We start from the raw sequence: 174,445 nt of genomic DNA, 5'->3' as shown, positions 1-174,445 counted from the left end.
TTTCAGAAATACAAATGCCCCGACAAGTCGGGGCATTTGTATTTAACCGGGGCAGATTGCGTTTTCACACAGTCTGCTAGTGCCCGGTTTTTTGTGTCTGTAGGAAATGCGCGGTTCGTACAAGCTTCTGTCATTGTTCTGGCGTCACTATGTGCCGGGAAGCTTAATTAGAAATTATCTATCGATGTCCGCAAGTTAATGAATTTGTGGCCGTCGCGCTGATGATCGATACTCCCCCCAAGCCGATTAGCCGGCAGTTTCAAGACTGACAGAGGAAGAAGACCGCATGAGCCAGATCAAAACGCTTACGACCGCCAGTGGCGCACCTGTCGCTGATAACCAGAATTCTCGCTCCGCCGGCCCACGTGGCCCGCTGCTGCTCGACGACTTCCATCTGATCGAGAAGCTTGCCCACTTCAACCGTGAAAACATTCCCGAGCGTCGTGTCCACGCCAAGGGCTCGGGCGCTTATGGCACGTTCACCGTGACCCGTGACATCACCGAATACACCAGCGCCAAGTTGTTCGAAGCGGTAGGCAAGCAAACGCCGACCTTTCTGCGCTTCTCTACTGTGGGCGGCGAGCGCGGCTCGGCGGACACTGAGCGCGACCCACGCGGTTTTGCGCTGAAGTTCTACACCGAAGAAGGCAACTGGGACATCGTTGGCAACAACACCCCGGTGTTCTTCATCCGTGATCCGTTGAAGTTTCCTGACTTTATCCACACGCAAAAGCGCTTGCCGCAAAGCAACCTGAAAAGTGCGCAAATGATGTGGGATTTCTGGTCGCATTCCCCCGAAGCGCTGCACCAGGTCACGATTCTGTTCTCGGATCGCGGCATTCCGGATGGCTACCGCCACATGCACGGCTTTGGCAGTCACACCTACAGCCTGGTCAACGCTCGTGGTGAGCGCCACTGGGTGAAATGGCACTACAAGACCAAACAGGGCATCAAGAACCTCGCACCGGCAGACGCTGCACGTCTGGCAGGCACCGATCCGGATTACGCCCAGCGTGACCTGTTCGAGGCAATCGAGCGTGGCGATTTCCCAAAATGGCGCGTCTGCATCCAGATAATGACCGAAGCCCAGGCAGCGGCTCATTACGAAAACCCGTTCGACGTCACCAAGACCTGGTCGCAGAAAGAGTTTCCGCTGATGGAAGTGGGTGAGCTTGAGCTCAACCGCAATCCGCTGAACTACTTTGCAGAAGTCGAGCAAGCCGCGTTCGGCCCAAGCAACATGGTCCCAGGCGTGGGCCTTTCGCCGGACCGGATGCTGCAAGGGCGCGTATTCGCCTACGCCGATGCCCACCGCTATCGTGTCGGTACCAATCACCAGCAATTGCCGGTGAACGCCCCGCGCAGCCCGGTAAACACGTACCAGCGTGACGGTTCGATGGCCTTCGGCAGCAATGGCGGCGCAGCGCCAAATTACGAGCCGAACAGCTACATCGAGGCGCCGAAACAAGCGCCGCATTATGCCGAGCCTGCGCTGGCTTTGAGCGGTGCGGCTGATCGCTACGACCACCGCGAAGACACCGATTACTACAGCCATGCCGGCGCGTTGTTTCGGTTGATGAGCGACGAGCAGAAGGCCTTGTTGGTCAGCAACATCGCCGGTGCGATGGCGGGCGTTTCAAGCGACGTTGTCGACCGTCAGTTGCAGCATTTCTACAAAGCCGACCCGGCGTATGGAGAAGCAATCGCAACGCTGCTCAACGTACAGCTTAACGAAGTCTAAACGAGAAGCAGAACCGCCCTCATTTGGGCGGTTTTTGCGTTATTTAGCCCTGTTTTCTCAGAAAATCTTCGCTTTTATTGCGCCAGGCGAGTGACCTTCCGGTCAGCTTGGTTCAAACTACAGACTTTCAAGTAGGGAGATGTAGGGCGATGCAAGGCCACCCAGACGTAATCGATTACCTCAACACGTTGCTGACCGGCGAACTGGCCGCGCGTGATCAATATTTCGTTCATTCGCGGATGTATGAGGACTGGGGGTTCACCAAGCTCTACGAGCGAATCAACCACGAAATGGAAGAAGAAGCCGGTCACGCGGATGCGTTGATGCGCCGGATTCTGATGCTCGAAGGCACACCGCGCATGCGTCCGGATGATCTGGATGTCGGCACTACTGTGCCTTCGATGCTCGAAGCCGATCTGCGCCTCGAATACAAAGTCCGCGCGGCGCTGTGCAAAGGCATCGAACTCTGCGAGCAGCACCAAGACTACGTCAGCCGCGAGATCCTGCGGGTCCAGCTCAACGATACCGAAGAAGACCATACCTACTGGCTGGAAAAGCAGTTGGGTCTGATCAAGTTGATCGGTCTTGAGAACTACCTGCAATCCCACGCGTCCTGATTGCAACGGCTACAAAAAAGCCCCTGTCACGGTTGAAGTGACAGGGGCTTTTTCATGCCCGGCGTTTAAGCGCGGTCGCGGATCAGCAGTGGCTTGAGGTAGTGGCCAGTATGAGATTGCTTCATCTCGGCCACTTCCTCCGGTGTACCGGTTGCGATGATCTGACCGCCCTTGGAACCGCCTTCAGGACCGAGGTCCACCAGCCAGTCAGCGGTCTTGATCACGTCGAGGTTGTGTTCGATCACCACCACAGTGTTGCCGTGGTCGCGCAGGCGATGCAGGACGTCGAGCAATTGCTGGATGTCCGCGAAGTGCAGGCCGGTGGTCGGCTCGTCGAGGATGTACAGGGTCTTGCCGGTGTCACGCTTGGACAGCTCGCGCGACAGTTTGACCCGCTGCGCCTCACCACCGGACAAGGTTGTCGCCGACTGCCCGAGCTTGATGTACGACAGGCCGACATCCATCAAGGTTTGCAGCTTGCGCGCCAGCGCCGGCACCGCATCAAAAAATTCCCGGGCTTCCTCGATGGTCATTTCGAGGGTTTCGTGGATGCTCTTGCCCTTGTATTTGATCTCAAGGGTCTCGCGGTTGTAGCGCTTGCTCTTGCACACATCGCAAGGCACGTAGATGTCTGGCAGAAAGTGCATTTCCACCTTGATCAAGCCGTCGCCCTGGCACGCCTCGCAGCGACCGCCCTTGACGTTGAACGAGAAGCGCCCCGGGCCGTAGCCACGGGAGCGCGATTCGGGAACGCCAGCGAACAGTTCGCGGATGGGTGTGAACAGTCCGGTATAAGTCGCCGGGTTGGAGCGTGGAGTGCGACCGATCGGGCTCTGGTCGATATCGACGACCTTGTCCAGATGCTCCAGGCCCTTGATGCTGTCATGAGCCGCAGCTTCCAGCGTGGTCGCGCCATTGAGTGCCGTGGCGCTGAGCGGGAACAGCGTATTGTTGATCAGCGTTGACTTGCCCGAGCCGGATACGCCGGTGACGCAAGTCAGCAGACCAATCGGGATTTCCAGGTCGACGTTGCGCAGGTTGTTGCCGCGTGCGCCCTTGAGCGACAGCGTCAGCTTCTTGTTGCGCGGCGTGCGCTTGGCGGGCACTTCGATCTTGACCCGGCCCGACAGATATTTACCAGTCAGGGAGTCCGGGTGGGCCATGACTTCGGCCGGTGTGCCTTCGGCGACAATCTGGCCGCCGTGCACACCGGCGCCCGGGCCGATATCCACGACATAGTCGGCCAGACGGATCGCGTCTTCGTCATGCTCGACCACAATCACGGTGTTGCCGATGTCACGCAGATGCTTGAGCGTGGCCAGCAAACGGTCGTTGTCCCGTTGGTGCAAACCAATCGACGGTTCGTCGAGGATGTACAAGACCCCGACGAGGCCGGCACCGATCTGGCTGGCCAGACGAATCCGCTGCGCCTCGCCACCAGACAGCGTGTCGGCGCTGCGATCCAGCGACAGATAGTCCAGGCCCACGTTGACGAGGAACTGCAAGCGCTCGCGGATCTCCTTGAGAATCTTGTCGGCAATCTCGCCGCGTCGCCCGGTCATCTTCAGCGCGCCGAAGTATTCGCAGGCATCGCCGATAGGCAGATTGGTCACCGCCGGCAGGGTTTTCTCGCCCACCCACACATGCCGTGCTTCGCGACGCAGACGGGTGCCGCGGCAATCCGGGCAGGCCTGATGGCTGAGGAACTTGGCCAGCTCTTCGCGCACGCTCGCCGATTCGGTTTCGCGGTAGCGGCGTTCCAGATTCGGCACGATGCCTTCGAACGGGTGCGAGCGCTTGACGATATCGCCACGGTCGTTCAGGTATTTGAAGTTGACGTTCTGCGAACCGCTGCCGTGCAGAATGAATTTCTGCTGGTCGGCCGGCAGTTCGTTGAAGGGCTTTTCCAGGCTGAAACCGTAGTGCGAAGCCAGCGAGCCGAGCATCTGGAAGTAATAGACGTTACGCCTGTCCCAGCCGCGAATCGCGCCCTCGGCGAGGGTCAGGTCGCCGTTGACCAGTCGCTTGATATCAAAGAACTGTTTAACGCCCAGGCCATCGCAGGTCGGGCAGGCACCGGCAGGGTTGTTGAAGGAAAACAGCTTGGGTTCCAGCTCGCTGATCGCATGGCCGCAGACCGGGCAGGCGAAGCGCGCGGAGAAGATCATTTCTTCGCCCGGCTCGTCGTCCATCGGCGCGACCAGGGCAATGCCGTCGGCCAGCTTCAGCGCGGTTTCGAATGACTCCGCGAGGCGCTGCTGCAGGTCGGCGCGGACCTTGAAGCGGTCGACGATCACATCGATCGAATGCTTCTTCTGTTTATCCAGCTTCGGCAACTCGTCGAGCTCGCAGATCCGTCCATTGACCCGGGCGCGAACGAAGCCTTGCGCACGCAGCTCTTCGAAGACCGAGAGGTGTTCGCCCTTGCGCTCGCGGATCACCGGGGCCAGCAGCATCAGCTTGCTGCCTTCGGGCTGGGCCAGTACCAGATCGACCATTTGGCTGACGGTCTGCGCTTCCAGCGGGATATCGTGATCCGGGCAGCGTGGCGTACCGACGCGTGCATAGAGCAGGCGCAGGTAGTCGTAGATTTCGGTGATGGTGCCGACCGTGGACCGCGGGTTATGCGAGGTCGACTTCTGTTCGATGGAGATCGCCGGCGACAGGCCTTCGATGGTGTCGACGTCGGGTTTTTCCATCATCGACAGGAACTGGCGGGCGTAGGCCGACAGCGATTCGACATAGCGACGCTGACCTTCGGCATACAGCGTGTCGAACGCCAGGGACGACTTGCCGGATCCGGACAGGCCGGTGATGACGATCAGTTTGTCCCGTGGCAGGGTCAGGTCGATGTTCTTCAGGTTGTGGGTACGGGCCCCACGTATCAGGATCTTGTCCAAAGTGGCCTCGCTTGGCGGGCGTCGAAAACGTAGGAGTATACGGCCAAATACTGGATGGATGCACACTATCAAACAGCGGGTTTTTTGCACTGGATGAAGAGAGTTTCATCTATACGCGTCATAGCGTCGCGATCTACCCCGTCTTTCGATGGGACTGGTAGAATCGCCGCCGGTTCACACGAGGTTTTTCCATGCACGATCCCCACAGCGAACGCATGAGTGGCAGCGAGACCCGCGCGGCGAGCGGTCTGGCTCTGGTGTTCGCGTTCCGTATGCTTGGCATGTTCATGGTGTTGCCGGTGCTGGCGACTTATGGCATGGACCTGGCGGGAGCGACCCCGGCCCTGATCGGGTTGGCGATTGGCGCTTACGGCCTGACCCAGGCCATTTTCCAGATTCCGTTCGGGGTCATTTCCGATCGCATCGGCCGTCGGCCGGTGATTTACCTGGGGCTGATCGTGTTCGCTCTGGGCAGTGTGCTCGCGTCTCAAGCCGATTCGATCTGGGGCGTGATCGCCGGTCGGATCCTGCAAGGTGCCGGAGCGATTTCCGCGGCGGTCATGGCGCTCCTCTCAGACCTGACCCGCGAGCAGCATCGCACCAAAGCCATGGCCATGATCGGCATGACCATTGGCCTTTCGTTCGCCGTGGCCATGGTGGTCGGCCCCTTGTTGACGAGCGCGTTCGGGCTGTCCGGATTGTTCCTCGCCACCGGTGGGATGGCGCTGGTTGGCATCCTGATCATCATGTTCATGGTGCCGCGCTCCACCGGGCCATTGCAGCATCGTGAGTCCGGCGTGGCGCGACAGGCACTGATGCCGACGCTCAAGCACCCCGACCTGCTGCGGCTCGATCTGGGGATCTTTGTGTTACATGCGATGTTGATGTCGAGCTTCGTCGCCTTGCCCCTGGCGCTGGTGGAAAAAGCCGGTTTGCCCAAGGAGCAGCACTGGTGGGTCTATCTCACCGCACTGCTGATTTCTTTCTTCGCGATGATCCCGTTCATCATCTATGGCGAGAAGAAACGCAAAATGAAACGAGTTTTGCTCGGCGCCGTCATGACGCTGATGCTGACTGAGCTATTCTTCTGGCAGTTCGGCGACAGCTTGCGGGCTCTGGTGATCGGTACGGTGGTGTTCTTCACTGCGTTCAATCTGCTGGAAGCTTCATTGCCATCGCTGATCAGCAAGGTTTCACCGGCAGGTGGCAAGGGCACGGCCATGGGCGTGTATTCCACCAGCCAGTTCCTCGGTTCGGCACTTGGCGGGATACTCGGCGGCTGGTTGTTCCAGCACGGCGGTCTGTCGGTTGTGTTCCTCGGATGCGCCGCGCTGGCTGCACTTTGGCTGGCCTTTGCTGTTACCATGCGCGAACCTCCCTACGTGACGAGCCTGCGCTTGCCGTTGTCGCCCGAAGCGATCCGCGAAGCGGGTCTGGTCGAGCGCCTCAAGGCCCTGGTAGGGGTAACAGATGCAGTGATAGTCGCTGACGAAGCGGCTGTTTACATCAAACTGGACAAAGAATTAGTGGATCGCACCACCCTCGAACGCCTGGTGAACAACCCGGCCGGAGCTGCGTGCGACGCTTAGGAGAACGTTATGGCCCGTGGGGTTAACAAAGTCATATTGGTCGGCACTTGCGGCCAGGATCCCGAAGTTCGCTACCTGCCGAACGGTAACGCCGTGACCAACCTGAGTCTGGCCACCAGCGAACAATGGACCGACAAGCAAACCGGTCAGAAGGTCGAGAAGACCGAGTGGCATCGTGTGTCGATGTTCGGCAAGGTCGCCGAGATCGCCGGCGAATACCTGCGCAAGGGTTCGCAGGTTTACATCGAAGGCAAGCTGCAGACCCGCGAGTGGGAAAAAGACGGTATCAAGCGTTACACCACCGAAATCGTGGTCGACATGCAAGGCACCATGCAATTGCTCGGCGGTCGTCCACAACAGGGCGAGCAGCAAGGCGGCGGCAATAACTACCAGCAGCAGGCGCCACGTCAGCAGGCACCACGCCCGCAACAGTCGGCTCCACAGCAGCGTTCGGCGCCGGCCCCTCAGCAGGCTGCACCGCAACCGGCTGCGGATTTCGACAGCTTTGATGACGATATTCCGTTCTGATCCGCAGCTTTCAGAACCGTAGACATAAGAAGCGAAGCCATTCATTTGGCTTCGCTTTTTTATTGGCTTGCAGATACGTCCGCGTGTACGGCAGGTGACTGCACTCTGGAAATGTGATGTCGAGGACGAAGCCTTCGGCCAGCTCTGTTGCCATGCCTTCGCTTCAGCAGAACTTCCCCGATTCCTTGAACTGTTCGGTCGCCTCGATCAACGCACTGACAATCCCCGGCTCCGATGGCGAATGTCCGGCGTCGTTGATGATCTTCAGCACCGAGTCTGGCCAAGCCTTGTGCAAACGAAAAGCTGAATTGGGCGTGGCGATCATGTCGTGCCCACCCTGGATAATTTTGCACGGGAGATGTTTGATTGCCTCAAGGTTGTTTATCAGTTGGTCTTCCTCAAGAAACAGACGGTTTTTGAAGTACCAGACATCAAGACGTCCCAGACCGGTACTGGTTTGTTCATCGGCGGCCTGGTCTTCGACGCCGTCGGGATCGTGGCGCAACAATGAGCAACTGGCCGAGTAGCGGACCCAGCCGCGAATGGCTTCGCCGCTCAATTTCTCGTCGTCGCCTGTCATCCGCTCGAGATAGGCCTGTAGCAAATCTTGCCGCTCTTCCTCGGGGATGAAGTTCACGAAATCCTCATGGGCACGCGGAAAAAACCGACGCATGCCGTGGATGAACCAGTCGATCTCGTCTTCGGTGCCAAGGAACACGCCGCGCAAGATGAAACCCAGGCAGCGCTGCGGATGGGTCTCGCCGTAGGCCAGCGCGAGGGTAGTGCCCCATGAGCCTCCGGTTATCAGCCAGTTTTCGATGTTCAGATGTTCGCGCAGTTTTTCCAGATCGTCGACCAGCGCCTGCGTCGTGTTGTTTCGCAGCTCGCCCAGGGGCGTCGAACGAAGGGCGCCGCGTTGATCGAACAGCACGATGCGGTAGTAATCCGGATCCCAGAACTGACGCTTGCCCGGCGGAGCCCCTTCGCCGGGGCCACCGTGCAAGTACACGACGGGAACACCGTCAGGGTTGCCGCTTTCTTCCCAATAGAGGGTATGGATTTCATCGACTTCCAGCGTACCGCTGCGTCGCGGTTCTTCGATTGCAGGGAACAGGCTGTAGGTGACTTCACGAGGGGCTTGCATGTTTCATCCTCACGAATCGCAACGGCGGGGTGCCTGAGCGTTTGCGGATTGATGGAGGGTCGCTCGACGTGGCCTTGTGAGGTCGCGAGCGGCCCTGGATAAAGAACATGTTCGTGCTCATCGCCCGCGCAGGCTGCGCGGCGAGGCCAGGACATGCTCCAACTGCGGTTCTGCCAGTGCCATGTGCATGGCCAGCTCCTGCGCCTGCTCCCATTGCAGATCGGGACGTAGCCACACCCGTGCGTCCTCGGCAGTAAATGCCAGCAGGCGTTGCTGCTTGGTGGCGCTGTCATCATGGGTGACCAGGGTGAGTCCGTCACAACCATTGAATTGTTCACTGGCCTGCGCCAGCGCCGCGAGAAAAATCGGTGCGCTCTGGCGCGAGGTGGTGTAGCTGAGGCGGTGGTTGTTTTTCGATTGCTCGGGTTCGCAGGCTTCATACCAGCCGTCGACAGCGATGAGCATGCGCCCGTCGCGCTTGACCCGGTCGAACACCTTCGAACGCATCACCAGATGCAGAGGCAGGTGAGTCATCGGCGGCATTGTTCCCATCGACCAGAAAGGCTTCCACCCCCAGCGAACCTTGATGCATTCCAGAACCCCGTTGCGGCTGCGTATGGCATCGACCTGCATGTTCGGCTTGATCACGTGTTGGCTGTCCTGCGGTTCGCAGGTTCGGTGCAGGCTGCTGTCCGCCACCGCAATTGCACTCCCGATACTTTGATTCTGCGTTGCGGCAAGCAGCGCTTCGAACCCCTCGGCGACATCATGTTGAACAATGTACTCACACATCGCGAAAACTCCTGGCAGTGGCACTTCAAAGGATCCGCCGCGTCGCGTCTTATCAGTTTTTACGGATTGAATGCGGCGGGTCATGTAAATGCGAGCCATGGCGTTGCGACGTGGTTCGAAACTGCTTCGCCTGAGCAGACGAGCGGAAAAAAAGCTGCATTTCATCGACTTACGTTACCGCTCATCGGACGTTGCCGTTTGCGAACGGAGGTGATCGCGCGATCTGTCTGTCGTCAGTCAAGCGGGGTCAGAAAACATTCAGGAGGGCAGGCCATGTCAGTTAATCCAGACGAATATCGCAAGGTTTTTGATCGCCCCGAATCAGCCTCTGCCAAGGCCGATCATGTCGACGTCGATTGCCTGGTTGTTGGTGCCGGCCCCGCAGGGCTGACCACGGCGGTTTATCTGAGCCGCTTCCACCGGCGAGTCGTGGTTGCCGACGGCGGGCAAAGTCGTGCGAGCCTGATTCCGCTTTCGCACAATTACCCCGGCTTCCCGCCAGGTATATCGGGTCACGACTTGCTCCGCCGATTGCGCGAGCAGGCGGTGTCTTACGGTGCGACGATTGAAGCCGGGCGCGTGGAAAGTCTGCTCAAGAACCGCACCGGTTTCGTTGCGCAACTCAACGGCCGAACGCTGAGCGCGCGCCGCGTGGTGCTGGCAACGGGAATCGTCGATACCCTGCCGCAAATGGATCGCCCTTACGACGGCATCGCACAGTCGGTCATTCGGCTATGCGCCATATGCGACGGCTACGAAATCAACGGTGACAACGTCGCGGTGTATGGCGAAGCACACTGCGCGATTAATCACGGACTGTTTTTGCGCAACTTCACTGACCGCGTAACGGTGCTGGTCGAGGGTGATAACCCAGCGTGTGAGGAGGCAGTCGCGGCAGCGCGGCACGCCGGGATACGCCTGATCGATGGCCGGGTCGTGGGCATCGAAGTGAGCGATGGCAAAGTTCTCGTGACGGTGGGCAAGGGCGAAGCCTTTTGCTTCGATATCGTCTATCCGTCGCTCGGCTCGCAATACCGCTCGGAGCTGGCGGTGCAACTGGGTGCGCGGGTCGACGAGGAGGGCGCTGTGCGCGTTGACAGCCACCAACGCACATCGATCGACGGGCTTTACGCGGTCGGGGATGTCGTCGACTCGCTCAAGCAAATCAGCGTCGCTACAGGCCAGGCGGCAGTTTGCGCAACGGCGGTGCATAACAGCCTGCAAGTGCGTTTGTGGGATCGTGCACAGGATGAACGAACCGCTCAGGGTACCGCTTGAGTGTGGGCGCTGGCTTGCCAGCGATGGCCCGGATCAATCAACCAATGAGGCGACCGAGGTCCGTCATCGCCGCCAAGCCGACACTGGGATATAAGTGCTTCAGTCGAGTATCAGGTGCGGTAAGAACCGGCTGGAATCCTTGGTGATCAGACTGTTGTCCTCGCGCACGCCAATCCCCGCCGCCTGATCGCCAATCACCCAGGAGCCGATCAGCGTGTAGCTGTCGCCAAACTTCGGCAACGGCGCGAACTCTTGCAGGATGAACGGCGCATCGGTGTAAGGTCCGTCCTCTTTTACGATCAGACCGTCCGCTGTTTGCAGTTCGATGTTCGCGCCTTCCCGGGAAAAGTACGGCTTGCGCACCCAGCCCCTTGGCACGGCGCCGGCCGGATTCGGATCGAGGTGCGCGGCGAGCAGGTTCGGATGGCCCTTGTGCAGTTCCCACAGCAGCGGCAACGCACCTTTGTTCGACAGGATCGCCTTCCACGCCGGCTCGAAAAACTGCGTATCGCACTCGGCAATCGCCGCGCCAAACGGTTCGTGGAAGATGAATTCCCAGGCGTGCAGCTTGAACAGGTGCGGGATCCAGCGATCCTGCAGGTCGACAAAACGACCTTCAGCCGTCAGGCCGATGTCCTCGATATCGATGTGCCGCGATTCGATGCCGACCTTTTCTGCGATCAGCCGCAGGTAGTCGGTGGTGCCTTTGTCCTCGACCGAGTCTTTCATTGATGCGAAGTAGAACGGCCGCTTCAATTGCAACTCGGCAAAGGCTTGATGCAGCCGGGTGTCGATGCTGTTGAACTGGTCGGCATGGCGCGGCAGGGTACCGCGTTCGATGCATTGTTCCAGCCAGCCCCACTGGAACGCCGCCGCTTCGTAGAGGCTGGTCGGCGTGTCGTAGTTGAGCTCCAGCAGTTTCGCCGGGCCGCTGCCGTTGTAGGAGAAGTCCATGCGACCGTACAGATGCGGATGACCTTCACGCCAGGACGTGCGGATCATGTCGTAGTACGCCGCCGGGATGCTCAGGCGATCCAGCAACTCTTCGCTGTTCACTACGCGCTCGACCAGGTCCATGCACATCTCATGCAGTTCGGTGGTCGGATCTTCGAGATCGTTTTCGATCTGCGCGAGGCTGAACTGGTAGTAGGCGCTTTCGTCCCAATAGGGTTCGTCGTCGATGGTGTGGAACATGAAACCGAGGCTTTCGGCGGTGTGTTTCCAGTCGGGGCGCTCGGCGCAATGGATCTTTTTCATGTCAGCTGCTCGAGCGCCCGGAGCTGCTGCCCCAGCCACCCCAACCGCTGCGCGCGCTGGACTGGCTGCCGAAGCCGCCGCGCGAAGTCGATGAAGCCACGTTCACCGGTTTGCTTTTGCTGCTCTCGTAATCCACCTGACTGCGCGTCGTCGTTTCGGCTCTGCGGTATTGCGTCGAAGTGTTGTACGGCTGGCGCGTTTCACGGTCGCGGTAGACGGTGCGGTTGGCGTTGTTGCTCATCGCGTTGCCGATCAGCCAACCGGTGAGCCAGCCGTTGCCGCCGCCAGTGGCAACCTGCGACGTGTTCGCACCCTGCACTGATGCGGCGTCACCCGCCGGCATCTGCGCATCGGCGATGGCGTCGAGATTCTGCGGCGCGTCACCGCTCTGCGGCACTTTGAAACCGCCGAGTTTCGGCACGAAACGGCCATCGGAATTTTTCTGACACCAGCCAGCGGCAAAGTCTGCGTCGCACTTGGCCTTGTCGGTGTAGGCCGGGGCGATGCGCCGGTGTTCGGTCAGAGCGGCGACGTAGGCGTTGGAGCAGACATCGGCGGCCAGTTCGGCATCGACGCATTGTTCGACGCTCTGGAAACTGCGCGGCTGATCCACCGCCGCGGCTTCACCGGAAATGGCCATCGCCACCGACGCGGCGAGGGACAATTGCACGTATTTGCTGCGTTTCATCGAAGGCGTCCTGCCGATCAGTTGGAGGGGGTCATGCACGCGGCATTGAGCATGCCGACGCTGATCGCCACGGCGGCCACGTAAATGCCGGCGGCGACTTCGCCATTGGCGATGCGCTGGGACGTGCCCTTGAGCACCAGCCCCGTAGCGACGAACGCCAGCAATTGCACGACCGCCGCTATGACTGCCCAGAGTACAAAGTCGAGCACGTTGACCGAGTAGGCAATCACGTTGCTCGCCGGAATGGCGAAGCCGATGATCGCTCCGGACAGGGCAATAGCGGCCGCGGTATTGCCAGCGCGGATCAGCTCGAATTCCTTGTGCGCGGTGATGCGCGTATAGACGAATTGAAACAGCATGAACAGCAAAACGGCGCCGATCAGGTAGACGACAAAACCGACCAGTGCGGTTTTGTTCAGGGAAACGGCCAGCACTTCCAGCATGAAAAACTTCCTTTTTTAAATGGCGCTCAAATCAGTCGTGTACAGCGAGATGCCCAGCGAGGTACTCAGGCTGACGGTGCCTTCTTCGTCCTGTTCGACGGAAAACAGCAGCAGTTCGCGGCGATCGGTCAGGCCGGTGTCGCGGGCATAGAGTATCGAGTGGTGTTTGATGGTGTAGGACTCGTCCGGGTTGGCCACGTGTTCGGTCATCGGCACCAGTTCGGTCTGGCCCTGTTCGGTGCCCCACTCGCGAGTGTATTCGACACCGTCGTGGGTATAGCCCGGCAGACCGATCAGGCTGTTCGGGCCGGCCAGACGCTGGAGTTCGGCGTCACTGTTGACCGTCACGTAGCTGAGGTAATTGAAGAGGGTGACCGACTCGATCTGGTCTTCACCAGTGACGTGGATCTGCACCCAGAAATCCTCGTCGTTCATGTAATAGCGGTGCAGTTTGTTGGACTGGCCGAGATCGACCCAACCGGCGCTCCACACCGCTTGATCGAACGGCACCCGCACCGAGGTCGAGCCTTCCAGCAACAGCGCCAGGGTCGTGTCGAACCGTACGCCTTTGCCTTGCGCCATGCCCAGCGGGCCACTGGCAGTGGTGGTCGTTGGCGCAGCGGTCTGCCAGGTGCTGGTGCCCAGCAAGTCTTTAAACCATCCCATGGGTACGTTCCTTGAAGCGGGTGGAGGTGTTCGGTGTAAAAAAGTGGCGCTAGTGTACCGGTCGCAGCGGTGTACGACACGCCGCAAACCCTGTCGGAGCGGGCTTGCTCGCGAATGCGTTGTGTCAGGCAGTAGAAATTTGACTGACAGTACGCATTCGCGAGCAAGCCCGCTCCCACAGTTACGATTGCGGAGTTAGTGCGTGGACTTCTGCTTCAGCCGCTCAAGAATCGCATTGGCGCTGCCTTCGTTCGGCGTGATGCCGGCGTCGCGCAGTTTGCGTTCCAGGTCGTTGCCGGTGGAGGCGTCTGCCAGTTCGTCCGCCGCGCTGAGTTCGGCCGCGCGTTGCTGCTGTTTGGCTTGCAGACGGTTCAGCGTGCCGACGGCGGTTTCCAGTTTGCCGTTGGCGCCGCCGCTGGCAATCGAAGCGCTGACCTGCGCCTTCTGCACGCTGTCGCGGGCCTTGGCCATGTCCACTTGCTGGCGCAGGCTTTTGATTCGCGACTCGGCCTTGCTGATGTCTTTGCGCATGTTCTCGGCGTAGGCGCCGAACTCATCGCTGAGCTTCTTCTCGGCATCCAGGTCGTTGGTCAGGGTCGAAATCGCTTCGGCCACTTCCAGGGCCAGATCTTCGCGGCCGGCGTTCAGCGCGGCAACGGCCTTGGCTTCGAGGTCCTTGATCTTGGCGTCGTATTCGCTGACGCGGTCGGCGGCCAGTTTGTGCTTGGCCATGATAGTGACCAGTTCGCGACGAGCGTTGGATAGCGCGCTGTCGGCGTCGCGGATTTCCTGATCGAGGATGCGCAGGGCCTGCTGGTCGGCGATGGCTTCGCCGACTTCATTGGCGCCGCCGCGCAACGCGGTGAACAACTTGCTCCAGATGGACTGAGTCATTGGATATTCCCTGTTGATTACTTGAAGAAGTGTTCGAAGGCTTCGCTGGCGCGCTGCACATTGTCGACCAGGGTTTTCACCTCGGTGACGATGTTGGTCAGGCTCGAATCGGCGCTGAGGGCGCCGAACATGTTGTAAACGGTCTGGCCGTTGGGCATCGACTCGATACCGATCGACGACAGCGGGAACATTTCGCGGCTGCGCAGTACGGCATCGTTGAAGGCGTGCACATCGCTGATCGAATCGATGTCCACCAGCACGGTGTCGACAATGATCTGTTGGCCGGCGAGGGCGATGTGAATCGGCAGGCCGCCGAATTCATTCATCTCCAGCTTGATGCTCGGTTCGGAGCTCTGGATCAGGGACAGCGAAATCTCTTGGGAAACCACCTCGTCCAGGGCCTTGAGGGCATTGAAGAGGCTGTCGATGGTCCAGTTGTTGCCTGCGCTCATGTAATTCTCCGACATGAAAGAGCCAGCCAGAATCGGTTGGCGTAGCTGTTGCTCCATTTGCTTGAGCAAGCTTCGGTTTTCCGGAAGCACCCAAGTTTCGTGTTTGACATAACCGGCGGCGGCCAAGCCTGCGCGCATCTGCTTCATGTAGAAGCTCGACGGTTTTTTCGCGGACGCCTTGGCTCGCTCGCCCTTGGGGCTTGCGGCGGCAGTCGTCGTAGAGCGGCTTTTCATGGCTATGACCCGGTTATGAACATCTCACGCGTGGGCCACACTACAACCAATGCAAAGTGCCATCAATGACTCACGCGTGAGATTTTCATGACAGACGCAAAAAGGCCCGCAACGCGGCGGGCCAGTGGGTTTTGCAGTTGTTGCTAGGCGTTGCTGCGCAGGAACTCGTCGGTCGACACCACGCTGGCGTAGGCGAAACCCAGTGCCGACATAAATGCTGCGTGCACCTGTGCGGCCGGCACGGTCAGGCCATTGAATTGCAGATCCCGGCTGGCGCAGGCATCGTGAATCACCGTCACGCCATAGCCCATGTCTGCCGCCGCGCGAGTGATGCCATCGATGCACATATGGCTCATGCTGCCGATCACCACCAGATCCGTGATGCCTTGTTCGTCGAGAACCGATTTCAGTTCGGTTTCACGGAACGAGTTGACGAAGTGCTTGAGCACCACAGGCTCGCCAGCCTGATTGAGCACTTTGGGATGCAGTTTGGCGCCCTCGGAGCCCGGGGTGAAAAACGGCGCATCTTCGGAGGTGAATTCGTGGCGAATGTGCACCACCGAATCCCCCGCTTCGCGAAAGGCCGCGATCAGCCGCGCGGCGTTATCGGCAGCAGCGTCGGCGCCGACCAGCGGCCACTTGCCTTGGGGGAAGTAGTCGTTCTGGATATCGACTACGATGAGCGCTTGCTTGGCCATGGGAGTGTCCTCGGGGTTGTGATGGGGTGTGGCTTCAGTATTGGCGCTGGCCGACGATTCGAGGATTGGCCGCACCGACAATAGACAGGGGAAAACTGACAATGCCTGCAGAAAAAGCCGCCACGGCTGAATTGGGCGTGCTGATTTATCCCGGCGCGCAACTGGCGGCGGTGCACGGGTTGACCGATCTGTTCGCCGTGGCCAACCGCATCGCCGGCGAATATGCGGCGGTGCAATTGCCCGTGCTGCGGGTCAGTCACTGGCAGGTTGAAGGCGAGCAAGTGCCGACGCCGGTGTATGACAGCCACCCGGGCAGCGAAAACGCTTTGCTGGCCGTACTGATTCCACCGTCGCTCGGCGGTTTCAGCGCGGCGCAGATGCCTGCCAGTCTGAAGCAATGGCTGCGCGAGCAGCATGCCCGCGGCGCGACGCTGGGCGGTGTGTGCGTGGGGTCGCTGATGCTTGCCGAAAGCGGCTTGCTCGATGGCCGTAGCGCCACCACCCACTGGACCTCGGCCGAGGCGTTTGCCGAGCGTTACCCGCTGATTAAACTCAAGGCGGATACGCCGATTGTCGACGACGGCGACCTGATCACCACGGCCGGTCTGATGGCTTGGTCCGAGTTGGGATTGCGTCTGGTCGATCGCTTGCTCGGCCCGAGCATCGCCACCGCGACCGCGCGATTTCTGGTGATGGAACACAGCGACAGCGCCAGCGAATGTGGCAGCAATTTTGCGCCGATCCTCAGCCACGGCGACGCGGCGATTCTAAAGGTCCAGCACTGGCTGCAAAGCACCGGCGCGACGGAGGTCTCGCTGACGGCAATGGCTGAGCGAGCGGGGCTGGAAGAGCGTACTTTTCTCAGGCGTTTTCGCGCCGCGACCGGTTTGAAACCGACCGAGTACTGCCAGCACCTGCGGGTGGGCAAGGCGCGGGAAATGCTCGAGTTCACCAACGGCACCATCGATCACATCGCCTGGACGGTGGGCTATCAGGACCCGGGCGCGTTTCGCACGATCTTCAAGAAAATTACCGGGCTGGCGCCGAGTGATTATCGCGCACGGTTCGGCCTGACACGGTAGCTCAAGCAACGATATTCCACTGTAAGAGTGAGCCTGCTCGCGATAGCGGTGTTTCAGTTGCCAGTTGAGTTGAATGACACACCGCTATCGCGAGCAGGCTCACTCCTGCAAGGGGAGCGGTGTGTCGCGTGTAATCGTGCAATTTGCCGGACTTTCGCGCGCCGTCGTGCAGTTTGAAACAGGCGCGGTGCCAGCACCGTTTCGCCAACCGCCCGGTTACCGGGCGTTTTCTGCGGATCAGCCATTGGCCTGATCTCTGCACTTTTCCTTGCTGAACCCACGAACCGATGCAAGGGGAACGCATGACCCCGACACTCAGTAGCAAAATCGTCGTCGCGCACTCGCTGCGTGCCGACGCGCCGCAACATGAAGTCCAGACCAACAAGGCCCTGGCCCGCTGGCTGGCGCAGATTCTCGGCTGCACATTCGGCGGCAGCTACGATCCCGAAAAGCATCAGGGGCGCGATGTGTATTGGCTGCCGACACAGACCGTCGTCGGTGCGGCCAATGCGCAAGCGCTGGGGATCAAAGGTCCCGATGATCTGTGGGGCGGTTACGTCGAATACGATTTCATCTGCACCAAAGCCATCAGCCACGGTTTACGCAGCCATCTGGCCCGGGCGCCGCAGGGCTGGTCGCCGCTGTTCTCCGAGCGCGTGCGCAACGTGGTGCTCGACGGCCTCAGCGTATTTGCGCTGGAGGATGCGCGGCCGGCCGCCGAGCATTTGCTGTACGCCGGGCCGATCCGCTTGAAGCCGATTCACGCCTGTGCCGGCCGAGGCCAGGAAGTGATCAAAAGCCTCGACGCGTTCGACGAAATCCTCGCCCGCCCCGAGGCGCCAAAGATTTTCAGCGAAGGCGTGGTGCTGGAGCAGGACCTGAGCAACGTCGTCACCCACAGCGTTGGTCAGTCATTCATTGGCGGCAGAGTGCTGAGCTACTGCGGTGACCAGTACCTGACCGAAGACGGTCAGGGCGAAGAGGTCTACGGCGGCTCGAACCTGCTGGTGGTGCAGGGCGGTTATGACGCGTTGCTGGCGCTGGATCTGCCCGACGATGTGCGTCTGGCGATCGAACAGGCCCAGGTGTTCGACAACGCCGCCGATGAAGCCTACCCACGATTCTTCGCCTCGCGGCGCAATTACGACATCGCTCAAGGCCTGGATGCCAGTGGCAACAGGCGCAGCGGGGTGCTTGAACAATCGTGGCGCATGGGCGGGGCCAGCAGCGCGGAAATTGCCGCGCTGCAAGCTTTCGTCAACGATCCAGGGATACGCGCTATCCGCGTGTCGTCCGTGGAAACCTACATCGATCAGACGCTGCCGGCGGACGCCATCGAGGTCTACCGAGGCCCGGCCGAAAACAGCGCCTTTCTTCTCAAATACGTAACGGTCAAACCCTATGACGGCTAGAAGCGAAAGCATTCAAATCGACATTGATGATGAACAGATGAGCGGGACGTTTCTCAGTCCCAAATCGAAGGTGCCGGGGGTGTTGTTTGTCCACGGTTGGGGCGGCAGTCAGGAGCGCGACCTTGAGCGTGCCAAAGGTATCGCCGGTCTGGGCTGCGTGTGTCTGACGTTCGACCTGCGCGGGCATACCGGCGGCACCGGCATCCCGCTGAGCCGCGTCACCCGTGAGGACAACCTGCGCGACCTGCTGGCGGCCTACGACCGCCTGCTGGCGCATCCGGCGCTCGACACCTCGGCGATTGCCGTGGTGGGCACCAGTTACGGTGGCTATCTGGCCTCGATCCTCACGTCCTTGCGGCCGGTGCGCTGGCTGGCGCTGCGAGTGCCGGCGTTGTATCGCGACGAACAATGGCACACGCCCAAGCGCGATCTGGACAAGGCGGATTTACGTGACTATCGCGGCACACTGGTGCCCGCCGACAGCAACCGTGCGCTGCATGCTTGTTCGCACTTCACCGGGGATGTGTTGTTGGTGGAATCGGAAACCGACGATTTCGTGCCGCACGCGACGATCATGAGTTACCGCGCCGCGTGTCAGCAGACGCACTCGCTGACGCACCGGATTATCGACGGCGCCGACCATGCGTTGAGCGATCCGGTGTCGCAGCAGGCCTATACCTCGATTCTGGTGGACTGGATTACCGAAATGGTGGTGGGTGAGCGGTTGAGCATTATTCAATCCAGATAATGGGTTGTTTCCTCGGGCCTCTTCGCGAGCAGGCTCGCTCCCACAGGTAGAACTCATTCCAAATAGGGGTGCGGGTGGGGCGGGGAAGGGTTGAGCATTACTCAGGCCTGGTGATTTCCGGGGCTTTTGAGGACGCTATCGCGAGCAGGCTCACTCCTACATTTGGAATGCGTTCCCCTTGTAGGAGTGAGCCTGCTCGCGATAGCTATTTCCCACTCAACAACAATCTCAGGAAGGTTTCTTCTCGATCCGTAGCGCCTTCGCCTTCGCCTCCACCACCAGATACATCACCACCGTAATCAACAACGGCAGCAGAAAGTAAATTGCCCGGTACGCCAGCAGTCCCGCCACCAGGCTGCCCCGCGATGCCTCATGCTGCAGCAGCGCCACAAACACCGCTTCGAGTACGCCCAGCCCCGCCGGAATATGGGTGATGACCCCGGCAATCGCGCTGATCAGCAGCACGCCAAGCACCAGCGGATAATCCAGCTTGCTCGGCAACAGCGTGAAGATGACCGCCGCCATCAACGACCAGTTCAACGCGCCCAGCAACAGTTGCAGCACCGCCATGCGCAGCGACGGCAGGTTGATTTCCACGCCACGAATCGTCCATTCGCGACGCTTGGAAAACTGACACGCCGCCAGGTAACCGGCGCTGATCAACAGCAACAGCACGCCCACCCACTGCAACGCATCGCTGCTCAGTTTCCAGCCCGGCGGCATGCGCACCAGACCACTGCTGAACACCACACCGGCGATGGTCATGTAGCCGAACCAATTGGTCGCCAGACTCAGGCCAAGGATCTTGGCGATGTTGCCTTTGCTCACGCCCAGCCGCGAATACAGGCGATAGCGCATGGCGATCCCGCCTACCCAGGCACTCAGGTTAAGGTTGAACGCATAGCTGATCACGCCCACCGGCAGGATCTGTTTCCAGGTCAAATCCTGACGAATGTAGGTGCGACCGATCAGGTCGAAACTGGCGTACACCAGAAAACTCAACAGCGTCACGCTCGCGGCGATGAGCAGCGTGCGCACCTTGAAATCGGCGAGGGTCTGCAGCACTTCGGCCCATTCGATGCGCGTGGCGAACATCGTCAGCAGAACGATCAGGGCGAGGAAGAACAGCAAGGTCAACGGGCGCTTCCAGCGGCTCCATTTCGAGTGGTTGGCTGGCGCCGAATCAGCGGTGGACTGTGCTTGGGTTCGGCTCATTTAAACTCTCCTCGAAAAGGCTTGAGCCGCGGTTTATGCGCCGGCAGCCAGCCGGCGATTGCCGGGAAATGCCGTAGAAAGTGGAACACCAGAAAACCCACGGTCATGTGCCAGATTCGTCCACGGGGCAGGCGCTTGGGATCCATGGCTTTGCAGTGGTTGCGGCTGAGGTCTTCGAGGCGTTCGAACAAGTGCTGATTGAATGCGCGGTCGCGGATCAGCACGTTGGCTTCCAGGTTCAGCGACAGGCTCAACGGGTCGAGATTGCTCGAGCCGACGGTGCTCCAGTCGTCATCCACCAAGGCGACTTTGCCGTGCAGGGGGCGCTCGCAATATTCATGAATCTGCACGCCCGCCTTGAGCAGGTAATCGTAAGTCATGCGCGCCGCCAGTTTGGCCACCAGCATGTCCGGCTGACCTTGCAGAATCAGCCGCACCTCAACACCCCGGCGCGCCGCGTTACGGATCTCGCGCAACAGGCGATAGCCAGGGAAGAAATAGGCGTTGGCGATGATCACGCGGCGCTTGGCTTGGCGCAGCACCTGTAAATAGACATCCTCGATATCGGTGTTGTGCTGGTCGTTGTCGCGGAATACCAGGCGTACCTGACCATCGTGTTCGCTGAACGCCATTTCTGCGCGACGCTGACGCCGACGCTGCCACCAGAACCGCGCACGTCCCGGACGGCCGCTTTGCAGCAGGGCGAAATGATGGATATCAGCGACTACTGGGCCCTGAATCTCCACGGAATAATCCTGCTTGGCTTCCGGGCCGAAATCGGCCAGGTGATCGCCGGAAAAATTGATCCCGCCAATGAACGCGATCAGGCCGTCGACCACCACGATTTTGCGATGCAAACGGCGGAACCAGTTGGTGCGGATCCCCAGATGTTTCGGCGCCGGATCGAAGATTTGCAGGTGCACGCCGGCGTCGCTCAGTGCCGTGAGGTATCCGGGGCTCAATTCGCCACAGCCGAAACCGTCGAGGCTGACCGTGGTGCGCACACCGCGCTGGGCCGCTTCGATGAGGATCTGTTGCAGCTCGGCACCGACCTTGTCTTCGAAAACGATGAACGTCTCCAGGAGAATTTCGCTCTTGGCCGCGCGCATCGCTGCGAACACCCTGGGGAAATATTCCTCGCCGTTCTCCAGCAATTGCACGCGGTTGTTGCCCTGCCATTGGTATTCGACATCAACGTGACCGGGCTCGCGAACCGGCGGGTTGAGCGGGACGGAGTCCACGGTGGATTTCTCCAGTGGCGCACTGTTCATAGTTCAATCTCCACCGATAACGGGACGTGGTCGGACAGGTGCGACCAAGGGCGGTTGGTCAGGACTTTTGGCCGGCTGGCCTTGAGGTTGCGCACGTAGATGCGATCGAGCCTGAGCGCCGGCAATCGCGCCGGAAAGCTGCGCGCCGGTTTGCCATTGTGCTCGGCGAACACTTCACGCAGGCCGCAGGGCGTGAGCTGCGCATCGGCGCGCTGGCGCCAGTCGTTGAAGTCGCCGGCGACGATGACCGGCGCGTCGGCGGGCAACTCGCCGAGACGTTGCATCAGCAACGCCAGCTGCGCGTTGCGATGGCTTTCACGCAGGCCCAGGTGCACGCAGATCGCGTGGACTTCGGCGCCGTCACCGGGCAGGCGCAGCACGCAATGCAGCAGGCCACGGTTTTCATGGCCACTGATCGACACATCGAGGTTGTCGTGGCGGATGATCTGGAATTTCGACAGCAGGGCATTGCCATGATCGCCCGCCGGGTACACCGCGTTGCGCCCGTAGGCGAACTGCGGCCAGAGGCTGTCGGCGAGGAACTCGTACTGCGGCATCGTCGGCCAGTTGTTGTAGCGCTTGGGGTGCTGCTCATGGGTGCCATGGACTTCCTGCAGAAACACCACGTCGGCGGCGACGCTGCGTACCGCTTCGCGCAGCTCAGGCAAGATGAAACGCCGATTGAGGGCGGTGAAGCCCTTGTGGGTGTTGACCGTCAGCACGGTGAAGCTGCGCACCGATGGCGCGACCACGGCGCCTTCATCGGTGAAACCGACCGGTTCGGGAATGCTCATGACAGCACTCCTTCGGCCGCGACTTGCCCCGGTGTGGTGGCAAGGTCTTTATCGAGATCGAAACGATGCAACAGGTTACGCGCGTCATAGGGCGCGCGGACCTTGATGTCGTTGTCGAAGTAGCAGAACACCTCGCGGGATTTGCGTGCGCGCGGTTTCAAACGTGGCGCAATCAAGTGTGCATCGGCGGGCTGCCGGCCGTGGTGCCAGGCATCGATACGCTCGGCCCAGCGCTTGAGCGCGTCCTCGGAATAGCCGCTGGCATAGAGTTCTTCGGCACCGTGCAGGCGCAGGTAGACAAAGTCACTGGTGAGGTCTTCGCGGTAGGGCCATTTGCCGGCGGTGTCGGCAACGACCAGGGCGGTATTGTGACGTTTGAGCAGGCGGACGAAATCCGGGTCGATGAAGCTTTCATGACGAATTTCCACGGCATGACGCAGGGGTTGCTTGCGCCACGCCTTGACGCTTGCACGGCCGGGCAAGTGTGAATCGTGCTGGCGAGCGAGGGCGGCGGCCGCCTCGGTATCGTGGGGCAATTGCGCAAGAAACTGGTCGAAGCGCTCGGCGTCGAACTTGAAGTTCGGCGGAAACTGCCAAAGGATCGGGCCGAGTTTTTCCTTGAGTTCCAGTACGCCTGAGGCAAAGAAATTGGCCAACGGTTTTTCGATTTCACGCAGGCGCCGCACATGGGTGATGAAGCGTGGGGCCTTGACGCTGAAAACGAAGTCGGCGGGTGTTTCGGCGTACCACTGGGCATAGCGTTCGGGCCGTTGCAGGGCATAGAACGATCCATTGATTTCGATGCTGTTGACGGCCCGCGAGGCGAACTGCAATTCGCGTTTCTGAGCCAGTCCTTTCGGGTAAAAATCCCCGCGCCACGGGGTGTAGCGCCAGCCTGAAATACCGATGTGAATCGTCGCCATCCCGTCCTCCTGTGGTCAGTCCTCGTGTTGCCGGTGTTTTCTGCTGACTGCGCGAGGTTCGCGAAAGTTTCGATGGCGTTACGGACGGTCGCGATTGAGCATTGCGCCTCCATCCATTGTGGGAGCGAGCCTGTTCGCGAAAGCGCACTGTCAGTAGAGAACCCCTCGACTGACCCAGCGCTTTCGCGAGCAGGCTCGCTCCCACAGCGATATGTCCCACACGAGGCATGTGTGGTGTCAATGGCTGAACTTGCCGCGCAATTACCGATCAGTTCCTTACACGGTTCAGTCACGGGAGACCGCAGTTTTGCTCAAGTTCAGGATCGCCATTGTGCTGGGAGCGCTGTTATTTCTCGGCGCCAACGAACTGGAAGCCGCGGCGTTGCCGGGTGTTCCCGCCAGCGCCGAGAAACCCGCCGAACCCGAGCCGCTGGTGCAGGGCGGTCTGCTCGGGGCGATCAGCACGAGCATTGACGATGTGCAGGACAAACTCGACCTCAACGAGCACCTCGTCGACGCCTGGCGCCTGCGCGCTGACCGTGCGGCGGACGAGGTCGACAAGCTGGTCAATCAGCCATCGAACCGCTCGGGCTGGAGCATCGCTGTCGATTTCCTCACGCTGTCGGGCGCATGGCTGGGCAGTTTTGCGCTGCTGACGGTGCTTGGCGGGCTGCTGGCCAGGCGATTGCGCGAACGTCGCTGGCTGCGCACGCGCCAGCGCAGCCAGGATCTGCTGGGTTACGTGCTGCCGTATACCGTGCCGGCACTGATCAGCCTGCCGCTGACCCTGTACGTCAGCCATTTTCTGCAAGCTTCGGTGGGGCGAGCGCTGGCGCTGTGTCTGGCGTATGCGACCAGCAGCGGGATTTTTTCCACCTCGATGTTGTTGTGCGTGGTGGTGATGTTTAACGTCGGCCACAAGCGCACGGCCGCGCGGATCATCCGTGAGTACTGCCCGCGGCCGCTGTTCCTGATCGGCTTTCTCGCCGCCCTCAGCGATGCGTTGACCAGCCCGCAGATCGCCCGGCAACTGGGCGGCAATATCACCAGTAGCATCGCCGTGTTCACCGGGCTGATTGCTTCGGTCATTTTCGGTTTGCTGGTGATTCGCCTGCGCCGTCCGGTGGCGCACCTGATCCGCAATCGTTCACTGAGCCAGCGGCTGAAACAGCCATCCTTACAGGAGTCGCTGCGGATTTTTTCCGGGCTGTGGTATTGGCCGATCGTGTTGATGGTGCTGGTGTCGGCGGTCAACCTGATCGGCATCGGCGAGGACAACCAGAAGACTCTGCGTTGCGCGCTGTTCACCACGGTCTTGCTGATCGCCACGGTGTTTCTCAGCACCGTGCTGCAGCACCTGTTCAAGTCGCGCAAGGCCGAAACGATCCAGCGCAGCAGCGCCTACAAGGAGCGTTTTCTCAGCTTGCTGCATGCGTTGTTGCGGATTGTCATCGCGATTGTCTTCATCGATATTCTCGGGCGGATCTGGGGCGTGTCGTTGCTCGACTTTGCCCAGAGCAGCACGGTCGGCCGGGCGATCAGCAATGCCTTGAGCAGCATCGGCCTGATCTTTCTGGTGACATGGCTGCTGTGGGTGGTCCTCGACACAGCGATTCAGGAGGCGCTGAAACCGCCGCTCAACAAACGCGCCGCGCGCCAGCCGAGCACGCGGGTGAAAACCATCCTGCCGTTGCTGCGCAACGCGATCAAAATCATTTTGGTGGTGATCTGCGCGATCACCACCATGGCCAACCTGGGGATCAACGTGGCGCCGCTGCTGGCCGGTGCCGGGGTGGTCGGTCTGGCGATCGGTTTCGGTTCGCAGCAATTGGTTCAGGATGTCATTACCGGGCTGTTCATTATCATCGAAGACACCCTGTCGATCGGCGACTGGGTGGTGCTCGACTCCGGGCATGCCGGCACCGTCGAAGGCCTGACCATCCGTACGCTGCGTCTGCGCGACGGTAAAGGCTTCGTACACTCGGTGCCGTTCGGCCAGATCAAGGCTGTGACCAACCAATCGCGGCAGTTTGCCTTTGCGTTTTTCTCGGTGCAGTTCACCTACGACACGGACGTGGACAAGGCCATCGAGCTGATCCGCGAGACCGGCGACTCGATTCGCGAAGACCCGTTCCTCAAGTACAACCTGCAAGGGCCGCTGGACGTGTTCGGCGTGGACAAGATGGACTTGAACGGCGTAGTCCTGACGGCGCAGTTCCGTACGGTGTCCGGTGGGCAGTATGCGGTGAGCCGGGCGTTCAATCAGCGCTTGAAGAAGCTTGTGGATAACACCCCGAACGTGCATTTTGCGCAGACTTATCCACAGCAGGTCCTTTTGCCGAAGCGGCAGCAGGAGGGGGCGGTGGTGGCGGGCGAGGTGCCGCAGGAGTCGCGGACCTGATCTGAGCGATGCGTTGGATTTTCCGGCCTCATCGCGAGCAGGCTCACTCCTACAGGGGAACGCATTCCAAAATGTAGGAGTGAGCCTGCTCGCGATAGCGGCAGAACAGACACCCTCAATGCCGGATCAATTTCCTGCCTATCTGCTCCATGGCGACTTGATCCAGCGCCACCCACACCTGCTGCTTGCCAGCAACCATCGCCGCCGCCGGAACCCCATCGCGATACACCAGCCGATTGCTCGCCAGCGCCGGCACTTTCACGCCCGGCAACAACGTCCCGGCCAGATTCAACGGATCAACCCCACACACCGCCACCAGAGCACCGTCATGCGGGCGCCGGCGCACTTCGCGCAATAACGGGATCGCCTCAGGCAGCGCAAATTGCTCACCCGCCAAACCGCTGACAAACCGCCCGCCACGAATCTCGCCCCGCGCCTCCAGCCGATGAAACGTGCGCAACAATTCGCGCCAGCTCGGCAGCCAATCCGCTTCCCGCTCCAGCAAACGCCAGAACACCACGCCGTAGCGGCGCAGCAGAGTCTTGGCGACGTGTTCAAGTGTCGCAGTCGCATCAACCGTCGAAGCTCGGCGCAGCAATGCCCAACGCCCGGCGTCGTCCATCCCGCCAATAAATGCACCGCGTCCGCGCCGGCTGCTGCGCTGTTGACGCTTGCTCGCCGGGGTAATCAACGCGCGCAGGCCGGCGAAGCTGTCGGCGTTCACCAGCCCGGCGCCGACGAGTTCCTGCAAGGCGATTTCCAGTTCGGCGCGCAGCAGGTGCGCCTCATGAACCAGCTCATCGAAAAACAATGCGCCGTGCTGACTCAATGCCTCAAAGACCTTTTGCGCTTTCGGCGACAGCTCGCTGACCGGTGTCTGCTCGGCCAACGCACGCCACGTGCCGACCTGACTGCGCGGCAACAACACAATCGGCGTACTGCGCAACGCCGTGCCGCTGCCACCCTGCCGTGCGCTGATACGCGTCCATACCAGTTTGCCGTTGCGGCACAGCTCATCCAGCCAGCTCGGCGAATAATCCTTGAGGCGTGCCGGGAGGATGTCGCTGTCCCACGCCGAAGCCGCCGCCGGATAGCCCTCGAACTGCCCGACAATCGCCGGCAACACCGCGCTGCCCTGGCCTTGCGTGGCCGGCGTCAGATGCTGCCAGTCGAACAGAAAACGCATGAAATCCTGTAGCGCCACCGGTTCGATTTCCCGGCGCAGACGTTTGACCGTGTAGCGATGGATACGCGCGAGCAGATGGCGCTCGCACCACTCTTCAACCGCACGCTTGGGCGTGAACTGGCCGCGCAAGACATAACCTTCGCGCTCCAGTCGGGCGAGGGCCTGATTGACTTGCGCGGCTGGAAGGGCAAGCGGCTCGGCGATGGCGGGCAAGGGTATCGGCCCGAAGGCGCCGAGGCGGGCGCGGATCACTTCGACTAGAGCGTCATCGAATGTCCACGCTTCGTCGAAACCGGGCAGCGCCACCGCTGCGCTCGCCAACGTCGCCTGTGGATAAAGTGCTTGCAGGCAACTCAACCGTTCGCGAGCCAGCCATAGCTGATGGTCAGGGTCTATCTGCAGCAAGCAGGCGCGCCCGCTGGCCATCAACGTTTGTAACCACTCCAGCCAACCCGCATTGGTCTGCGCTTCCGCACCGCTGACGCAGGCGAGGCTCATCAGTGCTTCGTGCATTTCGTCCACGGAATTGGGCGTCGGCCAGGCTTCTTCGCGCACCGCGCGGATAGCGTCGGCGTCCAGCGCGCCGAGGTCATCGGTCGATTGCGGATCGCTCCAGCGCCGATTGATCACGGCCTGGGTTCGGCGTTCCTCAAGCGGCGCATCATCCAGAAAGGTGTACGGCCGGGCGCTGAGAATTTCCGCCGCCAGTGGCGAGGGCGCCGGCAGGTCGCGACTGATCAGGCGCACCTCGCCACGCTCCATGCGCCGCAGCAGGGTCAGCCAGCCTTCGCAGTCCATCGCTTCGTGCAGACAATCGTCGAGGGTCTGTTCGATCAAGGGATGCTCGGGTATTTCCCGTTCGCCAGCGAGGTTTTCCAGGCAGGCAATCTGATCGGGAAACACGCTGGCGATCAGGTCTTCGCTTTTCATTCTTTGCAATTGCGGCGCGACTTTGCGCCCGCCGGTAAAGCGCGGCAGCGCCAGCGCCACCCCGGCATTCCAGCGCCAGCGCACGCCGAACAGCGGCGCATCGAGTACCGCTTGAATCAGGAGATGTTCGGCGCTGTTGCTGTGCAGGTAACGCCAGACCTCATCAAGTTCGAAACTGTGGCTGGTCGACAGCGACAGCACGATCGCGTCCTCGCTGGCGGCGGCCTGCAATTCGAAATTGAACGTGCGGCAAAAGCGCTTGCGCAGGGCCAGGCCCCAGGCGCGGTTGATGCGGCTGCCGAATGGCGTGTGGATGATCAGTTGCGTGCCGCCGGATTCGTCGAAAAACCGTTCCATCAGCAACGTGTCCTGCGAGGGCAGGGCGCCGAGGGCCTGACGGGCTCGGGCCAGATATTCGACCAATTGCTCGGCGCTGGCGAGGTTGAGTCCCAGGGTGGCGGTCAGCCAGTCGAGGGCCGGTTGCAGATTGCCAGGACTGGCGCTGAGCAACCCGTCCAGTTGCGCTTGCAGACGCGCCACGGCGGCCGACAGCTCATCACTGCGCCCCGGCGCTTCGCCGAGCCAGAACGGAATCGTCGGCGGCATGCCCTGCGCGTCCTCGACCCGCACCTTTACCGCTCTCGACGCGCAGGATGCGGTAAGAGGTATTGCCGAGCTGGAACACATCGCCGGCGATACTTTCCACGGCGAAGTCTTCGTTGACGCTGCCAATGTTCAAGCCCTGTGGTTCGAGCAGCACGCTGTAATCGGCATTGTCGGGAATCGTCCCGCCACTGGTCACTGCGGTCAGTTGCGCGCCACGCCGGCCGCGCAGGGTGCGGCTGACAGCGTCGCGGTGCAGGTAAGCACTGCGGATGCCCTGGCGGCCGTTGTAGCCCTCGGCGAGCATGCTCAGCAGCGCCTGATAATGTTTTTCGTCGAGATCGCGGTAAGGCGAGGCTTTGCGCAACATCGCCAGCAAGGCGTCTTCCGACCACTCCTGGCAACTGACCTCGGCAATGATCTGCTGCGCCAGCACGTCCAGCGGCGCCTCGGGGATGTGCAGGGTATCGAGCTCGCCACGGCGCACGCAGTCGAGCAGGGCGGCGCATTCGATCAGGTCGTCGCGGGTGGTGGCGAACAACCGGCCCTTGGGCGTGCCGCCGACCTGGTGTCCGGAACGGCCGACCCGTTGCAGGAACGCGGCAATCGAACGCGGCGAACTGATCTGACAGACCAGATCGACTTCGCCGATATCGATCCCCAGTTCCAGCGACGCGGTAGCGATCAGCACCTGCAACTCACCGCGCTTGAGCCGTTGTTCGGCATCCAGGCGAAACTCCTTGGCCAGGCTGCCGTGGTGCGCCGCCACGGCCTGCTTGCCGAGTCGTTCGCTCAGATGGCGGCTGAGGCGCTCGGCGAGGCGCCGGGTGTTGACGAATATCAGCGTGGTGCGATGCTCGCGCGCCAGTTCGGCGAGGCGGTCATACACCAACGCCCAGACATCGTTGGCCATGACTGCCGATAACGGCACGGGCGGTACTTCGATGCCGAGGTCCCGTGGGCGGGCGTGGCCGATGTCGATGATTTCGCAGGGGCGATCCTGCCCGACCAGAAACTGCGCCACGGCGGCCAACGGCTTCTGCGTTGCCGACAGGCCGATGCGCGTCAGTGGCTCGTTGCACAACGCTTGCAGCCGTTCCAGGCTCAAGGCCAAGTGACTGCCGCGTTTGCCCCCGGCCATGGCGTGGATTTCATCGATGATCACCGTGCGCGTGGTGCCGAGCATCTTGCGCCCGGATTCTGAGCCGAGCAGCACGTACAGCGACTCCGGGGTGGTCACCAGAATGTGCGGCGCGGTCTTGCGCATCGCCACGCGCTCTTTCTGCGGCGTGTCGCCCGTGCGCACGGCGGTGCTGATGGTCAACTCCGGCAGGCCCGTTTCGCGCAACTGCGCGGTGATGCCGGCGAGCGGATTTTGCAGGTTGATCTGGATGTCGTTGGACAACGCTTTCAGCGGCGAGACGTAGACCACGAGGGTTTCGGCGGGCAGGCCGTCAGGGTGTTCCAGGCCTCGGTGGACGAGGTCATCGAGCACGGCAAGGAACGCGGTCAGGGTTTTGCCCGAGCCGGTGGGCGCGGCGATCAGCGTCGAACGGCGCTGGCGGATCAACGGCCACGCGCGGGCCTGGGCGGCGGTGACCGCCGGGAAGGTATTGTTGAACCAGGCGCTGACGGCGGGGTGGAAGCCTGCCAGAGCACTGTTGGCGGGGAGGGGCAGATTCATGGCTAAAGTTATGCGGGCGGGGGCAGCAAGATGCAAGTACCGTTCGGACCCCTTCGCGAGCAGGCTCGCTCCCACCTTGGAATGCGGTCCCCTGTGGGAGCGAGCCTGCTCGCGAAGGGGGCGGTCGGGACGCTGCAAAATCCGCGGATGTACACTTTACGGATGACGGTTGCGCACTAAACCCGCAAAATGCAACGATTCCGGCAATTATCGACGACGGTTCCCCGTGCTCCGTCGCTAAAGCCATCGTTCCAATCAGACTGGGCCTGCTGACTCTATGCGAATGCGCCTTATGTTACTGGGCGGCGGAAATGCCCTTGGGCAGGCGCTGATTCGCCTCGGTGCGGAGGAAGACATCGGTTTCCTCGCCCCCCGCCCGCCCGAAAACGGCTGGGATGCCGCGAGCCTGACCCAATTGCTCGACGACACGCGTCCCGATGCGTTGATCAACCTCGCCTACTATTTCGACTGGTTCCAGGCCGAAACCGTCAGTGAAAGCCGCATGGCCGGACAGGAGCGTGCGGTCGAGCGCCTCGCCGAATTGTGCCAGCACCACAACATCATTCTCGTCCAGCCTTCGAGTTATCGGGTGTTCGACGGCTCGCGCGCCACCGCTTACAGCGAAAAAGACGAGCCCGTGCCGCTGGGGCTGCGCGGCCAGGCGTTGTGGCGGATCGAGCAAAGTGTGCGCGCGACCTGCCCGCAACATGTCCTGCTGCGTTTCGGCTGGCTGCTCGATGACAGCCCGGATGGCACCCTCGGGCGTTTTCTCGCCCGAGCCGAAAAGCCGGAAGAGTTGTTGATGGCCGACGACCGTCGCGGCAATCCGACCCCGGTCGACGACGCCGCGCGGGTGATCATTTCCGTGCTCAAGCAACTCGATTGTGCCGCGCCGCTGTGGGGCACCTATCACTACGCCGGCCACGAAGCGACCACGCCACTGGCGCTGGGCCAGGCGATTCTCACCGAAGCACGCAGCCTGCACGCACTGGCCATCGAAGCACCGACCGCGCAGGCGCACGCCGCCCGTCCGGACGCTGCCGAAGAGCCGCAACACGCCGTGCTGGCCTGCAAGAAGATTCTGCACACGTTCGGGATCAAGCCGCGCGCCTGGCGCGCCGCGCTCCCGGCCTTACTGGACAGGTTTTATCGTCATGGCTGAAGGGACTGTTTTAATCACCGGCGGAGCCGGTTTCATCGGCTCGCACCTGACCGACGCCTTGCTCGCCAAGGGCTATGCGGTGCGCGTGCTGGACGATCTGTCGACCGGCAAGCGCAGCAACCTGCCGCTGGACCATCCGAAGGTTGAACTGCGGGTCGGCGATGTCGCCGATGCCGCGCTGGTCGCGCAGGCGATGCAAGGTTGCGTTGCTGTCGCTCATCTGGCGGCCGTGGCTTCGGTGCAGGCTTCGGTGGACGATCCGGTGAGAACGCACCAGAGCAACTTCATCGGCACGCTGAATGTCTGCGAAGCCATGCGCCTGGCCGGGGTCAAACGTGTGGTCTATGCCTCCAGCGCGGCGGTGTACGGCAACAACGGCGAGGGCGAGTCGATTGACGAAGACACGCCGAAAGCACCGCTGACGCCCTATGCTTCGGACAAACTGGCCGGTGAGCATTACTTCGATTTCTATCGTCGCCAGCATGCTCTGGAACCGGCGATTTTCCGTTTCTTCAACATCTTCGGCCCACGCCAGGATCCGTCCTCGCCGTACTCGGGCGTGATCAGTATCTTCAGCGAGCGCGCGCAGAAAGGTCTGCCGATCACTGTGTTTGGCGATGGCGAGCAGACCCGCGATTTCCTCTATGTCGGGGATCTGGTCGATTTGCTGGTGCAGGCGATTGAAAAGCCTGAAGTACAGGAAGGCGCGGTGAATGTCGGCTGGAATCAGGCGATGAGTCTGAAGCAGATGCTGGGAGCGCTGGAATCGGTGGTTGGCGAGTTGCCCCCCGTGAGTTACGGGCCGGCGCGCTCGGGCGATATTCGCCATTCGCGGGCGGATAACCGGCGCTTGCTGCAACGGTTCGAAATGCCGGCCCAGACGCCTATGAGCGTGGGCTTGGCGCGGTTGTTGGGCCGAGCCTGAAAAAAACGCTCGCCCCAAAGAGCACAAATGAAAAAGGCGCCCTTCAACAGGCGCCTTTTTCACGGCCGGAATATCGCTATCCCTGTGGCGAGGGGATTTATCCCCGATCGACTGCAAAGCAGTCGTCGTCAGTTCTGTGCCTGCCCGCCACCAAGCCTCATTCACCACCACGTGAACGTTCGGCAAATCGACTTAGAACTTATAGCCCAAACCAACCATGTAGATGAACGGATCGACATCCACATTGACCCGCGCACGGGTGCCCGGGGCAACGGCATTGTTTTCGACGGTCGCACGGGTATCGATATCGATGTAGCGCACCTGGGCGTTGAGCATGATGTTGTCGGTGAGCATGTAGTCGGCGCCGACCTGCCACGCCAGGCCCCAGGAGTTTTTCGCCTTGAAGTTACTGAAGCCGTTGGCGCTCGCTTCGCTGCCGACGTGCTCGTCGTAGATCCAGGTGTAGTTGATGCCGCCGCCGACATACGGCTGGAAGGCCGACTTCGAATCCAGCGGGTAGTAAACGACACTAAGGGTTGGCGGCAGGTGTTTCAGGGTGCCGAGCTTGCCGTTGGCCGCTGGCAGGGCAGTGCCCTTGAGCTTGACGTCATGCTCGAACGGCGTGGCCGCCAGCAGTTCGATGCCGACATGGCTGGTCAGCATGTAGGCGAAGTTAAGACCCAGTTGGGTGTCGCTGCTCATGGTCGCCTTGCCGCCCAGATCGGCGCCGCGCAACGGACCCTGATCGACCTTGACGCTGGAGCTGTCGGCCTTCGGGTTGACGGTGATTGCACCGGCGCGAATGAGAATGTCACCGGCCTCGTGGGCGTGGGCGAGCGGGGCCGCGAGCGCGAGGGCAAGCAGCGAGGCGCTGAGCAAGGACTTGTTCATGGGGGCTCCGAAGGACTTGAAAAGATTCGATGTCCTAGGGTACGAAGCCGTCTGATACGGTGTTTTGACTCAGCTCAATGAAACAGTGAAGGGCTGGTTTTTTGTGGCGCCCGTGCTGGCTTTTTCGCGAGCAAGCCCGCTCCCACAGGGGAATGCATTCCAAATGTGGGAGCGGGCTTGCTCGCGAAGGCTATGGTTCAATCAACACAAAACTGCCAGGTTCACTCCGGCAGCTCATACGCATAAATCTTGTCCGCCTCCATCTGATACCCGGCATCGGCCAGCTCACTGCTCGACGCTTTCACCTGCAATGGCCCTTCAACCCAGTACGGCTGATACAGCTCATCGAGCTTCACACCGAGTTCACTTTTCACATGCACGATCTGGTTCGACGGCGGGGGCGGCACATGGATGCAGGCGCCGAAATACGGCACCAGCAAAAAGTCCGTGGTGCGCCCCTCTTCGCTGACTTCCAGCGGCACGATGTAGCCCGGAAGACGGATATTCTGGCCGTCGAGGCTCTGCACCACCGGCGCGTTCGGCATGTCCTGTTTCGCTGCCGGCGCGGCTTCGGCAGACAGCGCGTCGCCCATTTTCGACAGGTCGTGCAGCGGCGTCATGTTGGGCACTTCCGGCGCGGCGTCGGGCGGGATCATCTCCGACCAGGTCAGGTCTTTCGGTGCCGCTGCCCACACGGGCAGGGCGACCAGCATCAGCAGCGCAAGCAGGGCGCGGGGCATGGTGAATGTCCTCATAAACGGATCGACAGGCCATCGGCCAGGGATTGGCGATACGCGCGCCAGGCCGGCACGCTGCCCATCAGCAGCGCGGCTGCCAGAATGCCACCGAGCAGCGTCCATTCATACTCGCTTGGCCACGCCAGCGGCAGATACAAACCGTAATTGGCCTGCACATAACCCTGCGCAGCGGCGATGCCGATGTACAGCAGCGCCAGCCCGGCAATCACTCCGGTCAGCGCTAAAGCAAACGCTTCCAGTACCAGAAGACTTGCAATGTGCCACGGTCGCGCGCCCACCGACCGCAGAATCGCCATCTCGCGGCGACGCTCGTTGAGGCTGGTGAGAATCGCCGTGAGCATGCCGATCAATCCGGTCAGCACGACGAACAGCGAGACCACAAACAAGGCTTTTTCCGCCGTGCTCATCAGGCTCCACAGTTCTTGCAGGGCCACGCCCGGCAGAATCGCCAGCATCGGCTCGCCACGGTATTCATTGATCTCGCGTTGCAGCGCAAACGTGGAAATCTTGCTGTTGAGGCCGAGCATGAACGCGGTGATCGCCTGCGGCGTCAGGTCCATGTTGCGCGCCTGATCGGCACTGATCCGGCCGTTGCCGCGCGCCGGCACGCCGTTGTGCCAGTCGACGTGAATCGCTTCCATGCCACCGAGACTGATGTGCAGCGTGCGGTCTACCGGCGTACCGGTACGCTGGAGAATGCCGACCACGGTGAACGGTTTGTCGTCGTGCTTGACCAGACTGATCGCCGCCACGCCGTGGGCCAGCACCAGTTGGTCGCCGAGTTTGTAGTGCAGCGCTTCGGCGACTTCGGCACCGAGCACCACTTCGAACGGATCGGTGGCAAACGCCCGCCCGTCGGCCAAGGCCAGATGTTGCTGGCGGCCGTACTGGTAATGCTCGAAATAGGCTTGCGTGGTGCCCATCACGCGGTAGCCGCGATGGGAGTCGCCGAGGGACATCGGGATGGCCCACTTCACTTTCGGGTTACTGGCGAAGTATTCGAAGCTGTCCCAGCGGATGTTGTTGGTGGCGTTGCCGATGCGGAACACCGAATACAACAGCAGATTCACCGAGCCGGAACGGGCGCCAACGATCAGGTCGGTGCCGCTGATGGTGCTGGCGAAACTGGCTTTGGCTTCGGTGCGCACGCGCTCGACGGCAAGCAAAAGGCACACCGACAGGGCGATGGCGAAAGCGGTGAGCAACGCGGTAAAGCGGCGGTTGGCCAGGCTGGCCATGGCCAGACGAAACAGATACATCTCAGACCTCGGCGGACGTGGCGGCGCGATTGAGTTCGGCCAGGGACAGGTGACGGTCGAACAGCGGCGCCAGACTCTGGTCGTGGCTGACGAACAGCAAACTTGATCCGGCCTCGCGGCATTCGGCAAACAGCAGCCGGAGGAAATTCTCCCGGGCATCGTAATCCAGCGCCGAGGTCGGCTCGTCGGCGATCACCAGTTCCGGCTGGCCGATCAACGCGCGCGCTGCCGCCACCCGTTGCTGCTGGCCGATGGACAACGAATCGGCACGACGGCCGAGCAGGCTTTCATCTTTCAGGCCGAGGTGGGCGAGCAGGGTCGCGGCGGCCTGATCGATGCTGCCGTGGCGCTGTTTCGCCCGTTGCGCACGCAGCCTGGAAAAATGACACGGCAGCTCAACGTTTTCGCGCACCGAGAGAAACGGCAGCAGGTTGAATTGCTGAAAAATGTAGCCGGTGTGATCAACACGAAAGGTGTCGCGCTTGCCGGCAGAGAGTTCGGTCAGTTCCTGGCCGAGCAGACGAATGCTGCCGCGACCGGGTTTCTGCACCCCGCCAAGCAGGCCGAGCAGGGTGGTCTTGCCACTGCCGCTGGGGCCTTTGAGAAACAGGGTTTCGCCGGCTTCCAGGCGAAACGCCGGGATGTCCAGCAACGGCGGGTGACCGGGCCAGTTGAAGCCCAGGTCGGACAGTTCGATGAGTGCTTGGGTCATTTGAAACCGATCGGGTAGTTGCGTGGCCCTTGTGTAGGAGTGAGCCTGCTCGCGATGGCGGTGGGTCAGTCAGCACAGTTGCTGAATGTGCTGGCCTCATCGCGAGCAGGCTCACTCCTACAGGGGATCTCTACAATATTCAGAATTTAAGGGCCGCAGCCTTCGCCGTCACTTCCGTGCCTTGCTGGCCGCTGGCGCTGATCAGTTGTACCTGAATTTTCTGCGTCGCCGGGAAGGTCTTGAACAGGTTCGCCAGATCCAGGGTTTTCAACGCGCCCGGGGTGGCGCAACTGAACTGATAGTGCGCATGGATTTCGCTGTGGTCGTCATGATGCTCATGCCCGTCTTTGTCCGCTTCGTCTTCGTCGTGATCGTCGGCCTCCGGCTTGTCGCCGAACAGCGGGCTTTCGAGTTCCTGGCTAACCACTTTGCAACCGGCCGCGGCCGGCAGGCTGAACAAGGCCAGCGGTTTCTCAAGCTGCGCGCGGGCAGCAGCAACTTTTGCCTTGTCCGCGTCGGATGTGGCGGCGTGTTCAAAACCCACCAGGTTCATCGCCGGGCTTTCCAGTTCCAGCTCCAGGGTCTGACCGTCGAGCGCGGCATTCAAGCGGCCCACGCCATGTTCATGGGCGCCAAGGCTACCGTGCTCATGGTCGTGATCATGATCGTGCTCATCAGCCGCATGGGCGATGGCCAGCGGCAACAGGGCAAACGGCAAAGCGAGCAGCAGACGACGCATGGCGGACTCCGGGAGGTAAAGTGAAGAGTTTGTTATGTAATCTTATAACGAAAGTACGCAGAGTGTGCCCGTGCGCTTGGGTTTGCGCAAGACATGACTAAGCACCGCCCGGGATGAGTTCTCGGGCGGTGCGTGGATTGGATGTCACAATTTTTAAATCAGAAACCGGCGCCGGGATATTCGAACCAATAGTGTCCCGATAGGACATCGTTGATCAGATTTGCATCGAGCAGGCCTGGGGCATCGCGACTGAAACGCTGTCGCCAATTCGGAAGCCACCAGTAGTTGATGGCTGTTCCGCGCGGAAATACCACCAGCGTCATCACTTCCTTATCCATTTTGCCCTGCGTGTAGAGTTGATGACTGCGATCCATCAAGGCCATGTACTGGTCGATTGGCAGTCTGAACATCAGTGCCATGGTGAAGATTTTTTCACTCTGATTGAACGCCGGACTCTGCAATACCCGCAATGCTTCGCAAGTATGCGAAGTCGGTTGACTCGCTATGCTTTGGCCTTCGGGGGTTGAAAGTATGTCGAAACGATCATCCATGTCTCGCCAGTCGGTCCGGCTGTTGCGCTCAAAGTAACCCCGAATGACAAGGGTCAGTGGACCTGCAGTTTCCCCGTCAGCGGGACAAGCTGAAAGATCGGCAGGCACCCAGAAGCGCCATGCCACGATGAGCAAGAACGGAGTTATGAGGAGGAACCAATAAGGGCGCTTCATTGTGGGGTGCTGTGCTTGTAACGTCGAAAAATAGTGAAGTCATGGTCGCTGGTATTTGCGTTACCGGTCGCGTGGCGAAAACCCGCGTCGTTAACTTCCACTTTTTCCCAGCCCGCAGAAATGCATACGCCCTTCGTTAGAACGAAGCCGACATGGCCGCTGGCGTCGGAATAATTCATCGCGTATGCACCGACGTCTCCGGGCAACGGTGAGCGCTCGACATTCCAGCTATTGAGCAATCGTTGTCCGTCCGCCCATTCACCAGCGAGCGGAGGGCTGACCTTTGAAAAATACGGCAGGTATTTCGACTTGCCATGTTCAATCAACGCCACGTTGACGCCAATTGCGGTCAGCACGTCGTAGACGAACAGATTGCATTTATTTGTATTTGGCGGAAATTCCACGCTCTGTTTGAGGGTGGGGTGTGGCAGTGACTGTTTGCTTTTATTGCCTGCCCATTGTGTGGATCCTCGGTGCGACAGCGCCTCCATCAGTATTCTGCGCGGCATGTCCTGAATCACGACTTTTACCGTGCGGGTTTCATTCTTACGTTTCACACCGTATTCGACTTCGTAAAACGTGTCGTTCGAGACAGCGCCGCTGGTCGTCAACGGCACTTTTACCCACGGTGATATCGCTACGATTGAAAGAGACTTCCCTGGATTCAACGTCGCGGTGTGCATACTTTTTTTTGTACCGGAGTTCCCCACAATCTGAACCGTCACTTCGTGGGTGGCTCGGGTTTTGATCGAAGGTAGTTCCTTGCCCGCGAGCGTTATAGCGATCTGGCCGTTGTTGGACATCAATGAATAAATGCGAGGCCTGTCATCGTTTTGAACGATGTTGTCATCTACGACCTGGCCGTCGATAAGCAGCTGAAATTTTACGCCTGGCGGTGGCTGCATCAGAAAGTCTTTAAAGATGAGTTTGATTTCCGATTTCATGACAAATCCTGTGTCAGGGGCTCTTCATAGGCATAGAAAGTCCATTCGGAATCTTCCCCTACCAACAGGGTGTCGTAATCCGAAGCGTTTTTTACCGGGTGTTCGCAGCCTTCGCCTGTGAGGTTGCAAGTGCTGTCTTGTAAAACGGCCACCTTCGCCTTGTCCTTGAGTTTGTAAGCCAAGCCTGGCTTTTCCGTGTCATCGAGGCGTTCGATGATGACCTGCAAGTAGCGATAAGAGGTCAGGGCCGCAATCGGTGGCCCCATGTCAATTGGAGCGGGCCGGCCAGTTCCTGCAAAACCACTATGTTGCTGAGTGAGCAGCTTATTGCTCATGGGCGGGCAACCGCAGGCGACGTAGTCACCCTCTAGCGCAGCTGGTCCGGCAGGAAGAATCAGCGTCCTTTCACCCACTGCTACGATGGGGCCTTTGCCAGGCCCACAAATCGGACAACTGGCGAGTTGCCCAATGGAAGCGATTATTCTTCCTTCGATATTGAGGTTTTCATTCCTTCAAGTATCACGCCACCTGTAGAGGTCGGGCCTCCTTTAGAGGCCAGTTTTCGTCCTGAAGACATTGGGAATCCTTTCCGCAAAAAGAGATTAATTTAGCCGATTAACCCGGAATTACCAGATGTGTTTGGCGCCCTTTACTTGGCGTTGCACAAGTCCCGTGGGAGCATGCAGGTCAGAAAAGTGCAGGAGCGAACTCGATGTTGCGGATACGCGGAACGGTCGGCGAGGTGCCGGTGGATTTGACGGTGGAGCTGGATGACAGCGATTGGGCCAGGCTCGGTTCGGCGCTCAGCGGGCAGGCGCCGATTGCGCAGTCAGAAGCGGTTGCGCCAGTCCCGGCGGCGAAGCCGCAGAATCAGGACGATGCGTTGTGGCAGGTGGCGAAAGACTTGTTGCGCAAGGCCGGCCAGCTCAGTGGGCCGGATCTGCTCGATCAGTTGGAAGCGCTGACGGGCAGCGCGGCGGCGGGCAAGCGTTTGCTGGTGCGTTTGCGCCACAGTTCCGATGTGAAAGTGGCGAGCGGCGGGGATACGCCGCTCTACAGCTGGATCGAGTGAGCGCTTAGTACAACGCCGCGAACATTTTGCGGCGGTAAGCGGTTACCAGCGGGTGATCATTGCCCAGCAGCTCGAACACCTGCAGCAAGGTCTTGTGCGGCAAGCCTTCGCCATAGCTGCGATTGCGGATGAACAGCTTCAGCAGGGCGTCCAACGCTGCTTCGTATTGCTGGCGCGCCAGTTGCTGGATCGCCAGTTGATACACCGCTTCATCGTCCTGCGGATTCTGCGCCAGGCGGCTTTTCAGATCGGCGGCGTCCGGCAGGTCGCGGGCCAGACCGAGGAACTGGATCTGCGCCTTGGCCCCGGCCAGCGCAGCTTTGTGTTCGTCGCTCTTGACCGCGTCGAGCACGGTTTGCGCTTCGCCCAGCTCACCGCGCTCGGTCAGGCAGCGCGCGTAGAGGATCAGCGCCTTGGCGTTGCTGTTGTCTTCATTGAGCATCGCCACCAGCGCGGCTTCGGCGTCGGCGAAACGACCCTCGTCAAACAATGCCTGCGCCTGTTCGAACGGATCGGCGGCGGCCGGTGGCGGCATCTGCACATGCGGCTCAAGCAAGGCGCGCACGGCAGATTCCGGCTGCGCACCGGCAAAGCCGTCGACCGGTTGACCGTCCTTGAACAGCACCACGGTCGGCAGGCTGCGGATGCCGAAGCGGGCAACGATGTCCTGCTCGATGTCGCAATTGACCTTGGCCAGCAGCAGCTCGCCCTGATAGCTCTCGGCAATGCCTTGCAGCATCGGCATCAGCGCCTTGCACGGCGCACACCATTCGGCCCAGAAATCCACCAGCACCGGTTTGTTGAAGGAGGCTTCGATCACCGATTGGTCGAAATCGGCAGTCGTGGCGTCGAAGATGTACGGCGTTTGCTGACTCATGGGAGTTCTCGTCGAAGAAGCTTTGATGGGGCAACTATACGGGTTGGTGGGGGGTGGCCGGAAGGCAGAGATGTGTTGTCTGGCAGGACGCCTTCGCGAGCAAGCCCGCTCCCACATTTGGAATGCGTTCCCCTGTGGGAGCGGGCTTGCTCGCGAAGCTCTTAACTAACGCCGCGCGTGGTACAGGCTGACATGCCGAAATTCTTCCGGCTCCGCCAGATCGGGGAGGGTCATCGCCTCAAGCACTTCAATCCGCTCATACAACGGATGGCGGAAATCCTTCACCCGCGAATCCGCCACCAGCGCCTCGCGGCCGCGACTGAGAAACGCGTCGAGCAGCGGCAGATTCGCCCGGTCGTACAACACGTCGGCGACCAGAATCAGATCGAAGCGATCGGCCTCGGCAAAGAAATCCGTCGAATAGCCCATCTGCACATTATTGAGTTCGGCATTTGCCCGGCACGCTGCGATCGCCAGCGGGTCGAGATCGCAGGCCACCACTTCCAGCGCGCCGGCTTTCACCGCCGCGATGCCGGCGATCCCGGAACCAGCGCCGAAATCCAGCACGCGTTTGCCGCGCACCCATTCGGGAAACTCGGCCAGATAACGCGCCACCGCCAGACCGCTGGCCCAGCAAAAGCTCCAGTAGGGCGGCTCATGCAGGATGCGCCGGGTTTCTTCCTGGCTGAACTCGCGGGCCATGTTGTCGCCGTCGATCAGCCATAACTGCAAGTCACTGCCTGGCAACGCACAGGCTTTCAGTCTGGCGTCGCCGAGCAATTCACCCAGAGCCTGTTGCAGGTCGAGCGGTGCCTTCATGGCGCTTTGACAAATTGCAACTGGCCCAGCGCTTGAGTGGTTGGCTGGGTGATGGTCTGCGACGGCAGATGCAGGATCAATTGGCCGGACTGACTGGCGCGACCGCGCAGTTCAACCCGCGCGCCGGCCGGGAAGGCCTGCGGGTTGAAGCGCAGGCGGAAGGGCAGGATCTGGTTGTTGCCGATCAGGCTGGAACTGGCGAGCAATTGCTGCGGGCGGTCCTTGTCATCGATCACCAGCAGCGCCAGTTCGACTTCGGCGCCGGCCGGCACGCCCTGCAGGGTGCCGCTCAGTTCACGCTGATGCGCCGGCAGCGGGCCGAGTTCGGCGGCCTCTTTGGCTTTTTTCTGGGCCTGCTGTGGGGCCGGGCCGGGTGTTGGCGGTTGCGGCTTGGGCGCATCGCTGCCACAGGCCACCAGCAGGCTGAAAAGACTGAGCAAAACGAGCGGACGTAACGGCATTGGAAGCTCCGGCAAAATGAAATCCATGGATCAGACGATCATGCCGTTCTGTATACCGCAAAGCCTATGGCTTGTCTTGCCACCGGGATGCGCTACCATGGCCCTCCCATTTTTTGTTGCCAGCCACCATGCACTGTCCCTTCTGCGGTGCCAACGACACCAAGGTCATCGACTCGCGTCTGGTCGCCGAGGGCGAACAGGTGCGCCGCCGGCGTGAATGCCTGGCCTGCGGCGAACGGTTCACGACGTTCGAGACGGCCGAACTGGTGTTGCCGCGCCTGATCAAAACCGACGGCAGCCGCCAACCGTTCGACGAAGAAAAACTCCGTGCCGGCATGCAGCGCGCCCTGGAGAAACGTCCGGTGAGCGTCGAGCGCCTCGAATCCTCTCTGGTCCACATCAAGCACAAGCTGCGCGCCACCGGCGAACGCGAGGTCAAATCCCTCGTGGTCGGCGAGTTGGTCATGGCTGAATTGCAAAAGCTCGATGAAGTCGCCTACATCCGTTTTGCTTCGGTGTACAAGCGCTTCCAGGACCTCAATGAGTTCCGCGAAGAGATCGACCGCCTCGCCCGCGAGCCGGTGAAAGAATGACCACTGCCGCCGAGCAAGCCATCTTCGACGCCCACTTCATGGCCCGCGCGCTTGAACTGGCGCGCAAGGGCCACTACACCACTCATCCCAATCCACGGGTCGGCTGTGTGGTGGTGCGTGACGGGCAGATTGTCGGCGAAGGCTGGCATGAGCGCGCCGGCGAACCCCATGCCGAAGTCCACGCCTTGCGCGCCGCCGGGGAGCTGGCCCGGGGCGCCACCGCTTACGTGACCCTCGAGCCGTGCAGCCATCACGGTCGGACGCCGCCGTGCGCCGATGCACTGGTCAACGCTGGCGTGGGACGGGTGGTCGCGGCAATGCGCGATCCGAACCCGCAAGTTGCCGGACGCGGTTTGCAGCGCCTGGCCGAGGCCGGCATCGCCACCGAAAGTGGTGTGCTCGAAGGCGAGGCGCGCAAGCTCAATCAAGGTTTCCTGAAACGCATGGAACACGGCTTGCCGTTCGTGCGGGTCAAGCTGGCGATGAGCCTGGACGGGCGCACCGCAATGGAAAACGGCGAGAGCCAATGGATCACCGGCCCGGCCGCGCGTTCCGCTGTGCAGCGTTTGCGCGCTGAGGCTGCCGTGGTGCTGACTGGCGCCGATACGGTGCTGGCCGATGGCGCGCGATTGACCGTGCGCGCTGACGAGTTGGGCCTGGATGCCGGGCAAACCGCTCTGGCCATGAGCCGCCCGCCGTTGCGCGTGTTGATTGACGGTCGCCTGCGGGTGCCGCTGGATGCGCCGTTCTTCAAGGCTGGCCCGGCGCTGGTTGCTACCTGCGTCGCCGTCGAAGAACAGTACGCCAACGGCCCGGAATGCCTGATCGTGCCGGGTGAAGACGGCCAGGTCGATCTGCATCAATTGCTGATCGAACTGGCCAGTCGCGGCGTCAACGAAGTGCTTGTCGAGGCCGGCCCGCGCCTGGCCGGTGCCTTTGCCCAGCTCGGCCTGGTCGATGAGTTCGTGATTTTCATTGCCGGCAAGTTTCTCGGTTCCACGGCGCGGCCGTTGCTGGACTGGCCGCTGGCCCATATGAAAGACGCCCCAGAGCTGAAAATCACTGAAATCCGTGCGGTGGGCGATGACTGGCGAGTCACTGCCATCCCTGCCTCCTCGGCCCGCGTATAATTCCCGGCCATTGCGTAAGCGCAGGCCCCGTTCTCAAGGAGAACCCCATGTTCACCGGCATCATCGAATCCATCGGCAGTATCCGCGCACTGACCCCAAAGGGCGGTGACGTGCGGGTGTATGTCGACACCGGCAAGCTCGACCTGAGCGACGTCAAACTGGGTGACAGCATTGCGGTCAACGGCGTCTGCCTGACTGCGGTCGAGTTGCCGGGCGACGGTTTTGCCGCCGACGTCAGCCGCGAAACGCTGGACTGCACCGCCATGAATGACCTGAAAAGCGGCAGCCCGGTCAACCTGGAAAAAGCCCTGACCCCGACCACGCGTCTGGGCGGGCATCTGGTCAGCGGTCATGTCGACGGCGTCGGCGAAGTGGTCTCGCGCAGCGACAATGCCCGCGCCGTGGAATTTCGCATCCGCGCGCCCAAAGAACTGGCCAAGTACATCGCTCATAAAGGCTCGATCACCGTCGACGGCACCAGCCTGACCGTAAACGAAGTCGATGGCGCCGAATTCATGCTGACGATCATTCCGCACACCCTCAGCGAAACCATCATGGCTTCGTACAAGCCAGGGCGCCGGGTGAACCTTGAAGTCGACTTGCTGGCGCGTTATCTGGAGCGTCTGCTGCTGGGTGACAAAGCCGCCGAGAAAACCGCCGGCAGCACCATCACCGAAAGTTTTCTGGCCCAAAACGGCTACCTCAAATAATTTAAAAGAAGGGGGTGCCTTGTGGCGCTCAATAGCATCGAAGAACTGGTTGAAGACATCCGCCAAGGCAAGATGGTCATCCTCATGGATGACGAAGACCGCGAGAACGAAGGCGACCTGATCATGGCCGCCGAATGCTGCCAGGCTGAGCACATCAACTTTATGGCCAAGCACGCCCGTGGCCTGATCTGCATGCCGATGAGCCGCGAGCGCTGCGAGCTGTTGAAGCTGCCGCTGATGGCGCCGCGCAACGGTTCCGGTTTCGGCACCAAGTTCACCGTATCGATCGAAGCCGCCGAAGGCGTGACCACCGGCATCTCCGCCGCCGACCGCGCGCGCACCGTGCAGGCGGCTGCCGCCAAGGACGCCAAGGCTGAAGACATCGTCAGTCCGGGCCACATCTTCCCGCTGATGGCCCAGGCCGGCGGCACCCTCGCTCGCGCCGGTCACACCGAAGCCGCTTGCGACCTGGCGCGCATGGCCGGTTTCGAGCCGAGCGGGGTGATCTGCGAAGTGATGAACGACGACGGCACCATGTCCCGTCGCGCCGAGCTGGAAGCGTTCGCCGCCGAACACAACATCAAGATCGGCACCATCGCCGACCTGATTCACTACCGGATGATCCACGAACGTACCGTTCAGCGGATTGCCGAGCAGCCACTGGACAGCGAACTGGGCCAATTCAACCTGGTGACCTATCGTGATTCGGTGGAAGGCGACGTGCACATGGCGCTGACCCTGGGCACCGTGTGCGCCGAAGAACCAACCCTGGTCCGCGTGCACAACATGGACCCGTTGCGCGATCTGCTGATGGTCAAGCAGCCGGGCCGCTGGAGCCTGCGCGCCGCCATGGCCGCGGTGGCCGAGGCCGGCAGCGGTGTGGTGCTGTTGCTCGGCCACCCGCTCGATGGCGACGTGCTGCTGGCGCATATTCGTGAAACCGCTGATCAGGCGCCGACGAAAAAACCGACCACCTACAGCATCGTCGGTGCCGGTTCGCAGATCCTGCGTGACCTCGGCGTACGCAAAATGCGTTTGATGAGCGCACCGATGAAATTTAATGCGATATCCGGTTTCGATCTGGAAGTTGTAGAATACGTGCCCTCCGAATAATGACCCGGAGATTCGTATTGCTGGTGTACACCGATTGTGGCGAGGGGATTTATCCCCGTTGGACTGCGTAGCAGGCCAAAAAACAGGGGCCGCTACGCAGCCCAGCGGGGCGGTGCGACGTTTCGCTAAATCCCCTCGCCACAGGTTTATCATCAAGCGGCAATGCAGTGTTTCCGGCCATGAAATCGTGGCTAATATTATCGAGGGATGCGTACGAAACGCGTCCCGGCTCTTTAAGAGAACTGACGAATGACCCTGAAGACCATCGAAGGTACCTTCATCGCCCCCAAAGGCCGCTACGCTCTGGTAGTGGGCCGCTTCAACAGCTTCGTGGTTGAAAGCCTGGTCAGCGGTGCCGTGGATGCCCTGGTTCGCCACGGCGTGAGCGAAAGCGACATCACCATCATCCGCGCACCGGGCGCCTTCGAAATCCCGCTGGTTGCGCAGAAAGTCGCCCAGAAAGGCGAGTTCGCCGCGATCATCGCCCTCGGCGCGGTCATTCGTGGCGGTACTCCGCACTTCGAATACGTCGCTGGCGAGTGCACCAAGGGCCTGGCCCAGGTGTCCATGGAATTCGGCGTGCCGGTCGCGTTCGGCGTCCTGACCGTTGATTCCATCGAGCAAGCCATCGAACGTTCCGGCACCAAGGCCGGTAACAAAGGTGCCGAAGCTGCCCTGTCCGCTCTGGAAATGGTCAGCCTGCTGGCGCAGTTGGAGGCCAAGTGATTAGCGACGAAAGCGATCGTTTCAACCCGCGCGATCCGAAACCTGCGGATGCCGGCAAGCCCTCGAAAAGCGTCAAGCGTCGCGAAGCCCGTCAGCTCGCCACTCAAGCGCTGTACCAGTGGCACATGGCCCGGCAATCGCTGAACGAGATCGAAGCGCAGTTTCGCGTTGATAACGATTTCACCGATGTCGACGGCGCCTATTTCCGCGAGATCCTCCACGGGGTTCCGCAGTTCAAGACCGAAATCGACACCGCCCTGACGCCTTGCCTGGATCTGACGATCGAAGAGCTGGACCCGGTTGAGCTGGCGGTTCTGCGCCTGTCGACCTGGGAACTGCTCAAGCGCGTCGACGTGCCATACCGCGTTGTGATCAACGAAGGTATCGAGCTGGCCAAGGTGTTCGGTTCGACCGACGGCCACAAGTTCGTCAACGGCGTGCTCGACAAGCTGGCCCCGCGCCTGCGTGAAGCTGAAGTGAAGGCGTTCAAGCGCTGATTGGCGCTTGAGCACTTTTTCTCAGCCATGGGCGAGTTTGAGCTGATCCGCAATTTCTTCGCCGCCGCGCCTTGTGCGCAGGGCGGCGAAGGCGTTGCTCTGGGGATTGGCGACGACTGCGCCTTGCTGGCGGTTCCCGCTGGGGAGCAGTTAGCTGTTTCCACCGATACGCTGGTGGCCGGCGTGCACTTTGCCGACCCCTGCGATCCGTTTCTGCTCGGTCAGCGCTCGCTGGCCGTCGCGGTCAGCGATCTGGCCGCCATGGGCGCCACGCCCGTAGCCTTTACCCTTGCCCTGACTGTGCCGACGGTAACCGCCGATTGGCTGCAAGCCTATGCCCGAGGCTTGAACCGCATGGCGCAAACCTGCGGCGTGGCACTGGTCGGCGGCGACACCACGCGTGGGCCGCTGAGCCTGACGGTCACTGTGTTCGGTCGCGTACCCGCGGGCCAGGCCTTGACCCGCAGCGGCGCACAGCCGGGCGATCTGCTCTGTGTCGGCGGCGAACTGGGCAATGCGGCCGGCGCCTTGCCGCTGGTCCTCGGGCAACGGGACGCCGCACCGCAAATTGCCGGGCCGTTGCTTGATCATTATTGGTCGCCACAACCGCAACTCGCCCTCGGTCAGGCCCTGCGAGGCAAGGCCACGTCGGCGCTGGACATCTCCGATGGCCTGCTCGCCGACTGCGGCCATATCGCCCTCGCGTCGAAGGTTCGGCTTGAGATTGAACGCGAGCGCGTACCGTTGTCGGATGCTTTAGTCGCGTTTCTCGGTCAGCGCGGCGCCGAGCGTGCGGCGTTGAGCGGTGGCGATGATTACGTCCTGGCGTTCACGTTGCCGTCCGCCGAGTTACCGGCGCTGCTGGCCGACGGCTGGCCGATCCATGTGATCGGTCGCGTGGTGCCGGGCGAGGGCGTGGTGCTGCACGACCGCGAAGGGCACGACATCACCCCGCACATTCGCGGCTACCAACATTTTCAGGAGACACCGTGACAGATCACCCGAAACAGGTTCCGGCCGAATTCGTGCCGCCGTCGGTCTGGCGCAATCCCTGGCATTTCCTTGCGTTCGGCTTCGGCTCGGGCACGCTGCCCAAGGCGCCGGGCACCTGGGGCTCGTTGGTGGCCCTGCCGTTCATTCCGTTGTGGCAGATGCTGCCCGATTGGGGCTACTGGCTGATGCTCGGGATCACCATGCTGTTCGGCTTCTGGCTGTGCGGCAAGGTCGCCGACGACCTGCGCGTGCACGATCACGAAGGCATCGTCTGGGACGAAATGGTCGGCATGTGGATCACCCTGTGGCTGGTGCCGGAAGGCTGGTATTGGTTGCTTGCGGGTTTTCTGGTGTTCCGCTTCTTCGACATTCTCAAGCCCTGGCCGATTCGCTGGATCGACAAGCATGTGCACGGTGGCGTCGGGATCATGCTCGACGACGTGCTGGCCGGTGTGTTCGCCTGGCTGGCAATGCAGGGGCTGGTGTGGGTGTTCGCCTGATCCGAATCAGGATTGAGTGAGGGGCAGATTGATGGTGCGACATTGGTTGGCGCTGCTGGTGCTGGTAGTGCAGGGCGCCGTTGCTCAAGCGCAGGAGGCCGCGCCTTTGCCTGCGGTGATCCATCTGGCCAGCGAAGACTGGGAAGACTATACGGCTGCCGACGGCCATGGTCTGGCCTGGGACGTGTTGCGCAAGGTGTTCGAACCGGCCGGGGTCCAACTGGACATGCGCACGGTCCCGTACACGCGCTCGGTGGGGCTGGTGCAATTGAAGGAAGTCGACGCGCTGGTCGGCTCCTACCGTGACGAAGCCGAGCACGTCCTGTACCCGCAGTGGAATTTCGACTCCGACCATATTTACGCCCTCGGCCTGGCAAGTCATCCCCAGCCGACCCCGGCCACGCTGGGCCAGTATCGGCTGGCCTGGGTACGCGGTTACCGCTATGAAAATTACCTGCCGAACATCAAACGCTACAACCAGATCGAACGGCGTAGCGGCATTCTGTCGATGCTCAAGCAGGGGCGCGCGGATTACTACATCGATGCGCTGACCGAGGTGGAAGCCGTGGTGCGCAACGCCGCCGACCCGGCTCAGTATCGTTATTCGCATCTTGCCGAGTTGCCGCTGTTTCTCGGATTCGCCGACACCTCGCAGGCCCGGGCGCTGATGGCGCTGTATGACCGGCGCATGGCAGAACTGGTGAAGAGCGGGGAGTTGAAGCCGATCTTCAAGAAGTGGCAGCAGCCGTATCCGTTCAACCCGAACTGAAGCTGACCACATCCCCTGTAGGAGTGAGCCTGCTCGCGATAGCGGTCTGTCAGTCAGATACAGATGATAAGTCAGACCGCTATCGCGAGCAGGCTCACTCCTACAGGGGGGCGATCAGGGTGGCATTGTCATCAAACTTTTTGATCGTTATGCCCGATAATTCAGCCTAAGCGTCGGCAGGAAGCTGCTGTTACAATGCCGGCCTGCGAATTTTCAGAATTTTTAGATCAGGAGCACACTGGTGCCTGTCGTCTTTGTTGCCGCTTGCAAGCTGCCAACGCCTTATGCGCAATTCACCATGCACGGGTTTCTCGATGAAAGCACCGGCCGCGAGCACGTCGTGCTGAGCCTGGGTGAAATTGCCGACGGCGCTCCGGTACTCGGCCGTTTGCATTCCGAATGCCTGACCGGCGATGCCTTGTTCAGCCAGCGTTGCGACTGCGGCTCGCAACTGGACGCCGCCCTGCAGGCGATCGCCCGCGAAGGCCGTGGCGTGCTGCTGTACCTGCGCCAGGAAGGGCGCGGCATCGGTTTGCTGAACAAGATTCGCGCCTACGAATTGCAGGACGGCGGCGCCGACACCGTTGAAGCCAACGAGCGTCTGGGCTTTGCTGCCGATCAGCGCGACTATGCGATGTGTCTGCCGATGCTCGAGCACTTGGGCGTGAAATCCCTGCGTCTGATGACCAACAACCCGCGCAAGGTCAAAGCTTTGACTGACATGGGCATCGTCGTCGCCGAGCGCGTGCCGCTGCACACCGGCCATAACCCGCACAACAAACTCTATCTGGCGACCAAGGCCAGCAAGCTCGACCACATGATGGGCAACGAGCATCAGGGCGAGGTCGATCGCGCGTGACTCGCGGTCAGGTTCGGCGGCGGTTGTCGGTGACCTGGTGGCAATACCTGGCGCTGGCCCTGCTGCCGCTGTTCGTGCTCAACGCGCTGTTCGGCGAAGGCCAGGGCCTGCTGCCGGTGCTGGCGATGCCCCTGTTTATCGCCGGCGTCGCCTCGATGTTTGTCAGCCTGAAGTATTTCGGTCGCTACAAACACGCACTGATCGCCACGCAAAAAGCCCTCGATACCACCGATGAACCCGCCGCCTGGATTGCCCTCGCGGCGTGCCGGCGCACGGCGTTCCTGGTGGCATCTTTGCCCGCGTGGATCGGTGCTCTGGCGGTGTTCGTCGGTCTCGAAGCCGTATCGCTGATGCTGCTGGCGTTGTCCACCGCCGTGCTGTTCTACCTCTACCGTATTCCGCGTCAACTCGGTTGATGCACCGTCTGTGCCTGGCGATTCTGCTGCTTGCCCTGAGCAGCCCGGCGCTGGCCGCGTTGCGTGTGGTCAGCCTCGCACCGTCGCTTTCCGAAATCGTCGTTGAGCTGGATTCCGCCGACCTGCTGGTCGGTGTGCTGGACGCTGGCGAGCGGCCGGCACCGATTGCCGATATTCCTTCTGTGGGCCGCTATGGCCAGCTCGACATGGAGCGCTTGCTCAGCCTCACACCTGATCTGTTGCTGCTCTGGCCCGGCAGCGTCGGCCCGGCACAGCGTGATCAATTAAAGCGTCTGGGCATCCCGACCTTCGTCGCCGAGCCGCACACCCTGGACCAGCTCACCGCGCAGATCGAAGCCATTGCCCGACAACTCGGCCGGCCTGAGCGTGGCGTCAAGCGCGCAGCCGAACTGCGCCAGACACTCGATGCCCTGCGCCAACGCTATCGCCGTGACGTGCCGTTGCGGGTGTTTTATCAGGTCTGGGACAAGCCGTTGTACACCGTCGGTGGCGGGCAGATCATCAGCGATGCGTTGCAGGTGTGCGGGGCGCGCAATGTGTTCGATGATCTGAATTTGCCGGCGCCGCAAGTGAGTGTGGAAGCGGTGTTGCAGCGTGATCCCGAGGTGATTCTGGCTGGCGATCAGGCGCAGCTTGAGGCGTGGAAGGTGTGGCCGCAGGTGGCGGCTGTGAGGCAGGGGCGGTTGTTGCGGGTCAGCGATAAAGGTCTTGAAAGACCGAGTGGTCAGATGATCGAGGCAACGGCCAAGCTTTGCCGGTTGATCGCGCCTGACCGGTAGACCGCGTCGCCTCCATTCGCGAGCAAGCCCGCTCCCACATTTGATTGGTTTCAACCATGAATCTGAGGTGCAACCGAGATTCATTGTGGGAGCGGGCTTGCTCGCGAAAAGGCCAGTCAATCCAGCACAAATCAAGGATCAGAGTTCAGGTGTCCAGGTCACGCCGAACATCCACGCCCGGCCTTCCTCGCGATAGCCATACTGTCCGCCGTCATAACTGTAATTCGCCCGGCTGTAACCCTTGTCCAGCAAGTTATCCACCTTCAAATCGAGCTTGATCTCACGGTTCAGCGCCCAACTGCTGCGCAGCCCGAGCGTACCGTAGCCGCCCAGCGGCTGGGTGTTGTTCAAATCGTCGTAACTGCCGCTGACCAGTTGCCAACTGGCGCCCAGCCCCAATCGATCAAACTGCCGATCCAGATCCCAACTGGCCGTACGCCGTGCTCGTCGCGCCAAGGTATGGCCGCTGTCACGATCACGCGGATCGATGATCGACACGCCGAGATTGCTCTGCCAGCCGAACAGCTCCTGTTTCAGCGCCGCTTCAAAACCGTTGATTCGTGCCGAAGCGACATTCTGCGGACGTGAGTTGCTGCCGAAGATGATCGCGTCTTCCAGGTCGGTGCGATAAATCGAGGCTTCCAGGCGGGTGTTGTCATTCAACTGACTGCGCCATTGCAGCTCGTAGCTCTTCGAGGTTTCCGGTTTCAGCTTCGGGTTGCTGAAATCGGGGTAGTACAAGTCGTTGAAGGTCGGCGCACGAAAACCTTCGCTGTAGCTCAGCAGTACGTCATTGTCCGGATTCAGCGGCAGGGTGAGGGTGCCACTCCAAGTGTTCTGGCTACCGAATTGTTGATTGTCGTCATGGCGCAGGCCGATCTCGGTGGAGAAACTGTCGGCCTGATAGCGATGCTGGATAAACGCTGCGCGATTCCAGCGGCTGTCCTCGTCGAACGCAGTGCTGCTGTTGACCCGGTCTTCGTACCAGTCGCCGCCGAGGATGAGGCTGTTGCGTGCGTCGAGCGTCAGGTCGTTCTGCCAGTTCACCGAGTCGCGGTAGGTGTTGAATACGGTGCGCTCGTCGCTGAGCTTGTCGAACGTCTTTTCGCGGTTTTCGCTATGGCCGAACTCGAGGCGGGTTTTCCAGGTTTCGTTGACACGGGCATCGATATAACTGCTGAGGCTGCTGACATTGAAATCGCTGTACGGCTGCTGTTGCACCGACTCGAATGTGTCCATGTCGAAGCGGCCGAACGGGTTGTCGAATTCGCTTTTGCCACGGTTATCCAGCAGATTGGCGCCGACTTCGATGTTCTCGGTCAGCGCGTGGCTGAGGCTCAGGCTGAGGGATTTGTTGCGGTAGGCGTCGTCATCGCCGTCGCTGGGATATGAGTCGTGCGTGCGATCGATTCCAGCGGTTTCATCGAGGCTGGCGCCGAGGTTGAAACGGGTTTTCTCATCGCCGCCGGACAGGCCGAGGCTGCGCTCCCAGGTTTGATGGCTACCGAAGCCGAGGTGCAGGCGCGGCTGCAAGCCTCGCTCGGTGCCACGCCGGGTGAAAATTTGAATCACCCCGCCAATCGCATCGCTGCCGTAAATCACCGAGCGCGAGCCGCGCAGCACTTCGACGCGTTCGATCTGCTCGATGTTCAGATGTTGCAGATTGCTGTCGCCGGACGTTGAGTTGCCGATGCGCTGGCCATCGACCAGCACCAGGCTTTGCGCCGACTGCGTGCCGCGAATGTAAACCCCCGGCAGACTGCCGCGCCCGCCAGCCTGCGCTACTTGCACGCCGGGAACGCGGCGCAGCAGATCAGGCACGTCGCTCGGTTGCAGGCGATCAATGTCTTCGCGGGTGAACACGGTGTTGGCGGCGCTGCTGTCGTTGCGCGCTTCTACCTGACGGTTGGCGCTGATCAGTGTGTCGGGGAGCTTCAGCGCCTGATCGCGTTCGAACGTGTCGGCGAGAGCGTTGGCGGCGGGCAGCAGCAGGAAGGGCAGGGCGAGGCGCGAGAGGTTCATCGTTGATCCGTGAGAAGCTTCAGGTGTACACAAAACTTTCTGTTTCCACAAAACACTGTGGGAGCGGGCTTGCCCGCGAAGAGGCCGGCACATTCAAGATCAATGTTGAATGTGCCAACGCCTTCGCGGACAAGCCCGCTCCCACAGGAGATGTGTGTTTTCCGACTTAACGGTTAAGCAAGTCCAGCCGCTGGCGAATCGACGCTTCGATCCCGGCCTCATCCAGCCCGCACTCGGCAAGCATCTGCGCCGGTTTCGCGTGCTCGACATAGATATCCGGCAAGCCCAGATGCAGCATCGACTTGAGGATGTTCTCGCGGGCGAGGAATTCGCTGACCGCGCCGCCGGCGCCGCCCATGATCGCGTTTTCTTCGATGGTCACCAGCAACTCGTGGCTACCGGCAATCTCGCGCACGAGCGCTTCATCCAGCGGTTTGACGAAACGCATGTCGACCACGGTGGCGTCGAGCTTCTCGGCGACTTTCAAGGCTTCGCTCAGTTGTACGCCAAACACCAGCATGGCGACCTTGCTGCCTTGGCGACGGACGCTGCCCTTGCCGATTTCGATCGGCTCGAGGTCTTTGTCGATAAGCGCGTTCGGGCCGCTGCCGCGCGGATAACGCACCGCCGCCGGACCGTTGTAGAGGTGGCCGGTGGTGAGCATTTTGCGCAGTTCGTTTTCGTCGCTCGGGGTCATGATGACCATGCCCGGGATGCAGCGCAGGTACGACAGATCGTAGCTACCGGCGTGCGTCGGGCCGTCCTCGCCGACCAGACCGGCGCGGTCGATGGCGAACAGTACGTCGAGGTTCTGTACGGCGACGTCATGCACCAACTGGTCGTAACCGCGTTGCAGGAACGTCGAATAGATCGCCACCACCGGTTTTGCGCCTTCGCAGGCCATGCCGGCGGCGAACGTCACCGCGTGCTGCTCGGCAATCGCCACGTCGAAATAGCGCTCGGGGAAACGCTCGCTGAACGCCACCAGATCCGAGCCTTCCTTCATCGCCGGAGTGATCCCGACCAGACGGGAGTCAGCGGCCGCCATGTCGCACAGCCACTCGCCGAATACCGCCGAATACTTCGGCCCGCCGGCGGCTTTTGGCGCAGCGGCCGGGGCGTCCAGCGGTTCGAGTTTGGTGATGGCGTGGTAACCGATCGGGTCGACTTCCGCCGGGGCGAAGCCTTTGCCTTTCTTGGTGACGATGTGCAGGAACTGCGGGCCTTTGAGATCGCGCATGTTGCGCAGTGTCGCGATCAGGGTCGGCAAATCGTGGCCGTCGATCGGGCCGATGTAGTTCCAGCCCAGTTCTTCGAACAGCGTGCCCGGAACCAGCATGCCTTTGGCGTATTCTTCGGTGCGCCGGGCGATTTCCCAGGCGCCGGGCAGGCGCGACAGGACTTTCTTGCTGCCCTCGCGCATGCTCGCGTAGGTGCGGCTGGAAAGGATCTTCGCCAGATAATTGGACAGCCCGCCGACGTTGCGCGAGATCGACATGTCGTTGTCGTTGAGGATCACCAACATGTTGGCGTTGACTTCCGGCGCATGGTTCAGCGCCTCGAAGGCCATGCCCGCGGTCAGTGCGCCGTCGCCGATCACGGCGATGGCCTTGCGCTCGCTGTCTTGCAGGCGGGCGGCAATCGCCATGCCCAGCGCGGCGCTGATCGAGGTGCTGGAATGACCGACGCCGAAGGTGTCGTACTCGCTCTCGGAGCGACGCGGGAAAGCGGCGATGCCGTCCTTCTGACGCAGGCTGCCCATGCGTTCGCGACGGCCGGTAAGGATTTTATGCGGGTACGCCTGATGACCCACGTCCCACAGCAACCGGTCGTCCGGCGTGTCGAAGACGTAATGCAGCGCGATGGTCAGCTCGATCACGCCCAGGCCGGCACCGAAATGCCCACCGGTCTGACCGACCGTGTAAAGCAATTCCAGGCGCAACTCATCGGCCAGGGTTTCCAGCTCGGCTTCGCCTAACCGGCGCAGGCCGTCCGGCGTGTTCGCGCGGTCGAGCAGGGGCGTGGTCGGGCGCTTGCGGGGAATCTCATGAAACGTCGTGGGCATCAGGCGAATCGTTATAGGTATAAAAGATGCGGCAGTTTACCTGATGCATCGTCCCCTGCCCACGCGTTGGTCTTTTTTGGCCGATACGCCGTCAGTTGCGCCGCTCGACGATATACCGGGCCAACTCGCGCAGCGGCTCGGCTGCCGCGTCAAACGGTCGCAGGGCGTGCAGCGCCTGATCGCGCAGTTCCAGCGCGTAAGCCTTGGCGGCGTCGAGGCCGAGCAGGGCCGGGTAGGTCGGCTTGTCCCGAGCGATGTCGGCGCCCTGGCGCTTGCCGAGCGTGGCGGTATCGCTTTCGACGTCGAGGATGTCGTCCTGCACCTGAAACGCCAGACCGATGGCCTGTGCATAGGTCTGCAACGCTTGAAGCTGATCGGCCCCGGCATGCCCGCTGGCCAACGCGCCGAGTCTGACGCTGACTTCGATCAGCGCGCCGGTCTTGTGCCGGTGCATCTGTTCAAGCGCTTTCTGATCGAGTTTGAGGCCGACCGAACCGAGGTCGATGGCCTGGCCGCCGACCATGCCCGCCGGGCCTGCGGCCTGCGCCAGCGCAGTCACCATTTGCAGGCGGACATCGCTGGGGCAATCACTCAGGCGCGGGTCGAGCAGGGCGCTGAAGGCCAGGCTCTGCAAGCCGTCACCGGCGAGAATCGCGCAAGCTTCGTCGAATTTCTTGTGCGTGGTTGGCTGGCCGCGACGCAGATCGTCGTCATCCATCGCCGGCAGATCGTCGTGCACCAGCGAGTAGGCGTGGATCAACTCGACCGCGCATGCCGCGCCGCTGGCCTGTTCGGCCTGGCCGCCGAGCGCCTCGCACGCGGCGTAAGCCAACAATGGACGCACGCGTTTGCCGCCGTTCATCACGCTGTAGCGCATGGCTTCGTAGAGCCGCGCCAGCTCCGGCAACGGCGCGTTGAACAAGGTCTCCAGCGCCGCGTTGACCCGGGCCTGACTGGTCGCCGAATACGCTGCAATCATTCTGGCTGTTCCGCGTCGAAGGGTTCCTCGGCGAGCTCGCCATCGCGCTCCAGCAGCACCTGCACCTTCTGCTCGGCTTGCGCCAGCGCTGCCTGGCAGTCACGGGTCAGGCCGATACCCTGCTCGAAAGCGGTCAGCGAGTCTTCCAGCGACAATTCACCGTTCTCCAGACGCTCGACCAGTGTTTGCAGGTCGGCGAGGGACTGTTCGAAATCCAGTGCAGCTTTTTTGCGGGCCATGGCGGCAATTTCCGGTAGACGTTAAACCGGCGCGACACTAGCAGATAGGGGGGGTATGGGCAAATGAGCGGGCCTTGCCGCGGCTTAACCCTGTGGCGAGGAGCTTGCTCCCGCTGGGTTGCGCAGCGACCCCAGAACCAGCCACCGCGATCAACAGGTGAACCGTGGTTGGCGGTCGGGGCCTGCTGCGCAGTCCAGCGGGAGCAAGCTCCCTCGCCACGTGATTTGTGTTGATTCAGGAACGTTCAGGCTTATTCGGCTCATTTTGTGAGCCGAATAACTTCACTATTCGGCTCACGGCTCTCAACTGTGCAAGTTTCCTACAGCAATCACACCTGTATCCGATTGTTAAAAAACTGCCGAATCGCTAATCTTCGCGCCTTCTACGGCCCGACAGTCTCGGGCTATTCAGACGAAACGCAGTTCACCGCTGTGAAGCGCCGAGGATCGGGTGCAAGGTTTCGTTCAAGGCATGGCAGGAGGCGTCACATGCGTTCATTTCCTTTGCTGCTGATCGGCCTCGCCTGCGCGCCTGCGCTGTGGGCGGCGCCGACTGCAGAATTGTCCGAGCCGGTCGGCGGCTGGCGCTATCACGGCTTGCTTGATCGCTCGGAAAGCCTGCAGGTCGCTTATCCGACGCCGCCGATCGATCGCGGCATTCAGCGCAATCGCACGATGATCCAGGGCCAGCTCAAGGCCATCGGGCACATCCGCCCGCCGCACAGCCTCGCCGTAAACGGCAATCCATTGAATCTGTACACCGACGATCAGGGGCGTTTTGCCCGGCCGTACGCGTTCGGCGCCGGTTCCAACAGCGTCGAAGTGATCAGCGCCGACGGTCAGTCGCTCAAGCGCGTGCAATTTTACGAAGCCAATAACCTGCGCACGCCGGCGCGGATTCGTCTGGTCCTGGGCTGGGACGATCCGAAAGCCGAGCTCGATCTGCATATTGTCACCCCTGATGGCCAGCATGCGTTCTGGGCGCGGCCGGCGCTGAGCAATGGCGGCGGTCTCGATCCGGATGGCGTCGACGGCCCCGGCCCTGAAATGTTCACCATGACCGCGCCGTTGCACGGCACCTATCTGGTCTACGTCAACTATTGGGGCAACTTCGGCAACGGCGGCTATAACTTCGAGGAGACCAGCAACCAGAACGAGGTGATCACCTCGCAAATCACGTTGGTGCTCAACGAAAACACCGTCGACGAAAAACGCGAAACCTTCATCGTGCCCCTGCGGGCGATCGGTGATCTGCTGCTGGTCAAGACTTTCAACTATTAAGCATCCCGCCACGGATGAACTCGGATGTTGTGAACATGAGCGATAACACTGTGACCCAGGCTGCCGCGACACCCGCGGCCAAACCTTCGCGGCGCTGGCCGTTGGTACTGCTTGGCCTGTGCCTGGTGGCCGGCGTGGCGGGCGGTTTCGGCTGGCTGCTGCTCAAGCCCAAGACGCCGCCAGAGGAACTTGCGAGCGACAAGCTTGGCCTCAGCCGTCCGGATGCCTTGCTCGAAACTCGCTCGCTGAGCCAGTTGCCCAAGGACCTGCTGACGGTGCCGTTCCTCAAGGCCACGCTGACCGAAGACTTCGTCTTCTATTACGAAACCCACGCCGATCGCCTCGGCCTGATCGGCAGCCTGCGCCGGATCGTCTACGAGCATGACCTGAAGTTGCAGGACAGCCTGATCGAGCAGCTTTTCGATCAACCGGCCGACGTCGCGCTGTGGCGTGGCGCCGATGGTCGCCTGAAGGATTTTCTGCTGGTGATGGATCGCGGCGGGCTGGCGAAGCTGCTCGAGCCGCTGGCAAAAGTCGCGCTGGATGACACCCAGCTCAGCGTCTTCGCCAATCTCAAGGTCGGCGGCGACGAGGTGCCGTTGTATCAGCTCAGCTACAGCGCCAGTAAATCACTGCTGTTCGCGTCCCGCGGCGACAAACTGGTGGTGCTGTCCAATCCGGCCAAGTACTACGACCCGGAGAGCGGCGTGTCGCAAGAGCCCGGCCACGTCTCGGCGCAAGCGCTGGAGGCGCTGCTCAACGGCGAAAAACTCTTCCCCGAAGCGTTCGGCTTGCCGGCGAAAAGTCCGGAAACCAAGCAGCGCCTGTCGGTCAATTCCAGTGTCCTTGCCATGGGCTACCAGCGCTTCATCCCGAATTTCGCCGGGCTGCGTTTTGACATGGACGACAAGGGCTGGCACAGCTACCTGGCCATGGATGAGCTGGAAAACCAGCCGGACTTCGATTTTCAACCGGTCTGGCAAGCGATGCCATTGGGCGCAAGCGCCTGCGTGACCCTGCCGGTGGCGGCCGAGCCGCAGAAGCCGTTATTGATCAAGCTCGGCGCCGAAGAAGCCGTGGCGCAGACACTCACCGAACACGTGGCCGGCGCGGCGGGCCTGTGCTGGTACGCCGATTCGCGGCTGTACACGCCGTTGCTGGTTGCCAGCCTCAAAGATGAAGACAGCGGCAAACTCGACGGTGATCTCGGCAAACTGTTCGGCTCGATGGTTGGCGCATTCGAGGCCAACGTCGCCGAAAACGTATTTCCGGTGGTTGAGAAACAAGAAGGTCAAAACCACGTCTGGCAGCGTCAGGTCAGCTCCAGTTTCGGCCCGTATGCGGCGAAGACTGCCGAGAACCCGGACGCCATCAGCGGCCGCGCGTTCATGAAAGTCAGCCTCGCCCGTCACGGCTCGACGCTGCTGTTTTCCCTCGACGACAAGCTGATCGACAAAGCCCTCGGCACCCTCGACAAGCGCTTCCCGCCGATGGCCGACGTGTTGCCCAAAGATGTGCTGATGCCGATCTACTTCGGCCCGGACGCCATGGCGCAACTGATGCAGCGCGAAACTCTCGACAGCCTGCCGCAGGACATGGAACCGGTGTTCTATAACGCTGCGCAAACTTACCTGATGCCGAAACTGCGCACCCTCGGCGGCTACGGCAAATATGCCCTGACCTTGCCCGAAGGTAGCGAGCCTGACGGTCACTGGCAATGGTTGCCACTGGAATGGAAAGCGCTGTGACCGCACTGATCCGCAGCCTCGGCCTGCTCGCGCTGCTGTTGAGCGCAGGTGCCCGCGCGGTGCAAGCGCCGGCGCTCGATCCTGCGCAGTCGCAGGTGTTCCGCGCCTGGTTCGTGCGCATCGCCCAGGAACAACTGAGCCAGGGGCCGAGCCCGCGCTGGTATCAGCAGGATTGCGCCGGACTGGTGCGCTTCGCTGCCAACGAAGCGCTGAAAGTCCACGATGACAAATGGCTGCGCAGCAATGGCCTGTCCAACCGCTATCTGCCGCCGGAGCTGTCGCTGAGCGACGAGCAGCGCAAGCTCGCTCAACAATGGCAGCAGGGCGGCGGCAAGGTCGGGCCCTACGTCAACGCGATCAAATTGATCCAGTTCAACAGCCATCTGGTCGGCCGCGATGTGTCGCGGGCGCGGCCCGGTGACTTGATGTTTTTTGATCAGGGCGACGACCAGCACCTGATGATCTGGATGGGTCGCTACATCGCCTATCACACCGGCACCACCACCCCCACTGACAACGGCATGCGTTCGGCAAGCCTGCAGCAACTCATGACATGGAAGGACACCCGATGGATACCCGACGCAGCCAACCCCAACTTCATCGGCGTCTATCGACTCAACTTTCTCTTCCAATGACCGGTGCCCGCATGTTGCGACTCTGCTCCCGAATCCCTTTGCTGCTGGCGCTGTTGCTGCCACTGGCGACCGTGAATGCCGACGATTCGGTCGAGCCCAGCGGCTACACGCCGGTGTCCGGCGAAAGCTTCTTTCTGCTCGCCGACAGCAGTTTTGCCAGCGATGAACAGGCGATGGTCCGGCTTGAAGCGCCGGGTCGCGATTACCGGCGCTTTCGCATGGAACCCTACGGCGGCGCCGACATTCGCGTATATCGCATCGACAAGCCGCTGGACTTTCTCAAGCGCCAGAAGAACCTGCACCGCGTCGTCAGTGACGGCCAGTTCAAGGGCGAAGGCCTCTCCAATACCCTCGCGTATCTGTGGGACAACTGGTACCGCAAATCCCGCCGGGTGATGCAGCGTGCGTTCTCCTACGAATCGCGCAAACAGGTCACTGAAGAAGTCCCGGAACTGAAGATGGGCGACGCCATGGTCGCGCCGACACCGTACGACGCTCAGCCGCAATTCGCCTTGATTCCGGGTCTGCCGGTGGTCAGCCAGTTCCGTTATCCGCTGTGGCAGGCCAAACCGATCCAGCCGCCGGCCGGGGTCAATCTGGCCGGCTCGTCGAGTGATTTTGTCAGCGTTGCGCCCGGGAACGTTTACATCCCGCTGGGCAACCTGAAACCGGGGCTGTACCTGGTCGAAGCACTGATCGGCAAGTACCGCGCGACGACTATGGTGTTCGTCTCCAACACCGTTGCGGTGAGCAAGATCGCCGGTGATGAACTGCTGGTCTGGGCCGCGCGCAAACACGAAGGCAGTTCGGTATCCAGGGTCAATGTGCTGTGGACCGATGGCCTCGGCGTGATGAGCAGCGGTGCCACCGATGCTGACGGCCTGCTGCGCCTGAAACACGTCAGCCCCGAGCGTTCGTTTGTCATCGGCGAGGACGAAGAGGGCGGGGTGTTCGTCTCGGAAAACTTCTACTACGACAGCGAAATCTACGACACCAAACTCTATGCCTTCACCGACCGGCCGCTGTATCGCCCGGGCGATTGGGTGTCGCTGAAAATCGTCGGTCGCGAGTTCAAGAATGCGCGTGATTCGGTGCTGCCGGGCGCGGCGGACGTCAGCGTCAGCGTGCTGGATGCCACCGGCACCGAGCTGCAAACCCTCGACCTGAAGCTGGACTCCAAGGCCGGTACGCAAGGCCGTTTCCAGTTGCCGGACAACGCCGTGGCCGGTGGTTACGAAATCCGCTTCAACTACAAGGATCAGGCCTACAGCAGTGCCTTTCGCGTGGCCGAATACATCAAGCCGCACTTCGAAATCTCGCTCAACCTGGCGAAGCAGGATTACCGCACCGGTGAGCCGGTCAAAGGCAGTCTGGTGCTGCTTTACCCGGACGGCAAACCGGTGGCCAACGCCAAGCTGACGCTGGGCCTGCGCGCTCAGCAACTGTCGATGGTCGACAACGAGCTGCAATACCTCGGGCAATTCCCGGTAGAACTGAGCAGCACCGAACTGACCACCGACAGCAAAGGCAACGCCAGCCTCGACCTGCCAGCGGCGGATAAACCGAGCCGCTACATGCTCACCGTGTTCGCCAGCGATGGCGCGGCGTATCGGGTCAAGACCACCAAGGAAATCCTCATCGACCGAGGCGCCGCGAGTTTCCGCCTGAGCGCGCCACAGCGTTTCAGCGCAGTCGGCGACAAGGTCGCGTTCAGCTATGCCAACGAGGGCGGCACCGAACAAGGCAAAGCGGTTGTCCCGAGTACGTATGGCTGGGTTCGGCTGGAGGACCAAAGCACGGGCGAAGGCAAACTCACCGCGACTGACAAAGGTTTCAGCCTCGCGTTCGAGCGTCCGGGTACTTACAACCTGACGCTGAAGGACCAACACGGCCGCGTCCTCGGCGCCACCGGCCATTCGGTCACTGGCGACGGTGTGAAAGCGGTGCCGGGTACGGTGGAAATTGTCCTCGACAAGCCTGAATACAAGGCCGGCGAAGAAGCGCTGGCGCTGATTACCTTCCCCGAGCCTGTCAGCGATGCTTTGCTGTCGCTGGAGCGCGACAAGGTCGAAGCCACCGCGCTGCTGGCCAAGGGCGGCGACTGGCTGAAGCTGGAAAAACTCAGCGACACTCAATACCGCGCACGCATCCCGGTGAAGGACAACTTCGCCCCCAACCTGACCTTCTCGGTGCTCTATACCAAGGGCGGCCAATACAGCTTCCAGAACGCCGGGATCAAAGTGGTCGCGCCGCAAATCGACGTGGTGATCAGCACGGACAAAGCGGTATACCTGCCGGGTGACACCGTTACGGTTGATCTGACCACTCAGTTCGCCGGCAAAGCCATTCCCGCGCACCTGACCGTCAGCGTGGTCGATGAAATGGTCTACGCGCTGCAACCGGAAGTCGCGCCGACCATCGACCAGTTCTTCTATCACCCACGGCGTAACAACGTGCGCACCAGCGCCAGCCTGTCGTTCATCAGTTACGACGTGGCGCTGCCGGGCAGCCCTGGCGCGCCGGGCAAAGCCAATCGCAGCGAGCGCGGAGTAAAAGTGCTGGAGCGGCCGCGTCGCGAAGACGTCGACACCGCTGCGTGGCAACCGGAGTTGCTGACCGGCGCCGACGGCAAAACCCGCTTCACCTTCAAGATGCCGGACTCGCTGACCCGCTGGCGCATCACCGCCCGCGCCATTGCCGATGACGGTCAGGTGGGGCAGAAGAAACAGTTCGTCCGTTCGGAAAAACCGCTGTACCTGAAATGGAGCGGGCCGAGCAAATTCCGCAAGGGCGATCAGCCGCAACTGGGCGTGTTTGCTTTCAGCCAGGCCGAGAAACCGGTCAAGGCTGAGCTGGTCACTCACTACGCGGGTGCCGAACAGCGCCTGCCGGTGACCCTGAACAGCGGCATCAATTACCTGCCACTGCCGGCGTTCGCCCTGGCCTCTGGCGAGTGGACCGCGCAACTGGTGCAGGACGGCAAAGTCGCCGATGCCCTGGCCGTGCGTCTGAGCGCGATTGGGGATGGCTGGCAAATGACCCAGACGCAAAGCCTCGATGTGGTCAGCGGCGACACGCCTTTGCATCTGGCGGCGGATGCCACGGACATTCGCCTGCGTCTGGACGACAGCCCGCAAGCGCTGTTCCGTTCGGCCCTCGACGATCTGCTCAGCTACCCGTACGGCGGCGTCGAACAGACGGCCAGCCGTTTGCTACCGCTAAGCATCGCCTACCCATCGTTGGCCTCGAATCCGCAGACTCGCGATCGCTTGCGCCTGATCATGCAGAACAGCCGCTTGCGTCTGGTGCAACTGGCCGGGCCGTCGGCGAGCTTCACCTGGTGGGGCTACGACGGCGAGCCGGATGCATTCCTCACCGCGTATGCCTATTACGCCGACTGGAACGCCAGCCGCGTACTCGACCTGACCCTGCCGCCGGAGCATTGGCAGCGGGTGCTGGAGGTGTACGCCAGGCAGGCGCCGAACACGCCGTTGCTGCAACGGGCGCTGATTCTGTCGTTCGCCAAGCAGATGCAGTTGCCGGTGACCACGTTGCTCAGTGGTCTGATCGACGATCTGGCCAAGGCCGGTGAAGGCAGCGCCGAGACCTTGCTCGACGATGGTCAGGACAGTCTGGTGATGAACGATCCGGATTCGGCGCTGGGTCTGGCGGCGGCACGGGTGTTGACCGCTGCGTTGGCCACGCAGGCGAAAGTCGCTTTGCCAGATGCGTTCAATCGTCAACTGGGCGCAGCGCAACAACGTCTGGCGGTCAGTTCGCAGCCGTTTGTCGAAGCGCTGAACCTGTCGCTGCAGCCGTTCGATCAGGCTCGCGCAACGGCGTTGCTGCAACGACTGCTGCCGCAGCAATCGACGCTGGAGCGGGCACTGGCGCTGACTTGGCTGCAACGCAGCATCGCCCAGGCGTCGCCGACCATCGCGCTGATGCCCGGTGAAGGCTGGAAGAAAAATTACGGTGCCAGCGGCGAGATGTACTGGACATGGCAGGGCGCGACGCCGCAGCCGAGCGTGCTGACCGTGTCCGGTACTCAAGAGCGGCCGCTGCGCGCGGCGCTAAGTTTCCAGACTCAACAGCCGCCACGCGATCCGATGGCCGTGACCATCACTCGGCGTCTGTCTCGACTGGTCCCGGGCGACGAAGCGTTCACCTTCAAACTGGAGCCGGTCGGCAGCAAGCCGCTGTCCAGCGACAGCCTGTACCTGGACGAAGTGATCCTCACCAGCAAAGCGCCGCAACCCCTGCGCTACGGCATGCTTGAAGTGCCGCTGCCGCCCGGCGCCGATGTTGAGCGCACCACGTGGGGCATCAAATTGCAGGGCAAGGACGGTACCGAACCGACTGCGCTGGAGAAAGCGAAATTCGAACCGGGACAACTGGCCTACGCGGTGCCGGTGGATGCGCTGAGCGGCGAATTGCGCCTGCGCCATCTGGTGCGCTTCTCGCAGAAAGGTCAGTTCAACCTGCCACCGGTGCGCTTCAGTCAGGTTTACGCACCGCAGCATCAGGCCCAGGAAGCGAAAGCCGCCCTCGGTCAGGTCACGGTCAACTGACATGCGCCGGCCGCTGCTGTGGCTGTTGTTCTGGGCGATGCCTGCGTTGGCAACGGCGCAGGACGCGCCGTTGCGCGTCGCTTATAAGGGCGAGCTGTTGTCGTTGAATCAGACGCAAGTGATCGCGCGCGAAGCGTTGCCAGCGTCGTTCGATGCACCGTTGGGCAGCTTGTGGAAGCTGTTTGTCTACGCGTGGCTGGTGGACAACGGCGCGCGTGAGCCTGCTTACGAATGTCGCGGGCAGTCGAAGGAAGAGGTTTATTGCTGCTCGGCGGGCGGCCGGATCGAGCGTGATCAGGCGCTGGTGAAGTCCTGCGGTTTGTATTTCGAGCCGGCGCGATTGGCCATTGCAGCGACAGACTGGCGCGCGTATTGGCAGGCGCGGCAGGCGCCAGCCTGGCTGCTCGACTTGTCGTCGGTGCAACCGGCTACTCGGGTCACTGTCGCCGATTTGCTCAAAGTGCTGGCTTCGATGCCGGCTCAAGATCAGATGCGCCGCGTGCTGCTTGATGTCGTGCTGAGCGCAGCGGACGGCAATGTCGTCGGTGAGTTGGGCGGGCGTTTGCGGGTGAAAACCTGGAGCTGGCTCGGCGATCAGGATGCGCAATCGCGCCAGGGTGGATTCGCTGGCTGGACCCACGACGGCGCGCCAATCTGGGCGGGTGGGCGTGGCACCAGTCAGAGAGTGTTGCGGCATTACGGGCAGGCGCTGGCGAGCGTTTTGCCGACGGCTTGGCCAGCGGACGCAGGGCGTTGTGTGGAAGTCGGGCTGTTCGCGAAATATCCGCTGTCCAAGGTTCTGGCGGGTGATCGTGTGGCGACGGCTGGTCCGTTGCGCGGCGACTACCGTGTCGAATTCGCCAATGGCAACGCGCTGGATATCCACAGCGACGGCGAACTGTTTCTGCTCAACGACAAACTCGTCGCGAGGCTTGATCGCGAAGAGTACGTCGCTCGCGTCCTCGAACGCGAAGCCAAACCCGAACCCGCCGAAGCGGCCAAAGCCCTCGCCGTCGCCATCCGTACCTACCTGCTGCAAAACGCCACGCGTAACGGCGAATGCCTGAGCATCGACGACAGCAGCAGTCGCCAACGTGTCGCCCCGCGCCCGGCCTCCAGCGAGTCACGCCGCATCGCCGCCTGGACCGCCGATCTGGTCCTGGCCGGCAGCACCGTCACCTATCACTCCGACCAGCCCGGCCCGGACAAGCTCGCCTGGCAGCAAGCTGTCGCACAAGCCAACGCTGGGCAGCGCTACGACGCGATTCTGGTGCACGCCTATCCACGCGCCAGTCTCAGCCGCTGGGACAACCCGGTCGCCTCCTGCGAAGCGTTACCCGCCGCGCAGGACTGGCTGCAGAAAAAACGACGCGGCTGGCGTCCGAAGCTGGAAAGCGAAACCGGCTACAACGAAGTCAGCGCGTTCGCCGTGTGCAAACTCGCCTTCGGCCGGCCCTTTGTCGACCGCGAACGCCAGCGCATTTACGTGCGCGGCGTGCTGACTCTGCAAGATCGCCTCGATCTGACCCACGAATATCTGCACCTGGCCTTCGAAGCACACCCCAACGGCCAGGATGAAACCTACATCGAAGGGCTCGCCCGTCACCTCTTGCTGGAATAGACCATGACACTCCGTTATCCACAGGTCTTGCTGCTGCTCTGTGCCCTCAATGGACTGCCGCAGGCTTTTGCTGCCGACGGCGTCAAACTCGACACCCCGGTCGGCGGCTGGCGCAGCGGCGCACCGGACGGCGAGGGCGAAAGCTTCCGGCAGACGGTCAACTACCCGGCCTCGTCGGTCAACACCCCGCTCGGCCAGTCCAACACCGCGCGGATCAGTGGCCAGATCAAAGCCATCCCCAAGAACAACGAGCCCGGCCGGCTGATCGTCAACGGCGTCAGCATGCCGCTGAAAGTCGACCCAACCGGCCGCTTCGACCGCCCGTTCTCCTTCCCCAACGGCAGCAACAGCGTCGAAGTCCGCAGCCCCGACGGCCAACAGCGCCACCGCACCCAGTTCCTCAACGCCCGCGGCGGCTCCACCCCGGCCAAGCTCCGCGTCCTGCTGGCCTGGGACAGCGACGGCACCGACCTCGACCTGCACCTCATCACCCCTGACGGCGCCCACATCTGGTACGGCAACCGCAGCGCCGCCAACGGCGCCGCGCTGGACGTCGACGTCACCACCGGCTACGGCCCGGAAATCGCCGCCATGCCAGCGCCGATCAAAGGCCAGTACCTGGTTTATGTGAATTATTACGGTGGCGGGTATCGCGGGGATGACGAAGGCGGGGATGAAGCGGTGCAGGCGCTGACGACGGCGCAAGTGACAGTCATCACAGAAGAGGGCACGCCTAGCGAGAAGATGGAGACGTTTCTGGTGCCGATGCGGGCGGTGGGGGAGTTGACGTTGGTGAAGTCGTTTAGTTATCCGTGACGGAATTGGGCAGCAGGTTGCTGCCCAATTTTATCGAGCGTCTTTCAGGCCGCTAATCCAGGCCGGAAAGTACCGGATGTCAGGCGCTTGAGCGCAATATCAAGGGCCTGATCATCGAACAGTTTGCTCTTGCGAGCCGCAGCCCCTGCGCCACCGTCCCAATGCTTCAATGCTTCGCGTAGCGCTGGAACAGTTGCAGATACCCCTTCCTGGCTCAACAACCAATCGACCGTGGCCAATAACTCCATACCGAATGGCGATTCAAAACCGTCAATCAGTTGAGCCGTACGTTCCAACGCTTGCAAATATGCCTTGGCCTCAGTCTTGAGATACGTTTGTAAAAACGCTTTGCGATCTTGATCAAACCAGATCACATCATTAATGCCTGCGTCGCTGATGCGCTTGTCACAGTGCAGATAGCTGCCATCGAGGTTATCAAGCAGGTGTTCCAGCCGGTTGGCGTACGGGCCATATTTATGTGCGACGAACTTCAGGTTCAAAGGGTTCTGGGTATCTGGCAACTGCTCGATAGCGCGCTCAAGAAACCAGGCGAGCTTCTGAATCTCCAGCAGACTGCACTCCATGCCTAAAACCCAGTAGCGACGAACCAGTTCGGCGATAAGCGCTCGGGCTGGCGTGAGCTTTTCTACGCCCGCGCGTTTGGCGACATTCAGGTACTGATTGGACGGCTCGAATACCAAAACATCAGCGTCCAGGTCCCCCAACACTTCGACAATCTGTTCACGGACTTCAGGCCACTTCAAACCGCCGTTACCAGCACCTAACGGTGGAACCGCAACGGATTTCACATCGTTTTCAAGCAGGAACCGCCGCAGGTCATGCAAACCTTCGGTGATCCACGCCATTTGCGACGGCGACCGCCAGTGGCGCTTGGTGGGGAAGTTCACGATCCAGCGAGGGCCATCGAGTTCGTTGGTGGCGGTCACATGCATTTTGCCGGTTTCTACTTCCCCGGCCTTACACGCCGCTGCATACACTCGGTAATTCTGCGCAAAGCGCTCTTTGAACATCAATGCGATGCCCTTGCCCATCACACCCACAGTATTCACCGTGTTGACGAGGGCTTCGGTTTTGGCTTCCAGCAGGTTGCCTTGGGTGAATCTGATCATTGGAAATACCATTTGGGACGCGCATGGACAGGCAACGTCAGGCCTCTGGCTGCGACGTCTGGTTCTATGGATGTACGCGTTGGACTTTTTACAAATGATCAGCCCTTTGCACCTCGGTAGCGTGCGTCCGACAAATGGCATTTTTCGAAATCAGGCTCGGGATGGCAAGCGATCTTGCGCAACCTCATAGGCCGCCTCTCGCTCGCGTTTGCCAATAGCGACCACGAACACCAGGACTTCCTGATCGAGTACCTGATAGATCAAGCGATAACCGGCGCTATTCAATTTGACTGTGTAGCAGTCTGGTAGCTCGCGAAGCCGATTGGCTTCGATTCGAGGATTTTCCAAGACCTCAGCCAGTTTCTTTTTGAACTGTTGGCGAACCGTATCGCCCAGCTTGTTCCACTCCTTTAATGCACGTCGATCAAACTCAAGCTCATAAGTCATCCAGACTCACCTTGACCCGCTGAGGGGATGCAAGACGTTCGGTGACTACGGCAATCAGCGCTTCATCTTCTTCACTGAGCAGCGCCGCTTTGAAGGGTAACTTGCCCCGCTCGGCTACATATTGAAGAGTCTGGCGCAGCAGCTCTGAAGGCGTGACGCCGAGCTTTTCGAGTTCGGCGAAGGAGCGCTGTTTCAGATCATCATCGATGCGGATGTTGATGGAAGCCATGATGGAATACCTGTAATGACGGTTGTCGTTACGGTAACAAGAGCCTCGCGTTCCCGACAAGTGAGAATTCAAGTTCCGGACGGTAGGCGTAGGCTTTCTGCAGGCATTAAAAAGCCGGCTTGTGGCCGGCTTCTCGGGGACTGGCTTGGTTTATTTTTGGTAAACCGCGCCAGCCTTCAAAACGTACATCCGGATCTGCGTCCGGCTGTGGGACTTGGTCAGACGTTGGTCTGCCGCGTCGGGCGTCATCTGAGCCGCTGGGCGGGTCGATGCGCAAATGTGGGGCGCAGGATACTGAGTTTTGCTTTGGATTCCCAGCCTCAAGTGCGGGTTAGAGCGACTGAAGGGGTACGAACTCTGGATTTGTACCGGTTTTCAGGGCCTGTTCGCGAGCAGGCTCGCTCCCACAGGTTCCAGCGCAGAATCATAGAAACGGCACCACCGGCCTGCGCTTGCCAAGCGTTGACCACCAGAACACCCAGCCCAGAATATGGATCCTCTGCTCCTCGATCTGCGCCGGCCGGAAAACCTCGTCGGGGTATTCGGCGCTGTTGTGGCTGCGCATGCGCAGGCCGTTGCCGGGCATGCGGTGAAGGTATTTGATGCGCAGCATGCCTTCGTGTTCGACGGCGTAGATTTCGCCGTCGACGACCTGGGTCAGGCCGCGGTCGATGGCGACGATGGAGCCGTCTTCGATGCGTTCGGCCATGCTGTTGCCGATCATGTGGGCGCAGATGGCGTTGGCGTGTTTGATGTCGAGTTGGTCAAGGTGGGCGCGGGGCAGGCGGATGGACTGATCCGGGTCGAGGATGACCTCGGTTTTGCCGCCGCCGTTGGCAATGGGGGCTTCCTTGAAGAACGACAGGTCGATGTCGCTGGGGTTGACGACCGTGTACACCCCACGAATGGCCTGGGCATCGAACGTGTCGCCATTGCTCGCCGGAGCATGCAGGCGCGGGATGTCCTTGACGCCTTCTCCGGTCTTCAGCCAGTCACTATTGACCGACAGCAGGCGTGAGACTTCTTCCATGCGATACGCCGGGACGCCCCGGGTGTACCAGTTATGAACGTTTTGGGCTTCCGTGCCCCAGAACTTTGCGAAATCCGTGGTGCTGATGTTCGCTGCTTCCAGGAGTGCCCTGAATCGTGGACCGCTAGTGTTCTTTCTCATAAACACGAGTCTACGGGCGGGCTAGAGCGGTTTGAATAAACTCGGCGTTCAAAAAATGGCTGTATTTTGCGACTGGATGTAAGACTTGCTTGTGGGAAATTAAACAGATTAAAACCGTATGCTGAATTTTAAACATTCTGTTTAACGAAGTTTTCCAGGCACAAAAAACCCCGGAGTTCCGGGGTTTTCGTCAAGCCTCACGCGAAGCGCAATGGCTTAGCCTTTGTAGGCGGCAACCGACTTGGTGATCGCTTCGCGGGCGGCGTCTGCACCGGCCCAGCCTTCGATCTTGACCCATTTGCCTTTTTCGAGATCTTTGTAGTTCGCGAAGAAGTGCTCGATCTGCTGGATCAGCAGGGGTGGCAGGTCGGTGTATTCCTTCACGTCGACGTACAGCTGGGACAGCTTGTCGTGTGGCACGGCGATGACTTTGGCATCGCCGCCGCCGTCGTCGGTCATGTTCAGGATGCCGACCGGACGGGCACGGATAACCGAGCCTGGGGCGACCGGGTAAGGGGTCACGACCAGCACGTCGAGGGGGTCGCCATCGTCAGCCAGGGTGTTCGGGATGTAACCGTAGTTGGCCGGGTAGAACATCGGGGTGGCCATGAAACGGTCAACGAACAGGCAATCGCTGTCTTTGTCGATTTCGTATTTGATCGGCGCGTGGTTGGCCGGGATCTCGATCGCGACGTAGATGTCGTTCGGCAGGTCTTTGCCAGCCGGAATCTTGCTGTAGCTCATTGGGCGTTGCCCCCGTAGTTGACCAAAAAAACCTGGTCGGATTGACCAAAAAGTGGCGGCGATTATAGGCATATTCTGCCGCGTACGCCATGTGCCGAAAGTCGTGCAGAACTCAGGCGTGCGCCTGATAGACCGGGTCCGAGGCCTGAAGTTGCCGCAACCTGCCCAACGGGTCCTGACGGTAGAAAAGCTGCAGTTGCGCATACACCCGTGGATAGGCCTCGTGGAGCAGATCCGGGGCGCTGAAAAAGTACTCGCTGGTGACGGCGAAGAACTCGGCCGGGTTCTCGGCGGCGTAGGGATCGATGGCGGTTTCGGCGTCGGGATCGTGGTCGAGTTGGCGGTTGAGGTCGTCGTAAGCCGCTTGCATCACCTCGGCCCATTCGCTGACGCGCATGTCGGCGTGCAGTGGCGGCAGGCCGTTGGCATCGCCGTTGAGCATGTCGAGTTTGTGCGCGAGTTCGTGGATCACCAGGTTGTAGCCGTCCCAGCCACCGCTGGCCATTACGCCGGGCCAGGCCAGGATGACCGGCCCTTGCTGCCAGGCTTCACCGCTGTGTTCGCCGTCCCATTCATGCTCGATGCCGCTGGCATCGCGATGGCGTTGCGGGCTGAGGAAGTCGTCGGGATACAGCACGATCTCGTGAAAGCCCTGATACCAATTCAAGTCGCCCAGCCTGAGCAACGGCAGTTGCGCCTGGGCGGCGAGCAGCAGGCGTTGTTCCTGATGCAGTTCGACGCCGGGCAGGGCGCTCAGGTGCTTGTCGTGGAGAAACAACACGCAGGCTTCACGCAGCCAGCGGTCTTCGTCGGCGTTGATGCCGTCGAGAAAGCTCAGATGGTGGCGTACCCGTTGCCACAGGTCGTCGGCAATCGGGTGTTTCGCCAGGAGGCGCCGGCGACGCCAGGCGCTCAGGGACCACATCGGCTTAGTGCGATTGCACTTTGGTGCCGCCGAAACGGCTGCGCACCACGCCGATGATCATTGGCACCAGCGACAGCAGGATGATGGCCACCACCAGCAGCGACAGGTTTTTCTTGATGAACGGCACGTTACCAAAGAAGTAGCCCAAGGTGACCAGACCGCCGACCCAAAGGATGGTGCCGAGCACACTGAAGCCGAAAAAGCGCGGATAGGGCATGCGTGCCACGCCGGCAACGAACGGCGCGAAGGTGCGGATGATCGGCAGGAAACGCGCCATAGTCACCGTCTTGCCGCCGTGTTTGTCGTAGAAATCGTGGGTTTTTTGCAGGTAGTCACGACGGAAGATTTTCGAGTTCGGATTGCTGAACAGCTTTTCCCCGGCCGTTCGTCCGATTACGTAGTTGGTGCTGTCGCCCATGATCGCCGCCAGCATCAGCAGGCCGCCGAGCAGCACCGGGTCCATGCCGCCGCCCGCTGCCACAGCGCCGGCGATGAACAGCAACGAATCGCCCGGCAGGAAGGGCATTACCACCAGGCCGGTTTCACAGAAGATCACCAGAAACAGGATGGCGTAGATCCACGGCCCATAGTTGTTCACCAGCAAATCGAGGTACACATCGAGATGCAGGATAAGGTCGAGCGGGTTGAAATCCATGGGGGCACCTGTATGACGGCCCGACTCGGCAGGCCTGTGCGGATGACTTCGTGTAAGCCTACAGCCGGGTGTAGTTTTTCTTACAAGCCGGAAAAGTCGGGATTATAAGGTCTGACTGATGAAAAGCGCGTCGGTTTTGTAGCGGGGAATGTCGGGTGTGATTAATTGTCGGGCGCAGGTCAGCTGTGGCGAGGGAGCAAGCTCCCTCGCCACAGAACAACCCCACTGAGGTTCAGAGTTCGTCGCTGATCGGCAGCACGTAGTTCTTGAACTCGGTGTCTTCCTTGAAACCGATGGATTCGTAGGTTTTCTGCGCCACTTCGTTGTTGCTGCTGGTCGAGACGCGCATGCGCACGGCCTGGGTTTCCTTGGCCATCTTCTTTGCGGTACGGATCAAGTTGTCGGCGACCAGTTGGCGGCGCGCGTCTTCGGCGACGTAGATGTCGTTGAGGATCCACACGCGCTTGAGCGACAGGGAGGAGAAGCTCGGATAAAGCTGACAGAAGCCCATGAGCTTCTTGTCGTCGTCATCCGCCAGGGCCAGGTAGATCACCGATTCCTTGCGGCGCAGGCGTTTTTCCAGAAAGGCGCGGGAGGAGTCCGGGTAAGGCAGGGAACCGTAGAACTCGCGATACTTGACGAACAACGGGGTCAGCAAATCCAGATGTTCGAGGGTCGCTTGAATAATCCGCATGATAGGTCTCGTCTTCAAGTGGCTGTCTTCAACTGCTCTGACGGCGATGGGAAACCCTTGGCGGCCGTGCATCGATCCTGCCTGAAACCAGCGCAGAAAGGCAATGCGGAAACGGTTCAGGTTGTAGGTGGATCCAGTAGGAAATTTCTTCGCATGTCGACGCCCTCGTCGGCCTCCAGGGTCTGGACCTGCGCTTCGTCCTTCAGATTAACCCCCGACAACTGCCGCCTGCAGGCTTCGCGCATCAGGTACAGCAAGCGATGCGCAGCCATGCCGTAGCTCAAGCCCTCAAGCCTGACGTTGGAAATGCAGTTGCGATAAGCATCGGTCAGCCCGACTTTCGGCGCGTAGGTGAAATACAGCCCCAAGCTGTCCGGCGAACTGAGGCCCGGGCGCTCGCCGATCAGCATTACGACCATTTTCGCGCCGAGCAACTGGCCGATTTCATCGCCCACGGCAACACGGCCCTGTTCGACCAACACCACCGGCGCGACGGACCAGCCATCGGCGCCCATCTGTTCCTCCAGGCGCGTCAGAAACGGCAACGTGTGGCGATGCACCGCCAGCGCCGACAGGCCGTCGGCGACGACAATCACCAGATCGACGCCGCCCGGGTGCGCCGTGGCGTAGTCGCGCAAGACCTGCGCCGATTCATCGCTCAGCTTGCGCCCCAGATCCGGCCGTTGCAGGTAACTGTTGCGATCCAGTGCGGCGCTGTGCAGCAGCAGACTGTCACGCCCGCGCTCAGTGAGTTGTGCGCTGATTTCGGCGTGATCAAAGGCCAGATGCACGGCGTCCCGCGCCTGGGCGTGGGCAAACTGAAAGTCCAGTTGCGCCCGTGTCGGCAGGCTGGTGCCGGTGCGGCCCAGGGCAATGCGTGCAGGGGTCAGGCGGCGCAGTTCCAGCCACGGGTTTTGCGGATCGACCGGTGGTTTTTCCATATGACTCATCCCAAGTGCGCCAAGGCCTGACGGAAGGCCGGCGGCAGGTTATTGCCAAAGCGAACCTTGCCGTCCGCCTGGGTGAAGATGCCCATGTTCGCCAGCCATTGCTCGAACTCCGGCGCCGGTTTCAAGCCCAGGGTCTGGCGCGCATAGAGGGCGTCGTGGAACGAGGTGGTCTGGTAATTGAGCATGATGTCGTCGGAGCCGGGGATGCCCATGATGAAGTTGATCCCGGCGACGCCGAGCAGCGTCAGCAGAGTGTCCATGTCGTCCTGATCGGCTTCGGCGTGGTTGGTGTAGCAGATGTCGCAACCCATCGGCACGCCGAGCAGCTTTCCGCAAAAGTGATCTTCGAGGCCGGCACGGATGATCTGCTTGCCGTTATAGAGGTATTCCGGGCCGATAAATCCTACGACGGTGTTCACCAGGAACGGCTTGAAATGGCGCGCCACGGCGTAGGCTCTTGTCTCGCAGGTCTGTTGATCGACGCCGTGGTGGGCGTTGGCTGACAGCGCACTGCCCTGGCCGGTTTCGAAATACATCAGGTTCTGCCCGAGGGTGCCGCGCTTCAGGCTGAGGCCGGCGTCGTAGCCTTCCTGCAAGACGTTGAGATTGATGCCGAAACTGGCATTGGCTGCCTCGGTGCCGGCAATCGACTGGAACACCAGATCCAGCGGCACCCCACGGTTGATCGCCTCGATCGAGGTGGTGACGTGCGTCAGCACGCAGGCCTGGGTTGGAATGTCGTAGCGCTGGATGATCGCGTCGAGCATCTCCAGCATCGCGCAGATCGAGGCGATGCTGTCGGTGGCCGGGTTGATGCCGATCATCGCATCGCCGTTGCCGTAGAGCAGGCCGTCGAGAATGCTCGCGGCAATGCCGGACGGTTCGTCGGTCGGGTGATTGGGTTGCAGACGGGTCGACAGGCGCCCGCGCAGACCGAGGGTGCCGCGAAATTTCGTGACCACACGGATCTTTTGCGCCACCAGCACCAGATCCTGCACGCGCATGATCTTCGACACGGCGGCGACCATTTCCGGGGTCAGGCCGGGGGCGAGGGCGCGCAGGCTGGTTTCATCCGCCGCGTCGCTGAGCAGCCAGTCGCGAAAGCCGCCAACGGTGAGATGGCTGACCACGGCGAAGGCCTGCTTGTCGTGGGTGTCGATGATCAGCCGGGTGACTTCATCGGCTTCGTAAGGAATCAGTGCTTCCTGCAGGAAGTGCGTGAGGGGGATGTCCGCCAGCGCCATTTGCGCGGCCACCCGTTCGCCGTCATTGAGCGCGGCGACCTCGGCCAGAAAATCCCCCGAGCGGGCCGGGCTGGCCTTGGCCATGACGTCTTTCAAGCTGTCGAAGCGGTAAGTCTGCGCGCCGACCGTGTGAGCAAAACTGGCCATTCAGCGTTCTCCGTGACGGCGCAGAATGCGTCTGCGCCGTGGTTTTCGACAATCAGTGCAAGGCTTGTTCAGCTTTCTGAATCGCCGCGAATTCTTCTTCCGGCGTGCCCGCTACCAAGTGATGCCGACTGTAGAAAGCAAAGTAAGCAATTAACACTCCATAGATGATCGCCGCGCCGATCACCACCCGTGGATCGACGAGGAAGCCCGCCACCACGGCGATGCACGCCAATACCAGCGCCACACCCGAGGTGAAAATGCCGCCCGGCGTGCGGTACGGCCGGTCCATTTTGGGGCGACGGATGCGCAGGGTGATGTGCGCGGCCATCATCAGCACGTAGGAAATGGTCGCGCCGAACACCGCCACCAGAATCAGCAGGTCGCCCTGACCGGTCAGCGACAAACCGAAACCGATAATGCCCGGGATCACCAGCGCCAGCACCGGCGCTTTGCTTTTGTTGGTCTCGGACAGTTTGCGTGGCAGGTAGCCGGCGCGCGACAGCGCGAAGATCTGCCGTGAATAGGCGTAGATGATCGAGAAGAAACTGGCGATCAGTCCGGCCAGGCCGACCAGGTTGACGAAGCTGCCCATCCAGGTCGAGCCGCCGTAGGCTTTGCTCAGTGCTTCGACCAGCGGGTTGCCGGAGGTCAGTAACGCATTGGCACCTGCGCCGCCGGGGCCAACGATGAGAATCAGCAGGGCGAACATCAGCAGCACCAGCATGGCGCCGATCAGGCCGCGCGGCAGGTCGCGCTTGGGGTTCTTGGTTTCTTCAGCGGCCAGCGGCACGCCTTCGACGGCGAGGAAAAACCAGATCGCATACGGAATCGCTGCCCAAACGCCAACATAGCCGAACGGCAGGAACGGGCTGGCGCCGGCAGCAGCGGTCACCGGGATGTCGAGCAGGTTGGCGACATCAAAGTGCGGCACCATCGCCACCAGAAACACCCCCAGCGCCAGCGCAGCGACGGCGGTAATGATGAACATCAGCTTGAGCGCTTCGCCGACCCCGAAAATATGGATCGCGATGAAGATGATGTAGAACGCCAGATAGATCATCCAGCCGCCGATGCCGAACAACGACTCGCAGTAGGCGCCGATGAACACCGCAATGGCGGCGGGGGCAATGGCGTATTCGATGAGGATTGCGGTGCCGGTGAGAAAACCACCCCACGGTCCGAACGCACTGCGGGCGAAACCGTAGCCGCCGCCAGCGGTGGGGATCATCGACGACAGTTCGGCCAGAGAAAAACACATGCACAGGTACATGGTCGCCATCAGCAACGTGGCGAGGAACATGCCGCCCCAGCCACCTTGGGCGAGGCCGAAGTTCCAGCCGGCGTAATCGCCGGAGATCACATAAGCGACGCCCAGCCCCACCAGCAGGACCCAGCCGGCGGCGCCTTTTTTCAGTTCGCGTTGTTGGAAGTAGTCCGTGCCGACTTTTTCGAAGTCGACGGAGGAAGTTGCCGGTTGCGGATTTGCATGATCGCTTGGCATAAGCTGTTACCTGTTTTTATTGTTTTTATCCAACCTGTTCGCTGGAGTGGCGCATTACCCCTGTGGGAGCGGGCTTGCTCGCGAAAGCAGTGTGTCAGTGACCTGGATATTGAAGGTATGACCGCCTTCGCGAGCAAGCCCGCTCCCACAATGGATGTGTGGTCGCACGCAATTTCCTGTGGGAGCGAGCCTGCTCGCGAAAGCTATATAAGGGGCGATGCAGTAATCACTGCCTCGCCCCGTCCGCTTAAAAGAACCCCAACGGATTGATGTCGTAGCTCACCAGCAGATTCTTGGTCTGCTGGTAATGGTCGAGCATCATCTTGTGCGTCTCACGCCCGACGCCGGACTTCTTGTAACCACCGAACGCGGCGTGCGCCGGGTACAGGTGGTAGCAGTTGGTCCATACGCGACCGGCCTTGATCGCCCGCCCCATGCGGTAGGCGCGGTTGATGTCGCGGGTCCACAGGCCGGCGCCGAGGCCGAACTCGGTGTCGTTGGCAATCGCCAGGGCTTCGGCTTCGTCCTTGAAGGTGGTGATGCTCACCACCGGGCCGAAGATTTCTTCCTGGAACACGCGCATCTTGTTCGTGCCCTTGAGCAGGGTTGGCTGGATGTAGTAACCGGTGGCCAGGCTGCCCTCGAGTTTTTCCACCTTGCCGCCAGTCAGCAGCTCGGCGCCTTCGCCCTTGGCGATTTCCAGGTACGAAAGAATCTTGTCGAATTGCTGCTCCGACGCTTGCGCGCCGACCATGGTCTCGGTGTCCAGCGGATCGCCGCGTTTGATCTGGCTGACTTTCTTCATCACCGCCTGCATGAATTCGTCGTAGATCGATTCCTGCACCAGCGCGCGGGAAGGGCAGGTGCACACTTCGCCCTGGTTGAAGAACGCCAGCACCAGACCTTCGGCGGCTTTTTCGATGAAGCTCGGCTCAGCCTGCATGATGTCTTCGAAGAAGATGTTCGGCGACTTGCCGCCCAGTTCCACGGTGGATGGAATGATGTTTTCCGCCGCGCATTTCATGATGTGCGAGCCGACCGGGGTCGAGCCGGTGAAGGCAATCTTGGCGATGCGCTTGCTGGTCGCCAGTGCTTCGCCGGCTTCTTTGCCGAAACCTTGCACGACGTTGAGTACGCCCGGCGGCAGCAGATCGCCGATCAGTTCCATCAGCACGCAGATGCCCAGCGGGGTTTGCTCGGCGGGCTTGAGCACCACGCAGTTGCCGGCGGCCAGCGCCGGCGCGAGCTTCCACGCGGCCATCAGCAGCGGGAAGTTCCACGGGATGATCTGGCCGACCACGCCCAGTGGTTCATGGATGTGATAGGCCACGGTGTTGCCGTCGATTTCCGCAGCGCTGCCTTCCTGAGCGCGCAGGCAACCGGCGAAGTAACGGAAATGGTCGGCTACCAGCGGGATATCCGCGTTAAGGGTTTCGCGGATGGCTTTGCCGTTGTCCCAGGTTTCGGTGATCGCCAGCAGTTCGAGGTTTTCTTCGATGCGGTCGGCGATTTTCAGCAGGATCAGCGAGCGCGCCTGCACGGAGGTTGCGCCCCACGCATCGGCGGCAGCGTGGGCGGCGTCCAGTGCCTTGTCGATGTCTTCGGCAGTGGAACGGGGGAATTCGGCAATCGGCTGGCCATTCACTGGCGAAGTATTGGTGAAGTACTGACCTTTGACCGGCGCGACGAACTCGCCGCCGATGTAGTTACCGTACTTGCTCTTGAACGAGACTTTGGCGCCTTCAGTACCGGGGTGGGCGTAACGCATGATGATGTTCTCCTTGGCTTTGTACTTATTAGAGAAACGCGCAAGTGCGCTTGCTATAAGCGTAGAGCAAGGCTCGGGCCACTGCCGTGCAGCTCAGGCAAATCAAGGGCTTGGCGGGTTTCTGTCGGACGAGCGGATTTGCGCTGTGACGGTTTCGGTACAGCAGGCGTGACAATTTGTACCGCTTTCGGCACAGCCCGTGACCGGACAGTCTTGCCAGCATTGCAATGCGCCGGTTGCTGGAGGATGCTGGGCCTCACCTCATGCTTTGGGCCCTCGCGCCTCGGGGAGAACAATAAGAAATGCACGACAACCATTTGAGTCGCCACGCCCGTCAGGTTCTCACTGTCACCCAGGGCAAACCGCACCTGCACGGCCCCGGTGCCGATCCGTCGATCGCCCGCTCGTGGCTGCGCTGTCTGGAGGACTATCACCTCGATCCTTCGGTGACCATGGCGCCGACCGTGCTCGAGCACGGACGCGTGCTGGAAAGTCGCGAGCGCTTGCAGCAAGTCCTGCAGATCGCCGGCACCGAAATGAGCAGCCTGCATCAACAACTTTCCGGCGTTGGCCACGCGGTGCTGCTGACCGATGCCCGCGGGGTAATCCTCAACTGCGTCACTGCGCCGGCCGAACGGAAGATTTTCGAGCGCGCCGGGCTCTGGCTCGGCGCCGACTGGAGCGAGGCCTGCGAAGGCACCAATGGCATCGGCACGTGCCTGGTCGAGCGCCAGGCGCTGACTATTCATCAAAACGAGCACTTTCGCGGCCGTCACACCGGGCTGACCTGTTCGGCGAGCCCGGTGTTCGATCCGCATGGCGAACTGCTGGCGGTACTCGACGTCTCCTCGGCCCGCCCGGACGTCTCGCGCCAGAGCCAGTTCCACACCATGGCGCTGGTCAATCTGTCGGCAAAGATGATCGAAAGCTGTTACTTCCTGCGCTGTTTCGACAATCAGTGGTTGTTGCGTTTTCATCTACAGGCCGAGTCCGTCGGCTTGTTCAGCGAGGGGCTGCTGGCGTTTGACGGCGAAGGGCGGATCAGTGCGGCGAATCAGAGCGCGTTGAACCTGCTCGGGCATGTTCGCGGTGGTTTGCTGGGAAAACCCGTCGAGGCGTTTTTCGATTGTTCGCTGGATGACCTGCTTGGCCGAGCGAGCGCTATTGCCAGCGCCAGTTGGCCGCTGCGCACCCGCGACGGACGCCATCTGTTCGCCGTGGTGCGCGGCGAATCGCGCAAGCCGACGCCGGTTTTCCCCACGCCGATCGCGACGCCTGCGCCACGTCTGTCCGGCATCTGCCTTGGCGACGAGGCATTGCAGGCCGATTTCCGCAAGGCCCTGCGCGTGTTCGAGCGCGACGTGCCGCTGTTGATCAACGGTGAAACCGGCTCGGGCAAGGAAGCGTTCGCCAAGGCGGTGCATCAGGCCAGCCAACGCTCAGGCAAAGCCTTCGTCGCCCTCAATTGCGCAGCCATCCCGGAAAGCCTGATCGAGAGCGAACTGTTTGGTTATCGCGGTGGCAGCTTCACCGGTGCGCGCAAGGATGGCATGCGCGGCAAGTTGCAGCAGGCCGACGGCGGCACTTTGTTCCTCGATGAAATCGGTGACATGCCGCTGGCCTTGCAGACCCGTTTGCTGCGCGTGCTGGAGGACCGGCAGGTGGTGCCGATTGGCGGCGAGCCGGAAGCGGTCAACGTGCGGATCATCAGCGCCACCCACCGCAATCTGCTTGAGCGGGTCGCAGACGGCAGCTTCCGCGAGGATTTGTATTACCGGCTCAACGGGCTGGAAGTGGCGTTGCCGGCATTGCGCGAGCGCAGTGACAAGGCGCAGTTGCTGGATTTTCTGTTGGCTGAAGAGGCGGGCGGCGAAACCATCCTGATCGACGAGCCGGCCCGTCAGGCATTGCTGGGGTTCAATTGGCCGGGCAACGTGCGGCAGTTGCGCAATGTGCTGCGCACGCTGGCAGCGTTGTGTGATGGCGGGCGGGTCGGGGTTGAGGATTTGCCGGTGATGATTCGGCAGGCGCGGCCGGCGGTTTTGGCGCAGGAGTCTTGCGCACAGCCGCTGGACGATGCCGAAAGGCTGGCGCTGCTCAATGCACTGGAACAGGCACGCTGGCACATGACGCACACGGCTGAGCAACTGGGCGTGAGCCGAAATACGCTGTATAGAAAGCTGCGCAAACACGGCATAGCCCGCTCTGCCTGATTTCCACCAATCCTGTGGCGAGGGAGCTTGCTCCCGCTGGGCTGCGAAGCGGCCCCAAGACCAGTGCATCCGGTTCAGAAAGATGAACCGCATGTGCTCAATTTACGACTGCTGCGCAGTCGAGCGGGAGCAAGCTCCCTCGCCACAAGGGTCAGGCCGACAAAGCTAAAGAGTGCCATTTCCCCCTCCCTACGCTAACCTGCGGCCATGTTTTACGAGGTCGACTATGCACATTCATATTCTGGGTATCTGCGGGACTTTCATGGGCTCGATGGCGGTGCTGGCCAAAGAGCTGGGCCATCACGTCACCGGTTCCGACGCCAACGTCTATCCGCCAATGAGCACGCAACTCGAGGCCCAAGGCATTCAGCTGACGCAGGGCTACGACCCGGCGCAACTCGATCCGGCACCGGATCTGGTGGTCATCGGTAACGCCATGTCCCGTGGCAACCCGGCGGTGGAATATGTCCTGAACAAAGGCCTGCCGTATGTGTCCGGGCCGCAGTGGCTGGCCGATCATGTGCTGCAAGGTCGTTGGGTGCTGGCAGTCGCCGGTACCCACGGCAAGACCACCACCAGCAGCATGCTCGCCTGGGTACTGGAACACGCCGGTATGAGTCCGGGTTTCCTGATCGGTGGTGTACCGCAGAATTTCTCGGTGTCGGCGCGGCTGGGCGGTACGCCGTTCTTCGTGATCGAGGCTGACGAATACGACAGTGCCTTCTTCGACAAGCGTTCGAAATTCGTCCACTACCGTCCGCGCACGGCGATCCTCAATAACCTTGAATTCGATCATGCGGACATCTTCCCCGATTTGCCAGCGATCGAGCGGCAGTTCCATCATTTGGTGCGCACTATTCCAAGCGAAGGACTGGTCATTCATCCGACCACTGAGCCGGCTTTGCAGCGCGTGATCGAAATGGGCTGCTGGACCCCGGTGCAGACCACCGGTGCCGGCGGTCAGTGGCAGGTCAAATTGCTTAGTGAAGACGGCTCGGCGTTCGAAGTGCTGTTCGAAGGTGTGTCGCAAGGCACCGTCGAATGGGAGTTGACCGGTCAGCACAACGTCGCCAACGCCTTGGCTGCTTTGGCCGCCGCGCGGCATGTCGGCGTGGTGCCGTCGATGGGCATCGCCGGATTGAGCGCGTTCAAGAACGTCAAGCGGCGCATGGAGAAAGTCGCCGAAGTGCGCGGCATCACCATCTACGACGACTTCGCCCACCACCCGACCGCCATCGCCACTACCCTCGACGGCCTGCGCAAACGTATTGGCGATGCGCCGCTGATCGCGATCATTGAACCGCGCTCCAACTCGATGAAGCTCGGCGCGCACCGTGACGGCTTGCCGGACAGCGTGGCCGATGCCGATCAGGTGATCTGGTACGCCCCGGCCAACCTCGGCTGGGACCTGGCGGCGACCGCGGCGTTGTGCACTGTGCCGTCGATTGTCAGCGACTCGCTGGAGGGCATCATCGAGCGCGTGAAGAGCCAGGCACAACCCGGCACCCACGTGGTGATCATGAGCAACGGCGGCTTCGGCGGCCTGCACGGCAAGCTTGCCGAGGCGCTGCAATGAACACGTTCTCGCAGCACGGCGGCCCGGAGCGCATCACGCTGGCGATGACCGGCGCGTCCGGCGCCCAGTACGGCTTGCGCCTGCTTGATTGCCTGGTGCGTGAAGATCGCGAGGTGCACTTTCTGATCTCCAAGGCCGCGCAGCTGGTGATGGCCACAGAGACCGATGTTTCCTTGCCGGCCAAGCCGCAAATGATGCAGGCCTTTCTGACCGAATACACCGGCGCCGCCGCCGGGCAGATTCGTGTGTACGGCAAGGAAGACTGGATGTCGCCAGTCGCTTCCGGCTCCGGTGCGCCAGCGGCGATGGTGGTGGTGCCGTGTTCGACCGGCACGTTGTCGGCGATTGCCACGGGGGCCTGCAACAACCTGATCGAGCGCGCGGCGGACGTCACGTTGAAAGAGCGCCGCCAGTTGATTCTGGTGCCGCGCGAGGCGCCGTATTCGAGCATTCATCTGGAGCACATGCTCAAGCTGTCGAACATGGGCGTGACGATTCTGCCGGCGTCGCCAGGCTTCTATCACCAGCCGCAGACCATCGACGACTTGATCGATTTCGTCGTCGCGCGGATTCTCAATGTGCTCGGCATCCCGCAGGACATGCTGCCGCGTTGGGGCGAGCATCATTTGAGCAGCGATGAATAAACTGCTGGTGATTGTTCTGGCGGCGCTGCTGACTGGCTGTGCCACGGCGCGCACGCTCGATGCGGCTAAACCGGGCGCACCGGTGGTGTACGCCGGGACGCGGCTGGATTTGTACGCGTTGAATGGCGGCTGCTGCGCGGTGGACCGGTTTGGTGTTGAGGCGCCGAGCTATCCGGGCGTGGACCTGCCGGCCAGTGCGTTGCTCGATACGCTGTTGTTGCCGTTGTCGTTGCTCACGGTGATTGGCGTAGGTTTCCAGGCAACCGGCGGATTGTAGGGGAGCGCACAACCTCTGTGGCGAGGGGATTTATCCCCGTTGGGGTGCGAAGCGCCCCCCAAATTTTAAAAGCGACGACTGCTGCGCAGCCGAACGGGGATAAATCCCCTCACCACAAAGTCCCGGAGTTATTTGCCTAACTTGCGCAACTCATCCGACTCAATCACCCGCACCCCATCCTGCTCCTCCAGCGCCAACCGCCACATCGCCCGCGCAAGCTGGCACGCTTCGATACCGCGGTACTTGCCCGGAATCAGTTTCGACAACGGCCCGGCCAATTGCTCGGCCAGACGCGGTTCCGTACGCTCGCCCAATAATAGCGAAGGCCGGCAAATGGTCAGTTGCGGCCAGTCCTGCGCACGCAAGGCCTGTTCCATTTCACCTTTGACCCGGTTGTAAAACACCGAGGATTTCGGATCGGCGCCAATCGCACTGATCACGATCAGGTGCCGCGCGCCCATTTCCCGCGCGCGTTTGGCGAACGCCACGACCATGTCCAGATCCACCGCGCGAAAGGCGGCTTCGGAACCGGCCTGCTTGATCGTGGTGCCGAGGCAGCAGTACGCGATATCGACGCGTCCGGCGAGCTGCGGCAGAAAAGCCTGCGGATCGCCGACCGGGTTTTCCAGATGCGGATGCTCGGCCAGTGGTCGACGGGAAGGGGCGAGGACGCGGGTGATCGTGGGCTCGTTGAGCAAGCGGTCGAGTAGATGTTCACCGGTCAACCCGGTGGCTCCGGCAAGCAATACATGCTGAGGCGTCAAGTACATAAGGTCTCTCCCTTGATACTGTTCAGCTTAGTTGCCTTTTGTTGGCGCGTCGTTCAACACCGCACTTTGCAATGCTTTGCGCGCTTGCTGTTTGCGCAGCAACTGCCAATGCGACAGCACGGTCTTCGGCGCCCAGATTTGCGGCTCCGACGCTTCGAAACCGTCCGCCAGTTCACGCTCGGCGACCGTGGCCCTGGCCAGTTTGAAGGCTTGCTCCAGATCATCGGTCTGGTTCAGCGCCTGGGCAAACAGCGCGTCGCCGAAATAAGTGAAGTTGGCCTCTTCCGAACAGCCGAAGGACACCCGATCGGCGCGCGAGGCGGTCATGATCAGGGTGCGCTGATCTTTCAGCGCCGGGATGAAACCGCCGGAATAGCACGATGAAATGACGATGACCTTGTCGCGGTTTTTCAACGGTGCGAGCACGGCGGCGAGTTCGTCGGCGGGCAGGTCGGCCAGCTCCATTCGCGGCTGGTCCAGTACCAGTTCATGTTCGGCGGTGCCGTGGCTGGTCAGGTAAATGAACAACAAGTCTTCCGGACCGCTGCGTTCGGCGAGGGTCTGCGCAGCGCGGCGCAGGTTTTCGCGGGTGGCCATGGGGCGGTCGCCGAGATGGTCGCGGTGGTTGACCAGACGAATCTGGCCGAAAGCGCCGAAACGCGTGTTGAGCATGTTGGCGACGTAATCTGATTCGCGCAGGAACACGCTTTGCTTGCCGTCGCCGCCCAGAGTCAGGGTGTACAACTCGACCGTTGGAGTCGAAGCGGGAATCGCCGCCAGGGCGTCATCGAGCAGGCGCCCTTGGGCGATCAGGCCGAGTTCAAGGGTATCGGGCAGTAACTTGCCGTCGGCATCGCGCACCCGCTGGCCGTTGATCCAACTGCCGCTGAGCACGCTGCCGTCGGTCAGCACCAGAGTGCCGCGCCCGGAATAGCTGTCGTTGTCAAAGCCGCCGATGTAGAAACTGCCATCGGACAGGTTCAGGCGACCCTGGCCGCTGAAGCGCCAGTCAACGAAGCTGCCGATGTAATGGCTGCCGTCGGCGCCGATCAGTTCGCCCTTGCCGGTCAATGCGCCTTCTTTGAACTGGCCAAGCCAGACATCGCCATCGGCGTTTTCGTAGCGGCCCTTGCCGTGCAATTGATTGTTCTTGAAGCTGCCGACATAGATGTCGCCGTCGGCGCTGTTATAGGTGCCGTTGCCTTCCAGCTGACCGTTGACGAAATGGCCGCTGAACGAATTGCCGCTGGCATCGCCGCGCTGGCCTTCGCCGTTGGGTTTGCCATGGGCGAACTGGCCTTGATAGGAGCTGCCGTCGTCCATTTCCAGACGACCGAGTCCGGAATACTGATCAGCCTTGAACTCGCCGCGATAGGTCATGCCGTTTTCTTTCAGCGTGCCTTCGCCGTCGCGCCGCCCCTGCTTGAAGCCGCCGGTGTAACTGCTGGCGTTGGTGGTCAGGCTGCCCTGGCCGTCGAACAGACCTTGCTGAAACTGGCCGCGATAGACTTCGCCATTGCTGCCGTGCCATTCGCCTTGCCCGTGCCATTGACCCTGATCGAACTGCCCGGCGTACCAACTGCCATTGGGGTAGTCGACGCGGCCCTGGCCTTGCAGCAAGCCATTGACCAGCTCACCGCGATAGCGTCCGCCATCCGGCAGGCGCGCATCTGGCGGCAACAGCGATTCACCGTCGCCGCAAGCGGTGAGCATCAGGGTCAGGGCAAGGGGTGCAAGACGAGCGAGTGAGCGCATAGCGGGATCCGGGCAATTAGGCGACCGAGTATGCCGCAGCTATGCGTCGCATATATAGAGACGTGACGCGAAACAGCGTGTGCTGCTTCGCATACGGAACGATCAGACGAAACAGAGCGACAACGGCTCGGCGATATAGGCCGGTTTGTCCGAGCCCTCTATCTCCAGTGTTGCGGTTGCCTTGAGCAACCACTGGCCGGGTTTTTTCTCGGTCACTTCGACCATGTCGACCTTCAATCGGACTTTCGAATCGACCTTGACCGGCTGGATGAAACGCACGCTGTCCAGGCCATAGTTGACGACCATTTTCACGCCTTCCGGCAGAACGAGGATGTCCTCCATCAATTTGGGCATCAGCGACAGCGACAGGAAACCATGGGCAATGGTGCTGCCAAACGGGGTTTGCGCGGCTTTGATCGGGTCGACATGAATGAACTGATAATCACCGGTGGCTTCGGCGAACAGGTTGATGCGTTCCTGATCGATGGTGAGCCATTCGGAACGTCCGAGTTCCTTGCCGACATAATCTTTGAGCTCTGCAACGGGAACATAGGGCATTGAGACTCTCCTTGGGTTCATCGGTTTTATAGTTTTTCAGGGGCGGATTTGACCGGCCTGCGAACCACTGTAGATCATCATGGCGATTTGCTCAGGTCAACCGACCATGCTTTTGGCGAATGCCGGTCCATAGCGCAGGCATGCTTATAATGCGGGCGGTTTGCGGGTTGGAAAGTCAGACGGAGATGTCAGATGTTGTTACGTGGCCTGACCATGCTGGTGCTGTTTCAGTTGCTTGGCACGGCGCTCAATCACTTGCTGCTGCCGATACTGCCGGGGCCGATCATCGGTCTGCTGTTGTTGCTGGTGTTCTTGATCATGCGCGGTGAAGTCGGCGAGCCGCTGAACCAGGCGGCGGGTAGTCTGCTGCGTTATCTGCCGTTGCTGCTGGTACCGCCAGCGGTGGGTGTCATGGTGTATGCCGGGGCAATCGCTGCAGACTTTTGGGCGATTGTCGGCGCACTGGTGGTCTCGCTGATCCTGTCGATGGCCTTTGCCGGCGTGCTGATGCAGCGTCTGATCAAACGTCACGCGCCGCCGGCGGAGGAGTCCTGATGCTCTTTGACTGGCAAGGTGCCTGGGCTTCGGTCATTCACCATCCGTTGTTCGGCATCGGCATCACGCTGGGTGCCTATCAGCTTGTGCTGGCGGCATTCGAGAAAACCCGCTGGATCTTTCTGCAACCGGTGCTGGTCTCCATGTTGTTGGTGATCGGTGTGCTGGTCGGCTGCGGCCTGACCTACGCCGAGTACCGCAAGAGCACCGAAATCCTCAGCATTTTGCTGGGGCCGGCCACGGTGGCGCTGGCAGTGCCGCTGTATTTGAATCTGCGACGCATCCGCCAATTGTTCTGGCCAATTTTTACTACGCTGGTGATAGGCGGGGTGGTGGCGACAGGCATGGGCGTGGCGTTGGGCTGGTGGTTCGGTGCCGATCACATGATCTTGATGACCATGGCGCCAAAATCGGTGACTTCGCCGATTGCCATGCTGGTGGCCGAGCAGATCGGCGGCGTCGCGGCGCTGGCGGCAGTGTTCGTGCTGATCACCGGGGTTATTGGCGCGATCTTCGGCCCGGCGCTGCTGACGCGCCTCGGCGTGCACAGCCCCGAGGCGCGCGGCATGGCACTGGGCATGACCGCCCATGCCGTCGGCACGGCGGTGGCGATGCAGGAGAACGATGAGTGCGGCGCCTTTGCCGCGCTGGCGATGAGTCTGATGGGCGTGGCCACGGCGGTGTTCCTGCCGTTGGCGGTGTCGATGGTGGTGTAAGGAAAAATGTCTATGAGTCTGCCGCTTTTCCCGCTGAACACAGTGCTGTTTCCCGGCTGCAACCTTGACTTGCAGATTTTCGAGGCGCGCTACCTCGACATGATTGGCCGCTGCATGAAGCAGGGCGTTGGCTTCGGTGTGGTGTGCATTCTTGAAGGCAGCGAAGTCGGTGTGGCGCCGGAAGGTTTTGCCATGGTGGGTTGCGAAGCGCGGATCATCGATTTTCAGCAGCAGGACAACGGCTTGCTCGGTATCCGTGTGCAGGGCGGGCGGCGCTTCAAGGTATTGCGCAGCGAAGTGCAGCGCGACCAATTGATTCAGGCCGACATCGAGTGGTTCGATGATGAACCCGAACAACCGTTGCAAGACGAAGACGCCGATCTGGTGGCCCTGCTCAAGGCGCTGGCCGAACACCCGATGGTCGAAGCGCTGGACATGGGCACCGAGGCGTCGGGGCAGCAGTCGCTGGCCAATCAGTTGGCCTACCTGCTGCCGTTTGCCGAAGAAGACAAGATCGACCTGTTGCAACTGGATAATCCGCAGCAACGTCTGGATGCGATTCAGGCATTGCTCGATGAGTTGCAAGGTGAATTGTTTGCTTAGTTGCACTTTGAATTAGCTGGCCGTGCCTGCCAGTATTGTTTTGGTTTTGCCTTTGTCTTAATTTCAAGTTGCCGACAGGAGTCGGCGACCTGATTAATAACAAGGAAGAAATCATGACTGTTTATGAAGATGAGTGGGGGTTCTGGGACGATATCGCCGGCAAGTATATTTTCAAACATGCCGGTAGCGATCATAACGTCAAACATGTCGTTGAAGGCGCCGGCAAGTACGCCGATGCGATGGTGCTCGAACGGCGTCTACGCAGAGCTGCAAAAATCCCCGTTGATGATCTGCCGCGTGTTTCAGCGACGGCCGCATCACTGGCGACCGCCATAGTCGCTTGATCTCGATATTTTCCAAGACAGCCTGCCATTTTTTAGTGTGTGTCTGGCAGCGCCCGTTTATTCAGGTGGTGTGTTTCATGAACAAGAACAACAACGGTTCTTTTACGGCCAATCTTTACTTTAATGGTCTGCCAGTGGTGTTGAACCAACAGCGCTTGAAGCAAAAGTTGCGTGAGCCGCGGATGACCCGACAGGTCCAGTTGAGTACGGAGGTAGCATTGGCGGACAAGCGCGAGAGCTGCTTTATCACGCTCGCCGATCACGAAGACGATAAGCCCCTTTTGTTGACGTTTACGCCGCATGGAGACAGTTACGCCATCCATGTTTCACTTCGCGGTATCTATGATGGCGCGCGATGGGTCATAGAGCCCAAAACCTACGATTTACGGGTCAGCACGACCGAACGCAGTGAGTTTTTTTCAATCAGCAAGGTTGGCGTGCGACGGGCGTCGTTGGGTGATTTCGAATCGGGGCCGACTTACATTGATCTGGGCAGTGAGTCGACTAAAAAGCCGTTGTATCGAAACGTGGTTGACCGGGTGAGCAGTTTCAAAGCCGCCGATCCCAATGTCACGGGGCACGATGCGTTCAACAGTGATCCAGCCGTGTTTGTGATCAAGGTCATTGATCGACTGCCTGCCCTGGCTTGATCAAAAGCGTCGTTAATTGAATCGGACTCGCGCCGATGTGAGCATTGCTCACATCGGCGCGGTCATGTTCGGTACTTAAAGCGTATCGACTGCGCTCTCCAGTGTCAGTTCTTCAAAGGTGATTGGCGCATTCGGCTCGGCATCGATGCTCCAATGATTACTCGGGGAATGATAAACCACGGTACCGACGCTGCCTTGCTTGAATCCGATGTTGATGACACGAACCCTTGCAGCCAATTCATTGCGCATTTTGTGCGCCTGGATATCGGCCAGCAGCGCTTCAACACTGGCATAGCCACGGGCATCGATCAGGTACAGCACGACCACTTCGAACAACAGTGACACTTCATAAATGTTGCCGGCTGACGTCACTACGCTGAGGGTGTCGACAGGCACGTCGTCATCGATGTCCGGCAATTCGATTGAGGCGCTGCCGACTTGCAGCCGGGTTGAAATCAGCTGAATGTCATCACGGCGTATCGTTTCGCTCATGCTGGCCGTGTACAGGTTCCAAGTGGAAGCGTCGGCTGTTTTCGCCAGCGCGCCGGGCGTCGACAGGCGAATGATGCAGTTACTGACCAAGTGAATGTCATAGGTCGAACTCTGGCCCTTGAGGACATAAATGCCGTTGTGTGCCTTGGCATCGATCTCGACTTTGTTGGGCTTGGCGGAGAGCAAAATGCTTTCCGTCACCTGGGGGCTGGAAAACACGTAGTTGCCCTGCCGGAGCTTGAGGCAGTCTTTGGCGTTGCGCACTTTGGTGCCTGGCATTTCAGCGTCGTCGAAATAATCGGGATAGAAGCCCTGCAACCGATACGACACGCCGCCCTGCATGACCAGCACAATGTCCTGGGCCAGATAAGGGGTGTTGACCTTGAGACTGTTCCGGCCGGTGTAGCCTGTGGAATGCCTTGCGGTCTGAATCAGGCCTTTGAAAATCACGACTTTGGACGGCAGCAGAACCGACAGGTTGATGTGGCTGTAATACAAATGGCTGTTGCCTGACACCCCTTCACGCTTGTCCACGTCATACGTGGCGATCACATCGACGATGTCTTCGGCTTTGAAGTCGATAAAAACCACCTGCGAAGTGCTGGGCGTTTCGCGGGTCGCAATGAACTCAACCCGGCGCCCAATGCGCGAAACGAAGTGCCGGTGTGCACTTTTTTCGCTGATCGAGACGGGGCCCTCATTGACGATTGCGGGGGCGGCCAGCGGTTTGCCCACGGCACTGATCAGCATTTCTATGGCGTGATTGCCGGGCTCTTTGAGCAGCGCTGGCAAAAGTGGCACCAGTTGGTACTGATCCTCGGTCTTGAACGACAACTTGCTGTGCCGCAGTTCGCGCGTGCCGTCGACTTGTCGGTAGACGTTTTTGATCGTCAATGTCTGTGGCGGATCCTCGCCGTCGATACCGCGCAACGAGTGGACGACCAGGGACGTGCCGATGATCTGCCAGCGCTGGATGCGTTCCATGGACCAGCCCAATTCGATCACGCTCGGCTGTTCGCCGTCCTCAATGATGGTCGCGTAGGCGGACGTTGGCGCGATGTAGTAGCGGTCAGCGCCCGGGCCGCCATCCACTGAGCAGTTTTCCCCGCGTATGATGATGGTGTCGTCGCCTCCGCCAGCGACGATGTCATCGTTGCCATTGGCGACAATTCGGTTGGCATCATCGGTGGCGGTGACCCGGCTGGTGCCGCTGCGTAATGTCGAGACGTTTTCGATGGAATCCAGTTGCGCAATCTCGAGCGGATCGACGCCGAGCGTGTTGCTGCGCAGCAGCACTTGGCCGGTCTGCAAGTTGACCTCGTGACCGACATGACGGGTCGGTGCAACCGGGCGTGTGCCTTCGAAAGCCAGGGTGTCCGAGCCGGCGCCGCCCTTGAGCGTGGTGGCTGGGGCAGAGGTTTTTTCCTGATTGAGCTCGCCCTCGGTGACTTGATCGTAGAACCCGTCATCAAGGTCGCCGCCCTCAAGAGTCTTGGCGCCTTCCCGATAGCTGAACAGATTGACCTTTTTACTGACTCCTTCGACCTTGTCGTTGCCGTCACCCAGGCGCCAGAGCACGCCTTTATCGCCGGGAACGCCGTGGACGACGCCTGGCAGGTTGGCAGGCACCCCGTCCCGGGCGCTGATGGTGTCGTCGTTCTCCACCAGGACCGGTTCGCTCTCAAGCTTGAACGGCTGGTCGGTGCCGGCTTTCCACTGGTGAGCCCAGACTTTTACCGGTCTGAGTTCGACGCTGAAGCTGCCATCGACGACCTGTTCCACAAAGTCTTTGTAAGCGCCCTCGATCAGCGTCTTGGCGGATGCTTGCAGTTGCTTGCGATGCTCACTGAAGGCCTTGGACACCCGGAAGCGATCCAACACTTCCTGGTCCAGTTCCTGCCCGGTGAAGGCGAACCAGCCGGAGCGCAGCCGTTCGTGGATGGTCAGCTCGATGTAGTCATCGATGTCATCCACCACCCGGGCGGCCTGGTAGATCATCGAACCGGTGATGAGGATGGCGGCCGCGGCGAGGCCGATGGGGCCGGCCGTGCTGCCGAACCCGGCGAGCGCCGCCACGCCGAGTATCAGGCTGATGCCCGCGCCCGTGACGCTCAAGGCACCGCTGACGTAATGGTCCTGGGCCTGTTTGCCGCTGCTTGCCGCGGCGGCATTGAACGATTTGACGGCATCGGTGATGTCGAAGGGCAAGGTGATCGCGCTGGCAAACAGCCCGGCGCCACGGCTCAGAACTTTGCCGGCCGACGTCAGCGGAAAGCGGCGAAAGGCCGTCGAGCCATTTCTGAGCATCGCCTGACCGGTCTTGGTCAGGCCCTGCTCGATGATCAGCGAACCGAATTCGGCGGCGATCGACGCTCCCTGATAAACCGCCTCCAGCGATTCGCCTTTCTTGATGGCATCGATCGTGCCCATATAGCCACTGTAGATGCCAAAGGCTTGCAGCCCGACCCCTGCGCCGCTCATCAAATAGCTTTTGCTCTTGCTGACCCAGCCGGGGGTGTTTTCGAAAGAATCGACGCGATGAATGTCCAGTTTCTGCGCAGCCTTGCCGAGCTGATTGAGGCGCTGCATCGCGCTGCCGTCGGCGAGCGCGGTGTGACTGACGAACAGCGGCGGGGCATCGGTCGAGCGCTTGCAGGCGATTTCATAGAACAGCGTGGCGATGATGCCGCTGTCAGGGTTGTCGACGGACTTCAAGCGCGCTTCGACACTGGCCGACTCGAAGTTGAGCGCGTCGAGAAACGGTTGGTCTGGCGTCTGCATCCCGGCGTTCGCCGGGCTGATGGCGACGCCGTCCACGGTCGCTCCCAGCGCACTGAGCTCGACTCGCGTGACTTCGATCTCGCCGATGCGCAGAGGCCCGTGCTGCTTGTCGAGGGCTTTAAGGGTTGGCGCCGAAGCGGCGGCGGTGCTGATGGTCGGGGCTGAATGGTGAGGCGATGTGGTTCTTGCCAGGCTGGTGGTTCTGCTGGCACTGGGGGCATGGATGTTGCTCGACGCGGAGATGGGCGTTACATGAACGGAGCGAATGTTTACGGAGTCGATGGGCGGGGCAATAAGTTTGGCCATGTGTTCTTCCTTGAGTGATAAGCGCGTTGGCGCTCCGGTGTCCTTACCGGAAGTGATATGAAGTTTTGAAGATGGCTGTTGAATGTTGTAACGGAATTTAGAGTCAGCCAAGTGCAGCCATGCGTTGGCGGGATTCAATGTAATTGAATTTGCCAAGTTTAGAGACCGATGATTGTCGAACTTTGAGTGGAGATGTAACGCGCGTTAGTTAGCGGTATTTAAACGTCAGTTTTTATTGCGCCTGGCGCAGAAATTAGTTACGCGCCGGGGCGAGCTCTAAAACAGCGCCACTCTCGTGGGGAATCCTTGAGAGTGGCCCCAGAAGAGCGATGCCCAGTCAGTACGCGTAGCGCAGCATCATGTGCGGCAAATGACGCAGGACAAACAGGCTGAACAGCAAGACCAGGGCCGGCAGAACCAGCCACCACACCTTGAACGGCATGGCGTTGAGTGGCGTCCGACGCTGGCTCAGCCACAGGCCTGCGGCGCATACGCATGAGGCGAGCATCGCACCGGCAAGAATGTCTGTCGGCCAGTGCGCGCCCAGGTATACCCGCGACAGGGCAATCGCCAACGCCGGAATGCAGCCCACCAGCAGCCAGGTCAGGCGCATGCGTGGTGGTTGCCCGCGACCGGCAAGTACCGCCAGGGTCAGGAACAGCGCAAAGGCGCCGGAGGCGTGGCCGCTGGGCATGCTGTAACTGGTCAATGGGTCCGTCAGCACTTCCGGGCGGACCCGGGCGAAAAAGTGTTTGGTCGTGGTGTTGAGCAATGCGGTGCACAGCAACGTGCCACCGGTGAAGATCGCGTGGCGCCATTGCCGGCACAGCAACAGCAGGCCGGTGAGCAGGGCGCTGAACACCAGCATGTTGTGAAACTCACCGATCAGCGTCAGCGTGACGGCGATCTCATCAAGCGTCGGTTGGCGATGTTCCTGTACCAGCGTCATCACGCCTTGGTCGAGCGCGGTCAGGTAGGGGAAACCGATGAACAGACCGATCAGAATCAACAGGCTCATGCTGCTGATCCAGATCGTTGCGCGGCGATGGCGGCGCAGGCTGCTGTTGACGCTCATGCCGACCATCACCGCGATACTGGCAGCGACGATCCCGGCTTCGAGCCAGAAACCCTCGGGCAATGGCAAACGGAATGCCGCGCCCGTGGCCCAGCCCGGCAGCAGGTAGGCCAGGCTCCAACCGGCGGCCGCCAGCAGGCTGACAGCAAAAAAACGCGGGAAGGGCATGTCGCACATGCCGGCGACCATCGGCAACATGGGCCGCAGCGGGCCGATGAAGCGCCCGACCAGCAGGCTGGCGATGCCATAGCGCTGGAAATAGGATTCGGCGCCGGCCATCCACTCCGGATGATGGCGCAGCCCCGGCAGGCGGCGGATGTTCTGGTGGAAATGCCGTCCGAGGAAATACGAGATCAGGTCGCCAAGGATGCCGCCCAGGAAACCCAGCAACAGCGTTTCGCTCAAAGGCAGTGCGCCGCTGCCGGCCAGCACCGCCACGGTAAACAACAACACCGTGCCCGGCACGATCAACCCGGCAATCGCCAGACATTCCACACACGCGACAATGAAGACCGCGGCAGCCAGCCACTGCGGATTGGCGGTCAACCAACCAGTGATGCTATCGAGCCATGGGCCCATACAGACAACTCCATCAAATCTTTAATTGATCCCGAAGGATGCATCGTTATCAGCGGTTGACTGATCACCTGTGGGAGCGAGCCTGCTCGCGAATGCCCCGTGTCAGACGTAGAAACATTGGCTGGCACGCCCTCTTCGCGAGCAGGCTCGCTCCCACAGGGGATGTCATTTGGTTGCAGATTCGGCGTCAGCCCCGGGAAGCAGAAAATAATCCCGCCCTTCGACCTGACCGCGTCGCAGCGGGTTCCTTGTGCACCATTGCGCATAGGCGGCGTCAACGAAGCGATACAGCAGATGCTCGTCCCGGCCCAGCGGAATGCCCAGTCGGGTGGTTTGAATAATGTGCGAGGGCTTCGGTCCCGTGTCCTCGACCAGCAACAGCTCGTGGTCAAAACGCTTGGCGTCCCACACCGGCACTTTCAACCCCAGCGCCTTGCACAGCAAGGTCTGCCCGGCGCACAGCTTCTGCGTCGGACGTGGACGCCCCTGAGCATCGGGATTGTTCAGGAGCATTTGCGCCAGGCTCGCCGGGCCGCTGACTTCATCGACCCAGGGATAAGCGGATTTGATCAGCACGGCATTGCCCGGCCCTTGGGCGCTGAAATTCAGCGAGTCGCCGCCACGGGCGTAGTACATATAGATGTGGCCGCCATCCAGAAACAAAGCCTTACGCTTTTCCGTGTAGCCGAGCGAGGCGTGACTGCCTTTTTCCGCGCAGTAATAGGCTTCGGTTTCGATGATTCGCGCGCTCAACCACAAGTCCCCGACGCGATGACGGATGACTTTGCCGAGCAGATCCTGCGCCAGCATTTGCGCGTCACGGTCAAAAAAACCGTCTGGCAGGCCCACCGGCAGGCGCTCGGTGGCGGGGCGAAGGTGCACGTTGGTCATGATGGGCAAGGTTTATCCAGGCTCAAGAGGTCGTGATGATAGCAACGCTCAGCTTAATTACGTCTGAACGTTGGCCAAATGCTGCTCATTTCGACCATCCGCCCGTCACTGCTGTTAGTCCCGGGACGCGACAGCTATAATCTGCCGCTTTCCTCTTTGCCAAGACCCCAGCAGCCATGACTGAGTCCGTTCTTGACTACATGACCCGATTGGGTCGCGCCGCCCGCCAGGCTTCCCGGGTCATTGGCCGTGCCAGCACTGCGCAGAAAAACCGCGCCTTGCAGGCAGCGGCCAATGCGCTGGACGCCGCGCGCGCCGAGCTCGCCGCCGCCAATGAGCAAGACCTGGCAGCCGGTCGCGCTAATGGTCTGGAACCGGCTCTGCTGGAGCGTCTGGAACTGACCCCGGCGCGCATCGACGGCATGATCGTCGGTCTGCGCCAGGTCGCGGCGCTGCCTGATCCGGTCGGTGCGATCCGCGACATGAGCTTCCGTCCGTCGGGTATCCAGGTCGGCAAGATGCGCGTGCCGCTGGGCGTGATCGGGATCATTTACGAATCCCGTCCCAACGTGACCATCGACGCCGCCAGTCTGTGCCTGAAGTCCGGCAATTCGACGATTCTGCGCGGCGGCTCCGAGGCGATTCATTCCAATCGCGCGATTGCCGCGTGCATTCAACGCGGTCTGGCCGAGGCCGAATTGCCCGCCGCCGTGGTGCAAGTGGTCGAGACCACCGACCGCGCCGCCGTCGGTGCGCTGATCGCCATGCCTGAATACGTCGACGTCATCGTGCCCCGTGGCGGCCGTGGCTTGATCGAACGCATCAGCCGCGATGCCCGCGTGCCAGTGATCAAACATCTGGACGGTATCTGCCACGTTTACGTCAGTGCCCATGCCGATCTGCCGAAAGCCCAGCGCATCGCTTTCAATGCCAAGACGTATCGTTATGGCATTTGCGGCGCGATGGAAACCTTGCTGGTCGATCAGGCAGTCGCCGCTGACTTCCTGCCGGCGATGGCGTCGCAGTTCCGCGAAAAAGGCGTCGAGCTGCGCGGCTGCGAGCGCACCCGCGCGATCATCGAGGCCGTGGCTGCCAGCGAAGACGACTGGCATACCGAGTATCTGGCGCCAGTCCTGTCGATCCGCGTGGTCGACGGCCTGGACCAGGCGATCGAGCACATCAACCATTACGGCTCCCATCACACCGACTCGATCGTCAGCGAAAACCTCGCAGACACCCGTCGCTTCGTGGCGGAAGTCGACTCGGCCTCGGTGATGATCAACACCCCGACCTGCTTTGCCGATGGATTTGAATACGGATTGGGTGCCGAGATCGGCATTTCTACTGATAAGCTGCACGCCCGCGGCCCGGTGGGCCTGGAAGGACTGACCTGCGAGAAGTACATCGTGGTCGGCGATGGCCAGTTGCGCGGCCAGGCGACGGTCTGACTTGACCGACCTCGACCTGACAGCACCGCAGCCCGGCAGCGAGTCCCGTCCGCAACGCATTGGCGTGCTGGGCGGCACGTTCGACCCGGTGCACATCGGTCATCTGCGTGGCGCACTGGAAGTCGCCGAAGCGCTGGCGCTGGATGAGCTGCGCATGATGCCCAGCGCCCGACCGCCGCACCGCGATACGCCGCAGGTGTCGGCGCAGGATCGCCTGGCGATGGTCGAAAGCGCGGTGGCCGGTTTGCCGCCGCTGGTGGTGGACGCCCGTGAATTGCAGCGGGACAAACCGTCCTGGACCATCGATACCCTGGAGTCGCTGCGCGCCGAAATGGCCGCCGAGACCCAGGTTTTTCTGCTTTTGGGCTGGGACGCATTTTGCGGCCTGCCCACTTGGCACCGCTGGGAAGAGTTGCTCCAGCATTGCCATATCCTGGTGCTACAGCGCCCGGACGCCGACAGCGAACCGCCGGATGCCTTGCGCAACCTGCTGGCAGCGCGTTCGGTGAGCGACCCGCTGGCCCTGAAAGGGCCGAGCGGACAGATTGCATTCGTCTGGCAGACACCGCTCGCGGTTTCCGCCACCCAGATCCGTCAACTGCTGGCCAGCGGTAAGTCGGTACGTTTCCTGGTGCCCGACGCGGTCCTGGCCTACATCGATGCGCACGGTCTGTACCGTGCGTCGAACTGAACAAGGCGTGCTTCACTGATACGAATCACCGTATCCCAAGCCGCCGAATACATGAGCAAAACGAGTTTTATATGACTGACAAAGATCTACCGAAAGTAAAGCGCAAAGGCACCTTCAAGAGCGCGCCGCTGCCTGAAGCGGTCAACACCAATGAGCCGCTCAAGGGCGACGAACTGGTCAAGCTTGCCGTCGCCGCGCTGGAAGACGTCAAGGCCCAGGACATCCAGATCATTGATGTGCGCGACAAGCAGAGCATCACTGACTACATGATCATCGCCACCGGTACCTCCAATCGCCAGATCAACGCGATGCTGGACAAGGTCCGCGAAGAAGTGAAGAAACAGGGCGCCAAGCCGCTGGGCGAAGAAGGCAAGGGCGACAGCGACTGGGTGTTGCTCGACCTCGATCTGGTGATCGTGCACATGATGACCGCCTCGGCACGTCAGTTCTACGACCTGGAGCGTCTGTGGGCCGGTGCCGAGCAAAGCCGCGCGGCCGACGCCAAGCACCACAGCCCGGAAAACACCCACGAGCATTTCACCAAGCTCAACAAAGACCAGTTCTAAGGGATTGCTGTGCGACTGCGCCTGATCGCCGTCGGTTCACGCATGCCCAAGTGGGTGGAAGAAGGCTGGCATGAATATGCCAAGCGTCTTCCGTCCGAGCTGGCGCTGGAACTGGTGGAAATTCCGCTCAATACCCGTGGCAAGAATGCCGACGTGGCCCGTTTCATCCGCCAGGAAGGCGAAGCCATGCTGGCCAAGGTCGGGCACAACGAGCGGATCGTCACGCTGGAAGTTCACGGCAAGCCCTGGAGCACCGAGCAACTGGCGGTCGAGCTTGATCGCTGGCGGCTGGATTCGCGCACGGTCAATTTCATGGTCGGTGGCCCGGAAGGGCTGGCGCCGGAAGTTTGCGCCCGGGCTGACCAGCGCTGGTCGTTGTCGCCGCTGACGTTGCCGCACCCGCTGGTGCGGATCCTGATCGGCGAACAGTTGTACCGTGCCTGGACCGTGCTGTCCGGTCACCCTTACCACAAGTAATCCTGTCCCCATGACTCAGCCGATCCGCATCAAGGACCACGAAAAGGACGCCCGTCTGGTGCGCAGCCGCGTCGTGTTCGGTGCGATCGTGATCGTGATGCTGATCGGCGTGCTGATCGCGCGGCTGTATTACTTGCAAGTGATCCAGTACGAGTACCACTCGACGCTGTCGGAAAACAACCGCGTCCACGTGCAGCCGATTCCGCCGACCCGCGGGTTGATCTTCGACCGCAACGGCGTGGTGGTGGCGGACAACCGTCCGAGCTTCAGCCTGAGCATGACCCGCGAGCGCTCCGGCGACTGGCAACAGGTGCTCGACGTCATTGTCGAGGTGCTGGAGCTGACGCCCGAGGACCGGGTGATCTTCGAGAAACGCATGCGTCAGGGGCGCCGACCGTTCGAACCGGTGCCGATTCTGTTCGAACTGAGCGAGGAGCAGATCGCCCGGATTGCCGTGAACCAGTTCCGCCTGCCTGGGGTGGAAGTGGTGGCGCAACTGGTCCGTCACTATCCGCAGGGCGCGCATTTTGCGCACTCGGTGGGTTACATGGGGCGGATCAACGAGAAAGAGCTGAAGTCGCTCGACCCGGTCAATTACAGCGGCACCCACCATATCGGCAAGACCGGCATCGAGCGTTTCTACGAGCCGGAATTGCACGGTCAGGTCGGTTACGAAGAAGTCGAGACCAACGCCCGTGGCCGGGTGTTGCGCGTGCTCAAGCGCACCGATCCGATTCCCGGCAAGGACATTGTCCTGAGCCTCGACATCAAATTGCAGGAAGCGGCCGAGGCAGCACTGGGCGGGCGCCGTGGCGCGGTGGTTGCGCTCGATCCGAAGACTGGTGAAGTGCTGGCGATGGTCAGTCAGCCGAGCTTCGACCCCAACCTCTTCGTCACTGGTATCAGCTTCAAGGCCTACGCCGAGTTGCGTGATTCCATCGACCGGCCGCTGTTCAACCGCGTGCTGCGCGGTCTGTACCCCCCGGGTTCGACGATCAAACCGGCGGTGGCGATTGCCGGCCTCGACGCGGGCGTGGTCACGGCGTCCAGCCGGGTGTTCGATCCGGGTTACTACATGCTGCCCAATTACGATCACAAGTACCGCAACTGGAACCGCACCGGTGACGGCTTCGTCGACCTCGACACGGCGATCATGCGTTCCAACGACACCTACTTCTATGACCTGGCGCACAAGCTCGGCATCGATCGGCTGTCGGCCTACATGAACAAGTTCGGCATCGGCCAGAAGGTCTCGCTGGACATGTTCGAAGAATCCCCCGGCCTGATGCCGTCTCGCGAATGGAAGCGCGCCACCCGCAAACAGGCGTGGTTCCCTGGCGAAACCCTGATCCTCGGGATCGGCCAGGGCTACATGCAGTCGACGCCGCTGCAACTGGCCCAGGCCACTGCGCTGGTCGCCAACAAAGGCATCTGGAATCGTCCGCACCTGGCCAAGTCCCTCGACGGGGTGAAGCCGGTGGACGACAACCCGATGCCGAACATCGTGCTGCGCGACCCGTCCGACTGGAACAAGGTCAACCACGGCATGCAGCAGGTGATGCACGGGGCCCGTGGCACTGCGCGCAAAGCGGCGATCGGCGCGCAATATCGCATCGCCGGCAAGTCCGGTACCGCGCAGGTGGTCGCGATCAAACAGGGCGAGAAATATGACCGTTCCAAGGTTCAGGAGCGCCACCGCGACCACGCCTTGTTCGTCGGTTTCGCCCCGGCCGATGACCCTAAAATCGTCGTCTCGGTGATGGTCGAGAACGGCGAATCCGGTTCCGGCGTCGCCGCGCCCGTGGTGCGTCAGATCATGGACGCCTGGCTGCTCGATAAGGACGGTCATCTGAAAGCCGAATACGCCAGCCCAATCACTGCGGAGGCCCAGGCCCGTGATGAATAACTTCGATCGCATGCTCTCCAGCGAGGATGTGATGCGTCGCCGCGCGACGTTGCTGCAAAGGCTGCATATCGACGGCCCGCTGTTGATCCTGCTGCTGATTCTCGCCGCCGGCAGCCTGTTCGTGCTGTATTCGGCCAGCGGCAAGAGCTGGGATCTGCTCGGCAAGCAGGCTACGTCGTTCGGCATCGGTCTGGTGGCGATGATCGTCATCGCCCAGTTCGAGCCGCGTTTCATGGCCCGTTGGGTGCCGCTCGGCTACGTGATCGGCGTGGTGTTGCTGATCGTCGTCGACATCATGGGTCACAACGCCATGGGCGCCACGCGCTGGATCAACATCCCCGGGGTGATCCGCTTCCAGCCCTCCGAATTCATGAAGATCCTCATGCCGGCGACCATCGCCTGGTACCTGTCCAAGCGCACCTTGCCGCCGCAACTCAAGCACGTCGGCATCAGCCTGATGCTGATTGGCGTGCCGTTCGTTCTGATCGTGCGCCAGCCGGATCTGGGCACCTCGCTGCTGATTCTCGCCGGTGGCGCTTTCGTCCTGTTCATGGGTGGCTTGCGCTGGCGCTGGATTCTCAGCGTGCTGGCGGCGGCCGTGCCGGTGTCGGTGGCGATGTGGTTTTTCGTCATGCACGACTATCAAAAGCAGCGGGTCCTGACCTTCCTCGACCCGGAAAGCGATCCGCTGGGCACCGGCTGGAACATCATCCAGTCGAAAGCGGCGATCGGTTCCGGTGGGGTATTCGGCAAGGGCTGGCTGCTCGGCACCCAGTCGCACCTGGACTTTCTGCCGGAAAGCCACACCGACTTCATTATTGCCGTGCTCGGCGAAGAGTTCGGTCTGGTCGGCATCTGTGCGCTGTTGCTGATTTATTTGTTGCTGATCGGACGAGGGTTGGTGATCACCGCCCAGGCGCAAACGCTGTTCGGCAAGTTGCTCGCCGGTGCGTTGACCATGACATTTTTTGTTTACGTTTTCGTCAACATCGGTATGGTCAGTGGCCTGTTGCCGGTCGTAGGGGTGCCGTTGCCGTTCATTAGCTACGGAGGAACTTCGCTGGTGACGCTGCTGTCAGCGTTTGGGGTTTTGATGTCGATCCATACCCATCGCAAGTGGATCGCACAGGTTTGAATAAGGTGAAGAGTTCAATGCAAGCAATGCGTGGCTGGGCGACTCGATGTGCGCCGCTGGTTGGCCTGATGGGCCTGCTGGGGGGCGTGCAGGAAGCGCTGGCCGGCGACTATGAAGGCTCGCCGCAGGTGGCCGAATTCGTCGGAGAAATGACCCGCGACTACGGTTTCGCCGGTGAACAACTGATGGGTGTGTTCCGCGAGGCGCAACGCAAGCAGTCGATTCTCGACGCCATCTCCAAGCCCGCCGAAAGGGTCAAGCAGTGGAACGAATACCGCCCGATGTTCATCACCGACGCGCGTATCGCCCGCGGCGTGGACTTCTGGCGTCAGCACGAGGCGACACTGGCCCGTGCCGAGCAGGAATATGGCGTGCCGGCACAAGTCATCGTGTCGATCATCGGCGTAGAGACCTTTTTCGGACGTAATACCGGTAATTTCCGCGTCATCGACGCCTTGTCGACGCTCGGTTTCGACTATCCTCCCCGTGCCGAATTTTTCCGCAAGGAACTGCGTGAGTTCCTCTTGCTGGCCCGTGAAGAGCAGGTCGATCCCCTGACCCTCAAAGGCTCGTACGCCGGGGCCATGGGCCTGCCGCAATTCATGCCCAGCAGCTTTCGCGCCTACGCGGTGGATTTCGACGGTGACGGCCACATCAATATCTGGAACAACCCCGATGATGCGATCGGCAGCGTGGCCAGCTATTTCAAGCGTCATGGCTGGGTTGCCGGCGAACCGGTGGTCAGCCGTGCCGATGTGCGTGGCGAGCAGGCCGATGAAGGCTTGACCACCGGCATCGAGCCGGTGAAGACGGTGGCGGAGTTGCGGGCGCTGGGCTGGTCAAGTCATGATGCGCTGCGCGATGATATGCCGGTTACTGCATTTCGCCTTGAAGGCGACAATGGTCCGGAATACTGGATGGGCCTGAAGAATTTCTACGCAATCACGCGTTATAACCGCAGCGTGATGTACGCCATGGCCGTACATCAACTGTCTGAACAGCTGGTACAAGCACGGGGCGTCAAGTAATGCAGGCATTGCCTAACAACAAACCCCTGAAGCTGGTGGCTTTCGCTGCGTTGGCAGTCCTGGTCGCCAGTTGCACGACCAGCCGCACGCCGACGCAGAAGACCCCGTCCACCGCTGTCCGCGCCCAACCGGGCCTGGACATCAACCGCGCGCACAAAGATGGCGCGCCGTGGTGGGACGTTGATGTCTCGCGCATCCCCGATGCGACCCCGACCCTGCACACCGGCCCGTACAAGGCCAACCCGTACACCGTGCTGGGCAAGACCTACTTTCCGTTGCAGGAATCCAAGACCTACGTGGCTTCGGGCACGGCGTCCTGGTACGGCACCAAGTTTCATGGCCAGAACACCGCCAACGGCGAAGTGTATGACCTGTACGGCATGAGTGCCGCGCACAAGACCTTGCCGCTGCCGAGCTACGTTCGGGTGACCAACCTGGACAACAACAAGAGCGTGATCCTGCGCGTCAATGACCGCGGGCCGTTCTACTCCGATCGCATCATCGACCTGTCCTACGCCGCGGCGAAGAAACTCGGCTATGCCGAAACCGGCACCGCGCGGGTCAAGGTTGAAGGCATCGATCCGCAGCAATGGTGGGCAGCCAAGGGGCGTCCGGCGCCGCTGATGCTCAACGAGCCGCAAGTGGCGCAAAATAGCGCGCCGGTGATCACGGCTTCGGCCGGCACCGTCGAGCAGTGGACGCCGCCGCCGCAACAGCATGCTGCGGCCGTAGTGCCGGTGCAGATCGATGCAAAAAAAAACGCTTCTGCACCAGCGTCTGGCCAGTATCTGCAGGTGGGCGCGTTCGCCAACCCGGACGCTGCCGAACTGCTGAGGTCGAAGCTCAGCGGGATGGTGAGCGCTCCGGTGTTCATCAGCTCGATCGTGCGCAATCAGCAGACCCTGCACCGGGTACGCCTGGGGCCGATCGGCTCGCCGGGTGAGATCGCCCAGGTGCAGAACAGCGTGCGCCTGGCCAACCTGGGTTCGCCCAGTGTGGTCACCGAGTAATACGTAGACCTTGATTGACGGTTCACTTGCGGTATTCGGGGGGTGAACCAGGTTGTTGGCTCGTCGAAGAACAAAAGCCCGGCAAGGGTGACTGGAGTGAGCAACTGAACACGCGATGGCCCGTTAGAAGGCTGTCTGAATAAGTTTTGCCTTCGGGCAAGTTTCCATTAGCGATTTCGAGAGACGGATGAACATCACCACCTTTGCCAAACGCCTGTGTCTGCTAGTCCCGCTGCTCCTCTCGCCAGCCGCTTTTGCGGCCGAGATGATGCCGTCGCCACCACAACTGGCTGCCAAGGCCTACGTTCTGATGGACGCCAGCAGCGGCAACGTGCTGGTCGAAAACAATGGCGACCAGCGTCTGCCGCCGGCCAGCCTGACCAAGCTGATGACCGCGTACATCGCGACCCTGGAAATCCGCCGCGGCCAGATCGGTGAAAACGACCCGGTGACCGTCAGCGAAAACGCCTGGCGCACCGGCGGTTCGCGGATGTTCATCAAGGTCGGCTCGCAAGTCACGGTCAGCGACCTGCTGCACGGCATCATCATCCAGTCCGGCAATGACGCCAGCGTCGCCCTGGCCGAACACATCGCCGGCAGCGAAGACGCATTCGCCGACCTGATGAACAAGACCGTCACCGAACTGGGCATGACCAACACCCACTTCATGAACCCGACCGGTCTGCCGAACCCTGAGCACTACTCGTCCGCGCACGACATGGCGATCCTGGCCCGCGCGATCATCCACGAAGACCCGGCTCACTATGCGATCTACTCGCAGAAAGAGTTCTTCTGGAACGGCATCAAACAGCCTAACCGCAACCTGCTGCTGTGGCGCGACAAGACTGTAGACGGTCTGAAAACCGGCCACACCGATGAAGCCGGCTACTGCATGGTGTCCTCGGCGGTACGTGACGGCCAGCGCCTGATCGCCGTGGTGTTCGGCACCAACAGCGAAGTGGCTCGCGCCGCTGAAACCCAGAAGCTGCTGACCTACGGTTTCCGTTTCTTCGAAACCCAGACCTTCTACCAGAAGGGCACTGAACTGGCGCAGGCGCCGGTGTGGAAAGGCACCACCAACCAGGTCAAGGCTGGCCTGGCGCAAGACCTGACCATGACTCTGCCGAAGGGCCAGCTGAAGAAGCTCGCTGCGAGCATGACCATGAACCCGCAACTGGTTGCGCCAATCGCCAAGGGCGACGTGATCGGTAAAGTCGAAGTCAAACTGGAAGACAAGGTCGTGCACAGCGCTGACCTGATCGCTCTGGATGGCGTCGAGGAGGGTGGTATCTTCCGCCGCATGTGGGATAGCATCCGTCTATTCTTCTACGGCTTGTTCAACTGATTTAGTGTTGACCTGCATGGCCCCGCCCCGATCCGGTGCGGGGCCATGTGCGTTACCACGGCTTAAGAGGCCGTTACGCCATGACCGATACCGAAGTACAGGCGCCAAAAATCGAATTTCCGCAGACTGATTACCCGATCAAGGTGATCAGCGATACGGGCGTCGGCCGCAAAGACCAGATCATCGAGATCGTCAAGAAACACGCGACCATCAATGATGAGCGCATCGACGAGCGTCAAAGCAGCACCGGCAAGTACACCACTATCCAGCTGCACATCGTCGCCACCGATCAGGATCAGCTGTACAACATCAACAGCGAACTGCGGGCGACCGGCTTCGTACACATGGTGCTGTGATGCACGGCACGCTGGGCTTTCGCGAGCTTGGCCAGATGGCGTACGAGCCGGTCTGGCATGCCATGCAGCGCTTTACCAACGAACGCGGGAGCGATGCCGCCGACGAAATCTGGCTGGTTGAGCACCCGCCGGTGTTCACCCAGGGCCAGGCGGGCAAGGCCGAGCATTTGCTGCTGCCGGGCGATATTCCGGTGGTGCAGGTCGATCGTGGCGGCCAAGTGACTTATCATGGCCCCGGGCAACTGGTGGCCTATCTGTTACTGGATGTACGCAAGCTGGGATTCGGCGTGCGTGATCTGGTCAGCCGCATGGAAGCCTGTCTGATCGAACTGCTGGCCAGCTACGGCGTCACCGCCGCCGCCAAGCCAGATGCTCCCGGCGTGTACGTCGATGGAGCGAAAATCGCTTCTCTGGGTTTGCGCATTCGCCACGGTTGCTCCTTTCACGGCCTGGCCTTGAACGTGGATATGAACCTGGAACCGTTTCGACGGATTAATCCCTGCGGCTACGCCGGGCTGGCTATGACCCAGCTGAGTGACCACGCAGGATCGATTGAATTTGCCGAGGTAAGTGCCCGGCTGCGCGCGCAGCTCGTCAAACACCTCGACTATGCTGAGCAGACGACCCTCACGGGCGGAATCGACTGATATGACTACTGATGCAGTGCAAACCATGATCCCGACGCTCGACGTGACCGAGCGCCCGGCCCCGCGTCCCAAGGTTGAAGCCGGCGTCAAGCTGCGCGGCGCCGAGAAGGTTGCACGCATCCCGGTCAAGATCATTCCGACCACCGAACTGCCGAAGAAACCCGACTGGATCCGCGTGCGCATCCCGGTTTCCCCGGAGGTCGACCGCATCAAGAGCCTGCTGCGCAAGCACAAGCTGCACAGCGTCTGCGAAGAAGCGTCCTGCCCGAACCTTGGCGAATGCTTCTCCGGCGGCACCGCGACCTTCATGATCATGGGCGACATCTGCACCCGTCGCTGCCCGTTCTGCGACGTGGGTCACGGTCGTCCGAAGCCATTGGACGTCAACGAGCCGCAAAGCCTCGCTATTGCGATCGCCGACCTCAAGCTCAAGTACGTGGTCATCACCTCGGTGGACCGTGACGACCTGCGTGACGGCGGCGCCCAGCACTTTGCCGACTGCATCCGTGAAATCCGTAAACTGTCGCCGAACGTGCAGCTCGAGACGCTCGTCCCGGACTACCGTGGCCGCATGGACATTGCCCTGGAAATCACCGCCGCCGAGCCGCCGGATGTGTTCAACCACAACCTGGAAACCGTGCCACGCCTGTACAAGGCCGCGCGTCCGGGTTCGGATTACCAGTGGTCGCTGACCCTGCTGCAACGCTTCAAGCAGATGATGCCGCACATTCCGACCAAGTCCGGCCTGATGCTGGGTCTGGGCGAGACCGACGACGAAGTCATCGAAGTCATGAAGCGCATGCGCGAACACGACATCGACATGCTGACCCTCGGTCAGTACCTGCAACCGTCGCGCAGCCACTTGCCGGTGCAGCGTTTCGTGCACCCGGACACCTTCGCCTGGTTCGCCGAGGAAGGCTACAAGATGGGCTTCAAGAACGTTGCTTCCGGTCCGCTGGTACGCTCCTCGTACCACGCCGATGAGCAGGCGAAGCTGGTCAAGGCAGAGCTGCTGGGTTCCTGATCCCGCACTGATGTACAAAATGCCCGCCGAGGCTTAACGCCCGGCGGGCATTTTTTTGCCCGGCTTACATTCGTTGCTGACTTTTCCTTCAATCCACGGCGTGGCTGACCCTCTTCTGTTTGTGCCCGTTCCTGACTACTGTGTGTGCATGAATTCACAGGGAGATCCAAGGATGACCGTTCGACCGACCCAAACACTTTGCCCGCACCGCGCTGTGCCCGCGCTGCCCTCGGAGGGGCTGATCGGCGTTATTGCACCCGCCGGCCCCGGTGCTCTGGACACCGATAAGGCGGTGCAATGGATGCGCGCCCGCGGTTACGGGCTGAAAGTGTTTCCCGGGGTCTACGAGAAGGATGGCTATCTGGCCGGCAGTGACGAGGTACGTCTGCGCGATCTGCACGCAGCGTTCGCTGACCCCGAAGTCGACGCGATCATTTGCCTGCGCGGCGGCTACGGCACGCCCCGGCTGCTGGACCGCATCGACTATGACCTGCTGAGCCGCCATGCCAAGCCCTTCGTCGGCTACAGCGACATCACCGCGCTGCATTTGGCGATCAGCCGCTATGCCGGGTTTGTGACCTTTCACGGGCCGCTGCTCAACGCTGATCTGTTGGGCGACAAGGAACCGCCGACGGTCACTTCGTTTTTTGCCATGCTGCGCGGGCAGATCAAGGCGGGCAGTGTGCTGAGCCACCCGGTGGCTTATCCGCTGACTACCGTAGAGCCGGGCATCGCCCACGGGCGTTTGCTTGGCGGCAATCTGGCGATGATCGCTGCGACATTGGGCACGCCTTATGAGATCGAGGTCGAAGGGGCGATTCTGTTCATCGAGGACATCAACGAGCCGCTGTATCGCATCGACCGACTGCTGACCCAGATGCGTCTGGCCGGCAAGCTGGCCAGGTTGCGTGGGGTGTTGGTCGGTGATATCGCGGGTGTGGAGGTCGCGGCGCTGAATCGCTTACTGAAGCAGACCTTTGAACCGCTGCGGATTCCGGTGCTGTCGGGATGGCGCAGTGGCCATTGCGATCCGAACCTGACATTGCCGTTGGGCGCGCTGGTGCGGCTGGATGCGGGCAAGCAGGAGTTGATGCTGGAGCAGGATGTGGTGGTCAGATCTTAAAGGTCCGTTGCCAGTGATTCAGTCTTCGGGAGCAAGCCCCCTCCCACAATTGACCCTGTTCTCATGTTGAAACTCGGTCGAATGTGGGAGGGGGCTTGCTCCCGAAGGCTTTATTGGGTGCGCAGGCTCTCTAGCAACTTATGCGTCGGATAGCCATCCGCCGGCCAGCCCAGCGCCTGCTGGGCACTGCGAATCGCCTTGCGCGTATTGGCGCCGATAATCCCGTCTGCCGTGCCGGCATCGTAATTGCGCGCGCTCAGCAGCGTTTGCAACTCGATCCGCTCGGTGCGGCTCAGTGGTAAATCATCTTTCGGCCAGCTGCCACTGATCAGGCCTGCGCCGCTGAAACGTTCGGACAACAGACTCACCGCCAGCGCATACGACGACGAATTGTTGTACTTGAGGATCGCCCGGAAGTTATCGAGGATCAGGAATGCCGGGCCACGATGGCCGGCGGGCAACAACAGGGCGGCGGACAGTTGTTCGGAACCCGCCGGGACCTGCGCGCCATTTGGCAGGGTCACACCCAGTTGGCGCCATTCGGCAACGCTTTTGCGAATCGCCCCGTCAGCGAGGGTGTAATTGAAGTTGTTCGGCACTTGCACTTCGAAACCCCACGGCTGGCCACGCTGCCAGCCCGAGCTTTGCAGGTAGTGTGCGGTCGAGGCCAATGCATCGGCGGGGCTGCCCCAGATATCGCGGCGACCGTCACCGTCGAAGTCCACCGCGTGGGTGTTGTAAGTAGTCGGAATGAATTGGGTCTGGCCCATCGCACCGGCCCATGAGCCGAGCATTTTCTCGGGAGTGATATCGCCCTGTTGCAGAATTTGCAGGGCGGCAATCAGCTGCGCGTGGGCGAAACCCGGACGGCGACCTTCATAAGCCAGGGTCGCCAGTGAGTTGATCACCGACTTGCTGCCCTGGAACTGGCCGAAGTTGCTTTCCATGCCCCATACCGACACCAATGCCTGGCGATCAACGCCATAGCGCTGCTCGATGCTTTGCAGAATATCGGCGTACTGCTCAATCAGTGCCTGACCTTTTCGCACCCGCAATGGCGACAGCGCACCGTCGAGGTATTCCCATACCGGACGGGAGAATTCCGGCTGGCTGCGATCGGCGCGAATCACGCTGGCATCGAAGCTGATGTTGGCGAAGGCGCGATCGAACAGCTCGGCGCGAATCCCGGCAGCCAGGGCATCCTTGCGGAAACCGGCCTGCCATTCGGCAAACGTCTGGGTTGGTTGAATATCAAGCGGGTCGGCGGACGGCACTACCGGCGGGACGATCGCTGGGGCCGTGGTGACCGGGGCGGCTTGAAGCGGTTGCGCATCGGCGGCGGTGGGTTTTTCCGCACAGGCGACAAGCAGAATGAAGCTGGAGGCAGCGATCAATTGGCGGACAGGCCAACGACGGGAAAGACTTAAGGGCATGCACGGTTCCAGGAGATACGAATCAGGTGCAGACCTTAACATGAGCGGGGGGTACTGCGCTTCAGGCAGCCAGAAAGTAAGAAGCCTCCCAGTTGTCAGACTGGAAGGCTTCGCGGCGGTAGCTGCCTTTGCCCTTGGCTGGTCGTTCCTGGCGGCTGCGGAACAAGGGCTGGGCGACGATGGATTTGGCCTTGTTGGAGCCGTGTTTCGCTGGCTTTTTGCTCATGAGATTCTCTCTGTGAGGTGGGTTTTGCGGGGGGAATAATCTGCCGATGCCTGGCGTCTGTCCAGTAACAGTTGTATACGAATGTTATGGCGTCTTCGCGAGCAGGCTCGCTCCCACGTTGGAACGCGGTCACCTGTGGGAGCGAGCCTGCTCGCGAATGGGCGTGATGCGGTCGAATGCCTACTCGGCGGGAAGTGTCAGACGCTGACCGGCCATCAACAGCGCCAACCGACTCAGGCTCATCCACGGCGAACCGGCCGCCTGACCTTTGATCTGCGCATCGATACGCTGAGCTTCGAGCAACAACTGCGCCCAGCGTTGCGCCGAGTAGCGTTGCAGGGCCTTGCTCATCAGGGGTTTGCGCTTGTCCCAGACTGGCGGTTTCGCCTGGCTGAAACATTTGTCCAGCGGCGTCCCCTGACTGTACTGCAGCGAGATATTGGCCAGCAGACGCAACTCCCGCGCCAGCGCCCAGAGGATCACTGGCGGCTCGACGCCCTCACCGCGCAGGCCTTCAAGCATGCGCAAGGCGTGGGCCGGTTCGCCGTTGAGTACCGCGTCGGTCAGGCCGAACACGTCAAAACGCGCACTGTCCGCCACGGCGGCCTGAACGGTTTCAAGGGTGATCTGCCCACCTTCGGCCATCAGTTTGAGCTTCTCGATTTCCTGCGCGGCGGCGAGCAGGTTGCCCTCGACTCGCGCGGCAATCAATTCGACGGCGTCCTGACTGGCCGACAGACCTGCCTGAGACAGGCGCTGGCGAATCCAGCTCGGCAGCTGATTGGCATCCACCGGCCAGATCTGCACGAACTGGGTTTGCTGACCTTCGACCAGCGCCTTGCCCCACTTGGTCTTCTGCGCGCTGCCGTCGAGCTTGGGCAGGCTGATCAGCAGCACCGTGTCTTCAGCGGGGCGCGAGCAGTATTCGATAAGTGCCGCGGCACCTTTGTCACCGGGCTTGCCCGAAGGCAGGCGCAATTCCAGCAGGCGTTTTTCCGAGAACAACGACATGCTGGCGCCAGCCTGCAACAACGTGCCCCAATCGAAATTGGCGTCGGCGGCGAAGACCTGACGTTCGTCGAAACCTTGCTGGCGAGCAGCGCTGCGGATAGCGTCGGCGGCTTCCTGACACAGCAGCGGGTCATCGCCACTGATGACGTAGACCGGCGCAAGAGCGCCTTGCAGGTGTTTGCCGAGTTGGGCGGGAGCGAGCTTCATAAGGAAGGGCGAGCGGGGCGCCTGGGCGCCCCGGTCGTCTTACTGCTGCGGGATTTCGAGCGGCGACTGACGCGGGGTTTGCGCCTCAGCCTTCTGCGCCGCTTCCAGTGCGTCGGCTTCTGCCTTGGCACGGTCGTTGGCGGTTTGCTGCAATTGTTGCAGTTGACCCGGGGTCAGTTGCTGCAGGCGCAGCATCATGCGCTGAACCAGCTCACGGCGGGTCTCACGGCGGGCGTCATTGGCTTCCTGATCGGAACCGACGAGGTTGTTGCCGTCATGGATGAACACTTTCTGCACTTCAAGCTTGTCGCTCAGCAGTTGCAGGTTGTTCTCGCCGCGGATGTCATAACTAAGAACAGTGCTGACCTGATACTCGCCTGTGCGACCGGCGCCTGCATAGCTGAGGATGCGCTGGCTTTCCTGCTCGTCAGCCAGGAACAGTTTGTACGGCGCGCCGCTGTAAACCTTGACGCCGCTGGACTCCAGTACCTGACGCAGCTGAGTCACGGTTTCGCCATAGGCGTTACGGGCGCTCAGGTCGAGTTCCTTGATCGACAGTTCATTGGTGCCAGTGCCACGCAGCTGGAAACCGCAGGCGCTCAGCAGGACAGCGAGGCCCATCACCAGCAGATTGCGTTTGATCATTGTGTTGCTCCCCTTGAAACCATGTGGGCCGACCCGGCGGCCCGAAAGGTTTTACAGGGCGCCGGGCAAGCCCGACACCCAATCCAATTTAGCTGGCAACGATGTTGACCAGTTTGCCCGGCACCACGATCACTTTACGAATCGTCAGGCCATCGACGAAGCGCAGCACGTTTTCGTTGACCCGAGCGGCCGCTTCGACTTCTTCGCGGGTCGCGCTGGCCGGCATCTCGATCTGGCCGCGCAGCTTGCCGTTGACCTGAATAACCAGAGTCAGGCTGTCCTGCACCAGTGCGCTTTCGTCCACCGCCGGCCAGCCTGCGTCGATCACGGCATCGGCGTGACCCAGTTGCTTCCACAGTTCGTGGCTGATGTGCGGGGTGATCGGCGCCAGCAGCAGCGTGACCGCTTCCAGCCCTTCGTGCAGCAGCGCGCGGTCCTGTTCGGTGCCTTGCGCGGCTTTTTCCAGCACGTTCATCAGCGTCATGACCTGGGCGATGGCGGTGTTGAATTTGTGGTTCTGGCCAACGTCATGGCTGGCTTGCTTGATCGCCAGGTGAGTGGCGCGACGAACGGCTTTCTGCTCGTCGCTCAGACCTGCGATGTCCAGTTTGCCCGGCAAGCCCTGGGTAACGTGGGACTGGGCCAGACGCCAGACGCGCTTGAGGAAACGGTGCGAGCCTTCAACACCGGAGTCCGACCATTCCGCGCTCATGTCGGGCGGCGAGGCGAACATCATGAACAGGCGGCAGGTGTCGGCGCCGAACTGATCGATCATCGACTGCGGGTCGACGCCGTTGTTCTTCGACTTGGCCATCTTCTCGGTGCCGCCGATTTCCACCGGCAGGCCGTCGGACTTCAGCTTGGCGCTGATGACTTTGGCTTTGCTGTCCCGCTCAAGTTCCACGTCCGCCGGGTTGAACCAGGTGTAGGCACCGTTGGCTTCGCGACGATAGTAAGTCTCGGCGATCACCATGCCCTGGGTCAGCAGGTTCTTGAACGGCTCGTTGGAACTGACCAGGCCTTCGTCGCGCATCAGCTTGTGGAAGAAGCGCGCATAGAGCAGGTGCAGAATCGCGTGTTCGATACCGCCAATGTATTGATCGACCGGCAGCCAGTGATCCGCCGCGGATTTCTCCACCAAGCCACCTTCAAAGTGCGGCGAGGCGTAGCGGGCGTAGTACCACGACGACTCGACGAAGGTGTCCATGGTGTCGGTTTCGCGTTTGGCCGGCGCGCCGCATTTCGGGCAGCTGCACTCATAGAACTCCGGCATGCGCGCCAGCGGCGAACCGGCGCCGTCCGGCACCACGTCTTCCGGCAGCACGACAGGCAGTTGGTCTTCCGGCACCGGCACGTCACCGCACGCATCGCAGTGGATGATCGGGATCGGGCAGCCCCAGTAGCGCTGACGGCTGATGCCCCAGTCGCGCAGGCGGAACTGGGTACGGGAGGCGCCCAGTTCCTTCTTGATCAGGGCGACTTCCATGGCGTCGAATGCGCCCGCGAAGTCCAGGCCGTCGAATTCGCCGGAGTTGATCAGCGTGCCATGCTCGCCATAGGCGTCTTGCCACGGCGCCGGGTTGGTATCACCGGAGCTGGTGCGCACCACCGATTTCACCGGCAGGTTGTACTTGTGAGCGAATTCGAAATCGCGCTCGTCGTGGGCCGGTACGGCCATGACCGCGCCGTCGCCGTAGTGCATCAGCACATAGTTGGCGACCCACACCGGGAGTTTTTCACCGGTCAGCGGGTGCTCGACGAACAGGCCGGTCGGCAGGCCTTTTTTCTCTTGGGTGGCGACGTCGGCTTCTGCGACGCTGCCGCCCTTGCATTCGGCGATGAACGCTTGCAGCTCAGGGTTGTTCTGCGCGGCCAGGCTGGCCAGCGGGTGTTCGGCAGCAACGGCGACGTAGGTCGCGCCCATCAGGGTGTCCGGACGGGTGGTGAAGACTTTCAAGGTGCCGGCTTCGCCGATCGAGTCGACGTTGTACGGGAACTGCACTTCCATGCCACGGGATTTGCCGATCCAGTTGCGCTGCATGGTCTTGACCTGTTCCGGCCAGCCCGTCAGTTCGTCGAGGCTTTCCAGCAGCTCATCCGCGTAGGCGGTGATCTTGAAGTAATACATCGGGATTTCGCGCTTTTCGATCAGCGCGCCGGAGCGCCAGCCGCGACCGTCGATGACTTGCTCGTTGGCCAGCACGGTCTGGTCGACCGGGTCCCAGTTCACGGTACCGTTCTTGCGGTAGATCACGCCTTTTTCGAACAGACGCGTGAACAGCCATTGTTCCCAGCGGTAGTAGTCCGGCTTGCAGGTGGTCACTTCACGGGACCAGTCGACCGCAAGGCCGAGGCTGCGCAGCTGCGACTTCATGTAGGCGATGTTTTCGTAGGTCCATTTGGCCGGCGCGACGTTGTTTTTCATCGCGGCGTTTTCTGCCGGCATGCCAAAGGCGTCCCAACCCATCGGTTGCAGGACGTTCTTGCCTTGCATGCGCTGATAGCGGGAGATCACGTCGCCGATGGTGTAGTTGCGCACGTGCCCCATGTGCAGCTTGCCGCTGGGGTAAGGGAACATCGACAGGCAGTAGTAGGTTTCCTTGCCTGGCTGTTCACTGACTTCAAAGGACTTTTGCTCGTCCCAGAACGATTGGGCGGCGGCTTCGATCTCACGGGGCTGATATTGTTCGTGCATGGCTACTTTTGTACTGGATAGGGGTGGCCTAATCCTCTTCGACGGCAGCATTCGGGATGGCCCGGGTGCGCTGGAAGTGGAATGACAGGAAGCGCCGTAGCATACATGACCGCGCTTGGCCTAGGGAAACCCTGATTACAGCGGGTGGGCCCGGTCAAAGCGCAGCGGGGGCCGTTGGTCGCGGCGTGTAGCCGGTTTGCGCAGCGAAGCTAAGCTCTAACTGGGGAGTGAGTCTTATCTTCAATGAGGTGAGGGATGGTGGAGCAACGGAAAAAAAACGTAACGAAACCCGAGTTGTACGAAAGGCTGATCGATCGTCTGGGCATGGCCCTGGATGCCTTGAAAACCGCTGACCGGCTGCGCGACGAGCGCCCCCTGGAACTGGAACTGCGTGGCTTGAGCCCCGCCGAGTTCAAACTGGTCAAGGCCTATCTGGATCGAAGTGAGCGTGAAACCCACGGATGCCTGTCACAAGCAGTGAAGCAGCTCGATGCGGCTCATTCGGCCAAGGTCATCTGGCTCAAGGACAAGAAGCCGGCCAGAGAGGCCGTCAAGGTTCGTTCTCTGCAGGCCAAGTAACCCCATGGCAGGGCAACAACGGGATCTTTTTCAACAGGATCCGACCCTGGCGGTTGTCGCATTGGATTAAGCCACTTAGGCTTCGGGCATCTCTGGAGATGCCCGATGCCGTTTCGTTATTTCGTCAAACAACTGCTCTTGCCGCCCGGCATTCTTTTATTGCTGTTGCTCGCCGCCTGGTGGTTGCGCCGCTCGCGGCCGCGACTGGCCGGGGTGTGCTTTGCCCTTGGCTTTGGCGGCCTCTGGCTGATGAGCCTGCCGGTGGTCGTGCAGTGGGGCGCCAAGGCGCTCGAACGCCAGCCGCCGTTGGCCCGCGAAGAGTGGGCGACGCTGGCGCAGCGTGCCGATGCGATTGTGGTGCTGGGTTCGGGGCGTGAGCGTGGCGATCTGGCCTGGGGCGACGATCAGCCGACCGGTATCGGGCTTGAACGCCAGCGCTACGCGGCGCGTCTGGCGAAGGCGTCTGGCCTGCCGATTCTGACCAGTGGCGGCCTGCATTACGGTACGCCGCCGACCGAGGCCAAGTTGATGGCTGATTCGTTGCGCGATGACTTCGGTGTGACGGTGCGTTGGCAGGAAGGCGAAAGTCGCACCACTTGGGAAAACGCCAAATTCAGCGCCGACATGTTGCTGCCGCAAGGGATCAAACGTGTCGTCGTGGTCACGCAGGCGTGGCATATGCCGCGTTCGGTCTGGAGTTTTCAGCAGGCGGGATTTGAAGTGGTGCCGGCGCCGGTGGGTTTCCTCGGCACCGACAACGCCCGGCCGTTTGGTGGCTGGCTGCCGGAGTTCAAATCGATCTGGCAGAGCGGGCAGTTGCTTAACGAGGCGGTGGGGCAGGTGGGGTATTGGTTGTTTTACCGAGGTGATGCCCACCACGATTGACTCGGTGCTGTTAATGCACTCTTCGCGAGCAGGCTCGCTCCCACATTGAAATGCTTCCCAATGTGGGAGCGAGCCTGCTCGCGAAGCTTTTAAAGGGTTTTCGACATCCGGTTCGCCATCAGCGCCCAGCCAAACAGCAACAGGCACAGCACGATCAGCGGCCACGAACGCCATTGCAGGTATGGCGTCAGGTTGTGCATCGGCACCACTTCGCCGTACAGCACGCCCTGTTCGAACTGCGGAATCTGCTCGGTGATCTGCCCGAACGGGTTGATCAGGCCGGTCACGCCGTTATTGGTCGCGCGGATCATCCAGCGGCCGGCTTCCAGCGCGCGCATCTGCGCCATCTGCAGATGTTGCAGCGGGCCGATCGAAGTGCCGAACCAGGTGTCGTTGCTGATCGTCAGCAACAGATCGCTGCGTGCCGACAGCCCGGCGGCAAATTCCGGGTAGACCACTTCGTAGCAGATGAACGGTGCTATCTGATAACCCTTGGCCTGCAACAACGCCTGATCGGACGGGCCACGAGCGAAGTCGGACATCGGCAAGTCGAAGAATGCGATCAGTCCGCGCAGCACGTCCTGCAAGGGTACGTATTCGCCGAACGGCACCAGTTTCTGCTTGAGATACGTGCCATCGCCTTCGCCCACCACGGTGATGCCGTTGTAGAAGCGGCGTTCGTGGTGCACGGTCTGGCGAATCGGTACGCCGGTGATCAACGCCGATTTACGCTCGGCGGCGAACGTGCCCATCATCGTCAGGTAGCCCTCGGCGGACTCCTTGAGCACCGGCACGGCGGTTTCCGGCCAGATCAGCAGGTCGACCGGTTTGGAGCGGAAACTCAGATCGCGGTACAACGCCAGTTGCGCGTTGAGCTCGGCCGGGTCCCATTTCATGCTTTGCGCGACGTTGCCCTGAATCGCGGCGACCGTCAGCGGTGCACCGGACGGACTGGTCCAGGCGTGACCTTTCAACGCGATCCCCGCCGCCCAAGGGCCAACGAGCAGCAACACACCGGCGGCGATAAAGCCCTTGCGACGAGCCTGCAACAGGCGCGGCGCGTTGTAGATCAACGCTGCCGTCAACGCCAGCACGAACGACACCAGCCACATGCCGCCGACTGGCGCGAGTCCGGACAGCGGGCCGTCGAGCTGGCTGTAACCGGAATACAACCAAGGGAAACCGGTCAGGAACCAGCCACGGAAGGCTTCCTGGCCGACCCACAGCGCAGCGAACGCCAACGCATCGGCCAGCGGTGCTTCGTTACGGCGCAACCAGCGCGTCCATAGCCAGGCAGGCAGGGCGAAGAACCAGGCAATCGCCGCCGTGAACAGCAGCATCAGGAAGCCGGCCAGCAATACCGAAGCGCCGCCGAAATGGTGAATGCTGTAATAGATCCAGCTGGTGCCGGCGCCGAACAGGCCGAAGCCGAAGCACCAGCCACGGCCCAGCGCCTGACGCGGGTTCAGTTCACGCAAACCGGCATAGAACAGACCGACCGCCAGCAACGCCAGCGGCCAGATGTTGAACGGAGCAAGAGCGAACGTGGTGATTGCACCGGCCGCCACGGCCAGCAGGTTACCGGGCCAGCCGGGGCGGGTTGTCCAGCGCAGGGGGTATGTCATCAGCTATTTCCTGTATCGCGCCGGGCCTGCTGTTACGTAGGGCAAGGCACGAGGAGTGTGGTTTGGTTTTTCAAATGAGCGACGAGTAACGCAGCCCTACGTAACAGCAGGCCCGGCCCTCCGGGTTGTGCCTGAAAGCGGGCCATGCTGCGTTGCAGTCCTTGGAAAGGGAATGCCATTCCCTACGGACTGCGCCTTGCCTGGCCCGCTTTCAGGCGCAACGCGATGCAGGAAATAGCTGATGACATACCCCAATCCTTAGATTTCTTTACCGAGCAATTGGCGTGAGTCGCAGCAAATGAATCCGACGGCTGTCGGCGTTCAGGATGCGGAAACGATAGGCGCCGATTTCAGTGATTTCGTTGCGTTTTGGCAAGTGGCCGAACGCGCTCATCACCAGGCCGCCCACGGTATCGAACTCGTCGTCAGAGAATTCGCTGTCGAAGAACTCGTTGAAGTTCTCGATCGGCGTCAGCGCCTTGATCAGGAAATCACCGCTGGGCAGCGGCTTGATGTAGCTGTCTTCTTCGACGTCGTGTTCGTCTTCGATGTCGCCGACGATCTGCTCGAGCACGTCTTCGATGGTCACCAGACCCGCGACGCCGCCGTATTCGTCGATGACGATGGCCATGTGGTTGTGGTTGGCGCGAAATTCACGCAGCAACACGTTCAGGCGCTTGGACTCCGGCACGAAGGTGGCCGGGCGCAGCAGGTCCTTGATGTTGAAGCTGTCGCCGTTTTCCTTGAGGATCAGCGGCAGCAAGTCCTTGGCCAGCAACACGCCCATCACGTCATCGTGGCTTTCGCCAATCACCGGATAGCGCGAGTGGGCCGAGTCGACCACGGCAGGGAGGAATTCGCGGGGTGTCTGGGTCGCCTTGATGCTGATCATCTGCGAGCGCGGCACCATGATGTCGCGAACTTGCAGGTCAGCCACTTGAATGGCGCCTTCGACGATGGCCAGCGCTTCGCTGTCCAGCAATTTGTTCTGATGTGCATCGCGCAGCAGCTCAAGCAGCTCCTGACGGTTCTTCGGCTCGTGGGCAAAAGCCTGGGTGAGTTTACCCAGCCATGACTTCTGCCCGTTGCTCGATCGATCTTCGCTCATAGCGATTACTCTGAATCCTTTGTTGTAACGATGGGGGAGTGTTCGGTTTCGTCGTCCGCGTACGGATCGGGAAAGCCCAGTTCAGCAAGCAACTCGCGTTCCAGTGCTTCCATTTCCTCGGCTTCTTCGTCATCTATATGGTCGTAACCGAGCAGATGCAAGCAGCCGTGAATGACCAGATGTGCCCAGTGGGCGTTGAGTGCCTTGCCCTGCTCGGCGGCCTCGCGTTCGACCACCGCCACGCAGATCACCAGATCACCGAGCAGCGGGATGTCGAGAAACTCGTCAGGCACTTCGGCCGGGAACGACAGGACGTTGGTCGCGTAATCCTTGTGACGCCAGGTGTGATTGAGTTCGCGGCCTTCTTCCTCGTCGACCAGACGAATGGTCATCTCCGAGTCGGCGGTGCGCTGGCGCAGGGCCAGTTCGCACCATTGGCGCAATTCGGTTTCACTCGGCGCCGACGCTTCGGTGGCAATTTGCAGATCCAGCTCAAGCATCGCGTGGGGCTTCCTTTGGCGCATCGGCGCGGCTTTCGAAGCGCTCGTAGGCTTCGACAATCCGCTGCACCAATGGATGGCGCACCACGTCTTTAGGCTGGAAGTGAGTGAAGCTGATGCCCGGCACGTCTTTGAGCACTTCGATCACATGATGCAGGCCGGACTTGGTGCCGCGTGGCAGGTCGACCTGGGTGATGTCGCCGGTGATAACCGCGGTGGAGCCGAAGCCGATCCGGGTGAGGAACATCTTCATCTGCTCGACCGTGGTGTTCTGGCTTTCATCGAGAATGATGAAGCTGTTGTTCAGCGTGCGACCGCGCATGTAAGCCAGCGGAGCGACTTCGATCACTTGCTTCTCGATCAGCTTGGCCACGTACTCGAATCCGAGCATCTCGTAGAGTGCGTCATAGAGCGGGCGCAGGTACGGGTCGATCTTCTGTGCGAGGTCACCGGGCAGGAAACCGAGCTTTTCGCCCGCTTCGACCGCCGGACGCACCAGCAGGATGCGGCGAATCTGCTCGCGTTCCAGCGCATCGACAGCGCAGGCCACGGCCAGATAAGTCTTGCCGGTACCGGCCGGGCCAATGCCGAAGTTGATGTCGTTGCCGAGGATTTCCTTCACGTAGCGCAGCTGATTCAGGCCGCGCGGGCGAATCATGCCTTTTTTGGTGCGCAGGGCGACGGACGGTTCGGCAGGAGAGTGGTTGTCCATCTGCTCGACGGCTGATTCCTGAAGGAACAGGTGCACCAGGTCCGGCGACAGCTCGGTCCCCTTGGTTTCCCGGTACAGGCGGCGCAGCAGGTTTTCCGCAGATGTGGTGAGCTTGGGATCGCCGATCAGCTCGAACTGGTTTCCGCGGTTGCGGATCTCGATGGTCAGGCGCTGTTCGATCAAGCGCAAATGCTCGTCGAATTGCCCGCACAGATTGGCGAAGCGGCGAGCCTCAAAGGGCTCGAGAATAAAACGATGTGGTTCGATGGGTGCGTTCAAGGTCGTATTTAGCCGCCCTGGGGCAATTAAGATGAAATCAAGGATAACGCCAGTGGCTTGGGTGCGAAAGCTCTTAAATAGCTCAGCCGATAAGCGCCGCTGCGCTTGACCTGTGGGAGCGAGCCTGCTCGCGAAGGGGGGAGTGCCAGACGACATCTCTGTTGAATGACACAGCGCTTTCGCGAGCAGGCTCGCTCCCACAGGGGATAGGCATTGTTATTGAACCAGCGAGCCGCGCAGCGAGTGCGGTTGCGCCGCGTCGATGTGCACGTCGGCGAACTGGCCGATCAGGGTTGGATTGTCGCAGCGGAAGTTGACGATACGGTTATTCTCGGTGCGCCCTTGCAGCTCGCCCGGGTCTTTTTTCGAATAATCGGTCACCAGAATGCGCTGGATCGAACCGACCATTTGTCGGCTGATCTCGAAGCCCTGCTGATTCAAACGATGTTGCAGCGCGTTGAGGCGTTCTTTCTTCAACTCTTCCGGGGTGTCGTCGGCCAGATCGGCGGCGGGCGTGCCCGGGCGTTGGCTATAAACGAACGAATAGGAGAAGTCGAAGCCGACATCGGCAATCAGCTTCATGGTTTGTTCGAAGTCTTTCTCGGTTTCACCCGGGAAGCCCACGATAAAGTCCGAACTGATGCAAATCCCCGGCACGGCGGCGCGCAGTTTGCGCAGCTTGGACTTGTACTCCAGCGCCGTGTGGTTGCGCTTCATCGCCGCGAGGATCCGGTCGGAGCCCGACTGCACCGGCAAATGCAGGTGCTTGACCAGCTCCGGTACTTCGGCGTGGGCCTGAATCAGGCTGTCGGAGAATTCCAGCGGGTGCGAGGTGGTGTAGCGGATGCGGTCGATGCCATCGACGGCGGCAACCACGCGAATCAGCTCGGCCAGATCGGCCAGACGACCGTCGTGGGTCAAGCCGCGATAGCCGTTGACGTTCTGCCCCAGCAAGGTCACTTCGCGCACGCCGTGTTCGGCGAGGTGGATGATCTCGGCGATCACGTCGTCGAATGGCCGGCTGACTTCTTCGCCACGGGTATACGGCACCACGCAGAACGTGCAGTACTTGCTACAGCCTTCCATCACCGAGACATAGGCGCTCGGCCCATCGATACGCGGCTCGGGCAGGTGGTCGAACTTTTCGATTTCCGGGAACGAGACGTCGACCTGCGGCAGTTTGGTGAGACGCGCGGCGTCAATCATCTCCGGCAGACGGTGCAGGGTCTGCGGGCCGAACACCACGTCGACGTAAGGAGCGCGATCACGAATTGCCGCGCCTTCCTGACTGGCCACGCAACCGCCGACGGCGATGACCATGTCCGGGTTGGCCAGTTTCAGCTCGCGCCAGCGGCCCAGTTGCGAGTACACGCGGTCCTGGGCACGTTCGCGGATCGAGCAGGTGTTGAGCAGAATCACGTCGGCGTCTTCCGCGCGTGCGGTGACTTCCAGGGCCTGATGGTCGCCCAGCAGATCGACCATGCGCGAGCTGTCGTACTCGTTCATCTGGCAACCGTGGGTTTCGATGTAAAGCTTCTTGGCCATGGATTAGTGTCGTCACGTGATTCAAAGAACCGCGCATTATAGGGAACAAGCCGTCAGGTTCCTACCGCTGTGCGTCCGGTGGCTATGCTATAGTTCGCGCCCTCATTTTTCTCCCCGATGTTATCCGTCCGCCATGACCAAACGCGAAGCTCCAATCTACAAGGTGATTTTCCTCAACCAGGGCCAGGTGTTCGAAATGTACGCCAAGCAGATCTATCAAAGTGATCTGTGGGGCTTTCTGGAAGTGGAAGAATTCGTCTTTGGCGAGCGCACGCAAGTGGTCGTCGACCCGAGCGAAGAAAAGCTCAAGGCGCAGTTCGAAGGCGTGGTGCGCAGCTTTGTGCCGATGCACTCGATCGTGCGCATCGACGAAGTGGAACGTCTGGGCACCCCGAAAATCAGCGAAGCCCGCGGCGCGGTCGGCAATGTGATGCCGTTCCCGATGCCGATGCCTGAGAAGTAACAGTAGATTCTGCATTGGAATGGGTTTGTGGCGAGGGAGCTTGCTCCCGCTCGGCTGCGAAGCAGTCGTAAAGCCAGAGCCCCGGTGCACCAGACAGATCAGGATTGCAGGGTTTAGGGTTGCTTCGCACCCCAGCGGGAGCAAGCTCCCTCGCCACATGGGGCCTTATGGCAGTGGTGAGAACGGCGTACGCCCATCGGCGCTCTGCAGTTCCATCAGATATTTGCGGAAGATCTGCCCCAGCACCTGAGTAGCCGTTTCGAGATCTTCGCGGGACATTTTTTCCGAGACTTCGTCGGCAGTGTCCAGCGCGTCTTCGGCGCCGTTGACCGCGGCCATCTTCAGCACGATGTAGGCCTGGATATTGTTGGCCTGCACGCCTTCGCCGTGGAAGAACATGGTGCCGAGCTTGAACTGTGCCTGCGCGTGGCCTTGCAGCGAGGCTTTTTCGAAGTAGCTCAGCGCTTGATTGAGGTCGCGCGGCGTGTTCTTGCCGTCATAGTAGAACTCACCCAACTCGTATTGCGCTTGCGCATCCCCTTCGTCCGCCGCTTTCTGGCAGGCGGCCAGTGCCTGCGTGACGTCTTGCGGCTGAGTATTGAGGGTGCAACGACCCATCGCCGGGATCAACAACGAGTTGCCGCCTGCTTGTGCATGCGCGAGCAGGGGCTGAAGGAGCAACAGGCAGCCCAATGCAAGGGTGCGGCCGGTGCGGTTCATGGGAATCGACTTACCTCTGAAGGGCACGCGGACCCGTCGAGGGATCCAATAAGCGCGCATTATGAAATAAGCAGGGCCATCCTTACAAAGTCTTTACTCGTTTTTCTGCTGCGTGGGGAATATATCGCCCACTTCTGCGTACATTTTTAGCAGACGCGTCGGAAAAACCGTGCAGATGTAGGTGAAAGCTGACGCTGGCGATAGCCAACGTCAGCGGGGGCGGTGCTTACTTCAGTGCGGCGAAGGCGCGCTCGGCGGCGTCCAGGGTCAGTTTCAACTCGGCTTCGCCGTGGGCAATCGAGGTGAAACCGGCTTCGAAGGCGCTCGGCGCCAGGTACACGCCGCCTTCGAGCATCAGGTGGAAGAAGCGACCGAACAGTGCGGCATCGCTGGCCATCACGTCTTCAAAGGTGACGATGTCGTCGGCGCCGCTGAAGTACAGGCCGAACATGCCGCCGGCCTGGGTGGTGACGAACGGAATGCCCGCCGCATCGGCGCGCTGTTGCAAGCCGTCGAGCAGCCGCGTGGTGTAGTCGGTCAGTTCGGCGTGGAAACCCGGGCGGCTGATCAGGCGCAGGGTGGTCAGACCGGCCGCCATCGCCAGCGGGTTGCCCGACAAGGTTCCCGCCTGATACACCGGGCCCAGTGGCGCAATGCGCTCCATGATGTCGCGCTTGCCACCAAAGCAACCCACTGGCATGCCGCCGCCGATGATCTTGCCGAAGGTGGTCAGGTCGGGAGTCACGCCGTAATGCGCCTGGGCGCCGCCGAGGGCAACACGGAAACCGGTCATCACTTCGTCGAAAATCAGCACCACGCCATGTTGGTCGCACAGCGAGCGCAGGCCTTCTAGGAAGCCCGGCGCTGGCGGCACACAGTTCATGTTGCCGGCCACCGGCTCGACGATGATGCACGCCACGTCCTGGCCAACTTCAGCGAGCATGGTTTCAACCGCGCCGATGTCGTTGAACGGCAGGGTCAGGGTGTGTTTGGCGAATGCCGCCGGCACGCCGGCCGAACTCGGTACACCTTGGGTCAGCGCGCCGGAGCCGGCCTTGACCAGCAGGCTGTCGGAGTGACCGTGGTAGCAGCCTTCGAATTTGATGATGCTGTCGCGGCCGGTGTAACCACGGGCCAGACGGATCGCACTCATGGTCGCTTCGGTGCCGGAGCTGACCATGCGCACCATGTCCATCGATGGCACCAGCGAGCAGACCAGATCGGCCATCTCGGTTTCCATCGCAGTCGGCGCGCCGTACGACAAGCCGTGTTGCAGCTGATTGCGTACCGCGTCGAGCACGTCCGGATGGCTATGGCCGAGGATCATCGGCCCCCACGAACCGACGTAATCGACATAACGCTTGTCGTCTTCGTCGGTGACATAGGCGCCTTCGGCGTGTTTGAAGAACAGCGGCGTGCCGCCCACGCTCTTGAACGCGCGGACCGGTGAGTTGACGCCACCGGGAATGTGTTTCTGGGCATTGGCAAACAGGGTTTCGGAACGAGACATGATCGGGCTCTCAATCTTCAGGATTTGGCGAATTATTTACGCAGCAGTTCGTTGAATGCGCGGGCGCGGCGGGTCACTTCGGCGCCGCTGTCGGCGCCGAACAGGCCATGAATCACCGCGAGCAGATCGACACCGTGTTCGACCAGTGGCGCGGCGTTTTCCAGGGTGATGCCGCCAATCGCGCAGACGGGCAGGTGCAGCGTGCGTTTGGCCTCGGCGAGCAGTTCGAGGCTGCACGTCGGCGCACCGGGCTTGGTATTGGAATTGAAGAAACGGCCGAAGGCGACGTAGCTGGCGCCTTCTTTGGCGGCCTGTTCGGCCAGCGCGATTTGCGCGTGGCAGGTCGAGCCGATGATGGCTTTAGAACCGAGCAGGGCGCGGGTCGGTGACAGCGGGCCGTCGGTCTGGCCCAGGTGCACGCCGACGTTGAGGCGCGCGGCCAGTTCGGCGTCATCGTTGATGATCAGCTGCGTCTTGTAGCGTTCGCACAGGTTGCGCAGTGCTTCGGCCTCGCGCAGGCGGCGGGCCTCGTCGCTGCTCTTGTCGCGGTATTGCAGCAGGGTGACGCCGCCTTCCAGCGCCGCCTCGACATAAGAAAGAAACTTGCCGGCCAGCAATTGGCTGTCGGTAATGGCATACAGGCCACGTAGTTTCATCAGGCAGACCTCACGACGTTACGAGCAGAAATCCAGCGGCAGGCGACGCGGGACGAACTGGCCTTTGCCCAGTTGTTCGGCATCGCGCAGGGTCCGCCAAGTGTAATCCAGCGCACTGCGCACGGCGCTGGCCAGGTGTTCGCCCTGGGCCAGGCGGCCGGCCAGCGCGCTGGCGAGGGTGCAGCCGGAGCCGTGATAGCTGCCCGGCAGGCGCTGGCAGATAAAGGTTTCGCGCAGGCCGTCGCGGCTGTACACGCGGTTGTGGATTTCAGTCTCGTCGCCGTGACCGCCGGTGATCAGCAGGTTTTTGACGAACGGCAGGAGTTTTTCCGCGCACTCATCCGCGGTGCCTTCGGGCAGTTCGGCGAGGATGCGGGCTTCAGGAAGATTAGGGGTGGCAATGATCGACAGCGGCAGCAGACGCTCGCGCATCGCATAGCCGACCTCGTCCTTGCCCAGGCGTCCGCCGCCGCCGGCACGCAGTACCGGGTCGCAAACGACTGGCAGGTGCGGGTGCGCCGAAAGCAGTTCGACCACCGTGTCGACCATCGCCAGCGAACCGAGCATACCCAGTTTCACCGCCGCGACTTCGGAGTCGTTGAGCACGGCATTGGCCTGGGCCAGGACCCACTCGCGATCGAGGACGCGAAAGTCAGTGACGTTGACGGTGTCTTGCACGGTCAGGGCGGTGACGGCCGGAGCCGCATGGCAACCCTGCGCGAGCAGGGCTTCGATATCTGCCTGCAAGCCGGCGCCACCACTGGGGTCGTGGCCGGAGAGACAGAGGACAACGGGGCGGGAGCTGTAGATATTCATGGTGCGCGAGCTTACCACCAAAGCTGATTTTCGGGTGTGGGTGGCAGCGCAAGATCAAAAGATCGCAGCCTTCGGCAGCTCCTACAGGGGAATGCGGTCCGATGCAGGAGCTGCCGAAGGCTGCGATCTTTTGATCTTCCTGACCAATGCAACAGCTCTAGGCCGCTGCTTTGCTCTGAAACGCCCGTTCTAGAGCCTTTATAGGAAAAATTTCAATGGTGCTCAATGGCCATCAACGGCTATGCTAGTCTGGATCCAAACCAATAACAGGTAATACCGGTTTTACGTCTACTCAAAGGGAATGGGGGGCTTCCTGACACAACCGGACGAGCCACGCTGGGGCTTCAATGCGCTATTTGCTGATGTTGCTGTTCTGCTTGCCCCTCCTGGCGAGCGCCGTCGAATTCGACGAATTCACCCAGAGCCTGCCTCTGGGCCGCTCACTGCAAGTGTTCGAAGACCCCAGCGGTCAGGCGAGCATTGCCGATGTCCGCGCGCAAGCCGCCGCCGGCCAGTTCAAACCGCACGATAAAGCCACGCTCAACGCCGGTTATTCGCGTTCGGCGTTCTGGCTGAAAATCGACCTGCATTATCGCCCGAGCAATCCCGCCGCCCAGCGCACCTGGCTGCTGGAGCTGGCGTATCCACCGCTCGACCATCTCGACCTGTACCTGGCCGATGCCCAGGGCAATTATCGTCTGGTCCGCCAGACCGGCGACGCGTTGCCCTTCGCCAGCCGTGAGATTCGCCAGAACAACTACCTGTTTGACCTTGCGTTCAAGGCGGATCAACAGCAGACCGTGTACCTGCGACTGGCCAGTGAAGGCTCGATTCAGGCACCGGTAACGTTGTGGTCGAGTACCGCGTACCTCGAAGACCAGCCGGTGCGCCTGTATGTGCTGGGTATCATTTATGGCGTGCTGCTGGGGATGTTGGTCTATAACCTGTTCATCTTCCTGAGCGTGCGCGACACCAGCTACCTCTATTACATCTTCTACATTGCTTCGTTCGGCCTTTATCAGCTGTCGGTGAACGGCGCGGCGGTGGAGTATTTCTGGCCCGACAACCCGTGGTGGGCGAACGCTGCGACACCGTTCTTCATCGGTTGCGCAGGCTTGTTCGGCAGTCAGTTCGCGCGCAGTTTCCTGCAGACCAAGACCCACAGCCGCTGGCTCGACCGATTGCTGATAGCCCTGATTGCGTTTGGCGCGCTGGTGGTCGGTCTGTCGCTGATGGCCAGTTACGCACTGGCGTTGCGCCTGGCGACGACGCTGGCGCTGACCTTTACCATCGTTATTTTCGCCGCCGGTCTGCTGGCCTGGTGGCGAGGCTTGCGCGTGGCCCGTTACTTCATCATCGCCTGGTCGGCGTTTCTGCTCGGCGGCATCGTCAACACATTGATGGTGCTCGGTCTACTGCCCAACGTGTTCCTGACCATGTACGCCAGCCAGATCGGCTCGGCCATCGAAGTGGCGCTGCTGTCGCTGGCGTTGGCCGACCGCATCAACGCGATGCGCGAGCAACAGGCGCAAACCCTGTACGACGCCGGGCAGAAACTTGAAGTGCTCAACCAGCAACTGGCTCACAGCAACAAGCTCAAGGACGAATTCCTCGCGACCCTGACCCACGAGCTGCGCACGCCGATGAACGGTGTGATCGGTTCGCTGGAGCTGATGCAAACCGTCGAGATGGACGCAGAACTTGAGCAGTATCAACAGACCGCCGCCGGTTCCGCGCGGGACATGATGCGTATGGTCAACGGCATTCTCACCCTCACCGAATTGCAGGCCGGCAAGCTGACAGCGACGTCGGCCAGTTTCAGCCTGCGCGGTGTGATTGAAGCACTACGCACGCAGTTCGCGGGCAACGCGGCGAGCAAGTCGCTGGACTTCAAGGTCGAGGTGCTGCCGACTCTGCCGGATCGCCTGCTCGGCGACAGCGCAAAACTGGCGCAATGCCTGGAGTGCCTGCTCGATAACGCGATCAAATTCACGCGGGTCGGCGGGCTGGCGTTGCGGGTGACCGGCAAGCCCTCGATCGGCAATCATCTGGCGCTGTCGTTCGCGGTGATCGACAGCGGCATCGGTTTCTCCGATTTGGGTGAGGCGACGCTGTATCAGCGTTTTTTCCAGCTCGACGGCTCGATGACCCGCGAGTACGGCGGGCTGGGCGTTGGCCTGGCGATCTGCCGGCAGCTGGTGGAATTGCTCGGTGGCAAGCTCACGCACCGTTCCGAGCCGGGCAGCGGCAGTCGCTTTCAACTGGACGTCGAATTTGCGCTGCCGCAGGTCGAGACGGCGTCAGCACCGACGCGTGATTGCGCACGGGCACCGCAGGACTGCACGGTGCTGCTGGTCGACGACAACAGCGTCAATCAACTGGTGATGCGCGGCATGTTGCTCAAGCTCGGCTTTCGCGTACGCAGCGCCGACAACGGCGTGGCGGCGCTGGACTGCCTGCAGCGCGAGACCTTCGATGCCGTGTTGATCGATTGCCAGATGTCCCGCCACGAAGGCGCGTCGTTGTGCTGCCAGATTCACGCCTTGCCCGGCTGCGCCGATGTGCCGGTGTTCATGCTGGCGTTGACGGCTGACCGTGAACCCTGCGCTCCTGGCGCGGCCATCGATTATCTGCACAAACCGGTGAAATTCGAGGATTTGCAGGCTGCGCTGGAGCGTCGGGTGCTTAGCTGCTGATGGGGTAAAAGCGCCGCAAAAACGGCGCATATGACACTTTGTTCAAAAAAGCACCAGTGCTTAACTGGTGGCATTGCTGAACAAGGAGCCCTGCCATGAACCTGCATCAGTTCGCCGAAACCCACGAAGTCACCAACCAGCCACCGTCGCTGGACGGCACCAACCTGTACCGCATCGACCTGCCTTTGCAGGAGTGGTCGCGGCGGTTCGGCGCCGGTTGGGCCGAGTCGCGGATCGACGCCTACGGCGCACTCGCCGGTGGCCCGCTGATGGAAGCCGGGTTCCTTGCCAACCAGAACAAACCGGTATTCGCCAGCCATGACCGCTACGGTCATCGTATCGATCTGGTCGAATTTCACCCGGCTTACCACGAGCTGATGCGCACCGCGATCGAACATGGCCTGACCTCGCTGCCGTGGGCTCATCCGCAGGAAGGCGCGCATGTCGCCCGCGCGTCGATGACCTATCTGCACAGCCAGGCCGAGGCCGGCAGCGGTTGCCCGCTGACCATGACCTTCGCCAGCGTGCCGGCCTTGCGCTTGCAGCCAGAGCTGGCTGAACGCTGGCTGCCGAAAGTCCTTGCTACTGAATACGATCCGCGCAACGTCGGCATGGCGCACAAGACCGGCGTGACCATTGGCATGGCGATGACCGAAAAACAGGGCGGCACCGACGTACGCGCCAACACCACCAAGGCGTATCCGGTCGGTGCCAGCGGCCCGGGCCAGGCGTATGAGCTGGTCGGACACAAGTGGTTCTGTTCGGCGCCGATGTGCGATGCGTTTCTCACCCTGGCGCAGACCGACAAGGGCTTGAGTTGCTTTCTGCTGCCGCGTCATCGCCCGGACGACACGCGCAATCAGTTCTACATCCAGCGCCTGAAAAACAAACTCGGCAATCAGTCCAACGCCTCCAGTGAAGTGGAGTTTCGTGGCGCGCTGGCGTGGATGGTTGGCGAAGAAGGGCGCGGCGTGCCGACGATCATTGAAATGGTCGCGATGACGCGCTTCGATTGCATGGTCGGTTCCAGCTCGCTGATGCGTCAGGCGCTGACCCAGGCCAGCCATCACTGTGCACACCGCACGGTCGGCGGCAAATTGCTCAGCGAACAGCCATTGATGCAGAACGTACTGGCCGATCTGGCGCTCGAAAGCGAGGCCGCGCTGGCGCTGAGCCTGCGCATGGGCAAGGCGCTGGATCATCTGGATGATCGCCACGAAGCACAATTCGCGCGGCTGGTGACGGCGGTGGGCAAATACTGGATCTGCAAGCGTGCGCCGGGAATGATCAACGAAGCGGCGGAATGCATGGGCGGTGCCGGCTATGTCGAGGACAGCATCCTGCCGCGCCTGTACCGCGAAGCGCCGGTGAACTCGACGTGGGAAGGCTCTGGGAATGTGCAGTGTCTGGACGTGCTCCGCGCGCTGTCGAAAGAGCCGGGTGTGCTGGACGTGTTGTTCAGCGAATTGGGTGACGGGCACGGTAACAAGCGTCTGGCGGCGCATATCCAGCAATTGCAGGCGCAGTTCAAGGACACCAACGACATTCAGTATCGGGCGCGGCAGTTGACCGAAGACATTGCCCTGGGCTTGCAGGCCAAGCTGTTGCTGGAGGCTGGCAACTCGGTGGTCAGTGATGCCTTTATTGCCAGTCGTCTCGGCGGTGGCGGCCGCGTCTACGGCGCGTTGCCGCGCGGGCTGAATGTCGAAGCCATCGTCGCCCGCTCAACCCCACAGCTTTTCTGACCGACCACCAATCCCCTGTAGGAGTGAGCCTGCTCGCGATAGCGGTGTGACAGTCAATGCAATATCGACTGATAGACCGCTATCGCGAGCAGGCTCACTCCTACAGGGTCTGTATGTGACCGACATATTGTGGGGTTGCCAACATGCCACTGTTCCCGTGAGACCACGATGCAGGCAAGATGAAGCTCTGCAAGTCAGAACACAGGAAGCTGATCGTGACCGAAGCGTTTATTGTCGTTCAAACCGCCGAACAAGCCGTGGATCGTCTCGCCGAGCTGCATGAGCGGGCCACCACGGCGCTGAACTCGGCGCTCAAGCGTTACCTCAAGGATCGCGTCGAACCCGACGCTGCACAGCGTGCCCTGTTTCGTTATCCCGAGCTGCGTCTGACCTACCATTGCCAGGGCGAAGTCCCGCAGACCACCCGCGCTTACGCCAAGGTGCAGTTGCCGGGCACTTACAGCGTCACCGTCACCCACCCGGCGGCGTTTCGCAAATACCTGCTCGAACAACTGACACCGCTGATGCACGACTTCACCGTGACCGTCGAAGTCGGCGTCAGCCAGCAGAACATTCCGTATCCGTATGTGGTCGAGCAGGGCGATGAACTGGCCGGTTCCGGCGTTACCGCCGCGGTGCTGGCGCGGGTGTTCCCGAGTACCGACCTGTCCGCTGCGACCGACGGCATTGCCGACGGCCTTTACGATTGGGAGAACACCGATCCGCTGCCGCTGGCGCTGTTCGATGCCGCGCGGGTGGATTTCTCGCTGCGCCGCTTGGTGCATTACACCGGCAGCGACTGGCGCCATGTGCAGCCATGGATTCTGTTGACCAACTATCACCGTTACGTCGACCAGTTCATCGTCCATGGCCTGGAACAATTGCGCCGCGACCCGCGTTTCGTGCGCATGGTCTTGCCGGGCAACGTGATCATCGAAAAGGGCATGGACCACGGCGAAGCATCGGCGATTGCCGCCGGTGTGGTCTGGCACCGGTACCAGATGCCGGCGTATCACCTGATCGCCAGCGATGGCCATGGGGTGACCTTGGTGAATATCGGCGTCGGCCCGTCCAACGCCAAGAACATTACTGACCACCTGGCCGTGCTCCGTCCGCATTGCTGGCTGATGATCGGCCACTGTGGCGGCCTGCGTCAGTCGCAGACCATCGGCGACTACGTGCTGGCCCACGCCTACATGCGCCGCGACGGCATTCTCGATCGTGTGGTGCCGCCGAACATTCCGATCCCGGCACTGGCCGAAGTGCAAATGGCGCTGCAACAGGCGGCTGCGAACGTTACTGGCGAGAAGGGCGACGACCTGAAGAAACGCCTGCGCACCGGCACCGTGCTGACCTACGACGACCGTAACTGGGAGTTGCGCTGGGCTCAGGAGCGACCACTGATCAACCTGTCCCGCGCGGTCGCCGTGGACATGGAAAGTGGCACGATCGCAGCGCAAGGTTATCGCCTGCGGGTGCCATACGGCACGCTGCTTTGCGTCTCGGACAAGCCGCTGCACAGCGAAATCAAACTGCCCGGCTCGGCCAATGCGTTCTATGAACGCGCGGTCAGCCAGCATTTGAAGATCGGCATCGAAGCGGTGGATCTGCTACGCACCGAGCTCAACTCGCTGCACTCGCGCAAACTGCGCAGCTTCGACGAGCCGCCGTTCCGTTAACGGTTAATCGTGGTCATTTGGCGGTCGGGGCACTAGCATTGTCAGCCCCGATCGCCAGATGTTGTTCTGCCCATGTCTCGTCCCCCGCGTCCTCCTTCGCGCCGTCCCGGTGTGAAGCCGCCATCCTCTTCGCCACGCCGTGTCGCCAAAGCGCCGCCGGCCGAACCGAAACTGATCCTGTTCAACAAACCCTTCGATGTGCTGACGCAGTTCAGCGACGGTGAAGGGCGGGCGACGCTCAAGGATTACATCGATGTGCCGGGCATCTACCCGGCCGGGCGTCTGGATCGCGACAGCGAAGGATTGCTGCTGCTGACTAACGACGGCCAGTTGCAGGCACGGATTGCCGATCCGAAACATAAACTGGCGAAGACTTACTGGGTGCAGGTGGAAGGCGAGCCGACGGCCGAGCAGTTGCAGCGCTTGCGTGAGGGTGTCGAACTGAATGACGGCATGACCCTGCCCGCCGAAGCGCGGCAGCTGGATGAGCCACAGTTGTGGCCGCGCAATCCGCCGGTACGCTTTCGCAAAAGCGTGCCGACGAGCTGGCTGGAACTGGTGATTCGCGAGGGGCGCAACCGTCAGGTGCGGCGCATGACGGCGGCGGTCGGGCTGCCGACGTTGCGTCTGGTGCGGGTCAGGATCGGCGACTGGACCATCGAGGGCCTCGATCAGGGGCAGTGGAAAGAAGCGCCGGCGCGTTTATAGAGCGCCGGACTCGATCAGGCCGATCACCACACTCTTGATGATGAACGCGGCCACGCCCAGGCCCAGGACGAAAAACAGAATGAACGAGCCGAACCGTCCGGCCTTGGACTTCTTCGCCAGATCCCAGACGATGAAACCCATGAAAATGATCAGGATGCTGACCAGACCGGTCATCATCCATTCTTCGAGCAGTGCTGGATCCATCGGCGATCTCCGGCGCGGGGGCAGGGCTGAAAGGGCGGCGGCGAGTATACGTCATGGTCGGTGGGGGTGGCATTGATCTGGGTCGCCTGTGCCGGCCCCTTCGCGAGCAAGCCCGCTCCCACATTTGCAATGCATTCCCCTGTGGGAGCAAGCCTGCTCTCACATTGGAATGCATTTCCCTGTGGGAGCGAGCTTGCTCGCGAAAGCGGTTTCAGCTGCGCAGATGAGTCAGCGGCAACTCGGTGCTGTTCAGCACTTGGTTCAACACAAAACTCGACCGCACGCTCGTCACCCCGTCAATGCGGGTCAAATGCCCCAGCAATAACTTCTGATAATGGTCCATGTCCGGCACCACCACCTTTAACTGGTAGTCGGCGTCCACCCCGGTCACCAGGCTGCACTCCAGCACCTGCGGCAACGTGCGAATGGCTGCCTCGAAATTTTCGAAGCGCTCCGGTGTATGCCGGTCCATGCCGATCAGCACATACGCGGTCAGGCTCAGCCCGAGCATTTTTCGATCAAGCAGCGCGACCTGCCGCGAAATGTAGCCGTCGTCTTCCAGTTGCTTGACCCGACGCGAGCAAGGCGAGGGGGACAGACCGATGCGCTCGGCCAGCTCCTGATTGGAGATGCGGGCGTCGCGTTGCAATTCCGCCAAAATGCTCAAGTCGTAACGGTCGAGTTTGCTCATCAATCTGTCCTTGGCTGTAACTATTGCGGCAGATTATCTATCCAGGGTTAAAAATTGCGCAAGTGGTGTTTATTTGAGCAATCTTCGCAATCATCTGTCGCGGCGTCCGGCCTATTCTTATCACCAGAATCACTGCTCGGTAACACAGTCCACGCGGCCCGCCCAATCCGGCCCGCCGCGGCCGCCACCCCCACCGGGGTTGTGCCGGCCCCCGAGCTGCACACTGTCCAGAAGACGGCGTGAGGTGAGCCGACGTCAAAAGCGTCGAGCCAGGACGAAGTACTCCAGAAGGGAGGCCGACGGGTCTCCCTTTTTTCTTGCCTGCGATTTCATCTTGTCGCCTCAATAAATAAGTTGCGCGACTGATAACCTGTTGCAGAACCCGGTGTACCGGTTTTGAGTCTTAGCAACAGGCCCTCCCAATGACAGGCTCTCGCGCCGTGAGGAAAAGCATGAATTCGCGTATCTGGCGTCTGGCCGGTGTTGGTTTGCTGTGTGTGAGTGTCAGTGCGCAAGCGCTTGCCGATGAGCCGCAGAATCGTGGCCCCGACAGCAATGGCCGTGGCCAGGACCATCAGGGCAACGATCAGGGCCGTGGCGGCGAGCAGACGCCGCGCGGGCAGAACAACGAGATCATTCGTGGCGACAACAGTCGTCAGTTCGAGCACAACGGCCAGTCTCATCAGAGCGACGGGCAGTGGCAGAACCGCGACCGTCCTGACAATCGGCCAGAGCCGCCCCGGCAACCGAACAACAATCTGCCGATTCAGCCGCGGCCCGATACCGTGCGCCAGACCGAGGAACCGCGTCCGGGCTACTACCGCGACGAGCGCCCGCAAAACGGTTACCACAATCAGCAGTGGCCGACCCGCCCTCGGCCCGATGACGACCGCTGGCCGGGGCGCCCGAACGGGCATGGCAATGGCTGGGGACCAGGCCCGCAATATCGCCCGGGGCAGGTGATCGAGCGCTTCCCGGATCGCGATTATCGCGTGCCGTATCGCGGCCAGGATTACTTCTATTCCGGCGGCTACTGGTATCGCCCGCAAGGCCCGCGCTACATCGTCGTGCAGCCGCCGCGCGGGATCCGTATCCAGTATTTGCCCGATTATGCCCGTGAGGTGTGGATCGGCGGTTCGCTGTTATTCCTCGCCGCCGGCTCCTATTACGCCTATCAGCAAGCCACGCAGGATTACGTGGTGGTCGAACCGCCGGTGCAGCCGCCGCCACAATCTCAAGGCTATGACGTCGAGGCGTATCCGGCCAACGGCCAGTCACCACAGCAGGTGCAGCAGGACGGTTACCAGTGCTACCAGTACGCGGTGCAGCAAAGCGGTTTCGACCCGCGCACCGCGACCTACCAACCGGCGCCCGAAGTGGTCCAGGCGTACCGCCAGGCGCAGGGCAATTGCCTGAGCAGTCGCGGGTATCAAGTCAATTATTGAGTTCGGGCGGCGAGCACCACTTCCTGTGGATCGGCGTGGACCAGCACCTCGGCTTTGGGGTAAGACGTGTGAATCGCCGCCGCCGCTTGATCGCTGATGCCATGGGCGACTGACAGGGTCAGTTCGCCCGGCAGTTCCAGATGCAACTGCACAAACCAGTGATTACCGGAGATGCGCGTGCGCAAGTCATGCGCGCCCAGCACCCCCGGCACACTGCACGCCAGTTCGAGCATGTGCTGGCTGACATCGGTCGGCAGCTCCTCGTCCATCAACACTGAAAAACTTTCCCGGGCGATCTGGACTGCGCTCCAGAGGATGTACGCGGCGATTCCCAGGCCGAACCACGCATCCAGTTGCGCAAAACCAAACCCGGCCAGCACCAGCGCAATCAGGATGCTGCCGTTGAGCAACATGTCCGAGCGGTAATGCAACGAATCGGCACGCACGGCGTTGGAGCCGGTCTGCTTGATCACCCGGTGTTGCAACATCAGCAGCGCGGCGGTCAGCAGCAGCGAAAAAACGATGACGCCGATGCTCAGCCATGGCGCGCCAATCGGCTCCGGTGTTTTCAGACGCTCATAGGCCTGAAACGCGATCAACAGCGCACTGCCGCCGATGAACAACGCCTGCGCCATGCCCGCCAGCGATTCGGCCTTGCCGTGGCCATAACGGTGATCGTCATCCGCCGGCCGCAAGGCGTAATGCACCGCGAGCAGATTGAGCAGCGAGGTGACGCCATCCAGCGCCGAGTCGGTGAGGCCGGCGAGCATGCTCACCGAACCGCTGAGCCACCAGGCAATGGCCTTGGCGACGATCAGCGTACAGGCGACTGCGACCGAAGCGCGGGTCGCCAGCCGCAGCAGGCGGGCGTGTTCGGGGCTGGTGGTCATCGAAGGTCCTTGTTCAGGCGGCCGGTTGCAGGCCGAACATCGCCAGTTGCTGAGTGCTGCCCTTGTGCTGAATCAGGCGCGGATCATCCAGCGCCCTATTTATTTCAACGGCAGCTCTTCCCAGCTCGCTCTCAAGAATTGTCTGCAACTTTTGCTTATCGACCTGACCGTCCGCACCGATGGCTGGCTTGAGCTTGGCCGGGTCGATCTGCGCGGTGTGCCCCGGTTCGAAATAGATTGCACCGGTGGCGAAGTCGACGGCAAACGCGATCAGCCCCGGGATGATGTAAAACAGCAGGCCGACGGCATCGAGCGCGGCAATCGCCGGGTCGATCTTGCCGTCGATCTGGCCGCGACGGTCCGGGTAGAAAATCGAACCGCACGCAGTGATTTGCGTAAGCAGGGAAGCGACCAGAACACCGCCGATCAGGCGAGAGGGTAAGCGCATGGAAATGTCTCCTGAGTCATCTGAGAACGAAGCTTCGTCGTGTGAAGTTAAGACCCTGACGAATGCCCGGCAGTTCGCCGTTATACTCGCCGATGGCAGGGCGTGCCCACAGTAAATTGCGGCCTCGTCTCACCCCTACCGAAATACCTTGAGGATTGAAGTTGTTTTCTCCAGATCGACACCGCGTGAAGGCTTATGAACTCCATCGGGGTTCGGCCCTGCGGGCTAAAGCTGTGAACGCGCCATGCTGCGTTGCGGGACTTGGCAAGGAAACGACCCTTACCTGCGTCCCGCGCCTTGCCTGGCACGCTCACAGCTTTAACGCGACTCGCAATTTACTGTGGGCACGCCCTGGGGAGCCAGCATGATTTCTTTGCCGATCGACGATGTTTTACCCGCCCTGCGTGAAGCCCTCGCGGCACGCCACGAAGCCGTACTCGAAGCACCACCCGGTGCCGGTAAGACCACCCGCGTGCCGCTGGCCTTACTCGAAGAAGCATGGCTGGCCGGGCAGACCATCGTCATGCTCGAGCCGCGGCGTCTGGCGGCCCGCGCGGCGGCGGAACGTCTGGCCAGTGAACTGGGCGAGAAGGTCGGTGAAACCGTCGGTTATCGCATTCGCCTCGACAGCAAGGTCGGCCCCAAGACACGTATCGAAGTGGTCACCGAAGGCATTCTCACCCGGCGTTTGCAGGATGACCCGGCGCTGGAAGGCGTGGGCCTGCTGATCTTCGATGAATTTCACGAACGCAGCCTCGACGCCGATCTGGCGCTGGCGCTCAGTCTGAACGGTCGCGAGCTGTTTCGCGCTGAACAGCCGCTGAAGATTTTGCTGATGTCGGCCACCCTCGAAGGCGAGCGTCTGGCCGGCTTGCTTGACGATGCGCCGATCCTGCGCAGCGAAGGGCGCATGTACCCGGTGACGATGCGCTGGGGCCGGCCGTTTCAGCCCGGCGAATACATCGATCAGCGCGTTACACAAACGGTACTCGAAGCGCTGCACGATGAGACCGGCAGCCTGCTGGTGTTCCTGCCGGGGCAGGCGGAAATCCGTCGTGTGCATCAGCAACTGGCGGACGCCATCGGCGAGCGCAAAGACGTCTTGCTGTGCCCGTTGCACGGCGAGCTGGACCTCAATGCGCAACGCGCGGCCATCGATCCGGCGCCGCCCGGCCAGCGCAAAGTGGTGCTGGCGACCAACATTGCCGAGACCAGCCTGACCATCAACGGCGTGCGTGTGGTGATCGATGCGGGGCTGGCGCGGGTGCCGCGATTCGATCCGGGCAGCGGCATGACACGTCTCGACACTCAACGGATTTCTAGGGCCAGTGCCACACAGCGAGCCGGGCGGGCCGGGCGCCTGGAACCGGGTGTCTGCTATCGCTTGTGGTCGCAGGATCAGCACGAACAACTGGCCGCGTATGGCAGTGCGGAAATACTCTCGGCAGACCTCGCCAGCCTTGCCTTGCAACTGGGACGCTGGGGCGTCACGCCGGCCGATCTGGTCTGGCTGGACGTGCCGCCCGCAGCGGCTTATGCCCAGGCGCAGGATTTGTTGCAGCGCCTCGGCGCCTTGCACGGTGAAACGCTGACGGGCCACGGCCAGGCGATGGCCGAGTTGCCGGCCCATCCCCGCATCGCCCATTTGCTTTTGCGCGGTCAGGCGCTGGGATTGGCGAACATGGCGTGCGATGTCGCCGCGTTGCTCGGCGAGCGCGATATCTTGCGCGGCGCTGGCGCGGATTTGCACAGCCGCCTGGTCTTGCTCTCGGGCGAGGAACGCGCCGGTCGTGGCACGCAGGGCGGGGTGCAACGCGCCCGGCAATTGGCGCGGCAGTATCGCGGGTACCTGCGTGGCAAACCGAGCGAGCCGGTCAGCGATCCCGATCATCCGCGCTGGCTCGGCGCGTTGCTGGCGCTGGCCTATCCGGATCGCGTCGCCCAACAGCGACGTGCCGGTGGCGCCGAATATCGTCTGGCCAACGGACGCGCGGCGCTGTTCGCCGAAGCGGACAGCCTGATGAAAGAACCGTGGATCGTCATCGCCGACCTCGGCAGCCGCCAGGGTCAGCGCGAAGAACGGATTTATCTGGCCGCGGATTTTGATCCGGCGCTGTTCGATTCAGTGCTGGCAGAACAGGTGCGCAACGTCGATCAACTGGACTGGGACGAGCGCGAAGGCGTGCTGCGCGCCGAGCGTCAGCGCAAGGTCGGCGAGCTGATTCTCAGCCGCGAGCCGTTGACCGGGCTGGATGAAACTGCGCGCAGTCAGGCGCTGGTCAATCTGGTGCGGCGCAAGGGCCTGGAGTTATTGCCGTGGACGCCGGAGTTGCGGCAGTGGCAGGCGCGGGTGGCGCTGTTGCGCCAGCTGGATCTGCATACGCAGAACGACAGTCAGTGGCCGGATGTCAGCGACGCGACGCTGCTCGACACCCTCGAAGACTGGCTGCTGCCGTATCTGGGCAAAGTCTCGCGGCTCAGCCATTTTTCCCAGCTGGATTTATCGAGCATTGTGCGCAACCTGCTGCCTTGGCCGCTGCCGCAGAAGCTTGATGAGCTGGCACCGCATCATTTGAGCGTGCCGTCGGGGTCGTCGATTCGCCTGGACTACAGCGAGTATCCGCCGATCCTCGCGGTGCGCTTGCAGGAGTTGTTCGGCCTGGCCGACACGCCGCGCATCGCCGGCGGCCGGCAGGTCGTCAAGCTGCATCTGTTGTCGCCGGCGCGGCGCCCGGTGCAGGTGACGCAGGATCTGGCGAACTTCTGGCGCAGCACCTACGCCGAGGTGAAGAAGGATCTGAAGGGGCGCTATCCGAAGCACTACTGGCCCGATGATCCCTTGGTCGCCGAAGCGACGGCTAGGGCCAAACCACGGGGGACCTGACCCGCAATGGCAGCGCGCCATTAGCCCATCCGTGCTAATTGCCCTTGTTTGTTCAGGCTCCCAAAATCGCGGCCTGACCCACAACGAGTGTTGCTGCCTGGCAACCTTTGCCCAAGGAACGGAACTGCCCATGTCATCTTTCTTCAAGTTCAAGAAGTCGATCTTCTTGTCGGCTGCGCTGCTGGCCGCCTCCGGTTCGGCCATCGCCGAAGAGCCGAACCCGGCGGGCGACTGGTGGATTATCTACGGCAACGGCGTTGCCCAGAAAAACATCATGTACGTCGCCGATGCGACGTCGGTGGTGCCTTCGGAAAAAACCAAAGGCGCGACCATGGTTGCGGTGACGCTGGTGTATGAAGAACCCGGCAAACCGATGATCGACGTTTACAACATCGAAGCCCAGTGCTCTACGGGCAAGGTACGGTTTATCAATGGCCAGTCCATCGAGCGCCTCGCTTACACCATGCGTCATCTGAAAGTTGCCAATCAATGGCAGACGCCGAAAGAGTTCTGGGTCCAGCAAGCGCTGAAGTTTGCCTGTGCGCCGGGCAGTCGCGCCAAAAACGACATGGCCGCCGTGGGCAAGATGGAATACCAGCAGATGATCCAGATGCTGCAACAGATGTTCTTCAAGCTCGGGCCAATTCAGCAAAAGAGCCAGATGATGGACAACATCGACAGCCTGCTCGAACTGAAAAAATAAGCCGGGGCATTCAATGACTTACACACGCTTATCGCTGGCAACCCTGTTGGCGGGGCTGCTCCTGACCGGTTGTTCCAGCATTGCGCAAAGCCGCTGGGAAGGACGCGACCTTCAGGAAGCGCTGGACCTGTTCGGCACACCCGATTCGATGCAAAAGGAAACCGCTGCGAACGGCGAACCCTTGGCCGTGCTGACCTGGCACAAGTCCGCGAGCTGGACCTCCACCGAGGCGGCCGGCACTTCGATGACCCATACCGGCAATGGCATGGTGTACACCGAGCACTACCAACAGGTCGGGCACAGTTCTACCTGCAAGTTGCAGGCGAAGATCAATCAGCAGAAGAAGATCGCCCAGTTCCTGATCGAAGACGGGCGGATATTGCACGGCAAGTGTGCCAACGTTCGCTATGTTCCGGGCTACGTTCCGCCGGGGCTCTGACCTCGCGAGCCGTCACCGCTGCGCAAAAACTGTCTCGACCCAGCCTTGCAATGTGTACTTGCGATAGATCGGTTCAGGAATATCGACATACGGCGCAGAGATGAACGAAGCCGGAATCACCGGCTCCGCCTCATCGATCACCAGTATGTTCGCCGGGTTGTAGAAGTCGTAATCGAGCACATGCTTATTGGTGGTGATGACTTTTTTGCGCGCGGCCATGGCTTCGAAAAACCGGAAGCTCAAACCGGCCTGGCCGGGCTTGGAAATGTCCAGAATGATCCGCGAGCGTTTCACCAGATCGCCGACCGCTTCCAGTGACATTCTTTGCTCGAAAAAGGTGATGCCCGGATGCGCGCCGGGAATCGGTTTGCATTGCACGAGAAATTTGTAGTCGGTCACGCCTAACTGATCGAATGCTCTGGCCAGACCTTCCAGCGCAGGCACGCGATCTTTCCCGGCCATCACCACAAAGGCGGCATATTCGCCGGCATCGCCATCCTCGACATAGTCGTCGTAAATGAAGTTGTGCAGTGTTTTCAGACCGTATTGCTCGGCATTTTGCGGGTCGAAGGTAAACACCCCGTCGTAAACGGCCAACGCTTCACGGCTCATGGGCCAGCGACTGAAACTGTCGTAGAGGTAGGCAATCTTGCGCTCGCAAGCGTTGAGTCCTGTCGCCAGTTGCTTCGGGTCGATTTGCGCCGGGTTGATGATCAGGGCGACGTCGAATCGCCCGCCAGTCGCCACGGCCTTGCTGAACTGGCGCAACTGAGACCAGCGATTGAGCGGGCGCCGCAAGATCTTCGGCGCGCGATCGAAAGGTTTGGCCAGCGCAGCGGTATCGATGAAGCAAACCTCATGATCGATACTCAGGTGCTCTGCCAGCTTGCGCGCATAGCCACCGATGTCCTTGCATACCAATAAGATCTTCATGCTATTCCATGTCTTGAATTCGAGGCGGTCGGCCCGTTGAGTACCGCTTGGGGTCAGGGTGCCGCCGGCAGCAGAAACCGTGCAATCACCGGCAGGTGGTCGGAGATCCGCAAGGTGTCGTCCTGTCGGACCCGCGCCTGGAGCCGTTTGATCCTGGGACTGTAAAACAGATAATCCACCGTGCGATCCGGGCCGTTGAGGCCAGGATCGTTGGGGTAGTGGGTCAGCCACCGGGCGCGGTCGATACCGCTGGCTTCGCTGTTGGTCGGGATCATCGGATATTTGTCCCACAGCAGGTGAAGTTCGCTGTCAGCGGCGTAAGGCGTGCGCTGCTCGGCGGGCAGGCGACGATACTGGCCGAGGGGCAGCAGATTAAAGTCGCCGCCGATCAGCCATGGCAGGCCCTGGCTTTCATATTTGTCGAGGACCTTGGTAACGGCGCTCACTTGCCTGCGCAAAGTGTCGTCCGGTTGCCGGGCGCGCTCCAGATGGGTATTGAAAACGGTCAGTTGCCCGCCATCGCTGAGCGGCAGTTTGCTCGCCAGCAGGGCATTGCGCGGCTGGAACTGGCGGCTGATGAAGTTGCCTGGCGCCACCGGCAATTGCAGGCGTTCGGCGTGTTCGATGCGATAGCGACTCAACGTGACCAGTTGCCGGCCAACGCTGCCGTAGAGGTGGGGCTGCGGGACGAAGTCGGCTTTCCAGTCGAATGCACTGACGCTGCACGGATACAGATCGGCGAGTCGGTCCTGCAACAGTTTGAGCTGGTTCTGGTAGTCGCTGGCCTTGGCGCCGTCGTCGAGTTCCTGCAACAGCACCATGTCGGGCTGCTCGTCGCGAATCACCCGGGCCACTTCGTCGAGGCTGAACGCCATGTCTTCCAGGGTTGGCGCTTCATCGTCGCCCTGGGCCAGGTCATGCCAGAACACGTAACGCTTGCCGGCGAGAAATTGCACGTTCCAGGTCATGACTTTCAGCGCTTGCCCCGACACCAGTGTCGGCGCCGTGGCGCTGCAACTGACTGGCAGGGTTTCGCGGGCGGCGGGGCGCCAGGTCAGGCTGAACGTCAGTACGCCGAGCAAGACGATGGCGAACACAACGAGCAACAGGGTGTAGCGCAGCAGACGGGTCATGGCTCGGCTTATAGCGTTACAGAAAGTGGCCCCGAGCATACCTGACGGCAACCGCGAAGCCCAAGCGGCGAGCGGTCAGACCGCTCCGTCATTTTTCTCAGGCAATTGGCTGATCAGCATGAACAGGCGGAACAGCACCACGCTGGTGAACAGTTGCAGGAAACTGTGGGCACTGTCGATCAGCACGGCGACCAGCGGGTTTTGCGGCTCCGGGTACACCGCCAGGGTGGCGCCCTTGAGCAACCACAAGGGCGTCATCACACAGAGGATGCACAGCAGAATGCGCCAGAAATGCCCACGGGTCAGGCGCAGGCTTTCCTTCATCGCCTGCAACGGCCCGAGGCCACGCAGCACCAGCAGGTATTCGCCAAAGGCGAGCATGACCATCAGCATCAGCCCGGGCAGGAAATACAGCGACAGCCCCAGCAGGATCAGCAAGGTGTTGAGCGCGGTGAGCACGGCGAAGCGCGGCCACAGGGTCGCGGCCATCGCCAGCAGGTCGCGGTTGCGTGGCGACTCACCGCGGCTGCGCGCATCGAGAAACAGAATCAGCGCGGCGGTGTACAGCGGATACACCAACAGGCCGACGATGATACTGATCCCCGAGAAGCTCTCGGGTCCGGTGGCGTGATCGACCGCCTGTTGCAGGAACGCCTCGACGATCACCAGCGGCAGGCACAACTGCACGATGCTGCCCAGATGGCGTTTGAAAAAATACAAAGAGTCGCGCAGTACTTCGAGGGCATTCATCAGTCGGTATCGCAGGTCGAAAACAGTGGCTCACTTTAACCGATGATGACTGGCGCGGCACAAACGTAAACATTCGGTAAAGGTCATTGAAACGTTTTGTCACCGTCTCCATTACAGGGAGGCACCTCGGCCAATGTGGACGAGGGCAACGTTATCCCCGGCAATCTACGAGGTCGCCATGAACAGCGAAGAGCAAACCCTGATCGATGGACTGTTTTCCCGGCTGCAACAGGCCGAAACGGAGGCAGCCCCGCGCGACGCCCAGGCCGAGGCGCGGATCAAGGAACACCTGACCCGCCAGCCGGCGGCAGGCTATTTCATGACCCAGGCGATTCTGGTGCAAGAGGCAGCGCTCAAGAGCCTCGACGAACAGAACAAGCAACTGACCGAGCAAGTCCAGCGTTTGCAGGCCGATGTGCAAGCGGCGAAGGCCCAGGGCAGCGCGCCTGCGCCGAGCGGCGCGGGTAGTTTTCTGTCGAGCATCTTTGGCGGCGGCAGTTCGCGTCCGGCGTCGACGCAAAATGCCCCGGCGTCCACTGGCGGTTGGCGTGAGCCGGCGCCGCAGCAGAGCTTCCAGGCTCCCGCCCCTCAACAGAACTTCGGCGCCGCGCCGCCCAACTATGCGCAGCAGGCAGCCCCGGCGGCGGGCAACAGCTTCCTCGGCGGCGCGCTGAAAACCGCCGCGGGCGTGGCCGGCGGCGTAATGCTGGCGCAGGGCATCAGCAGCCTGTTCCATCACAACCAGGCGCCTGAGGAAATCGTCGAGGTGATCAAGGAAGAACCGGCGCAGGTGGCCGACCAGAGCAATAACGGCTGGGGCGATGAGCAGCGTGTGGCGGACAACGGCTTCTCCGGCAACGATCAGGCCGGGTTTACCGACGCCGATTACAGCGCTGACAATTCATCGTTCTTCGATGATGACGACTCGTTCGTCTGACACAGCCTTTGAAGGCTGACATCGACCTGTGGCGAGGGGATTTAGCGAAACGTCGCACCGCCCCGTTGGACTGCGAAGCAGTCCTCGCTCCAATTAGGAAAAGCGGGGCTGCTGCGCAGCCCAGCGGGGATAAATCCCCTCGCCACAACACCGTTTGTCAGGGACACCTCGGCGCCAGCCGGTGATTATTCGCTGAATCTTTCTCTTGGCTGGCATACTGAGCGCCTTTTTCAGGCCCGATCGCCTGATCCCGCTTCGTGCGCTCGTGCGCCCAGGAACTCCGGTGAAAAAAATCGCAGTGTTCGCCGATGTGCAGAACCTCTACTACACCGTGCGTCAGGCCTATGGTTGCCACTTTAACTACGCCGCACTGTGGGCGGACATCAGCAAGGACGGGCAGATCGTCGAGGCCTACGCCTACGCGATCGACCGGGGCGACAGCAAGCAGCAGCAGTTTCAGCAGATCCTGCGCAATCTCGGCTTCACCGTGAAGCTCAAGCCCTACATCCAGCGCAGCGACGGCTCGGCCAAAGGCGACTGGGACGTGGGCATCACGCTCGATATCATGGACGCCGCCGACCACGTCGACGAAATCGTCCTGGCGTCCGGTGATGGCGACTTCGACATGCTGCTCGAACGCATCATCAACAAACACGGCGTGCAAGCGGTCGCTTATGGCGTGCCCGGCCTGACGGCCAACTCGCTGATTCGCGCCGCCAGCCGTTATGTGCCGATCGAAGGCGCACTGTTGCTCAAGAATTGATTTGAACGGAGTTGAACCCGGTTTGGAACGCATTGCAGTCATCGACTTTGAAACCACCGGCCTGTCGCCGAACAGCAGTTGCCGCGCTACGGAAATCGCCGTGGTCATGCTGGAAAACGGCCGCATCGTCGAGCGTTACCAGAGCCTGATGAATGCCGGCGTGCGCGTCCCCGCGTTCATCGAACAACTGACCGGCATCAGCAACGCCATGCTGCGCACCGCGCCGCCCGCCGAGCGCGTGATGGAAGAGGTCAACGAGTTCGTCGGCTGCACGCCATTGCTGGCGCACAACGCTTCGTTCGACCAGAAGTTCTGGGATTTCGAACTGGGGCGGATCAAACGCACACGTCTGCAGAATTTTGCCTGCTCGCTGTTGCTGGCGCGGCGGCTGATGCCGGCGGCGCCGAATCACAAGCTCGGCACGCTGACCACCTTCGCGCGTCTGCCGCACACCGGCCAGGCTCACCGGGCCATGGCTGATGCCGAGATGGCGGCCAATCTGATGGCGCATCTGGCCGATGAGTTGCGCAGCAAGCACGGCGTGCGTGAACTCAACCACGATCTGCTGTGCAAATTGCAGAAAGTCCCTGCGGCGAAAGTTGGCGAGCATTTGCAGCGCTATCGCTGATTCCAGACCCCGACACAAGGCCCCTGTGGGAGCGAGCCTGCTCGCGAAAGCGGAGTGTCATTCAACGTAACTGTGACTGATACACCGCTTTCGCGAGCAGGCTCGCTCCCACAGGTAGCTCATTGGTCTCGGGATTTGCCGTTGCTTTCGATATGGCCGAGCGGCACGCGCTTTTCGACGGCGCTCGACAGCACGATCGAAGTCTTGCTGAAACCAAACGTCGCCACCCGATTGATCAACTCCTCGAGTTCCGGCATCGAGCCCACCGCCGCCTGCATGATCACGCACGGGTCGCCCGTGACCCGGTGGCATTCGGTGATTTGCGGGATTTTGATCAGTTCGTCGTAGGTTTTCTGGTTGCCATGCTGATTCAGGCGCAATTCGATAACGCACTGGATCGGCAGGCCGATTTTCGCCAGGTCGATTTTCGCCTGATACCCGGTGATCACCCCGCCCGCCTCAAGCTTGGCCACGCGCTCGGCGACGGCGGGGGCGGAGAGATTCACTTTGCGCGCCAGATCGGCGTAGGACGCGCGACCGTTTTCCAACAGGGCGCTGAGCAGCATGCGGTCGTATTTATCCAAGGCGCACCTCTTGAAAATGCCAGACTTTCGAAATCGCGCTTTATTCCGCTGATCTCCGTGATTTCAAAAGTGTACCGGCCAGATAAACAGGTTTTGTAACTTATTTTTGCGCGGCGGCCTTTCTAGAATAATCCGTCCACAGAAATCTGACTGTCGAGTTGCCCATGCCTGCCTTGCGCCGTTTTTCCCTGCCGTTGATTGCCGCGTTTTTTGCGTTGTATGTGATTTGGGGATCGACTTATCTGGTGATCCGCATCGGCGTGGAGTACTGGCCACCGCTGTTGCTGGCCGGGGTGCGCTTCGTCATCGCTGGCAGCCTGATGTACGGCTTTCTGCGCTGGCGCGGTGCGCCGGCGCCGACCTGGGCGCAGTGGAAAGCGGCGGGGATCATCGGGATTCTGCTGCTCAGCTTTGGCAATGGTGCGGTCAGTGTCGCCGAGCATACGGGCGTGGCGTCCGGCGTCGCTGCGCTGGCCGTGGCGACGGTGCCGCTGTTCACGTTGCTGTGCGGCTATTTTTGGGGCGCACGGAACACGCGACTGGAATGGGCCGGGGTGGTGCTGGGGATCATTGGCATCGCGATGCTCAACATGGGGTCCAACCTGCAATCGAGTCCGCTAGGGGCGACGCTGCTGATTTTCGCTGCCGCGAGCTGGGCGTTCGGTTCCGTGTGGAGCCGGCACCTGCCGTTGCCGGCGGGGGCGATGGCCAGTGCCGTGGAAATGCTCGTCGGTGGCGTGGTGCTGTTGATCGGCAGCGTCGTGAGTGGCGAGCAGTTGCACGCCATGCCACCGCTCGAAGGCTGGCTGGCGCTGGCGTATCTGATCGTTTTTGGTTCGATCATCGCTTTCAATGCCTATATGTATTTGCTCAAGCACGTGCGTCCGGCGGCGGCGACCAGTTATGCCTACGTCAATCCGGCGGTGGCGGTGCTGCTGGGCATCGTGTTTGTCGGCGAGACGATTGGCATAGAGGAGGCGCTGGCAATGCTGGTGATCATCAGCGCCGTGCTGCTGATCAGCCTGCCGCAGTGGCGGCGGCCGGCGCAGCCTCCGGCGGTAGAGGAGAAAGCCGTTCCGACGGAAGCGCGTACGAATTAGGGTAAACTGCGCGGCATTGCATCCTCGCGTCATTTTTTCCTACGGTACTCCCATGACTTTCGCCTCCCTTGGCCTGATCGAACCCTTGCTGCGCTCCCTCGAGACGCTCGGCTACCAGACCCCGACGCCGGTGCAGGCGCAAGCCATTCCGGCGGTGCTGGCCGGTCGTGACCTGATGGCCGCGGCCCAGACCGGCACTGGCAAGACCGCCGGTTTCGCTTTGCCGCTTCTGCAGTTGCTGGCCATGGAAGGGCCGAAAGTCAGCGCCAACTCGGCGCGTGCGCTGATTCTGGTGCCGACCCGCGAGCTGGCCGAGCAGGTTCATGAGTCTGTGCGCCAGTACGCCGAAAACCTGCCGCTGCGCACTTATGCGGTGTACGGCGGTGTCAGCATCAACCCGCAGATGATGAAGCTGCGCGGCGGCGTCGATGTGCTTGTCGCCACGCCCGGTCGCTTGATCGACCTGTTCCGCCAGAACGCGCTGAAACTCGATCAGTTGCAAACGCTGGTGCTGGATGAAGCCGATCGCATGCTCGACCTGGGCTTCTCCGAAGAACTGGCGAATATTTACCGCATGCTGCCGAAAAAGCGCCAGACCCTGTTGTTCTCCGCAACCTTCTCCGATGACATCCGCCTGCTCGCCGGGCAGATGCTCAACGATCCGCTGAGCGTCGAAGTCAGCCCGCGCAACGTTGCCGCCAACACAGTCAAACAGTGGATTGTGACGGTGGACAAGAAGCGCAAGGCCGAACTGTTCGTGCACCTGATGCGCAAGAACAAGTGGAAGCAGGTGCTGGTGTTCGCCAAGACCCGTAATGGCGTCGATGCACTGGTGGAAAAACTCCAGGGCCTGGGCGTGAACGCTGACGGTATCCATGGCGACAAACCACAGGCGACCCGCCAGCGCGCGCTGGACCGTTTCAAACTCAGCGAAGTGCAGATTCTGGTGGCGACCGACGTCGCCGCCCGTGGTCTGGACATCGAAGACCTGCCGCTGGTGGTCAACTTCGACCTGCCAATCGTGGCCGAGGACTACATTCACCGCATCGGTCGTACTGGCCGTGCGGGCGCTACGGGCGAGGCGATCTCGCTGGTGTGCGCCGATGAAGTGAACATGCTGTCGGCGATTGAAATGCTGACTCGCCAGACCTTGAAACGCCAGAACGAACCGGACTTCGAGCCTGAACACCGCGTGCCGGACACCGATGCCAGCGGTCAGGTGATCAAAAAGCCAAAGAAACCGAAGAAGCCGAAAGCGTCGGGCGGTGGCGGCGGTAAGCGCAACCTGGGCAAATGGGTCGACAGCGGCGACACGCAAGCGCCAGAACCGGCGATCAAGCCTGTGCGCAAGGTGCCGGTGTTCAACACTGGCCCACGCAAGCGCAAGCCTTAAACATCGCTGCGCCTGTCAGATTGCTATCGCGAGCAGGCTCACTCCTACAAGGTCCTATGCGTTCCCTGTAGGAGTGAGCCTGCTCGCGATCTGGTAACGCACGGTCTTCAGCCCTTACGCTGCAACCATTCCAGCATTGCAAAACCGGCAGCCCGCCCACTGGCAAAACACCCGGTCAACAAATAGCCGCCTGTCGGCGCTTCCCAGTCAAGCATCTCGCCTGCGCAAAACACCCCCGGCATCGCCTTGAGCATCAAGCGCTCATCCATCGCCTCGAACTTAACGCCACCGGCACTGCTGATCGCCTCATCCAGCGGACGGGTTTTCACCAAGGTCACCGGCAACGCCTTGATTGCTCGCGCCAAGAGCGCCGGATCGGCGAAGGTCTGGGCATCGGTCAATTCACGCAACAACGCCGCTTTCACCCCATCAATTCCTACCTGACTGTGCAGATGCTTGGCCATCGAGCGTGAACCGCGTGGCTTGCCCAGCGCTGCCTGCAACTTATCCACAGGCCGGCCGGGCAGCAGATCGATGTGGATAACCGCAGCTCCCTCGCGATTGATCGCCTCACGAATCGGCGCCGACAGTGCGTAGATCAGACTGCCTTCCAGCCCGGTCGCGGTAATGACGCATTCGCCCAAGCGCGGCACATCGTCGTTCAATCCAATGGCGATGTTTTTCAGCGGCGCGCCGGCGAATTTATTCACCATCAGCTCGCTCCAGGCCTGGACCTCGAAGCCGCAATTGCTCGGTTGCAATGGCGCCAGGTCCACACCGCGTTGCTCCAGCGCCAGCATCCATGCGCCATCCGAACCCAGGCGCGACCAACTGCCGCCGCCGAGGGCGAGCAGGGTGGCATCGGGTTCGACGGCTATTTCGCCTTGTGGCGTGTCGACGCGCAGCGCGCCTTGCCCATCCCAGCCGAGCCAGCGATGGCGGGTGTGGATCACCACGCCGCTGTCGCGCAGGCGCTTGAGCCAGGCGCGCAACAGCGGGGCGGCTTTCATGTCGGTGGGGAATACGCGGCCGGAGCTGCCGATGAAGGTTTCGATACCCAGTTCGTGAATCCATCGACACAGCGCATCGGCATCAAACGCCCGTAATAGCGGGGCGATCTGCGGCGCACGGTCGGCGTAGCGCGAGAGAAACGCCGGGTAGGCTTCGGAGTGAGTGATGTTCATGCCGCCGACCCCGGCCAGCAGGAATTTGCGCCCGACCGAGGGCATGCCGTCGTAGAGATCGACGCGCACGCCGGCCTGGCTCAGCACTTCAGCGGCCATCAGGCCGGCAGGGCCACCGCCGATGATGGCGACGTGAGCATTGATGGGGACGGAGTTCTGGGTCATGGGCGTGCGCTGCGGTATGGCGGGACAGGCGCGCATTCTAACAGCGCAAAACCCCTGTAGGAGTGAGCCTGCTCGCGATAGCGGAATCACATTCAACATTGATGCTGGCTGATCAACCGCAATCGCGAGCAGGCTCACTCCTACAGGGACTGCGCAGTGGCCAATTATTAACCAGTCTTCTGAAAGCCACAGCCACCAAGGCCCGCAGTGCCTTTCACTCAGGTTATCCACAGGCAGTTCCACAGCGATTGTGGGTAACGCAGCACGTTTCAATGACAGCCGTGTGAATCCCATACGCGCTGTGCGCTGTGATGAAGGATGCCGTGGCGGCGGGCGAGGGCGTGGCGGTCCTTGCTGTAGCCGCCGCCGATCACGCCCATCACCGGAATGTCGCGACCCAGGCAATGGCGCATCACGCTTTCATCGCGGGCGGCGACGCCCGCGTCGGTCAATTGCAGATAACCGAGGGCGTCGTCCTTGTGCACATCGACGCCGGCGTCGTACAGCACCAGATCCGGTTGATACAACGGCAACAGGTAATTGAGCGTGTCGTCCACGACCTTCAGATAGTCGGCATCGCCCATGCCTTTGGGCAGTGGAATGTCCCAGTCACTTTCGGCTTTGCGCGCAGGAAAATTCTTTTCGCAATGCAGGGAAACGGTAATCGCCTCTGGGGTGTCATGAAGAATCCGCGCGGTGCCGTCGCCCTGATGCACGTCGCAATCGAAGATCAGCACGCGATTCACCCGACCGCTTTGCAGCAGGTAATGGCTGATGATCGCCAGGTCATTGAAGATGCAGAAGCCGGCCGGATAATCGTAGTGGGCGTGGTGAGTACCGCCCGCCAGATGGCAGGCCAGGCCATGTTCCAGGGCTTTTTCCGCCGCCAGAATCGAACCGCCGACCGCCCGCACCGTGCGCCGCGCCAGAGCCTCGTTCCATGGCAAGCCGAGACGCCGTTGGTCTTCGCGGGACAACTCGCCGCTCATGTAGCGTTCGATATAGCGGCGGTCATGCGCGAGGGCGAGGATGTCGTTGGGGCAGACTCGCGGGCGCAGCAGGTCGGCATCGCGGGTCAGGCCGCTGTCGATCAAGTGATCGCGCAACAGACGAAACTTGTCCATGGGGAAGCGGTGATCCGCCGGGAACTCGGGGCTGTAGTCTTCGTGGTAGATCAGCGGCAGCGGCATGACTTATTTCGTGCAGGACGTAGGAAAGAATGAAGGATCCTACCAGCGATGTAGACTGGCGGCATGGAAATGGAGGGGCACGATGGAGCCGATACTGGAACTGCAAAGCGCACGTTTGCTGATGCGTCAGTGGCAGGACGAGGATTTGCCGGCATTTGCGGCGATGTGCGCCGATCCGCAAGTGATGCGCTATTTTCCGGCGCCGTTGAGCCGACTGCAAAGCGCCGAGCTGATCGGCCGGGTCCGCGGGCATTTTGCCGAGCACGGCTTTGGCCTGTGGGCGCTGGAGCGCAAGGACACCGGCGAATTCATCGGATTCACCGGGCTCGGTGTGGTCGGTTTTGACGCGCCGTTCACCCCGGCCGTGGAGATCGGCTGGCGTCTGGCCAGAGAACATTGGGGGCTGGGGTACGCCAGTGAAGCGGCGTGGACGGCTCTGCGATGCGGCTTTGATCGGTTGGCGCTGAAGGAAATCGTTTCCTTCACTGCCAAGAACAATGCGCAATCGGAAAAAGTCATGCAGGCGATCGGCATGCATCACGACCCGCAGGATGATTTCGATCATCCGAAACTCGCTGTCGATCACCCGCTGCGCAGACATATCCTGTACCGCATCACCCGCGAACAATGGCTGCAAACCTTGCATGGATAAGCCGACACGGACGTTTACAATGGCGGCCATATCAATGGCTCGGGCCATAACCTGAATCGGCCGCCGCAGCCAAGACTGCGCGGCATTGCTGTGTGTGAGGAGAGTCTGAATGAGCCAAGTGCTGGAAGATCTGGTCGATTTGCTGACCCTGGAGCCGATCGAAGAAAACCTGTTTCGCGGCCGTAGCCAGGACCTGGGTTTCCGTCAGTTGTTCGGTGGCCAGGTGCTGGGCCAGTCGCTGTCGGCGGCCAGTCAGACGGTTGAAGAAGCGCGTCACGTGCATTCGATGCACGGTTATTTTCTGCGTCCGGGCGACGCCAAGTTGCCGGTGGTGTATTCGGTTGATCGCGTGCGCGATGGCGGCAGTTTCAGCACCCGTCGGGTCACGGCGATCCAGAAGGGCCAGCCGATTTTCACCTGCAGTGCGTCGTTTCAGTACGACGAAGCCGGTTTCGAACACCAGAGCCAGATGCCGGTGGTGGTCGGTCCGGAAAACCTGCCCTCGGAGCTGGAGCTGACCCAGCAGCGGGCGCACCTGATTCCCGAGCACATGCGCGAAAAGCTGTTGTGCCCGAAGCCGATCGAAGTGCGCCCGGTCACCGAAAAAGATCCGTACAACCCGCAACCGGCCGATCCGGTGAAATTTGTCTGGTTCCGCGCTGACGGTGCCTTGGCAGATATTCCGGCGCTGCACAAATACCTGCTGGCGTACGCTTCGGACTTCGGCCTGCTGACCACTTCGATGCTGCCCCACGGCAAGTCGGTCTGGCAGAAAGACATGCAGGTCGCCAGCCTCGACCACGCGCTGTGGTTCCACAATGATCTGCGCGCCGATGATTGGCTGCTGTATGCGATGGACAGTCCGTGGGCCGGCAATTCCCGTGGTTTTTCCCGGGGCAGCGTGTACAACCGCGCCGGACAACTGGTTGCCTCGGTCACGCAGGAAGGCTTGATCCGCCATCGCAAGGATTGGGCATGAGCCTGGCCGATGTGCGCCACTGGGTGTTCGACATGGACGGCACGCTGACGGTCGCGGTGCACGATTTTGCGGCGATCCGCGTGGCGTTGGCGATTCCAGCCGAAGACGACATCCTGACTCATCTCGCCGCATTGCCGGCGGATGAGGCCGCGGCCAAACACGCCTGGCTATTGGAACACGAGCGCGATCTGGCCTTGGGTTCGACCCCGGCCAGCGGCGCGGTGGAGCTGGTGCGTGATCTGCATGCGCGTGGTTATCGCCTCGGCATTCTCACGCGCAATGCGCGGGAGCTGGCGCATGTGACGCTGCAGGCGATCGGTCTGGCGGACTGCTTTGACGTGGAAGATGTGCTGGGGCGCGATGAAGCGCCGCCGAAACCGCACCCCGGTGGTTTGCTGAAACTGGCAGCAGCCTGGAATGTTCCGGCCAGCGAGATGGTGATGGTGGGCGATTACCGTTTTGATCTTGATTGCGGGCGAGCGGCGGGGGCGCGGACGGTGTTGGTTAACTTGCCGGATAACCCGTGGCCGGAATTGACCGATTGGCATGCAAGGAATTGTGGCGAGTTGCGGCGGATGCTGTTTGCCTGAGATCTTCGTTGCTGGAGCTGGCCCTTTCGCGAGCAAGCCCGCTCCCACATTGGATCTCCAGTGCCCAGATATTTTGTGCAAGGCACAGCACCCATGTGGGAGCGGGCTTGCTCGCGAAGGGGCCGGTTCAGGCAACACAAATCCTACTGATCAAACAACGCCTTCTGCCCCTCAGGCGATGTCAACATCCCATCCCCGTCATGCCCCACTCCGGGCACTTCAATCAGCCGCTGATTGATCCCCTCGGGATGGCGGCGCAGCAAATAACCGAAATACAGCTTCCCGCGCATCAACCGGTAAGCGCCTTGCGCCTCGGCTTCACAGCTTTTGTCCAGCGCCGGATGTTCGGGATCGACATCCTGCTGCCCCAGCAGATAAATCACTTCACGTTTGACGTAAGCGCTTTCCACCTGCAACGGGGTTTGCCCGCCGGCGTATACCGGCATGTCGGTCAGGCCATACTTCCAGCGATTGAAGCCCGGGCACTGCGCGTGATCGAACGCCACCGGCCGCTGTTCGTTGAAGTACGCATACGATGAAGGATTGGCGACCACGTAGCGCATGCGAATACCGTTGGCCTTGAGCGCCGGCTGGTCCTTGGCGAGCAGGGCGTAACGCTGCACCACCTGAGCGCCGCCGGAGTGGCCGAAAATCACGATCTGCTTCACGTCGGCAAACTGCTTGCGATCGCTGACCCGTGCGACGATTTCATCCAGCGCCGCAAACGAACTCAACGGATTCGGCCCTGTGGACAAGCCGCCCGCCATCCATTCGTTGCCTTTCCAGCGCAGCAGCGTTGCCGGCAGCGAATACAGCGGCACATCGCTTTCGTTGAGAAACTGCGGGGCAATCACCAGTGTGTGCGATGTCTGTCCCGCCAGTTCGACGGCACTTTCCGCGCTTTTGCGGTAGGTCTCGGCATTGCGCAGCCGACCGTGAATGACGATCACCACGCGCTCGATTTTTTCCGGCGCCGGTCCGATGCCGACGGCCATTTCGCCGGCCTTGAACTGCAAGCGCCCGGGGCTGATTGCGTCGACCCCGGCGGCCTGCGCCGTGCTGCCGAGGATCAGTAGAGCCAGAAGCCATTTATGCATTTACAGGGTTTTCGCCGCGAAGGTGTCGCACTGGCTTACCTGGCCTTGTGCGAATCCGGTTTTGAACCAGCGCACCCTTTGCGCCGACGTCCCGTGGGTGAACGAGTCCGGTACCACGCGGCCCTGACCCTGTTGTTGCAAACGATCATCGCCGATGGCGTTGGCGGCGTTCAAGGCTTCTTCGATGTCGCCGGGTTCCAGCCAGTTCAGGCGCTTCTGTGCGTTGTAGGCCCAGACGCCAGCGAGGCAGTCGGCCTGTAATTCCTGACGGACCAGCAAGCCGCCGTCGCCTTCCATCTGCCGCCCTTGCTGGCGCGCAGCCTGGATTTTCGCCGAGACGCCAAGCAGCGTCTGCACGTGGTGACCGACTTCATGCGCGATCACGTAGGCCTGGGCGAAATCTCCGGCGGCCTTGAAACGTTGCGACATTTCCTCGAAGAAGGCCATGTCCAGATACACCTTCTGGTCGGCCGGGCAATAGAACGGGCCGGTGGCCGACGTGGCCATGCCACACGCCGAATTCACCCGGTTGCTGAACAGCACCAGCGTCGGGTCTTTGTATTGGCGCCCGGCCTGCTGAAAGATCGGGCCCCAGGTGTCTTCGGTGTCGCCGAGGACCGAGCGGACGAATTCGGCCTGTTCGTCGTTGGCCGGTGGCGCCTGACGGGTTTGCGAAGTGGGCGCCGGTTGCTCCATCTGCCCGGTGAGCTGGCCGAGGATCTGCATCGGGTCCTGGCCGGTGAGCCAGCCGATGCCGACGATCAACACGATCGCAGTCAGGCTAAGGCCTTTGCCGCCACCGAAGCGCATGCCGCCGCCACCGCCTGCGTCACCACCCCGCGCGTCGACGACGTTGTCACTGCGTCGGCCTTTTTTCCATAGCATGTGGGAATCCTCTTTTGGTGCGGGTGAAGTGGCAGGTGGTGATGAGTGTTGCTGGTGTGTGAGTGTGGCGCCAGTCCGGTCGTCCGTCCATTCACACGCGCCCTCGTCGGGCGGGCTTGTTATTGACGGTCGACCGGGCCGCGAATTCAATCCCAGGGTGAATTTCTGCAGGCGTTTTCGTGAACCCGCCGTTTCGACAGCAGTCAGTGATGTTGCAGGCGCGCCGAAGTGGCGGGAGTCTTGCTTCAGACTTCTGACTAACGGCAGTTTCCCGGCGAAGAAGAGTGCGACCTGTGCGGTTGTTGAAAGCTCTGCCGACTATGCTTGCCAAATCGATTGCAGCCAGCGCGACCCTGTTCGCCAGCGTATTTTTTCCTAGAGATTGCCCATGACCGTCAGCACTCCGCTCTCCGGTGTCAACCAGCCCTTTAAGGGGATTTTGCTGATTGTCGTGGCGACCTTTCTGTTTTCCAGCCACGACGCGCTGTCGAAATACCTGTCCGGGTTCTATCCGATCGTCATGGTGGTGTGGGCGCGCTATGTGGTGCACACCTTGCTGATGGCGGGGATTTTTCTGCCGCGGTCCGGGCTGCGCGTCCTGCGCACCAAAAAACCGTTGTGGCAGTTGGTTCGGGCACTGTGCCTGCTCGGCACCAGCCTGTTCTTCACCACGGCGCTGCTGTACATCCCGCTGGCCGAAGCCACGGCGGTCAACTTTCTCGCGCCGGTACTGGTGACGGCGCTGTCGGTGCCGCTGCTCAAGGAGCGGGTGACGCGCGGGCAGTGGATCGCGGTGATTTGCGGCTTCATCGGCGTGCTGATCATCGTCCATCCCGGCGGTGAACTGTTCACCCCGGCGGTGTTGCTGCCGTTCTGTTCGGCACTGTTTTTCTGCTTCTATCAATTGCTGACCCGCAAGCTCGCCGAAGTGGACAGCCCGACCACCAGCAATTTTTTTGCAGGTCTGTGCAATACCCTGGTGATGAGCGCGCTGGTGCCGTTCTTCTGGCAAGTGCCGACGTTGCCCCATGCCGCGCTAATGCTGGCGCTGGGCAGTTGCGGAATGACTGCGCATTTGTTTCTGACCCAGGCCTTCCGTCACGCCGCACCGGCCTTGCTGGCGCCGTTCGGTTATTGCCAGATCGTGTTTGCGGGATTGTTGGGCTGGTTGTTGTTCGATCACACGCCGAGCGGGTTGACCGTGATCGGCATCGTGGTGATCTGCTGCAGCGGCCTGGCGGCGGCGTGGCAGCAGAGTCGGCGCTGAAGAAACGCAAAACTCCCTGTAGGAGTGAGCCTGCTCGCGATGACGGTGTCTCAGTCAACATAAGTGTCGATTGAAAGACCGCTATCGCGAGCAGGCTCACTCCTACAGGGGACGGGTTTGGCAGGTTATTCGGTAGCGGTCGGAATCTTGCGCGGTGCCATGAAGTACATCCACGTCAGCGCGAGGAAATACATCGCCGGAATCAGCGTGAACAGCACCGTGTAGTTGTTGTGGGTGACAGTGAGGATGTGGCCGACGATCTGGGTCATGAACATCCCGCCGATGGCCGCGCACATCCCGCCAAAACCGAACACCGTGCTCATCATGTGCTTGGGCGTGTAATCCATCACCAGGCTCCAGATGTTCGCGGTCCAGGCCTGGTGCGCGCCGATCGCCAGGGAAATCGCCGCCACGGCCACCCACAGGTTGGCCGAGCCGGCCGCCATGACCACGCCGATGATGCAGCAGGCGAACAGGAACATCGACAGCAGTCGCGCCTTGATCGAGTTCATTCCGCGACCGATCAGGAACGAGGACAGGATGCCGCCACCGACACTGCCGAAGTCGGCGGTGACGTAGATGATGATCAGCGGAATGCCCATCTGCGTGACATTGATCCCCAGGTTGTATTGCTGATTGAGAAACGGTGGCAGCCAGTACAGGTAAAACCAGAACACCGGGGCGGTCAGCGAATAGGCAATGGCGAAGGCCCAGGTGCCGCGCATACGCAGGATTCTTGAAAACGGCACGCGGGCCTGTTCCGGTTCGACTTCCTGCTGGATGTAATCAAGTTCCGACTGTTTCACGCTCGGGTGATCTTCCGGGTTGAAGTACTTCAAGCCCCAGAACAGCAGCCAGATCCCACCCAGTGCCGCCATGCACAGAAATGCTGCCTGCCAGCCCCACACATGAAGCACCAGCGGCAACAGCATCGGCGTGAACATCGCACCGACGTTGGTGCCGGCGTTGAAGATGCCGGTAGCTACCGCGCGTTCGCCGGCCGGGAACCACAGGCGTGTGGTTTTCACGCAGGCCGGGTAGTTGGCCGCTTCGGTCAGGCCGAGGATAAAGCGGCAGACCATGAAGCCGACTGCCGAAGTCGCCAAGCCATGAGCGCCGGTAGCCAGGCTCCAGAGCAGCACGGCGCAGAAGAACACGCGCTTGACGCCGACCCGGTCGATCAACCGCCCTTGCAGGACGAAACCGATCGCGTAGCCGACCTGAAACCAGAAGTTGATGTTGGCGTAATCCATCGCCGTCCAGCTCATTTCCTTGGCGAGGATTGGCTGCATGACGCCGAGGGCGGCGCGGTCGATGTAGTTCAGAGTGGTGGCAAAAAACACCAGCGCCAGCATGCCCCAGCGGGTCTTGCCGACCGCCATGGCGCCGCGGATCTTGTCGCCGATGCCACCCGTGGCAGTGCTCATGGCCGGAGCCACGCGGGAAGTCTGTGAAGGAATCATGTGTTCCACCCGTTTTTGGATTTTTTATTTGGTGTGCTTTTTCTTTTGCACGCTGCGACCGGTGGTTCAGATCCGGACTCAATGTGCGGTCGATGTTGGGCAGTGGACGAAAAATCGTCAATTCGCCAAACCGCCATTGTGTTCGATAATCGCACGCAAAACTAACCGGGTAGTACACTTTAAATTGCTGCGCGCAGGGATGCAGCCAATAATTTCCTCACGATAAAAACCTACTCGATGTAGGCGTTGCCGAAGGCTGCGATCTTCGCTTTTGAGGATCAACAGATCGCAGCCTTCGGCAGCTCTTATGTAAAAGCGGCGCAGTCCGGGAGTTGAAAGATGCAGCGTTCCATTGCCACCGTTTCCTTGAGCGGCACCCTGCCGGAAAAACTCGAAGCCATCGCCGCCGCCGGGTTCGACGGGGTGGAGATTTTCGAAAACGACCTTCTGTACTACGACGGCAGCCCCCGTGAAATTAAACAGATGTGCGCCGATCTTGGCATCGCCATCACGCTGTTTCAGCCGTTCCGCGACTTTGAAGGCTGCCGCCGTGACCGGTTGGCGCGCAATCTGGAGCGCGCCGAGCGCAAGTTCGATCTGATGCAGGAACTCGGCACCGACCTGGTGCTGGTATGCAGCAACGCAGCGGCAGACAGCATCGGCGATCAGCAAATTCTGGTGGACGATCTGCGCCTGCTGGCCGAGCGCGCCGGTGCCCGTGGCTTGCGCATCGGTTACGAAGCGCTGGCCTGGGGCCGTCACGTCAACACTTATCAACAGGTCTGGGACATTGTGCGTCAGGCCGATCACCCGAGCCTGGGTGTGCTGCTCGACAGCTTCCACACCTTGTCGCTCAAGGGCGATCCAGGCGCGATCGCCGAGATTCCCGGCGACAAGATCTTCTTCGTGCAAATGGCCGACGCGCCGATTCTGCAAATGGATGTGCTGGAGTGGAGCCGACATTTCCGCTGCTTCCCGGGGCAGGGCGAATTCGATCTGGCGGGATTCCTCGCGCCGATCATCCAGAGTGGCTACACCGGGCCGCTGTCTCTGGAGATCTTCAACGATGGCTTCCGGGCTGCTCCGCCGCGGGCCAATGCTGCCGACGGTTTGCGATCGCTGCTGTACCTGGAAGAGAAAACCCGCCAGCGGCTGGAGCAGGAAGCCACGCCGGTGGTTAATCGCGAGATCCTTTTCGAAACACCCAAGGCCAGTGAATACAACGGCATCGAGTTTCTCGAATTCGCCGTCGACGAGGCGCTGGGCGCAAAACTCAGTCTTTGGCTGCAACGCCTCGGTTTCGTTACGGCCGGGCAGCATCGTTCCAAGAGTGTGAGCCTGCTGCGCCAGGGCGATATCAACCTGATTCTCAACGCCGAGCCTTATTCGTTCGGCCACAGTTTTTTCGAAGCCCACGGCCCGTCGTTGTGCGCCACGGCGATCAGGGTCAAGGACAGCGCCAGCGCACTGGCCCGCGCCGTCGCGTATAAGGGCCAGCCCTACCGCGGACTGGTCGGCCCCAATGAACTGGAGCTGGCGGCGGTGCGTGCGCCGGACGGCAGTTTGATTTATCTGGTCGATGAAGACGCCGATGTCTACGGCACCGACTTCAACCTGCTGCCAGACGCAGTGGCCCGCGGCGGCCTCAAGCGCATCGATCACATGGCCATGGCCCTGCCGGCGGACAGCCTCGACAGTTGGGTGCTGTTTTATAAAAGCCTGCTGGATTTCGAGGCTGACGACGAGGTGGTGTTGCCCGACCCCTATGGTCTGGTGAAGAGCCGCGCACTGCGCAGTCGTGACAGTTCGATTCGCTTGCCATTGAATATTTCCGAGAACCGCAATACCGCGATCTCCCACGCGCTGTCGAGCTATCGCGGCTCGGGGGTGCATCACATCGCCTTTGATTGCGACGACATCTTCGCCGAAGTCAGTCGGGCGAAAGAGGCGGGCGTGCCGCTGCTGGATATCCCGCTCAATTACTATGACGACCTTGCCGCGCGCTTCGATTTCGACGATGAATTCCTCAGCGAGCTGGCCTATTACAACGTGCTCTACGACCGTGACGCCCAGGGCGGCGAGTTGTTTCACGTCTACACCGAGCCGTTCGAAGGGCGTTTCTTCTTTGAGATCATTCAGCGTAAAAACGGTTATGCCGGATATGGCGCGGCGAACGTCGCGGTGCGTCTGGCGGCGATGGCCAAATCACGCAGTGGTGCGGTGCGTCAGGCGAAGTTGTAGGAAATTCGTAAGCGCGGGACCAAACAGCGGTTGCGTGGCTTCCTTCGGTGTGCCGCGCGGCCCATAATCGCCAGCCTGTGCAGTGATGGCCGTGAGCCCGCAATGACAACGAATTCAGAACTATCCGCTGCTGCTGTCGAGTCCAGCGCCGAGCCGCGCAAGAGTCGCAAGAACAACCCGGAAAAGACCCGCGAGAACATCCTGCAGGAGGCGATCGTCGAGTTCGTCCAGCAAGGTTTGTCCGGCGCCCGCGTTGACGCGATTGCCGAGCGCATCCACACCTCCAAGCGCATGATCTATTACTACTTCGGCAGCAAGGAGCAGTTGTACGTCGAGGTGCTGGAAAAACTCTACGGCGATATCCGCAGCACGGAAAACCGCCTGCACCTGGACGAGCTGCCACCGGAGCTGGCGATTCGGCGCCTGGTGGAGTTCACCTTTGATCACCACGATCGCAACGTCGATTTCGTGCGCATCGTCAGCATCGAAAACATCCACAACGCCGAATACGTGAAGCGTTCCGATGCGATCAAGGCGCTGAACAATACGATTCTCGATACCCTTGGCACGATCTTGAAGCGAGGTGCTGACGAGGGCGTGTTCCGCCGTGGAATCGATGCGCTGGACGTGCATCTGCTGATCAGCTCGTTCTGCTTTTATCGCGTGTCGAACCGCCATACGCTGGGTGAGATTTTTCAGATCGATCTGCCGGACGATGCCATCAAACAGCGCCACCGCGAAATGATCTGCGAATCGGTGTTGCGCTACCTGCAGGCCTGATGCCATCCCCGTGTAGGAGTGAGCCTGCTCGCGATAGGGTGTGTCAGAAAAATATGTATCGGCTGACGGAATGCTATCGCGAGCAGGCTCACTCCTACAGGGTGGCGGCAGGGTTCAGCCACTCATGCTTTGAAAGTGCGCCAGCATCCGCTGCGCATCCGGCACCACGCCGCTGAACAATTCGAACGCCTTCACTGCCTGAAATACCGCCATGTTGCCGCCGTCCAGGGTTCGGCAGCCCAGGGCGCGGGCGTTACTCAACAGCTCGGTTTCCAGCGGGAAATACACAATCTCCGCGACCCACAATTCCTTGCGCAGCAACTCGGCCGGCACTGGTGAGCCCGGCAGCTTGGCCATGCCCATCGGCGTGGTGTTGACCAGGCCATCGGCCCGCGCCAGCGCGCCGGGCAAATCCCCACCGGCCTGCGCGCGCCCCACACCAAAATGCTGGTTGAGATTGTTCGCCAGGCTTTCCGCACGCTCGCGGTCGATATCAAAAATAGTCAGTTGCCGTACGCCTTCGCTCAACAGCGCGTGAGCCACCGCCGCGCCAGCGCCACCAGCGCCCATCTGGACTACGCGTTCACGGGCGACGTCCGTCAAACCCCGGCGCAAACCTTCAGCGAAACCGAGGCAGTCAGTGTTGTGGCCGACACGCTTGCCGTCCTTCAGCACCACGGTGTTTACCGCCCCGATACCGCGGGCTTCCGGCGACAGTTCATCGAGCAGCGGGATGATCGCCTGTTTGCACGGGAAGGTGATATTCAGTCCGGTGTAATTCATCCGCTCGGCCGCCAGCAGCAGGTCGGGCAGGGCGCTGCTGTCGAGGTGCAGTTGATCCAGATCGATCAACCGGTACAGATAACGCAGACCTTGAGCATCGCCTTCGCGCTCATGCAGCGCAGGCGTTCGCGAGGCCTGAATGCCGGCGCCGATCAGCCCGGCGAGTATCGCGTTGCATCCGGACATGCGCTTACCCCTTGAGCCGCTGGCTGAAGTGTTCCAGCGCCAGTCGATAGCCGTGGCTGCCGAACCCGCACATCACCGCCGTGGCAATCGCCGAGACGAACGACTGATGGCGAAACGGCTCACGGGCATGAACGTTGGACAAATGCACTTCAATGACCGGCAACTCGCTGGCCACCAACGCATCGCGAATTGCCACCGAGGTGTGTGTCCACGCGGCCGGGTTGATCACGATCCCGGCGCAACGGCCACGAGCGGCGTGAATCCAGTCAAGCAACTCGCCTTCGTGATTGGTCTGGCGAAACTCCACGCTCAGGCCAAATTCTTCAGCGGCGCGACCGCACAGCGCAGAAATGTCGGCCAGGGTTTCGTGACCGTAAGTCGCCGGCTCGCGAGTGCCGAGCAGGTTCAGGTTCGGGCCGTTAAGCACCAGAACGATAGGGCGCATGGGGAGAACTCCACTTATTGTTTTTGGCTTGGGCCGAGGGGTTTCAGCCTGTGGAGATAAAATGTACTAGATGGTTACATCGGTCAATTGAACTACTTAGGCTGGAATGTTTTTTGTTCGGTGATCGCACAGATCAAAAGATCGCAGCCACAAAAAAGCCGTCAGTCACGACGGCTTCTTCGTATCCGGTGCCGCAATCAACGCCGGGTGAGCAACACACCCGATTCCATGTGGTGGGTCCACGGGAACTGGTCGAACAGCGCGCAGCGGGTGATGTGGTGGGTGTCGTGCAACTGGGCGATGTTTGCCGCCAGGGTTTCCGGGTTGCAGGAAATGTACAGGATGTTGTCGAAGCGGCGGGTCAGCTCGCAGGTGTCCGGGTCCATGCCGGCGCGCGGCGGGTCGACGAAGACGCTGCCGAATTCGTAGCTCTTCAGATCGATGCCGTGCAGGCGCCGGAACGGGCGCACTTCGTTGAGCGCTTCGGTCAGTTCTTCGGCGGACAAGCGCACCAGGGTGACGTTATCCACAGCGTTTTCGCTGAGGTTGCTCAAGGCGGCATTGACCGAGGTCTTGCTGATTTCGGTGGCCAGCACTTTGCGTACACGGGTGGCGAGTGGCAGGGTGAAGTTGCCGTTGCCGCAGTACAGCTCCAGCAGATCGTCAGTGCGATCGCCCAAGGCTTCGTACGCCCAGTTCAGCATCTTCTGGTTCACCGTGCCGTTGGGCTGGGTGAATGCGCCTTCCGGTTGACGATAACTGAAGGTGCGCCCGCCGACCTCGAGCCGCTCGACCACATAATCCTGGCCAATCACTTCGCGCTTGCCCTTGGAGCGTCCGATGATGCTGACGCCAAGGTCCGCGGCCAGTTGCTTCGCCGCGGTGTGCCAGTGCTCGTCCAGCGGACGGTGATAGCACAGCGTGATCATCGCATCGCCGGCCAGCGTGGTCAGAAACTCCACCTGGAACAGCTTGTGGCTCAGCGCTGAACTGGCCTGCCACGCCGCCTTCAGTTGCGGCATCAACTGGTTGATACGCAGGCTGGCGATCGGGAATTGCTCGATCAGGATCGGTGTGCGCTTATCGTCCTGAGAGAACATCGCATAGTGACGCTCGCCGCCTTCGCGCCACAGGCGGAACTCGGCCCGCAGACGAAAGTTCTGCAACGGCGAGTCGAACACGGTCGGCTCGGGTGCGGCGAACGGTGCCAGCAAGTCATGCAGGCGCGTGACCTTGGCGGCGAGTTGTTCGGCGTAGGCTTGAGAATCGAATGTCATGCGTTGAACCAACCCAGCTTGATCACGAACAGAATCGACAGAATCACCAGCGCCGGGTTCAGCTCACGGGCGCGCCCGGCGAGCAGTTTGATCACGGTCCAGGCGATGAAGCCGAAGGCGATACCGTTGGCGATCGAATAAGTGAACGGCATGGCCAGCGCGGTCACAACGACCGGCGCGGCGACGGTGATGTCTTCCCAGTCTATTTCTGCCAGACCCGACGTCATCAACACGGCGACGAACAGCAGCGCCGGCGCCGTGGCGAAAGCCGGAACGCTGGCTGCCAATGGCGAGAAGAACAGCGCCAGCAGGAACAGCATTGCCACGACAATGGCGGTCAAACCGGTACGGCCGCCGGCACTCACGCCCGCCGCCGACTCGATGTAACTGGTGGTGGTCGAGGTGCCCAGCAGCGAACCGGCCATGGCGGCGGTGCTGTCGGCGATCAGCGCACGGCCCATTTTCGGCATGTGGCCGTCCTTGCCCATCAGGCCGGCGCGCTTGGCGACGCCGATCAGGGTGCCGGAGTTGTCGAACAGATCGACGAAGAGGAAGGCGAAGATCACGCTGACCAGACCGATGTCGAGCGCGCCTTTGATGTCCAGTTGCATGAAGGTCGGCGCCAGCGACGGTGGCATTGAGGTCACGCCGCCGAACGGGGTGAAGCCCATGGCAATGGACACGATGGTCACCGCCAGAATGCCGATCAGCACTGCGCCGCGCACTTTCAGTGCTTCGAGGGCGACGATCAGGGCAAAGCCGAGGGTGGCAAGAATCGGCGCCGGCTGTTTCAGGTCGCCGAGGCCGACCATGGTGGCCGGGTTGCTGACCACGATGCCGGCGTTGTGCAAAGCGATCAGCGCCAGGAACAAGCCGATACCGGCGGCAATCGCCGAGCGTAGCGGCAGCGGGATGCTGTTGATGATCCACTCGCGGATGCGGAAGATCGACAACAGGAAGAAACACACCGCCGAGATGAACACCGCACCCAGCGCCACTTGCCAGGTGTGGCCCATGTGCAGCACAACGGTGTAAGTGAAGAAGGCGTTCAAGCCCATGCCCGGCGCAAGGGCGATCGGGTAGTTGGCGATCAGGCCCATGGTCGTCGAACCGATGGCGGCCGCCAGACAGGTGGCGACGAACACCGCACCCTTGTCCATGCCGGTCTCGCCGAGGATGCTCGGGTTGACGAACAGAATGTAGGCCATGGCCAGGAACGTCGTGACGCCCGCGAGAATCTCGGTGCGCACGTTGGTGTTGTGTGCCTTGAGTTGAAACAGCCTTTCCAGCATGTCTGCTCCCCGTGGCGCGCGTGGCGCCGTAAATGTATCGACCTCAACAGCAAAGCACAGACCGTCGCAAGCGCCTGGAAAATTGTAGTGGGCCGGAAAAAGCCGCGCATCATACCAGCAGCGTGAGGAATTTGGCGGATGTTGGCGTCGATCGTCGGCGAAGTTTTACGCAGCAAATAACTGCGCCATACTGCGCGCTGATTTTTCGGAGTGGGCAGGCATGCGCAACGGCGGGATGACAGTTTCTGGATTGGTTGCAGCACTGCTCGCGGCAGTCCCGGCGTTCGCGGCGTCGGCGCCGCCGTTGAGCGAAGTGAAGGTGATCAAAGTGCAATCGCCGGCCTGTGGCCTGGAAGACATTGCCGATAACCAGCCGCAAACTCAATGCAATCACAACGGGCCGAACATCAAGGTTTATGTGCTGGAAATCGGCTATGGGCAGAACCAGCCACGGGTCGCCCTGGATGGTTTCGAAGTCAACGGCACCCGAGCGCCGGTGTGTGCCTTCGATAACGGTAATCTGACCGAGTGCAGCCCTGGCAGCAAAACCGTCGGTTCTCTTTATACCTTCGATCTGGCGGGCAAGCAGGAAGGCACGTTTTCCTTCAGCAACACCTCGATCAATGCGCCGCGCAACACCCTGTCGACCCAGCTTTACATCAAGTAACGGCTGACGCTGCGCGATCCGGGTGAAGCTGACTACGCTTCAGGTATCACCCAGCGGATAGCGCCCATGACTTTTAGAGCACTGATTACCCTCGCCGAGGGCATCGACGATCTGCAAAGCGTGACCCTGATCGACGTGCTGCGCCGCGCCGGCATTGAAGTCGTCGCCGCCAGCATCGAAGGCCGACGCATGCTCACCTGCGCCCGCGGTACACGCCTGACCGCCGATGGCATGCTGGTCGATGTGCTGGCGCAGACCTTCGACCTGATCGTGCTGCCCGGCGGTGCCGTCGGTTCACAACATTTGGCGGCGCATCAGCCGCTTCAACAACTGCTCAAGGACCAAGCCAGCGCCGGACGACTGTTCGCCGCCATCGGCGAAGCCCCGGCCACCGCCCTGCAAGCAGCAGGCGTGCTGCGCCAGCGGCGCATGACCTGCTTGCCCGGCGCCAGCCATCAATTATCGGGCTGTACGTTTGTTGACCAACCAGTGGTGGTCGATGGCAACTGCATCACCGCCCAAGGCTCGGGCGGGGCGCTGGCGTTTGCCTTGACCCTGGTTGAGCAGCTTGGTGGCAAGGTGCTGCGGGGGAAGGTGGCGGGGGAGTTGATGGCCTGAAAACCTCAGACCTTCTCTTCCACCGGCACATGCATCCGGTCCCGATTCGCCAGGGTCGGGAACAGTTTGATCCACGTTCCCGTCACCACCAGCGTGCCGATCCCGCCCATGACCACCGCCGGCACCGTGCCGAACCAGTGAGCGGTGAGGCCGGATTCGAATTCGCCCAGTTGGTTCGAAGCGCCGATGAACAGGCCGTTCACCGCGCTGACCCGGCCGCGCATTTCGTCCGGGGTTTCCAGTTGTACGAACGAGGCGCGGATGACCATGCTGATCATGTCCGCTGCGCCGAGGACCACTAGCACCGCCAACGAGAACCAGAACGAGGTCGACAGGCCGAACGCTATGGTAGCGACACCGAATATGCCGACGGCGGTGAACATCACCCGGCCAACATTGCGTTCCACCGCGAAGCGCGCCAGAAACAGTGACATCAGCAACGCCCCCACCGCTGGCGCCGAGCGCAACAGGCCCAGGCCCCACGGGCCGGTCAGCAGAATGTCCTTGGCGAACACCGGCAGCAACGCCGTGGCTCCGCCCAGCAATACCGCAAACAGGTCCAGCGAGATCGCCCCGAGGATGTCCGGGCGGCTGCGGATAAAGCGAATTCCCGCCAGCAACGAGTCGAGGGTGGCTTTGCCTTTGTTCAGCGGCGTCTGGCGGGCCGGCAGGTTGAGCATCAGCGCGCAGGCAATCACATACAGCAGCACGGTCGGGCCGTAGACCCAGACGCTGCCGAACGCGTAGAGCAAGCCGCCAAGGGCCGGAGCAACGATGGTTGCCGACTGCTGCGCCGATTGTGCGGCGGCGACGGCACGCGGGAACAGGGCGCTGGGAACGATGCTCGGCAGCAACGCCTGGGTCGTCGGCATCTCGAACGAACGCGCCGCGCCGAGCAGAAACGCGAGAATGAAGATCAACTCGCGGGTGACGTGGTCGGTCGCACTGCCAATGGCCAGCGCCAGGGCAATCATGGCCTGCAATGACTGACAGAGTGCAGCAACCTTGCGCCGGTCGTAGCGATCGGCGACGTGCCCGGTGTGCAGCATGAACAGCACCCGTGGAGCGAACTCGACCAGACCGACCAGACCCAGATCCAGCACGTTGCCGGTCAGTTGGTAGAGATTCCAACCAATCGCCACAGTGAGCATCTGAAAGCCGCTGGCGGTGAAAATCCGCGCCAGCCAGAAAGCCAGGAATGGGCGGTGATGACGTAACAGCAGCGGCGCTTGAGTGAGCATCTGAAGGCAGGTCTTGGGCGAAGGTACGGCGAGATTATCACCAGTCTGTAACAGGAAGTTGCTACTGGGCGGAAATTCACTTAGCCCGACACCGATCTCTTCCTGACGACAATCGACCCTGTGGCGAGGGGATTCATCCCCGTCGGGTCGCGCAGCGGCCCCCAAATCTCGAAGCGACGACGATTGCTGCGCAGCCGATCGGGGATAAATCCCCTCACCACTGAAGCAATGAGACAACTTGTCACGCGGCAAACGACCACGCAGTTCATCGGCGAAAATGGGACTACTCTTTTAACGTTGCTTGATCCAGATCAAGACCGCTCGCGCAATTGATCTGACGGCCAATTGGCCAGACTCCCTGCGTTGCGATGGTTGTAAAAAAAGAACGAATCCGAATTCGCCGCACTCCATATCCGTGGGGGCAGTGGTGCAGGCCTCCGGGTCCGCCACCCGTACTACCTGACAGAGGAAGCCATATGTTCGGTTTAGAGGCTCTCGATCTCGCCCGAATTCAGTTCGCGTTTACCATCTCGTTCCACATCCTGTTCCCGGCGATCACCATCGGCCTGGCCAGTTACCTGGCGGTGCTCGAAGGCCTGTGGCTGAAGACCCGCAACGACACCTACCGTGACCTCTACCATTTCTGGTCGAAGATCTTTGCCGTCAATTTCGGCATGGGCGTGGTCTCCGGTCTGGTCATGGCGTACCAGTTCGGCACCAACTGGAGCCGCTTCTCGGATTTCGCCGGGGCGGTCACCGGACCGTTGCTGACCTATGAGGTGCTCACGGCGTTTTTCCTCGAAGCCGGTTTCCTCGGGGTGATGCTGTTCGGCTGGAACAAGGTCGGGCGCGGCCTGCACTTCTTCTCGACGGTGATGGTGGCCGTGGGCACGCTGATTTCGACGTTCTGGATTCTGGCGTCCAACAGCTGGATGCAAACGCCGCAGGGCTTTGAAATCGTCAACGGCCAGGTCATTCCGACCGACTGGCTGGCCATTATCTTCAACCCGTCATTCCCTTATCGCTTGATGCACATGGCCACCGCCGCGTTCATCGCGACGGCGTTCTTTGTCGGCTCTTCAGCGGCCTGGCACCTGCTGCGCGGCCGGGACAACCCGGCGATTCGCACCATGTTGTCGATGGCGATGTGGATGGCGCTGATCGTCGCGCCGATTCAAGCGGTCATTGGCGACTTCCACGGCCTCAACACGCTCAAACACCAGCCGGCGAAAATCGCTGCGATCGAAGGCCACTGGGAAAACGTTGGCGACGAAGCCACGCCGCTGATTCTGTTCGGCTGGCCGGACATGAAAGAAGAGCGCACCAAATTTGCCGTGGAGATTCCCTACCTCGGCAGCCTGATCCTCACCCACTCGCTGGACAAACAAGTACCGGCGCTCAAAGAATTCCCGCCCGAAGACCGGCCGAATTCGACCATCGTGTTCTGGTCATTCCGGATCATGGTCGGCCTTGGCTTCCTGATGATTTTCACTGGACTGTGGAGCCTGTGGCTGCGCAAGCGTGACGCGCTCTACACCTCGCGTCCGTTCCTGCACCTGGCGTTGTGGATGGGGCCGTCCGGCCTGATTGCGATACTTGCCGGTTGGTTCACCACCGAAATCGGTCGTCAGCCGTGGGTGGTCTACGGCTTGATGCGAACGGCGGATGCCTCGTCCAATCACAGCTTCATGCAGATGAGCATCACCCTGATCATGTTCGTCGTGGTGTATTTCGCCCTGTTCGGCGCGGGCCTGGGTTACATGATGCGCCTGGTGCGCAAGGGGCCGAAGATCAGCGAAGGCAGCGATACGCCGGACGGTGGTCCGGGCCAGAAACGTACACCGGCGCGTCCATTGTCTGCGGCCGACGATCCGGGCGACGGCGAACACGAAGACAACACTCGCTTGACCAAGGAGATTTGACTCATGGGTATTGATCTTCCACTGATCTGGGCCGTGATCATCATCTTCGGCATCATGATGTACGTGGTCATGGACGGCTTCGACCTGGGCATCGGCATTCTCTTCCCGTTCGTCCCCGGCAAGACCGACCGCGACGTGATGATGAACACCGTCGCCCCGGTCTGGGACGGCAACGAAACCTGGCTGGTGCTGGGCGGCGCTGCGTTGTTCGGGGCGTTTCCGCTGGCCTATTCGGTGGTGCTGTCGGCGCTGTACCTGCCGCTGATCTTCATGCTGATGGGCCTGATCTTCCGCGGCGTGGCCTTTGAGTTTCGCTTCAAGGCCAAAGATGAAAAACGCCATCTGTGGGACAAGGCATTCATCGGCGGTTCGATCGCGGCGACCTTTTTTCAAGGCGTGGCGCTGGGTGCATTCATCGACGGTTTGCCCGTGGTCAATCGGCAATTTGCCGGTGGTTCGCTGGACTGGCTGACACCGTTTACGCTGTTCTGCGGCGCTGCGCTAGTCGTGGCCTACGCCTTGCTCGGTTGCACCTGGCTGATCATGAAAACCGAAGGCAAGCTGCAAGAGCAAATGCATGATCTGGCGCGGCCACTGGCATTCGTGCTGTTGGCGGTGATTGGTATTGTCAGTATCTGGACGCCACTGTCGCACCCGGAAATCGCCTCACGCTGGTTCAGCATGCCGAACCTGTTCTGGTTCATGCCGGTGCCGATTCTGGTGCTGGTCACCTTGTACGGCCTGATCCGCGCGGTTGCACGCAATGCCAACTACACACCGTTCCTGCTGACGCTGGTACTGATCTTTCTCGGCTACAGCGGTCTGGGCATCAGCCTGTGGCCGAACATCGTGCCGCCGTCGATCTCGATCTGGGACGCGGCCGCACCGCCGCAAAGTCAGGGCTTCATGCTGGTTGGCACGCTGTTCATCATCCCGTTCATCCTGGGTTACACCTTCTGGAGCTATTACGTGTTCCGCGGCAAGGTCACCCATGAAGACGGTTATCACTAGTCTGCTGCTGGGCTTCCCTTGTGGGAGCGAGCCTGCTCGCGAAGGCGTCCTCAGTGACGCCTCTGCTTAACGGAGAACGATGCAATGACCGGCAAACATTCCCTGCATGACATTGAAGAAGCCGAAAAAAAACCGCTGTGGCAGCGGCTCGGCTGGCTGGCGCTGATCTGGGTCGGCAGTGTGGGCGTGCTGTTTATCGCCGCCAGCCTGATGCGCCTGTTCATGAACGCGGCCGGCTTGACCACGCACTGAAACACCCCGTCCCGGCGCCTTCGGGAACGGCTTTGCAACCCTCCTTGCGGAGGGTTTTTTTTGTCCGTGAGTTACTTGCGCGCTTTGAGAATGACGAATTTGGGCGTGGCTGCGACTTGTTCGACACCGCGGAACAGGCGCGCCAGTTTGCTGTGATAACCCAGGTGACGGTTGCCCACGATGTACAGCGCACCGCCCACCACCAGCGCCTCACGCGCCTGCTGGAACATGCGCCACGCGAGGAAGTCGCCAACCACTTGCTGTTGATGAAAGGGCGGATTGCACAACACCACGTCCAGCGATTGCGGTGCTTGCTCGGCCAGACCATCGTCAGCCCGCACGGTCACTTCGCGATCACCCAGCACGGCCCGCCAGTTTTCTGCGGCCGATTGCACGGCCATGAACGATTCGTCGACCAGCGTGTAGTGCGCCTGAGGATTGTCCAGCGCGCTGACGATTGCCAGTACGCCGTTGCCGCAGCCGAGGTCGGCCACGCGAGCGCCGCCAAGGTTTTTCGGCAAATGCGCGAGAAAGGCCCGCGTGCCGATGTCCAGGCCGTCCCGGCAAAACACGTTGGCATGATTGCGCAGTTCGATTGCCGGTCCGTCGAGCCGATAGGTAGAAGGGTAGGGCGAAACGGCCGGTGCCTTGGCTTCGGGTGTCGCGATCAGCAGACGGGCCTTTTTCACCGCCAGCGAGGCTTGTACCGGTCCGATATAGCGCTCCAGCAGATCGCCGGCCGCACGTGGCAGGTGTTTGACCATGGCCGCCGCGATCACTTCAGCGCCGGGGGCCAGTTGGCCATGCAGGCGGATCAATTGTTCTTCGAGTAGCGCCAGGGTTTTCGGCACGCGGATCAGCACGCGGTCGAACGGCCCGACCACGGGCTCGCTGGCGGGAATCGGGCGGATTGCATCAAACGCGTGACCGTTGCGCTGCAGGTTCTTTTCCAGCCCCAGAAAACCCAGGTACGAATCGCCACTGCTGCTGACGTCGACCTTGCCCAGCAGGCTCGCCGCCAACGCGCCGAAGCTGTCGTTGAGCACCAGAACCCGCGTGCTCGCCGGCGGTTGCTGCGCCGCCAGATAGCTGAGCAAGTATTCATCGGCCGCATCGAACGCCTGCAGCGGTTCGTTCTGCTGTTCGGGTTGGCGGATCAAATCGAGTTGGGCGAAGGGCGTATCGAGCAAAGGCATGGGGCGGGGACTCTGATAATCGGCGGGTTCGCGCAGCCAGGCTGTGGCGCGGCGCAACCTGGCCGAGTGGACTGCGATGCAAGCGGTGTGCGTCATCACTCGGAGAGGGCGTAAATGTTACTTTTTTTTCCTGGTAAATACCCGCAAGTTTTTATTTCGATGCCAGGCGCAGGGATCAGAGGAAGCCGGCTTTGGCAGCCTTGAGAACTGCGGAAATCTTGTTGCAGGCGTCGAGCTTTTCCATCAGGTTTTTCACGTGATAATTCACCGTACGCTCGCTCAGGTTGAGGATCTTTGCGATCTCGTAGGCAGTCTTGCCGACGGCTGACAGTTGCAAGACCTCCAGCTCCCTGGGCGACAGGCGTGGGTGGCAGGGCCTGGCGGGATATTTTGGCATTGACCGCATAAACAGCTCACTGAAGTGGCTGGCGGCATAAAAGATGTAGCCGAAGTGTTCATACAGCTCAAGTGCACTGATCGGACAGCTGTGTCGGGCCAGGCTGATGACGCTGCACAACCCGCTTTCTTCGTGATGAAAGGCCTGTGACCAGCCATGCTGCAAGCCATGTTGCTGCAATGCCTGCCAAAGTTCAGGCGTGCCGGAAAAAGCCGACTGCTCCCAGACGATGGGCAGCGTTGAATGATTGCAATGAGCTACTATTGGGTCGATACATTTAAAGTCTGTTTGTCATATTGCAAGTTCCACTCTTTGGGGTAATTGTTGATTCGCAAGGTGTCCAGAAGTACTTCCCGACGGGGTGAACTGACCGAAATTGCGCAATAGTCGAAACCGAGGTTTTCGGCGAATCTCTGCAGGATCGGGTAAGCGGCATCTATTCCCTTGGCATAAGACAGTAGTTTCAGCTGCGATTCTTTCCACGTTTCCATACCTACTCTCCATTTTTTTGCAAGCGCACCTTGGATCCAATAAAAGGCACGCAACGGAGTGTAGGATGTTTCCTGCGAGTAGCTGTGGATTTTTTCGCAATTGAAACTACTGCCGTTTGGCTTAAAGGTTATGAGTCTTTCGTTAATATTTAACCTGTCATCTTAAGCTCAGGATTAAAGTCCATTCATTGCTAATCACAAACGATGCAGGCGCTGTACTGAATGCCATTACCAATCATCGGTGTTTAGGCCGGCCAATTTGCGGGACACTGTAGGCAGATCTTCGTAGGAGACGCCCATGACCGCCAGTGCAGAGAAATACACCACTCAGACCTTGCTCGATGTACAGCCACTGACACCGGGCCTGTTCACCCTGCGCACGACCCGCGATGCGGGTTTTCGTTTTCGCGCCGGACAGTTCGCCAGGCTTGGCGTGACCAAGGCTGATGGCAGCATAGTCTGGCGCGCGTATTCGATGGTGTCGTCGCCATTTGACGAGTTCCTTGAGTTTTTCTCCATCGTGGTGCCGGGCGGTGAGTTCACCAGTGAGCTGAGTCGGCTGCAGGTGGGCGATACGCTGCTGGTCGATCGCCAGGCGTTCGGCTACCTGACCCTGGATCGCTTCAACGATGGCCGGGATCTTTGGTTATTGTCCACAGGTACGGGGGTGGCGCCGTTTCTGTCGATCCTGCAGGACTTCGAAGTCTGGGAAAAATTCGAGCGCATTATTTTGGTCTACAGCGTGCGCGAAGCCCGGGAGCTGGCGTATCAGCCGCTGATCGCCGGGCTGAAGCAGCGCGAGTACCTCAGTGAATATGCCCACAAATTGCAGTTCATCCCCACGGTGACGCGAGAGGCATCGGCGGGGGCGCTGAACGGGCGTATCACGGCACTCATCGAAAACGGCGAGCTGGAGCGGGTCGCTGGCGTGGAGCTGAGCCCTGAGCATTCGCGGGTCATGCTGTGCGGCAATCCGCAAATGATCGATGACACCCGTGCGCTGCTGAAAAAGCGCCACATGAGCCTGAGTCTGACCCGTCGGCCCGGGCAGATTGCGGTAGAAAATTACTGGTAGAAAAACGGCACCTCGCGGGTGCCGTTATCGGTTGTGACGATGTTCAGGGCTGATTGTTCTGTGCCTTGAGCAGGTCGCGAATCTCGCCCAGCAGTTCCTCTTCTTTGGTCGGCACCGGCGGCAGCGTTGGGGCTACCGCCTCTTCGCGTTTCAGACGGTTAATGGCTTTGACGCCCATGAAAATCGCGAAAGCCACGATCACGAAGTCCAGAACGCTCTGAATGAACTTGCCGTAGGCCAGCATCACCGCGGGCGCATTGCCCTCGGCAGCCTTGAGCGTGATGGCTAAATCACTGAAGTCGACCCCGCCGATCAGCAGGCCGATTGGCGGCATGATGACGTCACCGACAAACGACGAAACAATCTTGCCGAAGGCGGCACCAATGATGATACCGACGGCCATGTCGACCACATTGCCTTTGACCGCAAAGGCCTTGAACTCACTTAGCACGCCCATAGGTTATTTCCTTGTTACAGATGAGGTTGGTGTAGCAGTGTAAATCAGCCAAACGCGTCCTGCGCGAAACACCTCCTTACAATGCCCGTTTTTATCGACACATTAATTTTCGATTAGTTTGCAAAGTGCCACTAATCGCGCGCGAAATACGCCGTAACCGGCTGATCGGGTAGCTATTTTTTTCAATCATGACCTTGCGAACTTTCTATTTATGTTTGCCGGCTCAGCCCTCTAGCCTCTGGTTGGCGCACCTGGATGCGCCCAAAACAACCAGAGGAACCTGATATGACTCCCACTCTTGGCCTCGGGGCTTTTCCCCATCGCCGCACCCTCGGCGTACTCACCGCCAGCCTGTTGACGTTCTCCGTGCATGCCGCGCCCCTGACGCGCGATAACGGCGCTGCGGTCGGCGACAATCAGAACTCGCAAACCGCCGGTGCCAACGGCCCGGTGCTGCTGCAGGATGTGCAGTTGATCCAGAAGCTGCAGCGATTTGACCGTGAACGCATTCCGGAGCGCGTGGTGCATGCG

The 174,445-nt window shown here is 61.1% G+C and carries 165 protein-coding genes and 4 pseudogenes (1 of these 169 cut by a window edge); 82 read left to right on the top strand and 87 right to left on the bottom strand.

Annotation, left to right across the window (positions count from 1 at the left end; all coding sequences use genetic code 11):
• Positions 1 to 286: 286 nt before the first annotated feature.
• Together HU755_RS08250 and bfr are read left to right on the top strand one after the other, a co-directional pair.
• Positions 287 to 1,741 (top strand): catalase, encoded by a 1,455-nt coding sequence (locus HU755_RS08250; RefSeq protein WP_186631393.1) that lies wholly within the window; start codon positions 287 to 289, stop codon positions 1,739 to 1,741.
• Between the two features lie 149 nt (positions 1,742 to 1,890).
• Positions 1,891 to 2,358, top strand: a complete 468-nt coding sequence (bfr, locus tag HU755_RS08245; RefSeq protein ID WP_186631390.1) for a bacterioferritin — start codon at positions 1,891 to 1,893, stop codon at positions 2,356 to 2,358.
• A gap of 65 nt (positions 2,359 to 2,423) precedes the next feature.
• Here the strand turns inward: bfr and uvrA are convergent, their stop codons facing one another.
• Positions 2,424 to 5,258: an excinuclease ABC subunit UvrA gene (gene uvrA / locus HU755_RS08240; protein ID WP_186631387.1), complete on the bottom strand. Its 2,835-nt coding sequence runs from the start codon at positions 5,256 to 5,258 to the stop codon at positions 2,424 to 2,426.
• A gap of 191 nt (positions 5,259 to 5,449) precedes the next feature.
• On the opposite strand from uvrA, the gene HU755_RS08235 reads away from it, so the two are divergent.
• Positions 5,450 to 6,847: an MFS transporter gene (locus tag HU755_RS08235; RefSeq protein ID WP_186546716.1), complete on the top strand. Its 1,398-nt coding sequence runs from the start codon at positions 5,450 to 5,452 to the stop codon at positions 6,845 to 6,847.
• Positions 6,848 to 6,856: 9 nt separating this feature from the next.
• Complete coding sequence (locus HU755_RS08230; RefSeq protein ID WP_186546717.1) at positions 6,857 to 7,375, top strand: single-stranded DNA-binding protein; 519 nt, start codon at positions 6,857 to 6,859, stop codon at positions 7,373 to 7,375.
• A 163-nt stretch (positions 7,376 to 7,538) separates the two neighbouring features.
• Here the strand turns inward: HU755_RS08230 and pip are convergent, their stop codons facing one another.
• Together pip and HU755_RS08220 are read right to left on the bottom strand one after the other, a co-directional pair.
• On the bottom strand, positions 7,539 to 8,519 hold the full coding sequence (pip, locus tag HU755_RS08225; protein ID WP_186546718.1) for a prolyl aminopeptidase: 981 nt from the start codon (positions 8,517 to 8,519) through the stop codon (positions 7,539 to 7,541).
• A gap of 117 nt (positions 8,520 to 8,636) precedes the next feature.
• Entirely contained in the window at positions 8,637 to 9,311 is a 675-nt protein-coding gene (locus tag HU755_RS08220) for an SOS response-associated peptidase family protein (RefSeq protein WP_186631384.1), read from the bottom strand.
• 273 nt (positions 9,312 to 9,584) lie between these two features.
• Between HU755_RS08220 and HU755_RS08215 the strand changes: the two genes are divergently transcribed.
• Positions 9,585 to 10,589 carry an NAD(P)/FAD-dependent oxidoreductase gene (locus tag HU755_RS08215; protein ID WP_186631381.1) on the top strand — a complete coding sequence of 335 codons (1,005 nt, stop codon included), beginning with the start codon at positions 9,585 to 9,587 and terminating at the stop codon, positions 10,587 to 10,589.
• Between the two features lie 99 nt (positions 10,590 to 10,688).
• On the opposite strand, the gene HU755_RS08210 is transcribed toward HU755_RS08215, so the two are convergent.
• The 7 genes from HU755_RS08210 to HU755_RS08180 all read right to left on the bottom strand — a co-directional run bounded on the left by HU755_RS08210 (position 10,689) and on the right by HU755_RS08180 (position 15,921).
• Positions 10,689 to 11,846: a glutathionylspermidine synthase family protein gene (locus HU755_RS08210; RefSeq protein ID WP_186631378.1), complete on the bottom strand. Its 1,158-nt coding sequence runs from the start codon at positions 11,844 to 11,846 to the stop codon at positions 10,689 to 10,691.
• A gap of 1 nt (position 11,847) precedes the next feature.
• Positions 11,848 to 12,534: a DUF1190 domain-containing protein gene (locus HU755_RS08205; protein WP_186631375.1), complete on the bottom strand. Its 687-nt coding sequence runs from the start codon at positions 12,532 to 12,534 to the stop codon at positions 11,848 to 11,850.
• 17 nt (positions 12,535 to 12,551) lie between these two features.
• Positions 12,552 to 12,977, bottom strand: a complete 426-nt coding sequence (locus HU755_RS08200) for a DUF350 domain-containing protein (protein ID WP_186546723.1) — start codon at positions 12,975 to 12,977, stop codon at positions 12,552 to 12,554.
• A gap of 15 nt (positions 12,978 to 12,992) precedes the next feature.
• A complete protein-coding gene (locus HU755_RS08195) occupies positions 12,993 to 13,643 on the bottom strand; it encodes a DUF2491 family protein (RefSeq protein WP_186619547.1) in 651 nt (216 codons plus the stop codon).
• A 195-nt stretch (positions 13,644 to 13,838) separates the two neighbouring features.
• Positions 13,839 to 14,537: a PspA/IM30 family protein gene (locus HU755_RS08190; RefSeq protein WP_186546725.1), complete on the bottom strand. Its 699-nt coding sequence runs from the start codon at positions 14,535 to 14,537 to the stop codon at positions 13,839 to 13,841.
• Between the two features lie 17 nt (positions 14,538 to 14,554).
• Positions 14,555 to 15,223: a YjfI family protein gene (locus tag HU755_RS08185; RefSeq protein WP_186546726.1), complete on the bottom strand. Its 669-nt coding sequence runs from the start codon at positions 15,221 to 15,223 to the stop codon at positions 14,555 to 14,557.
• A 143-nt stretch (positions 15,224 to 15,366) separates the two neighbouring features.
• Complete coding sequence (locus HU755_RS08180; RefSeq protein ID WP_186619545.1) at positions 15,367 to 15,921, bottom strand: cysteine hydrolase family protein; 555 nt, start codon at positions 15,919 to 15,921, stop codon at positions 15,367 to 15,369.
• 101 nt (positions 15,922 to 16,022) lie between these two features.
• Between HU755_RS08180 and HU755_RS08175 the strand changes: the two genes are divergently transcribed.
• The 3 genes from HU755_RS08175 to HU755_RS08165 all read left to right on the top strand — a co-directional run bounded on the left by HU755_RS08175 (position 16,023) and on the right by HU755_RS08165 (position 19,163).
• Positions 16,023 to 17,003 carry a GlxA family transcriptional regulator gene (locus tag HU755_RS08175; protein ID WP_186631372.1) on the top strand — a complete coding sequence of 327 codons (981 nt, stop codon included), beginning with the start codon at positions 16,023 to 16,025 and terminating at the stop codon, positions 17,001 to 17,003.
• A gap of 302 nt (positions 17,004 to 17,305) precedes the next feature.
• On the top strand, positions 17,306 to 18,415 hold the full coding sequence (locus tag HU755_RS08170; RefSeq protein WP_186631370.1) for a DUF3182 family protein: 1,110 nt from the start codon (positions 17,306 to 17,308) through the stop codon (positions 18,413 to 18,415).
• The gene (locus tag HU755_RS08165; RefSeq protein WP_186631367.1) at positions 18,405 to 19,163 is read left to right on the top strand and encodes a S9 family peptidase; all 759 of its coding nucleotides are present in this window, start codon (positions 18,405 to 18,407) and stop codon (positions 19,161 to 19,163) included. Before HU755_RS08170 ends, HU755_RS08165 begins: the two co-directional genes overlap by 11 nt.
• A gap of 228 nt (positions 19,164 to 19,391) precedes the next feature.
• Here HU755_RS08165 and HU755_RS08160 read toward each other — a convergent pair whose 3' ends face one another.
• From HU755_RS08160 to HU755_RS08145, 4 genes are read right to left on the bottom strand one after another with little or no spacing between them, the layout of a single operon-like run.
• Positions 19,392 to 20,378 carry a lysylphosphatidylglycerol synthase domain-containing protein gene (locus tag HU755_RS08160; protein WP_186546730.1) on the bottom strand — a complete coding sequence of 329 codons (987 nt, stop codon included), beginning with the start codon at positions 20,376 to 20,378 and terminating at the stop codon, positions 19,392 to 19,394.
• Complete coding sequence (gene clsB, locus HU755_RS08155) at positions 20,375 to 21,649, bottom strand: cardiolipin synthase ClsB (RefSeq protein WP_186631364.1); 1,275 nt, start codon at positions 21,647 to 21,649, stop codon at positions 20,375 to 20,377. Before clsB ends, HU755_RS08160 begins: the two co-directional genes overlap by 4 nt.
• Positions 21,646 to 22,443 carry an endonuclease/exonuclease/phosphatase family protein gene (locus HU755_RS08150; protein WP_186546732.1) on the bottom strand — a complete coding sequence of 266 codons (798 nt, stop codon included), beginning with the start codon at positions 22,441 to 22,443 and terminating at the stop codon, positions 21,646 to 21,648. The genes clsB and HU755_RS08150 overlap by 4 nt, the downstream gene beginning before the upstream one ends.
• A complete protein-coding gene (locus HU755_RS08145; RefSeq protein WP_186631361.1) occupies positions 22,440 to 23,366 on the bottom strand; it encodes a DUF72 domain-containing protein in 927 nt (308 codons plus the stop codon). The genes HU755_RS08150 and HU755_RS08145 overlap by 4 nt, the downstream gene beginning before the upstream one ends.
• Positions 23,367 to 23,673: 307 nt before the next feature.
• Between HU755_RS08145 and HU755_RS08140 the strand changes: the two genes are divergently transcribed.
• Positions 23,674 to 25,767 (top strand): mechanosensitive ion channel family protein, encoded by a 2,094-nt coding sequence (locus HU755_RS08140; protein ID WP_186631358.1) that lies wholly within the window; start codon positions 23,674 to 23,676, stop codon positions 25,765 to 25,767.
• A gap of 115 nt (positions 25,768 to 25,882) precedes the next feature.
• Here HU755_RS08140 and HU755_RS08135 read toward each other — a convergent pair.
• Positions 25,883 to 30,170, bottom strand: a pseudogene (locus HU755_RS08135) (DEAD/DEAH box helicase).
• A gap of 277 nt (positions 30,171 to 30,447) precedes the next feature.
• On the opposite strand from HU755_RS08135, the gene HU755_RS08130 reads away from it, so the two are divergent.
• Both HU755_RS08130 and HU755_RS08125 read left to right on the top strand, forming a co-directional pair.
• Positions 30,448 to 31,332 carry a sugar nucleotide-binding protein gene (locus tag HU755_RS08130; protein ID WP_186546736.1) on the top strand — a complete coding sequence of 295 codons (885 nt, stop codon included), beginning with the start codon at positions 30,448 to 30,450 and terminating at the stop codon, positions 31,330 to 31,332.
• Positions 31,325 to 32,257, top strand: coding sequence for an NAD-dependent epimerase/dehydratase family protein (locus HU755_RS08125; protein ID WP_186631355.1), 933 nt, complete (start codon positions 31,325 to 31,327; stop codon positions 32,255 to 32,257). Before HU755_RS08130 ends, HU755_RS08125 begins: the two co-directional genes overlap by 8 nt.
• Before the next feature lie 192 nt (positions 32,258 to 32,449).
• Here HU755_RS08125 and HU755_RS08120 read toward each other — a convergent pair whose 3' ends face one another.
• The 9 genes and pseudogenes from HU755_RS08120 to HU755_RS27435 all read right to left on the bottom strand — a co-directional run.
• Positions 32,450 to 33,148 (bottom strand): OmpW family protein, encoded by a 699-nt coding sequence (locus HU755_RS08120; RefSeq protein WP_186546738.1) that lies wholly within the window; start codon positions 33,146 to 33,148, stop codon positions 32,450 to 32,452.
• A gap of 221 nt (positions 33,149 to 33,369) precedes the next feature.
• The gene (locus HU755_RS08115; protein WP_186546739.1) at positions 33,370 to 33,888 is read right to left on the bottom strand and encodes a DUF3299 domain-containing protein; all 519 of its coding nucleotides are present in this window, start codon (positions 33,886 to 33,888) and stop codon (positions 33,370 to 33,372) included.
• 11 nt (positions 33,889 to 33,899) lie between these two features.
• Positions 33,900 to 35,165 carry an FtsX-like permease family protein gene (locus HU755_RS08110; protein ID WP_186631352.1) on the bottom strand — a complete coding sequence of 422 codons (1,266 nt, stop codon included), beginning with the start codon at positions 35,163 to 35,165 and terminating at the stop codon, positions 33,900 to 33,902.
• 1 nt (position 35,166) lies between these two features.
• On the bottom strand, positions 35,167 to 35,877 hold the full coding sequence (locus HU755_RS08105) for an ABC transporter ATP-binding protein (RefSeq protein WP_186631349.1): 711 nt from the start codon (positions 35,875 to 35,877) through the stop codon (positions 35,167 to 35,169).
• A gap of 139 nt (positions 35,878 to 36,016) precedes the next feature.
• On the bottom strand, positions 36,017 to 36,616 hold the full coding sequence (locus HU755_RS08100) for a DUF2796 domain-containing protein (protein ID WP_186631346.1): 600 nt from the start codon (positions 36,614 to 36,616) through the stop codon (positions 36,017 to 36,019).
• A gap of 158 nt (positions 36,617 to 36,774) precedes the next feature.
• Positions 36,775 to 37,341, bottom strand: a complete 567-nt coding sequence (locus tag HU755_RS08095; protein WP_186631342.1) for a hypothetical protein — start codon at positions 37,339 to 37,341, stop codon at positions 36,775 to 36,777.
• Positions 37,338 to 38,285, bottom strand: a complete 948-nt coding sequence (locus HU755_RS08090) for a CHAP domain-containing protein (protein ID WP_186631338.1) — start codon at positions 38,283 to 38,285, stop codon at positions 37,338 to 37,340. Before HU755_RS08090 ends, HU755_RS08095 begins: the two co-directional genes overlap by 4 nt.
• Positions 38,282 to 38,620, bottom strand: coding sequence for a hypothetical protein (locus HU755_RS08085; RefSeq protein ID WP_238349965.1), 339 nt, complete (start codon positions 38,618 to 38,620; stop codon positions 38,282 to 38,284). Before HU755_RS08085 ends, HU755_RS08090 begins: the two co-directional genes overlap by 4 nt.
• A 60-nt stretch (positions 38,621 to 38,680) precedes the next feature.
• Positions 38,681 to 38,731 (bottom strand): annotated as a pseudogene (locus tag HU755_RS27435) (PAAR domain-containing protein); the annotation flags it as partial.
• A 266-nt stretch (positions 38,732 to 38,997) separates the two neighbouring features.
• On the opposite strand from HU755_RS27435, the gene HU755_RS08075 reads away from it, so the two are divergent.
• Complete coding sequence (locus HU755_RS08075; protein ID WP_186631335.1) at positions 38,998 to 39,357, top strand: hypothetical protein; 360 nt, start codon at positions 38,998 to 39,000, stop codon at positions 39,355 to 39,357.
• Positions 39,358 to 39,361: 4 nt separating this feature from the next.
• Here HU755_RS08075 and trxA read toward each other — a convergent pair whose 3' ends face one another.
• The 3 genes from trxA to HU755_RS08060 all read right to left on the bottom strand — a co-directional run bounded on the left by trxA (position 39,362) and on the right by HU755_RS08060 (position 41,514).
• A complete protein-coding gene (gene trxA, locus HU755_RS08070; RefSeq protein ID WP_186631332.1) occupies positions 39,362 to 40,234 on the bottom strand; it encodes a thioredoxin in 873 nt (290 codons plus the stop codon).
• A gap of 165 nt (positions 40,235 to 40,399) precedes the next feature.
• Positions 40,400 to 41,053 (bottom strand): methyltransferase, encoded by a 654-nt coding sequence (locus HU755_RS08065; protein ID WP_186631329.1) that lies wholly within the window; start codon positions 41,051 to 41,053, stop codon positions 40,400 to 40,402.
• Complete coding sequence (locus HU755_RS08060; protein WP_186546746.1) at positions 41,050 to 41,514, bottom strand: YbaY family lipoprotein; 465 nt, start codon at positions 41,512 to 41,514, stop codon at positions 41,050 to 41,052. The genes HU755_RS08065 and HU755_RS08060 overlap by 4 nt, the downstream gene beginning before the upstream one ends.
• 128 nt (positions 41,515 to 41,642) lie before the next feature.
• Here HU755_RS08060 and nrdR point away from each other — a divergent pair, with 128 nt between their 5' ends.
• From nrdR to HU755_RS08000, 12 genes are all read left to right on the top strand, one after another.
• Positions 41,643 to 42,107 (top strand): transcriptional regulator NrdR, encoded by a 465-nt coding sequence (gene nrdR / locus HU755_RS08055; protein ID WP_007910946.1) that lies wholly within the window; start codon positions 41,643 to 41,645, stop codon positions 42,105 to 42,107.
• Positions 42,104 to 43,237 carry a bifunctional diaminohydroxyphosphoribosylaminopyrimidine deaminase/5-amino-6-(5-phosphoribosylamino)uracil reductase RibD gene (gene ribD, locus HU755_RS08050; RefSeq protein ID WP_186631326.1) on the top strand — a complete coding sequence of 378 codons (1,134 nt, stop codon included), beginning with the start codon at positions 42,104 to 42,106 and terminating at the stop codon, positions 43,235 to 43,237. The genes nrdR and ribD overlap by 4 nt, the downstream gene beginning before the upstream one ends.
• 47 nt (positions 43,238 to 43,284) lie before the next feature.
• Complete coding sequence (locus HU755_RS08045) at positions 43,285 to 43,947, top strand: riboflavin synthase (protein WP_186631323.1); 663 nt, start codon at positions 43,285 to 43,287, stop codon at positions 43,945 to 43,947.
• Positions 43,948 to 43,968: 21 nt separating this feature from the next.
• On the top strand, positions 43,969 to 45,060 hold the full coding sequence (gene ribBA, locus HU755_RS08040) for a bifunctional 3,4-dihydroxy-2-butanone-4-phosphate synthase/GTP cyclohydrolase II (protein ID WP_186546749.1): 1,092 nt from the start codon (positions 43,969 to 43,971) through the stop codon (positions 45,058 to 45,060).
• 249 nt (positions 45,061 to 45,309) lie between these two features.
• Positions 45,310 to 45,786 carry a 6,7-dimethyl-8-ribityllumazine synthase gene (gene ribE / locus HU755_RS08035; RefSeq protein ID WP_003228649.1) on the top strand — a complete coding sequence of 159 codons (477 nt, stop codon included), beginning with the start codon at positions 45,310 to 45,312 and terminating at the stop codon, positions 45,784 to 45,786.
• Positions 45,783 to 46,283, top strand: coding sequence for a transcription antitermination factor NusB (nusB, locus tag HU755_RS08030; RefSeq protein ID WP_186546750.1), 501 nt, complete (start codon positions 45,783 to 45,785; stop codon positions 46,281 to 46,283). The genes ribE and nusB overlap by 4 nt, the downstream gene beginning before the upstream one ends.
• Before the next feature lie 27 nt (positions 46,284 to 46,310).
• Entirely contained in the window at positions 46,311 to 47,276 is a 966-nt protein-coding gene (thiL, locus tag HU755_RS08025; RefSeq protein WP_186631320.1) for a thiamine-phosphate kinase, read from the top strand.
• Positions 47,273 to 47,776: a phosphatidylglycerophosphatase A gene (locus HU755_RS08020; RefSeq protein ID WP_039761886.1), complete on the top strand. Its 504-nt coding sequence runs from the start codon at positions 47,273 to 47,275 to the stop codon at positions 47,774 to 47,776. Before thiL ends, HU755_RS08020 begins: the two co-directional genes overlap by 4 nt.
• Positions 47,777 to 47,807: 31 nt before the next feature.
• Complete coding sequence (locus tag HU755_RS08015; protein WP_186631317.1) at positions 47,808 to 48,545, top strand: ABC transporter substrate-binding protein; 738 nt, start codon at positions 47,808 to 47,810, stop codon at positions 48,543 to 48,545.
• Between the two features lie 241 nt (positions 48,546 to 48,786).
• Positions 48,787 to 49,404 carry a GTP cyclohydrolase II gene (gene ribA, locus HU755_RS08010; RefSeq protein ID WP_186546753.1) on the top strand — a complete coding sequence of 206 codons (618 nt, stop codon included), beginning with the start codon at positions 48,787 to 48,789 and terminating at the stop codon, positions 49,402 to 49,404.
• Positions 49,401 to 49,820, top strand: a complete 420-nt coding sequence (locus HU755_RS08005; protein WP_186631314.1) for an MFS transporter — start codon at positions 49,401 to 49,403, stop codon at positions 49,818 to 49,820. Before ribA ends, HU755_RS08005 begins: the two co-directional genes overlap by 4 nt.
• A complete protein-coding gene (locus tag HU755_RS08000; RefSeq protein WP_186631311.1) occupies positions 49,820 to 50,620 on the top strand; it encodes a cobalamin-binding protein in 801 nt (266 codons plus the stop codon). The genes HU755_RS08005 and HU755_RS08000 overlap by 1 nt, the downstream gene beginning before the upstream one ends.
• A gap of 138 nt (positions 50,621 to 50,758) precedes the next feature.
• Here the strand turns inward: HU755_RS08000 and HU755_RS07995 are convergent, their stop codons facing one another.
• The 4 genes from HU755_RS07995 to HU755_RS07980 all read right to left on the bottom strand — a co-directional run bounded on the left by HU755_RS07995 (position 50,759) and on the right by HU755_RS07980 (position 55,925).
• Positions 50,759 to 52,642 (bottom strand): TonB-dependent receptor, encoded by a 1,884-nt coding sequence (locus tag HU755_RS07995; protein WP_186631308.1) that lies wholly within the window; start codon positions 52,640 to 52,642, stop codon positions 50,759 to 50,761.
• Between the two features lie 166 nt (positions 52,643 to 52,808).
• Entirely contained in the window at positions 52,809 to 54,707 is a 1,899-nt protein-coding gene (gene dxs / locus HU755_RS07990; protein WP_186631305.1) for a 1-deoxy-D-xylulose-5-phosphate synthase, read from the bottom strand.
• Positions 54,708 to 54,798: 91 nt separating this feature from the next.
• Complete coding sequence (ispA, locus tag HU755_RS07985) at positions 54,799 to 55,686, bottom strand: (2E,6E)-farnesyl diphosphate synthase (RefSeq protein ID WP_186631302.1); 888 nt, start codon at positions 55,684 to 55,686, stop codon at positions 54,799 to 54,801.
• The gene (locus HU755_RS07980) at positions 55,683 to 55,925 is read right to left on the bottom strand and encodes an exodeoxyribonuclease VII small subunit (RefSeq protein ID WP_003228627.1); all 243 of its coding nucleotides are present in this window, start codon (positions 55,923 to 55,925) and stop codon (positions 55,683 to 55,685) included. The genes ispA and HU755_RS07980 overlap by 4 nt, the downstream gene beginning before the upstream one ends.
• A gap of 489 nt (positions 55,926 to 56,414) precedes the next feature.
• Between HU755_RS07980 and HU755_RS07975 the strand changes: the two genes are divergently transcribed.
• The 6 genes from HU755_RS07975 to HU755_RS07950 are packed head-to-tail and all read left to right on the top strand — an operon-like array spanning position 56,415 to position 66,597.
• A complete protein-coding gene (locus HU755_RS07975; protein WP_186631299.1) occupies positions 56,415 to 57,206 on the top strand; it encodes a YfaP family protein in 792 nt (263 codons plus the stop codon).
• A gap of 35 nt (positions 57,207 to 57,241) precedes the next feature.
• Positions 57,242 to 58,954 carry a DUF2138 domain-containing protein gene (locus HU755_RS07970; protein ID WP_186631296.1) on the top strand — a complete coding sequence of 571 codons (1,713 nt, stop codon included), beginning with the start codon at positions 57,242 to 57,244 and terminating at the stop codon, positions 58,952 to 58,954.
• The gene (locus HU755_RS07965; RefSeq protein ID WP_186631411.1) at positions 58,939 to 59,589 is read left to right on the top strand and encodes a DUF1175 domain-containing protein; all 651 of its coding nucleotides are present in this window, start codon (positions 58,939 to 58,941) and stop codon (positions 59,587 to 59,589) included. The genes HU755_RS07970 and HU755_RS07965 overlap by 16 nt, the downstream gene beginning before the upstream one ends.
• Positions 59,586 to 64,160 (top strand): alpha-2-macroglobulin, encoded by a 4,575-nt coding sequence (locus HU755_RS07960; protein WP_186631414.1) that lies wholly within the window; start codon positions 59,586 to 59,588, stop codon positions 64,158 to 64,160. Before HU755_RS07965 ends, HU755_RS07960 begins: the two co-directional genes overlap by 4 nt.
• A 1-nt stretch (position 64,161) precedes the next feature.
• Positions 64,162 to 65,781: a DUF2300 domain-containing protein gene (locus tag HU755_RS07955; RefSeq protein WP_186631293.1), complete on the top strand. Its 1,620-nt coding sequence runs from the start codon at positions 64,162 to 64,164 to the stop codon at positions 65,779 to 65,781.
• Positions 65,782 to 65,784: 3 nt separating this feature from the next.
• Positions 65,785 to 66,597 (top strand): YfaP family protein, encoded by an 813-nt coding sequence (locus HU755_RS07950; protein ID WP_186631290.1) that lies wholly within the window; start codon positions 65,785 to 65,787, stop codon positions 66,595 to 66,597.
• Between the two features lie 44 nt (positions 66,598 to 66,641).
• Here HU755_RS07950 and HU755_RS07945 read toward each other — a convergent pair whose 3' ends face one another.
• From HU755_RS07945 to HU755_RS07885, 13 genes and pseudogenes are all read right to left on the bottom strand, one after another.
• Entirely contained in the window at positions 66,642 to 67,727 is a 1,086-nt protein-coding gene (locus HU755_RS07945) for a macro domain-containing protein (protein ID WP_186631287.1), read from the bottom strand.
• A pseudogene (locus HU755_RS07940) lies at positions 67,724 to 67,807 on the bottom strand (DUF4433 domain-containing protein); the annotation flags it as partial. The pseudogene HU755_RS07940 and the gene HU755_RS07945, both read right to left, overlap by 4 nt.
• A gap of 70 nt (positions 67,808 to 67,877) precedes the next feature.
• Entirely contained in the window at positions 67,878 to 68,174 is a 297-nt protein-coding gene (locus HU755_RS07935; protein ID WP_186631284.1) for a type II toxin-antitoxin system RelE/ParE family toxin, read from the bottom strand.
• Entirely contained in the window at positions 68,164 to 68,403 is a 240-nt protein-coding gene (locus HU755_RS07930) for a type II toxin-antitoxin system RelB/DinJ family antitoxin (protein ID WP_039761862.1), read from the bottom strand. The genes HU755_RS07935 and HU755_RS07930 overlap by 11 nt, the downstream gene beginning before the upstream one ends.
• 424 nt (positions 68,404 to 68,827) lie before the next feature.
• Positions 68,828 to 69,574 (bottom strand): helix-turn-helix transcriptional regulator, encoded by a 747-nt coding sequence (locus tag HU755_RS07925; RefSeq protein WP_186546768.1) that lies wholly within the window; start codon positions 69,572 to 69,574, stop codon positions 68,828 to 68,830.
• Positions 69,575 to 69,790: 216 nt separating this feature from the next.
• Positions 69,791 to 70,318 (bottom strand): inorganic diphosphatase, encoded by a 528-nt coding sequence (ppa, locus tag HU755_RS07920; protein ID WP_003205933.1) that lies wholly within the window; start codon positions 70,316 to 70,318, stop codon positions 69,791 to 69,793.
• 112 nt (positions 70,319 to 70,430) lie between these two features.
• On the bottom strand, positions 70,431 to 71,243 hold the full coding sequence (locus tag HU755_RS07915; protein WP_186619517.1) for a zinc-dependent peptidase: 813 nt from the start codon (positions 71,241 to 71,243) through the stop codon (positions 70,431 to 70,433).
• Positions 71,244 to 71,247: 4 nt separating this feature from the next.
• Positions 71,248 to 71,898, bottom strand: a complete 651-nt coding sequence (locus HU755_RS07910) for a DedA family protein (protein ID WP_016773001.1) — start codon at positions 71,896 to 71,898, stop codon at positions 71,248 to 71,250.
• Between the two features lie 232 nt (positions 71,899 to 72,130).
• On the bottom strand, positions 72,131 to 72,592 hold the full coding sequence (locus tag HU755_RS07905) for an N-acetyltransferase (protein WP_003228592.1): 462 nt from the start codon (positions 72,590 to 72,592) through the stop codon (positions 72,131 to 72,133).
• Positions 72,593 to 72,708: 116 nt separating this feature from the next.
• The gene (gene eutC / locus HU755_RS07900; protein WP_186631282.1) at positions 72,709 to 73,533 is read right to left on the bottom strand and encodes an ethanolamine ammonia-lyase subunit EutC; all 825 of its coding nucleotides are present in this window, start codon (positions 73,531 to 73,533) and stop codon (positions 72,709 to 72,711) included.
• Positions 73,534 to 73,538: 5 nt separating this feature from the next.
• A complete protein-coding gene (locus HU755_RS07895; RefSeq protein WP_186631279.1) occupies positions 73,539 to 74,933 on the bottom strand; it encodes an ethanolamine ammonia-lyase subunit EutB in 1,395 nt (464 codons plus the stop codon).
• 52 nt (positions 74,934 to 74,985) lie between these two features.
• Positions 74,986 to 76,434, bottom strand: coding sequence for an ethanolamine permease (gene eat, locus HU755_RS07890; protein WP_186631275.1), 1,449 nt, complete (start codon positions 76,432 to 76,434; stop codon positions 74,986 to 74,988).
• A 247-nt stretch (positions 76,435 to 76,681) separates the two neighbouring features.
• Positions 76,682 to 78,202, bottom strand: a complete 1,521-nt coding sequence (locus tag HU755_RS07885) for an aldehyde dehydrogenase family protein (protein WP_186631272.1) — start codon at positions 78,200 to 78,202, stop codon at positions 76,682 to 76,684.
• A 302-nt stretch (positions 78,203 to 78,504) separates the two neighbouring features.
• Between HU755_RS07885 and HU755_RS07880 the strand changes: the two genes are divergently transcribed.
• The 4 genes from HU755_RS07880 to HU755_RS07865 all read left to right on the top strand — a co-directional run bounded on the left by HU755_RS07880 (position 78,505) and on the right by HU755_RS07865 (position 82,912).
• A complete protein-coding gene (locus tag HU755_RS07880) occupies positions 78,505 to 80,415 on the top strand; it encodes a sigma-54-dependent Fis family transcriptional regulator (RefSeq protein ID WP_186631269.1) in 1,911 nt (636 codons plus the stop codon).
• Positions 80,416 to 80,641: 226 nt separating this feature from the next.
• Complete coding sequence (mpl, locus tag HU755_RS07875) at positions 80,642 to 81,991, top strand: UDP-N-acetylmuramate:L-alanyl-gamma-D-glutamyl-meso-diaminopimelate ligase (RefSeq protein WP_186546775.1); 1,350 nt, start codon at positions 80,642 to 80,644, stop codon at positions 81,989 to 81,991.
• On the top strand, positions 81,988 to 82,635 hold the full coding sequence (gene ubiX / locus HU755_RS07870) for a flavin prenyltransferase UbiX (protein ID WP_186631266.1): 648 nt from the start codon (positions 81,988 to 81,990) through the stop codon (positions 82,633 to 82,635). The genes mpl and ubiX overlap by 4 nt, the downstream gene beginning before the upstream one ends.
• The gene (locus tag HU755_RS07865; protein ID WP_186631263.1) at positions 82,628 to 82,912 is read left to right on the top strand and encodes a YceK/YidQ family lipoprotein; all 285 of its coding nucleotides are present in this window, start codon (positions 82,628 to 82,630) and stop codon (positions 82,910 to 82,912) included. Before ubiX ends, HU755_RS07865 begins: the two co-directional genes overlap by 8 nt.
• 128 nt (positions 82,913 to 83,040) lie before the next feature.
• On the opposite strand, the gene HU755_RS07860 is transcribed toward HU755_RS07865, so the two are convergent.
• The 3 genes from HU755_RS07860 to HU755_RS07850 all read right to left on the bottom strand — a co-directional run bounded on the left by HU755_RS07860 (position 83,041) and on the right by HU755_RS07850 (position 85,995).
• Positions 83,041 to 83,682 (bottom strand): oxidoreductase, encoded by a 642-nt coding sequence (locus HU755_RS07860; RefSeq protein ID WP_186546778.1) that lies wholly within the window; start codon positions 83,680 to 83,682, stop codon positions 83,041 to 83,043.
• 27 nt (positions 83,683 to 83,709) lie between these two features.
• The gene (locus HU755_RS07855) at positions 83,710 to 85,437 is read right to left on the bottom strand and encodes a C13 family peptidase (protein WP_186631260.1); all 1,728 of its coding nucleotides are present in this window, start codon (positions 85,435 to 85,437) and stop codon (positions 83,710 to 83,712) included.
• A gap of 102 nt (positions 85,438 to 85,539) precedes the next feature.
• Positions 85,540 to 85,995: a MaoC family dehydratase gene (locus HU755_RS07850; RefSeq protein WP_186619509.1), complete on the bottom strand. Its 456-nt coding sequence runs from the start codon at positions 85,993 to 85,995 to the stop codon at positions 85,540 to 85,542.
• Between the two features lie 192 nt (positions 85,996 to 86,187).
• Here HU755_RS07850 and HU755_RS07845 point away from each other — a divergent pair, with 192 nt between their 5' ends.
• The 5 genes from HU755_RS07845 (at position 86,188) to HU755_RS07825 (ending at position 88,863) form a co-directional block, all read left to right on the top strand.
• Positions 86,188 to 86,550, top strand: a complete 363-nt coding sequence (locus HU755_RS07845) for a CidA/LrgA family protein (protein ID WP_186631257.1) — start codon at positions 86,188 to 86,190, stop codon at positions 86,548 to 86,550.
• Positions 86,550 to 87,266, top strand: coding sequence for an LrgB family protein (locus HU755_RS07840; RefSeq protein WP_016773013.1), 717 nt, complete (start codon positions 86,550 to 86,552; stop codon positions 87,264 to 87,266). Before HU755_RS07845 ends, HU755_RS07840 begins: the two co-directional genes overlap by 1 nt.
• Before the next feature lie 12 nt (positions 87,267 to 87,278).
• Complete coding sequence (locus tag HU755_RS07835) at positions 87,279 to 87,869, top strand: LON peptidase substrate-binding domain-containing protein (protein WP_186619508.1); 591 nt, start codon at positions 87,279 to 87,281, stop codon at positions 87,867 to 87,869.
• Positions 87,870 to 87,982: 113 nt separating this feature from the next.
• On the top strand, positions 87,983 to 88,213 hold the full coding sequence (locus tag HU755_RS07830; protein WP_186631254.1) for a hypothetical protein: 231 nt from the start codon (positions 87,983 to 87,985) through the stop codon (positions 88,211 to 88,213).
• Positions 88,214 to 88,290: 77 nt separating this feature from the next.
• A complete protein-coding gene (locus HU755_RS07825) occupies positions 88,291 to 88,863 on the top strand; it encodes a hypothetical protein (protein ID WP_186631252.1) in 573 nt (190 codons plus the stop codon).
• A 75-nt stretch (positions 88,864 to 88,938) separates the two neighbouring features.
• On the opposite strand, the gene HU755_RS07820 is transcribed toward HU755_RS07825, so the two are convergent.
• The 3 genes from HU755_RS07820 to HU755_RS07810 form a co-directional block, all read right to left on the bottom strand.
• The gene (locus HU755_RS07820; RefSeq protein WP_186631248.1) at positions 88,939 to 92,442 is read right to left on the bottom strand and encodes a calcium-binding protein; all 3,504 of its coding nucleotides are present in this window, start codon (positions 92,440 to 92,442) and stop codon (positions 88,939 to 88,941) included.
• A gap of 337 nt (positions 92,443 to 92,779) precedes the next feature.
• Positions 92,780 to 94,096 (bottom strand): bifunctional DedA family/phosphatase PAP2 family protein, encoded by a 1,317-nt coding sequence (locus tag HU755_RS07815; protein ID WP_186631245.1) that lies wholly within the window; start codon positions 94,094 to 94,096, stop codon positions 92,780 to 92,782.
• A 165-nt stretch (positions 94,097 to 94,261) separates the two neighbouring features.
• Entirely contained in the window at positions 94,262 to 94,987 is a 726-nt protein-coding gene (locus HU755_RS07810; protein ID WP_186631408.1) for a DNA-3-methyladenine glycosylase, read from the bottom strand.
• A gap of 176 nt (positions 94,988 to 95,163) precedes the next feature.
• On the opposite strand from HU755_RS07810, the gene HU755_RS07805 reads away from it, so the two are divergent.
• From HU755_RS07805 to HU755_RS07745, 13 genes are all read left to right on the top strand, one after another.
• Positions 95,164 to 96,435 (top strand): glutamate-5-semialdehyde dehydrogenase, encoded by a 1,272-nt coding sequence (locus HU755_RS07805; RefSeq protein ID WP_186631242.1) that lies wholly within the window; start codon positions 95,164 to 95,166, stop codon positions 96,433 to 96,435.
• Positions 96,404 to 97,126, top strand: a complete 723-nt coding sequence (nadD, locus tag HU755_RS07800; RefSeq protein ID WP_238344658.1) for a nicotinate-nucleotide adenylyltransferase — start codon at positions 96,404 to 96,406, stop codon at positions 97,124 to 97,126. The genes HU755_RS07805 and nadD overlap by 32 nt, the downstream gene beginning before the upstream one ends.
• Positions 97,127 to 97,197: 71 nt before the next feature.
• Positions 97,198 to 97,692 (top strand): ribosome silencing factor, encoded by a 495-nt coding sequence (gene rsfS / locus HU755_RS07795; RefSeq protein WP_186619503.1) that lies wholly within the window; start codon positions 97,198 to 97,200, stop codon positions 97,690 to 97,692.
• A gap of 9 nt (positions 97,693 to 97,701) precedes the next feature.
• Positions 97,702 to 98,169, top strand: a complete 468-nt coding sequence (rlmH, locus tag HU755_RS07790) for a 23S rRNA (pseudouridine(1915)-N(3))-methyltransferase RlmH (RefSeq protein WP_011063671.1) — start codon at positions 97,702 to 97,704, stop codon at positions 98,167 to 98,169.
• A gap of 10 nt (positions 98,170 to 98,179) precedes the next feature.
• Positions 98,180 to 100,075, top strand: coding sequence for a penicillin-binding protein 2 (gene mrdA, locus HU755_RS07785; protein WP_186631239.1), 1,896 nt, complete (start codon positions 98,180 to 98,182; stop codon positions 100,073 to 100,075).
• A gap of 31 nt (positions 100,076 to 100,106) precedes the next feature.
• A complete protein-coding gene (gene rodA, locus HU755_RS07780) occupies positions 100,107 to 101,210 on the top strand; it encodes a rod shape-determining protein RodA (protein ID WP_186631405.1) in 1,104 nt (367 codons plus the stop codon).
• Between the two features lie 17 nt (positions 101,211 to 101,227).
• On the top strand, positions 101,228 to 102,238 hold the full coding sequence (gene mltB / locus HU755_RS07775; RefSeq protein WP_186631236.1) for a lytic murein transglycosylase B: 1,011 nt from the start codon (positions 101,228 to 101,230) through the stop codon (positions 102,236 to 102,238).
• A complete protein-coding gene (locus tag HU755_RS07770; protein WP_186546790.1) occupies positions 102,238 to 103,248 on the top strand; it encodes a septal ring lytic transglycosylase RlpA family protein in 1,011 nt (336 codons plus the stop codon). The genes mltB and HU755_RS07770 overlap by 1 nt, the downstream gene beginning before the upstream one ends.
• Positions 103,249 to 103,435: 187 nt before the next feature.
• Entirely contained in the window at positions 103,436 to 104,593 is a 1,158-nt protein-coding gene (locus HU755_RS07765) for a D-alanyl-D-alanine carboxypeptidase family protein (protein WP_186546791.1), read from the top strand.
• Positions 104,594 to 104,673: 80 nt separating this feature from the next.
• Positions 104,674 to 104,949, top strand: coding sequence for a DUF493 domain-containing protein (locus tag HU755_RS07760; protein ID WP_016773029.1), 276 nt, complete (start codon positions 104,674 to 104,676; stop codon positions 104,947 to 104,949).
• Positions 104,949 to 105,596 (top strand): lipoyl(octanoyl) transferase LipB, encoded by a 648-nt coding sequence (gene lipB / locus HU755_RS07755; RefSeq protein ID WP_039761815.1) that lies wholly within the window; start codon positions 104,949 to 104,951, stop codon positions 105,594 to 105,596. The genes HU755_RS07760 and lipB overlap by 1 nt, the downstream gene beginning before the upstream one ends.
• Before the next feature lie 25 nt (positions 105,597 to 105,621).
• Positions 105,622 to 106,620: a lipoyl synthase gene (lipA, locus tag HU755_RS07750; RefSeq protein ID WP_169432710.1), complete on the top strand. Its 999-nt coding sequence runs from the start codon at positions 105,622 to 105,624 to the stop codon at positions 106,618 to 106,620.
• A gap of 172 nt (positions 106,621 to 106,792) precedes the next feature.
• The gene (locus tag HU755_RS07745; RefSeq protein WP_186631233.1) at positions 106,793 to 107,743 is read left to right on the top strand and encodes an LD-carboxypeptidase; all 951 of its coding nucleotides are present in this window, start codon (positions 106,793 to 106,795) and stop codon (positions 107,741 to 107,743) included.
• A gap of 110 nt (positions 107,744 to 107,853) precedes the next feature.
• On the opposite strand, the gene HU755_RS07740 is transcribed toward HU755_RS07745, so the two are convergent.
• From HU755_RS07740 to leuS, 5 genes are all read right to left on the bottom strand, one after another.
• Positions 107,854 to 109,176, bottom strand: coding sequence for a lytic murein transglycosylase (locus HU755_RS07740; RefSeq protein ID WP_186631230.1), 1,323 nt, complete (start codon positions 109,174 to 109,176; stop codon positions 107,854 to 107,856).
• A gap of 61 nt (positions 109,177 to 109,237) precedes the next feature.
• Positions 109,238 to 109,402, bottom strand: coding sequence for an alternative ribosome rescue factor ArfA (gene arfA / locus HU755_RS07735; RefSeq protein WP_186631227.1), 165 nt, complete (start codon positions 109,400 to 109,402; stop codon positions 109,238 to 109,240).
• 180 nt (positions 109,403 to 109,582) lie between these two features.
• Positions 109,583 to 110,620: a DNA polymerase III subunit delta gene (holA, locus tag HU755_RS07730; RefSeq protein WP_186631224.1), complete on the bottom strand. Its 1,038-nt coding sequence runs from the start codon at positions 110,618 to 110,620 to the stop codon at positions 109,583 to 109,585.
• 39 nt (positions 110,621 to 110,659) lie between these two features.
• Positions 110,660 to 111,265, bottom strand: a complete 606-nt coding sequence (lptE, locus tag HU755_RS07725; RefSeq protein ID WP_186631221.1) for an LPS assembly lipoprotein LptE — start codon at positions 111,263 to 111,265, stop codon at positions 110,660 to 110,662.
• Positions 111,266 to 111,353: 88 nt separating this feature from the next.
• Positions 111,354 to 113,960 (bottom strand): leucine--tRNA ligase, encoded by a 2,607-nt coding sequence (gene leuS, locus HU755_RS07720; RefSeq protein WP_186631218.1) that lies wholly within the window; start codon positions 113,958 to 113,960, stop codon positions 111,354 to 111,356.
• A 255-nt stretch (positions 113,961 to 114,215) separates the two neighbouring features.
• Between leuS and HU755_RS07715 the strand changes: the two genes are divergently transcribed.
• Positions 114,216 to 114,539: a hypothetical protein gene (locus tag HU755_RS07715; protein ID WP_186631201.1), complete on the top strand. Its 324-nt coding sequence runs from the start codon at positions 114,216 to 114,218 to the stop codon at positions 114,537 to 114,539.
• 105 nt (positions 114,540 to 114,644) lie between these two features.
• Positions 114,645 to 115,424: a YdcF family protein gene (locus HU755_RS07710; RefSeq protein WP_186631198.1), complete on the top strand. Its 780-nt coding sequence runs from the start codon at positions 114,645 to 114,647 to the stop codon at positions 115,422 to 115,424.
• Between the two features lie 89 nt (positions 115,425 to 115,513).
• On the opposite strand, the gene lnt is transcribed toward HU755_RS07710, so the two are convergent.
• The 5 genes from lnt to miaB all read right to left on the bottom strand — a co-directional run bounded on the left by lnt (position 115,514) and on the right by miaB (position 121,193).
• Positions 115,514 to 117,037, bottom strand: a complete 1,524-nt coding sequence (gene lnt / locus HU755_RS07705; protein ID WP_186631402.1) for an apolipoprotein N-acyltransferase — start codon at positions 117,035 to 117,037, stop codon at positions 115,514 to 115,516.
• 280 nt (positions 117,038 to 117,317) lie between these two features.
• Positions 117,318 to 118,157 carry an HlyC/CorC family transporter gene (locus HU755_RS07700; protein ID WP_007909641.1) on the bottom strand — a complete coding sequence of 280 codons (840 nt, stop codon included), beginning with the start codon at positions 118,155 to 118,157 and terminating at the stop codon, positions 117,318 to 117,320.
• 5 nt (positions 118,158 to 118,162) lie between these two features.
• Complete coding sequence (gene ybeY / locus HU755_RS07695; RefSeq protein ID WP_186619492.1) at positions 118,163 to 118,657, bottom strand: rRNA maturation RNase YbeY; 495 nt, start codon at positions 118,655 to 118,657, stop codon at positions 118,163 to 118,165.
• Positions 118,650 to 119,648 carry a PhoH family protein gene (locus HU755_RS07690; RefSeq protein ID WP_186631195.1) on the bottom strand — a complete coding sequence of 333 codons (999 nt, stop codon included), beginning with the start codon at positions 119,646 to 119,648 and terminating at the stop codon, positions 118,650 to 118,652. The genes ybeY and HU755_RS07690 overlap by 8 nt, the downstream gene beginning before the upstream one ends.
• Before the next feature lie 216 nt (positions 119,649 to 119,864).
• Positions 119,865 to 121,193, bottom strand: coding sequence for a tRNA (N6-isopentenyl adenosine(37)-C2)-methylthiotransferase MiaB (gene miaB, locus HU755_RS07685; RefSeq protein ID WP_186631192.1), 1,329 nt, complete (start codon positions 121,191 to 121,193; stop codon positions 119,865 to 119,867).
• 133 nt (positions 121,194 to 121,326) lie between these two features.
• Here miaB and HU755_RS07680 point away from each other — a divergent pair, with 133 nt between their 5' ends.
• A complete protein-coding gene (locus HU755_RS07680) occupies positions 121,327 to 121,656 on the top strand; it encodes a DUF1820 family protein (protein WP_003185742.1) in 330 nt (109 codons plus the stop codon).
• Positions 121,657 to 121,821: 165 nt separating this feature from the next.
• Here HU755_RS07680 and HU755_RS07675 read toward each other — a convergent pair whose 3' ends face one another.
• From HU755_RS07675 to HU755_RS07660, 4 genes are all read right to left on the bottom strand, one after another.
• Positions 121,822 to 122,376 (bottom strand): tetratricopeptide repeat protein, encoded by a 555-nt coding sequence (locus HU755_RS07675; protein WP_085612557.1) that lies wholly within the window; start codon positions 122,374 to 122,376, stop codon positions 121,822 to 121,824.
• 226 nt (positions 122,377 to 122,602) lie between these two features.
• Complete coding sequence (gene hemL, locus HU755_RS07670; protein WP_186546804.1) at positions 122,603 to 123,886, bottom strand: glutamate-1-semialdehyde 2,1-aminomutase; 1,284 nt, start codon at positions 123,884 to 123,886, stop codon at positions 122,603 to 122,605.
• 32 nt (positions 123,887 to 123,918) lie between these two features.
• A complete protein-coding gene (thiE, locus tag HU755_RS07665) occupies positions 123,919 to 124,542 on the bottom strand; it encodes a thiamine phosphate synthase (RefSeq protein ID WP_186631190.1) in 624 nt (207 codons plus the stop codon).
• 18 nt (positions 124,543 to 124,560) lie between these two features.
• Complete coding sequence (locus tag HU755_RS07660; protein WP_186546806.1) at positions 124,561 to 125,358, bottom strand: hydroxymethylpyrimidine/phosphomethylpyrimidine kinase; 798 nt, start codon at positions 125,356 to 125,358, stop codon at positions 124,561 to 124,563.
• Between HU755_RS07660 and HU755_RS07655 the strand changes: the two genes are divergently transcribed.
• The 5 genes from HU755_RS07655 to HU755_RS07635 all read left to right on the top strand — a co-directional run bounded on the left by HU755_RS07655 (position 125,357) and on the right by HU755_RS07635 (position 132,186).
• On the top strand, positions 125,357 to 125,551 hold the full coding sequence (locus HU755_RS07655; protein ID WP_186631188.1) for a hypothetical protein: 195 nt from the start codon (positions 125,357 to 125,359) through the stop codon (positions 125,549 to 125,551). The two genes, HU755_RS07660 and HU755_RS07655, sit on opposite strands and share 2 nt — an antisense overlap.
• Positions 125,552 to 125,705: 154 nt before the next feature.
• On the top strand, positions 125,706 to 128,054 hold the full coding sequence (locus HU755_RS07650; RefSeq protein ID WP_186631186.1) for a hybrid sensor histidine kinase/response regulator: 2,349 nt from the start codon (positions 125,706 to 125,708) through the stop codon (positions 128,052 to 128,054).
• Between the two features lie 95 nt (positions 128,055 to 128,149).
• Positions 128,150 to 129,799, top strand: coding sequence for an acyl-CoA dehydrogenase family protein (locus tag HU755_RS07645; RefSeq protein WP_186631176.1), 1,650 nt, complete (start codon positions 128,150 to 128,152; stop codon positions 129,797 to 129,799).
• Between the two features lie 179 nt (positions 129,800 to 129,978).
• Positions 129,979 to 131,478 carry an AMP nucleosidase gene (gene amn / locus HU755_RS07640; protein WP_163019592.1) on the top strand — a complete coding sequence of 500 codons (1,500 nt, stop codon included), beginning with the start codon at positions 129,979 to 129,981 and terminating at the stop codon, positions 131,476 to 131,478.
• Between the two features lie 72 nt (positions 131,479 to 131,550).
• Positions 131,551 to 132,186 (top strand): pseudouridine synthase, encoded by a 636-nt coding sequence (locus tag HU755_RS07635; protein ID WP_238349964.1) that lies wholly within the window; start codon positions 131,551 to 131,553, stop codon positions 132,184 to 132,186.
• On the opposite strand, the gene HU755_RS07630 is transcribed toward HU755_RS07635, so the two are convergent.
• The gene (locus tag HU755_RS07630; RefSeq protein ID WP_007909655.1) at positions 132,181 to 132,390 is read right to left on the bottom strand and encodes a DUF2788 domain-containing protein; all 210 of its coding nucleotides are present in this window, start codon (positions 132,388 to 132,390) and stop codon (positions 132,181 to 132,183) included. The two genes, HU755_RS07635 and HU755_RS07630, sit on opposite strands and share 6 nt — an antisense overlap.
• Before the next feature lie 211 nt (positions 132,391 to 132,601).
• A complete protein-coding gene (locus HU755_RS07625) occupies positions 132,602 to 133,081 on the bottom strand; it encodes an Lrp/AsnC family transcriptional regulator (protein ID WP_042561225.1) in 480 nt (159 codons plus the stop codon).
• 452 nt (positions 133,082 to 133,533) lie between these two features.
• On the opposite strand from HU755_RS07625, the gene HU755_RS07620 reads away from it, so the two are divergent.
• Positions 133,534 to 134,526 (top strand): DUF6515 family protein, encoded by a 993-nt coding sequence (locus HU755_RS07620; protein WP_186631167.1) that lies wholly within the window; start codon positions 133,534 to 133,536, stop codon positions 134,524 to 134,526.
• Here HU755_RS07620 and HU755_RS07615 read toward each other — a convergent pair.
• Together HU755_RS07615 and HU755_RS07610 are read right to left on the bottom strand one after the other, a co-directional pair.
• Positions 134,520 to 135,416, bottom strand: coding sequence for a cation diffusion facilitator family transporter (locus HU755_RS07615; protein WP_186631165.1), 897 nt, complete (start codon positions 135,414 to 135,416; stop codon positions 134,520 to 134,522). The genes HU755_RS07620 and HU755_RS07615 overlap by 7 nt on opposite strands.
• 13 nt (positions 135,417 to 135,429) lie before the next feature.
• Entirely contained in the window at positions 135,430 to 135,864 is a 435-nt protein-coding gene (locus tag HU755_RS07610; RefSeq protein WP_186631159.1) for a polyribonucleotide nucleotidyltransferase, read from the bottom strand.
• A gap of 364 nt (positions 135,865 to 136,228) precedes the next feature.
• Here HU755_RS07610 and hrpB point away from each other — a divergent pair, with 364 nt between their 5' ends.
• The 3 genes from hrpB (at position 136,229) to HU755_RS07595 (ending at position 139,890) form a co-directional block, all read left to right on the top strand.
• The gene (gene hrpB / locus HU755_RS07605) at positions 136,229 to 138,748 is read left to right on the top strand and encodes an ATP-dependent helicase HrpB (protein ID WP_186631157.1); all 2,520 of its coding nucleotides are present in this window, start codon (positions 136,229 to 136,231) and stop codon (positions 138,746 to 138,748) included.
• Between the two features lie 130 nt (positions 138,749 to 138,878).
• A complete protein-coding gene (locus HU755_RS07600; protein WP_186631155.1) occupies positions 138,879 to 139,451 on the top strand; it encodes a hypothetical protein in 573 nt (190 codons plus the stop codon).
• A 13-nt stretch (positions 139,452 to 139,464) separates the two neighbouring features.
• Complete coding sequence (locus HU755_RS07595; protein WP_186631153.1) at positions 139,465 to 139,890, top strand: hypothetical protein; 426 nt, start codon at positions 139,465 to 139,467, stop codon at positions 139,888 to 139,890.
• Between the two features lie 12 nt (positions 139,891 to 139,902).
• Here HU755_RS07595 and HU755_RS07590 read toward each other — a convergent pair whose 3' ends face one another.
• The 3 genes from HU755_RS07590 to HU755_RS07580 all read right to left on the bottom strand — a co-directional run bounded on the left by HU755_RS07590 (position 139,903) and on the right by HU755_RS07580 (position 142,706).
• Positions 139,903 to 140,823: a hypothetical protein gene (locus HU755_RS07590; RefSeq protein ID WP_186631151.1), complete on the bottom strand. Its 921-nt coding sequence runs from the start codon at positions 140,821 to 140,823 to the stop codon at positions 139,903 to 139,905.
• A gap of 53 nt (positions 140,824 to 140,876) precedes the next feature.
• Positions 140,877 to 141,956 carry an endonuclease/exonuclease/phosphatase family protein gene (locus HU755_RS07585; RefSeq protein ID WP_186631149.1) on the bottom strand — a complete coding sequence of 360 codons (1,080 nt, stop codon included), beginning with the start codon at positions 141,954 to 141,956 and terminating at the stop codon, positions 140,877 to 140,879.
• A 75-nt stretch (positions 141,957 to 142,031) separates the two neighbouring features.
• Complete coding sequence (locus tag HU755_RS07580; protein WP_186546818.1) at positions 142,032 to 142,706, bottom strand: YciC family protein; 675 nt, start codon at positions 142,704 to 142,706, stop codon at positions 142,032 to 142,034.
• Between the two features lie 178 nt (positions 142,707 to 142,884).
• On the opposite strand from HU755_RS07580, the gene HU755_RS07575 reads away from it, so the two are divergent.
• The 3 genes from HU755_RS07575 to HU755_RS07565 all read left to right on the top strand — a co-directional run bounded on the left by HU755_RS07575 (position 142,885) and on the right by HU755_RS07565 (position 145,034).
• On the top strand, positions 142,885 to 143,643 hold the full coding sequence (locus HU755_RS07575) for a DUF2076 domain-containing protein (RefSeq protein ID WP_186631142.1): 759 nt from the start codon (positions 142,885 to 142,887) through the stop codon (positions 143,641 to 143,643).
• A 283-nt stretch (positions 143,644 to 143,926) separates the two neighbouring features.
• Complete coding sequence (locus HU755_RS07570) at positions 143,927 to 144,406, top strand: NYN domain-containing protein (protein ID WP_003228475.1); 480 nt, start codon at positions 143,927 to 143,929, stop codon at positions 144,404 to 144,406.
• 22 nt (positions 144,407 to 144,428) lie between these two features.
• Complete coding sequence (locus tag HU755_RS07565; protein WP_186619477.1) at positions 144,429 to 145,034, top strand: PolC-type DNA polymerase III; 606 nt, start codon at positions 144,429 to 144,431, stop codon at positions 145,032 to 145,034.
• A gap of 119 nt (positions 145,035 to 145,153) precedes the next feature.
• Here the strand turns inward: HU755_RS07565 and HU755_RS07560 are convergent, their stop codons facing one another.
• Positions 145,154 to 145,618 carry an Lrp/AsnC family transcriptional regulator gene (locus HU755_RS07560; protein ID WP_186631140.1) on the bottom strand — a complete coding sequence of 155 codons (465 nt, stop codon included), beginning with the start codon at positions 145,616 to 145,618 and terminating at the stop codon, positions 145,154 to 145,156.
• 164 nt (positions 145,619 to 145,782) lie between these two features.
• Here HU755_RS07560 and yedA point away from each other — a divergent pair, with 164 nt between their 5' ends.
• Positions 145,783 to 146,718, top strand: a complete 936-nt coding sequence (yedA, locus tag HU755_RS07555; RefSeq protein WP_186631138.1) for a drug/metabolite exporter YedA — start codon at positions 145,783 to 145,785, stop codon at positions 146,716 to 146,718.
• Between the two features lie 52 nt (positions 146,719 to 146,770).
• On the top strand, positions 146,771 to 148,111 hold the full coding sequence (locus tag HU755_RS07550; protein WP_186619475.1) for a DEAD/DEAH box helicase: 1,341 nt from the start codon (positions 146,771 to 146,773) through the stop codon (positions 148,109 to 148,111).
• 107 nt (positions 148,112 to 148,218) lie between these two features.
• Here HU755_RS07550 and HU755_RS07545 read toward each other — a convergent pair whose 3' ends face one another.
• Both HU755_RS07545 and HU755_RS07540 read right to left on the bottom strand, forming a co-directional pair.
• On the bottom strand, positions 148,219 to 149,460 hold the full coding sequence (locus HU755_RS07545) for a TIGR03862 family flavoprotein (protein WP_186631136.1): 1,242 nt from the start codon (positions 149,458 to 149,460) through the stop codon (positions 148,219 to 148,221).
• Between the two features lie 269 nt (positions 149,461 to 149,729).
• Positions 149,730 to 150,650: a histone deacetylase gene (locus HU755_RS07540; RefSeq protein WP_186619473.1), complete on the bottom strand. Its 921-nt coding sequence runs from the start codon at positions 150,648 to 150,650 to the stop codon at positions 149,730 to 149,732.
• Positions 150,651 to 150,732: 82 nt separating this feature from the next.
• Here HU755_RS07540 and HU755_RS07535 point away from each other — a divergent pair, with 82 nt between their 5' ends.
• The 3 genes from HU755_RS07535 (at position 150,733) to HU755_RS07525 (ending at position 152,871) form a co-directional block, all read left to right on the top strand.
• Positions 150,733 to 151,302, top strand: coding sequence for a GNAT family N-acetyltransferase (locus HU755_RS07535; protein WP_186619472.1), 570 nt, complete (start codon positions 150,733 to 150,735; stop codon positions 151,300 to 151,302).
• 109 nt (positions 151,303 to 151,411) lie between these two features.
• Entirely contained in the window at positions 151,412 to 152,281 is an 870-nt protein-coding gene (gene tesB / locus HU755_RS07530) for an acyl-CoA thioesterase II (protein ID WP_186546827.1), read from the top strand.
• Positions 152,278 to 152,871, top strand: a complete 594-nt coding sequence (locus tag HU755_RS07525; protein WP_186631134.1) for an HAD family hydrolase — start codon at positions 152,278 to 152,280, stop codon at positions 152,869 to 152,871. The genes tesB and HU755_RS07525 overlap by 4 nt, the downstream gene beginning before the upstream one ends.
• Before the next feature lie 143 nt (positions 152,872 to 153,014).
• Here the strand turns inward: HU755_RS07525 and HU755_RS07520 are convergent, their stop codons facing one another.
• Complete coding sequence (locus tag HU755_RS07520) at positions 153,015 to 153,968, bottom strand: alpha/beta hydrolase (RefSeq protein ID WP_186619470.1); 954 nt, start codon at positions 153,966 to 153,968, stop codon at positions 153,015 to 153,017.
• Positions 153,969 to 154,853 (bottom strand): neutral zinc metallopeptidase, encoded by an 885-nt coding sequence (locus HU755_RS07515; RefSeq protein ID WP_186631132.1) that lies wholly within the window; start codon positions 154,851 to 154,853, stop codon positions 153,969 to 153,971.
• Between the two features lie 388 nt (positions 154,854 to 155,241).
• Between HU755_RS07515 and HU755_RS07510 the strand changes: the two genes are divergently transcribed.
• Positions 155,242 to 156,120 (top strand): DMT family transporter, encoded by an 879-nt coding sequence (locus tag HU755_RS07510; protein WP_186631130.1) that lies wholly within the window; start codon positions 155,242 to 155,244, stop codon positions 156,118 to 156,120.
• A 125-nt stretch (positions 156,121 to 156,245) separates the two neighbouring features.
• On the opposite strand, the gene HU755_RS07505 is transcribed toward HU755_RS07510, so the two are convergent.
• The gene (locus tag HU755_RS07505) at positions 156,246 to 157,583 is read right to left on the bottom strand and encodes an MFS transporter (protein WP_186631123.1); all 1,338 of its coding nucleotides are present in this window, start codon (positions 157,581 to 157,583) and stop codon (positions 156,246 to 156,248) included.
• A 339-nt stretch (positions 157,584 to 157,922) separates the two neighbouring features.
• On the opposite strand from HU755_RS07505, the gene quiC reads away from it, so the two are divergent.
• Complete coding sequence (quiC, locus tag HU755_RS07500; RefSeq protein WP_186631121.1) at positions 157,923 to 159,824, top strand: 3-dehydroshikimate dehydratase QuiC; 1,902 nt, start codon at positions 157,923 to 157,925, stop codon at positions 159,822 to 159,824.
• Between the two features lie 102 nt (positions 159,825 to 159,926).
• Positions 159,927 to 160,604, top strand: a complete 678-nt coding sequence (locus HU755_RS07495) for a TetR/AcrR family transcriptional regulator (RefSeq protein ID WP_186619466.1) — start codon at positions 159,927 to 159,929, stop codon at positions 160,602 to 160,604.
• A gap of 114 nt (positions 160,605 to 160,718) precedes the next feature.
• Here the strand turns inward: HU755_RS07495 and HU755_RS07490 are convergent, their stop codons facing one another.
• The 4 genes from HU755_RS07490 to HU755_RS07475 all read right to left on the bottom strand — a co-directional run bounded on the left by HU755_RS07490 (position 160,719) and on the right by HU755_RS07475 (position 164,587).
• Positions 160,719 to 161,573 carry a shikimate dehydrogenase gene (locus HU755_RS07490; RefSeq protein ID WP_186631119.1) on the bottom strand — a complete coding sequence of 285 codons (855 nt, stop codon included), beginning with the start codon at positions 161,571 to 161,573 and terminating at the stop codon, positions 160,719 to 160,721.
• Between the two features lie 4 nt (positions 161,574 to 161,577).
• A complete protein-coding gene (gene aroQ, locus HU755_RS07485) occupies positions 161,578 to 162,018 on the bottom strand; it encodes a type II 3-dehydroquinate dehydratase (RefSeq protein ID WP_186631117.1) in 441 nt (146 codons plus the stop codon).
• A gap of 197 nt (positions 162,019 to 162,215) precedes the next feature.
• Entirely contained in the window at positions 162,216 to 163,295 is a 1,080-nt protein-coding gene (gene trmA, locus HU755_RS07480; RefSeq protein WP_186631115.1) for a tRNA (uridine(54)-C5)-methyltransferase TrmA, read from the bottom strand.
• Positions 163,292 to 164,587: an NCS2 family permease gene (locus HU755_RS07475; protein WP_186631113.1), complete on the bottom strand. Its 1,296-nt coding sequence runs from the start codon at positions 164,585 to 164,587 to the stop codon at positions 163,292 to 163,294. Before HU755_RS07475 ends, trmA begins: the two co-directional genes overlap by 4 nt.
• Before the next feature lie 220 nt (positions 164,588 to 164,807).
• On the opposite strand from HU755_RS07475, the gene HU755_RS07470 reads away from it, so the two are divergent.
• Positions 164,808 to 165,254 carry a DUF4879 domain-containing protein gene (locus HU755_RS07470; RefSeq protein ID WP_186619460.1) on the top strand — a complete coding sequence of 149 codons (447 nt, stop codon included), beginning with the start codon at positions 164,808 to 164,810 and terminating at the stop codon, positions 165,252 to 165,254.
• A 66-nt stretch (positions 165,255 to 165,320) separates the two neighbouring features.
• Entirely contained in the window at positions 165,321 to 165,872 is a 552-nt protein-coding gene (locus tag HU755_RS07465; protein WP_186631111.1) for a DJ-1 family glyoxalase III, read from the top strand.
• A gap of 5 nt (positions 165,873 to 165,877) precedes the next feature.
• Here HU755_RS07465 and HU755_RS07460 read toward each other — a convergent pair whose 3' ends face one another.
• Positions 165,878 to 167,113 carry an MFS transporter gene (locus HU755_RS07460; RefSeq protein ID WP_186631109.1) on the bottom strand — a complete coding sequence of 412 codons (1,236 nt, stop codon included), beginning with the start codon at positions 167,111 to 167,113 and terminating at the stop codon, positions 165,878 to 165,880.
• Positions 167,114 to 167,589: 476 nt separating this feature from the next.
• Between HU755_RS07460 and HU755_RS07455 the strand changes: the two genes are divergently transcribed.
• From HU755_RS07455 to HU755_RS07445, 3 genes are all read left to right on the top strand, one after another.
• On the top strand, positions 167,590 to 169,035 hold the full coding sequence (locus tag HU755_RS07455) for a cytochrome ubiquinol oxidase subunit I (RefSeq protein WP_186546842.1): 1,446 nt from the start codon (positions 167,590 to 167,592) through the stop codon (positions 169,033 to 169,035).
• Between the two features lie 3 nt (positions 169,036 to 169,038).
• Positions 169,039 to 170,046 carry a cytochrome d ubiquinol oxidase subunit II gene (gene cydB / locus HU755_RS07450; protein WP_186546843.1) on the top strand — a complete coding sequence of 336 codons (1,008 nt, stop codon included), beginning with the start codon at positions 169,039 to 169,041 and terminating at the stop codon, positions 170,044 to 170,046.
• Between the two features lie 84 nt (positions 170,047 to 170,130).
• Positions 170,131 to 170,298: a DUF2474 domain-containing protein gene (locus HU755_RS07445; RefSeq protein WP_095048725.1), complete on the top strand. Its 168-nt coding sequence runs from the start codon at positions 170,131 to 170,133 to the stop codon at positions 170,296 to 170,298.
• A 71-nt stretch (positions 170,299 to 170,369) separates the two neighbouring features.
• On the opposite strand, the gene HU755_RS07440 is transcribed toward HU755_RS07445, so the two are convergent.
• From HU755_RS07440 to HU755_RS27765, 4 genes and pseudogenes are all read right to left on the bottom strand, one after another.
• A complete protein-coding gene (locus HU755_RS07440; RefSeq protein ID WP_186631107.1) occupies positions 170,370 to 171,494 on the bottom strand; it encodes a class I SAM-dependent methyltransferase in 1,125 nt (374 codons plus the stop codon).
• A 175-nt stretch (positions 171,495 to 171,669) separates the two neighbouring features.
• Entirely contained in the window at positions 171,670 to 171,831 is a 162-nt protein-coding gene (locus HU755_RS27775; RefSeq protein ID WP_346655427.1) for a helix-turn-helix transcriptional regulator, read from the bottom strand.
• Between the two features lie 177 nt (positions 171,832 to 172,008).
• Positions 172,009 to 172,122, bottom strand: a pseudogene (locus tag HU755_RS27770) (LuxR family transcriptional regulator); the annotation flags it as partial.
• Positions 172,123 to 172,151: 29 nt separating this feature from the next.
• Positions 172,152 to 172,382 carry an autoinducer binding domain-containing protein gene (locus HU755_RS27765; protein WP_189663985.1) on the bottom strand — a complete coding sequence of 77 codons (231 nt, stop codon included), beginning with the start codon at positions 172,380 to 172,382 and terminating at the stop codon, positions 172,152 to 172,154.
• Between the two features lie 298 nt (positions 172,383 to 172,680).
• Between HU755_RS27765 and HU755_RS07430 the strand changes: the two genes are divergently transcribed.
• Positions 172,681 to 173,457 (top strand): ferredoxin--NADP reductase, encoded by a 777-nt coding sequence (locus tag HU755_RS07430; RefSeq protein ID WP_186631105.1) that lies wholly within the window; start codon positions 172,681 to 172,683, stop codon positions 173,455 to 173,457.
• A gap of 43 nt (positions 173,458 to 173,500) precedes the next feature.
• Here the strand turns inward: HU755_RS07430 and mscL are convergent, their stop codons facing one another.
• Entirely contained in the window at positions 173,501 to 173,914 is a 414-nt protein-coding gene (gene mscL, locus HU755_RS07425; protein ID WP_186631103.1) for a large-conductance mechanosensitive channel protein MscL, read from the bottom strand.
• Between the two features lie 285 nt (positions 173,915 to 174,199).
• Between mscL and katB the strand changes: the two genes are divergently transcribed.
• On the top strand, positions 174,200 to 174,445 hold the start of the coding sequence (gene katB, locus HU755_RS07420; protein ID WP_186631102.1) for a catalase KatB. It continues 1,296 nt past the right edge of the window; only the first 246 of its 1,542 coding nucleotides appear in the window; the start codon lies at positions 174,200 to 174,202; its stop codon lies beyond the right edge, outside the window.

The sequence above is a fragment of the Pseudomonas sp. SWRI111 genome, from assembly GCF_014268555.1.
In the GTDB taxonomy this organism is placed as follows: domain Bacteria; phylum Pseudomonadota; class Gammaproteobacteria; order Pseudomonadales; family Pseudomonadaceae; genus Aquipseudomonas; species Aquipseudomonas hamedanensis.
The sequence above is the reverse complement of the archived record's forward strand: the minus strand, read 5'-3'. Positions and strand labels throughout refer to the sequence as shown.

Excerpts from the sequence above, each read along its gene's own strand:
- HU755_RS07430 (WP_186631105.1), top strand. The coding sequence starts at position 172,681 with ATGACCGCCAGTGCAGAGAAATACACCACTCAGACCTTGCTCGATGTA.
- HU755_RS07650 (WP_186631186.1), top strand. The coding sequence starts at position 125,706 with ATGCGCTATTTGCTGATGTTGCTGTTCTGCTTGCCCCTCCTGGCGAGC.
- HU755_RS07590 (WP_186631151.1), bottom strand. The coding sequence starts at position 140,823 with ATGAAGATCTTATTGGTATGCAAGGACATCGGTGGCTATGCGCGCAAG.
- HU755_RS07965 (WP_186631411.1), top strand. The coding sequence starts at position 58,939 with ATGGAAAGCGCTGTGACCGCACTGATCCGCAGCCTCGGCCTGCTCGCG.
- thiE (WP_186631190.1), bottom strand. The coding sequence starts at position 124,542 with ATGAAACTACGTGGCCTGTATGCCATTACCGACAGCCAATTGCTGGCC.
- aroQ (WP_186631117.1), bottom strand. The coding sequence starts at position 162,018 with ATGCGCCCTATCGTTCTGGTGCTTAACGGCCCGAACCTGAACCTGCTC.
- HU755_RS07645 (WP_186631176.1), top strand. The coding sequence starts at position 128,150 with ATGAACCTGCATCAGTTCGCCGAAACCCACGAAGTCACCAACCAGCCA.
- HU755_RS08210 (WP_186631378.1), bottom strand. The coding sequence starts at position 11,846 with ATGAAAAAGATCCATTGCGCCGAGCGCCCCGACTGGAAACACACCGCC.
- lptE (WP_186631221.1), bottom strand. The coding sequence starts at position 111,265 with ATGATCAAACGCAATCTGCTGGTGATGGGCCTCGCTGTCCTGCTGAGC.
- HU755_RS08045 (WP_186631323.1), top strand. The coding sequence starts at position 43,285 with ATGTTCACCGGCATCATCGAATCCATCGGCAGTATCCGCGCACTGACC.
- HU755_RS07880 (WP_186631269.1), top strand. The coding sequence starts at position 78,505 with ATGCACGACAACCATTTGAGTCGCCACGCCCGTCAGGTTCTCACTGTC.
- HU755_RS07505 (WP_186631123.1), bottom strand. The coding sequence starts at position 157,583 with ATGATTCCTTCACAGACTTCCCGCGTGGCTCCGGCCATGAGCACTGCC.
- HU755_RS07635 (WP_238349964.1), top strand. The coding sequence starts at position 131,551 with ATGTCTCGTCCCCCGCGTCCTCCTTCGCGCCGTCCCGGTGTGAAGCCG.
- HU755_RS07815 (WP_186631245.1), bottom strand. The coding sequence starts at position 94,096 with ATGGGCCCATGGCTCGATAGCATCACTGGTTGGTTGACCGCCAATCCG.
- nrdR (WP_007910946.1), top strand. The coding sequence starts at position 41,643 with ATGCACTGTCCCTTCTGCGGTGCCAACGACACCAAGGTCATCGACTCG.
- arfA (WP_186631227.1), bottom strand. The coding sequence starts at position 109,402 with ATGAGCAAAAAGCCAGCGAAACACGGCTCCAACAAGGCCAAATCCATC.
- HU755_RS07850 (WP_186619509.1), bottom strand. The coding sequence starts at position 85,995 with ATGCCCTATGTTCCCGTTGCAGAGCTCAAAGATTATGTCGGCAAGGAA.
- HU755_RS08230 (WP_186546717.1), top strand. The coding sequence starts at position 6,857 with ATGGCCCGTGGGGTTAACAAAGTCATATTGGTCGGCACTTGCGGCCAG.
- HU755_RS07655 (WP_186631188.1), top strand. The coding sequence starts at position 125,357 with ATGGTGCGCGAGCTTACCACCAAAGCTGATTTTCGGGTGTGGGTGGCA.
- HU755_RS07930 (WP_039761862.1), bottom strand. The coding sequence starts at position 68,403 with ATGGCTTCCATCAACATCCGCATCGATGATGATCTGAAACAGCGCTCC.
- HU755_RS07840 (WP_016773013.1), top strand. The coding sequence starts at position 86,550 with ATGCTCTTTGACTGGCAAGGTGCCTGGGCTTCGGTCATTCACCATCCG.
- HU755_RS07675 (WP_085612557.1), bottom strand. The coding sequence starts at position 122,376 with ATGAACCGCACCGGCCGCACCCTTGCATTGGGCTGCCTGTTGCTCCTT.
- ubiX (WP_186631266.1), top strand. The coding sequence starts at position 81,988 with ATGAACACGTTCTCGCAGCACGGCGGCCCGGAGCGCATCACGCTGGCG.
- HU755_RS07980 (WP_003228627.1), bottom strand. The coding sequence starts at position 55,925 with ATGGCCCGCAAAAAAGCTGCACTGGATTTCGAACAGTCCCTCGCCGAC.
- HU755_RS07855 (WP_186631260.1), bottom strand. The coding sequence starts at position 85,437 with ATGCGCTCACTCGCTCGTCTTGCACCCCTTGCCCTGACCCTGATGCTC.
- mscL (WP_186631103.1), bottom strand. The coding sequence starts at position 173,914 with ATGGGCGTGCTAAGTGAGTTCAAGGCCTTTGCGGTCAAAGGCAATGTG.
- HU755_RS07580 (WP_186546818.1), bottom strand. The coding sequence starts at position 142,706 with ATGAATGCCCTCGAAGTACTGCGCGACTCTTTGTATTTTTTCAAACGC.
- HU755_RS08200 (WP_186546723.1), bottom strand. The coding sequence starts at position 12,977 with ATGCTGGAAGTGCTGGCCGTTTCCCTGAACAAAACCGCACTGGTCGGT.
- HU755_RS07745 (WP_186631233.1), top strand. The coding sequence starts at position 106,793 with ATGACCGTTCGACCGACCCAAACACTTTGCCCGCACCGCGCTGTGCCC.
- leuS (WP_186631218.1), bottom strand. The coding sequence starts at position 113,960 with ATGCACGAACAATATCAGCCCCGTGAGATCGAAGCCGCCGCCCAATCG.
- HU755_RS07575 (WP_186631142.1), top strand. The coding sequence starts at position 142,885 with ATGAACAGCGAAGAGCAAACCCTGATCGATGGACTGTTTTCCCGGCTG.
- HU755_RS07515 (WP_186631132.1), bottom strand. The coding sequence starts at position 154,853 with ATGCTATGGAAAAAAGGCCGACGCAGTGACAACGTCGTCGACGCGCGG.
- HU755_RS08170 (WP_186631370.1), top strand. The coding sequence starts at position 17,306 with ATGACCCCGACACTCAGTAGCAAAATCGTCGTCGCGCACTCGCTGCGT.
- hrpB (WP_186631157.1), top strand. The coding sequence starts at position 136,229 with ATGATTTCTTTGCCGATCGACGATGTTTTACCCGCCCTGCGTGAAGCC.
- HU755_RS08205 (WP_186631375.1), bottom strand. The coding sequence starts at position 12,534 with ATGAAACGCAGCAAATACGTGCAATTGTCCCTCGCCGCGTCGGTGGCG.
- HU755_RS07895 (WP_186631279.1), bottom strand. The coding sequence starts at position 74,933 with ATGGCCAGTTTTGCTCACACGGTCGGCGCGCAGACTTACCGCTTCGAC.
- HU755_RS07620 (WP_186631167.1), top strand. The coding sequence starts at position 133,534 with ATGAATTCGCGTATCTGGCGTCTGGCCGGTGTTGGTTTGCTGTGTGTG.
- HU755_RS07975 (WP_186631299.1), top strand. The coding sequence starts at position 56,415 with ATGCGTTCATTTCCTTTGCTGCTGATCGGCCTCGCCTGCGCGCCTGCG.
- HU755_RS07585 (WP_186631149.1), bottom strand. The coding sequence starts at position 141,956 with ATGACCCGTCTGCTGCGCTACACCCTGTTGCTCGTTGTGTTCGCCATC.
- HU755_RS07865 (WP_186631263.1), top strand. The coding sequence starts at position 82,628 with ATGAATAAACTGCTGGTGATTGTTCTGGCGGCGCTGCTGACTGGCTGT.
- holA (WP_186631224.1), bottom strand. The coding sequence starts at position 110,620 with ATGAAGCTCGCTCCCGCCCAACTCGGCAAACACCTGCAAGGCGCTCTT.
- HU755_RS07490 (WP_186631119.1), bottom strand. The coding sequence starts at position 161,573 with ATGTCCGGATGCAACGCGATACTCGCCGGGCTGATCGGCGCCGGCATT.
- HU755_RS08090 (WP_186631338.1), bottom strand. The coding sequence starts at position 38,285 with ATGAAATCGGAAATCAAACTCATCTTTAAAGACTTTCTGATGCAGCCA.
- HU755_RS07520 (WP_186619470.1), bottom strand. The coding sequence starts at position 153,968 with ATGCATAAATGGCTTCTGGCTCTACTGATCCTCGGCAGCACGGCGCAG.
- HU755_RS07945 (WP_186631287.1), bottom strand. The coding sequence starts at position 67,727 with ATGATCAGATTCACCCAAGGCAACCTGCTGGAAGCCAAAACCGAAGCC.
- HU755_RS08180 (WP_186619545.1), bottom strand. The coding sequence starts at position 15,921 with ATGGCCAAGCAAGCGCTCATCGTAGTCGATATCCAGAACGACTACTTC.
- HU755_RS07825 (WP_186631252.1), top strand. The coding sequence starts at position 88,291 with ATGAACAAGAACAACAACGGTTCTTTTACGGCCAATCTTTACTTTAAT.
- HU755_RS07610 (WP_186631159.1), bottom strand. The coding sequence starts at position 135,864 with ATGCGCTTACCCTCTCGCCTGATCGGCGGTGTTCTGGTCGCTTCCCTG.
- HU755_RS07460 (WP_186631109.1), bottom strand. The coding sequence starts at position 167,113 with ATGCTCACTCAAGCGCCGCTGCTGTTACGTCATCACCGCCCATTCCTG.
- yedA (WP_186631138.1), top strand. The coding sequence starts at position 145,783 with ATGCCTGCCTTGCGCCGTTTTTCCCTGCCGTTGATTGCCGCGTTTTTT.
- trmA (WP_186631115.1), bottom strand. The coding sequence starts at position 163,295 with ATGACATTCGATTCTCAAGCCTACGCCGAACAACTCGCCGCCAAGGTC.
- HU755_RS07860 (WP_186546778.1), bottom strand. The coding sequence starts at position 83,682 with ATGTACTTGACGCCTCAGCATGTATTGCTTGCCGGAGCCACCGGGTTG.
- HU755_RS08100 (WP_186631346.1), bottom strand. The coding sequence starts at position 36,616 with ATGCGTCGTCTGCTGCTCGCTTTGCCGTTTGCCCTGTTGCCGCTGGCC.
- pip (WP_186546718.1), bottom strand. The coding sequence starts at position 8,519 with ATGCAAGCCCCTCGTGAAGTCACCTACAGCCTGTTCCCTGCAATCGAA.
- HU755_RS07440 (WP_186631107.1), bottom strand. The coding sequence starts at position 171,494 with ATGCCTTTGCTCGATACGCCCTTCGCCCAACTCGATTTGATCCGCCAA.
- amn (WP_163019592.1), top strand. The coding sequence starts at position 129,979 with ATGAAGCTCTGCAAGTCAGAACACAGGAAGCTGATCGTGACCGAAGCG.
- clsB (WP_186631364.1), bottom strand. The coding sequence starts at position 21,649 with ATGAACAGTGCGCCACTGGAGAAATCCACCGTGGACTCCGTCCCGCTC.
- mpl (WP_186546775.1), top strand. The coding sequence starts at position 80,642 with ATGCACATTCATATTCTGGGTATCTGCGGGACTTTCATGGGCTCGATG.
- HU755_RS07830 (WP_186631254.1), top strand. The coding sequence starts at position 87,983 with ATGACTGTTTATGAAGATGAGTGGGGGTTCTGGGACGATATCGCCGGC.
- HU755_RS07615 (WP_186631165.1), bottom strand. The coding sequence starts at position 135,416 with ATGACCACCAGCCCCGAACACGCCCGCCTGCTGCGGCTGGCGACCCGC.
- HU755_RS07835 (WP_186619508.1), top strand. The coding sequence starts at position 87,279 with ATGAGTCTGCCGCTTTTCCCGCTGAACACAGTGCTGTTTCCCGGCTGC.
- HU755_RS07765 (WP_186546791.1), top strand. The coding sequence starts at position 103,436 with ATGAACATCACCACCTTTGCCAAACGCCTGTGTCTGCTAGTCCCGCTG.
- HU755_RS07465 (WP_186631111.1), top strand. The coding sequence starts at position 165,321 with ATGACTTTTAGAGCACTGATTACCCTCGCCGAGGGCATCGACGATCTG.
- HU755_RS07935 (WP_186631284.1), bottom strand. The coding sequence starts at position 68,174 with ATGACTTATGAGCTTGAGTTTGATCGACGTGCATTAAAGGAGTGGAAC.
- HU755_RS07905 (WP_003228592.1), bottom strand. The coding sequence starts at position 72,592 with ATGCGGATTATTCAAGCGACCCTCGAACATCTGGATTTGCTGACCCCG.
- nadD (WP_238344658.1), top strand. The coding sequence starts at position 96,404 with ATGGCCAGTTGCGCGGCCAGGCGACGGTCTGACTTGACCGACCTCGAC.
- HU755_RS07625 (WP_042561225.1), bottom strand. The coding sequence starts at position 133,081 with ATGAGCAAACTCGACCGTTACGACTTGAGCATTTTGGCGGAATTGCAA.
- HU755_RS07455 (WP_186546842.1), top strand. The coding sequence starts at position 167,590 with ATGTTCGGTTTAGAGGCTCTCGATCTCGCCCGAATTCAGTTCGCGTTT.
- HU755_RS08220 (WP_186631384.1), bottom strand. The coding sequence starts at position 9,311 with ATGTGTGAGTACATTGTTCAACATGATGTCGCCGAGGGGTTCGAAGCG.
- HU755_RS08215 (WP_186631381.1), top strand. The coding sequence starts at position 9,585 with ATGTCAGTTAATCCAGACGAATATCGCAAGGTTTTTGATCGCCCCGAA.
- HU755_RS07885 (WP_186631272.1), bottom strand. The coding sequence starts at position 78,202 with ATGCGTTACGCCCACCCCGGTACTGAAGGCGCCAAAGTCTCGTTCAAG.
- HU755_RS07955 (WP_186631293.1), top strand. The coding sequence starts at position 64,162 with ATGCGCCGGCCGCTGCTGTGGCTGTTGTTCTGGGCGATGCCTGCGTTG.
- HU755_RS07960 (WP_186631414.1), top strand. The coding sequence starts at position 59,586 with ATGACCGGTGCCCGCATGTTGCGACTCTGCTCCCGAATCCCTTTGCTG.
- HU755_RS08165 (WP_186631367.1), top strand. The coding sequence starts at position 18,405 with ATGACGGCTAGAAGCGAAAGCATTCAAATCGACATTGATGATGAACAG.
- bfr (WP_186631390.1), top strand. The coding sequence starts at position 1,891 with ATGCAAGGCCACCCAGACGTAATCGATTACCTCAACACGTTGCTGACC.
- cydB (WP_186546843.1), top strand. The coding sequence starts at position 169,039 with ATGGGTATTGATCTTCCACTGATCTGGGCCGTGATCATCATCTTCGGC.
- HU755_RS07820 (WP_186631248.1), bottom strand. The coding sequence starts at position 92,442 with ATGGCCAAACTTATTGCCCCGCCCATCGACTCCGTAAACATTCGCTCC.
- HU755_RS07970 (WP_186631296.1), top strand. The coding sequence starts at position 57,242 with ATGAGCGATAACACTGTGACCCAGGCTGCCGCGACACCCGCGGCCAAA.
- HU755_RS07525 (WP_186631134.1), top strand. The coding sequence starts at position 152,278 with ATGAGCCTGGCCGATGTGCGCCACTGGGTGTTCGACATGGACGGCACG.
- HU755_RS27765 (WP_189663985.1), bottom strand. The coding sequence starts at position 172,382 with ATGGAAACGTGGAAAGAATCGCAGCTGAAACTACTGTCTTATGCCAAG.
- mltB (WP_186631236.1), top strand. The coding sequence starts at position 101,228 with ATGCAAGCAATGCGTGGCTGGGCGACTCGATGTGCGCCGCTGGTTGGC.
- HU755_RS07550 (WP_186619475.1), top strand. The coding sequence starts at position 146,771 with ATGACTTTCGCCTCCCTTGGCCTGATCGAACCCTTGCTGCGCTCCCTC.
- HU755_RS07810 (WP_186631408.1), bottom strand. The coding sequence starts at position 94,987 with ATGACCAACGTGCACCTTCGCCCCGCCACCGAGCGCCTGCCGGTGGGC.
- HU755_RS08160 (WP_186546730.1), bottom strand. The coding sequence starts at position 20,378 with ATGAGCCGAACCCAAGCACAGTCCACCGCTGATTCGGCGCCAGCCAAC.
- eat (WP_186631275.1), bottom strand. The coding sequence starts at position 76,434 with ATGCCAAGCGATCATGCAAATCCGCAACCGGCAACTTCCTCCGTCGAC.
- HU755_RS08075 (WP_186631335.1), top strand. The coding sequence starts at position 38,998 with ATGTTGCGGATACGCGGAACGGTCGGCGAGGTGCCGGTGGATTTGACG.
- thiL (WP_186631320.1), top strand. The coding sequence starts at position 46,311 with ATGGGCGAGTTTGAGCTGATCCGCAATTTCTTCGCCGCCGCGCCTTGT.
- miaB (WP_186631192.1), bottom strand. The coding sequence starts at position 121,193 with ATGGCCAAGAAGCTTTACATCGAAACCCACGGTTGCCAGATGAACGAG.
- HU755_RS08110 (WP_186631352.1), bottom strand. The coding sequence starts at position 35,165 with ATGTATCTGTTTCGTCTGGCCATGGCCAGCCTGGCCAACCGCCGCTTT.
- HU755_RS07545 (WP_186631136.1), bottom strand. The coding sequence starts at position 149,460 with ATGACCCAGAACTCCGTCCCCATCAATGCTCACGTCGCCATCATCGGC.
- HU755_RS07845 (WP_186631257.1), top strand. The coding sequence starts at position 86,188 with ATGTTGTTACGTGGCCTGACCATGCTGGTGCTGTTTCAGTTGCTTGGC.
- HU755_RS07925 (WP_186546768.1), bottom strand. The coding sequence starts at position 69,574 with ATGAGAAAGAACACTAGCGGTCCACGATTCAGGGCACTCCTGGAAGCA.
- HU755_RS07600 (WP_186631155.1), top strand. The coding sequence starts at position 138,879 with ATGTCATCTTTCTTCAAGTTCAAGAAGTCGATCTTCTTGTCGGCTGCG.
- ispA (WP_186631302.1), bottom strand. The coding sequence starts at position 55,686 with ATGATTGCAGCGTATTCGGCGACCAGTCAGGCCCGGGTCAACGCGGCG.
- HU755_RS07760 (WP_016773029.1), top strand. The coding sequence starts at position 104,674 with ATGACCGATACCGAAGTACAGGCGCCAAAAATCGAATTTCCGCAGACT.
- HU755_RS08120 (WP_186546738.1), bottom strand. The coding sequence starts at position 33,148 with ATGAACAAGTCCTTGCTCAGCGCCTCGCTGCTTGCCCTCGCGCTCGCG.
- HU755_RS07680 (WP_003185742.1), top strand. The coding sequence starts at position 121,327 with ATGACCAAACGCGAAGCTCCAATCTACAAGGTGATTTTCCTCAACCAG.
- quiC (WP_186631121.1), top strand. The coding sequence starts at position 157,923 with ATGCAGCGTTCCATTGCCACCGTTTCCTTGAGCGGCACCCTGCCGGAA.
- HU755_RS07445 (WP_095048725.1), top strand. The coding sequence starts at position 170,131 with ATGACCGGCAAACATTCCCTGCATGACATTGAAGAAGCCGAAAAAAAA.
- HU755_RS08065 (WP_186631329.1), bottom strand. The coding sequence starts at position 41,053 with ATGAAGGCACCGCTCGACCTGCAACAGGCTCTGGGTGAATTGCTCGGC.
- ribD (WP_186631326.1), top strand. The coding sequence starts at position 42,104 with ATGACCACTGCCGCCGAGCAAGCCATCTTCGACGCCCACTTCATGGCC.
- HU755_RS08125 (WP_186631355.1), top strand. The coding sequence starts at position 31,325 with ATGGCTGAAGGGACTGTTTTAATCACCGGCGGAGCCGGTTTCATCGGC.
- HU755_RS07710 (WP_186631198.1), top strand. The coding sequence starts at position 114,645 with ATGCCGTTTCGTTATTTCGTCAAACAACTGCTCTTGCCGCCCGGCATT.
- mrdA (WP_186631239.1), top strand. The coding sequence starts at position 98,180 with ATGACTCAGCCGATCCGCATCAAGGACCACGAAAAGGACGCCCGTCTG.
- HU755_RS08130 (WP_186546736.1), top strand. The coding sequence starts at position 30,448 with ATGCGAATGCGCCTTATGTTACTGGGCGGCGGAAATGCCCTTGGGCAG.
- rodA (WP_186631405.1), top strand. The coding sequence starts at position 100,107 with ATGCGTCGCCGCGCGACGTTGCTGCAAAGGCTGCATATCGACGGCCCG.
- HU755_RS08235 (WP_186546716.1), top strand. The coding sequence starts at position 5,450 with ATGCACGATCCCCACAGCGAACGCATGAGTGGCAGCGAGACCCGCGCG.
- HU755_RS08000 (WP_186631311.1), top strand. The coding sequence starts at position 49,820 with ATGCACCGTCTGTGCCTGGCGATTCTGCTGCTTGCCCTGAGCAGCCCG.
- HU755_RS07470 (WP_186619460.1), top strand. The coding sequence starts at position 164,808 with ATGCGCAACGGCGGGATGACAGTTTCTGGATTGGTTGCAGCACTGCTC.
- ribE (WP_003228649.1), top strand. The coding sequence starts at position 45,310 with ATGACCCTGAAGACCATCGAAGGTACCTTCATCGCCCCCAAAGGCCGC.
- HU755_RS08185 (WP_186546726.1), bottom strand. The coding sequence starts at position 15,223 with ATGAAAAGCCGCTCTACGACGACTGCCGCCGCAAGCCCCAAGGGCGAG.
- HU755_RS08250 (WP_186631393.1), top strand. The coding sequence starts at position 287 with ATGAGCCAGATCAAAACGCTTACGACCGCCAGTGGCGCACCTGTCGCT.
- HU755_RS08145 (WP_186631361.1), bottom strand. The coding sequence starts at position 23,366 with ATGGCGACGATTCACATCGGTATTTCAGGCTGGCGCTACACCCCGTGG.
- HU755_RS08085 (WP_238349965.1), bottom strand. The coding sequence starts at position 38,620 with ATGAGCAATAAGCTGCTCACTCAGCAACATAGTGGTTTTGCAGGAACT.
- HU755_RS08105 (WP_186631349.1), bottom strand. The coding sequence starts at position 35,877 with ATGACCCAAGCACTCATCGAACTGTCCGACCTGGGCTTCAACTGGCCC.
- lipA (WP_169432710.1), top strand. The coding sequence starts at position 105,622 with ATGATCCCGACGCTCGACGTGACCGAGCGCCCGGCCCCGCGTCCCAAG.
- HU755_RS07475 (WP_186631113.1), bottom strand. The coding sequence starts at position 164,587 with ATGCTGGAAAGGCTGTTTCAACTCAAGGCACACAACACCAACGTGCGC.
- tesB (WP_186546827.1), top strand. The coding sequence starts at position 151,412 with ATGAGCCAAGTGCTGGAAGATCTGGTCGATTTGCTGACCCTGGAGCCG.
- HU755_RS07630 (WP_007909655.1), bottom strand. The coding sequence starts at position 132,390 with ATGGATCCAGCACTGCTCGAAGAATGGATGATGACCGGTCTGGTCAGC.
- HU755_RS07910 (WP_016773001.1), bottom strand. The coding sequence starts at position 71,898 with ATGGATTTCAACCCGCTCGACCTTATCCTGCATCTCGATGTGTACCTC.
- HU755_RS08175 (WP_186631372.1), top strand. The coding sequence starts at position 16,023 with ATGCCTGCAGAAAAAGCCGCCACGGCTGAATTGGGCGTGCTGATTTAT.
- HU755_RS07510 (WP_186631130.1), top strand. The coding sequence starts at position 155,242 with ATGACCGTCAGCACTCCGCTCTCCGGTGTCAACCAGCCCTTTAAGGGG.
- trxA (WP_186631332.1), bottom strand. The coding sequence starts at position 40,234 with ATGAGTCAGCAAACGCCGTACATCTTCGACGCCACGACTGCCGATTTC.
- HU755_RS07540 (WP_186619473.1), bottom strand. The coding sequence starts at position 150,650 with ATGCCGCTGCCGCTGATCTACCACGAAGACTACAGCCCCGAGTTCCCG.
- HU755_RS07770 (WP_186546790.1), top strand. The coding sequence starts at position 102,238 with ATGCAGGCATTGCCTAACAACAAACCCCTGAAGCTGGTGGCTTTCGCT.
- HU755_RS07535 (WP_186619472.1), top strand. The coding sequence starts at position 150,733 with ATGGAGCCGATACTGGAACTGCAAAGCGCACGTTTGCTGATGCGTCAG.
- HU755_RS07915 (WP_186619517.1), bottom strand. The coding sequence starts at position 71,243 with ATGTGGTCCCTGAGCGCCTGGCGTCGCCGGCGCCTCCTGGCGAAACAC.
- HU755_RS07805 (WP_186631242.1), top strand. The coding sequence starts at position 95,164 with ATGACTGAGTCCGTTCTTGACTACATGACCCGATTGGGTCGCGCCGCC.
- eutC (WP_186631282.1), bottom strand. The coding sequence starts at position 73,533 with ATGGAAAAACCACCGGTCGATCCGCAAAACCCGTGGCTGGAACTGCGC.
- HU755_RS07700 (WP_007909641.1), bottom strand. The coding sequence starts at position 118,157 with ATGAGCGAAGATCGATCGAGCAACGGGCAGAAGTCATGGCTGGGTAAA.
- HU755_RS08195 (WP_186619547.1), bottom strand. The coding sequence starts at position 13,643 with ATGGGATGGTTTAAAGACTTGCTGGGCACCAGCACCTGGCAGACCGCT.
- HU755_RS07660 (WP_186546806.1), bottom strand. The coding sequence starts at position 125,358 with ATGAATATCTACAGCTCCCGCCCCGTTGTCCTCTGTCTCTCCGGCCAC.
- HU755_RS08015 (WP_186631317.1), top strand. The coding sequence starts at position 47,808 with ATGGTGCGACATTGGTTGGCGCTGCTGGTGCTGGTAGTGCAGGGCGCC.
- HU755_RS07715 (WP_186631201.1), top strand. The coding sequence starts at position 114,216 with ATGGTGGAGCAACGGAAAAAAAACGTAACGAAACCCGAGTTGTACGAA.
- HU755_RS08115 (WP_186546739.1), bottom strand. The coding sequence starts at position 33,888 with ATGCCCCGCGCCCTGCTTGCGCTGCTGATGCTGGTCGCCCTGCCCGTG.
- HU755_RS07595 (WP_186631153.1), top strand. The coding sequence starts at position 139,465 with ATGACTTACACACGCTTATCGCTGGCAACCCTGTTGGCGGGGCTGCTC.
- HU755_RS07495 (WP_186619466.1), top strand. The coding sequence starts at position 159,927 with ATGACAACGAATTCAGAACTATCCGCTGCTGCTGTCGAGTCCAGCGCC.
- ppa (WP_003205933.1), bottom strand. The coding sequence starts at position 70,318 with ATGAGCTACAGCAAGATTCCGGCTGGCAAAGACCTGCCGAACGACATC.
- ybeY (WP_186619492.1), bottom strand. The coding sequence starts at position 118,657 with ATGCTTGAGCTGGATCTGCAAATTGCCACCGAAGCGTCGGCGCCGAGT.
- HU755_RS08190 (WP_186546725.1), bottom strand. The coding sequence starts at position 14,537 with ATGACTCAGTCCATCTGGAGCAAGTTGTTCACCGCGTTGCGCGGCGGC.
- hemL (WP_186546804.1), bottom strand. The coding sequence starts at position 123,886 with ATGTCTCGTTCCGAAACCCTGTTTGCCAATGCCCAGAAACACATTCCC.
- HU755_RS08150 (WP_186546732.1), bottom strand. The coding sequence starts at position 22,443 with ATGAGCATTCCCGAACCGGTCGGTTTCACCGATGAAGGCGCCGTGGTC.
- lipB (WP_039761815.1), top strand. The coding sequence starts at position 104,949 with ATGCACGGCACGCTGGGCTTTCGCGAGCTTGGCCAGATGGCGTACGAG.
- HU755_RS08060 (WP_186546746.1), bottom strand. The coding sequence starts at position 41,514 with ATGCCGTTACGTCCGCTCGTTTTGCTCAGTCTTTTCAGCCTGCTGGTG.
- HU755_RS07950 (WP_186631290.1), top strand. The coding sequence starts at position 65,785 with ATGACACTCCGTTATCCACAGGTCTTGCTGCTGCTCTGTGCCCTCAAT.
- HU755_RS07995 (WP_186631308.1), bottom strand. The coding sequence starts at position 52,642 with ATGAACCTCTCGCGCCTCGCCCTGCCCTTCCTGCTGCTGCCCGCCGCC.
- HU755_RS08095 (WP_186631342.1), bottom strand. The coding sequence starts at position 37,341 with ATGAAGCGCCCTTATTGGTTCCTCCTCATAACTCCGTTCTTGCTCATC.
- dxs (WP_186631305.1), bottom strand. The coding sequence starts at position 54,707 with ATGCCCACGACGTTTCATGAGATTCCCCGCAAGCGCCCGACCACGCCC.
- HU755_RS07740 (WP_186631230.1), bottom strand. The coding sequence starts at position 109,176 with ATGCCCTTAAGTCTTTCCCGTCGTTGGCCTGTCCGCCAATTGATCGCT.
- rsfS (WP_186619503.1), top strand. The coding sequence starts at position 97,198 with ATGACTGACAAAGATCTACCGAAAGTAAAGCGCAAAGGCACCTTCAAG.